The sequence below is a fragment of the Pseudomonas protegens CHA0 genome (assembly GCF_000397205.1).
Classification (GTDB): domain Bacteria; phylum Pseudomonadota; class Gammaproteobacteria; order Pseudomonadales; family Pseudomonadaceae; genus Aquipseudomonas; species Aquipseudomonas protegens.
In genome coordinates this window covers 1321465-1543256 of sequence record NC_021237.1, presented here as the reverse complement: position 1 = coordinate 1543256, position 221792 = coordinate 1321465, and the positions used below count along the sequence as shown (strand labels likewise).

The 221792-nt window shown below is 62.6% G+C and carries 217 protein-coding genes and 2 tRNA genes (2 of these 219 only partly in view); 86 read left to right on the top strand and 133 right to left on the bottom strand.

Annotated features, from left to right (window positions below):
* The 8 genes from PFLCHA0_RS06910 to PFLCHA0_RS06875 all read right to left on the bottom strand — a co-directional run.
* Positions 1–332, bottom strand: partial view of an OprD family outer membrane porin gene (locus PFLCHA0_RS06910; RefSeq protein ID WP_015634447.1) — the 5' portion only. Its footprint begins 976 nt before the window's first position; only the first 332 of its 1308 coding nucleotides appear in the window; the start codon lies at positions 330–332; its stop codon lies beyond the left edge, outside the window.
* Positions 333–515: 183 nt separating this feature from the next.
* A complete protein-coding gene (locus PFLCHA0_RS06905; protein WP_015634445.1) occupies positions 516–1283 on the bottom strand; it encodes an IclR family transcriptional regulator in 768 nt (255 codons plus the stop codon).
* 80 nt (positions 1284–1363) lie between these two features.
* Positions 1364–2827: an amidase gene (locus PFLCHA0_RS06900; RefSeq protein WP_015634444.1), complete on the bottom strand. Its 1464-nt coding sequence runs from the start codon at positions 2825–2827 to the stop codon at positions 1364–1366.
* Positions 2824–4134, bottom strand: coding sequence for an MFS transporter (locus tag PFLCHA0_RS06895; protein ID WP_015634443.1), 1311 nt, complete (start codon positions 4132–4134; stop codon positions 2824–2826). The genes PFLCHA0_RS06900 and PFLCHA0_RS06895 overlap by 4 nt, the downstream gene beginning before the upstream one ends.
* 101 nt (positions 4135–4235) lie before the next feature.
* Positions 4236–5411, bottom strand: coding sequence for a M20 aminoacylase family protein (locus PFLCHA0_RS06890; protein WP_015634442.1), 1176 nt, complete (start codon positions 5409–5411; stop codon positions 4236–4238).
* 171 nt (positions 5412–5582) lie between these two features.
* A complete protein-coding gene (locus PFLCHA0_RS06885) occupies positions 5583–5912 on the bottom strand; it encodes a hypothetical protein (RefSeq protein WP_011059685.1) in 330 nt (109 codons plus the stop codon).
* The gene (locus tag PFLCHA0_RS06880) at positions 5909–7006 is read right to left on the bottom strand and encodes a serine hydrolase domain-containing protein (protein ID WP_015634441.1); all 1098 of its coding nucleotides are present in this window, start codon (positions 7004–7006) and stop codon (positions 5909–5911) included. Before PFLCHA0_RS06880 ends, PFLCHA0_RS06885 begins: the two co-directional genes overlap by 4 nt.
* 195 nt (positions 7007–7201) lie before the next feature.
* On the bottom strand, positions 7202–8080 hold the full coding sequence (locus PFLCHA0_RS06875; RefSeq protein ID WP_011059683.1) for an acyl-CoA dehydrogenase middle domain-containing protein: 879 nt from the start codon (positions 8078–8080) through the stop codon (positions 7202–7204).
* 140 nt (positions 8081–8220) lie between these two features.
* Here PFLCHA0_RS06875 and olsB point away from each other — a divergent pair, with 140 nt between their 5' ends.
* Positions 8221–8976 (top strand): L-ornithine N(alpha)-acyltransferase, encoded by a 756-nt coding sequence (gene olsB / locus PFLCHA0_RS06870; protein ID WP_015634439.1) that lies wholly within the window; start codon positions 8221–8223, stop codon positions 8974–8976.
* Positions 8976–9770 (top strand): lysophospholipid acyltransferase family protein, encoded by a 795-nt coding sequence (locus PFLCHA0_RS06865; protein WP_011059681.1) that lies wholly within the window; start codon positions 8976–8978, stop codon positions 9768–9770. The genes olsB and PFLCHA0_RS06865 overlap by 1 nt, the downstream gene beginning before the upstream one ends.
* A gap of 105 nt (positions 9771–9875) precedes the next feature.
* Here the strand turns inward: PFLCHA0_RS06865 and PFLCHA0_RS06860 are convergent, their stop codons facing one another.
* Positions 9876–10457, bottom strand: a complete 582-nt coding sequence (locus PFLCHA0_RS06860; RefSeq protein ID WP_015634438.1) for an acyl carrier protein phosphodiesterase — start codon at positions 10455–10457, stop codon at positions 9876–9878.
* Positions 10458–10610: 153 nt separating this feature from the next.
* Here PFLCHA0_RS06860 and PFLCHA0_RS06855 point away from each other — a divergent pair, with 153 nt between their 5' ends.
* The 3 genes from PFLCHA0_RS06855 to PFLCHA0_RS06845 are packed head-to-tail and all read left to right on the top strand — an operon-like array spanning position 10611 to position 13182.
* Entirely contained in the window at positions 10611–10913 is a 303-nt protein-coding gene (locus PFLCHA0_RS06855) for an ArsR/SmtB family transcription factor (RefSeq protein ID WP_015634437.1), read from the top strand.
* An 18-nt stretch (positions 10914–10931) separates the two neighbouring features.
* Positions 10932–12098, top strand: coding sequence for an MFS transporter (locus PFLCHA0_RS06850; RefSeq protein ID WP_015634436.1), 1167 nt, complete (start codon positions 10932–10934; stop codon positions 12096–12098).
* A gap of 34 nt (positions 12099–12132) precedes the next feature.
* Entirely contained in the window at positions 12133–13182 is a 1050-nt protein-coding gene (locus PFLCHA0_RS06845) for an alkene reductase (RefSeq protein WP_011059677.1), read from the top strand.
* A 193-nt stretch (positions 13183–13375) separates the two neighbouring features.
* Here the strand turns inward: PFLCHA0_RS06845 and PFLCHA0_RS06840 are convergent, their stop codons facing one another.
* On the bottom strand, positions 13376–14260 hold the full coding sequence (locus PFLCHA0_RS06840) for a DMT family transporter (protein ID WP_011059676.1): 885 nt from the start codon (positions 14258–14260) through the stop codon (positions 13376–13378).
* 161 nt (positions 14261–14421) lie between these two features.
* On the bottom strand, positions 14422–15054 hold the full coding sequence (gene emhR / locus PFLCHA0_RS06835) for an efflux system transcriptional repressor EmhR (RefSeq protein ID WP_011059675.1): 633 nt from the start codon (positions 15052–15054) through the stop codon (positions 14422–14424).
* A 265-nt stretch (positions 15055–15319) separates the two neighbouring features.
* Here emhR and emhA point away from each other — a divergent pair, with 265 nt between their 5' ends.
* The 7 genes from emhA (at position 15320) to PFLCHA0_RS06800 (ending at position 25334) form a co-directional block, all read left to right on the top strand.
* The gene (gene emhA / locus PFLCHA0_RS06830; protein ID WP_015634435.1) at positions 15320–16477 is read left to right on the top strand and encodes an efflux RND transporter periplasmic adaptor subunit EmhA; all 1158 of its coding nucleotides are present in this window, start codon (positions 15320–15322) and stop codon (positions 16475–16477) included.
* Between the two features lie 3 nt (positions 16478–16480).
* Positions 16481–19627 (top strand): efflux RND transporter permease subunit, encoded by a 3147-nt coding sequence (locus PFLCHA0_RS06825; RefSeq protein ID WP_041751993.1) that lies wholly within the window; start codon positions 16481–16483, stop codon positions 19625–19627.
* A complete protein-coding gene (gene adeC / locus PFLCHA0_RS06820; protein ID WP_015634433.1) occupies positions 19624–21084 on the top strand; it encodes an AdeC/AdeK/OprM family multidrug efflux complex outer membrane factor in 1461 nt (486 codons plus the stop codon). The genes PFLCHA0_RS06825 and adeC overlap by 4 nt, the downstream gene beginning before the upstream one ends.
* Before the next feature lie 299 nt (positions 21085–21383).
* Positions 21384–22646, top strand: coding sequence for an OprD family porin (locus PFLCHA0_RS06815; protein WP_041751991.1), 1263 nt, complete (start codon positions 21384–21386; stop codon positions 22644–22646).
* 244 nt (positions 22647–22890) lie between these two features.
* Entirely contained in the window at positions 22891–24081 is a 1191-nt protein-coding gene (locus tag PFLCHA0_RS06810) for an NAD(P)/FAD-dependent oxidoreductase (RefSeq protein WP_015634431.1), read from the top strand.
* 25 nt (positions 24082–24106) lie between these two features.
* Positions 24107–24496: a helical membrane plugin domain-containing protein gene (locus PFLCHA0_RS06805; protein ID WP_015634430.1), complete on the top strand. Its 390-nt coding sequence runs from the start codon at positions 24107–24109 to the stop codon at positions 24494–24496.
* A gap of 13 nt (positions 24497–24509) precedes the next feature.
* Entirely contained in the window at positions 24510–25334 is an 825-nt protein-coding gene (locus PFLCHA0_RS06800) for a methyltransferase domain-containing protein (protein ID WP_015634429.1), read from the top strand.
* Between the two features lie 25 nt (positions 25335–25359).
* On the opposite strand, the gene pcaC is transcribed toward PFLCHA0_RS06800, so the two are convergent.
* From pcaC to pcaR, 11 genes are all read right to left on the bottom strand, one after another.
* Complete coding sequence (gene pcaC / locus PFLCHA0_RS06795) at positions 25360–25752, bottom strand: 4-carboxymuconolactone decarboxylase (protein ID WP_011059667.1); 393 nt, start codon at positions 25750–25752, stop codon at positions 25360–25362.
* 22 nt (positions 25753–25774) lie between these two features.
* Positions 25775–26563, bottom strand: coding sequence for a 3-oxoadipate enol-lactonase (gene pcaD, locus PFLCHA0_RS06790; RefSeq protein ID WP_015634428.1), 789 nt, complete (start codon positions 26561–26563; stop codon positions 25775–25777).
* Between the two features lie 11 nt (positions 26564–26574).
* Positions 26575–27939, bottom strand: coding sequence for a 3-carboxy-cis,cis-muconate cycloisomerase (locus PFLCHA0_RS06785; protein WP_015634427.1), 1365 nt, complete (start codon positions 27937–27939; stop codon positions 26575–26577).
* A gap of 48 nt (positions 27940–27987) precedes the next feature.
* Positions 27988–29298: an MFS family transporter gene (locus PFLCHA0_RS06780; protein WP_255313395.1), complete on the bottom strand. Its 1311-nt coding sequence runs from the start codon at positions 29296–29298 to the stop codon at positions 27988–27990.
* 246 nt (positions 29299–29544) lie between these two features.
* Entirely contained in the window at positions 29545–30111 is a 567-nt protein-coding gene (gene pcaG / locus PFLCHA0_RS06775) for a protocatechuate 3,4-dioxygenase subunit alpha (RefSeq protein ID WP_015634425.1), read from the bottom strand.
* A gap of 1 nt (position 30112) precedes the next feature.
* Positions 30113–30817 carry a protocatechuate 3,4-dioxygenase subunit beta gene (pcaH, locus tag PFLCHA0_RS06770; protein ID WP_011059662.1) on the bottom strand — a complete coding sequence of 235 codons (705 nt, stop codon included), beginning with the start codon at positions 30815–30817 and terminating at the stop codon, positions 30113–30115.
* A gap of 37 nt (positions 30818–30854) precedes the next feature.
* Positions 30855–32060 carry a 3-oxoadipyl-CoA thiolase gene (gene pcaF, locus PFLCHA0_RS06765; RefSeq protein ID WP_172621757.1) on the bottom strand — a complete coding sequence of 402 codons (1206 nt, stop codon included), beginning with the start codon at positions 32058–32060 and terminating at the stop codon, positions 30855–30857.
* Positions 32057–32836 carry a CoA-transferase subunit beta gene (locus PFLCHA0_RS06760; protein ID WP_011059660.1) on the bottom strand — a complete coding sequence of 260 codons (780 nt, stop codon included), beginning with the start codon at positions 32834–32836 and terminating at the stop codon, positions 32057–32059. The genes pcaF and PFLCHA0_RS06760 overlap by 4 nt, the downstream gene beginning before the upstream one ends.
* Entirely contained in the window at positions 32836–33693 is an 858-nt protein-coding gene (locus PFLCHA0_RS06755; protein WP_011059659.1) for a CoA transferase subunit A, read from the bottom strand. Before PFLCHA0_RS06755 ends, PFLCHA0_RS06760 begins: the two co-directional genes overlap by 1 nt.
* 307 nt (positions 33694–34000) lie before the next feature.
* Entirely contained in the window at positions 34001–35347 is a 1347-nt protein-coding gene (locus PFLCHA0_RS06750; protein ID WP_011059658.1) for a 4-hydroxybenzoate transporter PcaK, read from the bottom strand.
* A 287-nt stretch (positions 35348–35634) separates the two neighbouring features.
* On the bottom strand, positions 35635–36477 hold the full coding sequence (gene pcaR / locus PFLCHA0_RS06745; protein WP_011059657.1) for a pca regulon transcriptional regulator PcaR: 843 nt from the start codon (positions 36475–36477) through the stop codon (positions 35635–35637).
* A 686-nt stretch (positions 36478–37163) separates the two neighbouring features.
* Here pcaR and PFLCHA0_RS06740 point away from each other — a divergent pair.
* Positions 37164–37364, top strand: a complete 201-nt coding sequence (locus tag PFLCHA0_RS06740; RefSeq protein ID WP_011059656.1) for a hypothetical protein — start codon at positions 37164–37166, stop codon at positions 37362–37364.
* A 377-nt stretch (positions 37365–37741) separates the two neighbouring features.
* On the top strand, positions 37742–39217 hold the full coding sequence (locus tag PFLCHA0_RS06735; protein ID WP_011059655.1) for an inorganic phosphate transporter: 1476 nt from the start codon (positions 37742–37744) through the stop codon (positions 39215–39217).
* A gap of 134 nt (positions 39218–39351) precedes the next feature.
* Here the strand turns inward: PFLCHA0_RS06735 and ccoM are convergent, their stop codons facing one another.
* The gene (gene ccoM / locus PFLCHA0_RS32125) at positions 39352–39468 is read right to left on the bottom strand and encodes a cytochrome c oxidase subunit CcoM (RefSeq protein ID WP_015634423.1); all 117 of its coding nucleotides are present in this window, start codon (positions 39466–39468) and stop codon (positions 39352–39354) included.
* Between the two features lie 144 nt (positions 39469–39612).
* A complete protein-coding gene (locus PFLCHA0_RS31805) occupies positions 39613–39774 on the bottom strand; it encodes a hypothetical protein (RefSeq protein WP_015634422.1) in 162 nt (53 codons plus the stop codon).
* Positions 39775–39973: 199 nt separating this feature from the next.
* Between PFLCHA0_RS31805 and gcvA the strand changes: the two genes are divergently transcribed.
* The 3 genes from gcvA (at position 39974) to PFLCHA0_RS06715 (ending at position 42604) form a co-directional block, all read left to right on the top strand.
* Positions 39974–40843 carry a transcriptional regulator GcvA gene (gene gcvA / locus PFLCHA0_RS06725; RefSeq protein ID WP_041752721.1) on the top strand — a complete coding sequence of 290 codons (870 nt, stop codon included), beginning with the start codon at positions 39974–39976 and terminating at the stop codon, positions 40841–40843.
* Between the two features lie 88 nt (positions 40844–40931).
* Entirely contained in the window at positions 40932–41402 is a 471-nt protein-coding gene (locus PFLCHA0_RS06720; RefSeq protein ID WP_015634420.1) for a RidA family protein, read from the top strand.
* Positions 41402–42604 carry an aminotransferase class V-fold PLP-dependent enzyme gene (locus PFLCHA0_RS06715; protein WP_015634419.1) on the top strand — a complete coding sequence of 401 codons (1203 nt, stop codon included), beginning with the start codon at positions 41402–41404 and terminating at the stop codon, positions 42602–42604. Before PFLCHA0_RS06720 ends, PFLCHA0_RS06715 begins: the two co-directional genes overlap by 1 nt.
* Here PFLCHA0_RS06715 and PFLCHA0_RS06710 read toward each other — a convergent pair.
* Positions 42601–42942: a hypothetical protein gene (locus tag PFLCHA0_RS06710; protein WP_011059650.1), complete on the bottom strand. Its 342-nt coding sequence runs from the start codon at positions 42940–42942 to the stop codon at positions 42601–42603. The two genes, PFLCHA0_RS06715 and PFLCHA0_RS06710, sit on opposite strands and share 4 nt — an antisense overlap.
* Positions 42943–43160: 218 nt before the next feature.
* Here PFLCHA0_RS06710 and rapA point away from each other — a divergent pair, with 218 nt between their 5' ends.
* The gene (gene rapA / locus PFLCHA0_RS06705; protein WP_015634418.1) at positions 43161–46010 is read left to right on the top strand and encodes an RNA polymerase-associated protein RapA; all 2850 of its coding nucleotides are present in this window, start codon (positions 43161–43163) and stop codon (positions 46008–46010) included.
* Positions 46011–46094: 84 nt separating this feature from the next.
* Here rapA and PFLCHA0_RS06700 read toward each other — a convergent pair whose 3' ends face one another.
* A complete protein-coding gene (locus PFLCHA0_RS06700) occupies positions 46095–47477 on the bottom strand; it encodes a spinster family MFS transporter (protein ID WP_015634417.1) in 1383 nt (460 codons plus the stop codon).
* Between the two features lie 328 nt (positions 47478–47805).
* Between PFLCHA0_RS06700 and PFLCHA0_RS06695 the strand changes: the two genes are divergently transcribed.
* Entirely contained in the window at positions 47806–48174 is a 369-nt protein-coding gene (locus tag PFLCHA0_RS06695) for a YkgJ family cysteine cluster protein (protein ID WP_015634416.1), read from the top strand.
* Between the two features lie 142 nt (positions 48175–48316).
* Complete coding sequence (locus PFLCHA0_RS06690; protein WP_015634415.1) at positions 48317–50596, top strand: putative bifunctional diguanylate cyclase/phosphodiesterase; 2280 nt, start codon at positions 48317–48319, stop codon at positions 50594–50596.
* Here the strand turns inward: PFLCHA0_RS06690 and PFLCHA0_RS06685 are convergent.
* Positions 50487–51383 carry an NAD(P)-dependent oxidoreductase gene (locus tag PFLCHA0_RS06685; RefSeq protein ID WP_015634414.1) on the bottom strand — a complete coding sequence of 299 codons (897 nt, stop codon included), beginning with the start codon at positions 51381–51383 and terminating at the stop codon, positions 50487–50489. The two genes, PFLCHA0_RS06690 and PFLCHA0_RS06685, sit on opposite strands and share 110 nt — an antisense overlap.
* 198 nt (positions 51384–51581) lie before the next feature.
* Between PFLCHA0_RS06685 and PFLCHA0_RS06680 the strand changes: the two genes are divergently transcribed.
* On the top strand, positions 51582–53762 hold the full coding sequence (locus tag PFLCHA0_RS06680) for a hypothetical protein (protein ID WP_011059644.1): 2181 nt from the start codon (positions 51582–51584) through the stop codon (positions 53760–53762).
* 274 nt (positions 53763–54036) lie between these two features.
* Here the strand turns inward: PFLCHA0_RS06680 and PFLCHA0_RS06675 are convergent, their stop codons facing one another.
* Positions 54037–54342, bottom strand: coding sequence for a DUF2288 domain-containing protein (locus PFLCHA0_RS06675; protein ID WP_041116319.1), 306 nt, complete (start codon positions 54340–54342; stop codon positions 54037–54039).
* Between the two features lie 340 nt (positions 54343–54682).
* On the opposite strand from PFLCHA0_RS06675, the gene PFLCHA0_RS06670 reads away from it, so the two are divergent.
* From PFLCHA0_RS06670 to PFLCHA0_RS06630, 9 genes are all read left to right on the top strand, one after another.
* Positions 54683–55810, top strand: a complete 1128-nt coding sequence (locus tag PFLCHA0_RS06670) for a branched-chain amino acid ABC transporter substrate-binding protein (protein ID WP_011059642.1) — start codon at positions 54683–54685, stop codon at positions 55808–55810.
* 230 nt (positions 55811–56040) lie between these two features.
* On the top strand, positions 56041–56964 hold the full coding sequence (gene livH / locus PFLCHA0_RS06665; RefSeq protein WP_011059641.1) for a high-affinity branched-chain amino acid ABC transporter permease LivH: 924 nt from the start codon (positions 56041–56043) through the stop codon (positions 56962–56964).
* Positions 56961–58217 (top strand): high-affinity branched-chain amino acid ABC transporter permease LivM, encoded by a 1257-nt coding sequence (locus PFLCHA0_RS06660; protein ID WP_011059640.1) that lies wholly within the window; start codon positions 56961–56963, stop codon positions 58215–58217. The genes livH and PFLCHA0_RS06660 overlap by 4 nt, the downstream gene beginning before the upstream one ends.
* Positions 58214–58981 carry a high-affinity branched-chain amino acid ABC transporter ATP-binding protein LivG gene (gene livG, locus PFLCHA0_RS06655; RefSeq protein ID WP_011059639.1) on the top strand — a complete coding sequence of 256 codons (768 nt, stop codon included), beginning with the start codon at positions 58214–58216 and terminating at the stop codon, positions 58979–58981. The genes PFLCHA0_RS06660 and livG overlap by 4 nt, the downstream gene beginning before the upstream one ends.
* On the top strand, positions 58982–59683 hold the full coding sequence (locus PFLCHA0_RS06650) for an ABC transporter ATP-binding protein (RefSeq protein WP_015634412.1): 702 nt from the start codon (positions 58982–58984) through the stop codon (positions 59681–59683).
* A gap of 152 nt (positions 59684–59835) precedes the next feature.
* Positions 59836–60138 carry a BufA1 family periplasmic bufferin-type metallophore gene (locus tag PFLCHA0_RS06645; RefSeq protein WP_015634411.1) on the top strand — a complete coding sequence of 101 codons (303 nt, stop codon included), beginning with the start codon at positions 59836–59838 and terminating at the stop codon, positions 60136–60138.
* A gap of 25 nt (positions 60139–60163) precedes the next feature.
* Positions 60164–61054 carry an MNIO family bufferin maturase gene (gene bufB, locus PFLCHA0_RS06640; protein ID WP_015634410.1) on the top strand — a complete coding sequence of 297 codons (891 nt, stop codon included), beginning with the start codon at positions 60164–60166 and terminating at the stop codon, positions 61052–61054.
* A complete protein-coding gene (locus PFLCHA0_RS06635) occupies positions 61051–61821 on the top strand; it encodes an HvfC/BufC N-terminal domain-containing protein (protein WP_011059635.1) in 771 nt (256 codons plus the stop codon). The genes bufB and PFLCHA0_RS06635 overlap by 4 nt, the downstream gene beginning before the upstream one ends.
* Positions 61822–61823: 2 nt before the next feature.
* The gene (locus tag PFLCHA0_RS06630) at positions 61824–62333 is read left to right on the top strand and encodes a DoxX family protein (RefSeq protein ID WP_015634409.1); all 510 of its coding nucleotides are present in this window, start codon (positions 61824–61826) and stop codon (positions 62331–62333) included.
* A gap of 70 nt (positions 62334–62403) precedes the next feature.
* On the opposite strand, the gene PFLCHA0_RS06625 is transcribed toward PFLCHA0_RS06630, so the two are convergent.
* Positions 62404–63312, bottom strand: a complete 909-nt coding sequence (locus PFLCHA0_RS06625; RefSeq protein WP_015634408.1) for a LysR family transcriptional regulator — start codon at positions 63310–63312, stop codon at positions 62404–62406.
* Between the two features lie 102 nt (positions 63313–63414).
* Between PFLCHA0_RS06625 and PFLCHA0_RS06620 the strand changes: the two genes are divergently transcribed.
* From PFLCHA0_RS06620 to PFLCHA0_RS06610, 3 genes are all read left to right on the top strand, one after another.
* Positions 63415–64014, top strand: a complete 600-nt coding sequence (locus tag PFLCHA0_RS06620) for a short chain dehydrogenase (protein WP_015634407.1) — start codon at positions 63415–63417, stop codon at positions 64012–64014.
* A gap of 173 nt (positions 64015–64187) precedes the next feature.
* Positions 64188–64865, top strand: a complete 678-nt coding sequence (locus PFLCHA0_RS06615; protein ID WP_041120567.1) for a COG3650 family protein — start codon at positions 64188–64190, stop codon at positions 64863–64865.
* 113 nt (positions 64866–64978) lie between these two features.
* On the top strand, positions 64979–66592 hold the full coding sequence (locus PFLCHA0_RS06610; RefSeq protein WP_011059630.1) for an NAD(P)/FAD-dependent oxidoreductase: 1614 nt from the start codon (positions 64979–64981) through the stop codon (positions 66590–66592).
* Between the two features lie 132 nt (positions 66593–66724).
* On the opposite strand, the gene PFLCHA0_RS06605 is transcribed toward PFLCHA0_RS06610, so the two are convergent.
* Complete coding sequence (locus PFLCHA0_RS06605) at positions 66725–67819, bottom strand: PLP-dependent cysteine synthase family protein (protein WP_015634405.1); 1095 nt, start codon at positions 67817–67819, stop codon at positions 66725–66727.
* Between the two features lie 321 nt (positions 67820–68140).
* Between PFLCHA0_RS06605 and nhaA the strand changes: the two genes are divergently transcribed.
* Entirely contained in the window at positions 68141–69328 is a 1188-nt protein-coding gene (gene nhaA / locus PFLCHA0_RS06600) for a Na+/H+ antiporter NhaA (protein ID WP_015634404.1), read from the top strand.
* Between the two features lie 79 nt (positions 69329–69407).
* Here nhaA and PFLCHA0_RS06595 read toward each other — a convergent pair whose 3' ends face one another.
* Positions 69408–69872, bottom strand: coding sequence for an outer membrane lipoprotein (locus PFLCHA0_RS06595; RefSeq protein ID WP_011059627.1), 465 nt, complete (start codon positions 69870–69872; stop codon positions 69408–69410).
* Between the two features lie 174 nt (positions 69873–70046).
* On the opposite strand from PFLCHA0_RS06595, the gene PFLCHA0_RS06590 reads away from it, so the two are divergent.
* On the top strand, positions 70047–70283 hold the full coding sequence (locus PFLCHA0_RS06590) for a hypothetical protein (RefSeq protein WP_015634403.1): 237 nt from the start codon (positions 70047–70049) through the stop codon (positions 70281–70283).
* 12 nt (positions 70284–70295) lie between these two features.
* Here the strand turns inward: PFLCHA0_RS06590 and pdxH are convergent, their stop codons facing one another.
* The 5 genes from pdxH to dinG all read right to left on the bottom strand — a co-directional run bounded on the left by pdxH (position 70296) and on the right by dinG (position 78289).
* Positions 70296–70943: a pyridoxamine 5'-phosphate oxidase gene (gene pdxH / locus PFLCHA0_RS06585; RefSeq protein WP_011059625.1), complete on the bottom strand. Its 648-nt coding sequence runs from the start codon at positions 70941–70943 to the stop codon at positions 70296–70298.
* A 23-nt stretch (positions 70944–70966) separates the two neighbouring features.
* The gene (locus tag PFLCHA0_RS06580) at positions 70967–72217 is read right to left on the bottom strand and encodes an OmpA family protein (RefSeq protein WP_015634402.1); all 1251 of its coding nucleotides are present in this window, start codon (positions 72215–72217) and stop codon (positions 70967–70969) included.
* Between the two features lie 140 nt (positions 72218–72357).
* On the bottom strand, positions 72358–73503 hold the full coding sequence (locus tag PFLCHA0_RS06575; RefSeq protein WP_011059623.1) for an EstA family serine hydrolase: 1146 nt from the start codon (positions 73501–73503) through the stop codon (positions 72358–72360).
* 160 nt (positions 73504–73663) lie between these two features.
* The gene (locus PFLCHA0_RS06570; RefSeq protein WP_015634400.1) at positions 73664–76051 is read right to left on the bottom strand and encodes a beta-galactosidase; all 2388 of its coding nucleotides are present in this window, start codon (positions 76049–76051) and stop codon (positions 73664–73666) included.
* Between the two features lie 93 nt (positions 76052–76144).
* The gene (gene dinG / locus PFLCHA0_RS06565) at positions 76145–78289 is read right to left on the bottom strand and encodes an ATP-dependent DNA helicase DinG (protein ID WP_015634399.1); all 2145 of its coding nucleotides are present in this window, start codon (positions 78287–78289) and stop codon (positions 76145–76147) included.
* Between the two features lie 99 nt (positions 78290–78388).
* On the opposite strand from dinG, the gene PFLCHA0_RS06560 reads away from it, so the two are divergent.
* On the top strand, positions 78389–78853 hold the full coding sequence (locus PFLCHA0_RS06560; RefSeq protein ID WP_011059620.1) for a CopD family protein: 465 nt from the start codon (positions 78389–78391) through the stop codon (positions 78851–78853).
* A 60-nt stretch (positions 78854–78913) separates the two neighbouring features.
* Here PFLCHA0_RS06560 and PFLCHA0_RS06555 read toward each other — a convergent pair whose 3' ends face one another.
* The 3 genes from PFLCHA0_RS06555 to PFLCHA0_RS06545 form a co-directional block, all read right to left on the bottom strand.
* Positions 78914–79672, bottom strand: a complete 759-nt coding sequence (locus PFLCHA0_RS06555) for a hypothetical protein (protein WP_015634398.1) — start codon at positions 79670–79672, stop codon at positions 78914–78916.
* Positions 79665–79943: a DUF1145 domain-containing protein gene (locus tag PFLCHA0_RS06550; RefSeq protein WP_011059618.1), complete on the bottom strand. Its 279-nt coding sequence runs from the start codon at positions 79941–79943 to the stop codon at positions 79665–79667. The genes PFLCHA0_RS06555 and PFLCHA0_RS06550 overlap by 8 nt, the downstream gene beginning before the upstream one ends.
* Before the next feature lie 249 nt (positions 79944–80192).
* Positions 80193–80882, bottom strand: coding sequence for an OmpA family protein (locus tag PFLCHA0_RS06545; protein WP_011059617.1), 690 nt, complete (start codon positions 80880–80882; stop codon positions 80193–80195).
* Positions 80883–81072: 190 nt separating this feature from the next.
* Here PFLCHA0_RS06545 and PFLCHA0_RS06540 point away from each other — a divergent pair, with 190 nt between their 5' ends.
* The 4 genes from PFLCHA0_RS06540 to PFLCHA0_RS31070 all read left to right on the top strand — a co-directional run bounded on the left by PFLCHA0_RS06540 (position 81073) and on the right by PFLCHA0_RS31070 (position 82808).
* Complete coding sequence (locus PFLCHA0_RS06540) at positions 81073–81570, top strand: DUF6231 family protein (protein WP_011059616.1); 498 nt, start codon at positions 81073–81075, stop codon at positions 81568–81570.
* 4 nt (positions 81571–81574) lie between these two features.
* A complete protein-coding gene (locus PFLCHA0_RS06535; protein ID WP_011059615.1) occupies positions 81575–82051 on the top strand; it encodes a YchJ family protein in 477 nt (158 codons plus the stop codon).
* A 64-nt stretch (positions 82052–82115) separates the two neighbouring features.
* Positions 82116–82601 (top strand): LEA/WHy family protein, encoded by a 486-nt coding sequence (locus tag PFLCHA0_RS06530; RefSeq protein WP_015634397.1) that lies wholly within the window; start codon positions 82116–82118, stop codon positions 82599–82601.
* A gap of 6 nt (positions 82602–82607) precedes the next feature.
* Positions 82608–82808: an SEC-C metal-binding domain-containing protein gene (locus PFLCHA0_RS31070; protein WP_007923047.1), complete on the top strand. Its 201-nt coding sequence runs from the start codon at positions 82608–82610 to the stop codon at positions 82806–82808.
* 38 nt (positions 82809–82846) lie between these two features.
* Here PFLCHA0_RS31070 and PFLCHA0_RS06520 read toward each other — a convergent pair whose 3' ends face one another.
* Positions 82847–83416: a cysteine hydrolase family protein gene (locus PFLCHA0_RS06520; protein WP_041751986.1), complete on the bottom strand. Its 570-nt coding sequence runs from the start codon at positions 83414–83416 to the stop codon at positions 82847–82849.
* Between the two features lie 141 nt (positions 83417–83557).
* Between PFLCHA0_RS06520 and PFLCHA0_RS06515 the strand changes: the two genes are divergently transcribed.
* The 7 genes from PFLCHA0_RS06515 to PFLCHA0_RS06485 all read left to right on the top strand — a co-directional run bounded on the left by PFLCHA0_RS06515 (position 83558) and on the right by PFLCHA0_RS06485 (position 91383).
* Positions 83558–84199: a glutathione binding-like protein gene (locus PFLCHA0_RS06515; RefSeq protein ID WP_015634395.1), complete on the top strand. Its 642-nt coding sequence runs from the start codon at positions 83558–83560 to the stop codon at positions 84197–84199.
* Between the two features lie 233 nt (positions 84200–84432).
* A complete protein-coding gene (locus tag PFLCHA0_RS06510) occupies positions 84433–86862 on the top strand; it encodes a penicillin acylase family protein (RefSeq protein WP_015634394.1) in 2430 nt (809 codons plus the stop codon).
* Positions 86863–87187: 325 nt separating this feature from the next.
* Entirely contained in the window at positions 87188–87970 is a 783-nt protein-coding gene (locus PFLCHA0_RS06505; protein ID WP_015634393.1) for a transporter substrate-binding domain-containing protein, read from the top strand.
* A gap of 56 nt (positions 87971–88026) precedes the next feature.
* Positions 88027–88755 (top strand): ABC transporter permease, encoded by a 729-nt coding sequence (locus PFLCHA0_RS06500; protein ID WP_011059609.1) that lies wholly within the window; start codon positions 88027–88029, stop codon positions 88753–88755.
* Entirely contained in the window at positions 88752–89462 is a 711-nt protein-coding gene (locus PFLCHA0_RS06495; protein ID WP_011059608.1) for an ABC transporter permease, read from the top strand. The genes PFLCHA0_RS06500 and PFLCHA0_RS06495 overlap by 4 nt, the downstream gene beginning before the upstream one ends.
* A 23-nt stretch (positions 89463–89485) precedes the next feature.
* Positions 89486–90604 carry a succinylglutamate desuccinylase/aspartoacylase family protein gene (locus tag PFLCHA0_RS06490; RefSeq protein WP_015634392.1) on the top strand — a complete coding sequence of 373 codons (1119 nt, stop codon included), beginning with the start codon at positions 89486–89488 and terminating at the stop codon, positions 90602–90604.
* Positions 90605–90618: 14 nt separating this feature from the next.
* Complete coding sequence (locus tag PFLCHA0_RS06485; protein ID WP_015634391.1) at positions 90619–91383, top strand: ABC transporter ATP-binding protein; 765 nt, start codon at positions 90619–90621, stop codon at positions 91381–91383.
* 52 nt (positions 91384–91435) lie between these two features.
* Here the strand turns inward: PFLCHA0_RS06485 and PFLCHA0_RS06480 are convergent, their stop codons facing one another.
* Together PFLCHA0_RS06480 and dcd are read right to left on the bottom strand one after the other, a co-directional pair.
* Positions 91436–91648, bottom strand: a complete 213-nt coding sequence (locus tag PFLCHA0_RS06480) for a hypothetical protein (RefSeq protein ID WP_011059605.1) — start codon at positions 91646–91648, stop codon at positions 91436–91438.
* A gap of 106 nt (positions 91649–91754) precedes the next feature.
* Positions 91755–92321, bottom strand: a complete 567-nt coding sequence (dcd, locus tag PFLCHA0_RS06475; protein WP_011059604.1) for a dCTP deaminase — start codon at positions 92319–92321, stop codon at positions 91755–91757.
* A 352-nt stretch (positions 92322–92673) separates the two neighbouring features.
* Here dcd and PFLCHA0_RS06470 point away from each other — a divergent pair, with 352 nt between their 5' ends.
* Positions 92674–92883 carry a cold-shock protein gene (locus PFLCHA0_RS06470; RefSeq protein ID WP_002554837.1) on the top strand — a complete coding sequence of 70 codons (210 nt, stop codon included), beginning with the start codon at positions 92674–92676 and terminating at the stop codon, positions 92881–92883.
* Positions 92884–92987: 104 nt separating this feature from the next.
* Here PFLCHA0_RS06470 and PFLCHA0_RS06465 read toward each other — a convergent pair whose 3' ends face one another.
* Positions 92988–93995, bottom strand: a complete 1008-nt coding sequence (locus tag PFLCHA0_RS06465; protein WP_041751985.1) for a DUF481 domain-containing protein — start codon at positions 93993–93995, stop codon at positions 92988–92990.
* A gap of 161 nt (positions 93996–94156) precedes the next feature.
* Here PFLCHA0_RS06465 and PFLCHA0_RS06460 point away from each other — a divergent pair, with 161 nt between their 5' ends.
* From PFLCHA0_RS06460 to PFLCHA0_RS06445, 4 genes are all read left to right on the top strand, one after another.
* Positions 94157–94510, top strand: a complete 354-nt coding sequence (locus tag PFLCHA0_RS06460; protein WP_015634389.1) for an MGMT family protein — start codon at positions 94157–94159, stop codon at positions 94508–94510.
* A 42-nt stretch (positions 94511–94552) separates the two neighbouring features.
* On the top strand, positions 94553–96118 hold the full coding sequence (locus tag PFLCHA0_RS06455) for an AmpG family muropeptide MFS transporter (protein ID WP_011059601.1): 1566 nt from the start codon (positions 94553–94555) through the stop codon (positions 96116–96118).
* 129 nt (positions 96119–96247) lie between these two features.
* The gene (locus PFLCHA0_RS06450) at positions 96248–97963 is read left to right on the top strand and encodes a proline--tRNA ligase (RefSeq protein WP_015634388.1); all 1716 of its coding nucleotides are present in this window, start codon (positions 96248–96250) and stop codon (positions 97961–97963) included.
* Positions 97964–97980: 17 nt separating this feature from the next.
* Positions 97981–98934 (top strand): hypothetical protein, encoded by a 954-nt coding sequence (locus tag PFLCHA0_RS06445; protein ID WP_011059599.1) that lies wholly within the window; start codon positions 97981–97983, stop codon positions 98932–98934.
* A gap of 63 nt (positions 98935–98997) precedes the next feature.
* Here PFLCHA0_RS06445 and dinB read toward each other — a convergent pair whose 3' ends face one another.
* Positions 98998–100065: a DNA polymerase IV gene (dinB, locus tag PFLCHA0_RS06440; RefSeq protein WP_015634387.1), complete on the bottom strand. Its 1068-nt coding sequence runs from the start codon at positions 100063–100065 to the stop codon at positions 98998–99000.
* 295 nt (positions 100066–100360) lie between these two features.
* On the opposite strand from dinB, the gene PFLCHA0_RS06435 reads away from it, so the two are divergent.
* The 5 genes from PFLCHA0_RS06435 to PFLCHA0_RS06415 all read left to right on the top strand — a co-directional run bounded on the left by PFLCHA0_RS06435 (position 100361) and on the right by PFLCHA0_RS06415 (position 105646).
* Positions 100361–100437: transfer RNA gene (locus PFLCHA0_RS06435), tRNA-Met, on the top strand.
* Between the two features lie 202 nt (positions 100438–100639).
* A tRNA-Met gene (locus PFLCHA0_RS06430) sits at positions 100640–100716 on the top strand.
* A gap of 277 nt (positions 100717–100993) precedes the next feature.
* Positions 100994–103642: a bifunctional lysylphosphatidylglycerol flippase/synthetase MprF gene (gene mprF, locus PFLCHA0_RS06425; protein ID WP_015634386.1), complete on the top strand. Its 2649-nt coding sequence runs from the start codon at positions 100994–100996 to the stop codon at positions 103640–103642.
* Complete coding sequence (locus PFLCHA0_RS06420; RefSeq protein ID WP_015634385.1) at positions 103642–104940, top strand: virulence factor family protein; 1299 nt, start codon at positions 103642–103644, stop codon at positions 104938–104940. The genes mprF and PFLCHA0_RS06420 overlap by 1 nt, the downstream gene beginning before the upstream one ends.
* A 430-nt stretch (positions 104941–105370) precedes the next feature.
* Positions 105371–105646: a DUF3077 domain-containing protein gene (locus PFLCHA0_RS06415; RefSeq protein WP_015634384.1), complete on the top strand. Its 276-nt coding sequence runs from the start codon at positions 105371–105373 to the stop codon at positions 105644–105646.
* 168 nt (positions 105647–105814) lie between these two features.
* On the opposite strand, the gene PFLCHA0_RS06410 is transcribed toward PFLCHA0_RS06415, so the two are convergent.
* Complete coding sequence (locus tag PFLCHA0_RS06410; protein ID WP_374046137.1) at positions 105815–107656, bottom strand: potassium transporter Kup; 1842 nt, start codon at positions 107654–107656, stop codon at positions 105815–105817.
* A gap of 381 nt (positions 107657–108037) precedes the next feature.
* Here PFLCHA0_RS06410 and rimO point away from each other — a divergent pair, with 381 nt between their 5' ends.
* From rimO to tsaA, 6 genes are all read left to right on the top strand, one after another.
* On the top strand, positions 108038–109375 hold the full coding sequence (gene rimO, locus PFLCHA0_RS06405; protein WP_015634382.1) for a 30S ribosomal protein S12 methylthiotransferase RimO: 1338 nt from the start codon (positions 108038–108040) through the stop codon (positions 109373–109375).
* A gap of 117 nt (positions 109376–109492) precedes the next feature.
* A complete protein-coding gene (locus PFLCHA0_RS06400) occupies positions 109493–109966 on the top strand; it encodes a GNAT family N-acetyltransferase (RefSeq protein WP_015634381.1) in 474 nt (157 codons plus the stop codon).
* Between the two features lie 82 nt (positions 109967–110048).
* Positions 110049–110759 carry an rRNA pseudouridine synthase gene (locus tag PFLCHA0_RS06395; RefSeq protein WP_015634380.1) on the top strand — a complete coding sequence of 237 codons (711 nt, stop codon included), beginning with the start codon at positions 110049–110051 and terminating at the stop codon, positions 110757–110759.
* A gap of 66 nt (positions 110760–110825) precedes the next feature.
* On the top strand, positions 110826–111287 hold the full coding sequence (locus PFLCHA0_RS06390) for a YehS family protein (RefSeq protein ID WP_011059591.1): 462 nt from the start codon (positions 110826–110828) through the stop codon (positions 111285–111287).
* Between the two features lie 127 nt (positions 111288–111414).
* Complete coding sequence (locus tag PFLCHA0_RS06385; protein ID WP_015634379.1) at positions 111415–112185, top strand: SDR family oxidoreductase; 771 nt, start codon at positions 111415–111417, stop codon at positions 112183–112185.
* A 117-nt stretch (positions 112186–112302) separates the two neighbouring features.
* Positions 112303–112998, top strand: coding sequence for a tRNA (N6-threonylcarbamoyladenosine(37)-N6)-methyltransferase TrmO (gene tsaA / locus PFLCHA0_RS06380; RefSeq protein ID WP_015634378.1), 696 nt, complete (start codon positions 112303–112305; stop codon positions 112996–112998).
* A gap of 122 nt (positions 112999–113120) precedes the next feature.
* Here the strand turns inward: tsaA and fpr are convergent, their stop codons facing one another.
* Positions 113121–113900, bottom strand: coding sequence for a ferredoxin-NADP reductase (fpr, locus tag PFLCHA0_RS06375; RefSeq protein ID WP_003198368.1), 780 nt, complete (start codon positions 113898–113900; stop codon positions 113121–113123).
* 119 nt (positions 113901–114019) lie between these two features.
* Between fpr and PFLCHA0_RS06370 the strand changes: the two genes are divergently transcribed.
* Positions 114020–114946 carry a LysR family transcriptional regulator gene (locus tag PFLCHA0_RS06370; protein ID WP_011059588.1) on the top strand — a complete coding sequence of 309 codons (927 nt, stop codon included), beginning with the start codon at positions 114020–114022 and terminating at the stop codon, positions 114944–114946.
* A 1-nt stretch (position 114947) separates the two neighbouring features.
* On the opposite strand, the gene PFLCHA0_RS06365 is transcribed toward PFLCHA0_RS06370, so the two are convergent.
* Positions 114948–115310, bottom strand: coding sequence for a diacylglycerol kinase (locus tag PFLCHA0_RS06365; RefSeq protein WP_011059587.1), 363 nt, complete (start codon positions 115308–115310; stop codon positions 114948–114950).
* 75 nt (positions 115311–115385) lie between these two features.
* Positions 115386–116036, bottom strand: a complete 651-nt coding sequence (erdR, locus tag PFLCHA0_RS06360) for a response regulator transcription factor ErdR (RefSeq protein ID WP_011059586.1) — start codon at positions 116034–116036, stop codon at positions 115386–115388.
* A 238-nt stretch (positions 116037–116274) separates the two neighbouring features.
* Between erdR and PFLCHA0_RS06355 the strand changes: the two genes are divergently transcribed.
* On the top strand, positions 116275–117180 hold the full coding sequence (locus PFLCHA0_RS06355) for a DMT family transporter (RefSeq protein ID WP_011059585.1): 906 nt from the start codon (positions 116275–116277) through the stop codon (positions 117178–117180).
* On the opposite strand, the gene PFLCHA0_RS06350 is transcribed toward PFLCHA0_RS06355, so the two are convergent.
* Positions 117164–117874: a tRNA-uridine aminocarboxypropyltransferase gene (locus PFLCHA0_RS06350; protein ID WP_041751984.1), complete on the bottom strand. Its 711-nt coding sequence runs from the start codon at positions 117872–117874 to the stop codon at positions 117164–117166. The two genes, PFLCHA0_RS06355 and PFLCHA0_RS06350, sit on opposite strands and share 17 nt — an antisense overlap.
* 191 nt (positions 117875–118065) lie before the next feature.
* On the opposite strand from PFLCHA0_RS06350, the gene PFLCHA0_RS06345 reads away from it, so the two are divergent.
* On the top strand, positions 118066–118491 hold the full coding sequence (locus PFLCHA0_RS06345) for a quorum-sensing-regulated virulence factor family protein (RefSeq protein ID WP_011059583.1): 426 nt from the start codon (positions 118066–118068) through the stop codon (positions 118489–118491).
* Here PFLCHA0_RS06345 and PFLCHA0_RS06340 read toward each other — a convergent pair whose 3' ends face one another.
* Complete coding sequence (locus PFLCHA0_RS06340; protein WP_011059582.1) at positions 118492–118686, bottom strand: hypothetical protein; 195 nt, start codon at positions 118684–118686, stop codon at positions 118492–118494.
* A 443-nt stretch (positions 118687–119129) separates the two neighbouring features.
* Here PFLCHA0_RS06340 and PFLCHA0_RS06335 point away from each other — a divergent pair, with 443 nt between their 5' ends.
* Positions 119130–120248, top strand: coding sequence for an LOG family protein (locus PFLCHA0_RS06335; protein WP_015634374.1), 1119 nt, complete (start codon positions 119130–119132; stop codon positions 120246–120248).
* A gap of 40 nt (positions 120249–120288) precedes the next feature.
* On the opposite strand, the gene recX is transcribed toward PFLCHA0_RS06335, so the two are convergent.
* The 39 genes from recX to PFLCHA0_RS06140 form a co-directional block, all read right to left on the bottom strand.
* The gene (gene recX, locus PFLCHA0_RS06330) at positions 120289–120756 is read right to left on the bottom strand and encodes a recombination regulator RecX (RefSeq protein ID WP_011059580.1); all 468 of its coding nucleotides are present in this window, start codon (positions 120754–120756) and stop codon (positions 120289–120291) included.
* Positions 120757–120764: 8 nt separating this feature from the next.
* On the bottom strand, positions 120765–121817 hold the full coding sequence (gene recA, locus PFLCHA0_RS06325) for a recombinase RecA (protein ID WP_011059579.1): 1053 nt from the start codon (positions 121815–121817) through the stop codon (positions 120765–120767).
* 83 nt (positions 121818–121900) lie between these two features.
* Positions 121901–122401 carry a CinA family protein gene (locus PFLCHA0_RS06320; protein WP_011059578.1) on the bottom strand — a complete coding sequence of 167 codons (501 nt, stop codon included), beginning with the start codon at positions 122399–122401 and terminating at the stop codon, positions 121901–121903.
* Positions 122402–122570: 169 nt separating this feature from the next.
* Positions 122571–123212, bottom strand: coding sequence for a hypothetical protein (locus PFLCHA0_RS06315; RefSeq protein WP_041116265.1), 642 nt, complete (start codon positions 123210–123212; stop codon positions 122571–122573).
* Positions 123213–123481: 269 nt separating this feature from the next.
* Positions 123482–123997: a hypothetical protein gene (locus tag PFLCHA0_RS06310; protein ID WP_015634372.1), complete on the bottom strand. Its 516-nt coding sequence runs from the start codon at positions 123995–123997 to the stop codon at positions 123482–123484.
* Positions 123998–124105: 108 nt separating this feature from the next.
* Positions 124106–124669 (bottom strand): glycoside hydrolase family 19 protein, encoded by a 564-nt coding sequence (locus tag PFLCHA0_RS06305; RefSeq protein WP_015634371.1) that lies wholly within the window; start codon positions 124667–124669, stop codon positions 124106–124108.
* Positions 124670–124719: 50 nt separating this feature from the next.
* Positions 124720–125097: a tail fiber assembly protein gene (locus tag PFLCHA0_RS31635; RefSeq protein ID WP_041116261.1), complete on the bottom strand. Its 378-nt coding sequence runs from the start codon at positions 125095–125097 to the stop codon at positions 124720–124722.
* On the bottom strand, positions 125094–126191 hold the full coding sequence (locus PFLCHA0_RS06295; RefSeq protein WP_015634370.1) for a phage tail protein: 1098 nt from the start codon (positions 126189–126191) through the stop codon (positions 125094–125096). Before PFLCHA0_RS06295 ends, PFLCHA0_RS31635 begins: the two co-directional genes overlap by 4 nt.
* A 15-nt stretch (positions 126192–126206) precedes the next feature.
* On the bottom strand, positions 126207–126806 hold the full coding sequence (locus PFLCHA0_RS06290; protein WP_011059572.1) for a YmfQ family protein: 600 nt from the start codon (positions 126804–126806) through the stop codon (positions 126207–126209).
* On the bottom strand, positions 126794–127834 hold the full coding sequence (locus tag PFLCHA0_RS06285; protein ID WP_015634369.1) for a baseplate J/gp47 family protein: 1041 nt from the start codon (positions 127832–127834) through the stop codon (positions 126794–126796). Before PFLCHA0_RS06285 ends, PFLCHA0_RS06290 begins: the two co-directional genes overlap by 13 nt.
* Complete coding sequence (locus PFLCHA0_RS06280) at positions 127824–128222, bottom strand: phage GP46 family protein (protein WP_015634368.1); 399 nt, start codon at positions 128220–128222, stop codon at positions 127824–127826. The genes PFLCHA0_RS06285 and PFLCHA0_RS06280 overlap by 11 nt, the downstream gene beginning before the upstream one ends.
* A 2-nt stretch (positions 128223–128224) precedes the next feature.
* Positions 128225–128731 (bottom strand): phage baseplate assembly protein V, encoded by a 507-nt coding sequence (locus PFLCHA0_RS06275; RefSeq protein WP_041751983.1) that lies wholly within the window; start codon positions 128729–128731, stop codon positions 128225–128227.
* Positions 128732–128840: 109 nt separating this feature from the next.
* Positions 128841–129881, bottom strand: a complete 1041-nt coding sequence (locus PFLCHA0_RS06270; protein WP_015634366.1) for a phage baseplate assembly protein — start codon at positions 129879–129881, stop codon at positions 128841–128843.
* Between the two features lie 3 nt (positions 129882–129884).
* Complete coding sequence (locus PFLCHA0_RS06265) at positions 129885–131129, bottom strand: DNA circularization protein (RefSeq protein WP_015634365.1); 1245 nt, start codon at positions 131127–131129, stop codon at positions 129885–129887.
* Complete coding sequence (locus tag PFLCHA0_RS06260; RefSeq protein WP_015634364.1) at positions 131119–132717, bottom strand: phage tail tape measure protein; 1599 nt, start codon at positions 132715–132717, stop codon at positions 131119–131121. Before PFLCHA0_RS06260 ends, PFLCHA0_RS06265 begins: the two co-directional genes overlap by 11 nt.
* A 130-nt stretch (positions 132718–132847) precedes the next feature.
* Entirely contained in the window at positions 132848–133144 is a 297-nt protein-coding gene (locus PFLCHA0_RS06255; RefSeq protein WP_011059565.1) for a phage tail assembly protein, read from the bottom strand.
* Positions 133141–133488 (bottom strand): phage tail tube protein, encoded by a 348-nt coding sequence (locus PFLCHA0_RS06250; RefSeq protein ID WP_011059564.1) that lies wholly within the window; start codon positions 133486–133488, stop codon positions 133141–133143. Before PFLCHA0_RS06250 ends, PFLCHA0_RS06255 begins: the two co-directional genes overlap by 4 nt.
* Before the next feature lie 66 nt (positions 133489–133554).
* Positions 133555–135051 (bottom strand): phage tail sheath subtilisin-like domain-containing protein, encoded by a 1497-nt coding sequence (locus tag PFLCHA0_RS06245; protein WP_015634363.1) that lies wholly within the window; start codon positions 135049–135051, stop codon positions 133555–133557.
* Positions 135051–135233 carry a DUF2635 domain-containing protein gene (locus tag PFLCHA0_RS06240; protein ID WP_011059562.1) on the bottom strand — a complete coding sequence of 61 codons (183 nt, stop codon included), beginning with the start codon at positions 135231–135233 and terminating at the stop codon, positions 135051–135053. Before PFLCHA0_RS06240 ends, PFLCHA0_RS06245 begins: the two co-directional genes overlap by 1 nt.
* Positions 135230–135811 (bottom strand): phage tail terminator protein, encoded by a 582-nt coding sequence (locus PFLCHA0_RS06235; RefSeq protein ID WP_015634362.1) that lies wholly within the window; start codon positions 135809–135811, stop codon positions 135230–135232. Before PFLCHA0_RS06235 ends, PFLCHA0_RS06240 begins: the two co-directional genes overlap by 4 nt.
* A gap of 157 nt (positions 135812–135968) precedes the next feature.
* Positions 135969–137105: a glycosyl hydrolase family 18 protein gene (locus tag PFLCHA0_RS06230; protein ID WP_015634361.1), complete on the bottom strand. Its 1137-nt coding sequence runs from the start codon at positions 137103–137105 to the stop codon at positions 135969–135971.
* 50 nt (positions 137106–137155) lie between these two features.
* On the bottom strand, positions 137156–138199 hold the full coding sequence (locus tag PFLCHA0_RS06225) for a phage late control D family protein (protein ID WP_015634360.1): 1044 nt from the start codon (positions 138197–138199) through the stop codon (positions 137156–137158).
* Between the two features lie 61 nt (positions 138200–138260).
* Complete coding sequence (locus PFLCHA0_RS06220) at positions 138261–138467, bottom strand: tail protein X (protein ID WP_015634359.1); 207 nt, start codon at positions 138465–138467, stop codon at positions 138261–138263.
* Complete coding sequence (locus tag PFLCHA0_RS06215) at positions 138442–139287, bottom strand: phage tail protein (RefSeq protein ID WP_015634358.1); 846 nt, start codon at positions 139285–139287, stop codon at positions 138442–138444. Before PFLCHA0_RS06215 ends, PFLCHA0_RS06220 begins: the two co-directional genes overlap by 26 nt.
* Positions 139288–139296: 9 nt before the next feature.
* Entirely contained in the window at positions 139297–141843 is a 2547-nt protein-coding gene (locus PFLCHA0_RS06210; protein WP_015634357.1) for a phage tail tape measure protein, read from the bottom strand.
* 141 nt (positions 141844–141984) lie between these two features.
* Positions 141985–142290 carry a phage tail assembly protein gene (locus PFLCHA0_RS06205; RefSeq protein WP_015634356.1) on the bottom strand — a complete coding sequence of 102 codons (306 nt, stop codon included), beginning with the start codon at positions 142288–142290 and terminating at the stop codon, positions 141985–141987.
* A 9-nt stretch (positions 142291–142299) separates the two neighbouring features.
* Positions 142300–142809, bottom strand: a complete 510-nt coding sequence (locus PFLCHA0_RS06200) for a phage major tail tube protein (protein ID WP_015634355.1) — start codon at positions 142807–142809, stop codon at positions 142300–142302.
* A 12-nt stretch (positions 142810–142821) separates the two neighbouring features.
* The gene (locus tag PFLCHA0_RS06195; protein ID WP_015634354.1) at positions 142822–143988 is read right to left on the bottom strand and encodes a phage tail sheath subtilisin-like domain-containing protein; all 1167 of its coding nucleotides are present in this window, start codon (positions 143986–143988) and stop codon (positions 142822–142824) included.
* A 101-nt stretch (positions 143989–144089) separates the two neighbouring features.
* Positions 144090–144542 carry a tail fiber assembly protein gene (locus PFLCHA0_RS30895; protein WP_134532557.1) on the bottom strand — a complete coding sequence of 151 codons (453 nt, stop codon included), beginning with the start codon at positions 144540–144542 and terminating at the stop codon, positions 144090–144092.
* Positions 144539–145309 (bottom strand): hypothetical protein, encoded by a 771-nt coding sequence (locus PFLCHA0_RS31630; protein WP_134532553.1) that lies wholly within the window; start codon positions 145307–145309, stop codon positions 144539–144541. Before PFLCHA0_RS31630 ends, PFLCHA0_RS30895 begins: the two co-directional genes overlap by 4 nt.
* Complete coding sequence (locus PFLCHA0_RS06180) at positions 145309–146535, bottom strand: phage tail protein (RefSeq protein ID WP_015634352.1); 1227 nt, start codon at positions 146533–146535, stop codon at positions 145309–145311. The genes PFLCHA0_RS31630 and PFLCHA0_RS06180 overlap by 1 nt, the downstream gene beginning before the upstream one ends.
* Positions 146532–147137 carry a phage tail protein I gene (locus tag PFLCHA0_RS06175; RefSeq protein WP_015634351.1) on the bottom strand — a complete coding sequence of 202 codons (606 nt, stop codon included), beginning with the start codon at positions 147135–147137 and terminating at the stop codon, positions 146532–146534. The genes PFLCHA0_RS06180 and PFLCHA0_RS06175 overlap by 4 nt, the downstream gene beginning before the upstream one ends.
* Position 147138: 1 nt before the next feature.
* Positions 147139–148020, bottom strand: coding sequence for a baseplate assembly protein (locus tag PFLCHA0_RS06170; RefSeq protein WP_015634350.1), 882 nt, complete (start codon positions 148018–148020; stop codon positions 147139–147141).
* Positions 148017–148343: a GPW/gp25 family protein gene (locus tag PFLCHA0_RS06165; RefSeq protein WP_015634349.1), complete on the bottom strand. Its 327-nt coding sequence runs from the start codon at positions 148341–148343 to the stop codon at positions 148017–148019. Before PFLCHA0_RS06165 ends, PFLCHA0_RS06170 begins: the two co-directional genes overlap by 4 nt.
* A 4-nt stretch (positions 148344–148347) precedes the next feature.
* Positions 148348–148551, bottom strand: coding sequence for a hypothetical protein (locus PFLCHA0_RS06160; RefSeq protein ID WP_015634348.1), 204 nt, complete (start codon positions 148549–148551; stop codon positions 148348–148350).
* 92 nt (positions 148552–148643) lie between these two features.
* Positions 148644–149234, bottom strand: a complete 591-nt coding sequence (locus PFLCHA0_RS06155) for a phage baseplate assembly protein V (protein WP_041751979.1) — start codon at positions 149232–149234, stop codon at positions 148644–148646.
* On the bottom strand, positions 149231–149752 hold the full coding sequence (locus PFLCHA0_RS06150; protein ID WP_041751978.1) for a hypothetical protein: 522 nt from the start codon (positions 149750–149752) through the stop codon (positions 149231–149233). Before PFLCHA0_RS06150 ends, PFLCHA0_RS06155 begins: the two co-directional genes overlap by 4 nt.
* An 88-nt stretch (positions 149753–149840) precedes the next feature.
* Positions 149841–150191 (bottom strand): phage holin family protein, encoded by a 351-nt coding sequence (locus PFLCHA0_RS06145; protein ID WP_011059558.1) that lies wholly within the window; start codon positions 150189–150191, stop codon positions 149841–149843.
* A gap of 516 nt (positions 150192–150707) precedes the next feature.
* Entirely contained in the window at positions 150708–151454 is a 747-nt protein-coding gene (locus PFLCHA0_RS06140; protein WP_041751977.1) for a LexA family transcriptional regulator, read from the bottom strand.
* A gap of 186 nt (positions 151455–151640) precedes the next feature.
* On the opposite strand from PFLCHA0_RS06140, the gene mutS reads away from it, so the two are divergent.
* Entirely contained in the window at positions 151641–154220 is a 2580-nt protein-coding gene (gene mutS / locus PFLCHA0_RS06135) for a DNA mismatch repair protein MutS (protein WP_011059556.1), read from the top strand.
* A 143-nt stretch (positions 154221–154363) separates the two neighbouring features.
* Positions 154364–154687: a ferredoxin FdxA gene (gene fdxA, locus PFLCHA0_RS06130; RefSeq protein WP_011059555.1), complete on the top strand. Its 324-nt coding sequence runs from the start codon at positions 154364–154366 to the stop codon at positions 154685–154687.
* Positions 154688–155198: 511 nt separating this feature from the next.
* On the opposite strand, the gene rpoS is transcribed toward fdxA, so the two are convergent.
* From rpoS to PFLCHA0_RS06090, 8 genes are all read right to left on the bottom strand, one after another.
* Positions 155199–156206: an RNA polymerase sigma factor RpoS gene (gene rpoS, locus PFLCHA0_RS06125; protein WP_011059554.1), complete on the bottom strand. Its 1008-nt coding sequence runs from the start codon at positions 156204–156206 to the stop codon at positions 155199–155201.
* A 106-nt stretch (positions 156207–156312) separates the two neighbouring features.
* Positions 156313–157173 (bottom strand): peptidoglycan DD-metalloendopeptidase family protein, encoded by an 861-nt coding sequence (locus tag PFLCHA0_RS31060; RefSeq protein ID WP_011059553.1) that lies wholly within the window; start codon positions 157171–157173, stop codon positions 156313–156315.
* Between the two features lie 212 nt (positions 157174–157385).
* Positions 157386–158021 carry a protein-L-isoaspartate(D-aspartate) O-methyltransferase gene (locus tag PFLCHA0_RS06115; protein ID WP_169892832.1) on the bottom strand — a complete coding sequence of 212 codons (636 nt, stop codon included), beginning with the start codon at positions 158019–158021 and terminating at the stop codon, positions 157386–157388.
* A gap of 41 nt (positions 158022–158062) precedes the next feature.
* Positions 158063–158812 (bottom strand): 5'/3'-nucleotidase SurE, encoded by a 750-nt coding sequence (surE, locus tag PFLCHA0_RS06110; protein ID WP_015634343.1) that lies wholly within the window; start codon positions 158810–158812, stop codon positions 158063–158065.
* Positions 158800–159858 (bottom strand): tRNA pseudouridine(13) synthase TruD, encoded by a 1059-nt coding sequence (gene truD / locus PFLCHA0_RS06105; RefSeq protein WP_015634342.1) that lies wholly within the window; start codon positions 159856–159858, stop codon positions 158800–158802. The genes surE and truD overlap by 13 nt, the downstream gene beginning before the upstream one ends.
* Positions 159855–160328 (bottom strand): 2-C-methyl-D-erythritol 2,4-cyclodiphosphate synthase, encoded by a 474-nt coding sequence (gene ispF, locus PFLCHA0_RS06100; protein WP_011059549.1) that lies wholly within the window; start codon positions 160326–160328, stop codon positions 159855–159857. The genes truD and ispF overlap by 4 nt, the downstream gene beginning before the upstream one ends.
* Before the next feature lie 52 nt (positions 160329–160380).
* Positions 160381–161226, bottom strand: coding sequence for an S-formylglutathione hydrolase (fghA, locus tag PFLCHA0_RS06095; RefSeq protein ID WP_015634341.1), 846 nt, complete (start codon positions 161224–161226; stop codon positions 160381–160383).
* Between the two features lie 86 nt (positions 161227–161312).
* Entirely contained in the window at positions 161313–162425 is a 1113-nt protein-coding gene (locus tag PFLCHA0_RS06090; protein WP_011059547.1) for an S-(hydroxymethyl)glutathione dehydrogenase/class III alcohol dehydrogenase, read from the bottom strand.
* Positions 162426–162529: 104 nt separating this feature from the next.
* On the opposite strand from PFLCHA0_RS06090, the gene PFLCHA0_RS06085 reads away from it, so the two are divergent.
* Positions 162530–163429 carry a LysR substrate-binding domain-containing protein gene (locus tag PFLCHA0_RS06085; protein ID WP_011059546.1) on the top strand — a complete coding sequence of 300 codons (900 nt, stop codon included), beginning with the start codon at positions 162530–162532 and terminating at the stop codon, positions 163427–163429.
* A 117-nt stretch (positions 163430–163546) separates the two neighbouring features.
* Here PFLCHA0_RS06085 and ispD read toward each other — a convergent pair whose 3' ends face one another.
* The 23 genes from ispD to rpsB form a co-directional block, all read right to left on the bottom strand.
* Positions 163547–164254, bottom strand: a complete 708-nt coding sequence (gene ispD, locus PFLCHA0_RS06080) for a 2-C-methyl-D-erythritol 4-phosphate cytidylyltransferase (RefSeq protein ID WP_011059545.1) — start codon at positions 164252–164254, stop codon at positions 163547–163549.
* Complete coding sequence (gene ftsB / locus PFLCHA0_RS06075) at positions 164251–164529, bottom strand: cell division protein FtsB (protein ID WP_011059544.1); 279 nt, start codon at positions 164527–164529, stop codon at positions 164251–164253. The genes ispD and ftsB overlap by 4 nt, the downstream gene beginning before the upstream one ends.
* Positions 164530–164701: 172 nt before the next feature.
* A complete protein-coding gene (gene eno, locus PFLCHA0_RS06070; RefSeq protein WP_011059543.1) occupies positions 164702–165991 on the bottom strand; it encodes a phosphopyruvate hydratase in 1290 nt (429 codons plus the stop codon).
* Between the two features lie 155 nt (positions 165992–166146).
* Positions 166147–166992, bottom strand: coding sequence for a 3-deoxy-8-phosphooctulonate synthase (gene kdsA / locus PFLCHA0_RS06065; RefSeq protein WP_011059542.1), 846 nt, complete (start codon positions 166990–166992; stop codon positions 166147–166149).
* A gap of 5 nt (positions 166993–166997) precedes the next feature.
* On the bottom strand, positions 166998–168629 hold the full coding sequence (locus PFLCHA0_RS06060; protein WP_011059541.1) for a CTP synthase: 1632 nt from the start codon (positions 168627–168629) through the stop codon (positions 166998–167000).
* Positions 168630–168903: 274 nt separating this feature from the next.
* Entirely contained in the window at positions 168904–170220 is a 1317-nt protein-coding gene (gene tilS / locus PFLCHA0_RS06055; protein WP_015634339.1) for a tRNA lysidine(34) synthetase TilS, read from the bottom strand.
* Positions 170221–170353: 133 nt separating this feature from the next.
* The gene (locus PFLCHA0_RS06050; RefSeq protein ID WP_015634338.1) at positions 170354–171301 is read right to left on the bottom strand and encodes an acetyl-CoA carboxylase carboxyltransferase subunit alpha; all 948 of its coding nucleotides are present in this window, start codon (positions 171299–171301) and stop codon (positions 170354–170356) included.
* A 139-nt stretch (positions 171302–171440) separates the two neighbouring features.
* The gene (gene dnaE / locus PFLCHA0_RS06045) at positions 171441–174962 is read right to left on the bottom strand and encodes a DNA polymerase III subunit alpha (protein WP_015634337.1); all 3522 of its coding nucleotides are present in this window, start codon (positions 174960–174962) and stop codon (positions 171441–171443) included.
* Between the two features lie 69 nt (positions 174963–175031).
* Entirely contained in the window at positions 175032–175664 is a 633-nt protein-coding gene (gene rnhB / locus PFLCHA0_RS06040) for a ribonuclease HII (protein WP_015634336.1), read from the bottom strand.
* 17 nt (positions 175665–175681) lie between these two features.
* On the bottom strand, positions 175682–176806 hold the full coding sequence (gene lpxB, locus PFLCHA0_RS06035) for a lipid-A-disaccharide synthase (protein ID WP_015634335.1): 1125 nt from the start codon (positions 176804–176806) through the stop codon (positions 175682–175684).
* A 2-nt stretch (positions 176807–176808) separates the two neighbouring features.
* The gene (gene lpxA / locus PFLCHA0_RS06030; protein WP_011059535.1) at positions 176809–177585 is read right to left on the bottom strand and encodes an acyl-ACP--UDP-N-acetylglucosamine O-acyltransferase; all 777 of its coding nucleotides are present in this window, start codon (positions 177583–177585) and stop codon (positions 176809–176811) included.
* Positions 177582–178022 carry a 3-hydroxyacyl-ACP dehydratase FabZ gene (gene fabZ / locus PFLCHA0_RS06025; RefSeq protein WP_007924058.1) on the bottom strand — a complete coding sequence of 147 codons (441 nt, stop codon included), beginning with the start codon at positions 178020–178022 and terminating at the stop codon, positions 177582–177584. The genes lpxA and fabZ overlap by 4 nt, the downstream gene beginning before the upstream one ends.
* 109 nt (positions 178023–178131) lie before the next feature.
* Positions 178132–179187, bottom strand: a complete 1056-nt coding sequence (lpxD, locus tag PFLCHA0_RS06020; RefSeq protein WP_015634334.1) for a UDP-3-O-(3-hydroxymyristoyl)glucosamine N-acyltransferase — start codon at positions 179185–179187, stop codon at positions 178132–178134.
* A 3-nt stretch (positions 179188–179190) separates the two neighbouring features.
* A complete protein-coding gene (locus PFLCHA0_RS06015) occupies positions 179191–179694 on the bottom strand; it encodes an OmpH/Skp family outer membrane protein (protein ID WP_011059533.1) in 504 nt (167 codons plus the stop codon).
* A gap of 45 nt (positions 179695–179739) precedes the next feature.
* Positions 179740–182130, bottom strand: a complete 2391-nt coding sequence (gene bamA / locus PFLCHA0_RS06010; RefSeq protein WP_011059532.1) for an outer membrane protein assembly factor BamA — start codon at positions 182128–182130, stop codon at positions 179740–179742.
* A 74-nt stretch (positions 182131–182204) separates the two neighbouring features.
* Positions 182205–183557 (bottom strand): sigma E protease regulator RseP, encoded by a 1353-nt coding sequence (rseP, locus tag PFLCHA0_RS06005; RefSeq protein ID WP_011059531.1) that lies wholly within the window; start codon positions 183555–183557, stop codon positions 182205–182207.
* Between the two features lie 49 nt (positions 183558–183606).
* Positions 183607–184797: a 1-deoxy-D-xylulose-5-phosphate reductoisomerase gene (gene ispC / locus PFLCHA0_RS06000; protein ID WP_041751975.1), complete on the bottom strand. Its 1191-nt coding sequence runs from the start codon at positions 184795–184797 to the stop codon at positions 183607–183609.
* A complete protein-coding gene (locus PFLCHA0_RS05995) occupies positions 184794–185600 on the bottom strand; it encodes a phosphatidate cytidylyltransferase (protein WP_015634332.1) in 807 nt (268 codons plus the stop codon). The genes ispC and PFLCHA0_RS05995 overlap by 4 nt, the downstream gene beginning before the upstream one ends.
* Complete coding sequence (uppS, locus tag PFLCHA0_RS05990) at positions 185600–186355, bottom strand: polyprenyl diphosphate synthase (RefSeq protein WP_011059528.1); 756 nt, start codon at positions 186353–186355, stop codon at positions 185600–185602. Before uppS ends, PFLCHA0_RS05995 begins: the two co-directional genes overlap by 1 nt.
* A gap of 15 nt (positions 186356–186370) precedes the next feature.
* Positions 186371–186928 carry a ribosome recycling factor gene (gene frr, locus PFLCHA0_RS05985; RefSeq protein WP_011059527.1) on the bottom strand — a complete coding sequence of 186 codons (558 nt, stop codon included), beginning with the start codon at positions 186926–186928 and terminating at the stop codon, positions 186371–186373.
* A complete protein-coding gene (gene pyrH, locus PFLCHA0_RS05980; protein ID WP_011059526.1) occupies positions 186925–187668 on the bottom strand; it encodes a UMP kinase in 744 nt (247 codons plus the stop codon). Before pyrH ends, frr begins: the two co-directional genes overlap by 4 nt.
* A 209-nt stretch (positions 187669–187877) precedes the next feature.
* Positions 187878–188744, bottom strand: a complete 867-nt coding sequence (gene tsf, locus PFLCHA0_RS05975) for a translation elongation factor Ts (RefSeq protein ID WP_011059525.1) — start codon at positions 188742–188744, stop codon at positions 187878–187880.
* Between the two features lie 203 nt (positions 188745–188947).
* Positions 188948–189685, bottom strand: a complete 738-nt coding sequence (rpsB, locus tag PFLCHA0_RS05970) for a 30S ribosomal protein S2 (protein WP_011059524.1) — start codon at positions 189683–189685, stop codon at positions 188948–188950.
* A gap of 407 nt (positions 189686–190092) precedes the next feature.
* On the opposite strand from rpsB, the gene map reads away from it, so the two are divergent.
* From map to dapC, 3 genes are read left to right on the top strand one after another with little or no spacing between them, the layout of a single operon-like run.
* Positions 190093–190875 (top strand): type I methionyl aminopeptidase, encoded by a 783-nt coding sequence (gene map, locus PFLCHA0_RS05965; RefSeq protein ID WP_011059523.1) that lies wholly within the window; start codon positions 190093–190095, stop codon positions 190873–190875.
* 48 nt (positions 190876–190923) lie between these two features.
* The gene (locus PFLCHA0_RS05960; RefSeq protein WP_015634331.1) at positions 190924–193626 is read left to right on the top strand and encodes a [protein-PII] uridylyltransferase; all 2703 of its coding nucleotides are present in this window, start codon (positions 190924–190926) and stop codon (positions 193624–193626) included.
* Between the two features lie 38 nt (positions 193627–193664).
* Positions 193665–194864, top strand: a complete 1200-nt coding sequence (gene dapC / locus PFLCHA0_RS05955) for a succinyldiaminopimelate transaminase (RefSeq protein WP_015634330.1) — start codon at positions 193665–193667, stop codon at positions 194862–194864.
* Between the two features lie 55 nt (positions 194865–194919).
* On the opposite strand, the gene PFLCHA0_RS05950 is transcribed toward dapC, so the two are convergent.
* Positions 194920–196566 carry a Na+/H+ antiporter gene (locus PFLCHA0_RS05950; RefSeq protein ID WP_015634329.1) on the bottom strand — a complete coding sequence of 549 codons (1647 nt, stop codon included), beginning with the start codon at positions 196564–196566 and terminating at the stop codon, positions 194920–194922.
* Positions 196567–196803: 237 nt separating this feature from the next.
* On the opposite strand from PFLCHA0_RS05950, the gene PFLCHA0_RS05945 reads away from it, so the two are divergent.
* From PFLCHA0_RS05945 to PFLCHA0_RS05930, 4 genes are all read left to right on the top strand, one after another.
* Positions 196804–197166, top strand: coding sequence for an ArsC family reductase (locus PFLCHA0_RS05945; protein WP_011059519.1), 363 nt, complete (start codon positions 196804–196806; stop codon positions 197164–197166).
* A gap of 33 nt (positions 197167–197199) precedes the next feature.
* Positions 197200–198234, top strand: coding sequence for a 2,3,4,5-tetrahydropyridine-2,6-dicarboxylate N-succinyltransferase (gene dapD, locus PFLCHA0_RS05940; RefSeq protein ID WP_015634328.1), 1035 nt, complete (start codon positions 197200–197202; stop codon positions 198232–198234).
* Positions 198235–198310: 76 nt separating this feature from the next.
* The gene (locus PFLCHA0_RS05935; RefSeq protein ID WP_015634327.1) at positions 198311–199516 is read left to right on the top strand and encodes an aminotransferase class V-fold PLP-dependent enzyme; all 1206 of its coding nucleotides are present in this window, start codon (positions 198311–198313) and stop codon (positions 199514–199516) included.
* Positions 199513–199923 carry a SufE family protein gene (locus PFLCHA0_RS05930; protein WP_015634326.1) on the top strand — a complete coding sequence of 137 codons (411 nt, stop codon included), beginning with the start codon at positions 199513–199515 and terminating at the stop codon, positions 199921–199923. The genes PFLCHA0_RS05935 and PFLCHA0_RS05930 overlap by 4 nt, the downstream gene beginning before the upstream one ends.
* Before the next feature lie 82 nt (positions 199924–200005).
* Here PFLCHA0_RS05930 and tcdA read toward each other — a convergent pair whose 3' ends face one another.
* Positions 200006–200821: a tRNA cyclic N6-threonylcarbamoyladenosine(37) synthase TcdA gene (tcdA, locus tag PFLCHA0_RS05925; protein ID WP_015634325.1), complete on the bottom strand. Its 816-nt coding sequence runs from the start codon at positions 200819–200821 to the stop codon at positions 200006–200008.
* Positions 200822–201038: 217 nt separating this feature from the next.
* Between tcdA and PFLCHA0_RS05920 the strand changes: the two genes are divergently transcribed.
* The 4 genes from PFLCHA0_RS05920 to PFLCHA0_RS05905 all read left to right on the top strand — a co-directional run bounded on the left by PFLCHA0_RS05920 (position 201039) and on the right by PFLCHA0_RS05905 (position 206239).
* Positions 201039–203630 carry a glycosyltransferase gene (locus PFLCHA0_RS05920; RefSeq protein WP_015634324.1) on the top strand — a complete coding sequence of 864 codons (2592 nt, stop codon included), beginning with the start codon at positions 201039–201041 and terminating at the stop codon, positions 203628–203630.
* 185 nt (positions 203631–203815) lie between these two features.
* Positions 203816–204967, top strand: a complete 1152-nt coding sequence (gene dapE / locus PFLCHA0_RS05915) for a succinyl-diaminopimelate desuccinylase (protein WP_015634323.1) — start codon at positions 203816–203818, stop codon at positions 204965–204967.
* Complete coding sequence (locus PFLCHA0_RS05910; protein WP_019093669.1) at positions 204967–205776, top strand: putative RNA methyltransferase; 810 nt, start codon at positions 204967–204969, stop codon at positions 205774–205776. Before dapE ends, PFLCHA0_RS05910 begins: the two co-directional genes overlap by 1 nt.
* A gap of 85 nt (positions 205777–205861) precedes the next feature.
* Positions 205862–206239 carry a hypothetical protein gene (locus PFLCHA0_RS05905; protein ID WP_011059511.1) on the top strand — a complete coding sequence of 126 codons (378 nt, stop codon included), beginning with the start codon at positions 205862–205864 and terminating at the stop codon, positions 206237–206239.
* 103 nt (positions 206240–206342) lie between these two features.
* Here PFLCHA0_RS05905 and PFLCHA0_RS05900 read toward each other — a convergent pair whose 3' ends face one another.
* Positions 206343–206552: a cold-shock protein gene (locus PFLCHA0_RS05900; RefSeq protein WP_011059510.1), complete on the bottom strand. Its 210-nt coding sequence runs from the start codon at positions 206550–206552 to the stop codon at positions 206343–206345.
* A 247-nt stretch (positions 206553–206799) separates the two neighbouring features.
* On the opposite strand from PFLCHA0_RS05900, the gene plsB reads away from it, so the two are divergent.
* The 3 genes from plsB to PFLCHA0_RS05885 are packed head-to-tail and all read left to right on the top strand — an operon-like array spanning position 206800 to position 210468.
* Positions 206800–209304 (top strand): glycerol-3-phosphate 1-O-acyltransferase PlsB, encoded by a 2505-nt coding sequence (gene plsB, locus PFLCHA0_RS05895; protein ID WP_011059509.1) that lies wholly within the window; start codon positions 206800–206802, stop codon positions 209302–209304.
* Positions 209305–209355: 51 nt separating this feature from the next.
* On the top strand, positions 209356–209754 hold the full coding sequence (locus PFLCHA0_RS05890; protein WP_015634321.1) for a YbaY family lipoprotein: 399 nt from the start codon (positions 209356–209358) through the stop codon (positions 209752–209754).
* Between the two features lie 24 nt (positions 209755–209778).
* Entirely contained in the window at positions 209779–210468 is a 690-nt protein-coding gene (locus PFLCHA0_RS05885; RefSeq protein WP_011059507.1) for a DUF4197 domain-containing protein, read from the top strand.
* A gap of 122 nt (positions 210469–210590) precedes the next feature.
* Here the strand turns inward: PFLCHA0_RS05885 and PFLCHA0_RS05880 are convergent, their stop codons facing one another.
* Positions 210591–213647 carry an efflux RND transporter permease subunit gene (locus PFLCHA0_RS05880; protein WP_015634320.1) on the bottom strand — a complete coding sequence of 1019 codons (3057 nt, stop codon included), beginning with the start codon at positions 213645–213647 and terminating at the stop codon, positions 210591–210593.
* Positions 213648–213653: 6 nt separating this feature from the next.
* Positions 213654–214742 carry an efflux RND transporter periplasmic adaptor subunit gene (locus tag PFLCHA0_RS05875; protein ID WP_011059505.1) on the bottom strand — a complete coding sequence of 363 codons (1089 nt, stop codon included), beginning with the start codon at positions 214740–214742 and terminating at the stop codon, positions 213654–213656.
* Positions 214743–214836: 94 nt separating this feature from the next.
* Here PFLCHA0_RS05875 and PFLCHA0_RS05870 point away from each other — a divergent pair, with 94 nt between their 5' ends.
* Entirely contained in the window at positions 214837–215472 is a 636-nt protein-coding gene (locus PFLCHA0_RS05870) for a TetR/AcrR family transcriptional regulator (protein ID WP_015634319.1), read from the top strand.
* Between the two features lie 98 nt (positions 215473–215570).
* Here the strand turns inward: PFLCHA0_RS05870 and PFLCHA0_RS05865 are convergent, their stop codons facing one another.
* The gene (locus tag PFLCHA0_RS05865; protein ID WP_011059503.1) at positions 215571–216353 is read right to left on the bottom strand and encodes a class I SAM-dependent methyltransferase; all 783 of its coding nucleotides are present in this window, start codon (positions 216351–216353) and stop codon (positions 215571–215573) included.
* Positions 216354–216447: 94 nt separating this feature from the next.
* Here PFLCHA0_RS05865 and PFLCHA0_RS05860 point away from each other — a divergent pair, with 94 nt between their 5' ends.
* Complete coding sequence (locus PFLCHA0_RS05860; protein WP_015634318.1) at positions 216448–217065, top strand: hypothetical protein; 618 nt, start codon at positions 216448–216450, stop codon at positions 217063–217065.
* 8 nt (positions 217066–217073) lie between these two features.
* Here the strand turns inward: PFLCHA0_RS05860 and PFLCHA0_RS05855 are convergent, their stop codons facing one another.
* The 7 genes from PFLCHA0_RS05855 to ppc all read right to left on the bottom strand — a co-directional run.
* Complete coding sequence (locus tag PFLCHA0_RS05855) at positions 217074–217772, bottom strand: extensin-like domain-containing protein (protein WP_015634317.1); 699 nt, start codon at positions 217770–217772, stop codon at positions 217074–217076.
* A gap of 13 nt (positions 217773–217785) precedes the next feature.
* Complete coding sequence (locus PFLCHA0_RS05850) at positions 217786–218616, bottom strand: isocitrate lyase/PEP mutase family protein (RefSeq protein WP_015634316.1); 831 nt, start codon at positions 218614–218616, stop codon at positions 217786–217788.
* Positions 218617–218649: 33 nt separating this feature from the next.
* Positions 218650–219510, bottom strand: coding sequence for a DUF72 domain-containing protein (locus PFLCHA0_RS05845; protein ID WP_026020060.1), 861 nt, complete (start codon positions 219508–219510; stop codon positions 218650–218652).
* On the bottom strand, positions 219507–219809 hold the full coding sequence (locus tag PFLCHA0_RS05840; protein WP_015634315.1) for a hypothetical protein: 303 nt from the start codon (positions 219807–219809) through the stop codon (positions 219507–219509). Before PFLCHA0_RS05840 ends, PFLCHA0_RS05845 begins: the two co-directional genes overlap by 4 nt.
* Before the next feature lie 186 nt (positions 219810–219995).
* Complete coding sequence (gene tsaB, locus PFLCHA0_RS05835) at positions 219996–220670, bottom strand: tRNA (adenosine(37)-N6)-threonylcarbamoyltransferase complex dimerization subunit type 1 TsaB (RefSeq protein ID WP_041751973.1); 675 nt, start codon at positions 220668–220670, stop codon at positions 219996–219998.
* Between the two features lie 90 nt (positions 220671–220760).
* A complete protein-coding gene (gene adk / locus PFLCHA0_RS05830) occupies positions 220761–221408 on the bottom strand; it encodes an adenylate kinase (protein ID WP_015634313.1) in 648 nt (215 codons plus the stop codon).
* A 289-nt stretch (positions 221409–221697) separates the two neighbouring features.
* Positions 221698–221792, bottom strand: the 3' portion of a protein-coding gene (ppc, locus tag PFLCHA0_RS05825; protein ID WP_041751972.1) for a phosphoenolpyruvate carboxylase. It continues 2536 nt past the right edge of the window; 95 of the gene's 2631 nt are visible here — the last part of the coding sequence; its start codon lies beyond the right edge, outside the window; its stop codon occupies positions 221698–221700.

Here is a 221792-nt window from a genome sequence, read left to right as displayed (position 1 = left end):
GGCTTGGCGATGCCATGGGGCTGCTGCACGCTGCGGTCGGCTCGCAGGTTGCTGATGTTGTTGGCGTCTCGCCCTACGTGCAAGGCATCGGCCAGGCCATAGCTGTAGTCGAGCCCCAGCACCTCGCGGTACCAGCCGGAACTGAAGCTGAACTGGGTGGCCTGTACCCATTCATCCCGGGTCGGACCGAACCCTCCCCCGTCGTTTTCCTTCCAGTAGGACTGGCTGTAACGCAAGGACCTGCGGCTGTCCTCGAAAAAGCCCTCGGCCAAGGCCCCACCGGCCACCAGACAACACAACAACCCGCTCAGATAACGTTGCTCAGCCCGCATGAGATCACCTGTTCTTATTATTGGAATTGGCGTCATGGCCGCCGAAGGCGGACCAGGCTTCATTCTCGGAGCAGCGGGGCAAAGGGCAATGGGCACTGGTTCCGCAGAATGGAACCCGGTGTCTGAGGAGAGCGTTGTCCGGGCAGCACGATCAGGGCAGCCGGAAGGCCCGAGCGGGAGGTTTCAGGCGATGTCTTTCTGCACCTGCTCGACGGTTTCCGCCAGTAGCCACAGGTGGCGGTTGCGCACCTGTTCGACACAGGCCAGGTCCCGCGGCCAGTGCAGGGCGATACTGCCGATCACCCGGCCTTCGGCCTGCAGCGGCAAGGCCACGGCGCGGATCAGGAACGGCAGGCGCACCGGGTATTCCCAGTGCCCTTCGGTGCGCTGGCCGAACCCCAGGTGCTGGGATTCCAGGCACTGTTGCCGGGCTTCGGCCGGCACCTGCTCCTGCTCGGCCAGACGCTCGACTTCTGCACTGGCCAGGGCCCCCAGGCAGGCCTTGCCCATGGCCGAATGAAACAGGCTGGCATGCTGGCCGACAATCCGGCTGTTGCTCGGGTAGCGCTTGCGCAATACCTCGGGCACCGCACTTTCCAGGACCTCCAGGCTCTCGCCGTCGAAGCTCGACAGGTCGGTGACCAACCCGGTACGTGCACTCAATTCCAGCAACCAGGGCGCCGCCTGCTCCACCATCTGGCGCTTGAAGCGCTGCCGGCTGTCACCGAACAGGCTCCGGGCGCTCAGGCGGTAGCGCCGGTCACTCAGGCCTCGATAGATCCAGCCCTGTTCCTGCAGGGTCAGCAGCATGCGCGATACCGTGGCCTTGGCCAGGCCCGTCAGGTAGTGCAGCTCCTCCAGGCCCAGGGCCTGGTGCTGGCCGATCAGCTCGACAATGGCCAGGGCCCGCTCCACAGAGCGCACGCTGCCGGTTTCTACCTTGCTGGCCATAGTCCGAGCTCCCTGACTGAGGAAAAGGTTTTACCCAGCAAGATGCGGGCCTGCGGACCTTGGCGACCACACCCCTTTGATTACCGCAGGTTGCCCTGCGGCCGCTGCCGCACCCACTGCGTCAGCTGCTCATGGGCGTAAGCCAATTGCAGCACGGCGTGGTCGGCCTGGGCCGGACCGATGATCTGCAGCCCCATGGGCAAACCGGCCAGGTTGAAACCCACCGGAATGCTGATACTGGGCAAGCCGGCCAGGGTCGGGCCGATCACCACTTCCATCCAGCGGTGGTAAGTGTCCATTTCCTGCCCATCGATCTGCCGCGGCCAGGCTTGCCGTGCATCGAAAGGGAACACTTGGGCGGTGGGCAGCAGCAGGAAATCGTAACGCTCGAACAGGCGCTGCAACGCGCGATACCAGTCGCTGCGGCTCTGGGAAGCGCGATACACATCCGCCGCGCTCAGCTTCGCCGCGCCCTCCACTTCCCAGCACGCTTCCGGCTTGAGCCAGCGGCGCTTGTCCGGGTCGTCGTACAGCGCCCCCAGGGAGCCCTGGACCAGCCAGTGGCGGTGTACCAGCCAGCAATCCCAAAGCTGGGCCAGGGAAAAGTCCGGCTGGCAGCTTTCCACCTCGCAGCCCAGGCTGGCGAAATCCCCGAGGGCCTTTTCGCACAGGCCCAGTACGCCCTGCTCCATGGCCAGGTAGCCGTTGTAGTCCCCCAGCCAGCCCAGGCGCAGGCCCTTCACATTTCGTTGCAGCGCCGCCTCCGGTTGCGCCGATAGGTCCTTCAGCGACAGAGGCGCCCGGGCGTCAAACCCGGCCTGGGTACCCAACAGCCGCGCCACGTCGGCCACCGTGCGCCCCATGGGACCTTCGGTGGCCAACTGCTGCACGAACAGTTCCGGAGTCGGGCCGAACGGCACCCGGCCCTGGGAGGGGCGCATGCCGAACACGTTGTTGAAGGCTGCGGGGTTGCGCAACGAGCCCATCATGTCGCTACCGTCGGCCACCGGCAGCATGCGCAGGGCCAGAGCCACCGCGGCGCCGCCGCTGCTGCCGCCGGCACACAGGGTGCTGTCGTAGGCGTTGCCCGTGGTGCCGAACAGCTGGTTGTAGGTATGGGAGCCCAGGCCAAACTCGGGCACGTTGCTCTTGCCGACGATGATCGCGCCACTGGCCCGGACCCGCGCCACGCTGATGGCATCCTCCTGGGGCACATGCTCGGCAAACAGCGGCGAACCCATGCTGGTGGTCATCCCGGCGGTGGCCGCCAGGTCCTTGATCGCCTGGGGCATGCCGTGCATCCAGCCCATGGACTGGCCCTGGGCCAACTGCCGGTCTCGCTCGTCGGCCTGCTCCAGCAGGGCCTCGGGGTCCCCCAGCGAGACCAGGGCATTGACCAGTGGATTGCAGCGCTCGATCTGCGCCAGGTAGGCCTGCATCACTTCGCGGCAGGACAGCTCGCGGGCATGGATGGCCCGGGACAGCGCCAGGGCATCCAGGTCGACAATCGACGCATTGATCGATGGTTCTGCGGGGTTGATCAAGACTCACCTCCCAGGGTCACGGCATCGGGTTTTTCGTCTCTGACCGCGTCATACATGCAGTAGGTACCCAGCAGGCTGAGGACCGAGGTCAGCAGGACATAGAAGGCTGGCGCCACCGGCGTGGCCATGACCTTGCTCAGCCAGGTCACGATCAACGGCGCAAAGCCACCGAACAGCATGACCGTGACGTTATACGCCACCGACACTCCGGTGGAGCGCACCTCGATGGGAAACTGCTCGGCCAGGGCCGTGGGGCCGGGGCCGAAGAAACCGCCGATGGCCCCGCAAAGCAGCATCTGCATCACCAGCAGGCGCTCGATGGACGGCGCCGCAGCGACCCACACATACAAGGGATAGACCATGACAAAAAACGCCAGGGTGAACGCCATCAGCACTGGACGTCGCCCAATGCGATCCGACAAGGCCCCGGCAAAGGGAATCACCAGGGTCATCAGGGCCACGGCGAACATCTGCACCAACAGCACCTGATCCAGGGGCAGGCCGAGGTTGGTGTGGGCAAAGGTCGGCATGTTCACCAGCACCACATAAAAGGACACGGTGCCCCCGCAGCACATGCACATGGACACCAGGATCGCTCGGCGATAGGCCGATACCACCTGCCACAACCCGGGCCCTTTGCCACGCACCTGCTTGCGTGCCTCGACAAAGGCTTGCGGCTCTTCCATGTACTTGCGGATCCACAGCCCCACCGGACCGATCAGCAGGCCGATCACGAATGGCAGGCGCCAGCCCCAGAGTTCCAGGGTCTGGGGCGAAAAGAAATGGGTCACCGCCGCCACCATCGCCGCCCCGCTGAATACCGCCAGGCACTGCCCCACCAACTGCCAGGAGCCGTAAAGGCCCTTGCGGTGGGGCGGCGCACTCTCCACCAGGTAGGCCGTGGCGCTGGCGTACTCGCCACCGGTGGCAAAGCCCTGGAGCATGCGTGCCACCACGATCAGCAGCGGCGCTCCGATACCGATGGCCGCATAGTTGGGGGCGAACACGATCATCGCGATGGCCAGGGTCATCAGTTGGATGATCACCAGCATCGCCGCCTTGCGGCCCCTGCGATCGGAATAGATCCCCAGCAGCACACCGCCCACCGGGCGCATGAAGAAACCCACGCCGAAGGTGGCCAGGGCCATCAGCAGCGAGGTGTATTCGTCTTCCGCGGGAAAGAACTGGCGAGCGATGAAGCTGGCGAGAAAGCCGTAGACGATGAAGTCGTACCATTCCAGGGCGTTGCCGACCACGGCGGCAACCACCTGCCGGGTCCTGGAAACAGAGGGAGTCGAGACGCTCATGGGATGTTCCTTGGAGACTTTTGAGCCTTCTGGCGGGCTCGCTAAAGTGCCGGGCGCCTACAACACGCCCGGGGCAGTCAGGGACACAGGAACAGGAAGGGTCAGGACGGTTTGAGCCAGCTTTCCGCCAGGGCACCCCAATAGGCCGCGCCGGTGAGGAGGATGTCGTCGTTGAAGTCGTAACCCGGGTTATGCACCATCGGCTGGGCCACGCCGTTGCCGATGAACAGGTAGCTGCCCGGGCAGCGCTGCAGCATCCAGCCGAAGTCTTCGCTGCCCATCAGCTTCGGCGTATTGCCGTTGACCGCCTCGGCCCCCACCAGCTCGACACCGATCTTGCGGGCGAACTCGGTTTCCTCCGGGCTGTTGACCAGCACCGGATAGGCCGGGCGATGCTCGATGCTGACCGAGCAACCGAAACTCTCGGCCTGGCTGCGGATAATGGCCTTGACCCGCTCCAGCATCTGCTCGCGCACCGGTGCGTTGAGGGCCCGCAGGCTCAGGCGCAGCAGGGCCTGCTGGGGAATGACGTTGGCCGCCTCGCCCGCTTGCAGGGCCCCGACGGTGACCACCGCGGCTTCCTGGGCATCGATGTTGCGCGCTACCACTGTCTGCAAGGCCATGACCATGCTCGCCGCTGCCACCAGCGGGTCTACCGTCAGGTGCGGCATGGAGCCATGGCCGCCGACGCCTTCGACTATCACGTTGAGCAGGTCCTGGGAGGCCATCATCGGCCCCTCGCGAAAGCCCAGGTGCCCGGCCGGCAGCCCTGGCATGTTGTGCAGGCCAAACAGGGCATCACAGGGGAAACGCTCCAGCAGGCCGTCGGCAAGCATGGCCTCGGCGCCACCCTGGCCCTCCTCCGCCGGCTGGAAGATCAGGTTCAGGGTGCCGTCGAACTGCCGGGTGGCCGCCAGGTAACGGGCCGCCCCGAGAAGTAGGGTGGTGTGGCCATCATGCCCGCAGGCGTGCATGCAACCGCTGTAGCGGCTGCTGTAGGGCACCCCGGTGTTCTCGATGATCGGCAGGGCGTCCATGTCGGCCCGCAGGCCCAGGGTGCGGGGGCTGCTGCCGTTGCGCAGCACCCCTACGACGCCGGTCCGGCCCACGCCGGTGTGCACTTCATAACCCCACTCTTCAAGGCTGCGGGCCACCAGCGCCGCGGTGCGGTTTTCCTCGAAACCCAGCTCGGGGTGGGCGTGAATGTCCTGGCGGATGGCCCGCAGGTCGCTGGCGACATCGTTGAGCCAGGCAAGAATGTGCTGGTGTCGGGTCATGGCGTATCTCCTCTGGGCCGGGTGGGTTCCCGTTCTTTTTTTCGGAGCGCTGCACGAGGGCCAGGGCGTGCTCGAAGCTCTGCGTCAGATAACCGCGAGCCGGGGCACAGGACAATCAAATGTGGTTCCACTGGATGGAACACAAAGCTGCCGCCATCGTTTCGACCCCGGTCAGGGGTCCAGGCGGCAACCTTCACGGGCACTGCGCCAGACCGCGCTATGGGTGCGCCCCAGCGCGCTGGCGGTGACACGACGGGGCTGCGGCTCATCGAGAAAAGCGCTGGTGGGCAGGTACTGGCGCACGTAGGCGCGGCAGTAGTCGGCAGGTTGTTGCATGACGTAACGGCAGGAGCAGTACTCCTTGGCGGTGTAGGCCCCGAGGATGTCCGGGAAGGCCTGCAACGCCACCCGCTGCTGCCAGCCCCAGCCCAGCAGCAGGAGCAGCCCGAGCGCCAGCAGGCTGAGCAGCGGACGCCGACGGATCAAGGGCCAGGGCTTCATGGCTGCTCCGGCGTGGCGAAGGCGGCCAGCACCCGCTTGAGCAGTTCATTGTGCTGGTAGCTGCCGTCACGGTCGTCGCCATAGCGCACGATCACCAGGCGCTGCGCCGGCAGCACATACAGCGCCTGGCCCCAGTGTCCCAGCGCGGCGTAGGTATCGGCGGGGGCATCCGGCCAGGGCCTTGGCGCCCCGTCCACCTCGCGGTTGAGCCACCAGTGCCCGCCCGCCACGGCCACGTCCTGGTTGGCCCGATAGCCACGAAAGGGCGTGCGGCAGAATTCGACCCAGGCCTTGGGCAGCAATTGCCGGTCGCGCCAACGGCCATCGCGCTGCATCAGCAGGCCAATGCGAGCCAGATCGCGGGCCGTCAGGTAGAGGTACGAGGAAGCGACGAAAGTGCCAGCAGCATCCCGCTCCCACACCGCCTGGGTGATGCCCAGGGGTTCGAACAGGGCACGCCAGGGATAGTCCGCATACTGCCCCTCCCCCACCATGCCCCGCAGGCTGGCCGCCAGCAGGTTGCTGTCGCCGCTGGAATAGCGAAACACCTGGCCCGGCGGGCCGGAGGCGGCCTGTTGCGCGGTGAAGGCGGCCATGTCCCGGTGCCCGCGGGTGTAGAGCATGGCCACCACCGAAGAGTTGAGAGGGGCGTATTCATAGTCTTCCTGCCAATCCAGGCCCGAGGCCCAGTGCAGCAGGTCCGCCAGGGTGATGTCGGGATGGGCCTCGAGCGGCGGGTAGAACTTCGCCGCCGGGTCCTGCAACTGGAACCGCCCCTCGCCAAAGGCCACCCCCAGCAGCACCGCCAGCAGGCTCTTGCTGGCAGACCAGGCGAGATGGGGCGTCTGTGGCCCGGTTGCCCCGGCGTAGCGCTCGTAGAGCAGTCGACCGTCGCGGATCACCAACAAGGCGTCGGTGCGAATGCCCTGGCGGGACTCATCGTCCCGGGGCACAAAGGCGTAATACTCCAGGGCCTGCAGCGCCGGGCCGCTGGCTGGCGTGCCCTGGCTCCATTGCAGCGCCGGCCACTCCTCGGCCCGGGCCGGCAGGCTGAGTAATAGAAGCAGGGCCAGCAGCAACCAAGCTTTGGGCATGAAGGACACTCGAGAGCCGTCTGGGGCCGAGCCTATTGCGGGCACATGACCGTTTCGCGACAACCTTCGCCGGCAAGCCGGCTCCTACAGGGTTGGCCGAATATTCGATAGGGCGCGAGAACCGCTTCTTGTAGGAGCTGGCTTGCCAGCGAATGCGGTTTCGGAGACTGCACACTCCTCGCGGCAAGCCGGCTCCTACAGGGAGGCCAGGGCCTTGGCCAGGCGCTGTGCGCGAGCGCTGGCGGCGAGGTCCAGCAGGGCCTGGTCGCGGGTCCATTGCTCGCGCCAGAGCTGTGGCCCCTGGGCGAAGGCAATGCCGATCTCGGGTTTCAGCGCCTCGAACTGCACGAACAGGCCCGCCAGCAGAATGTGCCCGCTGCTCAGCGCCGGGTTCTGCCGGCTGGCTTCGGCACAGCCGGCCAGCAAGCCCAGCAGTTGCAACTGCAAAGGCTGCGGCCAGCCGCTGTCCTGCCCCACGCCATACAGCCAGGCCAGCATGGCGCTCAGGACATAGATGTCTTCCAGGGTGCGGAACGGCTTGACGTAGGCATCCCAGCCGTCGCCGGCGAGCAACTCGCAGGCGGCGTTGTCCAGCTCCAGGCAGCCGTGGCTGATCTCCGGCATCAGGGCAATGGCAGGCAAGGTCTGGACCTTGACCCCGGGCTCGCCGGGATAGACCACCGTCAGGCGCAGGGCTGCGCGCTCCCCCGGGGCTTCGCAGCGAGCCGCCACCAGCAGCCAGTCGGCGGCATCGCCGGCAGTGACGAAATCCTTGCGCCCGTGCAGGCGCAGATCCTCCAGGCGGGTCTGCATGTCCGCCGGGCGCAGGCTGCGGCGTTCGGTCGCGCACAAAGCCCCCAGACTGGACGGCGCGCTGGGCCACAACATGCGCAATGCCGCCTGGTAGCCCACCAGGAAGGCCAGCCCCGGGGTGGCCATCAAGCGCCCGCCGCGCACCGCCAGTTCGAAGGGCGTGACGTTGCCCAGGTGCGCCAGCAAAGCCCCGTAGCCCTCGGCCAGGTCGGGGTTGGCGGGCAATCGTTCACGGCTCTCGAGCAGGGCTTGCCAGGGCATTCGAAGGTCCTCAGGGGCTGTCATATAAGCATCACCAAAGCTTCATGGCGATGACACCGGGGCTACATAGCCTGACTTTGCACAACAAAGTCGATTGGCTGCAACCCAAGGCGGGTCAGTAGCCCGCACGGAGATTCACGATGACTCAGATCGCCCGCATCAGCGACACCGGCACTGAACGCCGCCTGCAAGCCGAACGCCTGATCGGCGCGAAGGCTCTGCAAGAAGCCCAGGCCCTGCGTTTCAACGTCTTCAGTGGCGAGTTCAACGCCAAGCTCAAGGGCGCGGAACTGGGTCTGGACATGGATGACTATGACGTTCATTGCAGCCACATCGGTGTGCGCGACCTGAACACCGGGCGCCTGGTGGCCACCACCCGCCTGCTGGACCACCAGGCCGCCAGCAGCCTGGGGCGTTTCTACAGCGAAGAAGAATTCAGCCTGCACGGCCTGGTGCAGCTCAAAGGGCCGATCCTGGAGATCGGCCGCACCTGCGTCGACCCGGCCTACCGCAACGGCGGCACCATCGCCGTGCTCTGGGGCGAACTGGCGGAAGTGCTCAATCAGGGTGGCTACAGCTACCTCATGGGCTGCGCCAGCATTCCCATGCAGGACGGCGGCGTGCAGGCCCAGGCGATCATGCAGCGCCTGCGCGAGCGCTACCTGTGCACCGAGCACCTGCGGGCCGAGCCGAAGAACCCGCTGCCGAGCCTGGACATTCCGTCCAATGTGATCGCCGAGATGCCGCCCCTGCTCAAGGCCTACATGCGCCTGGGCGCGAAGATCTGCGGCGAGCCGTGCTGGGACGAGGATTTCCAGGTCGCCGATGTGTTCATCCTGCTCAAGCGCGACGAGCTGTGCCCGCGCTACGCCCGGCACTTCAAGGCGGCGGTCTGATGCGCCGGCTGCGGGTCTACGGGCGCATCGCCCGAGTGCTGCTGGTGGTGGCGCTGGGCCTGAGCATGGCCAGTATCTTCGGTTTGCTGGAACGCTTGGGGGTCGCCAACTCCATGGTCCGGCGCCAGCGCTGGTCGCGCTTCTTCATGGCACGCTTGAGCAATGCCCTGCCCTTTCAGGTCTCGGTGCATGGCGAGCTGCCCCGCCAACCGATGCTCTGGATCAGCAACCATGTGTCCTGGACCGATATCCCGCTGCTGGGCATGCTGACGCCGCTGTCCTTCCTGTCCAAGGCAGAAGTGCGCACCTGGCCGGTGGCCGGTTGGCTGGCCGCCAAGGCCGGCAGCCTGTTCATCCGCCGCGGCGCCGGTGACAGCCAGTTGATCCGCAAGCAGATGACCCGGCATTTGCAGGAGCAGCACCCACTGCTGCTGTTCCCCGAAGGCACCACCACCGATGGCCGTGGCCTGCGCACCTTCCACGGGCGCTTGCTGGCCAGCGCCATCGATGCCGACGTCTGCCTGCAACCGGTGGCGATCCGTTACCTGCGCGACGGCCAGATCGATACCCTGGCGCCCTTCATCGGCGACGACGATCTGCTCTCGCACCTGATGCGCCTGTTCGCCAATGACCGGGGCCAGGTGGAGATCCACCTGCTCAAGCCGATTGCCTGCCAGGGCCAGGAACGTGCGGCGCTGGCCTTCCAGGCCCAGCAAGCCGTGCAGAAGGCGCTGTTCGGTGATGTCATGCTGCCCGCCGAACCACGCCGCAACGGCGAACTGGTCGCGGCCTGAAACTCTCTGCAGGAGCCGGCTTGCCGGCGAAAAGGCCCTTGAAACCTGCGTCGGTCATGAGAGCACCTTCGCTGGCAAGCCAGCTCCTACAACAGCCATCGTGAGTCAGGGCAATTGGATGTGCTGCGCGGCGAATGCCTGCAATTGCGGGTAGAAAGCGCGGAAGTCTTCGCTCAACGGTTCATACAGCCGTTCCAGCTCGACCATCGCCGCGGTCAGCTCCTCTGGCCGTGACAGGCGCCGAGCAATCCCCCGCAACACCTGCTCCAGCACCGCGAACTCGCGATAGGAACCCAGCCAGTCATCCGCCGCCATGTAAGGCGCAATCTGCGCCAGCCGCGCCGGCAACTGCGGCTCGGCCGCCAGCACCCGGTACACCTCGGCGGTGAACAGCGGCAGGGGCCGGTCGGCGTAATGCTGCCAGTCCCGGGCCAGACAATGGTCGAAGAACACGTCGATGACGATGCCGGCGTAACGCCTTCGCGTCAGGGAGAAACGCGACAGCGCCGCCACCACCAGCGGGTGACTGTCAGTGTAGGTATCGATGCGCCGATGCAGCTGGATCGCCGCCTCGACCTCGGGCGAAAACTGCCCTTGCAGGCGTCCCTTGACGAAATCGCCATACAGGCTGCCGAGTAATTGACCCGGGCGCTGGCCGCCAAGGTGCAGATGTGCGAGATAATTCATGGACGCAGCTTAGCACTGCGACCAACATATCGTTATAACCCGATATACCGATAAGTAATGATTTAAGACCAAAATCATATTGGTATATCGCGAAATAACGATTTAAATTTCGCTTCATCGCGATACAACGTTTCACAAAAAACGAGCACCGCCATGTCCCTCGACCTCGACGAAATAATAAAAGCCCTGGCACATCCGGTTCGCAGGGAAATCCTGCGCTGGCTGAAAGACCCGACTGTCGAATTTCCCGATCAGGCTCACAGCAATGAGCACGGCGTCTGCGCCGGGCAGATCGACCAACGCTGCGGCCTGTCGCAGTCGACCGTGTCCGCCCACCTCGCCACCTTGCAACGCGCAGGCCTGATCAGCAGCCGGAAAGTCGGCCAATGGCATTTTTTCAAACGCAACGAGGAAACCATCCAGCAGTTCCTCACGCAAATGAGCCAACAGCTCTGACCTGACAAGGACCCGACAATGCCCCTTTCGCTTCTCATCCTGGCCTTGAGTGCCTTCGCCATCGGTACCACCGAGTTCGTCATCATGGGCCTGCTGCCCGATGTGGCGGCGGACCTCGGGGTGTCGATTCCCGGCGCCGGCTGGCTGGTCACCGGCTACGCCCTTGGGGTGGCCATCGGCGCGCCCTTCATGGCCCTGGCCACTGCCCGCCTGCCCCGCAAGGCAGCCCTGGTGGCGCTGATGGGAATCTTCATTGTCGGCAACCTGCTGTGTGCACTGGCCAGTGATTACAACGTGCTGATGTTTGCCCGGGTGATCACCGCGCTGTGCCACGGTGCCTTCTTTGGTATCGGTTCAGTGGTGGCCGCCGGCCTGGTGCCCGCCAACAAGCGCGCTTCGGCCGTGGCCCTGATGTTCACCGGCCTGACCCTGGCCAACGTCCTTGGCGTGCCCCTGGGCACCGCCCTGGGCCAGGCAGCGGGCTGGCGCTCGACCTTCTGGGTGGTGACGGTGATCGGCGTACTGGCGCTGATCGGCCTGCTGCGCTTCCTGCCGGCCAAGCGCGACGAGGAAAAACTCGACATGCGTGCGGAGTTGGCGGCCCTCAAGGGCGCGGGTATCTGGCTGTCCCTGAGCATGACCGCGCTGTTCGCCGCATCGATGTTCACCCTCTTCACCTACGTTGCACCGCTGCTCGGTGATGTCACCGGTGTCTCGCCCAAGGGCGTGACCTGGACCCTGCTGCTGATCGGCCTGGGCCTGACCCTGGGCAACATCATCGGCGGCAAACTGGCGGACAAGCGCCTGGGCGCCACCCTGATCGGCGTGTTCGCGGCCATGGCCGTGGTCTCCACCGTACTGACCTGGACCAGCGTGGCGCTGATCCCCACCGAGATCACCCTGTTCCTCTGGGCCACCGCTTCGTTTGCCGCAGTGCCGGCGTTGCAGGTCAACGTAGTGACCTTCGGCAAGGCCGCACCGAACCTGGTTTCGACCCTGAACATCGGCGCCTTCAACATCGGCAATGCCCTGGGTGCCTGGGTCGGCGGCAGCGTCATCGCCCACGGCTTCGGCCTGACCAGCGTGCCGTTGGCGGCTGCGGCCCTGGCGATCCTGGCCCTGCTGGTGACGCTGATTACCTTTCGCCAGGGCGGTAACGCCGAACTGGCTCCTGCAACCCACTGATCCTCTCCCTATCCCTTAAAGAAGGCTGCATTCCATGACGACTCTCTTTGATCCGATCAAACTCGGCGATCTCGAACTGTCCAACCGCATCATCATGGCGCCGCTGACCCGCTGCCGCGCCGATGCCGGCCGCGTACCCAACGCGCTGATGGCCGAGTACTACGTACAACGGGCTTCCGCCGGCCTGATCCTCAGCGAGGCCACCTCGGTGACCCCCATGGGCGTGGGCTACCCGGACACCCCCGGCATCTGGTCCAACGACCAGGTGCGTGGCTGGGCCAATGTGACCAAGGCAGTACACGGCGCCGGCGGCAAGATCTTCCTGCAGCTGTGGCACGTCGGACGCATCTCCCACCCGTCCTATCTGAACGGCGAAACCCCGGTGGCACCCAGCGCCCTCCAGCCCAAGGGGCATGTCAGCCTGGTGCGCCCACTGGCCGACTTCCCAACTCCGCGGGCCCTGGAAACCGCTGAGATCGCCGACATCGTCGACGCCTACCGGGTCGGCGCGGAAAACGCCAAGGCCGCCGGTTTCGACGGCGTGGAAATCCACGGCGCCAACGGCTACCTGCTGGACCAGTTCCTGCAAAGCAGCACCAACCAGCGTACCGACCAGTACGGCGGCTCCCTGGAAAACCGTGCCCGCCTGCTGCTGGAAGTCACCGACGCGGCCATCGAGATCTGGGGTGCCGGCCGGGTAGGCGTGCACCTGGCACCACGTGCCGACTCCCATGACATGGGTGATGCCAACCTGGCGGAGACCTTCACCTACGTCGCTCGGGAGCTGGGCAAACGCGGTATCGCCTTTATCTGCTCCCGCGAGAAAGAAGGCGCCGACAGCCTGGGCCCGCAACTCAAAGAAGCCTTCGGCGGCCCCTACATCGCCAACGAACGCTTCACCAAGGACAGCGCCAACGCCTGGCTGGCCGCTGGCAAGGCTGACGCCGTGGCCTTTGGTGTGCCCTTCATCGCCAACCCGGACCTGCCAGCCCGCCTGAAGGCCGATGCGCCGTTGAACGAAGCGCACCCGGAAACCTTCTACGGCAAGGGCCCGGTCGGCTATATCGACTACCCGACTCTGTAAGCCTGCATCGTTCGATAAAAAGCCCCGACTCTCGCGAGCCGGGGCTTTTTCATGGCCTGCACATTCGTTGTAGCCGCTGCCGCAGGCTCGGGCCGCGTACGCACGGTCGCCCCGAAGGGGCGCGATCATCTCAAGTTCGATGAAGGTCCTGCGGACCTTGTCGCGGACTGCGGCAGGGGCTACAGAAAGCCATTCAGCGTTTGCGCTGGGCCCAGGCCACCGCCAGGCCGCTGAGGCAGATGACCGCGATACCGACCAGGGCGTACTGGTCCGGGGTATGGTCGAAGATCAGGTAGCCAAAGAGCCCGGCGAAAAGAATCTGCCCATAGCTGAAAGGCGCCAGCATCGCCGGCGCGGCATGGCGGAACGCCTGGGTCAGCAACATGTGGCCGAGCATGCCGCAGGTGCCCAGGCCGATCATGAACAGCCCATGAACCAACGTCGGCGTGCTCCAAAAGAACGGCAGCAGCGCGCTCATGATCAGGCTGTTGAGGATCCCGGTGAGAAAGTTGCTAGTGGTCGGGCTGTCGACACCACTGAGCTTGCGGGTCAGCAACTGGTAGAAGCCGAAGCACAGCGCCGACCCCAGCGGCAGCAGGATTGCCGGCGTGAACAACGCGCCACCGGGACGCACCACAATCAGCACCCCGACGAACCCCGCCAGCACTGCCAGCCACTGGGCGCGACTGACCCGCTCCCCCAGAAACGGCACCGACAGGGCAGTCACCAGCAAGGGCGCCAGGAAGTTGACCGCGGTCGCTTCTGCCAGGGGTATATAGCGCAGGCCGGTGGTGAACAGCAGGCTGGTGCCGATCAGGCACAGGGCCCGCAGCAATTGCAGCCCGGGGCGCTTGGTGCGCACCACCGCAGAGAAACCACTGCGCGGCACGAAGACCACCAGCATCAACAGGGTGTGCACCACATAGCGGGCCCAGACCACCATGACGATGGGATAAAAAGCCGACAGGTATTTGGATAACGTGTCGTGGCTGGCAAACAGCAGGACCGCCAGGCAGATCAGGGCGATCCCCTTGATGGGGTGTTCCGCGCCGTTGAACGGTGAAGGGCTCACACTCATTCACACACCCGCAACAAAATCCCTACAAAATACGTAGCTCGCTATCTATCAACCTGCAGCAAGCCCGTATATAAAAGCACCCCATTGTGAAGTGCGACCCCGGGTATGAACGTCCCTCGCCTTAAATGTTGACACAACCGGACTCAATTACGCATTTTGTCTTAATGACGGAGGTTGGGGCTCAAGCGCAGCATATCCAGCCCGATGTCGATCCAGCGCTCTGCTTCGGTGTGCAGGGCGAAGCTGTCAGGGGCCAGCAACCACTGGTAGAGAATGCCATCGATGAACGCATGCAACGTGATAGCTGCCCGCGCCGCATCGAGATTCTCGGGCAATTGCCCACGATTCACTGCATTACGCAACGCCAGCTCGATGTGTACGTTGCAGTCCAGGCTGGCAGCGCGACGCTGGCGGCGCAGGTCGCACATTTCGTCGGTGAACTCGCACTTGTGAAACAGGATTTCATTGATGCGTCGGGTTTTCGGGTCCAGGGCAACTTGATGAAACAAATGAATGAGCAGCTTGCGCATGCAGCCCAACGGGTCCATTTCATCTACATTCTCACTGGCCGCGGCCATTTCATCCAAAGGTTCACGCAGGCTGTCGAGCATGGCCTGCACCAGGTCGGCCTTGTTGCTGAAGTGCCAATAAATGGCACCTCGCGTGACTCCCGCCAGCGCCGCGATGTCGGCCAGGGTGGTACGCGCCACGCCACGCTCGTAAAAGGCCTTTTCGGCGGCCTCGAGTATCTGGCTGCGAGTTTCTTGAGCTTCCTCTTTGGTACGACGGACCATGGCAGTAAAACCTCGATCAGGATCTTTCAGCGATGCGTGAAGACCTTCTGAATAAATATGGAACGGCATCTCGAGTGCCGTTTGCCCAGCCTACAATTCAACACCTACAGGGGCTTTTGTAACCGGATGGGTACGCCGCAGGGGTATTTACAAACAACCATGAACGTAAGTATATTCCTTAGCAAGCTACTTATCCACTCAGCCAAGCATTTTTACCCTTCCACTTTTCTTGTGCGCATCTTGCGTGCCTGACCCGAGGATTTTCATGCAACTCAAGCCAGCTGTTACCGCTCTGGTCACTGCCGTCGCCCTGGCATCGCTGCTCAGCGGATGTAAAAAGGAAGAGGCGGCACCTGCCCCTCAAGCCCCTCAGGTCGGCGTCGTTACCCTGCAACCACAAGCCTTTACCTTGACTTCCGAACTCCCGGGCCGGACCACTGCGTTCCGCATCGCCGAAGTTCGCCCACAGGTAAACGGGATCATTCTCAAGCGTCTGTTCAAAGAAGGTGGAGACGTCAAGGAAGGTCAGCAGCTTTATCAGATCGATCCATCGGTCTATGAGGCAACGCTGAAGAGTGCCGAGGCTAATCTGCAATCGACCAAGTCGATTTCTGATCGCTACAAGCAACTGGTCAACGAACAGGCCGTAAGCCGCCAGGAATACGACACTGCCGTGGCCAACCGCCTGCAGTCGGAAGCCTCGCTGCAAAGCGCCCAGATCAACCTGCGCTACACCAAAGTGCTGTCGCCACTGACCGGCCGAATCGGCCGTTCCTCGGTGACCGAAGGCGCCCTGGTGAGCAATGGCCAGGCCGATGCCATGGCCGTGATCCAGCAGCTGGACCCAATCTACGTCGACGTTACCCAGTCCTCGGTGGAACTGCTGGAACTGCGTCGCGAACTGGAAAGCGGCCGCCTGCAGAAAGTCGGCGACAATGCCGCCAAGGTCAAACTGACCCTGGAAGACGGCAGCCAGTACAAGCTCGACGGCAAGCTGGAATTCTCCGAAGTCTCGGTGGACGAAACCACCGGCTCGGTGACCCTGCGCGCAGTGTTCCCGAACCCGGAGCACACCCTGCTGCCTGGCATGTTCGTCCACGCCCAGCTGCAAGCCGGGGTGAACAGCGCGGCGATCCTGGCTCCCCAGCAAGGCGTGACGCGCGACCTGAAAGGCACCCCGACCGCCCTGGTGGTTGGCCCGGATAACAAGGTCGAGCTGCGTCAACTCAAGGCCAGCCGCACGGTCGGCAGCCAGTGGTTGGTGGAAGATGGGCTGAAAGCCGGCGATCGCCTGATCACCGAAGGCCTGCAGTTCGTCAAGCCGGGCATTGAAGTCAAGGCCAGCGAAGCAACCAACGTTCCAGCGAAGAACCCGGCCCCTGCACAGGCAACTGACAAAGCTGCAGGCGGCAAAGGGGAGTAAACCATGTCGAAATTTTTTATCGACCGTCCGATCTTCGCCTGGGTAATCGCCCTGGTGATCATGTTGGTCGGGGCTCTATCGATCCTCAAATTGCCGATCAACCAGTACCCGAGCATCGCGCCGCCAGCGATCGCCATCTCCGTGACCTACCCAGGCGCTTCCGCACAGACCGTGCAGGACACCGTGGTTCAGGTGATCGAGCAGCAGCTCAACGGTATCGACAACCTGCGTTATGTGTCCTCGGAAAGTAACTCCGACGGCAGCATGACCATCACCGCGACCTTCGAACAGGGCACCAACTCGGACACCGCGCAGGTTCAGGTACAGAACAAGCTCAACCTGGCCACTCCGCTGCTGCCTCAAGAAGTGCAGCAGCAGGGTATCCGCGTGACCAAGGCAGTGAAGAACTTCCTGCTGGTGATCGGCGTGGTTTCCGAGGACGGCAGCATGTCCAAGGACGACCTGTCGAACTACATCGTGTCGAACATGCAGGACCCGATCTCGCGGACCGCGGGCGTCGGTGACTTCCAGGTATTCGGTGCCCAGTACGCGATGCGGATCTGGCTCGACCCGGCCAAGCTGAACAACTACAACCTGACCCCGGTGGACGTGAAGACCGCGGTTGCCGCGCAGAACGTCCAGGTATCGTCCGGCCAGCTCGGCGGCCTGCCTGCCCTGCCCGGCCAGCAACTCAACGCCACCATCATCGGCAAGACCCGCCTGCAGACTGCCGAGCAGTTCAAGGCGATCCTGCTGAAGGTCAACAAGGACGGCTCGCAAGTGCGTCTGGGCGATGTCGCGGACGTCGGCCTGGGTGGCGAGAACTACGCCATCAGCGCCCAGTTCAACGGCAAGCCGGCGTCCGGCCTGGCAGTGAAACTGGCCAACGGCGCCAACGCCCTGGACACCGCCAAGGCCCTGCGCAACACCATCAAGGACCTGGAACCCTTCTTCCCGCAAGGGATGAAGGTGGTGTTCCCGTATGACACCACCCCGGTGGTGACCGAATCCATCAAGGGTGTGGTTGAAACCCTGGTGGAAGCGATCGTCCTGGTGTTCCTGGTGATGTTCCTGTTCCTGCAGAACTTCCGCGCCACGGTGATCACCACCATGACGGTGCCGGTGGTACTGCTGGGTACCTTCGGCATCCTTGCGGCGGCCGGTTTCAGCATCAACACCCTGACCATGTTCGGCATGGTGCTGGCCATCGGCTTGCTGGTGGACGACGCCATCGTCGTGGTGGAGAACGTCGAGCGGGTGATGCACGAGGAAGGGCTGTCGCCCAAGGAGGCGACGAAAAAGTCCATGGGCCAGATCCAGGGAGCCCTGGTGGGTATCGCCCTGGTGCTGTCCGCGGTACTGCTGCCAATGGCCTTCTTCAGCGGCTCCACCGGGGTGATCTACAAGCAGTTCTCGATCACCGTGGTCTCGGCCATGGCCCTGTCGGTGCTGGTTGCCCTGATCTTCACTCCGGCCCTGTGCGCCACCATGCTCAAGGCCGTACCGCAAGGCGAACACGCCACCGAGAAGCGCGGCTTCTTCGGCTGGTTCAACCGCACCTTCGATCGCAGCGTGAAGAGCTACGAACGCGGCGTGGGCAACATGCTGCGCCACAAGGTTCCGTACCTGCTGGCCTACGTGCTGATCGTCCTGGGCATGATCTGGCTGTTCACCCGCATCCCGACCGCGTTCCTGCCGGAAGAAGACCAGGGCGTTCTGTTCGCCCAGGTACAGACGCCGGCCGGCTCCAGTGCCGAGCGGACCCAGGTGGTGGTGGACGAAATGCGCGCCTACCTGCTGGACAAGGAAAAGGACACCGTGGCTTCGGTGTTCACCGTGAACGGCTTCAACTTCGCCGGTCGCGGCCAGAGCTCGGGCATGGCCTTCATCATGCTCAAGCCGTGGGGCGAGCGTTCCGCGGAAAACAACGTGTTCAACCTGGCAGCCCGCGCCCAGCAGCACTTCTTCAGTTTCCGTGACGCGATGGTGTTCGCCTTCGCCCCTCCGGCGGTACTGGAGCTGGGTAACGCCACCGGTTTCGACGTGTTCCTCCAGGACCGCGCCGGTATCGGCCATGAGAAACTGATGGCTGCACGCAACCAGTTCCTCGGCATGGCAGCCCAGAGCAAGGTGCTGTCCCAGGTACGTCCGAACGGCCTGAACGATGAACCGCAGTACCAGTTGACCATCGACGACGAGCGCGCCAGTGCCCTGGGCGTGACCCTCACCGACATCAACAACACCCTGTCGATTGCCCTGGGCAGTAGCTACGTCAACGACTTCATCGACCGTGGTCGGGTGAAGAAGGTGTACATCCAGGGTCAGGCCGGTGCCCGCATGAGCCCCGAAGACCTGAAGAAGTGGTACGTACGCAACAGCGCCGGAACCATGGTGCCGTTCTCCTCCTTCGCCAAGGGCGAGTGGATCTACGGCTCGCCCAAGCTGGCCCGTTACAACGGCGTGGAAGCCATGGAAGTGCTCGGTGCCCCGGCCCCTGGCTACAGTACCGGTGAAGCCATGGCCGAAGTCGAAGCCATTGCCGCGAAGCTGCCGGCGGGTGTCGGTATCTCCTGGACCGGCCTGTCCTACGAGGAACGTCTGTCGGGCTCCCAGGCACCTGCGCTGTACGCCTTGTCCCTGCTGATGGTGTTCCTGTGTCTGGCAGCGCTGTATGAAAGCTGGTCGATTCCGATCGCAGTGATGCTGGTTGTGCCCCTGGGGATCATCGGTGCACTGATGGCAACCAGCATGCGCGGCCTGTCCAACGACGTGTACTTCCAGGTAGGCCTGTTGGTGACCATTGGTCTGGCGGCGAAAAACGCCATTCTGATCGTCGAGTTCGCCAAGGAACTGCACGAGCAGGGCCGCAGCCTGGTAGACGCCGCGGTGGAAGCCTGCCGGATGCGTCTGCGGCCGATCATCATGACCTCCCTGGCCTTCGTCCTCGGGGTCGTGCCACTGGCCATCTCCACGGGCGCCGGCTCGGGTAGCCAGCATGCGATCGGTACTGGGGTGATCGGCGGTATGCTCACCGCGACTATCCTGGCGATCTTCTGGGTGCCATTGTTCTTCGTCACCGTATCGTCCATGGGCCGCAGGAAAGCGGACCTGTCAGAAACTACTGCAACCCCTAATGAGGCTGGCCAATGAGCAAGTCGCTACTCTCCCTGGCAATCACCGCCATCGCGCTAAGTGGTTGCTCGCTGATCCCGGATTACCAGCGCCCGGAAGCGCCGGTGGCGGCGCAGTTCCCCCAAGGCCCTGCCTACTCGCCAAAGGAGGCCGCCAACGTGGCGGCCGCCGAACAGGGCTGGCGGCAGTTCTTCCATGACCCGGCGCTGCAGCAACTGATCCAGACGTCCCTGGAAAACAACCGCGACCTCAAGGTCGCGGCGTTGAACATCGATGCCTATGCCGCGCAGTACCAGATCCAGCGTGCGGACCTGTTCCCAGCGGTTTCGGCCAACGGCAGCGGCAGCCGGCAACGACTGCCAGCCCGGGCCTCGAGCACCGGCAAGGAGATGATCTCCAGCCAGTACTCGGCCACCGTGGGCGTCAGCGCCTATGAACTGGACCTGTTCGGCCGCGTTCGCAGCCTGAGCGAGCAGGCCTTGCAGACCTACTTCTCCAGCGAAGAAGCCCGGCGCAGCACCCAGATCAGCCTGGTAGCCAGCGTGGCCAACGCCTACATGACCTGGCAGGCCGACAAGGAACTGCTGAAGCTGACCCAGGACACCCTCGCCGCCTACGAGGAAAGCTACCGGCTGACCTCGCGCAGCAACGAAGTGGGCGTGGCCTCGGCCCTGGACCTGAGCCAGTCGCGGACTTCGGTGGAAAACGCCCGGGTCCAGCTGGCGCGCTACACCCGCCAGGTGGCCCAGGATGAAAACAGCCTGACCCTGCTGCTGGGCACGGCGATTCCGGCCAACCTGCCGGCGGCCCAACCGCTCTCGGCCGACCTGCTGAGCGACCTGCCAGCCGGCCTGCCGTCGGAACTGCTGCAACGGCGTCCGGACATTCTCGAAGCCGAGTACAAGCTCAAGGCGGCCAATGCCAATATCGGTGCGGCGCGGGCAGCGTTCTTCCCGAGCATCAGCCTGACCGCCAATGCCGGTACCTTGAGCCCGGATCTCTCGGGCCTGTTCAAGGGGGGCTCGGGCACCTGGCTGTTCCAGCCGCAGATCAACCTGCCGATCTTCAACGCCGGCAGCCTGCGCGCCAGCCTGGACTACTCGAAAATCCAGAAAGACATCACCGTCGCGCAGTACGAGAAATCCATCCAGACCGCCTTCCAGGAAGTCTCCGATGGCCTGGCGGCACGCCAGACCTACAACCAGCAGCTGCAGGCCCAGCGTGATTTCGTCAACGCCAACCAGGACTACTATCGTCTGGCCGAGCGCCGCTACCGTATCGGGGTCGACAGCAACCTGACCTTCCTCGATGCCCAGCGGTCGCTGTTCAGCGCCCAGCAGGCACTGATCACCGATCGCCTGTCGCAGCTCACCAGCGAGGTCAACCTGTACAAGGCCCTCGGCGGTGGCTGGAGCGAACAGACAGCGAAGAACGAGCCACTGGCGGAAAAAGCCCCGGCGCTGCACCTGTTCTGAAGCGTCACCTGGCCATATGAAAAACCCACCTGACGGTGGGTTTTTTTATATGTACCAACTGGAACATTTGTGTTCGATTACCGCCCAAAAAGTGTTTCGTCCAATTGATTGGCCCTGATCCGCGACGCACCATTCCCGGCACCTGGACACACCAATAACAACAGGTCCGATGCCATGCCCCCACGCCCTGCCCGCTGCGGCTGATACCTCCGGTTCCACCCTGCTCCCCTGAAACCTGTGCCCAGACCCTTTGCGCGGCACTGGCCGGCTGCACCCCTAACAATTAGAGAGACCGACGAATGAAGCCAAGCACCCCGCCGTCCTACCTTCTGCCCAGCCTCATGGCCCTGGCGCTGAGCAGCCCCGCCCTGCCGGCACTGGCTGCAGAGTCGGGCTTTCTCGAAGATGCCCAGGCCAACCTGACCCTGCGCAACTTCTATTTCAACCGCAACTTCACCAACCCGACCAAGGCCCAGGGCAAGGCCGAGGAATGGACCCAGAGCTTCATCCTCGATGCAAAGTCCGGCTTCACCCAGGGCACCGTCGGTTTCGGCATGGACGTGCTGGGCCTCTACTCGCTGAAACTCGACGGCGGCAAGGGCACCGGCGGCACCCAACTGCTGCCCCTGGATCACGACGGCCGCCCGGCGGACAACTTCGGACGCCTGGGAGTAGCCTTCAAGGCGCGACTGTCTCAGACCGAGGTCAAGGTCGGCGAATGGATGCCAGTGCTGCCGATCCTGCGCTCCGACGACGGCCGCTCGCTGCCACAGACCTTTCGCGGCGGCCAGATCACCTCGAAGGAAATTGCCGGCCTGACTCTCTATGGCGGCCAGTTCCGCGCCAACAGCCCGCGTGACGACAGCAGCATGAGTGACATGAGCATGTTCGGCAAAGCGGCCTTCACCTCCGACCGTTTCAACTTCCAGGGCGCCGAATATGCCTTCAACGACAAGCGCACCCAGATCGCCCTGTGGAATGCCCAGCTCAAGGACATCTACAGCCAGCAGTTCGTCAACCTGATCCACAGCCAACCCCTGGGCGACTGGACCCTGGGCGCCAACCTGGGCTTCTTCTATGGCAAGGAAGACGGCAGCGCCCGCGCCGGCGACATGGAGAACCGCACCTGGTCCGGCCTGTTCTCGGCCAAATATGGCGGCAACACCTTCTATGTGGGCCTGCAGAAGCTCACTGGCGACAGCGCCTGGATGCGGGTCAATGGCACCAGCGGCGGCACCCTGGCCAACGACAGCTACAACGCCAGCTACGACAACGCCAAGGAGAAGTCCTGGCAGGTGCGCCATGACTACAACTTCGCCGCGCTGGGCGTTCCCGGCCTGACCCTGATGAACCGCTACATCAGCGGTAGCAACGTGCACACCGCCACCGTCAGCGACGGCAAGGAATGGGGCCGGGAAAGCGAAGTGGCCTACACGGTCCAGAGCGGCACACTGAAGAACCTCAACCTGAAGTGGCGCAACTCCACCATGCGCCGGGACTTCAGCAACAACGAGTTCGACGAGAACCGCCTGATCATCAGCTATCCCCTCAGCCTGCTGTAAGCCCCTTCCAACACGGGGCCGAGCCAAAAGGCCGGCCCCTGCAGCTGTCGGCCTTGAACCGTGGCGCCCAAGGAAAGGTCCGCTGGTCGGGCTTAGTAAAAAAAATCCAATACACAGATAAAGTAAAGGGGTATTCACTTCAGGCGGGCAGTGCTCGCTTCCAGGAAAGGAAACCTATCGATTCAGTTCCGTTATCCATCGGATGTCGTACGTGAAGCTGACGTAGCCTTGGAGGGTCTGCGTTATGAGCAAGCACATCGTCATTGTCGGAGGAGGTGTAGGCGGTACCATCCTGGCCAATCAACTGGTCAGCAAGCTCTACCCGGAGATACTCAGGGACGAGGTCAAAATCACCCTGCTGTCCGAATCGCCGGATCATTTCTACAAGCCCGCCTTCATGTATGTGGCGTTCAACCTGTTCTTCCACGAAGAACTCAAGCGACCCGAACGCTCCCTGCTACGCCCCGAAATAACCTTCCGGGTCGACCCCGTCACCCGCTTCGATTTTGCCGGCCAGAGCCTGCACACTCGCAGCGGCAAACGTCTTGGCTACGATTTCCTGGTGATCGCCACCGGCTGCGTGCCGGCACCGGAACGGATCGAGGGGCTCAAGGAAGCCGGCGACCACTTCTACCAATACCAGCCTGCCCGGCAACTGGCACAGCGCCTGAGCCGGATCGACAAGGGCCGGGTGTTCATCACCGTGTCGTTTCCGCAAACACCCAATGTTCCTCATCAATGCGGCATCGCGCCGGTAGAAACGACCCTGATGCTCGATGACTTCCTGCGGCGGCGCGGAGTACGGGATCGGGTCGAGATCATCTACACCTACCCCAGCACCGCGCAGCTACTGCGCAATTGCCTGTTCCTGCAACGCCCGGTCGGCGAGGTGCTGCCGGATATCTTCGAACAGAGGAACATCCGCTTCCAGCGCGGCTTCACCCTGGCCAGGGTCGACCCGGACCGGCGCATCGCCTACTCGGAGGAAGGCGCTGAACAGCCTTTCGACATCCTCATGGCCACCCCGCCGATCCGGGCCGTGGACGCCGTGCTCGAATCCGGCGCCTCTCAGGCACAGGGCCAGGAGGGCTGGCTGCCGACCCATCACGAAACCCTGCAAGTCTATGGCCTGGAGCGGGTCTATGTGATTGGCGATACCGTCGACCTGCCGATCAGCAAGGCCGGCGGCGCCTGCCACAACCAGGCCCCGGTGATTGCCAACAACATTGCCGGAGAAATCCGCCTGGGCTCTCCCGAGGCGGTTTATGACGGTAGGGTCCAGGCGGTCGCGCAGATGGGCCTCAATGCCGGCATGCCCCTTTGGTACGACTATGCCCACGACGTTCTGCCCACCCCGTCGAGCAAGTTGGGTGGCCTGCTGCGCACCGGATTCAATCGCGGCCTGTACTGGGCCGTAGCCCGCGGAATGCTTTGACCCTGCACAGGGAGGAGACAACGCCATGGACAGCTTTGATCCAAGCATGCCTGGTCCAAGGACGACCCAGCCTGAAGTCGCCAGCACGCCAGGCCTGGAAGCCCTGATGAAAAAGCTCCAGCCGCTGCTGGACAGCGCTCGCCTGGACAACATGGTCGACCTGTTGTCCCTGCTTTGCGACCTGATCGACATGCTCGATCAGGCGATGATCGAAAAACTTGCGCAACAGTTCGAAGAAGCCACCGCTGCCAGCTGGATACTGGGCAATGCACTACGCATGGCCAAGGCCGAAACCTCTGCGCAAGGTACCGCTCCCAGCCTGTACGGGCTGCTCTCGCTGCTGCGTGAGGAGGACACACGACGTGGCGCAGCCCTGCTCCTCAGAACCCTGAATGTCATTGGACGACAACTTTAAAAAGGATGTTTACATGAGTACCAAGCCTCAGCCGACCACGGCCAGGAACCTCAGCACCCAATGGGATCCCCAGGCCTACCAGCAGTTCGTGCGCCTGCGAGAACGACCGGCGGTCGAGCTACTGGATCATGTCGCCCTGCAGCAACCCCATCACATCTACGACCTGGGTTGCGGAACAGGTATCGCCACTCAACTGCTGGCGCAGCGCTGGCCCTACGCGGAGCTGACAGGCGTGGACAGCTCCTCGGAAATGCTTGCCGAAGCCAGCTGCCTGCCGATCAAGGCGCTGTGGCGCAGGTGCGACCTGCTGCAATGGAAAGCCGAACAGCCTGCAGACCTGTTGTTCGCTGCCGCAGTGCTGCACTTCATGAGTGACCACGAACACCTGCTGCCGCGCCTGTTGAACCAGCTCAACCCCGGCGGCTGCCTGGCGGCGCATATGCCCAATTGGCGCGACGCCCTGTGGTATCAGTTGATACTCGAAAGCCTGGAACAGGCAGGACCGGACGGCAAGCCGCTGGGCACCCCGGAGCTGCGGGCGTTCATGGCCGAGCGCCGGGTACTGTCGCTGGATAGCTACTACCGTTTGCTGGCGCCCCTGACTCGGGAACTGGACATCTGGGAAACCGAACACCTGCAGGTCGTGGAAGGCCAGTCGCCGATCTTCGACTGGGTCAAGGTCTCGGCCTTGCGCCCCGTACTCCTGAGCCTGGACGAGCGGCAACGACAATGCTTCCTCAACCATTACCTGGCACGGGTACATCGCTACTATCCGCCCGAAGGCGATGGCCGGACGCTGTTCCCGTTCAAGCGGGTGTTCATTCTGGCCACCGTCTGAAATCGCGCGGTGCAGCCCCGGCGCCTCAACTGCGGGATTCGATGCCCAGTTCGTCCCACACCGATTCCGCCAGGTGGAAGGTGGCGTTGGCCGCCGGGATTCCGCAGTAGATCGCGCTCTGCATGATCACTTCCTTGATCTCGCTGCGGCTCACCCCATTGTTGGCGGCGGCCCGCAGGTGCAGCTTGAGCTCCTCGTTGCGGTTCATGCCGATCAGCATGGCGATGGTGATCAGGCTGCGGGTGTGTCGCGGCAGGCCCGGGCGGGTCCAGATGTCGCCCCAGGCATGGCGGGTGATCATTTCCTGGAACTCCGAGTTGAACTCGGTCAGGGCATTGAGGCTGCGGTCCACATGGGCATCGCCCAACACCGCGCGGCGAACCTGCATGCCTTCGTCATAACGCTGTTTCTCGTCCACAAAGGGCTCCTTGAATCGACACTCAGGCCAGTAGAAAATCCACGACCCGGGCGCTGAAAGCGTCGCCGGCCTGGACGTTGGACAAATGCGCGGCATAGAACTCGGCATACTCCGCGCCCGCCACATGCTGCTGGATGAAGTGCCCGCCGGACGGTGGTGTCACGGCGTCTTCAGTGCCGGCAATCACCAGGGTGGGCACCTTGATCGCCCCCAGCTGTTCACGGAAATCCGCGTCCCGCACCGCCGCGCAGTTGGCCGCATAGCCTTGCGGCGAGGTGGCCGCAAGCATGTCGGTGATCAGCTTGGCCTGGTCAGGGTGAGCTTCGGCAAAGTCGCTGGTGAACCAGCGGGCGATGGAGGCATCGCGCAGTGCCACCATGGCTGCCTGGCCGTCACGTAGCACGGTCTCGATCCGCGGGTTCCATACGGACGGGTCGCCGATCTTCGCCGCGGTGTTGCACACCACCAGCTTGTGCAGACGCTCGCCGGCATTGATCCCCAGCCACTGGCCGATCAGCCCGCCCATGGACAGGCCACAGAAATGTGCACGCTGGATATCCAGCGCATCCAGCAGCGCCACCACGTCGCGGCCCAGTTGCTCGATGCTATAGGGACCTTCGGTGACCAGGGAACGGCCGTGGCCACGGGTGTCCATGCGCAGCACCTGGCAGTGCCGGGTGAAGGCCGCCATCTGCTTGTCCCACATGTGCAGGTCGGTGCCCAGGGAGTTGGACAGCACCAGTACCGGCGCGCCCTCGGGCCCTTCGAGTTGATAGTGCAGTTCGCCCTCGGCGAGTTTCACGAATCCCACAGCAGTCTCCTTCAGGCCTTCAAGGCAAAATGTTCAGCCACGGCGCGCTCGACCCAGGCCTGCGCCTGGCCCAGGTAGTGCGCCGGGTCCAATAGACGATCCAGGTCCGCCGCCGACAGCTCGGCGGTAACCTGGGAATCCTCCCCCAATACCCCACGCAGATGGCGTTTCTCGGCCACTGCGCGCTTGCAGCATTGTTCCAGCAGATGGTGGGCGGTTTCCCGCCCCAGGCGCTGGGCCAGGGCAATGCTCACCGCTTCGGCCAGCACCAGGCCCTGGGTCAGGTCGAGGTTGTGCGCCATGCGCGCGCTGTCGACCTCCAGGCCTTCGGCCACCAGTAATGCTTGTTGCAACGCGCCAGACACCAGGCAGCAGATCTCCGGCAGGGTTTCCCATTCGGCGTGCCACAGGCCCAGGCTGCGCTCGTGCTCCTGGGGCATGGCGGCAAACATCGTCGCCAGCAGGCCGGGAACCCGGGTCGCGGCGCTGATCAGCACCGCCGCGCCCACCGGGTTGCGCTTGTGCGGCATGGTGGACGACCCGCCCTTGCCCGGCGCCGAGGGTTCGAAGACCTCCCCCGCCTCGGTCTGCATCAGCAGGCTGATATCCCGCCCCAGCTTGCCCAGGCTGCCGGCCAACAGGCCCAGCACCGAAGCGAACTCCACCAGGCGGTCGCGCTGGGTGTGCCAGGGCTGCTCCGGCAGGGCCAATTGCAGCTCGTCGGCCAGGGCCTGGGCAATCGGCAAGGCCTGCTCGCCCAAAGCCGCCAGGGTTCCGGAAGCGCCGCCGAACTGCAGCACCAGCAAACGCGGCTTGAGCTGCTGGAGGCGCTCGCGGCTGCGGGTCAATGCCCCCAGCCAGCCGCCGATCTTCATCCCCAGGGTCACCGGCGTGGCATGTTGCAGCCAGGTGCGGCCGGCCATCGGGGTCGTGGCGTAACGTTGGGCCTGGGCAACAAGGATGTCCCCCAGGCGCTCCAGGTCCTGCTCCAGCAGGAGCATGGCGCGGCGCAGTTGCAGCACCAGCCCGCTGTCCATCACGTCCTGGCTGGTAGCCCCCAGGTGCACAAAGCGCTCGGCCTCGCCATCGCTGCGGGCGATCTGTCGGCCCAGGGCCTTGACCAGGGGAATGGCCGAGTTGCCGGCCGTGGCAATCGCCTCGCCCAGCATCTGGAAGTCATACAGCCCGGCATGGCAGGCGGCCTCGATGGGCGCTACTGCACTGGCCGGGATCACCCCGACGCGGGCCTGGGCCCGGGCCAGGGCGGCTTCGAAATCGAGCATGGCCTGGACCCGCCCCTGATCGCAGAACACCCCGCGCATTTCCCGGGCAGTAAAGTAGGCATCGAACAACTGATTGCTCGCAGTCAGGGTCATAAACAGTCCTTGGCAAACCTGCGCCCGAGCCGGGCGCAGGTACACAGGTCAAAGGTCGTGGTGCAGGTAGGCGGCCTGTTTCGGCAGGCGCAGGCTGAACAGGAAGGCAATCGCCATCATCGCCGTGACATACCAGTAAAAGGTGTTTTCCATGCCCATGTTCTTGAAGTTCAGGGCCACCCATTCCGCCGAGCCACCGAAGATCGCATTGGCCACCGCATAAGCCAAGCCCACCCCGAGTGCGCGCACTTGCGGCGGGAACATCTCGGCCTTCACCAGGCCGCTGATGGAGGTGTAGAAACTGACGATGGCCAGGGCCAGGGTGATCAGCACAAAAGCCAGGAACGGGCTGGTGACGGTCTTCAAGGTCAGCAGGATCGGCACTGTGAACAGCGTACCCAGGGCACCGAACCAGAGCATCGAGTTACGCCGGCCGATCTTGTCCGCCAGCATGCCGAACAGCGGCTGCATGCACATGTAGAGAAACAGCGCGCCGGTCATGATGTAGCTGGCGGTCTTGGCGTGCATGCCCGCGGTGTTCACCAGGTACTTCTGCATGTAGGTGGTGAAGGTGTAGAAAATCAGCGAGCCGCCGGCGGTGTAGCCGAGCACGGTGATAAACGCCGCCGAGTGGTTCTTGAACAGCGCAGCGATGCTGCCGGCGTCCTTGTCCTCACGGATTTCCTTGCTGGTGGTTTCCTTCAGCGAACGGCGCAGCAGCAGCGAGATCACCGCGGCGATGGCACCGATCACGAAGGGAATGCGCCAGCCCCAGGCCTTGAGCTCGGCCTCATCGAGAAACTGCTGGAGGATCACCACCACCAGCACCGCCAGCAGTTGCCCGCCGATCAGGGTCACGTACTGGAAGGAGGCAAAGAAGCCGCGCTGGCCCTTGAGCGCCACCTCACTCATGTAGGTGGCGGTGGTGCCGTACTCGCCGCCCACCGACAGGCCCTGGAACAGGCGCGCAACCAGCAGCAGGAACGGCGCCCAGGCACCGATGCTGGCGTAGGTGGGCAAGAAGGCGATCACCAGGGAACCGGCGCACATCATCAGCACCGAGATCATCATCGAGTTCTTGCGCCCATGACGGTCGGCGACCCGGCCGAACAGCCAGCCGCCGATGGGCCGCATCAGAAAGCCGGCGGCGAACACCCCGGCGGTGTTGAGCAACTGCACCGTCGGATCGTCGGAGGGAAAGAAGGCCGGGGCGAAATAGATGGCGCAAAAGGCATAGACATAGAAGTCGAACCATTCCACCAGGTTGCCGGAGGAGGCGCCGACAATGGCAAAGATCCTTTTGCTGCGTTCCTCTCCGGTGTAGTGACTTGTCGTTGTTGTCATGGTTTTTTCACTCATGGGGGACAGTGTGAGTCTAGACACACTTGGCAACATTCCCGTTCCCTGCGGATAGCGCCCTGCCCGCTCCCGGGCAGAGGTCAATCGACCCTGTCAACCTGTAGCGACTGTAGCCGCTGCCAAGCCACGGCGAGGCTGCGAAAAGGCCCGAAGGGCCTTGCTTGGCGGTCTCAAGCCGAACCTCTGCCGGTCTCAAGCCCGCCGCGCCTGCTACGCAACCCGCGGCAGTGGCCACACAAGGCCGGGTCAGTAGTCGAAGAACACGGTTTCGGCGTCAGTACCCTGGAGGATCACGTTCCACTGGTAGTGACCGTCAGCATCGGCCTTGGCCAGCAAGGTGCCTCGGCGCTCCTCGGGCACGCAGGCCAGCAGAGGATCGCTGGCGTTGGCCGGCTCCCCCTCGAAGTAGATGCGGGTCAGCAGGTGCTTGACCAAACCGCGGGCGAACACCAGTACCACCAGATGCGGGGCCTGGGTCGTGCCTTTCAGGCCCGGCACCGTGCCCGGCTTGATGGTGGTGAAGCGAAAGCGCCCTTCGGCGTCCACCGGCACCCGGCCAAACCCCTGGAAGTTCGGGTCCAGGGGTTTGGCCTGATCGTCTTCGGGGTGGCGGTACTTGCCGGCGGCGTTGGCTTGCCAGACTTCCAGCATCGCGTCGTTGACGAAGTTGCCGTTGCCGTCCATCACCTGGCCGGTGATCGCCACCCGCTCGCCCAGGGTGCCTTCCTCGGTCAGGTCTTCGCGGTTCAGCCAGGTCAGGCCGATGTGGTAGTAGGGGCCGACGGTGTGGGATGTAGTCGCGGTCAGGGTCACGTTATTTCTCCATCGGCGTGGCGTCGCGGCCGCGCAGGACAATGTCCCAACGGTAACCGAGGGCGTAGGAAGGAATGGTTTTCTCCAGGTCGAAGCTGGCGATCAGGCGTTCCTTGGCGCGGGTGTCCGGCACGCAGTTGTAGATCGGGTCATAAGCCAGCAGCGGGTCGCCAGGGAAATACATCTGGGTCACCAGGCGGGTAAGAATGCTCGGCCCGAACAGCGAAAAATGGATATGCGCCGGGCGCCAGGCATTGTGGTGGTTGCCCCAGGGGTAGGCCCCGGGCTTGATGGTCTGGAACTGGTACCAGCCGTCGGCGTCGGTCACGGTGCGCCCGGTGCCGGTGAAGTTCGGGTCCAGGGGCGCATCGTGCAAGTCGCGGTCGTGGTTGTAGCGACCGGCCGCGTTGGCCTGCCAGATCTCCACCAGGATGCCCGGCACCGGCAGGCCGTTCTCGTCCAGAACCCGGCCGTGGATGATGATGCGCTCGCCCTGGGGCTGCCCTACGTGCTGGGCCGTCAGGTCGTTGTCCCGTTCCTGGATCGACTCGGCGCCGATGCTCGGGCCGGTGATTTCCGACAGCGAGTGGGGAATGAACACCAGCGGCTTGGACGGCGAGCGGGTGTTGGTCGACTGGTAGGCCGGGTGCAGGTAATCAGGCTGAGTGCCCGCTTGCGGGCGCCGGTAACCGGGCTTGTCACTCATGGTGGTTCCTCGTTCTCTTCTTATATAAGGCAGGCAATCAAACGCGCTCGATAGCCAGCGCCAGCCCTTGGCCGACGCCGACGCACATGGTCGCCAGGCCTTTTTTACCGCCGCTCTTTTCCAGCTGATGCAAAGCCGTCAGCACCAACCGCGCGCCGCTCATGCCCAGGGGATGGCCCAGGGCAATCGCGCCGCCGTTGGGATTGACCTGGGGCGCATCGTCCGCCAGGCCCAGCTCGCGCAGCACCGCCAGGCCCTGGCTGGCGAAGGCTTCGTTGAGTTCGATCACGTCGAAGTCGCTGACCGCCACGCCCAGGCGCTCGATCAGCTTGCGCACTGCCGGCACCGGGCCGATGCCCATGACCCGCGGCGCAACCCCGGCGCTGGCCATGCCCAGTACTCGCGCACGTGGGGTCAGGCCGTGTTTCTTGACGGCTTCGGCCGAGGCCAGGATCAGCGCCGCGGCACCGTCGTTGACCCCGGAGGCATTGCCGGCGGTGACGGTCTTGTCCGGGCCGTTGACCGGCTTGAGCTTGGCCAAGGCTTCCAGGGTGGTGTCGGCACGGGGATGCTCGTCCTGCTCCACCACGCTCTCGCCCTTCTTGTGGGCGATGCGCACCGCAACGATTTCCTCAGCGAAGAAACCGGCGGCCTGGGCCACCGCGGCACGCTGCTGGCTGCGCAGGGCGAAGGCGTCCTGGTCAGCGCGGGACACTTTGTAGTCATCCGCCACGTTGTCGGCGGTCTGCGGCATGGCATCCACACCGTACTGGGCCTTCATCAGCGGGTTGATGAAACGCCAGCCGATGGTGGTGTCTTCCATCTTCATGTTGCGCGAAAAGGCGGTATCGGCCTTGCCCATGACAAAGGGCGCGCGGGACATGGACTCGACGCCACCGGCAATCGCCAGCTCCATCTCGCCGCTGGCAATGGCGCGGAACGCCGTGCCGATGGCGTCCATGCCCGAGGCGCAGAGACGGTTGAGGGTGACGCCGGGCACGCTGTCCGGCAGGCCCGCCAGCAGCAGAGCCATGCGCGCCACGTTGCGGTTGTCCTCGCCGGCCTGGTTGGCGCAGCCGAGGAACACCTCGTCCACGGAGCTCCAGTCCACGCTGGGGTTGCGCTCCATCAAGGCCTTGATCGGCAGCGCCGCCAGGTCGTCAGCGCGCACTGTCGAGAGGCCGCCACCAAAACGGCCGATGGGGGTGCGAATGGCATCGCAGATGAATACGTCGCGCATCAGGCTTCTCCAGGGGCTTGGCCATGGGCCGCGGCGGTGCGCGCTTCCAGGTCACGCAGGGCGGTCAGTTCAACCTCGGTGGGTGCTGCGGTCTCGGCCACCTGGTCGGCGAAGCGGATCGCCCAGCCAGTGGCGGCCACCACCTGCTCGCGGGTCACGCCCGGGTGCAGCGAAGTGACGATGAATTCGTGGGTACCGGCTTCCGGCTCCATGATGCACAGGTCGGTGATGATGCCCACCGGCCCCGCCCCTGGCAGGCCCAGGCGCTTGCGCGAATCGCCGCCTTCGCCGTGGCCGACCGAAGTCACGAAGTCCAGCTTGTCGACGAAGGAGCGCGAGGATTGCTTGAGGATGATCAGCACGCTCTTGGCCGAACCGGCGATCTCCGGAGCACCGCCGGCGCCCGGCAGGCGCACCTTGGGCCGGTGGTAGTCGCCGACCACGGTGGTGTTGATATTGCCGAAACGGTCGACCTGGGCCGCGCCAAGGAAACCCACATCGATGCGCCCGCCCTGCAGCCAGTAGCGGAAGATCTCGCCGGTAGGCACCACGGTGTCGGCGGTTTCCGCCAGTTCGCCGTCACCGATGGACAGTGGCAGGACGCTGGGCTTGGCGCCGATCGGGCCGGACTCGTAGATCAGCACCACGTCCGGTGAGGAGGTCAGGCGTGCCAGGTTGGCGGCCTTGGACGGCAGGCCGATGCCGACGAAGCACACCGAGCCGTTCTGCAAGCGACGGGCCGCGGCCACGGTCATCATTTCATTGGTGGAGTAGGTCATTACTGGGCCTCCGAAGCTGCGGCCAGCTTGGCCTGGAATTCGCTGAAATCGGCACTGCCGTGGATGTATTCGTTGATCCAGGCGGTGAACGCCTCACGGTCGCGGGCGATCGGGTCCCAGGCCTGGTAGAAGCGGTTGTCGCGCTCGGAGTAGCCGTGGGCGTAGGACGGATGGGCGCCACCAGGCACATGGCAGACCGCGCTCAGCGCCCAGGTCGGCAGTACGCAGGCGTTCATCGGCGCGTTCAGGTCGTCGACGATTTCCTCGACGGTGACGATGCAGCGCTTGGCGGCCAGGGCGGCTTCTTTCTGTACCCCGAGAATGCCCCACAGCAGCACGTTGCCCTTGCGGTCGGCCTTCTGCGCGTGGATTACCGTGACGTCCGGGCGCACCGAAGGCACCGCCGCCAGCACTTCACCGGTAAACGGGCAGGTCACGGTCTTGATCAGGGGGTTGACCTTGGGCAGGTCGGAGCCGGCGTAGGCCCGCAGGACGGCAAAGGGCAGGCCCGAGGCGCCGGCAACATAGGCGTTGGCCAGGTCGGCGTGGCTGTGTTCCTCGATCTCCAGGGGCTGTGGCCATTGCTTTTCCACGGCGTCGCGCAGGCGGTGCAGGGAGCCCACGCCCGGGTTGCCACCCCAGGAGAAAATCAGCTTGCGAGCGCAACCGGCACCGATCAACTGGTCGTAGATCAGGTCAGGGGTCATGCGCACCAGGGTCAGGTCTTTCTTGCCCTGGCGGATGATTTCATGACCTGCGGCCGTAGGAATCAGGTGGGTGAAGCCTTCGAGCGCGACGGTGTCGCCGTCGTTGACGAATTGCTTCACCGCGTCGTGCAGCGAAAGGATTTCAGCCATGGATGGGGTCTCCCGATTGTTATTCAGCGACTGGAGAAAAAGGCGCTCTGGGCGCGCCGCAGTGACTGAAGATTAAGCCGGGGCCAAACCCCAAACAATCCGATAATCGACTGAGCGTTCGATTATCGAACAGATTGTTGCAGGGCTATCGATTGCTTTTCCTCAACCCCGCAACAGCCCTGCCGGCCTTCTGGGGCCGCTGCTGCGGGCGAGGATAACGTTCGAAGAACCCTCTGCGCCCTTCGGGAGCAGCGGGCCCTTCGAGCCCGGCCGCAGCCTGCGGCAGCGGCTACAGGGTAGTCCGCGGTCAGGTCGCGTCTGCGTGACTGACCATGCCCTTGATCACCACCGCGGTGGTGGCCAGGGCCGCCGGAATCACCAGGGCAGTCAGCACTTGTTCGAAGTTCCAGCCCAGGCCCAGCAGGGTCGCCCCCATCCACGCGCCGAGAATGGCGCCGAAACGGCCAATGCCAAGCATCCAGGAGACCCCGGTGGCACGCCCCTGGGTCGGGTAGAAGCGCGCGGCCAACGACGGCATTGCCGATTGCGCACCGTTGACGCACATGCCGGCGATCAGCACCAGGGTGGCCAACAGGGTGATGTTGCCCAGGCTCTGCCCGACGGCGTAGGCAAAGACCCCAGCCAGCAGGTAGAAACAGCCGATCACCTTGTGCGGGTTGAAACGGTCCATGGCCCAGCCCACGGCCACCGCGCTAAGGACGCCGCCAAACTGGAACAGGGCGCCGATAAAGGCCGCCTGTTCCATGCTCGCCCCGCTGTCGCGCATCAGGGTCGGCAGCCAGCTGGTGAGCAGGTAGACAATCACCAGCCCCATGAAATAGGTCAGCCACAGCAACAGGGTGCCGACGCTATAGGTGCCGGAGAAGATCACCGCGAACACGTTGCGCGCCTTCACGGTCTTCTGTTCCGGCACGCTGAAGCTGCCAGCCTCGCCGACTATGGCCGGGGCAATCGGCGCCAGCGTCTTGCGCACCTTGTCGGTGCCACGATTGCGCACCACCAGGTAACGCGCGGACTCCGGCAGCCAGAGCACCAGCACCAGGGCCAGGATCAGCGGCAGGACCCCGCCGATCAGCAGCAGGCTGTGCCAGCCGAAGGCCGGGATCAGCTTGGCGGAAATGAAACCGCCGCCGGCCATGCCCAGGTTGAAACCGCAGAACATGCTGGTCACCAGCAACGACTTGTGGCGTTCGGGGGTGTATTCGGAAAGCAGCGTGGTGGCGTTGGGCATGCCCGCCCCCAGGCCCAGGCCGGTAAGGAAACGCAGGACCAGCAACTGGTCGACGTTGGTGCTGTAGGCAGAAGCCAGGCTGAAGGCACCAAACAGCAGCACCGCCCCCACCAGCACCACCTTGCGGCCGAAACGGTCGGCCAGGGGGCCGGAGCCCAGGGCGCCGAAGACCATGCCGATCAATGCAGCGCTCATGACCGGGCCGAGGCTGGCGCGGTCGATGCCCCAGTCCTGGGACAGCGCCGGGGCGATGAAGCCCATGGCCGCGGTGTCCAGGCCATCGAGGAAGACAATCAGGAAACACAGGATCACCACGCGCCACTGGTAACGGGACAGCGGCTGGGCATTGATGAAGGACTGCACATCAAGGCAGTTCCCTACAGCGGATTGAGGTTGGTTCATTGTTGTTATTTCCACGCTAAAACGCAGGCGAGCACAGGCCGCCAGGGCTGATCAGGTCACTAAAGGGGTGGCGATATCAGGCGATGCGAGCGGGACGGCAGGAACGGTCGCGGCAACGACGCAGGGAAAGCGTGCTCATGAGTGTTGGCCTCTTCTTTATTATTGGGCGGGCCACCAGCGGCGGGCGAAGATGCCAGCTTGCCGCCGATGACGCTGCCGCGACATTAATGAGCCAGGGGAAACAGCGTCAATTCGCCAAAGGCGTATCTGTGCGTTTATCGAACAGCTTAAGCAAACAACTGCGCGCTCAGATCGCGGCTGGCGCTCAGCAAACCGGGGAGAAAGCGCTGCTCCAGCTCGGCACGGCTGACCCGCCCGGCGTGGGTACTGACGTTCAGCGCCGCCAGCACCTGGCCGGAAGCGTCATACACCGGTACCGCAATGGAGCGCAGGCCCTGCTCCAGTTCCTGATCAACGATGCACCAGCCCTGCTGGCGCACTTGCTGCAGGCACTCCAGCAAGGCTTCCGGGGTGTGCAGGGTGCGGCTGGTCTTGGCTTGCAGGTCCGCATGGTCGAGGTATTCGTGCAGCGACGAATCGTCCAGGGCCGCGAGTAGGATGCGCCCCATGGAGGTGCAATAGGCTGGCAAGCGGCCGCCGACAGACAGGTCGACCGAGATCAGCCGCTGGGTCGTGGCGGAACGGGCGATGTAGAGAATGTCGTCGCCTTCCAGGGTGGCCATGTTGCACGCCTCGTGCAGTTGCTCGCTCATGCGGTCCAGGTAGGGCTGGGCGGAGACCGCCAGAGGCGTCGACGAAAGATAGGCGTGGCCCAGGGTCAGCACCTTGGGCAGCAACGAATAGGTACGCCCGTCGGTGGTGGCGTAACCCAGCTTGATCAGGGTGTGCAGGCAACGGCGCACCGCAGCCCGGGGGATTTCCGTGCGATGGCTGATCTGGGCGATGGTCAAGTGCCGCTTGCGCTCCTGGAACGCCTGCACCACCGCCAGGCCCCGGGCCAGAGAGGTCATGAAATCCGGGTCACCGGTCAACGCCTGAATCCTCTTTGCCGCAGACGCCACGATCGGCGGGGCCACTGAGGTAAAGGAATTACGCATCTGATCGTTCATTTCAGGCTCTCTGCGACGAAATTCTTCGGTATTACAAGCCGTATTGGCGAAGAAGCACAAGCTGGGGCCGGCAACATTGGGCGATTATCGAACCATCGACCGATAATCGCAATCCGCCAAGCCTGGCACACGCGGCAGTGAGCCCCTGGGTTTATTGCAAAAAACCATAGTAATAATCACCAGTGGAATGCCCGGTTATCCCGAGTCTTTTGCAACCGACCACTTGCATCAAGATGCAGACTCCCCATATAGACTTGTACCAGCGGAGAAAGAATCAGGCTTTCCTCGTGTAGGAAATGATTAGAACTTTTGTGTCACAAAACGCTCACAATAAAGTTGGTCATTTTAAACTTGCCACCCATAGAGTTATTCTTCGCCGAAGCTATACTGCCGGAGTGAGGAATGTGGAGTCAGTTGCCCAATGCTCCTCTCTCGGGTGGCTTGAGACGGTAATCGGTCACCTGCCGCAAGCGCTTGACCCCTAACCAGATTCGGCCAGCCCGCTTGCAACCAACAACACTGTTGCTACGACAGTTGTTTTCATCCGGTGACGTGGCCGCATGCAATTAACGGCACGCTTGAGAGACTCGAAGTCAAGGCCAGACTGGCACTGACTTCAGCTCCGCGTAGATGCCCGCAAGCAATGCGTCGCACCGGACTGGACCTTCACTCAATTAGGTAACACTGTGACGAAAGATGAACTGCGCGCGGAACTTGAGCGCCAGGAGCAACGTTACAAGGAAGTTTACGGCGGCGAGATCACCCGTTATGCCGCCCAGCCGGAACCTGAACGCAAACCTTGGCGCAAACGCGCCAGTATTCTCGATCAGGCCTTCACCCAAGAACTGCAAAAGATGGAAAAAGAGCTCAAGGCCGAACAGCCGTAATGCTGGCAGCCTGACTCATTCAGGGCTTGCTCTACTTGCCCGCCCGATCATCTCGGCGGCCAGGCAGACCATTGATGCTCGTTACCCCGGGCCCATGGCCATCTCGCCTATCCACAGCGAGAGAGGCTACCGGGCAAGCCCTTTGGTTGAAATTTCATACACGCGTTTTAACCCTCTGATTTCCGCGCCCAGGCCATCGGATTGACCGCTCGTGCCCAATAAACTCAATGGCTTGCCGTACTTGAGGGGTATGTGCGAAAACTCTGCTCCCGGTCAGTTTTTTCGTTGAAGAATGTTACCGGCGAGCACCTTGTGCATTGATTAGCGGGGTTTTCTGGCATAATCGCGCCCCCTTATGACCGGGTCAGAAAACCTTCATGATCGATTTATTCAGCGGACTGGATGCTTGGGTGCTTGTGAGCCTCTTGCTCGCCCTGGCTTTTGTCCTCGCCTACGAGTTCATCAACGGCTTTCATGACACCGCAAATGCGGTTGCCACTGTTATCTACACCAAGGCCATGCCGCCGCACCTGGCCGTGTTCTTCTCCGGTGTGTTCAATTTCCTCGGTGTGCTGCTGGGCGGGGTTGGCGTGGCCTATGCCATCGTCCACCTGCTGCCGGTCGAGCTGCTGATCAACGTCAACACCGGCCACGGCCTGGCCATGGTCTTCTCGTTGCTCGCCGCGGCCATTACCTGGAACCTGGGCACCTGGTACTTCGGCATTCCGGCCTCCAGTTCCCATACCCTGATCGGCTCCATCCTCGGTGTCGGCCTGGCCAATGCCCTGCTCAGCGACATCCCCCTGGGGGATGGCGTGAACTGGCAGAAGGCAATCGACATCGGCGCTTCCCTGGTGTTCTCGCCGATGGCGGGCTTCATTATTGCAGCGCTGGTACTGATCGGCCTGAAATGGTGGCGGCCGATCTCGAAGATGCACAAGACTCCGGAACAGCGCCGCAAGGTGGATGACAAGAAGCACCCGCCGTTCTGGAACCGCCTGGTACTGGTGATCTCGGCCATGGCCGTGAGCTTCGTGCACGGCTCCAACGACGGCCAGAAAGGCATCGGCCTGATCATGCTGGTACTGATCGGTATCGTGCCTGCCCAGTTCGTGATGGACCTCAACAGCACCACCTACCAGATCGAGCGGACCCGCGACGCCACCCTGCACCTGAGCCAGTTCTACGAGCGCAATCACGAGTCCCTGGGTGAGTTCCTGGCCCTGGGCAAAAGCGTGAAAGACGACCTGCCGGGCAAGTTCCGCTGCAATCCGCAGCAAACCGAACCGACCATCGCCGCGCTCCTGAGCAGCCTCAAGGGAGTTTCCGACTACCATTCGTTGTCGCCGGAAAGCCGCATCGAAGTGCGTCGCTACCTGCTTTGCCTGGATGACACCGCGAAAAAGGTCGGCAAGCTGCCAGGCATCTCGGCCCGTGAAAAGGCCGACCTGGACAAGCTGCGCAAAGACCTGACCGCCACCACCGAATACGCACCGTTCTGGGTCATCCTGGCTGTCGCCCTGGCTCTGGGCCTGGGCACCATGATCGGCTGGAAGCGCGTGGTACAGACCATTGGCGAGAAGATCGGCAAGCAGGGCATGACCTACGCCCAGGGCATGTCGGCACAGATCACCGCCGCCGGCCTGATCGGCCTGGCGAACATCTTCAGCCTGCCGGTTTCCACCACCCACGTACTCTCCTCCGGCGTGGCCGGGACCATGGTCGCCAACAAGAGCGGCCTGCAGAGCGGAACGGTACGGACCATCCTCCTGGCCTGGGTCCTGACCCTGCCGGCGACCGTGGCCCTGTCCGCCGGCCTGTTCTGGGCAGCCTCCAAGATCCTGGGTACCTGATACCCCAGCCGGCAACAAAAAAGGTGCGTCCCCAGGGACGCACCTTTTTTTATGCCTTGAGCTTTCTTGCAGGCAAAAAAAAGGGCAACCGAAGTTGCCCAAAATGCCTTGCGTGCTCGTTGCCCTGGAAAGACTTAAGGCTTCTTGCGCTTATTCGCGTCTTTCCAGATAAAGAATCCAAACCCTGCGAAAAACAGAACCATGAGGCCGACAGTCAGCACTCCGGCGATCACCACATTGTCGAAAAACATGACTGGCCTCCTGCTCTTGCCCTGTTGCGATGGGGCTAAGTTAACCAAACGGGAGGCAGGGGAAATTGACCGGGGTCAATGTCGCCCATGACTGGGCGCGAGGAAGGGGGAATAAGTGACTTACATCAACAGAAAGCGCCCTGATCAGCGCTTTTTCGGTTTGTTTTTCGGTTTTTTCTTGGCCTTGCCCAAGGGCATGGCGTGTTCGAATGCCTGGCGTACTTCGTTCAGGCGCTTTTCATTGAGATCATGCACACGCTTGGCACGCTCGGCGTTCAGGTCGATCAGCTTGTCGTCTTGATTCATGGCTTGGCTTGCATCACTCGTGGTCAATATCGGCCGCACGCCTTGAAGCGGTGGGCGGCCCTGGCGAATGTGCCAATAATGCGACGTGGCGCCGCACCTGACCAGTGATCAGACCAAGGCGACTGCAATAAAGTCGCTGCTGGGAAGACTTTTTATCCGCACAATGGCCGCCCCTCCCCGCAGGAAACCGCATGTGGAAATGCCCAAGCACCTGCCCCCGCTGCTGGCCCTGCGCGCCTTCGAGGCCGTGGCCCGACACCTGAGTTTCAGCAAGGCGGCCCAGGAACTGTGCGTCAGCCAGAGCGCGGTCAGCCATCAAGTGCACAAACTCGAACAGCACCTGGGCCAGCCGCTGTTTGTACGACGCACCCGGGCCATCGATCTGACCACCGCCGGCGCCAGCTATTACCAACAGATCCAGCCGGCCCTGGAGCAGATCGCCGAAGCCACCCGGACGCTGTTGGCAGCAGAGCCATCGCAGGTTCTGCGCATCGGCCTGCTGGCCTCCTTCGCCACCTTGTGGCTGGCGCCGCGCCTGGCGGACTTCAGCCGCCGCCACCCTCAGATCCAGCTGGAGCTGCAACCAGCCATCAACCTCGCAGATGTGGCCGGTGCCGAGGTCGACCTGGCCATTCGCTATGGCAAGGGCCACTGGCCCAACGTCCAGGCCACGCGCTTTCTCGCCGAGCAACTGTCACCGGTGTGCAGCCCCGAGTTCAAGGCCGGAGCCCTGGCCAACGGCACCTTGCTGATGGCCCGCTCCCACCGGCCCTTTGAATGGGACGACTGGAGCAGGCAGAACACCGTCGACCTCAGCCCTCACCCCAGCGTCATGCTCCACGACTACAACATCGTGGTGGAAGCGGCGGTGGCCGGCCAGGGCATCGCCATGGGCCGCCGCCAGTTGATCCGGCGCCATCTTGCCCAGGGCAGCCTGGTGGATGCCTTCGACCTCCCGGCTCTGCACAACGATCAGATCGGCTACTGGCTGGTGACCGCCGAAGGTCCGGCGAATCCGGCGGTGCAGTGCTTCGCCCAATGGCTGCTGGAGCAAGGGAGCGACCCATGAAAAATTCAGATACGTCGGATTAGATCTATCCGTTTGTCGCCCCCAGCCTGAACACCGATGCTGCAAGCCTTCCATTCGAGGACTTGCCATGCGCGACTCTCTGCAGCAACGAGTGCAACAACTGGGTCTGGAACTGCCGATCCCCGGCCAGCCGATTGCCAACTACGTCAACCATACCCAGAGCCAGAACCTGCTGTTCATCTCCGGGCAAACACCGCAAGCAGAGCAGCATCCCCATCTGCTGGGCCGGCTCGGTGACAACCTCAGCATCGAGCAAGGTGCCCAGGCCGCGGAACTGGCGGCCCTGGCCCTGCTGGCGCAACTCTCGGCGGCCCTGGGTGACGACTTGTCGCGGCTGCAACGCATCAGCCGGCTGGGGGTGTTCATTGCCGCCAGCGCCGACTTCAAGGGCCATGGCCAGGTCGCCAATGGCGCCTCCAACCTGCTGGTCAATGCCCTGGGCGAGAAAGGCCGGCATGCCCGCACTTCGGTGGGCGTCGCCAGCCTGCCTGCCGGCGTCGCCGTGGAGGTCGACGGGATTTTCGAGCTCAAGCCGTGATGCCCCTGAGCCCGGACCACATCGCCCGGCTACGGGCGGCCACACCGGGTTGCACCCGGGTCTGTCACTTCAACCATGCCGGGGGGTCCCTGCCCAGCCAGGGCACCCTGGACGCCATGTCCGGGCAACTGCAGCGGGAGGCCCACAGCGGGCCGATGGAAGCGGCGGGCGCCGGCGCCCAGTTGCAGGAGCAGGCGCGACAGACCGCCGCCCGAGTGCTCAACACCTGCCCGCAAGCCATCGCCTTTACCAGCAGTGGTTCGGCGGCCTGGGGCATGGCCTTCAACGCCCTGCCCGCCTGGCAGCCGGGCGACCGGATCCTGGTGGGGCGCCAGGAATGGGCCGGCAACCTGGCCTGCATGGCCCCGGCCGTGGCCGCCGGCGCGCAGCTGGAAGTCATTCCCTGTGACAGCCACGGTGCGGTTTCAGTCCCGGCGCTGGAGTCCATGCTCGACTCCCGGGTGCGCCTCATCGCCTTGACCTGGCTACCGGCCAATGGCGGGCTGATCAACCCGGCCGCAGCCATCGGCCAACTGGCGCGCCAATGGCACATCCCCTACTTCATCGATGCCGGCCAGGCTCTGGGCCAGGTGCCCTGCGACGTGCAGGCGCTCAACTGCGATGTGCTCAAGGGCGCGGGGCGCAAGTACCTGCGCGGCCCGCGAGGCACGGCCCTGCTCTATATAAGGCCCGGCTTCCTCGAGCAGTTGAATCCGCTGCCGCGGGATGTGCTGTCGGCGCCTTGGGACGGCCAGGGCTTCGCTCTGCGCAACGATGCCCGGCGCTTTGAAACCAGTGAAGTGTCGATGGTGCTGCTGGCTGGCCTGGCCAATGCCCTGCAGGAGTTCGAAAGCATCGGCGTGGCCGCCATTGCGCAAAGGATCAGTGCCTTGAGCGAGCCGCTGCGCAAGAAGCTGCAGCGCTTGCCCGGCCTGCAACTCCAGGACCTGGGCAGCCCGGGGCAGCAATCGGGCCTGATCGCCTTCACTCTCGAAGGTTGGGACGGGCTGGCACTCAAGGAGGAACTGGCGCGGCGCGGCATCAATATCGGCGCCAATGGCGTCAACTACACACCACTGGACATGCAGGCCCGAGGCCTGGGCAACATTGCCCGGATCGCCTTGAGTTACTTCAATACACAAGAGGAAATCGAGCGCCTGTTGCAGGCCCTCGGGGAACTGGCGGGGAACAAGCGCTCCTAGACCTCGACATCCACCCACAGGCCCTGGCGCGGAGCATCTTCGATCAACGGCACCACCGGCACGGTGTTGTCGGCGTTCAGTTCATCGCCGGGCACTGCCAGGTGCTCTTCGGGGTCGTCCTCGGCCTCACGCTCACGGCGCTGCTTCTGTTGCTGGCGCCGCTGTTCCTCGCGCAGCAGCAGGGCGGACTCCTCGGGGTCGCGCTTTTGCAGGTCGATGGTGCTTTCGTTGGAGCTTTCCTGCACCGGTACCACAGGCGGGATGTCCGGTCGCTGGCGGATCGGATCCTGCTGGGCGGTGATCGGCACGGCACTCAAGGGGAGCATCGGTGGCAGCATATTATTGGTCTCCTGTCGGCAGGCTGTCGGCTGCGGCATGGGCGACTTGAGCCATCGGTCGCAAAACTGTGACCCAGTCGTCAGCCGATAGTGCCCCGCTACCCGACGAATGCACGCCGTACGCTACCTTTTAATCCAGGGGATTGATCAGAGTTCTTTGGACTGGAAGCGTCGTTCCGTTAAGATAGTCGGCTTTTTCAAAGCGGGAGTCAGGCAGCATGGCGCAGCAGTATCAACCGGGGCAACGCTGGATTAGTGACAGCGAAGCCGAGCTGGGTTTAGGCACCGTTCTGGCACAGGACGGTCGCTTGCTGACCGTGCTCTATCCGGCCACTGGCGACACCCGCCAGTATGCGCTACGGAATGCGCCCCTCACTCGCGTGAGGTTCTCTCCGGGTGACAGCATCACCCACTTCGAAGGCTGGAAAATGACCGTACAGGAAGTCGATGATGTCGACGGCCTGCTGGTCTACCACGGCCTCAACGGGCAGAACGAAGCCGTCACCCTACCGGAAACCCAACTCTCGAACTTCATCCAGTTCCGTCTGGCCAGCGACCGTCTGTTCGCCGGGCAGATCGACCCGCTGGCCTGGTTCTCCCTGCGCTACCACACCCTGGAACACACCAGCCGCCAGCTGCAGTCCTCGCTCTGGGGCCTGGGTGGCGTGCGCGCCCAACCCATCGCCCACCAGTTGCACATTGCCCGTGAAGTCGCCGACCGCATCGCGCCGCGGGTCCTGCTGGCGGACGAAGTGGGCCTGGGCAAGACCATCGAGGCCGGCCTGGTGATCCATCGCCAACTGCTCTCGGGTCGCGCCAGCCGGGTGCTGATCCTGGTACCGGAAAACCTCCAGCACCAGTGGCTGGTAGAGATGCGCCGGCGCTTCAACCTGCAAGTGGCACTGTTCGATGAAGAACGCTTTATCGAGAGCGATGCCAGCAACCCGTTCGAAGACACCCAGCTGGCCCTGGTGGCCCTGGAGTGGCTGGTGGACGACGAGAAGGCCCAGGACGCGCTGTTCGCCGCCGGCTGGGACCTGATGGTGGTGGACGAAGCCCACCACCTGGTGTGGCACGAAGACCAGGTCAGCCCGGAATACGCCCTGGTGGAACAGCTGGCAGAGACCATTCCCGGCGTGCTGCTGTTGACCGCAACCCCGGAACAACTGGGCCAGGACAGCCACTTCGCCCGCCTGCGCCTGCTGGACCCGAACCGTTTCCACGACCTCGCGGCCTTCCGCGCCGAGAGCGAGAACTACCGCCCGGTGGCCGAAGCCGTGCAGGAACTGATGGATAAAGGCCGCCTGTCTCCCGAGGCGCACAAGACCATCCACGGTTTCCTCGGCAACGAAGGCGAAGCCCTGCTGGCCGCGGTCAACGACGGCGACAGCGAAGCCAGCGCACGCCTGGTGCGTGAACTGCTGGACCGCCACGGCACCGGCCGCGTGCTGTTTCGCAACACCCGCGCCGCGGTGCAGGGTTTCCCCGAGCGCAAGCTGCACGCCTACCCGCTGCCATGCCCGGACGAATACCTGGAACTGCCCCTGGGCGAACACGCCGAGCTGTACCCGGAAGTCAGCTTCCAGGCCCAGCCCGACGTCAGCGATGACGAACAGCGCTGGTGGAAGTTCGACCCGCGGGTCGAGTGGCTGATCGACCAGCTGAAAATGCTCAAGCGCACCAAGGTGCTGGTGATCTGCGCCCACGCGGAAACCGCCATGGACCTGGAGGACGCCCTGCGCGTGCGCTCCGGCATCCCGGCCACGGTATTCCACGAGGGCATGAACATCCTCGAACGTGACCGTGCCGCCGCCTACTTCGCCGATGAAGAGTTCGGCGCCCAGGTGCTGATCTGCTCGGAAATCGGCAGTGAAGGCCGCAACTTCCAGTTCGCCCACCATCTGGTGCTGTTCGACCTGCCGTCGCACCCGGACCTGCTGGAGCAGCGTATCGGCCGTCTCGACCGGATCGGCCAGAAGCACGTGATCGAACTGCACGTGCCGTACCTGGAAACCAGCCCGCAAGAGCGCCTGTTCCAGTGGTACCACGAAGCCCTGAACGCCTTCCTCAACACCTGCCCGACCGGCAACGCCCTGCAGCATCAGTTCGGCCCGCGCCTGCTGCCGCTGCTGGAGAATGCCGATGACGGCGAGTGGCAAGCGCTGATCGACGAAGCCCGTGGCGAGCGTGAACGCCTGGAAGCCGAGCTGCACACCGGTCGCGACCGCTTGCTGGAGTTGAACTCCGGTGGTGCCGGCGAAGGCGACGCCCTGGTGGAAGCGATCCTCGAACAGGACGACCAGTTCGCCCTGCCGATCTACATGGAAACCCTGTTCGACGCTTTCGGCATCGACAGCGAGGACCATTCGGAAAACGCCCTGATCCTCAAGCCCAGCGAGAAGATGCTCGACGCCAGCTTCCCCCTGGGCGACGACGAAGGCGTGACCATCACCTACGACCGCAACCAGGCGCTGTCTCGCGAGGACATGCAGTTCATCACCTGGGAACACCCCATGGTGCAGGGCGGCATGGACCTGGTGCTGTCCGGCTCCATGGGCAACACCGCCGTGGCGCTGATCAAGAACAAGGCGCTCAAACCCGGCACCGTGCTGCTGGAGCTGCTGTACGTCAGTGAAGTGGTCGCCCCGCGCTCACTGCAACTGGGCCGCTACCTGCCGCCGGCTGCCCTGCGCTGCCTGCTGGACGCCAATGGCAACGACCTGTCGGCGCGGGTCGCCTTCGAGACCCTGAACGACCAGCTGGAAAGCGTGCCTAAGGCCAGCGCCAACAAGTTCATCCAGGCCCAGCGCGATCAATTGGCGCCGAAGATCAACGCCGGCGAAGCCAAGGTCGCACCGCGTCACGCCGAACGTGTGGCCGAGGCGCAACGCCGCCTGGCAGCCGACACCGACGAAGAACTGGCGCGCCTGACCGCGCTGCAGGCGGTCAACCCGACTGTCCGTGACAGCGAGCTGGTGGCCCTGCGTCAACAGCGCGAACAGGGCCTGGCCATGCTGGAAAAAGCCGCCCTGCGCCTGGAAGCGATCCGGGTGCTGGTGGCGGGCTGATAGCCCGGTTGTCAGCACTGAACAAAAGGCCCGCACTGTGCGGGCCTTTTTTTTGCCTGTCGCCTGCCAATGCAGCAACGCGCCCTAGCGGCTCACTGCACCATCGTTGATCGCCGGCAGACTCACCTCTGCTGGGGCATCAGCGGCATTCCCACAGGCCAGCCCCTCTTTCATCCGCTGGGCGTCACGGACAAAACAGCGTGCTGCCTGGAACAGAAACAGCAGGGTCAGGAACAGGGCCACGGGAATCAGGTACATCGCATCGTGCAGACCGATGGCCTTGAACTCTTCGGTCATCAGCTCTGCGCCTGCGGCATACATTGCCGAATGGGCGAAGTGGTCGGAGAGCGCCCCCACCACCACCGGCCCCAAGCCGCCCCCCAACAGGTACAGGCCGGCGAAGAACAAGGCCATGGCGGTGGCGCGCAAGCGCGGTTCGACCACATCCTGCAGGGCGGTATAGACGCAGGTATAGAAGTTGTAGGCAAACAGCCAGCCGACACTGAATACCGCGACGAACACCCCGACCTCCACCCGCCCGGCATGCAGTGCCCATCCGGTGGCGAGGGTCGAGATGATCAGGCTGCAGGCCGCGAACAACAAACGACCATTGGCTACCCGCTGATGAATCTTGTCGGCGATCCAGCCGCCCAGGGTCAGGCCCACCAGGCCGGTCACCCCGACGATCAGCCCGGTGGCCATGGCGGCTTCCTGCAAGGGCATGAGGAAGTAGCGCTGCAGCATCGGCACCAGGAACGAGTTGCAGGCATAGGTGGCGAAGTTGAACGTCAGCCCGGCCAGAGTCAGCCAGAGAAAGGTCGGTATCGCCAGCACCCGGCGAATGGGCCGGTCAATCCGCACCTGGGCCACTTTCACCGTTTCCGCCGCGCCGCGCTTGGGTTCCTTGATGAAGAACATGAACACCGCCAGCACCAGCCCTGGTACCGCCGCAATGAAGAACGGCGCCCGCCAGCTGTCGAAGGCCTTGACCATGGCACCGATGGTGAAGAACGCCAGCACCAGCCCCAGAGGCAGGCCGAGCATGAAGATGCCCATGGCCCGGGCCCGGCGGTGAGCGGGGAACAGGTCGCCGATCAGCGAGTTGGCGGCCGGGGCGTAGCTGGCCTCGCCAATCCCCACGCCCATGCGCACCAGCAAAAAGCTCCAGAAGCTGCCGACCATGCCGTTGACCGCGGTGAGCCCGCTCCACACCGCCAGCCCCCAGCCCATCAGCTTGCTGCGCGAGCCGGTGTCGGCCAGGCGCCCCAGGGGCAAGCCGGCAATGGCATAGACAATGGTGAAGGCGGTGCCGATGATCCCCAGCTGGAAGTCGCTCAGGTGCCATTCCATGCGGATCGGCTCGATGATGATGGCGGGGATGGTGCGATCGAAGAAGTTGAACAGGTTTGCCAAAAACAACAGGAACAGAATGCGCCAGGCATTTGCCGCTTGAGTCGAATTATCCATGGATCGATCTCTTTTATTGTTATTGGGCCAGACGCGAGCGGGCCTGGAAGCTGCAATCTAGTCAGCCGCACCCACGCTGTCTGTAATCATTCGCCAGCCTGATACCAAGGCATCGCAGGCAGGCGCGGGGATGGCACTTGCGGCTCCCCGGAACAAGCCGCCCGAACTTCGCCACAGCCCCCGCTACCCGGGCCTTTCCCAGTCTTTTCAAGGGCTTGGCCAAGGCCGAAAAAATACCTTGCGCCCCCCCTTCCCAAGGCCGATGCGAAGCCTAGAATAGCCGCCTTGCCAGCCCCCCTTATCAACCCCTCCCCCATCGAATACGCCAATGTCCGAAGCCAGTCCGTGTCTGAATTGCGGTGCCTGCTGTTCATACTTTCGTGTGTCTTTTTTCTGGGGCGAATGCGCCTCATCCGGCGGGACTGTCCCCGACGAGCTGGTGCAAAGTATCAGCCCCAGCCGGGTGGCAATGCTCGGAACCGACTGCAAATCCCCGCGCTGCATCGCCCTTGAAGGCGAGGTCGGCCAGGGTGTGAGCTGTTCGATCTATGACCAGCGCTCCAGCCCGTGCCGCGAGTTCGAGGCTTCCTGGACCGACGGCCAGCCCAACAGCGACTGCGACGCCGCCCGCGCCGCCTTCGGCCTGGCCCCCCTGGAACCGGCGGACACCGAGCCCTGGTACGAGGAAAGCGCTTAGCACCTTTGGCGATAGGGCCCATAAGCAAATCATTAGCAGCAGCGTGCCACCTCCCATTGCAGCCAGCGGGTGCCTTCTATACTCCAAGCACTCGTTGGCGCGCGGCTCCGCCGACCTCAGATGACTCAGAGATGGGCAGGCTATGGACTGGCTGGGCGTGCATTTCATTACCGAGCTTCCTCAGGCCGGGCAAGTGGTCCTGCATTGCACCCACAACCCGGTTCTGGTGCTTCTGGCCTACCTGGTAGCCTGTGCCGCCAGCTTCGCCACCCTGGACATGGCCGAACGTGTCAGTCATGCCGAACGACCGGCCAGCCAGCGCCTGTGGCGCTGGGTCGGAGCCTGCTGCCTGGCCGGGGGGATCTGGGCCATGCACTTCATCGCCATGCTGGCGTTCGAGGCGCCGCTGCAGATCCACTACGACCTGCCCCTGACCCTGCTGTCGCTCCTGATCGCGCTGGTCGCCGCCTGGCTGGCGATGAACACCCTGAGCCACGCGCACATGCCGCTGTGGCGCTATGGCGTTGCTTCGATCTGGATCGGCCTGGGCATCGCCGCCATGCACTACGTCGGCATGGCGGCCATGCGCAGCAGCGCCAGCCTGTACTACGACCCCTTACTGATGGCGCTGTCGGTATTGGTGGCGATCGCCTGCAGCCTGGCGGCGCTGCTGCTGTCCCGTCACCTGCGCGAAGGCAGCGGCATGTTCCACCAGTTGCTCAAGTACGCCAGCAGCCTGGTGCTGGGCGCTGCCATCGTGCTCATGCACTTCACCGGCATCTGGGCCATGACCCTGGTGCTGCCCGCCGGCAGCCTGCCCGCCCCCGCCGCATCCGATGGGCATCTGCAACTGGGCCTGACCCTGAGCGCGATCGTGCTCTTGATCATCGGCAGCGGCATCAGCGCGGCCCTGGCCGACAAGAAGCTGCAACACAAGGAGCGGGACCTGCGGCGGGTCAACGCCCTGCTTTCGCAACTGGACCAGGCCCGGGTTTCCCTGCAGCAGGTGGCCCACTACGACGCCCTGACCAACCTGATCAACCGCCGCGGCTTCAACCAGTTGTTCGCCGAAAAGCTCATCGAGAAAACTACCTTTGGCGGCATGCTGGCGGTGATGTTCCTCGACATCGACCACTTCAAGCGCATCAATGACAGCCTCGGCCACGATGCCGGGGACGAGTTGCTGAAAGTCATCGCCGGGCATATCAAGAGCTCCACCCGCAGCCATGAAGACGTGGTGGCACGCCTGGGCGGCGACGAGTTCTGCATCCTCATCAATCTGTACGACCGCGAAGAAGCCCGGCAGATGGCCCAGCGCATCATGCTGAAAATGAAGGAGCCGATCGAACTGGGGGGGCGACGCATGGTGATGACCACCAGCATCGGCATCAGCGTCTTCCCCGATGACGGCAAGACCTGCGAGGAGTTGCTCAAGAACGCCGACCTGGCCCTGTATCAATCCAAGGATTGCGGGCGCAACAGCCTGCATTTCTTCAACTCCCACCTCAAGACCCGGGCCACCCTGGAACTGCAACTGGAAGAGGAATTGCGCAACGCCCTGCGCGACGACCAGGGCCTGCTGCTGTATTACCAACCTATCTACGACCTCAAGAGCGGCAGGGTCACCAAGCTCGAAGCCCTGATCCGCTGGCAGCACCCGCAACATGGGCTGCTGACCCCGGATCGCTTCATCTCCATTGCCGAAGCCAACGGCATGATCGCCGAGCTGGACAACTGGGTGCTGCGCAAGGCCTGCGCGGACCTGGCCTACCTGTCGCGCCATGGCGGTGGCGAACTGAAGATCGCGGTCAACTGCTCGGCCCTGAACCTGACCCGCGAAGAGCTCGCCGGGGAGATCGAAAGCGCCCTGCGCCAGGCCCAGGTGGCGCCGCAGCGGCTGGAGCTGGAAGTCACGGAAAACGCCCTGATGGGCAATATTGCCAGCACCCTGGCGCTGCTCAAGCAGATCCGCGGGCTGGGGGTGTCGCTGTCGATCGACGACTTCGGCACCGGCTACTCATCCCTGGCCTATCTCAAGCGCTTGCCCCTGAACACCCTGAAGATCGATCGCTCGTTCATCCAGGACATCCCCAAGTCGACCCAGGACATGGAGATCGTCCAGGCGATCATCATCATGGCCCACACCCTGCACCTGCAGGTGGTCACCGAAGGGGTCGAAACCCCGGAACAGCAAGCGTTTCTCCAGCACCATGGCTGCGACTACCTGCAGGGCTACCTGCTCAGCCATCCGGTGCCGCTGCGGGAGTTGCGCGGGGTGCTGGAGGAGCTCGACCAGCGCCACGCCGCGCCGATCAATCCGCGGGCGCCGGGTCCCGATAAAGGCGAACCAGGGTCGCTGGATCTTTTTCCAGATAGCCCTGCCCACCATGCAGACGCATCAACTGCGCAGCTAATCCGCTGATCGGCGTCGCCGAGCCTTGTTCGCGGGAAAACTTCACCGCTCCATCCAGGTCCTTGAGCAGGGTGCGCACATGCCACTTCACCGGCTCGAACCGGCTTTCAGCCATTTGCGGGGCCAGGATCTGCAAAGGTTTCGAGTCGGCAAAGCCACCGGCCAGGGCCTCGGCGATCAGCCGCGCATCCACCCCCGAGCGCTCGGCCAGGGCCACCACCTCGGCGATCACCAGGGCGTTGCAGGCGACGATCATCTGGTTGCAGGCCTTGGTCACCTGCCCGGCGCCCACCGCCCCCATGTGCGTGACCCGCTGCCCCAGGGTCAGCAGCACTGGCCGCACCCGCTCGACGTCCGTCGCCTCACCGCCAACCATGATGGCCAGGCTGCCGGCCTCGGCGCCCGGGGTACCGCCGGACACCGGCGCATCGACCCAGGCCACGCCGCGGCTTGCGGCCAGTTCGGCGGCCATTTCCCGGGTAGCCGTGGGTTCCAGGCTGGACAGGTCCAGCAGCAGCTGACCGGCCCGGGCGCCCTGGGCGATACCCTCGGGGCCAAACACCACCTCGCGCACCACCTCGGTATTGGCCAGGCACATCAGCATCAGGTCGGCATCGGCGCACAGCTGCGCCGGCGTGGCAACTTGTCGCGCCCCGGCAGCCACCAGGGGCGCGCATTTTTCCGGGTTGCGGTTCCACACCGTCAGCGGATAGCCCGCCGCCAGCAGCCGGCGGCACATCGGCAAGCCCATCAGGCCGATTCCGGCAAAGCCGAGTGAAGGTAACGCTGACATCATATTGCCCTCATTTGATTAAAGATCACCGAATACTGGCCGATTCATCATGATTCAGGAAAGGATTCCCCCGAGCGTCGCTAAGAAAAAACCCTGACGCCTTGGGCAAAATTCGCGCTCCACGCAGCGACGAGGTCCCATTCCGTGATGGTTCGACGACACCTCGTCCACGAGCCAACCTGACCAGGCATATGGCGCACAATGACTTCTAAGAACAAACCTGCCAACGCAGTCTCCGAGATGACGCTGACCTCCCCCACAACTAGCCCCTCAGACCCGAAGCCATTGTCCAGTTCACGCCCCCTGTCGACTCAGCAGTACCTGTATTTCACCGAAACCAATACCGACCGCATCCTCGACAACCTCGACGGTCTGCGCGACACGGTGTTCCCGCGGCCACCGCACCTGGAAGGCGAGCCGGACAACCGTCGCGACCAGGAATTTCCGTCGGTCTGCCTGATCGGGCTGGGCCGCTGCGGCTCCAACATCGCCCTGGATGTGGCCGAGCTGGTGTACAACGCCCGCAAGTTCTACCTCAACGAATTCAATAACGAAGACAAGGCCTACGAAGGCGGCTACAGCCCCGGCCAGTGGATCCGCCAGAACCTGCGCCTGGGCCAGAACAAGGCCAGCAAGCCGGTGTTCCTGGTGGAACCGCTGGTGATGCTCGGCGACCTGGACAAGGACATTGCCGGGCGCATCCGTTTCTCGCGCAAGGGCGAGAAAAGCGGCTTCATCCGCGACTACAGCAAGATGAAGATCATGGACCTCTCGGAAGTCCACGCCGGTGGCGCCGGTAACGCGCCGATCCTCGGCCAATACCTGGCCAAGATCATCCTCAACAAGGACACCCAGCGCTTCTCCAGCCCCGACTGGAAGATGATCCACTCGTACCTGATCGACTCCTGCGGGATCAAGGCCAACCAGTCGCGCCTGTACTTCTCGATCTTCAGTGCCGGCGGCGGTACCGGTTCGGGCATGGCCTCGGAGTTCGGCCTGGCCCAGCAGTACTCGTACATGAACAAGACCTTCGACACCAAACCGATGGACGAGCACGACAGCAAGAGCGGGCACTCCTTCGTCTTCGAGCCGATCTTCACCAGCGGCATCTGCGTGCTGCCGAACATTTCGGACCATCGCAGCGAAATGTCCGAGGCGCTGCACATCAACGCCGGCCGCCTGCTGTGCAAGTACCTTTCGGAAGAGTGGGACTTCTCCTACAACTTCGACAATGAAGACAGCAGCGAAGCCAGCGTGATGGGACGGATCCGCCCCTGGAACGCGATGATGCTGATCTCCAACGACATCATGCGCTACGCCGAAGAAAGCGATGACGGCAACATCCAGAACATCGACGTCAACGCCATGGAGAAGCACGCCAACCAGTACATCTCCCAGCAGATCTTCAACATCCTCACCGCCCAGGCGGTGACCACCGACTACGACCAGAACTACTTCCGGCGGGCCGGCATCGACATCGGCGAAACCATCCGCCTGGATGCCAACGACCTGTTCATGAGCCTGGCTGGCCCGGTGGCGATCGCCTATGCCGAGTCCGTGGTGCCGGAGCAGCCGGTGCCCACCGGCGACAAGTTCAAGGTGTTCGAAAAAGAACCCCAGCGCCTGAACATCGACGACCTGTTCTTCCGCTCCATCGATCTGCCGCACTTCAACAAGGTGACCCAGGCCATCGAGGGCATCAGCCTGCTGCCGATCGAGTCCAAGCGCTACCGCGCGGCCTTGGAGCAATACAAGGCTTCGGGTTATGACGCCGCGGCGCTGCATGACCTGCACTTCTTCAAGAACTGCTCGTCGGTGGTATCGATCGTGTCCCTGCCCAAGGACTACAAGCTGTCCTACATGGACCTGAACCGGCTCAAGACCCACCTCAACAGCCTGTTCCCCAACACCACCCTCAAGCGCTATGCGCTGGTGATCGGCGCTTCGGCCAACCTGTCGCTGACCACCCTGATCGCCAAGAGCCCGTGCCTGTCGGATGACTTCCTGACCCTGATCGTGGCCTTTATCAAGCGTTGCTTTGCGCGCAATCCGTACCGCTTCGACGACACCCTGGACAACTCGGTGCTGGATTTCATCGTCAGTGACCAGTTCGATGAAGACCGCATCGACGATCTGCTCAACGAATTCGAGAACCCGGCGAAGATCCTCGACACCAACTGGTATGCGATCAAGCCGATGTACGAGAAGAAGTACCGCGAGCTGATCAACGACAAGGACAAGTTCGTCTCGATCAACGACATCCGCCTGTCCCGGGATTGCGTGAAGAAGGCCATCAAGTACCTGCGGGAAATCTACCGCCACCGTATCGGCAAGACCCGGGTCATCTCGCTCAACAGTCACACAGGCAAGACCGCGTATTAAGAAGGGCTTCGCCGGCCAGCCGGCTCCTGCACGGCAGGGAAAAACCTGCTGTCCTGTGGGAGCCGGCTGGCTGGCGAATGGTCAATTTACTCACATCGCGAAACAATTAAGCAGCTCGTCGGCTGCGCTTGAAACTGTTCCCCTTCCGTGAACGTCACCCTGAGAGAAAAGCCCGTGGGGCCTTTCTCTACGGCAAGGTGCCATCACTGGATTCACGGTTACTCGGCTACACACTTTTGTCCGACAAAAACCTGCCCCTTATCGGTGCACGCTCTTAGCGCGATGCCCTTTCCTGGATCAGGATCCAGGGTGAAACCACCACCGCCCACAGCGTCGGATCACGTTCCAGCAGATCGGATGCCCGCGTCGCAGACAGTTTCTCGACCTTTCCTTCGGCCAGCCAGGCCGCCACTTTTTCTGCCTGGTTCTCGGCCACGGCCTGGGCCGCCTCGATCAGATCCAGGTCAGCCTCGACCCACAATAGGGCACCCTTGGCGAAGAACGGCTCCAGTTCCTTCCAGCTGATAGATGCGGTCTCACCAAGCAGCTTGGCATAGAGGGTGCTAGGTTCTTGAGTCATGGGACTGTCCAGAAATGAAATCGGCGCAATCATAACGTCGGGGCTCTGGCAGAAAAACCCAGAAGCAAGCGCGACACCGATCGAGAAGCTCAGAAGCGCCAGGGACTGACGCCGAACCGGGCGCAAGCCACGCCGCAAATCTGTCTTTTTCTTTCAATTAAGCGACACCCCGCGTTTTTGCCCCCAGCAGCCAGCTTTTCAAGCGAACAACCGGCGCTCTACACTGTACCGGTACAGTTGCCAGGGGCATTTTCCGACGGGTATTCACGAAATATCTGATTCGGTTCTGCGACCAAGGCCGCCGGAACTATAAAAATTACAACAGTAAGAGTGGAGCACTATGAATAAGGCTACTAAGCAGATTTCCAAACTGTTTGCCGCTATGGTCCTGGCCGGGGTTGCCAGCCATTCGTTCGCAGCTGACACCATCAAGATCGGTATCGCCGGCCCCAAGACCGGCCCTGTAGCCCAATACGGCGACATGCAGTTCAGTGGCGCGAAAATGGCCATCGAACAGATCAACGCCAAAGGCGGCGTCAACGGCAAGAAGCTCGAAGCCGTTGAATACGACGATGCCTGTGATCCCAAGCAAGCCGTGGCAGTCGCCAACAAAGTGGTCAACGATGGCGTCAAGTACGTGGTCGGCCACCTGTGCTCCAGCTCCACTCAACCTGCTTCCGACATCTACGAAGACGAAGGCGTGATCATGATCACCCCGGCTGCCACCAGCCCGGACATCACCGCCCGTGGTTACAAGATGGTGTTCCGCACCATTGGCCTGGACAGCGCCCAGGGCCCGGCCGCCGGTAACTACATCGCCGACCACGTGAAACCCAAAGTGGTTGCCGTGCTCCACGACAAGCAGCAGTACGGTGAAGGCATCGCCACCGCCGTGAAGCAGACCCTGGAGAAGAAAGGCACCAAGGTCGCCGTATTCGAAGGCATCAACGCCGGCGACAAGGACTTCTCTTCGCTGATCGCCAAGCTCAAGCAGGCCAACGTCGATTTCGTCTACTACGGCGGCTACCACCCTGAGCTGGGCCTGATCCTGCGCCAATCCCAGGAGAAAGGCCTGAAGGCCAAGTTCATGGGCCCGGAAGGCGTGGGTAACGACTCCATTTCGCAGATCGCCAAGGATGCTTCCGAAGGCCTGCTGGTCACCCTGCCTAAATCCTTCGACCAGGACCCGGCCAACGTGGCCCTGGCTGACGCGTTCAAGGCCAAGAAAGAAGACCCGAGCGGTCCTTTCGTATTCCCTTCCTACTCCGCAGTTGAAGTCATCGCCGGCGCCATCACCAACGCCAAGAGCGAAGACGCGGCCAAGGTGGCTGAAGCCATCCACGCCGGCACCTTCAAGACCCCTACCGGCGACCTGAGCTTCGACGCCAAGGGCGACTTGAAAGACTTCAAGTTCGTGGTCTACGAGTGGCACTTCGGCAAACCTAAAACCGAAGTTTCCCCTCAGTAAGGCACGGCCTGACTGACTGCCAATAAAGCCCACGGCGTGCCGTGGGCTTTGTTTTACGAATGTATGGGCCTGTGTTCCGTGATCCGGAATCCCGCCCACCTGAAAATCTCAAAACCGTCATCAGCGGTTCGCTGGCAAAACCCAGCCCGAAGTGGGTGCAGATCCACGGGGCCTGGGCGGGAAAATGACTCCACCAGTGAAATGCGTATCAGGTTTTTAGGAGCGTTGTAATGCCTGACATCTATCACTTTTTCCAACAGCTGGTTAACGGTCTCACCGTTGGCAGCACGTATGCCCTGATCGCCATCGGCTATACGATGGTTTACGGCATCATTGGAATGATCAACTTCGCCCACGGCGAGGTGTACATGATCGGTTCCTACGTGGCGTTCATCGCCATCGCCGGGCTGGCCATGATGGGACTCGACAGCGTCCCGCTGTTGATGACCGCAGCCTTCATCGCGAGCATCGTCGTCACCAGTGCCTACGGCTACAGCATCGAACGGATCGCCTACCGCCCCTTGCGGGGTAGTAACCGCCTGATCCCGCTGATCTCCGCCATCGGCATGTCGATCTTCCTGCAGAACACCGTTCTGCTGGCGCAGGACTCCAAGGACAAATCCATTCCCAACCTGATCCCGGGCAACTTCTCCATCGGGCCAGGCGGCGCACATGAAGTGCTGATTTCCTACATGCAGATCGTGGTATTCGTGGTGACCCTCATCGCCATGCTCGGCCTGACGCTGTTCATCTCCCGTTCTCGCCTGGGTCGCGCCTGCCGCGCCTGTGCCGAGGACATCAAGATGGCCAACCTCCTGGGGATCAATACCAACAACATCATCGCCCTGACCTTCGTGATCGGCGCCGCGCTGGCGGCCATCGCCGCCGTGCTGCTGAGCATGCAATACGGTGTGATCAACCCCAACGCCGGTTTCCTGGTGGGCCTGAAGGCCTTCACTGCAGCGGTCTTGGGCGGCATCGGCAGTATCCCGGGCGCGATGCTCGGCGGGCTGGTGCTGGGGGTGGCCGAAGCCTTTGGTGCCGACGTGTTCGGCGACCAGTACAAGGACGTCGTGGCGTTCGGCCTGTTGGTTCTGGTGCTGTTGTTCCGTCCGACCGGCATTCTGGGCCGTCCGGAGGTTGAGAAAGTATGACTAGGAATCTTAAATCGGCGCTGTTCAGCGCCTTGTTGGTCTGGGCTGTCGCCTACCCGGTGCTAGGCCTGAAACTGACCATCGTCGGCATCAACCTGGAAGTCCACAACACCAGCCCGACCATTCTTGCCACCATCGCGGTGTGCTCGGTGCTGATGTTCCTGCGGGTGCTGTTCCATAGCCAGATCAGCGCCGCCTGGAAGTCATCTCCCAGCATGCCGTTGATCCCGGCCAAGGCCAGCAACTTCCTGACCCTGCCCAGCACCCAGCGCTGGATCATCCTGGCGTTGATCCTTGGCGCCCTGGTCTGGCCGTTCTTCGGCTCCCGCGGGGCGGTGGACATTGCCACGCTGATCCTGATCTACGTGATGCTGGGCCTGGGCCTGAACATCGTGGTCGGCCTGGCCGGCCTGCTGGACCTGGGTTACGTGGGTTTCTACGCCGTCGGCGCCTACAGCTATGCGCTGCTGTCGCACTACTTCGGCCTGAGCTTCTGGATCTGCCTGCCGATCGCCGGCCTGATGGCGGCCACTTTCGGCTTCCTGCTGGGCTTCCCGGTGCTGCGCCTGCGGGGTGACTACCTGGCAATCGTGACCCTGGGCTTTGGCGAGATCATCCGTCTGCTGCTGCGCAACATGACCGATCTCACCGGCGGCCCCAACGGCATCAGCAACATCGAGAAGCCGACCTTCTTCGGCCTGACCTTCGAGCGCAAGGCAGCAGAAGGCATGCAGACCTTCCACGAGTTCTTCGGCCTGCAGTACAACTCGATCAACAAGGTGATCTTCCTCTACCTGGTGGCCCTGCTGCTGGCACTGGCGGCGCTATTCGTCATCAATCGCCTGCTGCGCATGCCCATCGGCCGTGCCTGGGAAGCCTTGCGTGAAGACGAGATCGCCTGCCGTGCCCTGGGCCTGAACCCCACCGTGATCAAGCTCTCGGCCTTTACCCTGGGCGCCGCGTTCGCCGGTTTCGCCGGCAGCTTCTTCGCCGCGCGCCAAGGCCTGGTAACCCCGGAGTCCTTCACCTTCATCGAGTCGGCGATCATCCTCGCCATCGTCGTGCTGGGTGGCATGGGCTCGCAGCTGGGAGTGATCCTGGCGGCGATCGTGATGATCCTCTTGCCTGAAATGATGCGTGAATTCAGCGAATACCGGATGTTGATGTTCGGCGCCATGATGGTGCTGATGATGATCTGGCGTCCTCAAGGTCTGCTGCCCATGCAACGTCCTCACATGGAGCTGCGCAAATGAGCCGTGAGATCCTCAAAGTAACCGGCCTGTCGATGCGCTTCGGCGGCCTGCTGGCGGTCAACGGAGTGGCCCTGACCGTCAAGGAAAAACAAGTGGTGGCATTGATCGGCCCGAACGGTGCCGGCAAGACCACGGTGTTCAACTGCCTGACCGGTTTCTACCAGCCCAGCGCCGGCAGCATCCTCCTGGACGGCGAGCCGATCGAAGGCCTGCCGGGCCACAAGATCGCCCGCAAGGGCGTGGTGCGTACCTTCCAGAACGTGCGGCTGTTCAAGGACATGACCGCGGTCGAGAACCTGTTGATCGCCCAGCACCGGCACCTGAACACCAACTTCCTCTCCGGGCTGTTCAAGACCCCGGCGTTTCGCAAGAGCGAGCGCGAGGCCATGGAGTACGCCGGCTACTGGCTGGACAAGGTCAACCTGCGGGAGTTTGCCAACCGCCCCGCCGGCACCCTGGCCTATGGTCAGCAACGGCGCCTGGAAATCGCCCGCTGCATGATGACCCGCCCGCGGATCCTCATGCTCGACGAGCCAGCCGCCGGCCTCAACCCCAAGGAAACCGAGGACCTCAAAGCGCTGATCAGTGTGCTGCGCGAAGAGCACAACGTCACCGTGCTGCTGATCGAACACGACATGAAACTGGTCATGAGCATTTCCGACCATATCGTGGTGATCAACCAGGGCACGCCCCTGGCCGACGGCACGCCGGAACAGATCCGCGACAATCCCGAAGTGATCAAAGCCTACCTGGGGGAAGCGTAAATGCTGCAGTTCGAAAACGTTTCCACCTTCTACGGCAAGATCCAGGCGTTGCACAGCGTCAACGTCGAGATCCGCCAGGGCGAGATCGTCACCCTGATCGGCGCCAACGGTGCCGGCAAGTCCACCCTGCTGATGACCCTCTGCGGCTCGCCCCAGGCCCACAGCGGCAGCATCCGTTACCTGGGTGAAGAACTGGTGGGGCAAAGCTCGGCGCAGATCATGCGCAAGAGCATTGCCGTGGTGCCGGAAGGCCGCCGGGTATTCGCCCGCCTGACCGTGGAAGAGAACCTCGCCATGGGCGGCTTCTTCACCGACAAGGGCGACTACCAGGAGCAGATGGACAAGGTCCTGGAGCTGTTCCCGCGGCTCAAGGAGCGCTTCACCCAGCGCGGCGGCACCATGTCCGGCGGCGAACAGCAGATGCTCGCCATCGGCCGTGCGCTGATGAGCAAACCCAAGCTGCTGCTGCTGGACGAACCGTCCCTGGGCCTGGCGCCGATCATCATCCAGCAGATCTTCGACATCATCGAACAGCTGCGCCGCGACGGCGTGACGGTGTTCCTGGTAGAGCAGAACGCCAACCAGGCGCTGAAGATCGCCGACCGTGCCTATGTGCTGGAGAACGGCCGGGTGGTGATGCAAGGCACCGGTGAATCGCTGCTGACCGATCCGAAGGTGCGTGAAGCCTACCTGGGCGGCTAAGCACCTGCGTCACTGAAAACGGCCCTTCGGGGCCGTTTTTTTTATTCCGGGATAAAAAACTGCCCCGGGCTGTAACGAATCCCCATGAGCCTTCTCTAGAGGGGTAAGCAAGCACAGATGCTTCCTTACCCCAACCGCACTGGAGAAACATCATGAGCAACACTCGTACCCTGTCCGCCACTGCCCTGGTCCTGGCCCTGGGCTCTGCCCTCAGCGTCGCCGCCCTGCCCACCACCGCCCATGCCGCGGACGACATGGAAAAGTGCTTCGGCGTGGCCATGAAGGGCAAGAACGATTGCGCCGCGGGCGCCGGCACCACCTGCGCCGGGACCTCCAAGGTCAACGACCAGGCCAACGCCTGGAAGCTGGTACCCAAGGGCAGTTGCGAGAAAACCGCCAGCAGTACCTCGCCTACCGGTTTCGGCCAGCTCGAAGCCTTCAAAGCCAAGCCCTGATCCTGCGCCTGCCTGAGTGTCGACGATGAACACCGCCCCGCTGCACCACCCTGGCCACGACATTCAGGCGCGCGCCTCCAGCCTGCCGCCCCGCGCCGGGCTGGGGCTCAAGACCGAGCATTTCAAACACGTGCTGGAACAGCGGCCCGACATCGGTTTCTTCGAGGTGCATGCGGAGAACTACATGGTGGCGGGCGGCCCTTTCCACCATTACCTGGGCCTGATCCGCGAACGCTACCCGCTGTCGCTGCACGGTGTCGGCCTGTCCATCGGTGGCGAAGGCTCCCTGGACCTGGCTCACCTGGAGCGGCTGGCCGGCTTGATCGAACGCTATCAGCCCCAGTCCTTTTCCGAACACCTGGCCTGGTCCAGCCACGGCCCGGTGTTCCTCAACGACCTGCTGCCCCTGGCCTACGACGGGCCCACCTTGCGCCGGGTCTGCGAGCACATCGACCAGGTGCAGAACCAACTGGGACGAACCATGCTGCTGGAAAATCCGGCCACCTACCTGCAATTCCAACGCTCGACCCTGGACGAGACCGACTTCATCCGCGAAGTGGTCCAGCGCAGCGGCTGCGGCCTGCTGCTGGACGTCAACAACCTCTATGTGTCGTGCATCAATCACCAGCGCGATCCCCTGGCCTACCTGCAAGCACTGCCGCTGCAGGCGGTGGGCGAGATTCATCTGGCCGGGTTCGCCGAAGACCGGGACAGCCTCGGTGACCGGCTGTTGATCGACGATCACGGCGCCCCGGTCGACGCTGCGGTCTGGGCCCTGTACCAGGAGGTGCTGGGGCTCATCGGCCCGATGGCCACCCTGATCGAGCGCGACAACCACCTGCCGGCCTTTGCCACCCTGATGGCCGAGGCCAGCCAGGCAGAAGCGCTGTTGCTCGGCGCCCAGGTGCAGCCATGAGTGGCCAGGGGGAATTCGCCAGGGCCCTGCTGAGCGCCGAACCGGGCTGCCCACAGGGGCTGTCCAGCAGCAACGGCGCCGATCCGGCCAGCCGCTTCGCGGTCTATCGCAACAATGTGCAGGCCTCGTTGAGCAACGCCCTGGCCGAGTCATACCCGGTCGTCATGCAATTGGTTGGTCGCGAGTTTTTCAACGCCATGGCCGCGCTCTACATCCGGGACTTCGCCCCCGCCAGCCCTCTGCTCAACGACTATGGCCGGGACCTGGGCGACTTTATCCAGGGCTTCGGGCCGGCCGCCGGCCTGCCCTACCTGGCCGACATGGCCCGCCTTGAACGGCTGCGGGTCGAGGCCTACCACGCCGCCGACGCCCGCCCCCTGGAGCCGTCACGGCTACTGGCGGCGATGAACCAGCCCGACCGCCTCGGCCAGGCGCAACTGCTCCTGCATCCGTCACTGCGCACCCTGCACTCCGGCTACGCCGTAGTGAGCCTGTGGGCGGCGCACCAGAGCGATCAGCCCTGGCCGGCTTTCGACCTGCAGCAGGGGCAGAACGCCCTGGTGCTGCGCAACGCCCTGGAGGTCGAGGTGATCGCCGTGGATACCGGCGCCATGACCTTCATTGAAGCCCTACGCAACCACTGGCCGCTGGAAATCGCCGCGGCCCATGCCCTGGACGCCCAGGCCGACTTCGACCTGGGCCAGTGCCTGGGCCTGCTGCTCGGCCACGGCGCTCTTATCGACCTGCAACCCCAGAAGAAGGCCTGACCATGAACACCCAGACAGAAACACCCATTGCCGGACTGGTGAATCGGATCATTCAAGGGTTTGAGCGCATTCCCTACAGCCTGATCGCCTTTATCGCGCGTTTTTCCATTGCCGCGGTGTTCTGGAAATCCGGACAGACCAAGGTCGAGGGGCTGGCCGTCGATCTGGTCGATGGCACCTTCCAGCTGGGCTGGCCGCGCCTGGCGGACTCGACCATTCCCCTGTTCAAGAGCGAGTACCACGTGCCCCTGTTGACGCCGGAAGTGGCGGCGCACCTGGCGGCATTTGCCGAACATTTTTTCCCGATGCTGATCCTGCTGGGCCTGGCCACGCGCTTTTCCGCCCTGGCGTTGCTGGGGATGACCCTGACCATCCAGCTCTTCGTCTACCCGGACGCCTACCCGACCCACGGCACCTGGGCGGCGATCTTCCTGCTGTTGATGGCCCGCGGCCCGGGCGTGTTGTCCCTCGACCACCTGCTGGCCCGGCATTTTCGCCACCGTCCTCTGTAGCCGCTGCCGCAGGCTGCGAAAAGGGCCGCAGGCCCATCAAGTTCACAAACGACGGTAAAGCCGGAGGAAGCTACAAACGATCCAGCGCCTCACCGCTGCGACGAAACCAGTCCATCAGGTAATCGGCCAGCACCTGGGTACGCTTGGGCAGGCCGCCCTGATAGGAGTGCACCAGGTACATCGGCATGCTGCGGGTCTGGTAGTCCCGCAACAGCCAGCACAGGCGGCCGTCCGCCAGTTCGCTGTGCAGCACATAGGACGGTAGCCGGGCGATCCCCGCGCCCACCAGGGCAGCCTTCTTCAGGAGGTTGTAGTGGTTGCTGGCGAAGGGGCCGCTGACCCGCACCCGCAACAGTTCATGGCGCTGGTGGTACAACCACTCTTCCCGACCGCTGTAATGGCTATTGAGCAGGCAGCGATGCCCGGCCAGCTCCTGAGGCGTGCGCGGCTCGCCGTATTGCTCCAGGTAGGCCGGGCTGGCGCAGGTCATTTCATGCCAGGCCAACAGCGGCCGGGCCACCAGGCGCTGGTCGTTGGCCACCTCCGAGCGCACGGCCAGATCGAAACCCTCCCGGGTCAGGTCGCGGTAGCTGTTGTTCAGGTCCAGCTCGATCTGCACCTGGGGATAGTGCCGGGAGAACTCCAGCAGCAGGCCATCGAAAAAAGTCTCTCCCAGGGACACCGGAACCGTCAGGCGCACCGGGCCGGCCATATCGTCCTTGAGCCGGGCCAGGGCCTGATGGGCCCGCTCCACTTGGACTACCAGCGCCTGGGCCTGAGGCAGAAGCGCCGCCCCGGCGGCGGTCAGGTCCAGACGTCGGGTGGTGCGTTGCAGCAGTACCACGGCGTAGCGGGCTTCCAGGGCGCTGATGCGTTTGGAGAGCTGGCCCTTGCTGCACCCCAACTGCTGGGCTGCCAGGGTAAAGCTGCCGGCTTCCACCAGCACCGCAAATGCCGCCAGGTCATCCATCTCGCTCATGGATTGTTTCCATTTGAAAACCAAAGGTTGCCTATTAGCGCGTTAATTCATGAAAAAAACCACTCTAGACTGCAACCTCACCCCCTTTTCGAGGAACAGCCCATGAAGATTCTCTTGATCGGTGCCAATGGCACCATTGGTTCGGCGGTCGCGCGGGAGCTGGAACAACGTCACGAAGTGGTGCGCATCGGCCGTACCAGCGGTGATTTCCAGGTGGATATCAGCGACAGCCAGTCGATCCGCGCGCTGTTCGAAAAGACCGGGCGCTTCGATGCGCTGGTGTGCGCAGCCGGTAACGTGACCTTCGCGCCGCTGGGGGAAATGACTGCCGAGCACTTCAGCCTGGGCCTCGAGGACAAGCTGATGGGCCAGGTCAACCTGCTGCTGATCGGCCGCGAGTACGCCAACGACGGCGCCTCCTTCACCTTCACCACCGGCGTCCTGAGCCATGACCCGATCCGCAGCGGCGCCTCGGCCGCCCTGGTCAACGGCGCCATCGACAGCTTCGTGCGGGCCGCTGCCATCGAGCTGCCCCGGGGCCTGCGGGTCAACTCCATCAGCCCCAACGTGCTGCTGGAAGCCATGGGCAGCTACGCGCCCTACTTCCGCGGCTTCAAGCCGGTGCCGGCGGCCGACGTGGCCCTGGCCTACGCCAAGAGCGTGGAAGGCCTGCAGACCGGCCAGACCTACCACGTCGGTTGATCCGGCTTGTGTAGGGCTCGCCAGCGAAGGCGTCCTCCCGAACCACACAAGGCTTCAGGGCCTCTTCGCCGGCAAGCCGGCTCCTACGGTTGATGGCGCTGCCGCGTTCAATCCGGGGTTGTGGTGACCGGGCGGGCTGCGTAACGTGTCGGCTTCCGCTTGGAGGCCCAATGATGCGCACCGCTCGTTCACTGCTTTGTTTCGCCCTGCTGCCGCTGTTTGCCGGCTGCCAGATGCTGCCGATGTTCAACCAACAGCCCCAGGCGCCGTCCATGGCCGGGTTGACCCGGATGCAGGGTGAACTCAGTGCCGCCGATGGCAAGCTGCTGTTCAAACCCTGCACCGAAGACCGCCGTTATGTGGTCAACGATGGCGGCAACACCAGTGTGCTGCAGGAAGCGGCAACCCTGGCCGAGAAGCAGGGCAAGCTGTTTGCCGACCTGCGGGGCAAGTTCTCCGCCAGTGCCAGCAGCGACGGCCAGCTGGACCTGCGCCAGCTGTACCGCGTCGAGCGCTCCGCCAGCGCCTGCAGCGATCCGAACTTCCAGCGCCTGATCCTGCGGGCCGGTAGCAAGAACCCGGCGTGGAACGTCGATGTCAGCGCCAAGGGCATGATGATCGAACGCGCCGGCCAGCCGACCCTGGCCCTGCCCTATCTGGAAGAACAGCTGGGGGATGGCCGTTTCAACCTCACCAGTGAAGCCAATCACCAGCGCGTGGAGCTGTGGGTGGCCCCGCAACGCTGCGTCGACCCCGTCACCGGCAGCGTTCAGCACCTGAGCGCAGAGCTTCGGGTGGACGGCCAGGTGCAGCGCGGCTGCGGCTATTTCGGCGGCTCGCGCAACGACTGATTCGACGAGCAGCGGTTTTAGCCTCACGGCCAAGGTGGTTTGCGGCTTATAATCGCCGGTTTGTGCAAAGCAAGCCGGCGCACTGTTGCGCACCGCCTACCCCGGATCCTGTCATGTTACGAATCACCGAACTCAAGTTGCCGATCGACCATCCCGATGAAGACCTGCGCGCCGCCATCGTGCAGCGCCTGGGGATCGCCAGCGATGAGCTGCTCGATTTCACCTTGTTCAAGCGCAGCTACGATGCGCGCAAGAAGTCTTCCGAGCTGTGCTTCATCTACACCATCGACCTCAGCGTGCGCGACGAAGCGCCGCTGCTGCTCAAGTTCGCCGACGACCGTAACGTCAACCCGGCGCCGGATGTCAGCTACAAGGTGGTGGGCCAGGCTCCGGCCGACCTCAGCCAGCGGCCGATCGTGGTGGGCTTCGGCCCCTGCGGGATCTTCGCCGGCCTCTTGCTGGCGCAGATGGGCTTCAAGCCGATCGTCCTCGAGCGTGGCAAGGAAGTGCGCCAGCGCACCAAGGACACCTGGGGCCTGTGGCGCAAGAGCGTGCTCAACCCCGAGTCCAACGTGCAATTTGGCGAAGGCGGCGCCGGGACCTTCTCCGACGGCAAGCTCTACAGCCAGATCAAGGACCCGCAGCACCACGGCCGCAAGGTGCTCCACGAGTTCGTCAAGGCCGGCGCTCCGGACGAGATCCTCTACGTCAGCAAGCCGCACATCGGCACCTTCCGCCTCACCGGCGTGGTCGAAAACATGCGCCAGCAGATCATCGCCCTGGGCGGTGAAGTGCGCTTCGAGCAGCGGGTTACCGACGTGCTGATCGAAGACGGTCAACTGCAAGGTGTGGAACTGGCCAGCGGCGAACAACTGCATTCGCGGCACGTGATCCTGGCCCTGGGCCACAGCGCCCGCGACACCTTCCGCATGCTCCACAGCCGCGGCGTGTACATGGAAGCCAAGCCGTTCTCGGTGGGCTTTCGTATCGAGCACCCGCAATCGCTGATCGACAGCGCGCGCCTGGGCAAGTACGCCGGCCACCCGAAACTCGGCGCCGCCGACTACAAGCTGGTGCACCACGCCAAGAACGGCCGTTCGGTCTACAGCTTCTGCATGTGCCCGGGCGGCACCGTGGTGGCGGCAACCTCCGAGCCGAACCGGGTGGTGACCAATGGCATGAGCCAGTACTCGCGCAACGAGCGCAACGCCAACTCCGGCATCGTCGTGGGCATCACCCCGGAAGTGGACTACCCGGGCGGCCCGCTGGCAGGCATCGAGTTGCAGGAACGCCTGGAGTCCCACGCCTTTGTCCTGGGTGGCAGTAACTACCAGGCCCCGGCGCAGCTGGTGGGCGACTTTATCGCCGGCAAGCCCACCACCGCCCTGGGCAGCGTCGAGCCGTCCTACAAGCCCGGCGTGACCCTGGGTGACCTGGCCCTGGCCTTGCCGGACTTTGCCATCGAGGCCATTCGTGAAGCCCTGCCGGCCTTCGAACGGCAGATCAAGGGCTATTCGCTGCATGACGCGGTGCTGACCGGTATCGAGACCCGCACCTCATCGCCGCTGCGCATTACCCGCGACGCCTCGATGCAGAGCTTGAATGTGAAGGGGCTGTACCCGGCCGGTGAAGGCGCCGGTTATGCCGGTGGGATTCTCTCCGCCGGGGTCGACGGGATTCGCATTGCCGAAGCCGTGGCCCGCGACATTCTCGGTATCCAGGCCTGAGGGACGGGCCCTTTCGCCGGCAAGCCGGCTCCTACCGCCTACCGTAGGAGCTGGCTTGCCAGCGAAGGCGTCGTCCAGAACAACGCAAGGCTCAAGGGCCTCTTCGCCGGCAAGCCGGCGCCTACGACAAGTTCAGATACCGGCGCGCAATACGCTGGCAGGTAGCGCCTCACCACGCTCGACACTGGCGGCTACCGCCTCGATCAACACCGTCAGTTCATAACCCTGCTCTGCCAGCCACTGCCCATCGTAGTAGGTGGTTGCATAGCGCTCGCCCCCATCACACAGAATCGCCACGATCGACCCCGACTCACCGGCCGCAACCATCTGCTGCGCGGCCATCAGCGCGCCGATCAGGTTGGTGCCGCTGGAGCCGCCAACCCGACGACCCAGGCGCTGGGCCAGATAATGCATGGCCGCCAGGGACAGGGCATCCGGCACCTTGACCATGGCATCGATCACCTTGGGCAGGAACGAAGCCTCGACCCGCGGCCGGCCGATGCCCTCGATCCGCGAACCGCAGTCCAGGCGCAGGCTGGCGTCGCCACTCTGGTAATAGTCGAAGAACACCGAGCGCTCGGCGTCGGCACACAGCACCCGAGTGCAGTGCTGGCGATAGCGCACGTAGCGCCCCAGGGTCGCGGTGGTACCGCCCGTGCCCGGGCTGGAAATCAGCCAGCTGGGCTCCGGGTACCGCTCGAAACGCAACTGCTGGAATATCGACTCGGCGATGTTGTTGTTAGCCCGCCAGTCGGTGGCGCGCTCGGCATAGGTGAACTGGTCCATGAAATGGCCGCCGCTCTCCCGGGCCAGGCGCTCGGACTCGGCGTAGATCTGCGTCGGGTCCTGCACCAGGTGGCTCTTGCCGCCATAGAAGGCGATCTGGGCAATTTTCTCCTGGGAAGTGGTCGCCGGCATCACGGCAATGAACGGCAGCCCCAGCAGCCGGGCGAAATAGGCTTCGGAGATCGCCGTGGAGCCACTGGAGGCCTCGATCACCGGCGCGCCGGGCTTGAGCCAGCCATTGCACAGGGCATAGAGGAACAGCGAGCGGGCCAGGCGATGCTTGAGGCTGCCGGTGGGATGGCTGGATTCATCCTTGAAATACAGCTCGATGCCCGGCAGGCCCGGCAACGGCAGCGGGATCAGGTGAGTGTCGGCGCTGCGCTGGAAGTCGGCTTCGATGATACGGATGGCCTCACGGGCCCACTGGCGATTGTCGCTCATGCTCTATTCTCGTTGGATCGCACGCCGTACCGGCGCAAGAAGATGAAATGCACCCAGCATAGGTGATCCAGGCTCGCGACGGGCAGGCGCCTTTTCCTGGAAAAAATGCCCCGTCAGCCGCTGCGGACGGACATGTTAGGAAATATCCTGCCCCCCTTACAGGTACAGCTATGAAGCAATTGGAAACACAACTGCAAGGGGGATTTTTCAGCAGCCCGCTTGCCTTCTGCATATAACAAAAAAGAATATAACTTTTGTTTTAACAACTAACTGTACGGGTTAGGGTGTGCCACCTTTTTAGTTTTTAGATGGAGAGCGACCTTGCCTCTGCGTAGCACTTTCACTCGTTTCTTTGCCATGGAAGCTGCCAGCGGTCTGTTATTGATCGCCGCAGCCATCCTGGCCCTGATTATCAACAACTCCCCCCTGTCCTGGCTGTACAACGGCCTGCTGGAAACCCCGGTGGTGGCCCAGGTTGGCGCCCTGAAGATCGCCAAGCCGCTGCTGCTGTGGATCAACGATGGCCTGATGGCACTGTTCTTCCTGCTGATAGGCCTGGAGGTCAAGCGCGAAGTGCTGGAGGGGCAGTTGGCCAAGCCGTCGCAGATCGTCCTACCCGGCGCAGCGGCCATCGGCGGCATGCTGGTGCCGGCGCTGATCTACTGGTTCCTCAACCGTGACAACCCGCCCGCCCTCAATGGCTGGGCGATTCCCACCGCCACCGACATCGCCTTCGCCCTCGGGGTGCTGGCCTTGCTGGGCAAGCGGGTGCCGACCTCGCTGAAACTGTTCCTGATGACCCTGGCGATCATCGATGACCTGGGAGCGATCGTGATCATCGCGATCTTCTACTCCGGCACGCTGTCGACCCTGTCGCTGATGCTGGCTGGCGCCTGCATCGCCGCCCTGGTGGCGATGAACCGGATGGGCGTGGTCAAGCTCGGACCCTACATGATCATCGGCCTGATCCTCTGGGTCTGCGTGCTCAAGAGCGGAGTCCACGCGACCCTGGCCGGCGTGACCCTGGCCTTCTGCATACCCTTGCGCACCCGCAACGCCGAACCCTCGCCGCTCAAGGCGCTGGAACACGCCCTGCATCCCTGGGTGTCGTTCGGCATCCTGCCGCTGTTCGCCTTCGCCAATGCCGGGCTGTCGCTGAGCGGCGTGACACTTGAGAGCTTCACCCACCATGTCCCCATGGGGATCGCAGTCGGCCTGCTGCTGGGCAAGACCATCGGCGTCTTCGGCCTGACCTGGATGGCAGTGAAAACCGGTATCGCTGCCTTGCCGTCCGGGGCCAACTGGGGCCAGGTGCTCGGCGTGGCAATTCTGTGTGGTATCGGCTTCACCATGAGCCTGTTCGTCGGCTCCCTGGCCTTCGAGCCCGGCAGCAGCGATTACGCCGGCATGGACCGCATGGGCATCCTGACCGGTTCACTGTTTGCGGCCCTGATCGGTTACGCCGTCACCGCCGCTGCCAGCCGCAGAAACAACACCCTGGCGTCCTGATCCGCAGCGCTTGGCCAGGCTGAAAACACAAAACCCCGACCAGTTGCCTGGCCGGGGTTTTGTTTTGTAGCAGGGAAGGTCAGCGGGTAACGCGGCTGGTACCGTTGACCGTCATGATGCGCACGCGGTCGCCCACGCGGAACACTTCGTTTTCCTGAACCTGCTGCACATAGGCACGCATGCTGCCGTCGTCTTCACGCACGGTGATTTCAACGCCCTGGGTACGGGTCAGGCCTTCTTCAGTGGCCGAGCCCAGCAGGCCGCCGGCAACTGCACCGATGACTGCGGTGACGATGCTGCCACGGCCGCCGCCGATGGCGCTGCCGCCAACGCCGCCGATCACAGCACCTGCAGCGCCGCCGATCGGGGTCTTGGTGCCTTCGATTTTCACCGGACGCAGGGATTCGATGGTGCCCATGCGCACGGTTTGCACACGACGCGCTTCATCACGGGAATAGGAGTCACCGGTCAGGTTGGAGGCACAGCCACCGAGCAACATTGCCATCGTGGTGAAGGATGCAACCAGCAAAACAGACTTACGCATAGGATCAACTCCAAAGGACAGATAATCATTAGACTCCGCAGCTTGACGCCTGTCACGGCGTCGCCCGGATAAAATTGCTTTCATTCAGCCAAAGTACAGGCTGTGTAAACGCCAGGCTTTCTCATTACGGTAGCTCCAGCTCCCTGCATAGCGCCACCGAACAAAGGATTTTCCATGGACTACTTCATCATCATCGCGACCACCGCCGCAGGCTTGTATTTCCACTGGTGGCTGTATGTACGCATCAAGCGCTGGACCGATCGGGACCTGGCCCTCTCCCTGGCCGGAGCCGACGCCCAGAAGAAGCAATTCATGCTGGAGCAACTGGCCGAGGCCCAGCGCCAGAAAGTAAAACGCCGGGACCTGCCGCAATGGCTGGAAACCGCTGCGGCCGGCTACCCCGGCGAGTGACCTGCAATCCGATCAAGGAGCCAGACGTTCGCGGACCCACTCCTGGCCTTGCAGGCGATAGTTCAAACGGTCATGCAGTCGGCTGGGGCGCCCCTGCCAGAACTCGATGCGCTCCGGCAGCAGGCGATAACCACCCCAGTGTTCCGGGCAATCGGGCTGGCTATCGCTGAAGCGAGCTTCAGTGGCCTTGAGCAACTCTTGCAGTTCGTCACGATCGGCGATCACCCGGCTCTGCGGTGAAGCCCAGGCTCCCAGCCGGCTGCCCAGGGGACGCACCTGATAATAGGCATCGGACTCCTGCGGAGTGACCTTGACCACCCGCCCTTCAATCCGCACCTGACGCTCCAGGGTCGGCCAGAAGAACGTCATGGCGGCGAAGGGCCGTGCAGCCAGCTGCTGGCCCTTGGCGCTCTCGTAGTTGGTGAAGAAGGTGAAGCCCTGCTCATCCAGGCCCTTGAGCAACAGGATGCGGCAGTGAGGGCGACCATCGGTATCGACGGTCGCCACGGTCATGGCATTGGCTTCCACCGGCGGTTGCTCGGTTTTCACCGCATCGGCAAACCACTGGTGGAACAGCGCAAAAGGTTCAGCCGGGGCCTGCGCCTCGGACAAGCCGTCGCGAGTGTAGTCGCGGCGCATATCAGCCAGGGACTGAGTCATGCCTGCTTCCTTATCCTTGAAAATCAGTTTTTAGCCTGGGCGGTAGCCGTTGCGGTCTTCGAAGAGGCGGCGGCCTTCTTCACCGGAGCCTTCTTGGCTGCCGGCTTCTTGGCCACGGTAGCCTTCTTCGCAGGCGCCGCTTTCTTGGCAGAAGCCGCGGGTACTGGAGGCACGGCATCCTGTACGGCAACCATTTCAGTCTCGGAAGGCGTCGGCTGGTTGTACTTGCTCAGCAGGCCCAGCATGGTGCTGCGCTGGGTCAGCATGATTTCCACCCGACGGTTCAGCGAGCGACCCTGGGGGCTGTCGTTGGCGGCACGCGGCATCACCGAACCCATGCCACGCAGCATCAGGCGGTCCTGCTTCAGGCCGCTGAGGCTGAAGATCGCCGCTACGGACTGGGCACGATCACGGCTCAGCTTCTGGTTGGCCAGGGTCGGGCCGGTGGCGTCGGCATGGCCGAGAATCAATACGGCAGTCTTCGGATCACCTTCCACCGCCTTGGCGACGCGGGTGAACGGACCCAGGGTGACCGGCAGCAGCATGGCTGGACGATCCGGGTTGAACGAGGCATCTACCAGCGCAGTGACCACCAGCACATTTTCACGACGCTCGATCTGCAGCTTGCTGTCCTTCACCGCTTCGCGCAGGCGTGGCTCGTAGTCGTCCAGCCAGGCTTGGGTGATTTTCGGGTCGGGCATCGGGATGTCCGCCACATTGACCTTGCTCAAAGGCTTGGGCTGGCTCTTGGGGAACGGCCACCACCAGTGGGTTTCGGAGTCGGCTGCCGCTGCCACTGCCGGCGCTGGGGCAGGCTCGGCCTTCTTCGCTTCGGCCACTGGCTTGTCGGAAGAATCCTTGGAGGAGAACGGCCACCACCACTTGCTACTCTCGGCCTTGGCGGCAGGAGCGGCAGGGGCTGCGGCAACGACCGGCGCTGGAGCTGGAGCGGGCTCGGCAGCAGCGACAGGCGCCGGCTTGGCGCCAGCAGCGGCCTTGGCGGCAGGGGCTGGGTGCTTGCCAGCGGCTGTGTTCTTGGCAGCAGGGGCCGGTGCAGCGGCCTTGGCCACTACCGCAGGCTTGCTTGCAGAAGCGGCAGGTGCGGCTTCAGTGGTGGCAACCGGCTTTTCAGGCGCAGCTGCGGTTTCCTTGCTGCTGGCCTTATCGGAGCCGAATGACCACCAATGGCCGCCATCCGCTTCATTTTGTGGGGTTTGCGCGCAACCGGTAACGGTCAGGCAGATGGCCAAGGCTAGAGACTTGTTCGACGACATGGGATATCCACAAAATGAGATAAAAAATTCGGTCTAAACAACCGTTACAAACAGACGCTTGGAAATTATAAAAGCCACAGGGTTCCATCCTGCAGCTTTCCAAGCATGTTTAAGCAAAAAAGTTCTTAACAGCAACCTTTTTACAGACAATCCGACAAAACCCGCACCAGCTTCTGTGCCCGAGGGTCCATCAATACATAGGGCCCCAGGGTATTTGTCACAAAACCGAACGCCACATCATGCTCCGGGTCAGCAAAACCGATGGAGCCCCCTGCCCCCGGATGCCCGAACGCCCGCGCGCCCAGGCCAAAGGTGGCATTGGCTACCTGGGGCTGATCGAGCATGCAACCCAGGCCGAAGCGGGTCTGGGTCAGCAACGTCTTGTCCATGCCCAGGCTGTGCTCCCGAGTCAGCTCTTCGAGCATGTCGGCTTCCAGCAAACTGCCGTCCAGCAGGCCGCTGTAGAACCCGGCGAGGCTGCGGGCATTGCCGTGGCCGTTGGCCGCCGGCTGCTGCATGCGCCGCCACTCGGGTTTATTGGTGCTGGTCAGGATAGACGGTGGATTGGTAAACGCCCGAGTACTCATCGCATCGGGTTCGCGCATGGTGACTTGCAGCAGGCGCTGGGCCGCAGCATCGCCCATATTGCCCTTGCCACGGGCGATATGCGCCACGCGGTAGAACTCCTCATCGGCCAGGCCGACATGGAAGTCCAACCCCAAAGGCCTGGCGACCCGGGCCACGATGGACTCCCCCGGCCCGCGCCCATCGGCACGCCGGATCAACTCGCCCACCAGCCAGCCATAGGTGATGGCTGCGTAGCCGTGCCCCTCACCGGGCGTCCACCAGGGCTGCTCGGCGGCCAGGGCATCGACCATGGTCTGCCATTCGTACAGGGCTTGCGCGGGCAACAGCTCACGCACTGCCGGCAGGCCGGCCTGATGGCAGAGCAACTGGCGCAAAGTAATGGCTGCCTTGCCCGCCGCGGCGAATTCCGGCCAGTAGTCGGCCACGGGCGCATCCAGCTTGAGCTTGCCCTCGGCCACCAACTGCAGCGCGGTGACTGCGGTAAAGGTCTTGGTGCAGGAGAACAGGTTGGCAATGGTGTCGCTGTGCCAGGCCTCGGCGCCGTCCTTGTCTGCGGTACCGGCCCACAGGTCGATGACGGTTTCCCCGCCGACCTGGATGCACAGCGCCGCGCCGCGCTCCTGGGAGTCCTCGAACAGGGCGGCGAACGCCTCGCGTACCGCTTCGAATTTAAGCTCGTAATGACCTTGAATCTGCACCCCTGACTCCCCCTGCAACAAAGCTCGACAACGTGGCGCGCATTGTTCCAGCCCCGAAGGCATTTGGGAACAGCCGGCGAGCTGCCGGCTATCACCGGCAAACCCTCGTTTCAGAGGGCTGCCCGGGGTTTCCCGGAAAGCCGCTCAGGCCTTGTGAACGTCAATGACCGTTGCCGGCATGGCCTCCGGCATGCCCGCCCGGGCCCTTGCCGGCACGGCCTTTGTCAGCACCATCGCCCCCATGCTCGCCAGCCACGGCCTGCTCCGCCTCGACCCGAGCCTGCTCCGCGGCCTTGCCCAACTGGTCAATGGCCTGCAGGTTGCTCTTGCGCACGCTGTCGACAAAGCCCTGGAACGGCACATCGGTGATGCCCACCAGGCCGAAATGGCCGTTTTCACCGTCCAGCAAGCGCCCGGTCACCGGCTGGTCCAGGTACTGGAACCAGTGCACACCGACAATCGACGGCTCGCTGACCGCCTGCTTGAGGAAGTTGGCATAGGCCGGGCCACGGTCCTCTTCCCGGGCCAGCTCGGTCACACCGCCCCAGAACGGACCGCGATCCCGGGAACCGAAGTTGAACTCGGTCACCAGTACCGGCTTGTCGAGGCTGCGCAGGTAGGCAAAGTCCTGACCCTCCTGGGGCTTGAGGGTGTACATGTTGAAGCTCAGGACATCGCAGTACTGGGCGCAGGAAGCCACGGCCTCAGGGTTGCTCACGGCAAACCGCCCGCCCAGCAGCAGGTGGTTGGGGGCGTGCCATTTCAGCGAGTCGGAGATGGTCTTGAAGTAGGTATCGGCGAAGACCTTCTGGAAATACTTGAAGTCGGCCTCGATCTCCGGGTGCTCCGGGCTCGGCAACGGCGGCACGAACCCCGGGTCTTCCATCAACTCCCAGGCCGGCAGGTCGATGCCCCAGGCTTTCGACAGCCCGGCCTGGTTGCGGTACTTGTCCCGCAGTTGCTTGAGAAACGCGCGCTTGGCCGGTACGTCGGTGGTCAGGCGCAGGGTGCCGTAGGCCAGGGCATAGCGGGATTTGGCATCATCGCCGGGGCCGGCCCAGGCCAATTCGTTGTCGGCAAAGTAGCCGATCAGCCAGGGGTCGTCCCGATGGTCGCGGGCGGCAATGGCCACGGCACGTTCGGTGGCCATGGCAAAGCGCGGGTCGAAAGGATCCGGCATGCCGCCCCACCAGTCACTGCCGGTGCTGATGCTGGCGTAATCACCCACGATCGACAGCGGCAAGGTGTAAGGCACCCGGTCGGCCAGCCCCAGGGCCGGAGCGCTCCAGTTGCCGATGGTATTGAAGCCCCAGGCCTGCAAGCGGTCCAGGGTGTGGCCAACCCAGCGTTTCTGGTCGAAGGCCGGTGCCACGCAAGGAGTTGCCTGGGGCGCCGGCGAGGTGTCGGCCGGCGTCTGCTGCGCAGTGGCGCTGTCCGCGGTGCAGGGCTTGCCGTAGGTCCGTTGCAGGTTGGCCTGATAGAAGTCATACCAGCGCCCTGAACCATAGCCACGGCCCTGGTCGGCGCCATTGCCGCCACGGTTGTCGCCTTCACCGTAATACGCCGCCAGGGGTTCGTCGTCCTTGGGCAAGGCACCGAACATCCATTCCCGGCCCGCGACATAGGTCTGGTTGTTGTCGGGCGCCACAGTATTGACCCCCAGGGAATAGAACGGATGCCCCTGCGGGGTCACGAGGAACCAGCGGCCATCTCGTTTTTCCGTGCGAAAGAAACCGCTGGCCTTGAAGCTCGGCCCCTTGTTCCAGCCACCGTAGCTGTCCAGCGAAGCCTTCTCGCGCTCCCCCAGCCAGCCCTGGAGCTGTTGTTGCTCCTTGGCGTCGGCCGCCTTGAGCTGATCGTCACTGGTGATCTTTTCCGGCCAGCGGGCCCGGGTCGATTGACCGTAGGCATCCACCAGGGAACCGTAGACCGCCTTGATCACCCCCTCGCCGTCCTGCACGCCGAAACGCTCCAGCAGAATGCTCTGGGCCGCCTTGGGGTTGTCCATGGACAAGGTCACCGACACCACCTGGCTGCGGTCCAGCTGCCCTTCACTGCTGGCCAGCAGGATGCGCTGGCCGTCCAGGGTCATCGGCATCGGTGGCGCGGCCTTCATGCCCTGGCTCAGCGGACTGCTGGCCACCAGCGGCACCAGCAGGGTCTGCGCCGGGCCGGCCGGCAGGTCGACGCGGCTGACCAGGGTCTTGCCATCATTGCTCTGGATGGTCACGTAGAGGGTCAGGGCCCAGTTCATCGCGCTCTGGATACGCAGGCTCATCATTCCCGACTGCGACCAGTCCCAGGCCCCGCTCTGGGGCGCCAGGCTCAGGCTCGGCCGGCTCGTGGGGTTGAAGATGATGCGCCGCAGCACTTCGCCTTCGGCCGTTTGCTCTGCGTTGGATTGCGGCAGGCTGGCATCCTGTGTCGCCACCTGCACCACAGCAGCAGGTCGGACAAAGTTGAACAGCGTCTGTTGTCCGGCAGGGGCCGCCCAGACGGGCGCGGCAAACAACAGGGCAAATACAGCGGGCAACGAACGGCGAATCATATGAACCTGGCTCTCCCTAAAGACCGATGAACGGCCGGTGCTGAAGCGGTGACATGAAATAGACAGCACGGCACGCAAATATGCGGGCCGTGCTTAAGATATTTCTCGGCGAAACGGCGGCAAGGCATTGAGGATAGCCTTGCCATAGCGCTGGGTGACCAGACGGCGGTCCAGCAGAGTGATGGTGCCGCGGTCCTGTTCGGTGCGCAGCAGGCGACCGCAGGCCTGGACCAGCTTGAGGGATGCATCCGGCACCGAGATTTCCATGAACGGGTTGCCGCCACGGGCTTCGATCCACTCCGCCAGCGCCGCCTCTACCGGGTCATCCGGCACCGAGAACGGGATCTTGGCGATCACCACGTGTTCGCAGTAGGCCCCGGGCAAGTCCACCCCTTCGGCGAAACTCGCCAGGCCGAACAGCACGCTGGAATCGCCACCGTCGACCCGCGCCTTGTGCTTGTTCAGGGTTTCCTGCTTGGACAGGTTGCCCTGGATGAACACCTGCTTGCGCCAGTCCCGGTCCAGGCCGTCGAACACGTCCTGCATCTGCTTGCGCGAGGAGAACAGCACCAGGGTGCCCCGCGAGCCCTCCACCAGTTCCGGCAGGTCGCGAATGATCGCCGCGGTATGCGCCGGCGCGTCCCGCGGGTCGGCCCGCAGGTCGGGCACCCGCAGCACCCCGGCATCGGCATGGTGGAAAGGGCTCGGCACCACGGCGGTCACGGCCTTTTTCGGCAGGCCGGCACGCATGCGGAAACGGTCGAAAGTGCCCAGGGCAGTCAGGGTCGCCGACGTAACCAGGGCACCGTAGGCCACGTTCCACAGATTCCGCCGGAGCATTTCCGCAGCGAGGATCGGGCTGGCGTTGACCTCGATGTCGAACAGCGAGCCGCTTTCGGCCAGGGTCAGCCAACGGGCCATGGGCGGATTGTCTTCCGGGTCCTCGATGGTGAAGGCGGTCCACAGTTCCCAGTTGCCCGAGGCACGGGCCAGCAGGCTGCCGAACAGCGGGTACCACTCTTCGGCCTGGTTGCTGGCGATACCGATGTTGACCTCGCCATCCATGCCTTCCTTGAGCAACTCGGTCAGGCGGGTGAACAGGTCGGTGAGACGGGAAAAGCCCTTTTTCAGCTCCAGGCCCATCTCGCGCATATGCTCGGGGATCAGCCCGCCGACAAAACGGTGGCGTGGCCGCTCGCGGCCTTCCATGTCTTCGCCGGTGCGGAAATCGGCGATCTGCTCGCAGGCGGTGAACATGAACTGCTGCTGGGTCTTGATCTCCCGCGCCAGCTCCGGCACCTGCTCGATCAGGCGCCCCAGATCACCCGGCAACGGATGCTGGGCCAGCAGCTTGGTGAGGTTCTTGGCGGTCTGCTCCAGCCAGTCGGCAGTGGAGCGCAGGCGGGTGTAATGGGCGAAGTGGCCAATGGCCTTGTCCGGCAGGTGGTGACCTTCGTCGAACACATAGAGGGTGTCGCGCGGGTCCGGCAGCACGGCGCCGCCGCCCAGTGCCAGGTCGGCCAGGACCATGTCGTGGTTGGTGACAATCACATCGACCTTGCCCATGCCTTCACGAGCCTTGTAGAAGGCGCACTGGCCGAAGTTCGGGCAATGGCGGTTGGTGCACTGGCTGTGGTCGGTGGTCAGGCGCGCCCAGTCGGCGTCTTCCAGGGCCGTGGGCCAGCTGTCGCGGTCGCCGTCCCATTTATTGCCGGCGAGTTTTTCGATCATGCTGGTGAACAGCTTCTGGCTGGCTTCATCCACTTCGATCTTGAAGCCTTCTTCCTCGAACAGCTGGGCCGTGGCGGTCTGGGCGTGGCCTTCCTGGAGCAGCATGTCGAGCTTGGACAGGCACATGTAGCGACCGCGGCCCTTGGCCAGGGAGAAGCTGAAGTTCAGCCCGCTGTTGCGCATCAGGTCGGGCAGGTCCTTGTAGACGATCTGCTCCTGCAGGGCGACGGTGGCGGTAGCGATCACCAGGCGCTTGCCGGCGGCCTTGGCCGTGGGAATTGCCGCCAGGCTGTAGGCCACGGTCTTGCCGGTACCGGTGCCGGCTTCCACGGCGACCACCGCCGGGTCGCCACTGCGCCGGCCTTCGTCGTCGGTGTCGATATCACCCAGGACCTTGGCCACTTCGGCGATCATCAGGCGCTGGCCGTAACGCGGCTTGAGGCTCTTGGCTTCGAGAAAACGCGAGTAGGCGCCCTGGATCGTGGTTTTGAGTTCGTTGCTGATCATGGTTTTTCGGGCGCACAAAACGCTGGATAAATTTTCAGTGGTTCGAATCGGCCGCTATCATACCCCGCTAATTCATCCCGCGCAGAACGGAGTACCCGAATGACCCCTTTCGCCCTTGCCTACACCCTGCATGTCCTGGCCGCCCTGGTCTGGGTCGGCGGCATGTTCTTCGCCTGGATGGTCCTGCGCCCGGCGGCCATGGTGGCCCTGGAGGGGCCGGCGCGGCTGAAGTTGTGGGCGCAAGTGTTTCCGCGTTTTTTCGTCTGGGTGTGGATCGCCGTGGTGCTGTTGCCGATCAGCGGTATCGGCCTGCTGCATTTGCGCTTCAGCGGCTTTGAAACCGCGCCCAAGTATGTGCAGATCATGATGGGCCTGTACCTGGTGATGACCGCCCTGTTCATCCGCATCCAGTCCCTGCAGTTGCCGGAGCTGCGCAAGGCAGTAGCGGCCGAGGATTGGCCCGCTGGTGCCGCGGCGCTGGGCAAGATCCGCCGGCTGGTGGGCAGCAACCTGATCATCGGCCTGGTGCTGGTCGCCCTGGCGGCGGCCCGGCCGACCTTCTGAAAACAGGCCGCCCGCTACAGAAGCGGGCGGCCGGGCAAGGTTCAACGCAAGCGTTACGGCTTATAGGCGCTGCACCGTCAGCGCGCCAGGCTCGCCGGCTGGGCCAGGCTGCCCCTGGGCGCCGGGCCGTCCGCTCTTGCCACCGTCGGTGCGGTACACCAGGCACCCCTTGGACTTGCCGCCCGCACCCGGCTTGCCACCGGCACCGGCCAGCCCGCCTGCGCCACCATCGACCCAGACCTTGATCTGCTCGCTGGGGAAGTCTCGCGGCAGTTCCACCCGGACCTGGGCGCCTGCCGCACCAGGACGGCCATCGCCGCCATTGTCACCGTCAGCCCCACGCCCCGCGCTGCCCCAGGTGCAGCCCGGTTCCTGGCCATTGGCGCCATCCAGACCGACATAACCCGGCGCACCGGCACCACCCCGGGCGTCCACGGACAGCGTCTCGGCCTGCAACGACTCGATGCGCAGGTTCAGGTTGCGCCCCGGCTTGGCGGCCTTCAGGTAGGTACCCGGCGCGCCTCGGGAAGTGATCTGGCTACCCGCTTCCAGCTCCGCACGGCGGACAGTCAAGTGCAGGCTCTGTTCGGTAGGGACGATGGCGATCCGCGCCTCATGCCCCAGCAGCAGTTCGTCCACCTTGAGCTCGGTGACATTGGCCGGGATCAGCAAGGTGCCATAGTCCGCCACTTCCAGCCGCTCCAGTTGCAGAGTGCTGGCGGTATTGGGCAGACGCATCAGGGAGTTGGTTTCGACCTTGACCACCTGGGCCATGGCCAGGGGGCTGCAGAAAAGAGCCAGCAGGCAGAGCTTACGCATGGTCGGCCTCGACAACGACAGGAGCAGGAAGAGTCTGCAGGTGGAAGATCCCCACCAGCAGGATGTACAGCCGGTCACGCCAGGGATGTGGCCGATCCTTGAGGCTGCCGTTGAACAGCAGCAGTTCCAGCAAATGGGTCAGCAGCAACAGGCTGCCCGCCAGATTCACTAGAAGATGCAGCGGGTTGATCAACGGCCTGGCCAGGTTGATCAGCACCACCAACCAGAAAACCAAGGTCAGAAACTTCCCCAGCCCCCATAAAACCTTCATACGCTCCCCTCGTGAATTATTCTTTGCGCGCACAGTAACGACTTATCCCGGGGGTAAGCCAGAGGGGAATGAAAATTCTTCACGAAGTGGCTGTTTAGCCACCGGATCGACGAGGATCGCCCGTTACAGACAGGCTGAGCCCATCGCCGAGAAGACACCGGGATCAAAGGCTCCTGCGCCATCAGCATGGTCCTGGCACAGGAGCAGAGGCGGCCACGTGCGGCTCGTCGCCGCACAGGCCCTGGGGTTTCAGCGGTTGATCTGGATTTCCGTACGACGGTTCATCGCCCGGCCTTCGGCGGTCTTGTTATCCGCCACTGGCTTGCTTTCACCGGCGCCGGTTACCGAGACGAAGCTGCTGCGGGGAATGCCGTTGCTGATCAGGTACTCCACGACCGAGTGGGCGCGCTTGTCCGAGAGTTTCTGGTTGTAGGCATCGCTGCCGACGCTGTCGGTATGGCCGGTCACTCGCAGTTGGGCACTCGACGCCTCCTGTTTCAGTCGGGTGACAATGGTGTTGAGCTTGGTTTTGTCGGCATCGGTCAGCTTGGCCGAGTCGAAATGGAAGTGCACATCACGAATGACAATGGTTTCTTCCTTGACCACTACCACCTCTTCTACCACCGGTGGCGGTGGTGGGCAGCCGTTGGCATCGACCTGGACGCCTCTGGGTGTGTGGGGGCACTTGTCGCGGCTGTCCGGCACGCCATCGCCGTCCTCGTCGCCATCACCTTTTACCCAGCAGTACGCACCCGCCAGGCCACCGACCACCAGTGCGCCGCCGCCCGCCCACGAGGAGCTTTCGGTGGCGCCCAGCGCCGCGCCCGTGACGCCACCTACCGCGGCGCAGATCGGCCAGTCGGTTTTCTGCAAACCTGCACAACCAGTCAACACACTGGTTAACAGAACCAGGGGTACTGCCGTCCGAATGATGCTCATCTGATTTCTCCTGAGGGATCGGCTCAAGGCCGATTCACGGAGTAAAGACCGCGCATTTCATCTGCGCCAGCACCTGGCTATCACCGGTTTCGCCCCGTAAACACGGGAGGTTCGCCGATTTAGTGGTGAACCGCTCTAGGCCCGCAGATGCCGGCACGCTAGTCTTTAGCGTTCTGACCGAGGAGCTAAGATGAGCGCCGGCATTTCCAACCGTACCCCGCAGCAGGCCCTGGCGGCTTTGCTGGATCGCTACGCACCACAACAGCTGCTGCTGATCGGTGCCAGCGACTTCCCCGCCCTGGCTGCCTTCAAGGAGGCCCACCCCACGACCCAAGTGGCCCAGGCGGCACCCGGCCCTCTGCCTGCGGAACTGGCAGCGCGGCGTTTCGACCTGGCCCTGGCCGTGGATTGCCTGGAGCACTTGCCCAAGCGCGACGGCCTGAACCTGCTTGGGGGCATTCGCAACCTCAATGCCAGCCGGATCGCCGTGCTGGCCGACCTGTGTGCCTGCGGCTGGCAGGAAACCGACTTCTATTCCCTGGCGTTGCAGGCCAGCGAACGCTTTCAGCGCGATGAACAGGTCCTGACCCTGTTCACCTACGATCTGCTTGAATACAAGCAAGTGCCCGATTGGCTCAACTCACGATTCTGGGCAAACCCGGAAAACTTTGGAAAGTATTGGTGGTAACACAATGAGTGCCTCGATTTGTCCCTGCGGCAGCGGCAACCTGCTGGATGCCTGCTGCGGCCACTACCATGCCGGCCATCCCGCGCCCTGCGCGGAAGCCCTGATGCGTTCGCGCTACAGTGCCTATGTGCTGGGGCAGGTGGATTACCTGCTGGCCACCACCCTGCCGGCGCAACAGGCGGGCCTGGATCGCCAGTCCATCAGCGACTGGAGCGCCCAAAGCACCTGGCTGGGGTTGCAGGTCGAAAGCTCGGAAGTCTTCGGCGGCCAGCCCGAGCATGCCTTTGTCACCTTTACTGCCCGCTGGCACGACAGCCAGGGCGAGCATAGCCACCGCGAACGCTCATCCTTCGTGCAGAACCAGGGACGCTGGTATTTCATCGACCCCACGGTTCCCCTCAAATCCGGCCGCAACGACGCCTGCCCCTGTGGCAGCGGGCACAAGTTCAAGAAGTGCTGCGCCAGCTATTTCAGCCGCTGAGCCACTACCGGCCGATACCAACCCGGGCCCAGGATGGGCACCGGCATCCAGAGGGAGTCTTGCAATGATCGGTGAGCTGCGTGCGTTACGAACCTTGTGCCTGCTCGGCGCGCTGGGCCTGACGGGTTGTGCCTCCTGGTTCAGCGATGAGTCCGTCGACCCGACGGTGCATCTGGTCAAGGTCGAGGTGGTCAAGGCCAACCTGCTGGAACAACGCTTCACCCTGCACCTGCGGGTGGATAACCCCAACGACAGCGACCTGACCGTGCGTCGCCTGACCTACAAGGTCTACCTGGAGCGCTTCCTGCTCAGCGAAGGCGAGCACGAACACTGGTTCACCGTCACGCCCCACAGCAGCCGCTTCTTCAAGGTGCCGGTGCGGACCAACCTGTGGCCGCAGATCCGCGATGTGGTGAAATTGCTGCGCAAGCCCGAGCGACCTATCCCCTACCGCCTCGAAGGGGAACTGGAAATCGGATTATTCATCGGCCAGGACGTGCACCTGAAGCGCAATGGCGTGATAATTCCCGGCGATTTTATCCCGGAGTAACCCGCAATGACCCAGCAACCTCATGTCCATGGCCCTGACTGCAACCACGATCATGACCATCACGATCACGACCATGGCCATGTTCACGGCCCGCACTGCAACCACGCCCACCAGGAGCCGGTACGCAACGCACTGAAAGACGTTGGCCGCAACGACCCTTGCCCATGCGGCAGCAGCAAGAAATTCAAGAAGTGCCACGGCGCCTGACCTGAGCGCGGGCGGGGCCTGCCTTAGCACTTGCGCCTTCAGCTGCGCCCGGCCTCCTGGGCCAGCAACTGCGCCAGGTCCAGGACGGTGGCGTACTCGCCATCCAGATTGGCCAGCGACATGGCATGCACCTCCTCGGCACTACGGGCCCGACCGCTGAAGTCGGGCTTGTCGAAGGTGTAGCAGGCGTCGGCCACCACCCACACGGCAAAGCCCAGGTTGCCAGCCGTACGCGCCGTCGACTCCACAGAGTTGTTGGTGGCAACACCGACAATCACCAACCCGGCAATCCCCTCGCGCCGCAAATCCGCTTCCAGCGAATTGGCGCAAAACGCATCCGGCACCTGCTTCTGAACCCGCCATTCCCCGTCCCGGGGCTCAAAGCACGGTTGAAACTCCACCCCCGACTGCCCGGGCCAGAACACCGAATCCGGCGAACGCGACAGGTGTTGCACATGGATCACCGGCCAGCCGCGGGCGCGCCAGTGGGCCAGCAGTTCGAGCATCCGCACCTGCGCCTCGGGGTTGTTGCGCGGGCCAAGCCGAGGCTGGAGGATGCCTTGCTGCTGGTCGATGAGCATCAGTGCGGTGCTGGCCGGAAGGGGCATGTTTTTCTCTGTCGAGGTCATTGAATTTGCCGCACTTGAGCATCACTTAGCTGTTCAGGCAAGCCATCGAATGCAGACAGGACGACCTAATGCCGGAGTTTGCTGTCCTTAAGCACAGATACAACCCAATTGGAGCGTTCCATGATCGACCTGTATTACTGGACCACCCCCAACGGCCACAAGATCTCCCTGTTCCTGGAAGAAGCCGGCCTGCCCTACACCCTGTACCCGGTGAACATCGGCCTGGGTGAGCAATTCAAGCCCGAATTCCTGAAGATCGCGCCCAACAACCGCATTCCGGCGATCGTTGACCACCAACCCGCCGATGGCGGCCAGCCACTGTCGCTGTTCGAGTCCGGGGCGATCCTGTTGTACCTCGCGGAAAAGACCGGCCAGTTCCTGCCCCAGGACCTGCGCGGGCGCCAGGAAGCCCTGCAATGGCTGTTCTGGCAGATGGGCGGGCTGGGGCCGATGGCAGGGCAAAATCATCACTTCAGCCAGTTCGCCCCGGAAAAGATCCCCTACGCCATCAAACGTTATGTGGATGAAACCGCGCGCCTGTACGGCGTGCTCGATCGGCGCCTGGCGGACCGCAAGTTCGTCGCCGGCAGCGACTACAGCATTGCCGACATGGCGATCTATCCCTGGATCGCTTCCTACAAGAAGCAGAGCCAGAAACTCGAGGACTTCCCGCATCTGCAGCGCTGGTTCAACAGCATCCAGGCCCGGCCGGCTACCGAGCGGGCCTATGCCTTGGTAGAGCAGGTCAATCCCGCCTCCTGAGCCTTGTGCCTGCAGGAGCTGGCTTGCCAGTCACGGTGCCCGCAAGGGCCAGCCAAGGCCAGAAGGCCTCTTCGCCGGCAAGCCGGCTCCTACGGGTTTTGCCAGGCGCTGACGCGCCGGCGATCGCTATTTGCAGCGTCGTCGAGAAATACCTCCTGCCCCCGCTTGCGCGGCACTCGCCTGCTCACTAACGTAGCGCCTTTATCGACGCTACCCCCCGCAGGAGCTTTGCCATGGCCTCGCCAGCCTTCTCACATTTTCTTCCCCGGTTCGGCGTTGCCGCGGCAGTGGCCAGTGCTCTGAGCCTGGCCGGTTGCCAGTCCTGGAACACTCAAGACACCCTGCCCCCCACCTCTGGCGTGCAACCGCTCAAGGGCCTGGCACAGAACGTTTCCGTGCGGCGCAACGCGGTCGGCGTACCGCTGATCGAAAGCAGCAGCTTCCATGACGCCCTGTTCACCCTGGGCTATGTGCACGCCAGCGACCGCATTGGCCAGATGGTGACCCTGCGCCTGCTGGCACAGGGCCGCCTGGCCGAAATGTCCGGTGCCGACGCACTGGAAGTGGACCGCCTGATGCGCGCGATCAACCTGAAGAAAAGCGCCGATGAGCTGTACAAGGCTTCGTCGCCACGGATCAAGCGCTTCTTCGAGGTCTATGCCCGGGGCGTCAACGCCTACCTGTTCCGCTATCGCGACAAGCTGCCGCCGGACCTGGCAGCCCAGGGCTACACCCCCGAATACTGGAAAGCCGAGGATTCGGCGCTGATCTTCTGCCTGCTGAACTTCGGCCAGTCCGCCAACCTGCAAGAAGAGATCAACGCCCTGGTGCTGGCGCAGAAAGTCGGCAGCGACAAACTGCCGTGGCTGACTCCGAGCTATCCCGATGAACCCCTGCCCCTGGCCGAAGCGGAAAAGCTCAAGGGCCTGAATCTCACTGTGCCGGGCCTGAACGAAGTCAGCCGCGCCATCAACCGTCTGGCCCAGCTCAACAGCCTGGGCACCCGCGGCGGCAGCAACCTGGCCATCGCCCCACAGCGCAGCCGCACCGGCCGCAGCCTGCTGGCCGCCGACAGCCACCTGCAAGCCTGGTACTACACCCAGATCCGCGCGCCGAAATACCAGGCCGCTGGCGCGTCCATCGCTGGCCTGCCGGCGATTCTCCAGGGCTTCAACGGCAAGGTGGCCTGGAGCATGAGCTCGGTGGAGGGAGACAACCAGGACCTGTTCCTGGAAAAGCTCAAGCGCCAGGGCAACGCCCTGTACTACCAGAACAACGGCAAATGGCAGCCGGTGACCGTGCGCAACGAAACCTATTTCGTCAAAGGCCAACGGCCGATTCGCGAAGCCGTGTACGAAACCCGCCATGGCCCGCTGCTCAACAGCGCCCTGGGGGCAGCGCTCGGTAACGGTTTCGGCCTGGCCCTGCAGACGCCGGAGCTCAAGGACGACAAGACCCTGGACGCCTTCTTCGACCTGTCCCGGGCGCAGAACGTCGAGAAGGCCTCGGATGCCAGTCGGGAAATCCGCGCCATCGCCCTGAACATGGTGTTTGCCGACGCCAGCAACATCGGCTGGCAAGTCACCGGGCGCTTCCCCAACCGCCGCGAAGGCGAAGGCTTGCTGCCTTCACCGGGTTGGGATGGCCGTTACGACTGGGACGGCTACGCCGACCCGATGCTCCACCCCTACGACCAGGACCCGCCCCAGGGCTGGATCGCCACCGCCAACCAGCGAGTGATCTCGCGGGGCTACGGCATGCAGCTGTCCAATTCCTGGCACGCCCCGGAACGGGCCGAGCGCATGGCCGGTCTGGCCTCCAGCGGCAAGCAGGACAACCGCAGCCTGATCGCCCTGCAGTACGACCAAAGCACCCTGTTCGCCGCCAAACTGAAAAAGATGTTCGAAGCTCCGGGCATGGCCCAGCCGCTGAAGCAGGCCATCGAGGCCTTGCCCGATACCGAACGCGCCAAGGCCAGGGAAGCCTATAGCCGTTTGCTGGCGTTCGACGGCAAGGTCAGCGCCGGCTCGGCCGACGCGGCGTTGTACGAATTGTTCCTGCAGGAGAGCGCCAAGCAGATCTTCCTCGACAAGCTCGGCCCCGAGTCCAGTGACGCCTGGCAAGCCTTCGTCGCCAACGGCAACCTTTCCTACTCGGCCCAGGCCGACCACCTGCTGGGCCAGGAAGACAGCCCGTTCTGGGACGATTCGCGCACCGCGCAAAAGGAAGATAAGCCAGCCATCCTCGCCCGTAGCCTGGCAGCCGCCATCAGCTCCGGCGAGCAACTGCTGGGCGCCGACCGCAAGGCCTGGCAATGGGGCAAGCTGCACAGCTACCAGTGGACCAACGCCAATGGCCGGCAGATCCGTGGCCCGCTTCAGGCCGGGGGCGACCACAACACCATCAACAGCGCCGCGTACCGTTGGGGGCAGGATTTTGCCATCACCGATACACCGGCCCTGCGCTTGATCGTGGATTTCGGCCTCAGCGAACCCTTGATGGGCCTCAACAGCAGCGGCCAGTCCGGCAACCCGGTGAGCCCCAACTATGCCAACGGCATCGACGGCTGGCTCAAGGCCCAGTACCTGAGCCTGCCGATGCAACCGCAGAACTTCGAGCGCAGCTACGGCAAGACCCGCCTAACCCTGGTTCCAGGCAAGTAACCTTCCCCCACCCGCTTGCACGTCCTGTGCAAGCGGGCCTGCTCCAAAACGAACAGCTCACCGGCGCCCTCAACCGCGCTTGGCACTGGCAGCCCTGTCAGTTCGCCCATCGTAGATTGCCCACCCCCTCGCACCTTATTGGCGCCTACCAAAAATCACGCCCCATCTCGGCGCACGGGTTCCCTCGTGTCGCTGCTTTCCAGCGCTTTTAAAACACCTGTTCGGGACTCTGGTTCGGAAATTGCTACTTTCATTAAGTCTTATGCGGTCCAGTAACAGTACTCATGCGCCACAAGCGCTCATATTGGTTCTTAGGGATTGAATAATGAAAAAAGCATTGCTGACCCTTTCTGCATTGGCTCTCTGCATGGCCGCCGGCTCCGCGCTGGCCAAGGAATACAAGGAACTGCGCTTCGGCGTCGACCCTTCCTACGCCCCCTTCGAATCCAAGGCCGCCGACGGCAGCCTGGTGGGTTTCGACATCGACCTGGGCAATGCCATCTGTGCCGAGCTGAAGGTCAAGTGCAAGTGGGTCGAAAGTGACTTCGACGGCATGATTCCAGGCCTCAAGGCCAATAAATTCGACGGTGTGATCTCGTCCATGACCGTCACCCCGGCTCGCGAGAAAGTCATCGACTTCTCCAACGAACTGTTTTCCGGCCCCACCGCATTCGTGTTCAAGAAAGGCTCGGGCCTGAGCGAAGACACCGCCTCGCTCAAGGGCAAGACCGTCGGCTACGAGCAGGGCACCATCCAGGAAGCCTACGCCAAGGCCGTGCTGGACAAGGCCGGGGTCAAGACCCAGGCCTATCAGAACCAGGACCAGGTCTATGCCGACCTGACTTCCGGGCGCCTCGATGCCTCGATCCAGGACATGCTGCAGGCCGAACTGGGCTTCCTCAAGTCACCGCAAGGCGCTGACTATGAGATCAGCAAGCCGGTGGAAGACCCGCTGCTGCCGGCCAAGACCGCGGTGGGTATCTCGAAAGGTAACAAAGAGCTGAAAGCGCTTCTGGATAAAGGTATCAAAGCGTTACACGATGATGGCACCTACGCCACCATCCAGAAAAAACACTTCGGTGACCTGAACCTCTACAGCGGTAAATAACCTGTCGGCGCCCATCCTCGATGGGCGCCTTTTTTATCGCTACGGGTCACAGATCGATGCTCGAAGAACTTCTAAAAAACCTGGGGCTTTCCGCGCTCAGCCTGAAGGGTTTCGGCCCTCTGCTGCTGGAAGGTACCTGGATGACCATCAAGTTGTCGGTGTTGTCGCTGCTGGTCAGCGTTTTGCTGGGGCTGATCGGCGCCAGCGCCAAATTGTCCAGCGTTGCCCTGCTGCGGGTTCCGGCCCAGCTCTACACCACCCTGATCCGCGGCGTACCGGACCTGGTCCTGATGCTGCTGATTTTCTACAGCCTGCAAACCTGGTTGACCTCCTTTACCGATTTCATGGAGTGGGACTACATCGAGATCAACCCCTTCAGCGCCGGGGTGATCACCCTGGGTTTCATCTATGGCGCCTACTTCACCGAAACCTTTCGCGGGGCGATCCTTGCCGTGCCCCGGGGCCAGGTGGAAGCGGCCACCGCCTATGGCCTGAAACGCGGCCAGCGCTTTCGCTTCGTGGTCTTTCCGCAAATGATGCGCTTTGCCCTGCCAGGCATCGGCAACAACTGGATGGTGATGCTCAAGGCCACGGCCCTGGTGTCGATCATTGGCCTGGCCGACCTGGTCAAGGCTGCCCAGGACGCCGGCAAGAGCACCTACCAACTCTTCTACTTCCTGGTTCTGGCGGCGCTGATCTACCTGTTGATCACCAGTGCCTCCAACTTTGTCCTGCGCAGGCTTGAACGGCGTTACGCCGCCGGCGCCCGGGAGGCCGTGCGATGATCGAACTCCTGCAGGAATACTGGCGTCCCTTCCTTTATAGCGATGGCTACCACGTGACCGGCCTGGCCATGACCATGTGGCTGCTCAGTGCCTCGATCTGCATCGGCTTTTTGGTGTCGATCCCGCTGTCCATCGCCCGGGTCTCGCCCAAGCGCTACATCCGCTGGCCGGTGCAGTTCTACACCTACCTGTTTCGTGGCACACCGCTCTATATCCAGTTGCTGATCTGCTACACCGGGATCTACAGCATCGCCGCGATTCGCGCACAGCCAGTCCTGGATGCGTTCTTTCGCGATGCAATGAACTGCACCATCCTTGCCTTCGCCCTGAACACCTGCGCCTACACCACGGAGATCTTCGCCGGGGCGATCCGCAGCATGGCCCACGGCGAAGTCGAAGCGGCCAAGGCCTATGGCCTGAGCGGCTGGAAGCTGTACGCCTACGTGATCATGCCCTCGGCCCTGCGCCGCTCGTTGCCCTACTACAGCAACGAAGTGATCCTGATGCTGCACTCCACCACAGTGGCCTTCACCGCGACCATTCCCGACATCCTGAAAATCGCCCGCGACGCCAACTCGGCGACCTTCCTGACATTTCAGTCGTTCGGCATCGCCGCCATCATCTACCTGTGCGTGACCTTCGCCCTGGTGGGCCTGTTCCGCCTCGCTGAACGCCGCTGGCTGGCCTTCCTCGGGCCGACCCACTAGGACTTGCTGCAGGAAAACCGTCAATGCGCCACGAGATCCACGACCTGCTCGCCCCGCTGCCGGGCACCGCGCGCCAGGTCCACAGCTTTCACTTCGGCCCGCCCCAGGTCGCCGGCAAGGTCTATATCCAGTCCTCCCTGCACGCCGACGAGTTGCCCGGCATGCTGGTTGCCTGGCACCTCAAGCAACACCTGGCGGAGCTGGAAGCCGCCGGGCGCCTGCGCCAGGAAATCGTCCTGGTGCCGGTGGCCAATCCGGTGGGCCTGGAACAGGTGCTGATGGATGTGCCCCTGGGCCGCTACCAGCTGGAAAGCGGGCAGAACTTCAACCGCGGCTTCGCCGACCTGGGCGAACAAGTCGGCGATGCCATCGAAGGGCTGCTCAATGCCGACCCTGAACACAACCTTGAACTGATCCGCCGTCACCTGATCGATGCCCTGGCGCGCCAGCGGCCGCAAACCCAACTGCAGTCCCTGCAGTTGACCCTGCAACGGCTGGCCTGCGATGCCGACATGGTGCTGGACCTGCATTGCGACTTCGAGGCTGTGGCGCATCTCTACACCACCCCCGAAGCCTGGCCCCGGGTGGAGCCGCTGGCTCGCTACCTGGGCGCCGAAGCCTGCCTGCTGGCCACCGACTCCGCGGCCTGGTCGTTCGACGAATGCTTCAGCCTGCTGTGGTGGCAACTGCAACAGCGCTTCGGCGAGCGTTTCGCCATCCCGACAGGCAGCTTTGCGGTGACCGTCGAGCTGCGCGGCCAGGGCGACGTCAACCACGGCCTGGCCAGCCTCGACTGCCAGGCCCTGATCGACTACCTGACCCGGCTTGGGGCCATCGACGGTGAAGCGCCGCCACTGCCCGAGCTGCCCTTCCCGGCCACGCCCCTGGCCGGTGTCGAACCGGTGGCGACCCCGGTAGGCGGGCTGCTGGTGTTCAACGCCCTGCCGGGGGAATACCTGGAAGCCGGGCAACTGGTGGCCGAAATCATCGACCCGATCCACGACCGGGTCACCCCCATCCATTGCAACAACGCCGGGCTCATGTACGCCCGCTCGCTGCGACGCATGGCCACCGCAGGCATGGTGATCGCCCATGTCGCCGGTCGCGAGGCCTATCGCAGCGGTTACCTACTTTCGCCTTGAGGATGCACGCCCCCATGTACAAATTGACCGTTGAAGGCCTGCATAAATGCTATGGCGACAATGAAGTGCTCAAAGGTGTTTCCCTCAAGGCCAGGACCGGCGACGTGATCAGCCTGATCGGCGCCAGCGGCTCGGGCAAGAGCACCTTCCTGCGCTGCATCAACTTTCTCGAAACCCCGGATGACGGCGCCATGAGCCTGGATGGCCAGCAGATCCGCATGGTCAGCGACCGCCACGGCATGCACGTGGCCGACCCGGCCGAGCTGCAGCGGATTCGCACCCGCCTGGCGATGGTGTTCCAGCACTTCAACCTGTGGAGCCACATGACCGTGCTGGAAAACATCACCATGGCCCCGCGCCGAGTGCTGGGGGTCAGCACCAGGGAGGCCGAGGAACGCGCCCGGCGTTACCTGGACAAGGTCGGCCTGCCGGCACGGGTGGCCAGCCAGTACCCGGCGTTTCTCTCCGGCGGCCAGCAGCAACGGGTGGCCATCGCACGAGCCCTGGCCATGGAGCCGGAGGTCATGCTGTTCGATGAACCCACCTCGGCCCTGGACCCGGAGCTGGTAGGCGAGGTGCTCAAGGTGATCCAGGGCCTGGCCGAAGAGGGCCGGACCATGATCATGGTCACCCACGAGATGAGTTTTGCGCGCAAGGTGTCAAGCCAGGTGCTGTTCCTGCACAAGGGCCTGGTAGAGGAAGAAGGGGCTCCGGAGGACGTGCTGGGCAACCCGAAAAGCGAGCGCTTGCAGCAGTTTCTCAGCGGCAACCTGAAGTAACAGCGGTACCGCACCCGTTCAGGCTCTGGGCCGGGCGGGCGCGGTACGGGCTTCAGGCGACAGGCGCGGGAGGCGGCTCGTCGGGCAGGGTCGGTTCGCCCGGCTCGGTGGGTTCAAGGGGTTGCGGGGAATCGGGATCCGGCTGGCCGGGAATGCCACCGGCCATGCTGACGGGAGGATGCGCCAGCAGGGTCCAGGCCAGTACGCCAACCTGATTGGGTTCCAGCCTGGCCAAGGTGGCACTGATTCGCGGATCTATCTTCATGAGGGCACTCCTGAGCTGTGCCGGGTACGCCTTGCGCGTACCGGCAGTACCTCCAATAGAGTGCCTGCCGGCTCAGGAATTCCCGCTATTCGTCAGACAGACGAACTCAGGTGCGTGGCAGGGTCACGCCACGCTGGCCCTGGTATTTGCCGCCACGGTCCTTGTAGGACACTTCGCACTCTTCGTCCGACTCCAGGAACAACATCTGCGCCACGCCTTCGTTGGCGTAGATCTTCGCCGGCAAGGTGGTGGTGTTGGAGAATTCCAGGGTCACGTGGCCTTCCCACTCGGGTTCCAGCGGCGTCACGTTGACGATGATGCCGCAACGGGCATAGGTGCTCTTGCCCAGGCAGATGGTCAGCACATTGCGCGGAATGCGGAAGTACTCGACGGTGCGTGCCAGGGCAAAGGAGTTAGGCGGAATGATGCAGACGTCGCTCTTGATGTCGACGAAGCTCTTTTCATCGAAGTTCTTCGGATCGACGGTGGCCGAATTGATGTTGGTGAACACCTTGAATTCGTCGGCGCAACGCACGTCGTAGCCGTAGCTCGACACCCCGAAGGAGATCAGCCGATCCTGGCCTTCGCCACGCATCTGGCGCTCTACGAAGGGCTCGATCATGCCGTGCTCTTGCGCCATGCGGCGAATCCACTTGTCCGATTTGATGCTCATGGCGGGTGTCCTGAAATAGCGAGGTGAAAAAAAACGGTCTGGCATCTTACCGGGGCGCGAGGTCGGGTTCAAAGTCTGGGACGTTTTTCTCGCCTCACGCCACGATTTTCAAGGGCTGGGCGACGAGCGCCCCGCCGTCAGTCACGAAAACCGAGAAACCTTCGCACTGACCATTGGCACGTTCAGGAAAAAGGGTTAAGGTGGCGCCACTGTGCTGCTTGTGTCACTGAGAATCTCTACACGATGTTGAATTTCGATCCAACCATCTCCAAGAATTTTTCCTGCTCTTTGCACTCAGTCTCGGCCAGGGCTTTTCCTGAGTCGCAGTTAACTTTGTCCAAGGAGATACACCATGTCTAATCGCCAAACCGGTACCGTTAAGTGGTTCAACGATGAAAAAGGCTTCGGCTTCATCACTCCACAATCCGGTGACGACCTGTTCGTACACTTCAAAGCTATCCAATCCGACGGCTTCAAAAGCCTGAAAGAAGGCCAACAGGTTTCTTTCATCGCTACCCGCGGTCAGAAAGGCATGCAAGCTGAAGAAGTTCAAGTTATCTAACTTGTACTGATCCAGTAAAAAAGCCCCGCCCTCAACAGCGGGGCTTTTTTGTGCCCGTCACTTTTGTCGGCGCCCTCGTTGAAAAGGCGCCCATGCGTCCCGGGTTACCAGGTCACGCCAAAGCCCACGGTGTAGCGGGTCTTGTCCAGATCGCTGTCTTCGGTACCGCGGATCAGGTCTTTTTCCGCCTTGAGGTTCAATGAAGCCCAGTCGGTGACCTTGTAGCGCAGCCCCATCTCGGCATCCAGTGCATAGTCGGCCACCCCCGAAAGCGGTCGCCCCACCTCGCCATTGGTGAAGAACTCCACCCGCTTGCCGATCAGGTAACGGTTGTAGTCCCACTTCATCGCCAGGGAATAGAAGTTGTCCTTGCCGCCATCGGCGTACTCGTAATCGGTACGGTTGAGCAGCGAGCCCAGGGAGAACGCACCCAGCTCATCATCCCAGAACTGGTAGCCGGGGCCGGTACCCACCACCCGCTGCCGCGCCAGGTCCTCGACCTTGTCCCGCTTGTAGGTCAGGCGCCCTTCCCAGAACCACTTTTCCGTGATGAAACGGTCCAGAGCGTACTCGGCGCTCCAGTTGTCCGTGGTCACCACATGATCCTGGAACTCACGGTTGTATTCGCCCTGGGCATTGTGGCGCCAGGCCCCGTGACGCGCCGAGGTCTTGAAGTCGATGTCGTAGTCATCGGTGTTCTTTTCGGCGCGCTTGTAGTCCATGGCCACATCGACGTTGCCTTTCCAGACCATGTCTTCCACCAGCGGCTTGGGCTTCATGATCTGCTGGATGCTCGCCAGCTCCACCGTCTTGGGCACCTCGCCGTTGGCCAGGATCACCTTGCCTTCGTCCGCCGCCTGCAGCGACTTGGCCTTCTCCCCGGTGTAGGCATCCTGCTTGACCAGCAGCTCCTGGTCGCTCTCCAGAGTCTTGACCTGCTTCCAGTCAATATTGATGGCACCGCCATAGTCGGTCTGGATCAACAGCTTGCCGCCGTCGAACACCTTGATCTTGCCACTCAGGCGATCACCGTTCTTCAACCACACGGTATCGGCCAATACAGGCATGGAGGCGCTGAGCACCGCGAAACACAGCAAAGTTCTAGGCAACATAAGCAATAGAGGACTCGATCTTGCGAAAAAAAACGGCATTATTCCTGCTGAACAAGCCTTAGTCAGGACTGACCCGGGTATTGAGAGTGAGTTCAATACTCATCCGGCTTTGATCACCACAGCCGACCAGCGTCCCTCCTCTATTATCTGGAACCGCGAATGTGACCGAACACAGCGAAGAGCCGCAAAGCCCTGCACAGATCCGACGTACGGCGCTGTACCTGACCCTGGCCCAGGTCCCCGAAGGCAGGGTGGTGAGCTACGGCCAACTGGCGGAGATGGCAGGCCTGGGGCGGGCGGCACGCTGGGTCGGGCGCACCCTCAGCCAGTTGCCCGCCGACACCAGCCTGCCCTGGCATCGAGTGCTCGGCGCCGGTGGTCGCCTGAGCTTGCCGGCCGGCAGTCCCTCGGGCGACGAGCAGCGGGCCAGACTGCGTGGCGAAGGTGTCTCTATCCTGAACAATCGCGTGGATATTCAGCGCCATGGCTGGCGCCCGGTGGAGCACAGCGGTTAGAGTGCGCGCTTTGTTTCCGTAATCTGAGGCAGACTTCAGCCCATGCCCCGTAAAACCTGGCGCGCCGCACTTGCCGCCTATGCCAGCCCCTCGACGCTCGTGCTGTTGCTGCTTGGTTTCGCCGCCGGCATGCCCTACATGCTGGTGTTCTCGACTCTTTCGGTGTGGTTGCGCGAGGCCGGTGTGGCCCGTGAAACCATCGGTTACGCCAGCCTGATCGGCCTGGCCTATGCCTTCAAGTGGGTATGGTCGCCCCTGCTCGACCAATGGCGCCTGCCCCTCCTGGGCAAGCTCGGTCGACGTCGCTCCTGGCTGGTGCTGGCGCAGACCCTGGTGATTCTCGGCCTGATCGGCATGGGTTTCTGCGACCCGCAAAAGCACCTTTCCTGGCTGATCGCCATTGCGGTGATCGTGGCATTCGCCTCGGCCACCCAGGACATCGCCATCGACGCCTACCGCCTGGAAATCGCCGACGACAGCCGACAGGCCGCCCTTGCCGCCAGCTACATGTCCGGCTATCGGGTTGCCGTGCTGCTGGCCACTGCCGGCGCACTGTTTTTCGCCGAAGGCTTCGGCTCCACCGGTTTCAGCTACAAGCACTCGGCCTGGACTGGCACCTACGTGCTGTTCGGGGTGCTGATGATCCCGGCCCTGATCACCACCTTGCTGATGCGTGAACCCGCGGTGCCGCTGCGCACCCAACTGTCCGCCGGGCGCTACAGCTTCGCTCACCAGTTGATCTCGGTATTCGTGCTGATCGTGCTACTGGTTTCCGTCCCCGCCACCTTCACCCAGCTGTACAACACCGACTTCGCCAGCGTGATCTTCGACGGCGTCAGCCTGCTGGACCTGCTGCTGGAAGACCGCGCCTTCCTGCGGGCCATCCTCTACATCACCCTCAGCACCCTGTGCCTCTCGGCCATGGGCCGCCGGGGCCTGGCGCCGGTGCTGACGCCGGTCAACGACTTCATCCTGCGCTATCGCTGGCAAGCCTTTCTGCTATTGGGGCTGATTGCCACCTATCGCATGTCGGACACGGTCATGGGCGTTATGGCCAACGTGTTCTACATCGACCAGGGTTTCACCAAAGACCAGATCGCCGGGGTCAGCAAGATCTTCGGGCTGATCATGACCCTGCTCGGCGCCGGCATGGGCGGCCTGCTGATCGTGCGGTTCGGCATCCTGCCGATCCTGTTCATCGGCGGCGCCGCATCGGCCGGGACCAACCTGCTGTTCCTCATGCTTGCCGACATGGGCCCGAACCTGAAGATGCTGATCGTCACCATTTCCCTGGACAACTTCAGTTCAGGCATGGCCACTTCAGCCTTCGTCGCCTACCTGTCGAGCCTGACCAACCTCAAGTTCTCCGCCACCCAGTACGCCCTGCTCAGTTCCATCATGCTGCTGCTGCCGCGCCTGATCGGCGGCTATTCCGGGGTCATGGTGGAAAAGTTCGGCTATCACGACTTCTTTCTCATCACCGCGATCCTCGGGGTGCCGACACTGATCCTGATCGCCATTCACTGGTTCCAGGAGAGCCGCCGCGCCGGGCCGAAACCCGAGCCCGAAAGCTCCGCCAACAGCACCGCAGTCGGCGAAGAATCCTAGAAAATCCCGGGGGTTGCGCACTTTTCGCAGTAGCCCCCGGCCCCTCCGAGCGCAATCCTGTACGCCAGCGGAACTCGCCCGTACAATGCTCCGTCACTTCCAGTCTTCAGCAACCGACAACGGCCTACCATGCGCACCAGTCAATATTTGCTCGCCACACAGAAAGAAACGCCTTCCGACGCGGTCGTGATCAGCCATCAGCTGATGCTGCGCGCCGGCATGATCCGTAAACTGGCTTCCGGCCTGTACACCTGGCTGCCGATGGGCTTGCGGGTGATGCGCAAGGTTGAAGCCATCGTTCGCGAAGAAATGAACGCCGCGGGCGCGCTTGAAGTGTTGATGCCGAGCACTCAGCCGGCTGAGCTGTGGCAGGAATCCGGTCGCTGGGAAGAATACGGCCCGGAGCTGCTGCGCTTCAAAGACCGTCACGGTCGCGATTTCTGCGCCGGCCCGACCCACGAAGAAGTGATCACCGATCTGGCTCGCAACGAGCTGAGCAGCTACAAGCAGCTGCCGCTGAACCTGTACCAGATCCAGACCAAATTCCGCGATGAAATCCGCCCACGCTTCGGTCTGATGCGCGGCCGCGAGTTCATCATGAAGGACGCCTACTCCTTCCACGCCGACCAGGCGTCCTTGCAGGTCACCTACGACCGCATGCACCAGGCTTATTGCAATGTCTTCACCCGCCTGGGCCTGAAGTTCCGCCCGGTTGAAGCGGACAACGGCTCCATCGGCGGCGCCGGCTCCCACGAATTCCACGTGCTGGCCGAATCCGGTGAAGACGATATCGTCTTCAGCAACGGCTCCGACTACGCGGCGAACATCGAGAAAGCCGAGGCCGTGCCTCGCGAAACCTCGCGCCCAGCGCCAGCCGAAGAACTGCGCCTGGTCGATACGCCAGACACCAAGACCATTGCCGCGCTGGTGGAAAAATTCAATCTGCCGATTGAAAAGACCATCAAGACCCTGATCGTCCACGCCGAAGAGCCAGGCAAGCTGATTGCCCTGATCATCCGTGGCGACCACGAACTCAACGAAATCAAGGCCGCCAACCAGCCTGGCGTTGCCAGCCCGCTGGTCATGGCGTCCGATGCCGAACTGCGTGACGCCATTGGCGCCGGCGCCGGTTCCCTCGGCCCACTGAACCTGCCGCTGCCGATCATCATCGACCGCTCGGTCGAGCTGATGAGCGACTTCGGTATCGGTGCGAACATCGACGACAAGCACTACTTCGGCGTCAACTGGGAACGCGATCTGCCGGTTCCGACCGTGGCCGACCTGCGTAACGTGGTGGCCGGCGACCCGAGCCCGGACGGCAAGGGCACCCTGGAAATCAAGCGCGGCATCGAAGTCGGGCACATTTTCCAGCTGGGCAACAAGTACAGCAAGGCGATGAAGTGCGAAGTGCTGGGCGAAAACGGCAAGCCGGTGACCCTGGAAATGGGTTGCTACGGCATTGGCGTATCCCGTGTGGTGGCTGCTGCCATCGAGCAGAACAACGATGCCAACGGCATCATCTGGAGCGACACCCTGGCGCCGTTCCAGATTGCCCTGGTGCCACTGCGCTACGAAACCGAGCAGGTTCGCGAAGCCACCGACAAGCTCTACGCGGAACTCACCGCTGCCGGCTTCGAAGTGCTGCTGGACGATCGTGACAAGAAGACCAGCCCGGGCATCAAGTTCGCGGACATGGAGCTGATCGGCATTCCTCACCGGATCGTGGTCAGCGACCGCGGCCTCGCCGAAGGCAACCTGGAATACAAGAGCCGTACCGAAGCCGAGGCGCAAGCACTGCCCGTGGCCGACGTGCTGTCCTTCCTTCAAGCCCGTATCCGTCGCTGAAACCAGATAGAGAAGTCATGTTCAAGCGAAACACCTTAAGCCTCGGGGGCGCCGCTTTATGCGGCGCCCTGCTGGTCAGCGGCTGTGCCAACCAGATGTCGCAACGCAGCGAACACGAGGAACGTGTAGAGCGCAAACTGCTCGATCACAGCCTGCAGATCGATGTCGGTGAGCCTAAGGTGCTTGAGCTGCCGCAACGCCGAGTGCGCATTCACGAACAGAAGACCTTCGAAGTCACCGAGTTCGAGGTCACCCGCCGCTACGATCGCTACACGCCCTACCAACCCTGGCGCGAGATCTACGAGATCCCGCTGGGCGCGGTGGCACTGGTGGCGGGCGTCGGGGCCAATGTGGTCAATGTGTTCGCCCTGGGCAACCTGCCGGACAGCGTGACCAAGGACTGGATCAGCTACGGCGTGTCCGGACTCAACCCGTTCATGAACATGCCGTCCCATGGCCGTGCCCAGCAGAACCTGGCAGCCATCGATGAAGTCCAGCGCGACAAGCGCCTGGAGTATTCGAGCCTGCCATGGAGCGAGCGCCCGGTGCAGGTCAAGGCCGGCAAGCAGACCTACGAGCTGAGCACCGACCGCAATGGCGTGCTGCGCTTGAACCTGCTGGACAATCCGTTTTCCGAGCAGGACCTGAATCACATCGGCAAGCTGCAGATCAGTGTCGAAGACGCTCAGGACGAAGTGCATTCGGACTCCTCCCTGAGCATCAGCAGCGGCCTGCGCAGCAAGTTGCAGGAAGCCCATGCACTGATCTACGACGACCTGGAAGATGATGAGGTGAGCCAGTGGGTGCACCGGGTCAAACGCCTGTCGGAGCTGGGCCTGGAGGAAGAAGCCAGCGAACTGGAGCAAAGCCTGATCGAGCTGACCCGCAACGATCCGGAGCTGCAGAACGAGTTCCTCAAGTCCCTGACCAAGAATGCCGGCCGCCTGGTGGCCGACCCCGGCAGCAACTGACCCCCTGTAGGAGCCGGCTGCCGGTGAAAGCGATGCCTCGGATGGATCGCAACCGGCCAGCCCCTACAACCCCCCTCGGAACAGCTCCAGCTGTTCATGAGCGCCGCGCATATCCTGCAAACGCACGCCAATTCCCAGCAGGCGCACCGGCTTGCCGCCGCGCTTGAAGGCCTGGGTCAGCAATTGCCGATAACTCTCCAGGTCACGCCCCGCCCCCGCCTGTTCCAGGGTGGTCTGGGTAAAATCATGAAACTTCACTTTGACGAAAGGCTTGCCCGGCCGGTAGCTGCTGTCGATGCGCGCCATGCGCCCCGCCAGGGTCTCCATCAGTTCCGGCAACTTCTGCAGGCAACTGTCCAGATCCGGCAGGTCCACGTCGTAGGTATTCTCCACGCTGATCGACTGCCGCCGGCTATCGTTCTGCACTGGCCGCTCATCGATGCCCCGGGCCAGGCTCCACAGGCGCTCGCCAAAACTGCCAAACTCGCGCACCAGCGCCAGCTTGCTCCAGTCCCGTAATTGCAGGCAGTCGACAATGCCCAGGCGCCCCAGCTTGTCCGCCGTGACCTTACCCACTCCGTGCAGCTTGCTCACTGGCAGCTCGGAGACGAAATCCTCCACCTGGTCAGGGGTGATCACAAACAGGCCGTTGGGCTTTTTCCAGTCACTGGCGATCTTCGCCAGGAATTTGTTCGGCGCCACCCCGGCCGACACGGTGATGTGCAACTGATTGGAAACCCGACGGCGAATGTCCTGGGCGATACGCGTGGCGCTGCCGGCAAAGCTCGGGCTTTCGGAAACATCCAGGTAGGCCTCGTCCAGCGACAAGGGCTCGATCAGGTCGGTGTAGTCGCGAAAGATCGTATGGATCTCTTTGGAAGCTTCCCGATAGGCCTCCATGCGCGGCTTGACGATCACCAGGTCCGGGCACAGGGTCAGGGCGTGCCGGGAGGACATGGCCGAGCGCACCCCATAGGCCCGCGCCTCATAATTGCAGGTAGCAATCACCCCCCGTCGATCCGCTGACCCGCCCACCGCCAGCGGCTTGCTGGCCAGGTGCGGGGCGTCGCGCATTTCGATGGCGGCGTAGAAGCAATCGCAGTCAATGTGGATGATTTTGCGCTGCATCATATAAAGGCAGAGATCATGAAAGGCACAGGTCGCAATGAAAGCAGAAGGCAAGTATCTACCGACACCTGTATATAGCACCAGTACCTTGCATCTTCGCGCTGACCTTCATCAGGTCCGGCTGAATTTATTTGCTCAATGACAACAACGCCTTCAATAGAGCTGCAAGCCCCGTTCTAGCTAGGCCCGAGCCTTCCGAAAAGCCCCTTCAAGGAAGCTAAGCGATTGAACCGGAAGCAATTTTCAAAATTTAATGATTGACAGGATCTGCCAGCTCTGTAGAATTCGGCCACACAGACGCGGGATGGAGCAGTCTGGTAGCTCGTCGGGCTCATAACCCGAAGGTCGTCGGTTCAAATCCGGCTCCCGCAACCAAACATCAAAAAAGGCTACTCGAAAGAGTGGCCTTTTTTGTGCGTGCCTGTTTTGTACTACTCCCTCTCAAACATGGCACAGGCAAAACTCTTTAGCTGTCGATGACTTAAGAGACAGAACTGGCCATTCGACGTTTATTTGACCTATTGGACCATTAACGGTTGACACTCGGTCGTTCGCCTGTAGAATGCCGCCACACAGACGCGGGATGGAGCAGTCTGGTAGCTCGTCGGGCTCATAACCCGAAGGTCGTCGGTTCAAATCCGGCTCCCGCAACCAAACATCAAAAAAGGCTGCTCGAAAGAGTGGCCTTTTTTGTATCTGTTGAAAAAGTCCTTTCGCAACAATGACCTGGCAAAGTGTTGCGAGCCGTTAGCGATGCTTCGACCCTTCAAGATGCGAGCTATGCTCTGTCTCGAGCGACCACCCGGTGGCCATTGCCCAGGGTCGCCGGGCCACGGTGAGACGCGTTAATATTTGAAACTATTTTTCCTACAGGGATTGGTAACTTGGCTGGATACCCCCATCCTGTCGCGCACAATCCACGAGGTGATTGATGCGCGCCAACACGTCTGATTCACAAGACAGCGATACCACTACCGCCACTCAACCTGTGACAGCCACTCGCTTGCGCTGGCTGGACCTGTTGAGCAAGTACCGCCAACCCCTGGGCCTGGCCATAACCCTGCTGCTGTTCGCCATTGCCCTGATCGCTTGCCGTCACCTGCTCAGCGAGCTGGATTTCTACGCCCTGCACGACTCGATCCTCGAAGTGCCCAAGCCGGCCCTGCTCGGCGCCCTGGGCGCGACCATCGTCGGCTTCATTATTCTGCTGGGGTACGAGTGGTCCGCCAGCCGTTACGCCGGGGTCAACCTGCCCGGCCGCACCCTGGCCCTGGGCGGCTTCACCGCTTTCGCCATTGGCAACGCCATTGGTCTGTCGCTGCTGTCCGGTGGATCGGTACGTTATCGCCTGTACGCACGTCACGGGCTGGGGGCCTCCGACGTCGCGCACATGACCCTGTTTGCCAGCCTCTCTCTGGGTTGTGCCTTGCCACCGCTGGCGGCCCTGGCCACCCTGAGCAACTTGCCGGCAGCCTCGGCGGCCCTGCGCCTGCCTGAAAGCCTGCTGGCCGGCATTGCCCTGGCTATTCTTCTGCTGGGCGCGGTACTGGCGGTCGGTATCTATCGCCGACGCCTGCCGGAACAGCCCCTGCGCGACAACCTGTTGGTCCGGGTCGGACGTCGCACCCTGCGCCTGCCTGGACGCCGCCTGACCTTCCTGCAACTGATCATCACCGCCCTGGACGTCGCTGCAGCCGCCACCGTGCTCTACCTGCTGCTGCCCGAAGCGCCGCCGTTCGGCGCCTTCCTGCTGGTGTACCTGCTGGCCCTGGCCGCCGGTGTGCTCAGCCATGTGCCCGGCGGCGTCGGGGTGTTCGAAGCCATCCTGCTGGCGGCGTTTGCCGACAAGCTCGGCGCCGCACCCCTGGCGGCCGCATTGCTGCTGTATCGCCTGATCTACGTGGTGCTGCCGATGTTGGTGGCCTGCGTCCTGCTGCTGATCAACGAAGCCCAGCGCCTGTTCCAGACCCGGCAATCCCTGCGGGTAGCTTCCGGCCTGGCGGCGCCGATCCTGGCGGTGCTGGTGTTCCTCTCAGGCGTGGTGCTGCTGTTCTCCGGCGCCACCCCGGAAATCGATACCCGCCTGCAGCACATCGGCTTCCTGATTCCCCACCGTCTGGTGGACGCTTCACACTTCGGCGCCAGTCTGATCGGCGTGCTCTGCCTGCTGCTGGCCCAAGGCCTGCGCCGGCGCCTGTCCGCCGCCTGGATGCTCACCACCATTCTGTTGCTGGTGGGCGCCCTGCTCTCGCTGCTTAAAGGCTTTGACTGGGAAGAAGCCTGCCTGATGACCCTCACCGCCAGCCTGCTGGCGGTGTTCCGGCGCTCGTTCTATCGCCCCAGCCGCCTCACCGAACTGCCGTTCTCGCCGCTGTACCTGGTGGCCAGCGTCTGCGTGCTCGGGGCCTCCATCTGGCTGCTGCTGTTCGCCTATCAGGACGTGCCCTACAGCCATCAACTGTGGTGGCAGTTCACCCTCGACGCCGACGCACCCCGGGGCCTGCGCTCGCTGTTGGGAGCTGCGGTGCTGTTGCTGGTGGTGTCCCTGACCTGGCTGCTGCGTACCGCACGCCCGGTCATCCACCTGCCCACCAGCGACGAGCTGGCCAAGGCCGCGAAGATTCTCATGGCCTCGTCCCAACCCGATGGTGGCCTGGCCCTGACCGGTGACAAGGCGCTGTTGTTCCACCCCAACGACGACGCCTTCCTGATGTACGCTCGCCGCGGCCGCAGCCTGGTGGCGCTGTACGACCCCATCGGCCCGACCCAGCAGCGCGCGGAAATGATCTGGCAGTTCCGCGACCTGTGCGACCTGCACCACGCGCGCCCGGTGTTCTACCAGGTACGGGCGGAAAACCTGCCCTACTACATGGACATCGGCCTGACGGCGATCAAGCTCGGCGAAGAAGCCCGGGTCGACCTCAAGCGCTTTGATCTGGAAGCCAAGGGCAAGGAGATGAAGGACCTGCGCTACACCTGGAACCGCGGTACCCGCGACGGCCTGTCGCTGGAGATCCACGAGCCGGGGCAAGCGCCGATGGACGAGCTGAAAGTGATCTCAGATGCCTGGCTGACCGGCAAGAATGTCCGCGAGAAAGGCTTCTCCCTGGGGCGCTTCAGCGACGACTACCTCAAGCACTTCCGCATCGCCATCATCCGTTTTGAAGGACGCCCGGTGGCCTTCGCCAACCTGCTCGAGACCTACAGCCATGACCTGGCCAGTCTCGACTTGATGCGCGCGCACCCGGACGCGCCGAAGCTGACCATGGAGTTCATGATGGTCGGCCTGATCCAGCATTATAAAAATCATGGATACGCCCGCTTCAGCCTGGGCATGGTGCCGCTGTCCGGCCTGCAACCCCGGCGTGGCGCGCCGCTGACCCAACGCCTCGGCTCGATGGTCTTCCGCCGTGGCGAGCAACTGTATAACTTCCAAGGCTTGCGCCGCTTCAAAGACAAGTTCCAGCCCGACTGGGAACCCCGTTACATGGCCGTGCCGGCCGGGCTCGACCCGCTGGTGGCACTGGCCGACACCGCCGCCCTGATCGCAGGCGGCCTGACTGGATTGGTGAAACGCTGATGATTCAACGCTCTTGGCGGTATCTGCTGGCCACACTGGTGGTACTGGCTTTGCTTGCGGGTGGTGGCTACTGGTGGTGGAACCGCCCCGCCCCTGAACCGACCCTGGAACAACTGGCCCAGGCCGACGGCTCGACCCTGACCCGAGTGACCCCAGGCGCCAAGGCCAAGGCCCGGGTGGTGGTGGCGGTGCTGCCTGATTCGACCCTGACCGACAAACAACTGCTGGCCCTGAGCCGCAGCGGCGCGGCGCAGATCGTCCAGGTGATCCTGCCCAAGGACGATTGCAAACTGCAGGAACAAGCCCTGCAAAGCGCCCTGCCCCAGCTCAACGGCCCGGCCACCCTGGTCAGCGGCATCGGCCCTGGCGCCGCCCTGGCCTGGCGCTGGATCGCCTCCCAGAACGACGACAAGGCCCAGGCCGTGTCGGTAGGCTTCACCATCAACCCGGCGCCCGGCTGCACCGATCCACTGCCCAAGACCCTGGCCCACGGCCACTGGCTGGTGGCCTGGAACGACAACCCGGATGACGAAAGTGCCGGCTTCGTGCGTGATACCCCCAACGCCACCACCAGCATCAGCGACTACGACATCCACCTGCCCCAAGTGCTGAACAACGAGCTGCGCAAGCTGCTGGTGGGTTCTGAAAACGGCGGCCTGAACATTCCCGTGGTGGAAGTCCCGGCCGGCCAGGCCAAGGACACCGTGACCCTGTTCCTCTCCGGCGACGGCGGCTGGCGCGACCTGGACCGCGACGTGGCCGGCGAGATGGCCAAGATCGGCTACCCGGTGGTGGGCATCGACACCCTGCGCTACTACTGGCAGCACAAGACGCCTGAGCAAAGCGCCGTTGACCTCACCGAACTGATGCAGCACTACCGGCAGAAGTGGGGCACCAAGCGCTTCGTGCTGACCGGCTACTCCTTCGGCGCCGACGTGCTGCCGGCGATCTACAACCGCCTGCCGGAAGCCGAGCAGCAGCGCATCGACGCCATTATCCTGCTGGCCTTCGCCCGTACCGGCAGCTTCGAGATCGAAGTCGAAGGCTGGCTGGGCAATGCCGGCAAGGAAGCTGCCACCGGCCCGGAAATGGCCAAGCTGCCCGCCGCCAAGGTGGTGTGCATCTACGGTGAGGAAGAAGTCGACGAAAGCGGCTGCACCGACAAGACTGCGGTCGGTGAAGCCATGAAGCTGCCGGGCGGCCATCACTTCGATGAGAACTACCCGGCACTGGCCAAGCGCCTGGTGGATGCCATCGAAAAGCGCCAGGCCAAGGATCAGGCTAGCGCTCAAGAGTGAGTTGAGCTTCGCCGCACAAAAGCCCCCGCAGCCTTGAAGCTGCTGGGGCTTTTTTACATCAGCTGTCCCGCTGAAGACGGCTTAATTGCGGATGACTCCCGCGCAGCTTGTAGGCAAACTCCGAGACTGGCGTAAGGGGTGCGTTTTGGGCACTTTGCTGCCTTGTTGGCCTTGGCTTCGACAGGCTAGGCTCCGGGAGTCGCTGAGCATTCAGTGACCGGGCTTGGAAACCCGAAGAATCTGGGCAACTAGCACCCCATAGTGATTGCAGGCGAATTTAGCACCTGCAATTCATCAGTTATGGCAGCTGTGCGTGGGAGACCTTCGGGTCTGCCGGTTCCCTGGGTTCCCGGTTTTCCAACCTGCGCACAGCTGCCACCCATTCGCGTGGAAACGAACGTGGTAGCTCCTCGAATTCAGGAGTTGGACCATGAACAATGCGAACCTGCCTCAACTGTCAGATCTGAAAACTATCGGCTTAAGCACTTTCCTTTACTGCTCGGAACGCCCGCTGTTCCAGGTCAGTCCCGGCCTGCCCATTGGCGACGCCCTGGCCCAAGCCTCCGACCTGTTGTCCCTGGCCAAGGCGTTTGCCGAGGACGCCGCCTACAGCAAAGACAGCGATCGCCACGCCTGGGCCGCGCACTACCTGACCGCCATGGGCAAGGCGGTGGTGGACGATGTGGTGCAGGCGCTAGCCGCGTAAAGGCCAGGGGTGATCTCGGGGCCGGTGGGCTCCGGGAGAAACCGTCCAGTCATCAGCATCGATGTCGGCTACCAGTCCGTCATCGCGAGCAAGCTCGCTCCTACAGGGTCCGTGAAACGAAAAAGCCCCCGCTGCCGCAAGGCAACAGGGGCTTTTGTCTGGTCGGGTTTACATCTCGACCTGAGTACCCAGTTCGATCACCCGGTTCACCGGCAGCTTGAAGAAGCGCAGGTTGCCGTTGGCGTTCTTCAACATGAAGGCGAACAGCGCTTCGCGCCAGCGGGCCATGCCCACCAGCTTGGAGGCGATCACGGTTTCACGACTGAGGAAGTACGTGGTGCGCATGGGACTGAAGTCCAGCTCGTCCAGGTGGCACAGTTTCAGGGCCTCCGGCACGTCTGGCTCGTCAGTGAAACCGAAGTGCAGGATCACCCGGAAGAAACCTTCGCCGTAGGAGTCCACCTCGAAGCGCCGATTTGCAGGCACTCGTGGAATGTCCTCGTAGACCACCGTCAACAGCACCACTTGTTCGTGCAGCACCTGATTATGCAGCAGGTTGTGCAGCAAGGCGTGGGGCACGGCGTCTGGACGGGCGGTGAGGAACACGGCAGTGCCCTGCACCCGATGCGGCGGCTGTACGCGGATGCTGCTGATAAAGATTGGCAGCGGCAGCCCGCCTTCGTCCAAGCGATCCACCAGCAATTCCTTGCCGCGCTTCCAGGTGGTCATGAGGATGAACAGCACGATCCCCGCCAGCACCGGGAAGGCGCCGCCCTGGAAGATCTTCGGCACGTTGGCGGCGAAGAACAGCCCATCCACCAACAGGAATCCCAGCAGGAGCGGCACCACCAGCATCGGCGGCCACTTCCACAGCAGCAGGATCACCGCCGACACCAGGATGCTGGTGATCAGCATGGTCCCGGTCACCGCCACGCCGTAGGCCGAAGCCAGGGCACCGGAGGACTCGAAACCGAGCACCAGCAGGATCACACCCACCATCAGCGCCCAGTTCACCGCGCCGATGTAGATCTGCCCCTGCTCGGCGCTGGAAGTGTGCTGAATGTGCATCCGCGGGATGTAACCCAGCTGGATCGCCTGACGAGTCAGGGAGAAAGCCCCGGAAATCACCGCCTGGGACGCGATCACTGTGGCCAGGGTGGCCAGCACCACCAGCGGAATCAGGGCCCAGCTTGGCGCCAGCAGGTAGAAGGGGTTGCGGGCGGCTTCAGGGTTCTCCAGCAGCAGCGCGCCCTGGCCGAAGTAGTTCAGCACCAGCGCCGGCAGCACCAGGGCAAACCAGGCCCGGGCAATGGGCTTGCGCCCGAAGTGCCCCATATCGGCGTACAAGGCTTCGGCACCGGTCAATGCCAGAACCACCGCCCCGAGGATGGCGACCCCCATGCCCGGATGGACAATGAAGAAGCGCACGCCCCACATCGGGTTCAACGCCTGCAACACCTCGGGGTGCTGGAGAATGCCGTTGACCCCCAACCCGCCCAGAACCACGAACCAGGCCACCATCACCGGACCAAACAGCTTGCCGATGCGATCAGTGCCGTGTTTCTGGATCAGGAACAAGGCCACCAGTACCACCAGCGCCATTGGCACTACCCAGTGTTCCAGGCCGCTGAATGCCAGCTCCAGGCCCTCTACCGCCGACAGCACGGAAATCGCCGGGGTGATCATGCTGTCGCCATAGAACAGCGCCGCCCCGATCAGGCCCAGAATCACCAGCATCGAACGCAAGCGCGGATAGGAACCGGAAGCCCGCCTGGCCAACGCGGTCAGGGCCATGATGCCGCCCTCGCCCTGGTTGTCGGCCCGCAGGACGAACAGCACGTACTTGATCGAGACGACCCAGACCAACGACCAGAAAATCAGGGCCAGGATGCCAAACACCCCGTCATGATTGACCTGAACCCCATAATGGCCGGCAAACACCTCCTTGAGGGTGTAGAGCGGACTGGTGCCGATATCGCCATACACCACCCCGACCGCCGCCACCAGCATCCCCAGAGGCTTACCCCCGGAGTGCTCGCCACTCGCCGCCTGACTACTTGCCTGACCCATCAATGACTCCTACTACTCAAGACCGGGGCTTCTTATATAGAAAGCGCAAGGTTATACAAGCGCTATTCTCTTAAGTTGCGCAGTTTGCCATGTAATTTGCAGATTCTTATTACCACTAAGGCACCAACTAACACCGTATGAAAGCAACCGGGCATAACGGGACGAAGCATAGTCCAGCGCTCGTCGTATTTCCCCCGCATAAAGCTGGTCAAGCGCTTCGACCATCGCTAGAATTGCGCACTTTTTGATCAGAGGCGCAGCCAGCGCCCAACCGTCGCACTTGCCCCCCAAGTGGCTCGACACCCAATACCGAGGTTAGACATGTCCACCCCCTCCGCGCCGGCCAACCCGAAAGTCGGCTTCGTATCCCTGGGTTGCCCAAAAGCTCTGGTCGACTCCGAGCGCATCCTCACTCAACTGCGCATGGAAGGCTATGACGTGGTCTCCACCTACCAGGACGCCGACGTCGTGGTGGTCAACACCTGCGGTTTCATCGACTCGGCCAAGGCCGAATCCCTGGAAGTGATCGGCGAAGCCATCAAGGAAAACGGCAAGGTCATCGTCACCGGCTGCATGGGCGTGGAAGAAGGCAATATCCGTGACGTGCACCCTAGCGTGCTGGCGGTCACCGGCCCCCAACAGTACGAGCAGGTGGTCAACGCCGTGCACGAAGTGGTGCCACCGAAACAGGACCACAACCCGCTGATCGACCTGGTGCCGCCGCAAGGCATCAAGCTGACCCCGCGACACTACGCCTACCTGAAGATTTCCGAAGGCTGCAACCACAGCTGCAGCTTCTGCATCATCCCGTCGATGCGCGGCAAGCTGGTCAGCCGCCCGGTGGGCGATGTGCTCGACGAAGCCCAGCGCCTGGTCAAGTCCGGGGTCAAGGAACTGCTGGTGATCTCCCAGGACACCAGCGCCTATGGCGTCGACGTCAAGTACCGCACCGGCTTCTGGAACGGCGCGCCAGTGAAGACCCGCATGACCGAGCTCTGCGAAGCCCTGAGCACCCTGGGCGTATGGGTTCGCCTGCACTACGTGTACCCCTACCCGCACGTGGACGAGCTGATTCCGCTGATGGCCGCCGGCAAGATCCTGCCGTATCTGGACATCCCGTTCCAGCATGCCAGCCCGAAAGTGCTCAAGGCCATGAAGCGCCCGGCCTTCGAAGACAAGACCCTGGCGCGAATCAAGAACTGGCGCGAGATCTGCCCTGAACTAATCATCCGTTCGACCTTTATCGTCGGCTTCCCGGGCGAAACCGAAGAAGACTTCCAGTACCTGCTGAACTGGCTGACCGAAGCCCAACTGGACCGCGTCGGCTGCTTCCAGTACTCGCCGGTGGAAGGCGCTCCAGCCAACGACCTGGACCTGGAAGTGGTCCCGGACGAGGTCAAGCAGGACCGTTGGGAGCGCTTCATGGCGCACCAGCAGGCAATCAGCTCGGCACGCCTGCAACAGCGCATCGGCAAAGAGATCGAAGTGCTGATCGATGAAGTCGACGAGAATGGCGCCGTGGGCCGCTGCTTCTTCGATGCCCCGGAAATCGACGGCAACGTGTTCATCGACGGTGCGGGCGACCTGAAGCCGGGTGACAAGGTCTGGTGCCGGGTGACCGACGCCGACGAATACGACCTCTGGGCCGAAACCCTGTAAGGCGTAAAAAAACTGCCAAGCCCCGCTCTCGCCACGAGATGCGGGGCTTTTTTCGGTCTATCGTTTGCTCTGCCAGGCCTGCAATCACTGCGGCCTATCACTTCAGGGGCAGGCGGCATGCGCCAACACTCGGTCGTGCATACACCCAAACTCAGCGATTACCCGGAACTGACCCAGGTCTGGGAAGCCTCGGTGCGTGCCACCCACGACTTTCTCCCGGACAGCTATATAGAGTTGCTGCGCAAACTGGTGCTGACCCGCTACCTGGACGCAGTGATGCTGATCTGCACCCGCGATGCACGCCAGCGCATCACCGGGTTTGCCGGGGTCGCGGCGGGCAAGGTGGAAATGCTCTTCATCGACCCGGCCCACCGGGGCCGAGGCCTGGGCCGCCAGCTGCTGCAGTACGCGGTGGAACACCTCAATGCCCAGCAGTTGGACGTCAACGAGCAGAACCCCCAAGCCCTGGGCTTCTACTTCAGGCAAGGCTTCGAAGTGGTCGGGCGCTCGGAGCAGGACGGCATGGGCCAGCCCTACCCGCTGCTGCACATGCGCCTGAAACAGGCACAACTGCAGGCCCGGCGCGGCTAAAAGCCACAGCCGGCAAATGGACCCGCGATTAACCGGCGCCAGGCAGGTACAATAGCTGCCCTCTTTTGTTACGGCCCCTGTCATGACTGACCCGATTCGTCTCTCCAAACGCCTCATCGAACTGGTCGGCTGCTCCCGCCGGGAGGCTGAGCTGTTCATCGAGGGCGGCTGGGTCACCGTAGACGGCGAAGTCATCGACGAACCGCAGTTCAAGGTCGGCGCGCAAACCGTCGCTCTGGACCCCGAGGCCAAGGCCACCGCGCCGGAGCCTGTGACCATCCTGCTCAACGTGCCTGCCGGCCAGGACCTGGACAGCGCCATGCAGTCCATTGGCGCCGACAGCCTGTCCGAAGAACACCGCTACGGCAAACGTCCATTGCGCGGGCATTTCCTGCGCCTGACCGCCAGCGATGACCTGCAGCCCAACGCCAGCGGCTTGCTGGTGTTCACCCAGGACTGGAAAGTGCTGCGCAAGCTGACTGCCGACGCGGCCAAGATCGAGCAGGAATACGTGGTCGAGGTCGAAGGCGAGATGATCGACCACGGGCTCAACCGCCTGAACCACGGCCTGACCTACAAAGGCCGCGAGCTGCCACCGGTAAAAGCCAGCTGGCAGAACGAGAACCGCCTGCGCTTCGCCATGAAGAACCCGCAGCCGGGTGTGATTGCGCTGTTTTGCCAGGCCGTCGGCCTCAAGGTCGTCGCCATCCGCCGCATACGAGTCGGCGGCGTGTCCATCGGCAAGGTGCCGCTGGGCCAGTGGCGCTACCTGTCGGCCAAAGAGAAGTTCTAAAGCCGCCCCCATTCAGACGCCGTGCCCTTGCGCGGCGCTCCACGCGCATTGATCAGGACTGTAACCATGATTCATAACGATGTACTGCGCAGCGTGCGCTACATGCTCGACATCAGCGACAAGAAGGTCGTCGAGATCATCAAGCTCACCGGTTTCAAGGTCAGCCTGGACGATGTCGTCAGCTACCTGAAGAAGGATGAGGAAGAAGGTTTTGTGCATTGCCCGGACGAAGTCATGGCGCACTTCCTCGATGGCCTGGTGATCTTCAAGCGCGGCAAGGACGAAAGCCGTCCCCCGCTGCCGATCGAACTGCCGGTCACCAACAACATCATTCTGAAGAAGCTGCGAGTGGCCTTCGAACTCAAGGAAGACGACATGCACGCCGTGCTCAAGGCGGCCGACTTCCCGGTGTCCAAGCCGGAGCTGAGCGCGCTGTTCCGCAAGTTCGGCCACACCAACTACCGCCCGTGCGGCGATCAGCTGCTGCGCAACTTTCTCAAGGGCCTGACCCTGCGCGTACGCGGCTGAACCCCTCGCGCGGCCGCAGTACATTCTCAGCGGCCCTGATGAGCCGCTATTGCCCCAGGCAATAGTGGCTCCCCGGCAAGCGCCTGAAGACTAGGGTAGGCACACACCTATCTGCTCAGGACTTCCCATGCATCCCTATTTCTCCCTGCAAGGCCGCACCGCCCTGGTGACCGGCGGCACCCGTGGTATCGGCAAGATGATTGCCAAGGCCTTTGTCGAAGCCGGCGCCCGGGTGTATATCTGCGCCCGTGATCCCGACGCCTGCCAGCAGGTCGCCGAGGAACTGGCCGCATTCGGAGAGTGCCGGGGGCTGGCCGCCAACCTGGCCAATGAGGAAGGCGTGCAGCAGCTTGCCGCCACTTTGGGCCAGCAACTCGACTCCCTGGACATCCTGGTGAACAACGCCGGCACGACCTGGGGCGCGCCACTGGAAAGCTACCCGGCCAAGGGTTGGGAAAAGGTCATGCAATTGAACGTGACCTCGGTGTTCAGCTGTATCCAGCAGTTGCTGCCGCTGCTGCGCCGTGCCGGCTCGGCGGCCCATCCGGCGCGCATCATCAATATCGGCTCGGTGGCCGGAATCAGCTCCTTCGGCGAACAGGCCTACGCCTATGGCCCGAGCAAGGCGGCGCTGCACCAGATGTCGCGGATCCTCGCCCGGGAGCTGGTGAGCCAGCACATCAACGTCAATGTCATCGCGCCGGGACGTTTTCCCAGCAAGATGACTCAGCACATCGGTAACGATGAACAGGCCCTGGCCGAAGACGTGGCGCTGATCCCGATGAAACGCTGGGGCCGGGAAGAGGAAATGGCCGCGCTGGCCATCAGCCTGGCAAGCACTGCGGGGGCCTACATGACCGGCAACATCATTCCTCTGGATGGCGGCTTCAGTCTCTGATTGATGTTGTGCAATTCGCCGGCAAGCCGGCTCCTACAGGTGGCGCGGGTGTTGTAGGAGCTGGCTTGCCAGCGAACGGGTTATCATGCCCTCCCCTTACAGCCTCGACCCCAGAACATGACCTACAGCGTTTCCCCCATCGGCTTCGTGCGCTCCTGCTTCAAGGAGAAGTTCGCCATCCCGCGCCAACCGCAACTGGCTACGGCCGCGCGCGGGGTGCTGGAACTGGTGGCGCCTTTCGACCAGGGCGACGCGGTGCAAGGGCTGGAGCAGGTCAGCCACGTCTGGCTGCTATTCCTGTTTCACCAGGCCCTGGAGGACAAGCCGCGACTCAAGGTGCGCCCGCCGCGCCTGGGGGGCAACAAGTCCATGGGGGTCTTCGCCACCCGCGCCACCCATCGCCCCAATGGCATCGGCCAGTCGGTGGTCAAGCTGGACAAGGTCGAGGCCAACCGCCTGTGGATCTCCGGCATCGACCTGCTGGACGGTACGCCGATCCTCGATATCAAGCCCTACGTGCCCTACGCCGACATCATTGCCACGGCGAGCAATGAGATCGCTAGCGCCGCGCCGCAGATTATTCCGGTGCAGTGGCAGGACAATGCCCTGCAACAGGCTCAGATCCACGCTCAGCGTCTGCAGGAGCCCCTGGTGGAGCTGATCGAGCAGTGCCTGGCTCAGGATCCGCGTCCGGCCTACCAAGTGCCCACGGCCGAGCGTGAGTACGGCGCCCAGTTCTGGGATCTGGACGTGCGCTGGCATTACCCAGAGCCCGGGGTGATCCGGGTGCTGGAAGTGGTCCCGGCGGGCTGAACCCCGGAAACGAAAAAGCCCGCGCTGCCTTTCCAGGCAACGCGGGCTTTTCTGTGTCCGGGAGAATCCGCCCAGTCAGCACCAATGCGCTGCCTGGACGGTCTTCGCGAGCACGCTCGCTCCTACTTTTCGACGAATGCACGCTCGATCAGGTAGTCACCCGGCTCGCGCATGCGCGGCGAAACGGTCAGGCCGAAACTGTTGAGCACTTCGCTGGTTTCATCCAGCATGCTCGGGCTGCCGCACAGCATGGCGCGGTCGTCCTGCGGGTTGATCGGCGGCAGGCCGATGTCGCGGAACAGCTTGCCGCTGCGCATCAGGTCGGTCAGGCGGCCTTCGTTCTCGAACGGCTCGCGGGTCACGGTGGGGTAGTAGATCAGCTTTTCACGCAAGGCTTCGCCGAAGAACTCGTTCTGCGGCAGGTGCTCGGTGATGAACTCGCGGTAGGCGACTTCGTTGACGTAGCGTACGCCGTGGCACAGGATCACTTTTTCGAAACGCTCGTAGGTTTCCGGATCCTGGATCACGCTCATGAACGGCGCCAGGCCGGTACCGGTGCTGAGCAGGTACAGGTGTTTGCCGGGCTTCAAGTCATCCAGTACCAGGGTACCGGTTGGCTTCTTGCTGATGATGATCTCGTCGCCTTCCTTCAGATGCTGCAGCTGGGAAGTCAACGGACCGTCTGGAACCTTGATGCTGAAGAATTCGAGATGCTCTTCCCAGTTCGGGCTGGCAATGGAGTAGGCACGCATAAGCGGACGGCCATTAGGCTGTTGCAGGCCGATCATCACGAACTGACCGTTCTCGAAGCGCAGACCCGGATCGCGGGTGCACTTGAAGCTGAACAGAGTGTCATTCCAGTGATGAACACTGAGGACACGCTCGTGGTTCATGTTGCTCATGTACGGGGGCTCCTAGAAATTGCCTGCGCTGACCATGAGCGCAATTGCACAGCATTCTAATGGCGGCGACAATATCTGTTAACTGGATTATTAAGATAAGGGTTATCGGTTATATCGATATGCGATTTACTCTCCGTCAACTGCAAGTCTTCGTCGCCGTCGCCCAGCAAGAGAGCGTTTCTCGTGCTGCGGGGCTGCTGTCCCTGTCGCAATCGGCCGCCAGCACCTCGATCACCGAACTCGAGCGCCAATCCAGTTGCCAGCTGTTCGATCGCGCGGGCAAGCGCCTGAGCCTCAATGCCTTGGGCAAACAGCTGCTGCCACAGGCAGTGGCCCTGCTGGACCAGGCCAAGGAGATCGAAGACCTGCTCAACGGCAAGTCCGGGTTCGGCTCGCTTTCGGTGGGTGCGACCCTGACCATCGGCAACTACCTGGCCACCCTGCTGATCGGCAGTTTCATGCAGGTGCACCCGGAGAGCCAGGTGAAGCTCCATGTGCAGAACACTGCGCATATCGTGCAACAGGTGGCCCACTACGAAATTGATCTGGGTCTAATCGAGGGCGACTGCAGCCATCCGGATATCGAAGTCCAGACCTGGGTCGAAGATGAACTGGTGGTGTTCTGCGCGCCCCAGCATCCACTGGCCAAGCGCGGCCACGCCACCATGGAAGAACTGACCCATGAAGCCTGGATCCTTCGCGAACAGGGTTCCGGGACGCGCCTGACCTTTGACCAGGCCATGCGTCACCACCGCAGTGCACTGAACATCCGCCTGGAGTTGGAGCACACCGAAGCCATCAAGCGTGCGGTGGAGTCGGGTTTGGGGATTGGCTGCATTTCCCGGCTGGCCCTGCGCGATGCGTTTCGCCGCGGCAGCCTGGTGCCGGTGGAAACCCCGGGCCTGGACCTGGCCCGGCAGTTCTACTTCATCTGGCACAAGCAGAAGTACCAGACCTCGGCCATGCGCGAATTCCTGGAACTGTGTCGCGCCTTTACCGCCGGGGTGCAACGCAGCGATGAAATCGTCCTGCCAAGCATTCCCTGATTCAGATCAGGATCACTGCCCAGACGATGGTGATCATGCTCAGAGCGACAAACTGCGCCGCGCTGCCCATGTCCTTGGCGTTTTTCGACAAGGGATGACGATCCAGGGAGATGCGGTCGATGGCCGCCTCCACCGCCGAATTGAGCAGCTCGACGATCAGCGCCAGCAGGCACACGGCGATCAACAGCGCACGCTCGACCCGGCTGACATTGAGCAGGAAGCTCAGGGGAATCAGGATCACATTGAGCAGCACCAACTGACGAAATGCCGCCTCGCCAGTGAACGCCGCGCGCAAGCCATCGAACGAATAGCCGGCGGCGTTAAGGATACGTTTAAGACCGGTTTGACCTTTGAAAGGCGACATAAGCTGGGCAACTGAAGAAAAAGAAGTGGGGAAGCTAGTTCAACCAAAGTCAAAAAAGCGTGAACAAACAGCCGGTTAATGGCTGGAAATTGACTCAAGTTGTTGCAAGAGCAGCGCTGCCTGGGTCCGGGTACGCACCCCGAGCTTGCGGAAGATCGCCGTCACGTGGGCCTTGATCGTGGCTTCCGACACGCTCAGCTCGTAGGCAATCTGCTTGTTCAGCAACCCTTCGCAGACCATGGTCAGAACCCGGAACTGCTGGGGCGTCAGGCTAGCCAGGCCTTCGCTGGCGGCCTTGGCTTCGGCTGAGACACTGACCTCTTCAAACGCCTGGGGCGGCCACCAGACATCACCGTCGAGCACACTGCGCACGGCCTGCTGGATGACTTCCAGGGAACTGGACTTGGGAATGAAACCGCTGGCGCCGAACTCTCTGGAGCGCACCATGACGGAGGCTTCTTCCTGCGCCGAAACCATCACCACCGGAATTTGCGGGTACTGCCCGCGCAACAGCACCAGACCGGAAAAACCGTAGGCACCGGGCATGTTCAGGTCTAGCAGGACCAGATCCCAGTCGGATTTTTCGGTGAGTCGCACTTCCAGTTCGGCAATGCTTGCCACTTCCACCAGACGCACATCAGGGCCCAGGCCCAAGGTGACAGCTTGATGCAGTGCACTGCGAAAAAGCGGGTGATCATCGGCAATCAGGATTTCGTATGTGGCCATTTTTCAAATGATCCTGTTTTTCATGGCAGGACTGATGCATTCAGCCCTCACCAAAGCAACACGGAGGCACGCCAGAACACCGCACCCAAAGAGCACGAACGCCGCGAAAAGCCTGAGCAAAACAGTGGTTCAAACAGCGCCGGCGCCCTAATCGGCGCCAAGCATGCCCAGCCAAGCCAGGGTGGTCAAGCGTGAAGCTTTGCGGCATCTTAGCTGGCTAACTAATAAGAGAGCCATCATGCGCAGCCAAGCCTTGCGTGCCGATGTCCTGATGCTGATTACCGCGGTGATCTGGGGCTCGGCGTTTGTCGCACAAACTTCCGGTATGAATCATATCGGCCCCTTCCTTTATTCCGGCCTGCGCTTCGCCCTGGGCTCACTCTGCCTCTTGCCGCTGGTGCTGCGTAAAACACCCACGGATCGTCAGCCCGAACCCTTGCTCAATCGTGGGCTGCTACTGGGCGGCGTACTCATGGGGCTGGCCCTGGCCCTGGGCATCAATCTGCAACAGGTGGGGCTGATGTTCACCACCGTCACCAATGCAGGTTTCATCACCGGGCTCTATGTCATTGTAGTGCCGCTTCTGGGGCTGCTGATTGGCCACAAGACTGGCCTGGGTACCTGGCTCGGCGCCGTGCTGGCGGTGGTGGGCATGTTCCTGCTGAGCGTCAGCGACAGCTTCCACGTTGCCTCGGGAGACTGGCTGCAGTTGATTGGCGCCTTCGTCTGGGGTGGGCACGTGATTCTAGTGGGGGTTTTCGCCGGCCGTCATGACCCGATTCGCCTGGCGTTCCTGCAATTTGCGACCTGCGCGGTGGTCAGCCTGATCCTGGCGTTGTGCCTGGAACCGCTTCGCTGGGAAGCGATTGTCGGCGCCGGGCCGGCCATTCTCTATGGCGGGGTGGTGGCCGTCGGTATCGGCTACACCTTGCAGGTGATTGCCCAAAAGGACGCAATCGCCTCTCACGCGGCAATCATTCTGTCCCTGGAAGCGGTATTTGCCGCCATTGCCGGGGCCTGGTTGCTGGATGAGTCGCTGCAGGCCCGCGGCTACTTCGGCTGCGCGCTGATGCTCAGCGGCATGCTGGTAGCCCAGCTATGGCCACAAAAGCCTCATTCCAGCACGACTACACAAAGGGCTTGAGCCGGGCATGCACATCGTCATCCGGATCGATGGCCTTCTGGAACTTCGCTGACAGGTAATGGGTGCTGAACACATCGAGGTAGGCATCCAGTACCTGGCTGACCTGCTCATCGCCGGCCAGTTCCAGGCATAACGCCGCCACTTCAGCGGTACAGAAGTGATCATCACGCTTGGAGCGACGCAGCTTGTAGCGCGAGAGCCTCTCCGGGGACAGGCTGAGAACCGGCAAGTGCTCCAGGTAAGGGCTCTTGCGGAACATCTTGCGCGCCTCGCTCCAGGTAGCGTCCAGCAGAATGAACAGCGGCCGCTTGCCCTCCTCCTGCCTGACTTCGCTGACCACCCGTTCGGGCGCGACGAACTCGCCCGGAAACACGATATAAGGCTGCCACTGCGGGTCGGCCAGCAACGCTAGCAGTTGCGGATCGACCTCAGTACGCGACCAGCTGAACGCCGTCGTGTCGCCGATCACATCGGCAATCAGCCAACCGGTATTGCTCGGCTTGAGCGGTTCGACGTCGTGCATCACCAGGCACATGGCTGACCGGGCAACGACTTTCGGTCGCCAGGCACACAGGCAATGGCTGGGAATCACTCGGCAGCGGGGGCAGCGTTCAGCCCGTGAGCCGCGTGCGAAAAAGGGCTTGGCCACGCGCGCCATCCGCAGATCACGTAGACGGGAAACCGCATGACTCATCGCAGGACATGCCAGCAAGAAACAGAAATCAACACGACAAACACTCAAGAGGGTAAAAAGTCGGACAAGTTTATCAGAGCTATCTGTTCAAACCTGTACCGCCCTGCGGCCTCTCCCCCTATAATTCGTCGCCACTGAACGCACAGTCGAGTGGCTGGTCGAAGCATCAGTCACTGCACCAGGAGAGTTTCATGTTGCGCTTTACCATTCCTACCGTCGCCCTTCTGCTGGCCCTGCCCCTGGGTGCCCAAGCTGCGTCCCTGCAAGAATTCGAACTGGGCAAAATGCTGGAGAAGGTCGCTGCGGAAAGCAACGTCGGCACTCCTCGGGAAATCAACGAGAACATTCTCGACCAGGGCTATACCGTTGAAGGCAAGGAACTGATCAACCACCTCAGCGTGCAGTCTGGCCATGCCGAGCAGATGCGCGCCAATCCCAAGGCGGTCTACCTGCAACTTGGGGCAAGCGTCTGCCGCAACCCCAACTACCGCAAGCTGATGGCCAAAGGCGCCATCATGCGTTACGAGTTCACTGAAAACCGCACCAATCGCCCGGTGGCGTCGGCGCGCTTTCAGGAGTCGGATTGCCCGGCGCAAAGCACGCCCAAGAAAAAGTAATCACGAACGAGCGGCGCGCCGCTGCTGATCATCGGCGCGCAGTTCGGCGACCAGGGCCTGTAGGTATCGCGATGGCCGCTCCTGTGCTGCCAATCGGCGCCGGCACTCATCCTCCAGGCTTATTTGATGGTCAGCGGCGGCGGCTTGCAGCAGCTGATACAACTGCGGATCAATCTCCAGCGTGACAATGGTCATCCTCTGCCTCCCTGCTCTGGGCCTGCATGGCCCAGAACCCGCTTGCCTCTCTCCGGCCCCTGCTCCTGCGCCAGACGCTGCACCTTAGTAAATCAGAGCCGTCATCCCTTGCCGCCCCTCCTGACCAGCGGTGCCAGCCTGGGGAAAACCGCGAACAAGCGGTTGCCAGCCAAGACTTTATGAGCACATGATCAAGCCATGTCCGAAACGGCTTGCGGACGGTTGAGGAGGCCGTCCTTGTGCGTCTTGCTGTGCAAATGTTCTCAAATAAAGGAAAGCAGGACCTCTGTGGATGACCCCAACACTGCCCAGCGATTGTCAGCTGTGATCGGGTCCGGAAATTCGCTCATTCGCTGGGCTGAGCAGGCAGCGACACAGGCAGTGTCGTGGCACATTCGAATATCTCGATCGTGCGCAAGGTTCTGTGCAGAAGGAGAAGCTGAATGCCTTACCAATCGAATGACCTGTTAAGTCGTCATTTTCAGAGCAACGGCGTCGACCTGACGAACCAGGTCGAAGCGCAACTCAACCAGATAGCCCCCAACAGCCCGAATCTTCCTCTTTACCGCGACATGGTGCTCACCGTCCTGCGTATGGCCGAGGATGACCTCAATCGCTGGAATGCCAAGATAACCCTGCAGGCCCTGCGCGAACTGGAGCACGCCTTCCGTGTCCTGGAACAGTTCAAGGGCCGACGCAAAGTGACGGTCTTCGGCTCGGCACGCACCCCCAGTGAACACCCGCTATACGCCATGGCCCAGGAGCTGGGCGCGGCCCTGGCCCGCTCGGATCTGATGGTCATTACCGGGGCCGGCGGGGGCATCATGGCCGCCGCCCACGATGGTGCAGGCCTGGAGCACAGCTTGGGGTTCAACATCACCCTGCCTTTCGAGCAGCATGCCAACCCCACCGTTGGCGGTACGGAGAACCTGCTGTCGTTCCACTTTTTCTTCACCCGCAAGCTGTTCTTCGTCAAGGAGGCCGACGCACTGGTGCTTTGCCCAGGCGGCTTTGGCACCCTTGATGAAGCTCTGGAAGTACTGACCCTGATTCAGACCGGCAAAAGCCCGCTGGTACCCGTGGTACTGCTGGACATGCCGGGTGGACAGTTCTGGCAAGGCGCCCTGGACTTCATCCACAACCAACTGGAAGCCAATCGCTACATTCTGCCCAGTGACATGAAGCTGGTGCGCCTGGTGCACAGCACTGAAGAAGCGGTGCAGGAAATCCAGCAGTTCTATGCCAACTTCCACTCCAGCCGCTGGCTCAAGCAACAGTTCGTCATCCGCATGAACTACAACCTCAATGAGCAGGCGCTGGAGCAGATGCAGACAGCATTCGCCGACCTGTGCCTGAGTGGCCAGTTTCAACAGCATGCCTACAGCGGGGAGGAACACGACGAAGTGCAGTTCAGCCATCTGGCGCGGCTGTCATTCGCCTTCAATGCTCGCGACAACGGTCGCCTGCGCGAGCTGATCGACTTCATCAACCTGCCGGAAAACTGGGCCAGGCCTCAGCCCCAAACAACGCAACGGGCACGAGAGACCAGCAAAGCCAACTGACCCCAGCCCTAGCCCGCTGCGTTATGCAGCGGGTACGGCTTCAGTCGTCCATGCCTCGGCCACTCAACAAGCGGCTGATCATGTCCATGGAATACCCGCGATAACTCAGGAAACGTCCTTGCTTGGCACGCTCTCGAGCATCTGCAGGAAACCGCCCGGCAAACTTGCGCTGCCAGACGTCACGCAATTGTTCCTGCCAATCGATACCGCACTCGCGCAGCGCAAGATCAATATCGCTGCGCTGCAAGCCGCGCTGGCCCAGTTCCTCACGAATACGCATGGGCCCGTAACCGGATCGGGCACGGTAGGAAACGAAGCTTTCGAGATAACGGGATTCGGACAGCAGGCCTTCTTCCGTCAAACGGTCAAGGGCTGCTTCGATCATTTCAGGAGGGGCGCCGCGCTGACGCAGTTTACGCGTCAGCTCGACACGACCGTGCTCGCGTCTTGCGAGCAGGTCCATTGCGGTTCGCCGCACCGCGACGAGGGTATCGAGTACGGCGGTCATTGGATCAATCAGATATCAGCGTCGGCCATATCGTCTTCGGTCTCTTTGACCGGGTTGGCTTTGACGTCTGGCGATGCAGTCAGCAGTTTTTCACGGATCTGCTTCTCCAGCGCGTTGCCGATTTCCGGGTTGTCCTGCAGGAACTTGGCCGAGTTGGCCTTGCCCTGACCGATCTTGTTGCCCTGGTAGCTGTACCAGGCACCGGATTTCTCCAGGAAGCCGTGCAGCACGCCCAGATCGATGATTTCACCGTTGAGGTAGATGCCCTTGCCGTAAAGAATCTGGAACTCGGCCTGACGGAACGGCGGAGCCACCTTGTTCTTGACGATCTTGACCCGGGTTTCGCTGCCCACCACTTCGTCGCCTTCCTTCACCGCGCCGGTACGGCGGATGTCCAGACGGACCGAAGCGTAGAACTTCAGCGCGTTACCACCGGTGGTGGTTTCCGGGCTACCGAACATCACGCCGATCTTCATGCGGATCTGGTTGATGAAGATCACCAGGCAGTTGGCGTTCTTGATGTTACCGGTGATTTTGCGCAGCGCCTGGGACATCAGGCGGGCTTGCAGGCCCACGTGCATGTCGCCCATTTCGCCTTCGATTTCAGCCTTGGGCACCAGGGCCGCCACGGAGTCGACGATGATCACGTCAACCGCGTTGGAACGCACCAGCATGTCGGTGATTTCCAGGGCCTGTTCGCCGGTGTCCGGCTGGGAAACCAACAGGTCGTCAACATTCACACCCAGCTTGCCGGCGTATTCCGGATCCAGTGCGTGCTCGGCATCGACGAACGCACAAGTTGCACCGGCTTTCTGCGCCTGGGCAATAACCGACAGAGTCAGGGTAGTTTTACCGGACGACTCAGGGCCGTAGATTTCAACGATACGGCCTTTTGGCAGACCGCCAATGCCCAGAGCAATGTCCAGACCCAGAGAGCCGGTGGAAATGGCCGGGATCGCCTGACGGTCGTGATCGCCCATACGCATTACGGCACCCTTGCCGAATTGACGTTCGATCTGACCCAGGGCCGCAGCCAAGGCTTTCTTCTTGTTGTCGTCCATTAAAGTCCTCACGTAATCAATAAGGCCTGACGGCCAACACCTGTATAAGTAGCCAGTATTATTCCACAGCGCTCGAGGATCGCCTACCCCTGATTTGCGATTTCTGCCGCAGCATGTTGCAGCAACCCCTCTAGCGCGGCCTTCACCGTTTGTCGGCGGACCTCATCGCGATTTCCCGGAAAGTGCCGGCACTCGGTGGTCAGCGTCTCTCCCGCCCCCCAGGCCAGCCACACAGTGCCCACAGGCTTCTGCGCAGAACCGCCATCAGGCCCGGCGATACCGCTGACCGCCACGGCAAAATGCGCATGACTCCTGGCCTGTGCCCCCCGGACCATGGCCTCGACCACTTCACGACTGACAGCGCCGACCGAATTGAACAAATCGGCCGGTACATTCAATTGCAGGGTCTTCTGGCGATTGGAATAGGTGACATAACCGGCCTCGAACCAGGCCGAACTGCCAGGGATCCGCGTGATCGCCTCGGCGATGCCTCCCCCGGTGCAGGACTCCGCGGTGGTGACGTGGGCATTCAGAACCTGCAAACGCCTGCCGAGTTCAGCGGCAAGCTGGGTGATTTCTTTCACAATCCTCTCCTGATGGGGCTGGCGTGTGCTTACCGTACACCAGGCGAGGTGGCTTGCAAGTGACAGGCTGTCAGATCGGAATCAGAGTTGAGTACTCTTGGACCGGTCTATCTCCCTTGCGCAGCTTCGACAATCACGCGCGGCCTCCAGAACCACTGATAGAGGCACGTCACTTGGTGATCAGCATGTCGATGGTGCTGGTATCGCAAGAGTAATTGGCCTTCTTGTCCAGGACAAAATAGATGGACGACAACTTGCTGACAGGCACCTTGCTTACCGAAAAAACAGCTCCCGTACCTCTGGCCAAGCTACCCGACTGAAGAACCGAGTCATCCAAATTCAGGGACCAGGCAACCCCATCGCCACAGCTGTCGTGAATGCTGTTGACACGCCCGAGAACATTTACCTCACCAACGACCGGGCTGCTCCAGCGGATAACCGTCTGGCTATTTTTCCCGGGGTGAAACGCCACATTGCCCGGAGCGATAACAAAACTGCCGTTTCCAGTGAATGTATAAGTCTTGAAGTGGACCGATACGTGAGCCCCTGATACCGGATCCTGCCAACAGGTCACAGGTTGAGCAGTGCAGTCGTCCGCCTTGAAGAAAGGTAGCAACGTATAGTTTTCAGGCTTATTCACCCCTGATGTGTTCTGCATGAATGTCCAGGGCGAGTTCGCCACGACGCTCTCCTTGGCCAGCATTACATCCCTTGCCAGGTTCCACGACATGGCCGTCTCTGCACTCACATTGAGGGAAATCCCGATCAGTGCAAACAAGCTCATCAGCAAGATATTTTTAGTATTCTGCATAACTTCTCCAGTAGTTCTCATTCCGAGCGTACATGCTCATTTTTCAAACAAAGCCGTGCGCATTCGGCAATCCTGAAACGGCCAAATAAGGCGAACTTCATATAAATCCCCAAGTACCCGAGGCCATAAGCCAATGTCCTGCATCGCTGATGCGATAGCACTTTTACTGGCTGTCACTGGCCGTCACCTTGTCACTCCTCCCTTCCACCTGGATGCAACCCAACCCGGCCGGCTCCAGTGGAGCCGGAGAGTTGATCGACAACCTGCTCTCAGGGCTGCAGCAACATCTCCGTAGTGCTGCGCAGCACAGCCTGGGATTCGCGCACCCACCGCTGCAACGCCTTCAATTGCTCGGCATTGGCGTGGCATTCGCTGTAGTTGTCGACGACGCTGGCGGCGACGGTAGAGAGTGCAAGGCCCGAGGCGGCGCCATCAGTGACGCTGGGGCCTCCGGCCACGGGCAGGTTGGCGGCGCCGGCGTCGTGCACCCGGACAAAACCAGCAGGCACAACGCAGGCTCTATCAGCCGCTTTCGAGACATAGACAGGAACCTCCTTGGTGATGGTGGCGCCCGTCTGATAGACCTTGACGATACGGTCGACGTACTCGACCACCACCTTTTCCCTGATCGTGCCCAGGGCCCGGCCTTGTTCAAAGGATTGTTTGAGACGAGCCTCATCGAGGCGTTGGTTGTTACTGCGCTCACTGCCGGCACCGCTGACGTAGCCGAGTGCATAAAGCAACCCGGCCGCCACAGCGATGGCCAGCCAGCCACGGATATTCATCAAGCCCTCCTGAGGCGGGCAGGAAATGAATCACCCAGCCTGCCAAAAAAACCTGTAGCCGCTGCCGCAGGCTGCGAAAAGGTCCGCAGGACCTTCAGACGGCAGCCCTCACACCACCGGCAAACACAGCACCGCCCGCGCCCTGGCCCAGAGTTGCAGGCGCTCCTGCAAGCCATTCAGGCCACCATTGATCCGCCGGGTAATGCTGTTGAACTCATCGCGGTCAGCCAGCGCATTGAGCCCACCGCGCTCCCAGAACCAGGCCGCCGACTCGGCGGCCCATTGCGGCTGCTCCAGCAGCTGCGGCAACTCCAGCAGACGCTCATCGCCAAACAGCCCGAGGCTGCACTGGCGATAGTTGCTGCGCCCGGTGATCTGGATCAGCCCACGCCCGCGATACCGCTGACCGTCGCCGTCGGCCTCTGGGGTGTTGCCCAGGCGTGCGGCGAGAGAGCCCGTGTCGTACTTGCTCAGGTATTGATCACTGCCCAATTCGCGTACGTATTGCAGCTGCCCGGATTCGTGTCCGATCTGAGCAAGAAAAGCCGCCTGGCGCTTCGGCGTATCGATCTGCCGCTTGGCCATGGCGGTGTTGAGTGGAGAAACAAAAACGCCCGCTTGGCGGCGGGCGTTAGGCATGATTTGCAGCAGTTGTTCTTCGGTTATTGGCATGGTCAGTGTTTGCAGGTCGGATAAGAAAACGCCCCGGCGGTACGGGGCGTTTATTCAGTTTGTTCAGTAACCCAGGATGGCGCGACAGGGCGGTACTGAGAGTCGGGGAAGTGCGGCGATTGCGGCCAGTCACGCAAGGCCTGCATGTACACAAGCAGTTGCTTGAACTGTGCACTGGCAAGCGTTGTAGGTACTTCGATCTCCAACTGATCGCGGTGCCGCTCACGCAACCACCTCACCGAATCCAGTGCTGAATCACGCCAGACACGCTCTCCTACCGATACAGGTGACGGCGCCGTCGCACTTTCTATGTGGAGCCGAACTTCCTCTTCGGACATCGGGATCAACTGGCTGGATATGAAATGCGCGGGGGCATCGTCATCGTAAGCATGGACACGGTTTGTCTCGGGATTATGAAAATACTTCATGCACGTAACTCCGACCAAACTGGATTGACTGGACTACCAAAAGTTACTGAGTAAGTTGCTCCGACCGGCACCACGAACGATGCGTGATAGGCAGAAGTTGCCACGGCCACACCACCGCAAGTTGCAGTAACCGCACCGGTCGTAATAGATGCCTGAACTTGAATCGGGCGCCCCGTAGTATTGGTGTAGACAGTGCCTGAAACGCGACTGGCCGTAACATTCTGCCAGGCCTGTCCATCACCCAAGCCCCGAGGTCGGGTCTCTAACGCTGAAACGTTCGCAGCCAGACCGGAAATGTCGATATTCCCCTGGTTGATGGGAGCGTTCCAGGCCTTAATGCACCACATAACCGCCAGGTTGCGAGGGCGGGTTTCAATTCCGCCTGTTGGATTGGTTTTTAGATTTTCGTCGTCGGTGACTCCATTTCCAGTATCACCATAAACCCAAGAATCAAACACATTTCCAGCACTCGAGCTGTCCTTCACTGAGTGTGTATGACTCTTGAACTCATCGGCCTGCCAGCTGCCTACCGCCCGCCCAGCATCCACCCCCCGCCCATGATCCCAACCCCGCAAAAACTCGCCTCGCGACTCAGGCAAGCGGAAGTTACCCGCCCCCTCACCCCCGGTATTGAACATAGTCCCCAGATAAGCCGCCAGATCCGGATAGGTCGCAGCACTCTGCACACTGCCATCCACCTCCAGGAATCCGGCCGGCACCGTGCCCTTGGGAAACGGCACCATCGCCCCCACCGGCAAGGCCGACATGTTCTTCAACAGCGCCTCGATCTCCGCCTTGGTATAGGTCACCGACTTGGTATAGGCATCGGTGATCCCGTAATCGGCCAGGGTGGTGCGGATCTTCTCCGGTGGGATCGAATCACGCACGATCGCCTTGATCGCCGCCAGCAACTGGTCATGCTCGGCCTCGGCCGGCTCTTCCCCTCCTGCACGAATCACGTTGAGCAATTCGTCGGTCACTGCATTACCCCAATCGGAAGAAATCATTGAGCCGACTTGGCCCGTGACGGGGTTCTCATCGACAAACTTTCCGTTCAACAGCCCTACGCTGGGAACACTTTTCGGATAGTCCACGTATTCCTGTCCTCTCTAGTCATAGTTGATGTACACCTGTGTATGCGCCGGTGTACTGCGATGGATTAGGCACTCCAGGGCGCTGCCCGGGTTCATGCCAAAACGTTCGCCCCAATAGCTGGCGCCGAAGCGCCGGCCCAGTTGCAGGCGGCCGCCGGTATTGAGGGTCCACATGAAGTTCGCCCGCCAGGTGCCGAAATGCGCGTGACCAAAGCGTGAGCGGCCCATGCGCGGGGTACTCAGCTCAGTGACGCTGGCATTGGGATAGCCCTGGCTGCGGGCGATTTCGACGAAGTAGGCGGCGCGCTGGCTGCCCACCGCCAACAGACGACGGCGCACGGCCAGGCGCCGGTCTTCGAACAGCGGCGTCAGGCCCAGGCAGGGGTCGGGCAGGTCCATGACCTTTTCCCAATCCGTCACCAGTTCGCTGACGCTGGCCGGGTCCATTTCGTTTTGCAGGTCCACGGCCCGGGCGTCGATGCGCGCCAGCTCCTGGGAGATGCCCTGCAACACCCGTTCAAGCTCCGGCACCCGTTCCGGGTCCCAGGCCGGGCCGCTGGGCAGCAGGCTGCGCAGCTGGCCCTGGTACTGGGCGGCGCTTCTTATTGCAGCCATTGGCAACCTCCAAATACCAGCAGTTGGTTGCTGCTTGCCGGCACATCGGCCAGCGGCGCCAGCAGGCGGTGATCCTGTTCACCGGTGGCGCTGCTGATGGCCTCGCGGATGTGGCTCAAGAGCAGGGTTTCTCCCAGGCCGGCCTCGCGGCTGTGCAGATCACGCAGTTGGTCCTCGACCGCGGCCCGCACCGCACTGGTGTCGGGGGTCAGGCGCACCTGGTAGATCACCGGCTGTATCACTGGCGCCAGCACATGCACCTCGGCGGTTACCGGGCGCAAGGGCTCGATATAGGCCAGAACCCGCGCCAGCTGCTCGGCATTGGGAATCGGCTGCAGGTCGTCGTCACGCATGACGAACAAGCCCACGGTGCCCGGCCCCAGGTAATTGCGCCGGCACCATGCACGGGTGATGCCCGGGCACTCCATGGCCCAGGTTTCGTAGTCGTCCGCCGAGCCGCCATGGGGAATGATCCGATAGGAACGGATCACCCGCGAGCGCAGGGATTCGAGGCTTTCCCGGGCCACGCCACCGCTCAGGCCCGGGGCCAGGACGGTGAACGAGTTGCTGATGCCCTGCACCGGCTGCACCGCGGTCAGCTCCAGGCCGGCATCGGCATTGCCCAGGGTACCGCCGTCGACGGCCTGGATCGTGGTGCTGTTGAGGCCTGCGCTGGTGGTTCGCGCGGCGGTCACTGTGTAGCTGCGACCGTCGCTGCTTTGCAACAGGGTGCCGAGATCCAGCACGGCACCGGCTGCCGCGTTGAAACTGACGCTGCCACTGGCCGCCTGGGCAGCCTTGCGCGGCTGGTTCAGGCGCAGCGCGGCGATGCGCTCCAGGGTCGACTCATCGGCCTTGTCCGGAAGGATCTGCTCGGCGATCCAATCCAGGTAGCCATACAGGCCAAAGGCGGCACCGCTCAGGGTGCGGGCCAGCACTTGGGCATCGGACTGGCGCAGCGAATCGCTGGCCAGGTCGCTTTGGGTGCGCTGAATCAGCACCGGCAGCGAAGGGGTTTCAAACGGCATAGGTCACCTGCCAACTGTGAATGAGGTTGATGTCCAGGCGCTCGCCGTCGGCCAGGATCAGCACCGTGCGCAGGTTCAGGCGCTGGGCATCGAGGCGCTCGGTCATGATCTCCACGGCGTTGCAGTGGCCATCGTCGATCAGCCACTGCAGGGCCTCGCGGGCATAGAACTCGGCATCGAGCTGGGTCTGCCGGCTCAGCTTGACCCGGCGCAACAGCCACAGCCGCGAGCCGATACGGTCGTCGGCCACGCTGGGAAAACTGTCGCCCCACCAGCCGTAGCGCTGGTCGTCATCCAGGGCGTCGTCATCGGCGGCGCGGCGCCAGGTGAACAGGCTGATTTCCACGGCCCGGGTCAGGGCGTTCTTCAGGTCATAAGTGGCGAACATGCTTAACCTCCCACCGGCACGCCGGTCTGCCCCGGGCCGGGTTGCACGCCGCTGTGGACGTGGTTGATCTGGCTGATGCCGGCGGCGACCTGATCGCCCTGGGAGACGATCTTGCCGCTCATGCTCAGGGTCGGGCTGTCGATGATGACGCCGCTGCTGGCGCGGATATTCAAGGTGGCGGTGTCGATGTCGATGACCCGCCCGCGCTTGAAGTGAATCTTGTCGCCCTCGTCGGTGTAGATCGCCACTTCACCGGCGGCCAAGGCCTTGAGGCGATAGCGCCGGTCGGCCACCACCAGCACCACTCCATGGGAGCGATCGCCGCCGAGGAAGGTGGCGATGCCCTCGGCGCCGGCCAGGGGGTTGCTGGTAAAACCGTAAGGCTCGAAATGCTCCATGTCGTCGTTGACCTCGCCGGCGGTGAGGCGCATTTGCAGCGATTGCAATTTGTTGGCCGAATGGGCGAGCACCACGGTGCCCCGCGCCAACAGGCGTGTCAGTAGGCTCATGCTGGGTTCCTTGGGGGGAGAAGAGCCGGCTTGCCGGCGAACAGGGATTGCGCGGTTTCGTGCCGGGTGCCTTCGCCGGCCAGCCGGCTCCTGCGGTTGGGCGCAGGTTTCAGTTTTTTGCGGGTGTCGGGTTGGCATCGAAGGTCTGCGGCGGCGCCACCTGCAAGGTGGTGATGGAGCCCTGGTCGGACAGCGACCAGGTGACCTTGGAGATCAGCATGTCCTGGTCGAAACCCAGCACCGGGTCGATGACCCGCACCAACGTGTTGTGTCGCCACAAATCACCATTGCTCTGGCGCCAGCCCTGCACCTGATAGGTGGTGGTCAGCGCCTTGCCGGTGCGGGTGCCGCACTCCCAGTCAGCCCGCTGCTGAGCCAGTTCCGCACTCAGTTGCGCCGCCTCGTTGATCACCGTCACCCGTTTGCGCGAAGCCCGGGCATCGCTGGCCTGGCCGGACACCTCGCAGACCGCAACACCGCTGCTCTGGTCGCTGCCCTTGTGCTGGCCGATCACCCGGTACTCGGAAAACACCGCGGAAAAATCCATCGCTGCATTGGCCGAAAGAATGTTCTTGCCCAGCTCCAGGGCATCGCTGGCGCGCCCGCCGCTGCCCGGTGCCGCCAGCAGCAGGTAGCCGTCGGCGTCATCGGTGGAGAACACCCGGTACAAGGTCAACAAGCGGTCGATGGAGGCAAACACCGTCTCCCCCGGCACAATGCTGTGGGTGTGCAACTTGCTGGTGGGTGCAATCTCGCTGCGCACCCCCACCCCGTAAGAGCCGGCCAGGGCGCGGACGATGCTCAGCACATCCTGCTGGCGCCACTGGCTCGGCCGGTTGATGGCCGCGCAATCCACCAGATCCTGGGTCAGGGAGCTGCCCTGGATGCTCAGGCTGATCTGCCTGCCGTCATAACTGACCGGCGCCTTGTAGACATGCCCGGTGAGCACCAGGTCGCAGCCGATGCGCACCTGGCAGCGAGCGCCCGGGCGGATCCGCACCTGCCCATCCTGCCCCGGCCATTGCCAGGTGATGTTGAGGCTGAAGGTGCGGAACTGGCGCTCCAGGTCTGCCGTGATCTCCACGCTTTTCCAGCCGCTGTAGTCGAGCCCGTCCACCGTCAGGGTGACGATATTTGCCAGTTCGTCCATGGGTCACTCCCGCGCAATCTGCAGATCGGCCGGCGGCAGGAAGCCCGGATGGGCCACCCGGTTGCGCTGTACCACTTCACCGACCCGCGTCGCATCGGCAAACCGCTCATAAGCCAGGACCAGCGCCGGCATGCTGCTTTTGGGGCTGAGACTGACCAGCCGTACCCCGGACGAAGCCACTGCATTGAGATGGCCCTGCAGTTGCTGGCGCAGGGTGTTGAGCGCCTGGTAATGCATCGGGTCGGCCTTGAGCGCGGCTTGCCAGATCACTTCGTTGAGCTGGTCACGCAGGGCCAGTACATCGTCGGCCACCGGCACCTCCAGGCGCTGCACCGGCTGGCTGGCCTGCTGCGCCAGGGGCGGCGTGCTCTTGAGCTTGACCACCGGGGTGGCCACCGGCAAGGCCGACACCAACCGGGCGATCTGCACCAGCAACGCATCCTGGACCAGGTTCGCTACCGCCTCGACCGCCGCGGTGGTGTCCTTGCCGGTGGTCAGCTTGGGCGCATCAATGCGCCTGGCCGCCTCCACCTGCTGGGAAATATCGGCGAGCATCTGCCGATAGCCGGTGCGGGCAAAATCCTTGAGCCCGCGTACATCCTCCAGCAACCCCTTGAACTCCGTGCTCAGCTCCTTGGGTATTTCCTTGACCGCCTTGACCAGGGTGTTGAGGTCGCCATACAACTCGATCAGCGGCTTGAACTCGTGTTCGATGACCGCGTACACCTCAGTCAATCCCTTGCGCAGCGAATCCACGCCGATCCGCGCCTGCTTGATCAGGTTGGTGGCGAACTCGAACCGCAGCACCGCCGAGCCCAGCAAGGTATCGCTGGCCACCAGCACCTGCTGCTGGGTGTTGACCACCGCCGAAGGAAAGCGCAGCGGCTGGTCCGGGTAGAACTTCAGGCTGAAGGTCACCAGGCCACCATCCTGGCGGCTCTGGGTCATCTCGCACTCGCCGACCTTGACCTGCATCCGTCCAAGCCACGGATGCACCAGCTCGCCGCTGCCCTCCTCCAGGGCCTTGAGCAGCCTGTCGCGCTGCTCCAGGCAATCGGCGCCGACGATGAAGGCCGTCAGGTCATGGACTTTCGCCTGCTGGCCAAGGCCCTCGAAAAACGGCTGGTCGCGCTGCGGGTACTCATGCAACTGGCCTTTTTGCCCCACCGGGGTTTTCGCCTGGTCAACCCAGAAGGGCACGCCGCGAAAGGATGCGGGCAACAAACGATCACGCCAGTTATCCGCCATGGGAACCTCCTAGGGAAAGTGAGCGATAGCCCAGGGTCGAAGCGATGTTCAAACCCGGTTGATTGGTCGTGGCCTGTTCGGCGCGCAGGCCAGCCGGGGCGTTTTCGAAGCGCAGGGTCAAACCGCCTTCGAGTTGAGTGCGGTTGTTCGCGGCGTTCTGCTGGATCAGCGCACTGGAATTCTGGGTCAGCGAGCTGCCCTGGGTTGCGGCAAAGGGTGATGCCAGCCCGCCTTTACCCTCGGCGTTGATCTGCTTTTGCGCTTCGGTAAAGCCTTCGACCTTGGCGGTGACCGTGGCAATCAGCCCTCCGAAACCGCCCTCGAACAGCTCCTTGAATGGCACCATCAACTCTTGAAGCTTGCTCCACAGCCCGGAAAACCAATCGGCGATGGGGGCCCAATTGGTCATGATCAGCTCCATCGGCGACCAGTCGAACAGGGCCTCGATGGCCTTTCTGATCGAGTCGATACCCGGTTGCAGCTCGGCCCAGATCGAACCGAAGAAGTCCGTGACCGCGCCCCAGTTGTTGTAGAGGATCACTAGCGGGGAAAAGTCGAACAGGGTGTGCAGGACTTTCTTGACCCCGTCGATGCCCGGTTGCAGCCCCGCCCAGATCGACGCGAAGAAGCCGGTGACTGCCCCCCAGCTCCTGGTGATCATGTCCATCGGCCCCCAGTCGAACAGGCCTTTTAGAAAGGCCATCGCCGGTACCGTCAAGGCCTTGAGGGATTCCCAGATAGAGGCGAATAGCCCCGTCAGCCCTGCCCAGTTATTGATGATCAGTCCCAGAGGCGACCAGGAGAACACCTCCTTGAGGAAGCCGACGATCGAAGCCGTCATCGCCTGGATACTGTCCCAGAGCCCGGCAAAGAACGCCGTGATCACCCCCCAGTTGCCAATCAGCATGCCCAGGGGCGTCCAGCCGAACAGAGTACTGAGCACCTCCATCGCCTGCGCCGCGAAGCTCTGCACACCTTCCCAGAGGCTGACGAAAAAGACCGAGATCGGCGTCCAGTTGGCAATGATCACCCCGGCGGCCAGTGCAATGCCCATGGCAATCAGCATCACCGGGCTGGCCTTGGTCACGGTGCCCATCAGATCGAGCACCTGGGTCGCCCCGGTCACGGCGGTTTGCATCGCCGAGAAGGCAATGGCGCCCATCGCCAGCCCCTCAACCAGCTTCGGGTTGTCATCGAGCAGTGTTGCCACGCTGTTGAGCATGGGCTCCAGACCGACCACCAGCGCCCCCACCGCCGGCGCCAGGGCGGCATCAATGGCCGAGGACACCTTGGCCATCGACTGACTGAATACATTCATGCCTTTGGCCGCATCAGCCGGCGCGCTGGAGTCGCCGACTTCGGCCAGCTTGCCCTTGAACGCATCGCAGGCCTTGATCCCGTCCAGAAACGGGGTGATCAGGCTGCCGCCCTTGAACAGCCCGCTGATATCCAGCTTGCCCAGCCCGGTCTGCTCAAGGTTTTTCTTGAACGAGTCGACCTTGCCTTGAAGGGCGACGAGTTTGGGTGACAGTTGGTCTATGCCGGTCAACAGCACCGACTTCTTCTCTACGGTTTGTGTGTCTGCCATCACTGCACCTGCTGCATCGCATTGATCCGTTGCGCGTGCTCCAGGGATTCGCGGAGCACATCCAGTGGCCTGGCCATCATCTGTTCGGGGTCAACCTTCCAGAACCAGGCCAGGTCATAGGCGACAGCGATCAGGTCGGCGATGGCTGCGATGCCGCACTCATGAAAAAACTCGCCACCGCCCAGCTCAGGGCGTTGAGGTCCACCAGGTCGAGCTGGTTCACCGAGGACGGTGGAATGCCGGCGCAGACCGCGATGTATTTGGCCGCGACGTCCATGTCGAGGCTGACCTCTTCGCTCTTGTCGATCTTGTACGGCAGCGCCTTGATCGCCCGTACTTCCTGCACCGTCGGGCGGCGCAGGCTGAGTTCGGCCAGGGGCTCGCCGTGGGCCTCGATGGGCACCTGCAGCTTCACCGTGTTGCTCATTGCCAGGTCCCCTTCTGCCCTTCGAAGTTCAGCTCGATGCTGGCGTCGTCGCCCTTGGCAATAGGCTCGTCCACCAGGTAGGCACCGGCCAGTACGTAGACCTTGCCGTTGGCGAACTCGCAGGTGACGGTCATGTCGACGCCTTCGATCAGTTGCTTGAGCGGAAAGTCCGGGGTGTGCAGCGCGGTGACTTTGAACGACGGTGTGAGGTCGGTTTCCTTGTAGAAGCCCGGAACCACGGTTTCTCGCTTGACGGCCATCAGTGGTGCTTCGCAGCCGCCGCTGATGGTCAGTTGAGCGCCGTCCACTTTGACGTAGCAGGTGCCCGCGATCAGTTGACCCATGTTGTTTCTCCCAAAAAATAAGCCCGCTCAAGGCGGGCTGAAAAAGCGCAGCGATGCAGGTCCGGCTCAGGCCGCCGCGTCGTACTGCAGGCGGAATTGGTTGAGCAGCGCGAACACCCGCAGGCCGTTGATGTAGTCCGGCGGGAACAGCACGTTGACCCGGCTCGGGTCCTGCACATCGCGTTCGACGATCAGGTGCTCGGCGAACAGCTCGGCGTTCTCCACATGGCCCTCCAGCTCCAGCTTGGCGTACTGGGCAATCAGCTCACCGCGAATGGTGCTCGGGGTGACGATCGGCTGGCCGGCGCCGAAACGAGTGCCGTCGGCAGCCAGCTTGTGGCGCCCGTATTTGCTGGTGATCACGCTTTGCAGGCGGCGCACGATGAACGCCGACTGGTGCATGGTTTCGCTGTCCAGGTAGGAGTTGTCGGCCTGGCCGTAGGCGTTCTTCTGGTAGGTGGTGATCGCCCGCTGAATGCGCATGTAGCCGCCTTCGTAGTAGGCGGTGGCGATGCCGTAGCTCAGCAGCGACTGGCGCTCGGTGAGGGTGAAGCGCTCGCTGGCCGGCGCCGGGTCGACGCCCGGCAGGCTGCCGCTCTGGGTCGGGCGGCTGGCATCGGCGGAGATGAACACCGAAGTCCGCGCCGCCAGGGCGGCGGCCTGGACCCACACCGGTTGCGGCACGCCGGTTTCCAGGGCGTGGATGGTGATGTGCTGGTCGTTGCGTGCCTGGCCGGCCGCCACCAGGGTACCGACGGTGCCGCGCTTGGCGCTGTAGACGTGACCGAACAACTGCTTGGTCCAGGACCAGCGACCGGTGCTGTCATCCATGACGGCTTGCCAGGTGTTGAGGCTGGCCGTATCGGTCCAGGGCATGCAGATGAACTCGAAAGGCTCGTCGCCCAGGGCCGCCAGCGCAGCCACCTGATCCGGCACACCGGTGCCACCGGCCATCTTGCCCAGCACCAGGGTCAGGCCCGCCGGGGTCTGTTCGCCATTGCTCTTGCCCAGACGGTTGAGTTGCAGACTGATGTCGTTGCCGCTGTCGCCGGTCCACTTGGCGCTCAGGGTCACAGTGCCGTCGACGGCTGCCGCGGTCACCGGCAGATCCACCGCCGCATTGACCTTCAACGCCAGGGCGCTGGCCGCCTGAGCGGCAGTGGCGCCGCTGACGATGGATGCCTGCACCCGCACGCCACCGACGTAAAGATTGAGCAGGCCGCTTTCGCTGGCGGCACCGGTGATCTTCACCTCAGCCTTGGCCACACTGCCTTCAGTGCTGTGCAGCGGCAGGCACCAGATCTCGCCCACCGGGTCGGTCTTGCGCCAGGTTTCGTACATCGAAGCGAGCATCGAGCCCTGGCCGCCAATGCTCCTGGCCAGGGCCACGCTGGACACCAGCACCAGTTTGCCGAGATCGTCGCCAGCCTGGTTGTCGTTGACCTGGGCGACGATCAGACGACGCATGGCCGAGGACGCGCTATTGGCCGCCGAATTGTCCATCTCGGCGTAGAACAGCGGCACACGGATGTCCGCCGGGATATTGCTGAAACCGATCGCCATTATTTGGCTCCTTGAGATTTCGCCGCTTTCACGGCTTTGCTAGTGATATCGCCATCGGCCAGACGCCGGCGCCACCAGGCGCTGTCCGACACTTCACGGCCGGAAGCGGGCAGCAGATCGCCCGCTTCCGGGTCCGGTACGGCGCGGCCGGCGACCGGCAGCACGGTGATGCGTTTGCTCATTGCTTCAGCTCTCCTGAAAAAGTCAGCTCCAGGCGCCCGTCGGGCCCTGGGCGTTGCAGATTGGGGTCCGCCGGATCGATGGCATCGACCCGCACCGTGACCCCGGTCAAGGACGGCAAGCCGTCGAGTTCACGCTCATGCCAGGTTTCCGCCGGCTGGCTGGGCAGGTTGCGACCGAGTTGGAACTCGGCGAAAAAGCGCAGGCGGTAGAGCAAGCCAGAGGCGTCGAGCGACACCAGCTCGCCGCCGTCGTACTGGATCGGGTTGTACTCGGCGCCGGGCTTGAAGCCGACCAGGGCGCGCCAGACTTCGGCGCGCAGGTCGTGCAGCGGATTCAGCGCTTTTGCAGGCTCGGCGGCGCCAAGCGCCAGGACCACGTCGAAGCGGTCGCGGATAGTCTGGCGAATGATGTTCTGCCCGGCGCTGGCACTGGCCAGATCGTTGCTGGGCGCCAAATAGGCGGCTGGCATTGGCGCACCAACGCCTGAAGCAGAATCGGCATGGGTGCCGACAATGATGCGCCCGGTAAAGCTCGGGCACTGTGCTTGTAGCTGATCGAGAACAGCCGAGAGTTTCATGACAAGGCTCCTGGAACGGGATGAGGCTGCGGTGAGGCTTGTTTCTGCCGGGCATGAAAAAACCCGTCGAGACGGGTTTCGCAAAAGCGCCCTGGAATCACTGCCCCAGGCGTACTGCAGAATCTGTGGCAGCCAGCTCCAGAGCCCATCCGGCCAGTCACTCCCGCCCGGTCGGCAAGAGCTCATTGCTGGCCTTGAGCCCTGACTGCAGTGCGGCCCAGAACTCGGCATTTTCATAGCCCATGGCCCAGACGCTGGTGCCGGCCAGGCCCAGCTTGGCGACCAGGGCGGTCTTGGTCTTGATGCTGGCGGCATCGTCGTACCAGAGCACGGGTTGCGCTCGTTCCGGGGTCCATTCCACGCCATCGGCGAAGCTCTTGACCGGGCCCCAGGAGGCATAAGGCGTCGCAGAAGCGGCATCCCGGTGAGTGGCTGCCCGGTGCTCGGCAATGATTTCCTGATAGGCCGACCAGTGCACCCGGTTGCCGATGCTGTAGTCCTGGCCGTATGCGGGCAGCCCTGCCAGAACCTTGCTCGCCGGGACTCGGGAAACGGCGTAACTGAGCAGCGCCTGCTGCCAGTCGAAGCCCGATTCGGGGCCGGGCCAGGCTTCATTGTGAAAGCCGCCGCTGCTCCAGCCCGGCCCGACCTGGTCGTAGGTCATCACCTGAAAGTAGTCCACCGCCGCGCCCAGGGCCTTGTAGTCGTAGCCCTGCAGATACTCAGGCTCGGTGTCGCTGAACTTGGGCGGGATGCTGATGATCAGCTTCTTGTTGCCGGCATGCAGGGCGTTGCCCAGGGTTTTGACGAAGGCGCAAAACGCCGCGCGGTTCCTGGGTTCGACCTTCTCGAAGTCCAGGTTGATGCCGGCGAATCCGCCCTCTTTGGCCAGCTTGACCAACTGCTTGACGGTGCCGGCGCTCAAGGCCCGGTCGTTGAGGATGGAGTGGGAAATAGCCGGGTCGAAAGCGCCAATGTCTTCGTTGTAGTCGGAAACAGTCGGATACAGCGCCAGGGATTGGTTCTTGGCAAAACGAATGATGTTCTGCGTGGTTTCGTTCATGCCGTCCTGATGCAGCTTGCCGGTGACGGTCAGGCCGTAGGTGCTGCCCAGGCCGACGGCGGACAGGTTGCGGTGGAACGCCTGCAGATTGCTGTAGGACGCTTCGACCTGGCCGTCGGTATAGGCCAGGACAAAGGGTGCCGCATGGGTGGCAGTGGCCAGCAGCAAGCTGCAGCCGACGATCAAGGTCCGGAGAAAATCCCGGATCGCCAGGGTGATGCCTGGTTTCATGAATACTCCTGTGGGCGGATTGCCCCGTCAGTGGGGAATGGGATCAAGGCTCAAAGCTGCTCGATCCTGAGGGGTTTGCGGGCCTGGGGCGGCTTGCCCTTGGCCTTCGCCTTGCCTTGCTTGCCGCCGTTGCACTGGACCGTGGTCGTCCATCCGGCCTGGGTGAACAACTGCTCGACCGAGTCCACCAGATAGTCACCGTCGAGCCCGGCCTTGAAGCCCTGGGCAATGATCATTCGCTCGGCGAACAGATCGGTGCGCCCCGCAAGATCCAGGCGCAGGCTGGCGGTGCTGCGGTTGAAGGCCGCCAGGCGCGCCTTGGCGGCCTGCTCGGCGGCAGACTGGTTCGGGTAGAGGTGGCGGTCGGTGTGCACGGCGGGCGAATCATCCGGCGAACCATCGTTACCCAGGTCGATGACCCGCAACTTTCCGCTCCTCGGGTCCTGGTGCCGGGTCTGCACTGCCTTGTGGGTGCTGCCGTCACTCAGGCGGAACTGGTAGCGGCTGACATCGCCACGCCCGAGGGTGACAACCCCCAGGGCCTTGCCGCTGGCGCTCTGCCCGGCCTGGCGGGGCAACACCAGCAGCTTGCCTTCGGCCACCTTGGCGGTGCAGTCGTATTGCCGGGCCAGGCGGGTGATGAAGTTGAAATCCGACTCGTTGAGCTGATCGATGCGCGGCACCTTGATGACGAGCGGGCAGACCGGCTGCCATCCATTGCGCGCCGCCAGGTCACGGACGATGAGCTGCAGCGCAACGTTCTCCCAACTGCCGCTGCGGGTGGTCTTGCCACTGCCGCGCATGTCGCTGGCCTTGCCACGGATCTCGAGCGTATCGGGCGGCCCGTTCACCACCACTTCGTCCACGGTGTAGCGCCCCAGGCGAGTCAGCTCCTGGCCGGCGTAACCGAGGAACACTTCAATGCTCGCGCCGCGCCGGGGCAGCGCCACGGCGCCGTCGCGGTCATCGATGCGCAGCTCGAATTCATCCGACTCCAGGCCGGGCTTGTCCGTGGTGCGCAGGCTCAGCAAGCGGTCGTTGATCTGCGCGGTGATGTCCCGGCCATCGGCGACGATGCGAAACGCTGGGGTCATGTACCGTACTCCAGAAAAAGCCAACCCCGTGCTCGACGGGGTTGGGTAAAGGGGTTGGGGCTCAATCCCATAGCTGGACCCTGGCCTCGGCCCGGGCCGGCAGCTCCGGCAGCCGGATCAGCAGCCCGGCGCGAAACGGCTGTACCTCGTCGGCCAACCCCTGGTTGGCGTCCAGCACCGCCTCGACACAGCCGTTGAGGTGGCCGTAATACTGGTAACACAAGGTATCGAGCAGATCCCCGTCAGACGTTCTGCAAGTCGTCGCCATAGCTTACGAACTCCAATGAAAAACCTTGTTTGCGCGGGATACCGCCGGCCAGCAGGTGGCTCTGATCTTCCTCGATGCTGGTCAGGCACCAGGTGCCCAACACTTCGCCGTAGCCGGTGGTCAGGCTCAGCGGCTGCAAGCGCCGCCCGATGCTGCGCAAGGTCTGCAACTGCCCCAGGCCGCCCTTGAACCCCGGAAACACCGTGCCTTTGAGAGAGATCCGCTCTTCACCCTGGCCCACCGCCTGCTGGGCGACACTGCGGCTCAAGCGCTCCTGACCGGCCCAGCGGAATCCGCTCTGCCGGCGCAGCGCCTCGAAGGCTGCGGTATCGACGTTGAAGTAGTAAGGCTGGGCGCCCGCCCCGAGCGGTTGCAGGATCAACAGGTGCGCGAAGGGCTTCACCGCCTCGGCCGCCGGAGTGGTCTGTTCGGCAAATGCGGCGGTCGGGAAGATGTTGCCCAGGGAAGGACTGATCTGCCCGCCGATCCGATTGATTGCCGCGCCGGCCTTGGCCACCTGTTCCTGCAGGGCGCCAAGACGCTGCTGCATCTGCCCGGCGACGGTCACTGCCTGGCTGTACTTGGCCGCGACTTCCCCCACCACCGACTGCGCCGCACCGATACTGCGCATCGTGCGTTGCAGTTTGGCGCCCAGCGCCGGCCCGACAACGGGCAGGCTTTCAAGCTCCAGGGCGGCGCCGCTGATGTCGCTGATGGCGCCGTTCATGGGCCCGAGCATTTCATCAGCACTGCGCCGCCCCGCTTCCGCTGCCGCCACCAGGGAACCCAGCCCCGATTGCAGCTGTTCCATGTAAGCCATGCGATCTCCTTAAACGTGTGCGGCGTCGAACAGCTGGCGAGCGGCAGCCTGGCGGCTGAACTCGTCGAACTGCCAGCGCAGGTGGGGTTCCAGTTCCCGGGCCAGTTGCGCGGGGTCGCGCACATCACCCTGGACCGAGATCGACAAGTAGGGCGCGAAGCTGAACTGCTGCTCGATGACTGGAGGTACCTGGGGTTTGAGCGACTCCGGCGCGGTGATCGTGGCCGGCGCCGCAGCAGACGACGATGGGCTGAGCATCGAGCGCGCCGCCTGCCCCATCAGCGGGGGCGTCTGGCCTTTCTGGAAGGATTTGGCGATATCGCCCATGACCGGCGGGATGTTCTGTCCAGCGTTGCGCATCATCAGCGGGCCGGCTGCAGGCAAGTGCTTGAGCGACTCGTCGGAGCCGAACAGCTTTTTACCCAAGGCGCCACCGGCGGCCGAACCGCCCCAGGCACCCAGGGCGCCGCCCACCAGCCCGCCAATCACCGTGCCGATCACCGGCACCACGGAGCCAATGGCCGCCCCTGCTGCTGCACCCGCGGCGGCGCCAGCAAGATTGCCCGCCGCCTCGCCGTAGCCTTCGGCTTTTTCATCCTGGGTCTGGGCATTCAGGTAAGTGTCCGCCACCTGGAAGCCTGCACCGAGCACCGAAAGGATCGCACCGCCCTTGAGCAAGGGCGCGACTCCCTTGGCCAGGGAACCGGCGCCTTTCATTACGGCACCAGAGGTGGCAGCCCCTCTGGCCACTCTCTCCAGGCCGCTGGGCGTCAAAGGGCTCTTGAAGCCTTTGCTGCCCATGCCCCTCGAACGAGGCTCGCGCCTGGGCGTCTTGCGCCCGCCACGGCCCTTGCGGCGTTTTTTGTCCGGGCCGCAATCGAGCATGGGCGCACAACAGTCGATACCGCTCGCAGTGCCACCAGAGGAGCGCTTCGCCATTTTGCGGCCAACCTGCAGTGAACCTCGAGCGACATTCAGCAGGCCCTTGCCAATGGTGTAGACAGCCATCAGCTTTTTCACCGCGACATAAGTGGCGCCCAGGGCAGTCACCCCCAGTACCAATGAGGGTGCCTTCTCCGCCAGTTCGGTCAGCTTGCCGACCACCAGCGTGATGCTTTGGGCCACCAGATCCGTGGCCGGTTGCAGGGCCTTCCCCACGGCAAGCATGCCACCGTCGACCGCCTGCGCGGTTTCCTTCCACAGCTGGGCGGAGGCTTGCCGACGCTCGGCCAGGTTCTTGTCGATAACCCCCGAAGCACTCAACGAGTCCTTCTTCAGTTGCTCGTATTGCTGCCGGCCCTGGGTGTGAGCCAGCAAGGCCGCCTTGATCTGCATATCGGTGAACAGGTCACCGGTACGCAGGGACTCTTCCAGAGCCTCGAGCATGGACTTGGCCTTCGCCGGATCGGTTTCCTTGCTGATCTGCGCCTGGGCCTCGGCCATCTTCGCGGCCTTGGCCGGGTCGATGGCCCTGACATAGCGCATGGCCAGGGCAAAGCTCGCCTCCAGGCTCGACATACCCTTCTGGATACCGGTGTTCAGCGACGCCTGATAATCAATGCCGGCATCTTCGTAAGCCTTGACCGCCTCACTGGAACCGATTTTCTCGATCCAGTTCTGCAGTTGACCGGCGGCCTGATCAGCACCGCCCGCGGTGTTCATCTGCACTTGCAGCATCGAGCCCAGCTGGCTCACCGCATCCATGCCGGTGAGCCCCTCCCCGCTCGCGCTCTCGAGCAGCGCCGGGAGCAAGCGCGCCATGTCGGCAGCCTCGAAGTTGCCCGCCTGCCCCTGCAGGGCGATGGCCTCCAGGGCCTGCTCCATGACCTTGGGGTCGCTGATCCCGGCCTTCAGCTCAAGGGCCCGCATCAGGTTCGACGTATCTTCGATACCCGCGCCCTGCCCCACCGCGAACCTGGCCGCAAGCCCCGCGTAACCTTGCGCCTTGTCCAGCGACATGCCCTTGGCAGTCATCTGCCCCACCAGAGCCGCCACCTCGTTGCGGGCCATTCCCGTATTCCGTGAAGTCTGAACGACGCTGCGGCTCAGCTGCGCTTCCTGAGGTTGATTGGCCACACCGGCCTTGATAGCGATGTCACGGATCAGCGCCTGATAGTCGGCATTGATCTTGACCGGAATGGCCAGCTTGCCGACCCCGTCCTTGGCCAAGCCATACGCCGCCTTGAAGTCGGCCTTGCCCTGGTCGATCTGCTGGTGCCCCCGGGCCTGCAGAGCGGAGCCCCGGGCCACCTTACCCAGCGCCTGATATTCCTGACGCAGTTTATGTACCTGCACACCTTGCTGGCGCAGGCCATCACGGCTCTGTTCCAACCGGCGCAACAGCCCGGCGGCAGAAGCAGCACCGGTGTCATGGGCCTTTTTCCATTCATCCTGCAGGCGCAGGGTCTGGCCAATGGTCTTTTCCAGTACCCTGGCCTTGCTGCCCTGCTGCTCCAGTTGCTTGATCCGGCCTTCCACCGTCTTGAAGGCGGCGTCCCACGTCGAACTGAGGGCGGTACCCACCACCACCAGCCCTGATTCCAGCTTGTTCGCCATCTGCTTCTCCTGCTCCTTGGGTGACGGGCTCAATCCGTGAGCCACCAGACCATGTCGGAAAACCTCATGGTCATGATTTCCTCGGCGGAAAAATGCAGCTCGCTGGCGAGCCGCTTCGCCGCCATCTTCATCACCGCAGGGTCAAAGCTCGTCGTCTTGCACCAGGCGAAAATAGCCGGCCTGCAGGCGCTGATAGTCCTTGAGCGCCATGCCCTCCAGATCCTTGGCACTGATTTGCGCCAGGCTGGCAAACAGCATCAGTTCGCGCTGTTCATCATCGCCGGCAGCCCCGGAGTTGGCCGCACGCACATCACGCACGGTGGGGGCGCGCAAGGTGACCTTGTCGCAGACCACGCCATTCATCTCCACCGGTTTGCTCAGCGCCAGCACTACGCTGTCGCTGCTCAGGGTCATCCAGGACGGGGTCTTGTCGATTGCTTGAGACATGTTTTTTCCTTACAGGCCCAGGGCAGAACGTTGCGCGGCCAGTTGGTCGACGCCGTTGATCACGCGCTTCATGCCCAGGGCATCGATCTCGTAGATCAAGCGACCATCGACTTCCAGCTTGTAGTAGGTCAGGGCCACGTTGTGCTTGACCTCGGCCTTGTCGCCGGATTTCCAATCGCCCATGTCGACTTCCTTGAGCAAGCCGCGCAGGGTCACGATCACCGGCGTGACCTTGCCCTTGAGGCCCTTGAAGGCGCCACGGAACACGCCGTTGAAACCGCTGCCATCGGCCAGGCCGAACATCTTCAGCGACTCGCGGCGCACACCGGTGGTGGTGAAGCCGGCTTCCTGCTTCTCCATGCCCATGTCCAGCTCGACGGGCACATCCATGCCGCCGACCCGATGTTCCTCGGTCTTGAGGGTCAACTTGGGCAGGGTCAGGCTCGGCACGTCGCCTTGAAAGCTGATGCCATCGACGAACAGGTTCATGTTCGCCAGGGTTTCGGGAATCATTGCCATTGCTGCTGCTCCTTAAGCGGTGTGTTCGAGGACTTCGGTCAGCCACTGGTTGGTGACCTCGACGCGGAAGTTGGGGTTTTCGGCCGGTGGCACGTCGGTGAAGCGGATGTTCCAGTACACCTTGCCCTGCTCCAGCTGGCTGGCGGTGTTGAGTTCGGTGTCGGCGTAGACCTCGAAGTTGATGATCGCGCCCTGGTTCTTCAGATCACGCATGAACGCCTGCAGGCCCTCGGTGACGTCCTTGACGTAGGTCGCGGTGATCGAGCGGTCCACTGCCCATTTGTGGCCGTAGAGGATCGCGTCCATGACGATGTCCATGGTCCGTACCCGGGTGACAAAGGCCCACTTCGGATCGCTGGAGAGCGTGCGGTTGCCCCACAGGCGGAAACCTTCATCACGAATGATGGTGGTGATGTTGGCGTTGTTCAGCAGGTTGGCGCGGCAGGTTTCATCGCCGTCCAGGAACTCGATGGCACGCGCAGTGCCGGTGATGCCGACAAACTCCTTGTTCGACGGCGAGGCCCAGAAGCCGTACTCGTTGTCGGTCCAGGCAAACAGGCCCGCGACCCAGGCCGAAGCCGGCGCATCGACGGTGGCGCTGGCGCCGTTGTCCCAGTACTGAATGCCCGGGTCGACCATGTAGGCGCGCTTGGCGCCGAAGTGCTTGGCATACGCCATGGCCGCTTCGTCGGTGCTGTTGGGGCCATCGATGATCGCCAGGCCACGCAGCTTGTCGGCCAGGGCCACCAGCGCAGTACCGACCGCCTGGGTCGAGCTGTGCTTGGGGGTCACCAGCAATCGCGGCTGGGCGTTGAAACGGCTCTTGCCATCCAGCAAGGCTTGCAGGCCGGTACGCTTGCCGTCGGCCAGCACCCCGCCGATGATCGCCGAGGTCTGCTCGGCCGCATCCGCCACCTTGGCCACGCCGCAAGCGACGATCACCGCCTTGGCCCGCTGGTAGATGGCCTGGCAGGCCTTGGTGATGGCCGCGTCCGGGCCCCAGGCCGCAATGGCCTCACGCTCATTGGTGATCAGCAGCAGGTCGTTGGCCTTGGCGCTGAAGTCAGGGCCTTCGGTGAAGGTATCCACCAGGCCGATGATCGAAGACGTGGGCAGCGAGATGGTGCGTGCGCCGGTGTCGACGTTGGTGACAGTAACGCCGTGGAAAAAACCACTCATGGATAAACTCCAGACATGAAAAAGCCCCGGGTGAAGGGGGCTCGTAGGGATGATTGATTAGTGGGAAGCGGGAAAGAAAACGCCCCGGCGGTGCGGGGCGTTTATCGGGTTTGTTCGGCGATCCAGAATGGAGCTGCGGGGCGGTGTTCGGTTTGTGGAAAGTGTGGAGATTGGGGCCAGTCGCGTAGGGATTGCATGTACATCAGAAGCTCGTTGAACTGCTGCTCCGAAAGATTGGTGGATACCTTCATTTCAAGCTGATCGTAATGGCGATCGCGCAGCCAGGTCACCGTCGTCAACTGCGCGGCACGCCAGAGTCGCTCATCGTCTCCAAGGCTGGAAGGTTCAACCATTGCGTGGAGTGCTTGAGGCAACTCCAAGGCGACAGCTGGAGCTGGGCGCATACTCTCGATGACTTGGGCCAAGGCCACGGCATCGATGTCGGGGGTGGTCAGAATCTCCTGGGGTATGTAGTGGTTCAGCGTCACATCGCCCCAGTCGACAAGCATGGTGCCAGCGGTCGCCGACACAGAGAGAACTTTAAATCCATTCACAAGATATTCCCCTTTACTCGATCAGGGCTGTTGCCCGCTTCAAAGATCAAGTTGTTGCCATTTTTCTCAATCGAATAACCGCCAGCACCAGCGGGATTGGACGAGCCGACACCAGGGCTGCCCGGTGCTCCGCCGGCACCACCATTCCACCCGGCGGTGTACCAGCCGCCAGCGCCGCCAGCATCCAAAGTGCCGGCCGCTGGATAGCCATAGCCGTAAGTCGAGACTTGATACATCCCTCCACCCACGCCACCAGGACGCCCCGCGCCGCCGCCACCGCCGGTGTGCAGTACGTTGGGCCAATAGGCATCCCCACCGCCCCCGCCGCCACCGAAAATGTACCCGTTACGGTTGTCCAACGTTGCTGGGTAATCCAGAACAAAGGCTGTAGCGCCTGGCAAAGGGCGAGGAGGATAAGCCCCCGCGCCGCCCGCACCACGGATGTAGTGTTCATTGATGATTTTCAGTGTGGAGCCTGGGGGAAATACACCCGTTCTCAGTGAGTATCCAGCGCCACCGCCGTAGATCATCGCGCGATTGATAAAGAGATAATTCCGGGCTCTGGCGGGACTGCCCATGAGCTCAAAAATGCTCGCACCTGCTCGCTCCACCGTGTTGATAAACACAAACGTTCGCCGCCAGACCGTGCGCCACCCACTTTCGGTTTTGATGAACAGTTCCGCACCCTCTCGCCAGCCGTCTGCAAGCTTTACATAAGGCATGACACCAGGCCGGTAACCGCCATCCAGTTTTACGTGGAAGTTCATCATGGCTCCTCGTATTGCAGCCAAAGCGTACCGACCGCCCCCTCAGTGGGTTTAGGGGCATTTGGAGAGTAGATCAGCCGATTCGCCGGTAAAGCATCAGTGATGCCATATCCTGCAAGCGTGGTCGCTTTGTCTGCTTTTCGCGTCGGGTCAAAGTTGCCAGCATTCCATAGCAAGTTGCCAAAGACGGTGGCGGTCCTGTCGGCAAGACTCAAAAGAAGCGGTGTTGACGTTTCACCGCCATAACTTGCAAAAACCCTCACGTTGTTATTTAGAACATCCATGCGAGCGTCACAGGTGGGCGTCACCCAGCCAAACTCCGGCGAGTCGTTATTGTCACTCGACAGCAATACCGATCCCGTCAACCGTCCACCCGTTGTGGGAAGCAAATTGCTGACTGCGCTCGCCAGGTCAGTTTTTGTTACCCCGTCTGTAATCCCATATCCACCGAGAGTGGTGGCTTTTACTGCTTTGCCGGCAAGCGCATTCGTCACTGTCGTTGAAAAGCCAGGGTCATCGCCCACTGCGCCAGCCAGCTTTTTTAGTGTGTCGAGTGCAACAGGCGCCGCCGCTACGATGCTCTCCTTTGAAAGCTGTATGGCTGAACTGGTCTCTGACTTGGTAAATGCATCAGCAATGCCATAACCGGATAGCGTTGTGGGGTTGGTGCCACTGACAACTATGCCTCGCTTATCGATAGTGACTTGCCGATAAGCGCCGGCAACCTTATCCGCCGGAAGGGCTGCCACCAGGGAATCATCCACATATTGACGAGTCGCCAGCACCACCGCCGGATCAATCTTCAACACGATCTGCGCAGTGTTGGCGACGATGAAGTTCATGCGGATGACCTGGGTCTTGCCGGTACCCTGGGCCAGCAGGGGCTTGAAGCTCGGTGCGCAGTTGGCCACCGCCACCAGGTCGCCGTCGGCATCGAGCAGGCCGATTTCACGGATCCAGCGCCCGCCGACATCAGGCGGAATCACCTGTTCGGTGATGATGATGTTGGGGTTGGCCGGATCAGTACGCACCTGATTGACCGGGGCACGTCGCCATTCGTTGATCAGCTTGGTCTGGGTTCTGTTCGGGATGGGGTCGGTGCCGTTGGCATCGCCGATCGCCATTTCCTTGAAGGTCCAGGGCGTGCCCAGGGCAGTGGCGTTGGCCTGTTTCGCCTCGCCCACCGCAGTGAGGATGGCGAAGAACTGACTGTTGGAATCGATCATGAGTACACATCCAGGGTGTCTGTTTCATCAATGCACATGATCTGGCCGTAACGGCCGATCACTTCAATATCGCGAGGGGTCGGGGGGTAAACGTCGAGTACTTCACCCTGGTCCACATAAGCGCCGTAACCGATGACACCGGAGGTTTCCAGGCTGATGGCAAGGCCCGTCATGTGCCGGCTCACCGGCCTGGCGTCATCGATCAGCCGGGTCAGTTCCTGGTACATCTGTTCGGTGATGCCGGTATCCAGCACCCCGACTTTCAGGGCAAAGGTGGCTGGCTCGCCTTCGGGAGCCATCTGCCACCACTCGACCACTTCAATCAGGTAGCCCAGCGGTTCCACCACACGGCGCAAAGCGCCGATGGTGCCCTTGCGGGCATGGATGAAGAACGAGGCGCGAATGGCATTGCGCTTGACCGTCTCGCTCCAGCGCGGGTCCCAGCGATCCACCGACCAGGCCCAGGCCAGCTGTGGCAGCAGGTGCACCGGGCAGGTCGAGGGGTTGTACAGGGTGCGCAACATGGTGGCGGTGTCGCTGCTGTTGGTCGCCTCCAGGGCGCGTTCCAAGAGTGTGCTGTTGCTTGGCAGCAGGCTGGTCATATCAGCTCCCCAAGGTAACGCTGTAGCCGGTGCAATACGCGGCCTGGGCCTTGCTCGGGACTATGTCCTGCCAACCCCGCAGTTCAACCCGGGCCACGCCGGCCACATGCAGCTGGGCATCTATGGCTGAACGCGCCACCTCGATGCCCAGGCGCCGGCGTGGGTTGACCCAGGCGGCCAGCTTGCGCTCGGCCTCTGCCAGGGCGGCATCGCTTTCCGGGCCCGGCCCTTTCATGTGCAGCACCGCGTCGATGCGATACGGCAGTATCTGGGCGCTGTTCACCGTGACCCGATCCCCCAGCGGTCGCACGTCCTCGTCATTGAGGGCCGCGGCGACCGTCGCCAGCAGTTCCGGCGCCGCTGCGCCGTCACCTTCCAGGCTCATCACCGTAACCGTGACGCAGGCCGGTGACGGGCTTTCGGCCTCGGCGTCCGCCACCCGGGCCGAGGCATTGCGGGCATGCAGGATGTAGCTGTTGCGCGGCCCGGCGGTGGTCAGGCCTTCATAGGCCAGTTGGACACGCTCGCGCAGTGCGTCGTCGGCTTCCTTGACCTGCGCCACAGGCGGTACCGCTTGCGGGTCACCGGCCTGGATCACCAGGCGCTGCAGGTTGACGTTGGCGGCCAACTGATCCAGGTCCGTGCCTTGGGCATGGGCCAGCAGCAGCGCCTTGGCCGCATCGTTGACCCGGGCCCGCAACAGCATGTCGCCGTAGGCCGACAGCTCCAGTTGCTTGGTGACCGGATCGCTTTCCAGATTGGCCGTCCAGTTGTCGCCCATATAGCGGCGAAAGGTCGCCAGCTTGCCCTGATACAGCGCTTCAAAATCCAGGGTTTCCAGCACCTGCGGCGCCGGCAGTGCGGATAAATCCAGCATGCTCATGCCGTCACCTCCAAAACCGCGTCATTACCCAGGTAGCGGCCCGTCAGTTGGAAACTGACCTGGCCCTCCACCACCGCTACAACCTTTACCCGCTCCAGCTTCAAGCGGGGCTCCCAGCGCAACAGCGCCCGGGCGACTTCTGCCTGAACCGCGCTTTTCCAGCCACCGGTCACCGGCAAGTCGACATAACGGCGCAGGTTGCTGCCGTATTCAGGAAGCATCCGCCGGCTGCCCAAGGGCGTGGTCAGGATATCCTCGATGGACTGCCGCAAATGCTCGATGCCGGACAGCGGCAAGCCGGTACGGCGATCCATTCCGATCATCGTGTTACTCCTGCAACTGAAAGTCCGGGTGCTGCTCCAGGTAGTCTCGGGCGAGGGTGTCGCTGACCGGTACCGATACCTCGCCCTGGGCCACCGACAGCGCGCGGCCATCCGCCAGGATCAGAATGCGCGAGGTGTAGAGGGTGTCGCGAAAGACCGCAGCGCCACTGTTGGCCGTGCGGCCGGCCTTTTTTTTCGGGATTGCCATGCTTTTCTCCGGGTACAAAAAATCCGCATTCGGCAGATTGATCGGGTTTATCGGGGTTGTAGGTTGGGTGGCCGGCGTTGATCGCCAAGGCGTCACTGCGGTGGAGCGGTTGCTCCGGGGCCGGGCATCACGGCTGGATGGATGTGGGTCGAGCCGACATTCACCCCGTTGTGCTTCAAGCTCGCACCGTTGATTTGCACCTCGCCATTCAAGGTGATTGCCCCCGTCAGGGTGATGCTGTCGGCGTTGCCGGTAATGCTGCTGTCCGTCACCAAGACCGAACTGGTGCCGACCTGAATCGTCACCGTGCCGCTGGGCAGGGAGATGCTGTAGCTCTTGGCCTGCCAGTCGTAGACCAGCGAGCCGCCATCATCGAAGCGCCAGACCTCGACGTGCTCGCGGTTATCCGGCTGGGCACCGGCATCGCCATATAGGCCGGGAACGAAGGTGCCCTGCGCCGGCTCGCCACTGGGGCTGATCAGTACGCCCTGCTCCCCCAGGCTCGGCGCCCGCCAGTGCCGGGCCTTGCCGGCGGCCTGGCTGTGCCAGCGAACCCAGGCGCTGGTCCAGCCCGCGCCATCGGATACCCGCAGTCTGCCCGCGGCAAGGTCCACGCCGACCACAGCGCAAGGCAGGATCAGGCCAGAAAGCATTCGGTCGTGAGTTGCGGTGACGTAATTCACGACATCTGCTCCGGCGCCTGATAGTGCCCCTCGTGACCGGGGCCGGTGTCGGGGCTGAAACCCAATACCAGTGTTCCCGGGGGTTGATCGGGCCAGGGCCATTGTTCCTGGCCCAGGTAGATGGACTGCTGCCATTGCACGGTCCACTCGGTTTTCGGCGCCGAATCCACGGCCGTGCCGGCTGGTTTGGCCCACACCGCCTTCGCACTATCGACAGAATCAAGATTCCAGTACTGGCAACGCAGCAGGTCCATGAGCTGCGCTGCCAGAACAACCGCCTGCAAGGAGGCTTGCGCAAGGCTCGGGTCAACCCGCACCCGGGCCTCGAAGGTCGCCCGCAGGCAACTACGGCCGTCGCCCGGATCAGCTCCCGGGTCCATGCCGGTGATTGCAAAGTAGATCGCTGTCTCGGCGGAGCCATCAACGGTCTCGGGAAATGCCTCGACCTTGTGCAGATGCGGCATGGCCGTCTTGATCGTGGACGTGATGGCCTCGGGTAGCTGCGTCAGTACGCTCATTGTCTGCTTCCAGAATCAGGCCGAAGCGGCCCCGGTGGCGAAAGCCCGGGGCGCACGACCATGTTGAGGGCGGTAGCCGCCCGGTGAGTCAAGGCTGGTCCGAATGGGAATCCCGGGAAGGCGGTTCGCATACCCCGATGCGCTTGGCCGCCCAGCGCTCATAAAGGCCGATGGCGACGTCGGCGCCGGCCATGGCGGTCAGGCAACCGAAGGCGCAGGCGGTCCAGATCGACACGCCGGCGGCATACAGCAGCATGATCGCCGAGACCCCGCAGACCACGCAGGCTCCGGAGCGCAGTGCCAGACGCCGCAGCAGCGACCAGCCACGGGCGCCCTCCTTGTCGGCGCGCCACATTTCACCGGAAACGCCACCGACCAGCGCCAGGACGATGACCAGCCAGATCGGCATGTCCAGCAACGCTTGTTGCTCGTTTGTCATTCACGTCTCCCGTGCGGATTGAGGCCAGCGAAATGGCCGGTTGATAGAAGGCTGATAACGATGTTTCAAAGGGTCCCTGTCTGTTGGTGGCCCACGTTAGGCAGGCATTCCAAAAAGCCCGGTCGCCCGGGCTTTTCAGTAATGCAAACCTTGGTCTTTCGGCACTACTGGTGCGGTACGGACCCATTCAAATTGTTCCTCCGACCGCGACCCTGTCCGCCGGATAACTGCTTTTGGTGCTTTACGCTGCACACCCGGGCCAGTTGCCAACCCTCTGAACCGTCGAGGCCGATTCATCGCTGCCTTTGCTTTGCCACTAAAGAGCGTCTTTGCAGCCGCTGTTGCGCGGCTTGAGGCTCATATTATGCATTCATGCATATGCAGTCAATGCGTAAATGCATTTATTTATGCGCAAGATTTGCTGAAATGCATGGGGGCGCATAAACAAAGAGCTGGGGATTTTTCGCGGGCAAAAAAAAGCCCGCTCAAGGGCGGGCTTTGTTCAAGAGGGCTGGCTTAGCGGGCGTACATGCCCCACCAGAAGACGTGACCGAGGATGCTGATCTGCTCTTCCTGGATCTCCTGGAAGCTGTAGTCCTCATCCGGGTGTTCATCGCGGTTGAAGCTGCGCAGGCGGATCCCTGTAGGTAGGCGATACAGCTGCTTCACCCGCAATTGGCCGTTGTGGTTGATCGCGTAGAGGTCGCCATCAACGATGTCGCCAATTGCGCATTTGCCGGCATTGACGCCCACCGTGGCGCCGTCCCGCAGCACCGGCAACATGCTGTTGCCACGCACCGTGACGCACTTGGCCTGGTCGAACTGCACGCCGTTGTGCCGCAGGCTGCGCTTTCCGAAGCGCAGGCTGGCGCGTTCGCTTTCCTCGATGACGAATCTTCCTGATCCAGCAGCCAATTCAACCTCGCGCAGAAAGGGAACCGACACCTCGTCGTCATCGACAGGGGTATCGTCGTCCCACAGGCTTATGTCCTTGAGTTCCGAATGAATCTCGTCACGGGGCGCAGCAGCCCGGGCAGGCGCGATATCCATGCGCCCACGCAACTGGTCGGTGCTCACCTGGAAGTATTCGGCGATCCGCGAGATGTGCTTATCCGAAGGATCGACGATCTTCCCGCTGAGAATCCGCGAGAGGGTGGATTGAGGCACACCGGTGCGACGGTGAAGCTCCGTGGGGGAGATTCCGTCACGATCCAGCAGCTCTCTTAAGACGGTAGAAACGTTGCGTATTTGCATAGAACGCATATTGCTCGAACTTTTAGTCAATGACAAATGCTGTTTTGCATATTTGTGCTGCATTTACCGGACAAACACAGTAGCGCCTTGGTGCCTGCGAGGCCAGGGCACCCATGGTAACCTTGCCGCCATCTGCAAAAAGCCGAGCCCAGCGCTCCTTTGCTTCACCCATTCAACGAATCCGCCTGAATACCGATGAGTAAAAATACCTCCGATCTGTCCTCCCACACGCCGATGATGCAGCAGTACTGGCGCCTCAAGAACCAGCACCCTGATCAGTTGATGTTCTACCGCATGGGCGACTTCTACGAGATCTTCTATGAAGACGCGAAGAAGGCCGCCAAGCTGCTGGACATCACCCTGACGGCGCGCGGGCAGTCGGCCGGCCAGGCGATTCCCATGTGCGGTATTCCTTACCACGCCGCCGAGGGCTACCTGGCCAAGCTGGTAAAGCTCGGCGAGTCGGTGGTGATCTGCGAACAGGTGGGGGACCCGGCGACCAGCAAGGGCCCGGTGGAACGCCAGGTGGTGCGTATCATCACGCCAGGCACCGTGAGTGACGAGGCTCTGCTGGATGAGCGCCGCGACAACCTGATCGCCGCCGTGCTGGGCGACGAGCGTCTGTTCGGCCTGGCGGTACTGGACATCACCAGCGGCAACTTCAGCGTCCTGGAAATCAAGGGCTGGGAGAATTTGCTGGCCGAGTTGGAACGCATCAACCCAGTGGAGCTGCTGATCCCCGACGACTGGCCACAAGGCCTGCCGGCGGAAAAACGCCGCGGTGTGCGACGCCGTGCCCCCTGGGATTTCGAGCGGGACTCGGCGCACAAGAGCCTCTGCCAGCAGTTCTCTACCCAGGACCTCAAGGGCTTTGGCTGCGAAACCCTGACCCTGGCCATCGGCGCCGCCGGTTGCCTGCTCAGCTATGCCAAGGAAACCCAGCGTACCGCCCTGCCCCACCTGCGCAGCCTGCGTCATGAGCGCCTGGATGACACCGTGGTGTTGGACGGTGCCAGCCGTCGCAACCTGGAACTGGACACCAACCTGGCGGGCGGGCGCGACAACACCCTGCAATCGGTGGTCGACCGCTGCCAGACCGCCATGGGCAGCCGTTTGCTGACCCGCTGGCTGAACCGCCCGCTGCGCGACCTCAAGGTGCTGGAAGCGCGCCAGTCCTCTATTACTTGCCTGCTGGACGGCTACCGTTTCGAACGGCTGCAACCGCAGTTGAAGGAAATCGGCGATATCGAGCGGATTCTGGCGCGAATCGGCCTGCGCAATGCTCGTCCGCGGGACTTGGCCCGTCTACGTGATGCCCTGGCTGCACTGCCCGAGCTGCAAGAAGCCATGACCGAGCTGGAGGCCACTCACCTCAATCAGCTGGCTGCCACCACCAGCACCTACCCGGAGCTGGCCGCTCTGCTGGCCAAGGCCATCATCGACAACCCGCCGGCGGTGATCCGTGACGGCGGTGTACTCAAGACCGGCTACGACGCCGAGCTCGACGAGCTGCAGTCGCTGAGCGAGAACGCCGGACAGTTCCTGATTGACCTGGAAGCCCGCGAGAAAGCCCGTACCGGCCTGGCCAACCTCAAGGTCGGCTACAACCGTATCCATGGCTATTTCATCGAGCTGCCAAGCAAGCAGGCCGAACAGGCCCCGGCGGACTACATTCGCCGCCAGACATTGAAAGGCGCCGAGCGCTTCATCACTCCGGAACTCAAGGAGTTCGAAGACAAGGCGCTATCGGCCAAGAGCCGTGCCCTGGCCCGGGAGAAGATGCTCTACGACGCGCTGCTGGAAACCCTGATCAGCCATTTGCCGCCGTTGCAGGATACCGCTGGTGCCCTGGCTGAGCTGGACGTGTTGAGCAACCTGGCCGAGCGCGCCTTGAACCTGGACCTCAACTGCCCACGTTTTGTCAGCGAACCTTGCATGCGCATCACCCAGGGTCGTCACCCAGTGGTGGAGCAAGTGTTGACCACGCCTTTCGTGGCCAACGACCTGAGCCTGGACGACAACACGCGGATGCTGGTGATCACCGGTCCGAACATGGGCGGTAAATCCACCTATATGCGCCAGACGGCCCTGATCGTGCTGCTGGCCCATATCGGCAGCTTCGTCCCGGCGGCTAGCTGCGAGCTGTCCCTGGTGGACCGGATCTTCACCCGTATCGGCTCCAGCGACGACCTGGCCGGCGGCCGTTCGACCTTCATGGTGGAAATGAGCGAAACCGCGAACATCCTGCACAACGCAACGGAACGCAGCCTGGTGCTGATGGACGAAGTGGGACGCGGTACCAGCACCTTTGACGGACTTTCCCTGGCCTGGGCTGCGGCAGAACGTCTCGCCCACCTGCGCGCCTATACCCTGTTCGCCACCCACTATTTCGAACTGACGGTACTGCCGGAAAGCGAGCCGCTGGTGGCCAACGTGCACCTCAATGCCACCGAGCACAATGAGCGCATTGTGTTCCTGCACCATGTCCTTCCAGGCCCAGCCAGCCAGAGCTATGGGCTGGCGGTAGCCCAGCTGGCCGGGGTTCCCAGCGCAGTCATCACCCGCGCCCGGGAGCACTTGAGCCGCCTGGAAACCACCAGTTTGCCCCATGAAGTGGCGCCTCAAGCGCCGGGCAAACCCTCGGTTCCGCAACAAAGCGACATGTTCGCCAGCCTGCCGCACCCGGTGCTCGACGACCTGGCCAAGCTGGATCTGGATGACATGACGCCACGCCGAGCGCTGGAAATGCTCTATACATTGAAGACACGCATCTAACGCGAACGCCTTCAAGCTGTTAGAATCTCGCGCGGTTTGGGATGCTGCGGACTATTAGCCTGGTTGCGCAGACTATCGCTCCCAAACCTGGCGACCCCGTCATGTAGGGGCTCCGCTGCCGCCGCCTGAGGAGAGAATTAGAAATGACCTTCGTCGTCACCGACAACTGCATCAAGTGCAAGTACACCGACTGCGTAGAAGTCTGTCCGGTGGACTGCTTTTACGAAGGCCCGAACTTCCTGGTGATTCACCCGGATGAGTGCATTGATTGCGCACTGTGTGAGCCTGAATGCCCCGCTGTAGCGATTTTCTCCGAGGATGAAGTCCCGGAAGAGATGCAAGAATTCATTCAGTTGAACGTCGAGCTGGCAGAGATCTGGCCGAACATCACTGAAAAGAAAGATCCGTTGCCGGATGCCGAAGAGTGGGATGGCGTCAAAGGCAAGATCAAGGATCTCGAACGCTGATTGCAGCTGCGTTCCCAAAGGCCCCTTGCGGGCCTTTTTGCGTTTCTGGGGCAAGGAAACTCCGGCGGGACTTTTCGACAGACGAAAAAAAGGGGCGGTATGACCCGCCCACATTTTTCCCTAGTCCCTGTGTTCCTTTTCATCGTCCTGATGAATCGCTTCCTGCGATGTCCTGACCATCGTCCTTGATGGCTGTGTCTATCCGTCGACACAGGGCTGATATTAGAGAGTTCCCCGGCAAGAGCAATCGCACTATTCGTGTGAAACTTGGTCGAAACTCATAGCCACTCATAAAAAATATTATATAAATCAATAATATAAAAAACAGCCTACGCAAAACTAGACAACGCAGAAGTAGCCGAGAACCGAATGCGTACGAAAAAGTAATCTTTGGCTTACATGACGGTTGAGAGTTAAGCCAACTTCTCTGGCAATAGCCCATTCAAAACCACAAGCTGCGTGCAATAAAAAGCCCCGAGTCGATCGGGGCTCTTGTGAATCGATCCAGTGGCTACTGAAACAGCGACTCACTGGACAATCCATTCTTCTCGAGAATTTCCCGAAGGCGCTTGAGCCCTTCAACCTGGATCTGCCGAACCCGCTCACGGGTCAGACCGATCTCCAGGCCCACATCTTCAAGGGTGCTGCTCTCGTGTCCTCGCAGGCCGAAACGTCGCACTACCACTTCACGCTGCTTCTCGGTCAATTCGGAAAGCCACTGATCGATACTTTGTGACAGATCGTCGTCCTGCAACAGCTCACAAGGATCTGTCGGACGGTCGTCGGTCAGGGTATCCAGCAGGGTCTTGTCCGAATCCGGGCCCAGGGAGACATCAACCGAAGAAACCCGCTCGTTCAGGCCGAGCATGCGTTTGACTTCGGCCACCGGCTTCTCCAGCAGGTTGGCGATTTCTTCGGGGGAGGGTTCATGATCGAGTTTTTGCGTCAACTCACGGGCGGCGCGCAAGTAGACGTTGAGTTCTTTGACCACATGGATCGGCAACCGGATGGTCCGGGTCTGATTCATGATGGCCCGCTCGATGGTCTGACGAATCCACCAGGTGGCATAGGTCGAGAAGCGGAAGCCGCGTTCCGGATCGAACTTCTCCACCGCTCGGATCAGCCCGAGGTTGCCCTCTTCGATCAGGTCCAGCAGCGACAGGCCACGATTGACATAGCGCCGGGCGATTTTCACCACCAGCCGCAAGTTGCTTTCAATCATGCGCTTGCGCCCGGCCGGATCACCACTTTGCGACAACCGCGCAAAGTGCACTTCCTCTTCGGGGGAGAGCAATGGAGAAAAACCGATTTCATTGAGGTACAGCTGCGTGGCATCGAGTGCACGCGTGTAATCAATGTATTTGTGTTGCTTTAATGAAGCGGAGCTTTTGGATTTGGTGCGAACGGAAGGTGGAGTTGCCCCCTCATTATTCGACATCGAATCCATATCGATGCTGCTCTCCATAAGGAGAACCTCATCGTCGATGTCAAACTCCGGCACTTCTTTACTGAGAGCCATTGTTATAGTCCTTTGGTGAGTTCGACCTCAGGCTCAAGCGGCGCCTTTATCCCTGGCAACGCTGGAGCCTGTTCCCTCTACGTGAGCGGAACAGGCTGGTAACGGATCAACGACGTGGCAGGAATTGCAGCGGATCTACAGGTTTACCTTGTCGGCGAATCTCAAAGTGCAGTTTCACCCGGTCTGTACCAGTTGATCCCATCTCGGCAATTGTCTGTCCGACTTTGACCTGCTGTCCCTCCCGAACCAATAGCTTGCGGTTGTGGCCGTAAGCACTGACGTAGGTTTCGTTGTGTTTGATGATGACTAATTCGCCGTAGCCCCTTAAGCCACTCCCGGCGTAAACCACCGTCCCATCAGACGCAGCTAAAACAGGCTGTCCCAAATCTCCGGCGATATCAATGCCTTTATTCAAACTACCGTTTGAAGAAAATTTTCCAATCAGAACACCGTTCGAAGGCCATCCCCAACCCGTAGGAGCGGGGCCCGCGGGGGTAGCCGGAGCAGGCGCCGGCTTGCTCGCTGGGTTGGTGGTGGTGGCAGTTGCAGGCGTTGTCGTGGTGCCTGCCGGGCGACGAATGACCGTGGTCTTGCTGGAGGAAGAGGCACTGGACTGGGTGCTGGTAACAACCGTCGCCGGCGTAGTGCCAGTGCGGCCGTCAAAGCGAATGACCTGCCCGGGATGGATGGTGTAAGGCTCGGCGATGTTGTTGCGAGCGGCCAGCGCCTTGTAGTCCCAGCCATAGCGGAAGGCAATGGAAAACAAGGTGTCTCCGCGACGCACCGCGTACTGCCCGGTGGTCACCGTAGGGCGCTGCGGCGCAACAGTGTTACTGCGCTCGACCACCCCCACGCTGCTGGATTTGGTGCTGGAGCAACCGACCAACAAGGAACTCAAGGCAAGGCCAATCATCAGTCGCTGAAAGCTTGTTGTACCTATACGCTGCGCAATGACTGTGAGACTCACCCGCCGCTCCCTTTGTGGTGGTTGACGATATAGATTGCCTGACTCAGGCGTGAAGTGACGCAAGTATAACTGGACACAGGCGCTTTACCGCTGGCCCAGCACAAGGACAGCCGCAAGAACCTGCCTCTGACCGTCGTATCACTCATTGACGATCGATACGGCACTAAGACACAGCCCGCCAGACAGAATTCACCCCAGCCTGATAAATGCCTTCAGGCCAGGGGACCATTGAGCAACGGCACAAAACGCACCGCCCCCAGGACGTGCCGGGCAAAGCCCTGTTCTTCACGGATGATCAGCATCAACTGCTGCACCTCCCCTGCCCCCACCGGAATCACCAGGCGCCCGCCAGGCGCGAGTTGATCGAGCAGGGCCTGGGGGATATCGGTGGCGACGGCAGTGACGATGATGCCGTTATAGGGCGCCAGCGCCGGCCAGCCTTCCCAGCCGTCGCCCCAGCGAAATACGACGTTGCGCAGGTTCAATTCCTGCAGGCGCTCCTTGGCCCGGTCTTGCAGGACCTTGATCCGCTCCACCGAAAACACCCGCTCCACCAGCTGCGACAACACCGCAGTCTGGTAGCCCGAACCGGTGCCGATCTCCAGTACCTTGTCCAGCGGCCCGGCCGCCAGCAGCAGCTCACTCATGCGGGCCACCATATAAGGCTGGGAGATGGTCTGGTTGTGGCCGATCGGCAGCGCCGTGTCTTCATAGGCACGATGGGCCAGGGCCTCATCGACAAACAGATGCCGCGGTGTGCGCCGAATCACTTCCAGTACCTGAGGGTTGGACAGCCCCTCGTCATACAGGCGCTGGATCAGGCGTTCGCGGGTACGCTGGGAAGTCATGCCGATTCCCCGCCGCAGCAGATCGTCTTGCTCGCGAGCCATCAGCGCAGCCCCTCCAACCAGCCATCCAGACTCCTGAACGCGTCATTGAAGGTGCGATCCAGCTGCAGCGGCGTGACAGACACGTAGCCCTGCATCACTGCATGAAAGTCGGTGCCGGGCCCGCCATCCTCGGCGTCGCCGGCGGCAGCGATCCAGTAACCCGCCTTGCCGCGGGGGTCGACCACCTTCATCGGTGCCGCAGCACGGGCGCGATGGCCCAGGCGGGTCAACTGGATGCCCCGAATATGATCAAGCGGCAGGTTGGGAATATTCACGTTCAACACCGTCCGTGGTGGTAAATCCAGCAAGGCCTGGGCTTGCACCAGCTTGCGCGCGAAATAGGCTGCGGTCGCAAGGTTCTCCACCTGGCGCGAGACCAGCGAAAAGGCGATCGCAGGGCGTTGCAGGAAGCGCCCTTCCAATGCAGCGGCGACCGTCCCGGAGTACAGCACGTCATCACCGAGGTTGGCCCCCAGGTTGATGCCCGACACCACCATGTCCGGGTCATGCTCCAGCAGGCCGTTGAGCCCCAGGTGAACACAGTCGGTGGGGGTGCCATTGATGCTGATAAAGCCGTTGCCAAGGGTGTGCGGATGCAACGGACGGTCGAGCGTCAGCGAGCTGCTGGCGCCGCTTTTGTCTTGATCCGGAGCGATAACCACGCACTCGGCGTAATCCGCCAGCGCAGCGTGCAACGCCGCGATACCGGGTGCAGTTACCCCATCATCGTTAGAAATCAGAATGCGCATGAGCTGTCCGTCTGCCCCACCGGCACCAGATCGACGAGTTCACGCACCAAGGCGGTGGCGAAACATCCGGCCGGGAGGACGAATTCCAGTTGCAGAATATCAGGCTCGGGATAATGCCACGTCAAACCGCCAATGGGCAGCCGCAGGATGCGTCGTTCGTGGCTCATGCCGGCTTTTATCAGCCATTCGCACAGTGCCGCCTCGCGGTCGGCCATCTGCTGTTCAAGTTCATGAACCACACCACCCGCCGGAGACTCGCCTTCGCCCCACAACGGGCCTGTGGGATGCAAGTCAAGAATTGCCAGGCGCGGATCCGTGCATTCATCCGGGCCGGCCATGAAAAAGCTGCGGCTGTCGGTAAATGCCAGCAAGTCGCCCACTTGCGCCTGCTGCCAAGTGCCGTCCGCCACTCGCGCTGCCAGCGCCTGGTTGAACAGGTAGCTGCGGGCGGTGGACAACAGGCGCGAACGCACATTGCGCTGCTCCGGCAGCGCCTGGCGGGCAGCCCAGCTACGGGCGTCCGCCAGGTTGCCACCGTCGTAGCCGAAGCGCTGGGCGCCGAAATAGTTGGGAATACCTTGAGCGGCAATCCTCTTCAGGCGCTCGTCGATGGCTGCCTGATCCGCCTTGAGCTCTGTCAGACGCAGGGTAAAACCATTGGCGGCATGGGCCCCACGCTGCAATTTGCGCTTGTGGCGGGTGGCCTCGAGGATCTTCAGAGTGTGATTTTCCGCTGCGCCAAGATCCGGATCGGCCTTGCCCGGCAGTTGCACACTGAACCACTGGCGGGTCAGCGCCTGGCGATCCTTGAGCCCGGCATAGCTGACGGTGCGCAACGACACCCCCGCCGCCTTGGCGATCCGCCGCGCCGCTTCCTCGGTGTTCAAGCCGCGTTTTTCCACCCACAGCCACAGATGCTCGCCTTCCCCGCTCAGCGGGATATCGAGTACTTCATCAACCTGGAAGTCTTCGGCAGTGGCCTTGAGTACGGCGCTGCCCAGGGCATCGCCATAGGCCCGCGGGCCCAACAATTGCAGTTCATTCATGGGCGTTGCAACAAGGCCACGGAATGCACGGCGATGCCTTCCTCGCGGCCGACAAAGCCGAGTTTTTCGGTGGTGGTTGCCTTCACGTTCACCTGGTCCAGCTCGACCTGCAGGTCCTCGGCAATCAAGGCCCGCATGGTTTCAATGTGAGGTGCCATTTTCGGTGCCTGGGCGACGATGGTGTTGTCGACGTTGCCGATCTTCCAGCCCTTGGCATGAATCAGCGCGACAACATGACGCAGCAGGACACGGCTGTCGGCGCCCTTGAACTGCGGATCGGTGTCCGGAAAGTGCTTGCCGATATCACCCAGCGCGGCAGCGCCCAGAAGGGCATCACTGAGTGCGTGTAACAGCACATCACCATCGGAGTGCGCGAGCAGCCCGAAATGGTGGGCAATACGCACCCCCCCCAACGTGATGAAGTCGCCCTCAGCGAAACGGTGCACATCGTAGCCGTGGCCAATACGCATAAAAAAACGCCCCGAAAAAGTCAGGGCGTGATTCTACCTGCTTTGGCAGGTATTAGGCGTTAAGAGCACGTGCATGGTGCTGCAAGTGGTCGTCTATGAAACTGGCGATAAAGAAGTAGCTGTGGTCGTACCCCGGCTGCATCCGCAACGTCAGCTCATGCCCGGCATTCTTTGCCGCTTGCTGCAGCACTTCAGGCTTGAGCTGACCGGCAAGGAAGTCGTCACGATCCCCCTGATCCACCAGCAACGGCAGCTTCTCGGTGACTTCGGCGATCAGCACGCTGGCATCCCACTCGCGCCAGCGTGAGCGTTCCTCCCCCAGGTAACGGGAAAACGCCTTCTGCCCCCAGGGGCAATCCATCGGGTTGCTGATGGGAGCGAAGGCCGAAACCGACTGATAGCGCCCCGGATTACGCAGCGCGCACACCAATGCCCCGTGACCGCCCATGGAGTGCCCGCTGATCCCACGCTTGTGCGAAGCGGGAAAATGCGCCTCCACCAGCTCCGGCAGCTCGTTCACCACATAATCGTGCATCCGGTAATGCTGGACCCAGGGCTCCTGCGTCGCGTTCAGGTAGAACCCGGCACCCAGACCGAAATCCCAGGCACCGTCCGGGTCACCGGGCACGCCGGGGCCACGCGGGCTGGTATCCGGAGCGACGATGATCAAGCCCAGCTCGGCAGCCATGCGTTGAGCCCCGGCCTTGTGCATGAAGTTCTCGTCGGTACAGGTCAGGCCGGACAACCAGTAAAGCACCGGCAGCTTGCCGCCCTGTTCGGCCTGGGGCGGCAAATACACGGCGAACACCATGTCACAGCCCAGCACCCGGGAATGATGCTTATAGCGTTTATGCCAGCCGCCGAAGCTTTTCTGGCAGGAAAGGTTTTCCAGACTCATGGCAGACCTCCAGCGGCACGCCGCAAGCCATGGGCCGCAAGCGGAACTCCCGCTTGGCGCCTGTGGCTTGCCGCTTGCCGCTGCTCTTAGAAGTGAATGACGGAGCGAATGCTCTTGCCTTCGTGCATCAGGTCGAACGCCTTGTTGATATCTTCCAGGCCCATGGTGTGGGTGATGAAGGTATCCAGGGGGATCTCGCCGGTCTGGGACATTTCCACGTAGCTTGGCAGCTCGCTGCGCCCGCGCACGCCACCAAAGGCTGAGCCGCGCCATACCCGGCCGGTCACCAGTTGGAAGGGACGGGTGGAGATTTCCTGGCCGGCACCGGCCACGCCGATGATTACCGATTCGCCCCAGCCCTTGTGGCAGCACTCCAGGGCCGCACGCATCAGTTGCACATTGCCGATGCACTCGAAGGAGAAATCCACGCCGCCATCAGTCATGTCGACAATGACCTCCTGAATCGGACGGTCGAAATCCTTCGGATTGACGCAGTCGGTGGCGCCCAGTTGCTTGGCGATCTCGAACTTGGCCGGGTTGATATCGATGGCGATGATACGCCCGGCCTTGGCCTTGACCGCACCGATGACCGCCGACAGGCCAATGCCGCCCAGGCCGAAGATGGCCACGGTATCACCGGCCTTGACCTTGGCGGTGTTGATCACCGCTCCGATCCCGGTGGTCACGCCGCACCCCAGCAGGCAGACCTTTTCCAGCGGCGCTTCCTTGGGAATCTTGGCCACGGAGATTTCCGGGAGCACGGTGTACTCGGAAAAGGTCGAGGTACCCATGTAGTGGAAAATCGGCTGACCCTTGTAGGAAAAACGCGTGGTGCCATCAGGCATCAGGCCCTTGCCCTGGGTGGCGCGAATGGCCTGACAGAGGTTGGTCTTGCCCGACAGGCAGAATTTGCACTTGCCGCATTCCGGGGTGTACAGCGGGATCACATGGTCACCCACAGCCACCGAGGTCACGCCCTCGCCCACCGCCTCAACCACCGCACCGCCTTCATGACCGAGGATCGCCGGGAAGATGCCTTCAGGGTCGGCACCAGACAGCGTGTAGGCGTCGGTGTGGCAGACGCCGGAGGCGACGACCCGCAGCAGCACCTCGCCCGCCTTGGGCATGGCGACATCCACTTCGACGATTTCCAGCGGCTTCTTGGCCTCGAAGGCTACGGCAGCACGTGACTTGATCATCCTGACTCTCCAGCGAATAAAAACGAGGCACAGAGTGTAAAACAGCGCAATGCGATGAATAATCCAGGCAAAAGCAAAACATTATTGCTGTATGGGGACAATCAATGAATGACAACCGTTGGGAAGGTATCGACGAATTTGTCGCGGTCGCCGAATGCAGCCAGTTCACCGCTGCCGCCGAGCGCCTGGGGGTCTCTTCGTCCCATATCAGCCGTCAGGTGGCACGGCTTGAGGAGCGCTTGCAGACTCGCCTGCTGTATCGCAGTACCCGCCGGGTGACCCTGACCGAGGCCGGGCAGACCTTTCTCCAGCATTGCCAACGTCTGCAGGATGGTCGCGAGGAGGCCCTGCGGGCCGTAGGCGACCTGACCAGCGAGCCCAAGGGAATGCTGCGCATGACCTGTGCAGTGGCCTACGGCGAGCGCTTTATCGTGCCCCTGGTTACCCGGTTCATGAGCCTTTATCCGCAGTTGCGGGTGGATATAGAGCTCAGCAACCGCCCCCTGGATCTGGTGCATGAAGGGCTGGACCTGGCGATTCGCCTTGGGCGCCTGCAGGACTCGCGCCTGGTCGCCACTCGCCTGGCCCCACGCCGCATGTACCTATGCGCCTCGCCCTCCTACCTGGAACGTTATGGACGCCCACACAGCCTGTCGGAGTTGAGCCGGCACAACTGCCTGATCGGCAGCTCGGATATCTGGCAATTAGAACTGGATGGGCGCGAATTTTCGCAACGGGTGCAGGGTAATTGGCGCTGCAACAGCGGGCAGGCGGTGCTGGATGCGGCCTTGCAAGGGGTAGGGCTGTGCCAGTTGCCGGACTACTACGTCCTGGAGCACCTGCAGAACGGTACGCTGATTTCCTTGCTGGAAGCTCACCAACCGCCCAACACCGCAGTCTGGGCGCTGTACCCGCAGCAACGGCACCTGTCACCGAAAGTGCGCAAGCTGGTGGATTATCTGAAACAAGGGCTGGCGCAGCGCCCGGAGTACCGCGACCTGTAGCTGCTGCCGCAGGCTGTGACAAGGCCCGCAGGGCCTTCAGGGCCTCAAGAGCGGCGCCTCCTTCCGAGTCGTTCGCAGCCTGCACCAGCGGATACAAGGTGCAGCGCAAGCCAGCAGTCAGCGGCGGTTGGACCAGCGCTGGCGCAACCATTCCAGGTCTTCGGGACGGGTGACCTTGAGGTTATCCGAGCGGCCTTCGATCAGGCGCGGCGCCTGGCCGGCCCATTCCATCGCCGAAGCTTCATCGGTAATCGCCACATCGGCCACCAGGCTGTCGGCCAGGGCCCGATGCAGGGCACCGAGGCGGAACATCTGCGGTGTGTAGGCTTGCCAGATCAAACTGCGGTCAACGGTTTCCAGCACTCGACCGTGCTTGTCCACACGTTTCAGGGTGTCCCGGGCCGGAACTGCGAGCAGCCCCCCCACCGGGTCATCCATCAACTCACCCAGCAGTTTGTCCAGGTCATCCCGGGAAAGATTGGGCCGGGCGGCATCGTGAACCAGCACCCAGTCGTCATCGGCTGCGCCCTGGGCATGCAGATGGAGCAAGGCATTGAGCACCGAGCCGGAACGCTCAGCACCACCTTCGACCCGCTGGATCCGCGAATCATGGGCGCAAGCCAGGGCCGGCCAGTAAGGATCATCAACCGCCAGGCTGACCACCAGCCCCTTGAGCCCGGGGTGGTCGAGAAAGCAGCCCAGGCTGTGTTCAAGAATTGTGCGTCCACCCAGTTGCAGGTACTGCTTGGGGCGGTCCGCGGCCATGCGGGCACCAACGCCCGCGGCAGGAATCACGGCCCAGAAGGCCGGCAATACGTCGCTCATTGGGCCAACTGGTAGAGGGTTTCACCCTCCTTGACCATACCCAACTCGTGGCGAGCCCGTTCTTCCACGGTCTCCATGCCTTTTTTCAGCTCCATGACTTCCGCATCGAGTACGCGATTTCGTTCCAGCAAACGCTCGTTTTCAGCGTGCTGGTCGGCAATCTGCTGAGTCAGGTCAGCAACCTGGGCCAAGCTGCCGTTCCCCACCCACAGGCGGTACTGCAAGCCAGCCAGCAGCAAGAGCAAGACCAGGAACAACCAATTGGGACTGCGCATCGAATATCGGGTATCCAGTGAAAAAAGACAGCCATGCCAACAACTTCGGACCTACTGATAGCACGAAGCCTGGAAGACCCAGGCTTGTGCTCTTAAGGCATCAGATTAGTGGCAAAAAACTCGCTGTAGCGATTTTCCCGACACAATCCGGTGTCTTTTTACCATCTACTGCTTAGCCGCGAAACTCACCGCGACCGTTGTACTTGGCCTTGCCGTTCAATTGCTCTTCGATACGCAGCAATTGGTTGTACTTGGAAACGCGGTCGGAACGGCACAGGGAGCCGGTCTTGATCTGGCCAGCCGAGGTACCCACGGCCAGGTCGGCGATGGTCGAATCTTCGGTTTCACCGGAACGGTGGGAGATCACCGCAGTGTAGCCGGCAGCCTTGGCCATCTGGATGGCTTCCAGGGTTTCGGTCAGGGTGCCGATCTGGTTGAACTTGATCAGGATCGAGTTGGCGATCTTCTTGTCGATGCCTTCTTTCAGGATCTTGGTGTTGGTCACGAACAGGTCGTCGCCGACCAGTTGAACCTTCTCGCCGATCTTGTCGGTAAGGATTTTCCAGCCGGCCCAGTCGGACTCGTCCAGGCCGTCTTCGATGGAGATGATCGGGTAGCGCTGGGTCAGGCCTTTGAGGTACTCGGCGAAACCTTCGGCGGTGAACACCTGGCCTTCGCCGGACAGGTTGTACTTGCCATCTTCATAGAATTCGCTGGCAGCGCAGTCCAGGGCCAGGGTCACGTCGGTGCCCAGGGTGTAACCGGCGTTGGCCACGGCTTCGGAGATCACTTTCAGAGCGTCTTCGTTGGAAGCCAGGTTCGGTGCAAAACCGCCTTCGTCACCCACTGCGGTGTTCAGGCCACGGGCCTTCAGCACGGCTTTGAGGTGATGGAAGATTTCAGTGCCCATGCGCAGGCCTTCCGAGAAGGACTTGGCGCCAACCGGCTGCACCATGAACTCCTGGATGTCGACGTTGTTATCGGCGTGCTCGCCACCGTTGATGATGTTCATCATCGGTACCGGCATCGAGTAGACGCCCGGAGTGCCATTGAGGTTGGCGATGTGGGCGTACAGCGGCAGGTCCTGGTCCTGAGCGGCGGCCTTGGCAGCAGCCAGGGACACGGCGAGGATCGCGTTGGCGCCCAGGGTGGCCTTGTTCTCGGTACCGTCGAGCTTGATCATGGCCTGATCCAGGGCCTTCTGATCGATCGGGTCCTTACCCAGCAGCAGGTCGCGGATCGGACCGTTGATGTTGGCTACCGCCTTGAGCACGCCCTTGCCCAGGTAACGGCTCTTGTCGCCATCACGCAGCTCCAGCGCTTCGCGCGAGCCGGTGGAAGCACCGGACGGCGCGCATGCACTGCCGATGATGCCGTTGTCGAGAAGCACGTCCGCTTCGACAGTGGGGTTGCCACGGGAGTCGAGAACTTCACGACCTTTGATGTCGACGATTTTTGCCATTGTTGTAAACACTCCAAAGTTGACGAAAACGACGCAGCTGTAGGAAATCTTTTACCGTCGGCAAGGCGGGGAAAGCGGGCAGTCTTGCAGACGATAAGGCTCAGGCCCGGGGGCCTGAGCAATAATCGTGCGGTACTTTACCGGAGAAATCGGTTTTACGCGGTTTCTACCGTCGGAAAACTCTTGACCAGCTCGTCCAGGGCCTTGAGCTGGGCCAGGAACGGCTCGAGCTTGTCCAGGCGCAGGGCGCAAGGACCGTCGCACTTGGCGTTGTCCGGATCCGGATGGGCTTCGAGGAACAGCCCGGCAAGAGACTGGCTCATGCCGGCCTTGGCCAGGTCGGTGACCTGGGCCCGGCGACCGCCAGCGGAGTCGGCGCGACCACCCGGCATCTGCAGGGCGTGGGTCACATCGAAGAACACCGGGTATTCGAACTGCTTCATGATGCCGAAGCCGAGCATGTCCACGACCAGGTTGTTGTAGCCGAAGCTGGAACCGCGCTCGCAGAGGATCAACTGATCGTTGCCCGCCTCTTCGCACTTGCTCAGGATGTGTTTCATTTCCTGGGGTGCGAGGAACTGGGCTTTCTTGATGTTGATCACCGCGCCGGTCTTGGCCATGGCCACCACCAGGTCGGTCTGCCGCGAAAGGAAGGCCGGCAGCTGGATGATGTCGCAGACTTCGGCGACCACGGCAGCCTGGGCCGGCTCGTGGACGTCGGTGATGATCGGCACGCCAAAGGCCTGCTTCACGTCTTCGAAAATCCGCATGCCTTCTTCCAGGCCCGGGCCACGGTAGGAGGTCACCGACGAACGGTTGGCCTTGTCGAAACTGGCCTTGAACACGTAGGGGATACCGAGCTTCTCGGTGACCCGCACGTATTCTTCACAGACCTGCATCGCCATGTCGCGGCTTTCCAGCACGTTCATGCCGCCGAACAGCACCATCGGCTTGTCGTTGGCGATCTCGATGTTGCCTACGCGGATGATCTTCTGCGCCATCAGGGTCACGCCTTCTTCTGGTGTTGAGCCAATGCTGCTTTGACGAAACCGCTGAACAGTGGGTGGCCGTCACGGGGAGTCGAGGTGAACTCGGGGTGGAACTGGCAAGCGACGAACCATGGATGATCCTGGGCCTCGACCACTTCAACCAGCGCGCCGTCACCCGAGCGACCGGAGATCTTCAGGCCAGCTTCGATCAGTTGCGGCAGCAGCTTGTTGTTCACTTCGTAGCGGTGACGGTGACGCTCGATGATCACGTCCTTGGCGTAGCAGTCGTGGACCTTGGAGCCCGCTTCCAGCAAGCATTCCTGAGCGCCCAGACGCATGGTGCCGCCCAGGTCGGAAGCTTCGGTACGCACTTCAACGGCACCGGTGGCGTCTTCCCACTCGGTGATCAGGCCGACGACCGGATGGCCGCTGGTGCGATCGAACTCGGTGGAGTTGGCGTCTTTCCAGCCCATGACATTACGGGCGAACTCGATGACCGCCACTTGCATGCCCAGGCAGATACCCAGGTACGGCACCTTGTTCTCGCGAGCGTATTGCACCGCGGTGATCTTGCCTTCCACGCCACGCAGGCCGAAACCGCCTGGAACCAGGATCGCGTCGACGCCTTCCAGCAGCGCGGTGCCCTGATTCTCGATGTCTTCGGAATCGATGTAGCGCAGGTTGACCTTGGTACGGTTGGTAATGCCGGCATGACTCATCGCTTCGATCAGCGACTTGTAGGCGTCCAGCAGTTCCATGTACTTGCCGACCATGGCGATGGTGACTTCGTGCTCTGGGTTGAGCTTGGCGTCCACCACTTTTTCCCACTCGGACAGGTCAGCACCGTTGCACTGCAGGCCGAAACGCTCGACGACGAAATCGTCCAGGCCCTGGGCGTGCAGCACGGCCGGGATCTTGTAGATGGTGTCAACGTCTTCCAGGGAGATCACCGCACGCTCTTCAACGTTGGTGAACAGCGCGATCTTGCGGCGCGACGACACATCCACCGGATGGTCGGAGCGGCAGATCAGCACGTCCGGTTGCAAGCCGATCGAACGCAGCTCTTTTACCGAGTGCTGGGTCGGCTTGGTCTTGGTCTCGCCAGCGGTGGCGATGTACGGAACCAGCGTCAGGTGCATCAGCATCGCGCGCTTGGAACCGACTTCCACACGCAGTTGACGGATGGCTTCGAGGAACGGTTGCGACTCGATGTCACCCACGGTACCGCCGATTTCCACCAAGGCCACGTCGGCATCGCCGGCGCCCTTGATGATGCGACGCTTGATCTCGTCGGTGATGTGCGGAATCACCTGGATGGTGGCACCCAGATAATCACCACGGCGCTCCTTGCGCAGCACGTGCTCGTACACGCGGCCGGTGGTGAAGTTGTTGTTCTGGGTCATGGTCGTGCGGATGAACCGCTCGTAGTGGCCCAGGTCCAGGTCGGTCTCGGCGCCGTCGTGGGTGACGAACACTTCACCGTGCTGGAACGGGCTCATGGTGCCCGGGTCGACGTTGATGTACGGGTCCAGCTTGAGCATGGTGACCTTAAGCCCCCGCGCCTCCAGGATGGCCGCCAATGAAGCCGAGGCAATGCCTTTCCCCAATGAAGAAACAACACCGCCCGTGACGAATATGTAGCGCGTCATGAAAAACCCTAGAAGTCTGCGTTAAAGCGGTCAGTGCCGCCGGGGAAAGCGAAGGAAGGCCGAAGCCCCCGATCACCTGCATTAATCACAGTGCACCTTTCAAAAAAACCGCCGCGTGGTGACAGACCGGATGCAAAAACACCGGTAGGTTGCTCGCTACACATTTTTTGGAATCGCCCAGCAAAGACTGCTTGGTAATCGGCAACTCCTGCAATTCAGGCGAATCCACAGAAGTTGTATCAAGAAGGGAGCGTAGTCTACCGGAAAGCCCCTTTCAGCTCAAACCTTGATCGCTGGTTGGTGGCAGCCATTGCAATGGCCAGCCACCCTGGGGGTTTGTCGCAAGTGCCGGCAGGTTCGCCACCGCGAGCAAGCGGTCGTCCTGATACAGCAGCGGCAATCTGCCACGGACGAAACCCGGCAGCCCGCTTTCATTGAGCAAACGCTTCAAGTCCCGATGGCCGCGGCCGGCCAGGTGCATGATCTCGCCCCCCTGGCGATAGCGGATATGCAGCGACCCGGTCGGCACTGGCCCAGGGAACGACACCTGACCGTTGCCCGGCAGATGCAAGGGCTTTTGCGGATCGAGCCACTGCAACCGTCCGTCGACCGGTTGCAGCCAGCTGCCGGACAGCCACCAGACTCGCCCTGCCGCACGATGCAAATCGCCATCGGCCAAACGCCAAACCGGTCGCCCTTCGGCACCCGCATCTCGCAGGCTGTCCCAGCCGCGCCAGTGATCGGTATCCGGCAGACGGCCAAACCGGCTCAACCAATGGCTCAAGGCATTGCGTTGGCGCGCGCCCGACAAAGACTGCAAAGGTGCCAGGGCCAGTGAGGGCAGATCCAGCCAGGGCCAGACGCTAGCACCGCGGGCTGCATCCAGATCCATGATCGCCAGCTCATCGAGCAGGCCCTGGGCTTCATTCAAGTGCGCGGCGCTGCGGCTCATGCTGAGTGCCGCCTGGGGCCAGCGCGCGGTGATCGCCGGCATGACCTGGTGGCGCAGGTAATTGCGCGAATACTGATGATCGGCGTTGGATGGGTCTTCGACCCAGCTCAACTGATGCTCCGCGGCGTAGCACTGCAGTTCGGCACGTGACACATCAAGCAAGGGTCGCAGCAGGTGCCCGTCACCCAACGGCCGCGCTGACGGCATTGCCGACAAGCCCCTGACTCCGGCACCGCGCAGCAGGCGAAACAGCAGCGTTTCCGCCTGGTCGTCACGATGCTGCGCCGTCAGCAGCACTTCAGTGCTCGCCGTGAGCCGCGCGAAAGCGCCATAGCGTGCCTCGCGGGCGGCGCGCTCCAGGCTGGCACCCGCTGGCACCTGGACGCGAAGCACCTGCAGCGGCACCCCCAGCGCATCACAGAAGGCCTGACAATGCTCCGGCCAGGCGTCGGCCGCAGCCTGAAGTCCATGATGGATATGCACAGCCGAAAGTGGAGGAAGGCGATGGTGCTGCGCCAGCTCGGCGAGCAGATGCAACAGGACGGTGGAATCCAGGCCACCGGAGAAAGCCACGCGCCAACTCCTGGAGTCACGCCAGGGCGCGAGGCTGTGCAGTAGTTTGGCGCAGAGAGCGTTCATGACGTGTTCAAGACCTGTAGGAGCGGCCGGGTGGCGTACTGCTTGCCCGCATAAGCAACAACGCCGCCATCGAATCGATGGCGGCGCCTGGGTCGCGAACGAGCGTACCCCTACAAGGGGGAGCAGCGCTCGATCAGAGACCGTAGCTCATCAGGCGGTCATAACGACGGGCCAACAGGGTGTCGTTATCCATTTCCTTGAGCATGGCCAGCTGCGAGCTGAGTTCGGCACGGATCGAGGCAGCCGCGGCGGCTGGATCACGATGGGCGCCGCCCAATGGCTCGCCGATGACCTTGTCGACAATACCCAGGCCTTTCAGGCGCTCGGCGGTGATGCCCATTGCTTCGGCGGCATCAGCGGCCTTTTCCGAGGTTTTCCACAGGATCGAGGCACAGCCTTCCGGCGAGATCACCGCGTAAGTGGAGTACTGCAGCATGTTAAGTTGGTCGCAAACGCCAATGGCCAAGGCACCGCCAGAACCACCTTCACCGATCACGGTGGCGATGATCGGGGTCTTCAGGCGCGCCATGACTCGCAGGTTCCAGGCAATGGCTTCGCTCTGGTTGCGCTCTTCAGCGTCGATACCCGGATAAGCGCCCGGGGTGTCGATGAAGGTCAGGATCGGCATCTTGAAGCGCTCGGCCATTTCCATCAGGCGGCAGGCCTTGCGGTAACCTTCCGGACGCGGCATGCCGAAGTTGCGGCGGACCTTCTCGCGTACTTCGCGGCCCTTTTGGTGACCGATGATCATCACCGGCTGCTCGTCCAGGCGAGCAACGCCGCCTACGATGGCGGCGTCGTCGGAGAAGTGGCGATCGCCATGCAGCTCGTCGAACTCGGTGAAGATGTGCTGGATGTAGTCCAGGGTGTACGGGCGACGCGGGTGCCGCGCCAGACGTGCGATCTGCCAGCTGGTGAGCTTGCCGAAGATGTCCTCGGTCAGGGTGTTGCTCTTGTCCTGCAGGCGGGAAATCTCATCGCCGATATTCAGCGAATTGTCATTACCGACCAAGCGCAACTCTTCGATCTTGGCTTGCAGGTCGGCGATCGGCTGTTCGAAATCAAGAAAATTCGGGTTCATAGGCGTCCGTCTGGGCTCGACGTCCAAGGGAGCTTGGGCCGGCCGGTTGTCTATTCGCGCCCTACCTTAAGGGACGGACGCGTTGAGGTCGAGATTAAAAATTCAAGTGACGATGAGGCGCAATGATGGCACCTCACCGTCAACGGTATTGGAGGAAGACGTTGTCTCGCCCGAACTGGTCACGCAGGGCTTGAATCAAGCTGTCCGCCGGATCGATCCGCCAGTTCTCGCCAAACTGCAGCAGGGCCTTGGCGTCATCCCGGGTGTACTCCATGGTGATCGGGCATGCGCCGCGGTGGCGCTTGAACAGATCACCCAGCCAGCGTAGCTGATCGCCCTTCAGGGCATCGCTGTGGATCTTCAGGCGCAGGCTTTCCGCCAGGTTGGTCCGCGCATCCTCCATGCTCATCACCCGCTTGACCCGCAGGCGCAGGCCGCCGGAGAAGTCGTCGTTGCTGACCTCGCCCTCCACCACCACCATGGCGTCGGTCTGCAGCAGCGACTGCGCCGAGTGGAACGCATCGGCAAACAGCGAGGCCTCGATCCGCCCCGAGCGGTCGTCGAGGGTGATGAAGCCCATCTTGTCGCCCTTTTTGTTCTTCATCACCCGCAGGGCGATGATCATGCCGGCCACGGTCTGGGTATCCCGGGCCGGCTTCAGGTCGATGATGCGCTGGCGGGCGAAACGACGGATCTCGCCTTCGTATTCGTCGATCGGGTGCCCGGTCAGGTACAGCCCCAGGGTATCTTTCTCGCCTTTCAGGCGTTCCTTGAGGGTCAGTTCCTTGGCCTTGCGATGGTTGGCGTAGACATCCGCATCCTCATCGACGAAGACCCCGCCGAACAGGTCGGCGTGGCCACTGTCGTGGGTACGGGCGGTCTGCTCCGCAGCCTTGATCGCTTCTTCCATGGCAGCAAGCAGCACGGCGCGGTTCTGGTCGATATTGGCCTGGTAGGCCTTGGGCTCATCGAAGAAGTGCGGACCCAGGCGGTCCAGGGCGCCGCTTCGAATCAAGCCGTCCAGGGTCCGCTTGTTGATGCGTTTGAGGTCGACCCTGGCGCAGAAATCGAACAGATCCTTGAAAGGTCCTGCCTCGCGGGCTTCGGTGATGGCTTCCACCGGCCCCTCGCCGACGCCCTTGATCGCCCCCAGGCCGTAGACGATGCGACCTTCGTCGTTCACCGTGAACTTGAACTCGGAGGTGTTCACGTCCGGCGCGTCGAGGCGCAACTTCATGATCCGCACTTCCTCGATCAAGGTCACGACCTTGTCGGTGTTGTGCATATCCGCGGAGAGTACCGCCGCCATGAACGGCGCCGGGTAGTGCGCCTTGAGCCAGGCGGTCTGGTACGACACCAGGCCGTAGGCGGCGGAGTGGGATTTGTTGAAGCCGTAGCCGGCGAACTTTTCCACCAGGTCGAAGATGTTGCCCGCCAGGTCCGCATCGATGTTGTTGCTGGCGCAACCCTCAATGAAGCCGCCACGCTGCTTGGCCATCTCCTCGGGCTTTTTCTTACCCATGGCCCGACGCAGCATGTCCGCACCGCCCAGGGTGTAGCCGGCCATGACCTGGGCAATCTGCATCACCTGTTCCTGGTACAGGATGATGCCGTAGGTCGGCGCCAGTACCGGCTGCAGGCCGTCGTACTGATAGTCCGGGTGCGGGTAGGCCAGCTCGGCGCGGCCGTGCTTGCGGTTGATGAAGTCATCCACCATGCCCGATTGCAGCGGCCCCGGACGGAACAGGGCCACCAGTGCGATCAGGTCTTCCAGGCAGTCGGGCTTGAGCTTCTTGATCAGCTCCTTCATGCCCCGGGATTCAAGCTGGAATACTGCGGTGGTTTCAGCTTTCTGCAACAGGCTGTAGGTCGGCTTGTCGTCCAGCGGGATAAAGGCGATATCCAGCGGCTCCTCGCCGACCTTGGCGCGGTCGCGGTTAATGGTTTTCAGTGCCCAGTCGATGATGGTCAGGGTCCGCAGACCGAGGAAGTCGAACTTCACCAGGCCGGCCGCCTCGACGTCATCCTTGTCGAACTGGGTCACCAGGCCACCGCCCTCTTCGTCGCAGTAGATCGGCGAGAAGTCGGTGAGCTTGGTGGGCGCGATCACCACACCCCCGGCGTGCTTGCCGACGTTGCGCACCACGCCCTCGAGCTTGCGCGCCATCTCCCAGATTTCCGCCGCCTCTTCATCGACCTTGATGAAGTCCCGCAGGATCTCCTCTTGCTCGTAGGCTTTTTCCAGGGTCATGCCGACTTCGAAGGGGATCATCTTCGACAGACGGTCGGCCAGGCCGTAAGACTTGCCCTGCACCCGCGCCACGTCACGCACCACCGCCTTGGCCGCCATGGAACCGAAGGTGATGATCTGGCTCACCGCGTTGCGGCCGTATTTCTCGGCCACGTAGTCGATCACCCGGTCGCGACCGTCCATGCAGAAGTCGACGTCGAAGTCGGGCATGGAGACCCGTTCCGGGTTAAGGAAACGTTCGAACAGCAGGTCGTATTCCAGCGGATCGAGGTCAGTGATCTTCTGCACATACGCCACCAGGGAACCGGCACCCGACCCCCGGCCCGGACCTACCGGTACGCCGTTGTTCTTGGCCCACTGGATAAAGTCCATAACGATCAGGAAGTAACCGGGGAAGCCCATCTGGATGATGATATCCAGTTCGAAATTCAGCCGGTCGACGTAGACCTGACGCTTGGCCTCGTAGTCCTCGGTGGTGTCCTTGGGCAGCAGCACGCTGAGGCGCTCTTCCAGGCCGTCGAAGGAAACCTTGCGAAAATACTCATCGATGGTCATGCCATCGGGAATCGGGTAGTCAGGCAAGAAGTGCTTGCCCAGCTTGACCTCGATGTTGCAGCGTTTGGCGATCTCGACAGTGTTTTCCAGCGCCTCGGGCAGGTCACTGAACAGCTCGGCCATTTCCTCGGCGCTTTTCAGGTACTGCTGGTCGCTGTAGTTCTTTGAGCGGCGCGGATCGTCCAGGGCCCGGCCTTCACCGATGCAAACCCGGGTTTCGTGGGCTTCGAAGTCTTCCTGCTTGATGAAACGCACGTCGTTGGTAGCCACCAGCGGCGCGCCGATCTTGTCGGCCAGGGCCACCGCAGCGTGCAATTGCTCTTCGTCGTTGGGGCGGTTGGTACGCTGCACTTCCAGGTAGAAGCGCTCGGGGAATACGGTCATCCACTCCCGGGCCAGGGTCTCGGCAACCTCGAGATCGCCGGCGATCAGGGCCATGCCGATCTCGCCCTCCTTGGCCGCCGAGAGCATGATCAGGCCTTCCGCGGCCTCCGCCACCCACTCACGCTCGATGATGATCTGGCCGTTGCGCTGGCCATCGATGAAGCCGCGGGAAATCAGCTCGGTCAGGTTGCGATAACCCACGGCGTTCATCACCAGCAGGCTGATGCGGCTCAGGGGGTTATCCGGGTCCTTGTTCGACAGCCACAGGTCGGCGCCGCAGATCGGCTTGATCCCCGCACCCATGCTGGTTTTATAGAACTTGACCAGGGAACACATGTTGTTCTGGTCGGTGACCGCCACCGCCGGCATGCCCATGCCGGCCAGCGCCTTGACCAGCGGCTTGATCCGCACCAGACCGTCGACCAGGGAATATTCAGTGTGCAGGCGCAGGTGAACGAATGAAGCCGGCATAGTGATCCTGTAATAAGCGCGAAAACAACAAGGCCCGGATTGTACCGGGCCTCGACTAAAACATCAGCCTCAGGACTGAATCTCGCCCAGCGCCTCGCGGGCTTCGTAGGCTTGCCGCACCGGAGCGAAAGAGCGCCGGTGAATCGGTGTCGGCCCCAGGCGGGCCAGGGCTTCCAGATGCACCGGGGTCGGGTAGCCCTTGTGGCCACCGATGCCATATCCCGGATAGATCAGCTCGAAAGCGGCCATTTCTCGGTCACGGCTGACCTTGGCCAGGATCGATGCCGCGGCAATCGCCGGAACCTTGCTATCGCCCTTGACCACCGCTTCAGCCGGCATCGCCAGCTTCGGGCAACGGTTGCCATCGATCATCGCCAGCTTCGGGGTCACACTCAGCCCCTCCACTGCGCGCTGCATGGCCAACATGGTGGCATGGAGGATATTCAGCTCGTCGATTTCCTCGACCTCAGCCCGGGCGATGCACCAGCTCAGGGCTTTCTCGCAGATTTCGTCGAACAGCTTCTCGCGCCGGGCTTCGGTGAGCTTCTTCGAATCGTTGAGGCCGAGAATCGGCCGCGTCGGGTCGAGAATCACTGCCGCGGTGACCACTGCACCACACAAAGGGCCGCGGCCGACCTCATCGACCCCGGCCACCAGGTCCTCGGCGTCCGCCACCAGGGTGAAATCCAGGCCCATTTGCATTTTCGGGTTACTCACAGTCATTTGCCGATCAGCCCAAGCACGGCTTGCGCGGCCTGGTTGGATGCGTCGCGACGCAAGGTTCGGTGGATCTCGTCAAAGCCGCGAGTCTGCTCTTCACCACCTTCGATCAGCGGCGACAAGGTCTGGGCCAGAGCATCGGCCGTGGCATCGTCCTGCAGCAGCTCAGGCACCAGGAGGCGCTGGGCCAGCAGGTTCGGCAGGGAAATGTACGGGCTCTTGACCATGCGCTTGAGAATCCAGAACGTCAGCGGCGCCAGGCGGTAAGCCACGACCATCGGGCGCTTGTAGAGCAAGGCTTCCAGGGTCGCGGTACCGGAGGCGATCAACACCGCATCGCAAGCAGCCAGCGCCTTGTGGGACTGGCCATCGAGCAACGTCAGTGGCAGATCACGATTGGCCAGCAACTGCTCCAGCTGGACCCGCCGCTCCGGGCTGGCGCAAGGCATGATGAAACGCACGCCGGGGCGCATGGCCCGCAGGCGCTGAGCGGCATCGAGGAACAAGGCGCCCAGGCGCCCTACTTCGCCACCGCGACTACCGGGCATCAAGGCCACCAACGGCCCTTCTGGCAACCCCAGCTCCGCGCGTGCAGCGGCTCGGTCGGCCTCCAGCGGAATGGCATCGGCCAGAGAGTGACCGACGAACTTCACCGGTACCCCCTTCTCTTCATAGAAGCGGGCTTCGAAGGGGAACAGGGTCAGCATCAGGTCGCAGCCTTCGCGGATCTTCAGCACCCGCTTCTGCCGCCAGGCCCAGACCGAAGGGCTGACGTAGTGCACGGTCTTGATCCCGGCCTGACGCAGCTTGAGTTCGATATTCAGGGTGAAATCCGGGGCATCGATACCGATAAACACATCCGGCTTTTCAGCAATCAGGGTCTGGATCAGCTTCTTGCGTCGAGCCAGCAGCTCACGCAGGCGCCCAAGCACCTCTACCAGCCCCATGACCGCCAGGCGCTCCATGGGGAAGTAGGAAACAAGGCCTTCGGCCTCCATCAGCGGACCACCGACCCCTATGAATTCGACGGCCGGGTGCTGAGCCTTGAGAGCTCGCATCAAACCGGCGCCGAGAATGTCGCCGGAGGCTTCGCCAGCCACCAGCGCAATACGCAGAGTGCTCATGATTAACGGGTGATGCCGCGAGTCGAGGACTGGATCGAGTCACGAAAGACCGCGACTTCAGGAAACTGTGCAGCCGGCTCGGCCAGCTCGGCCAAGGCCTGATCAACCGTCAGCCCCTGGCGATAGACCGTCTTGTAGGCACGACGCAGCGCGTGGATCGCATCTTCGCTGAAGCCGCGACGGCGCATGCCTTCGAAGTTCATGCTGCGGGCTTCGGCGGGGTTGCCGAATACGGTGACGAATGCCGGCACGTCCTTGCCGATGGCGGTGCCCATGCCGGAAAAGCTGTGGGCGCCGATATGGCAATACTGATGCACCAGGGTGAAACCGGAGAGAATCGCCCAGTCATCCACATGCACATGGCCGGCCAAGGCGGTGTTGTTGACCAGGATGCAGTGGTTGCCGATAACGCTGTCATGGCCGATGTGGGCATAGGCCATGACCAGGTTGTGATCACCCAGAGTGGTTTCGGAACGATCCTGGACGGTGCCACGGTGAATGGTCACGCCTTCGCGGATCACGTTGTGGTCACCGATCACCAGGCGGGTTTCCTCGCCCTTGTATTTCAGATCAGGCGTGTCCTCACCTACCGACGAAAACTGGTAGATGCGGTTGTGCTTACCGATCCGGGTAGGGCCCTTGAGAATCACATGGGGCCCGATCACTGTACCCTCGCCGATTTCCACACCAGCGCCGACGATCGACCACGGGCCAACCTCAACGTCGTCGGCCAGGACGGCCGTCGGATCGATGATTGCGCGAGGGTCAATCAAACTCATAGTTTGCGTTCCGCACAGATGATCTCGGCAGAGCACACCGGCTTGCCGTCGACCGAAGCCTGGCATTCGAACTTCCAGATCTGGCGCTTGCAGCTGATGAACTTGGCTTCAAGGATCAGCTGGTCGCCCGGCAGCACCGGCTGGCGGAAGCGCAGCTTGTCGGAACCGACGAAGTAATAGAGGGTGCCGTCGGCGGGCTTCACGTCGAGCATCTTGAAACCGAGAATGCCCGCAGCCTGAGCCATGGCCTCGATGATCAGCACGCCCGGCATGATCGGGTGCGCAGGGAAGTGACCATTGAAGAACGGTTCATTGATGCTGACATTCTTGTAGGCACGAATGCACTTGCCTTCAACATCCAGGTCCACTACCCGATCCACCAACAGGAAAGGGTAACGGTGAGGCAAGTATTCGCGAATCTCGTTGATGTCCATCATTTCGGGGGGAAGCCTGTAGTAAAGAGTGGGAGCGCGCGACTAACGCACGCTCCTCTAGCAAATCAAGGAGGCAGTCTAGCGGCTGTGCACACTTGATATGGAAATGGTATCAGCCATCAGATGAAGCATTGCCGCCGGGGGTCACGTCCCCAACGCGCTTTTCCAACTGACGCAAGCGCCGTGCAAGGTCATCCAGCTGGCGGATGCGTGCCGCGCTTTTGCGCCACTCGGCAGCAGGCTGCATGGCCGTACCGGAAGAGTAGGCGCCCGGTTCGGTAATCGAGTGGGTCACCATGGTCATCCCGGTGAGGAATACGTTGTCGCAAATATCGATATGCCCAACCAGGCCCACGCCACCGGCGAGCATACAGTGCTTGCCGATCTTGGTACTGCCGGAGATCCCCACACAAGCAGCCATGGCGGTGTGATCACCGACCTGGACGTTGTGGGCGATCTGGATCTGGTTGTCCAGCTTCACGCCATTGCCAATGACGGTATCGGCCAGGGCACCGCGGTCGATCGCCGTGTTGACGCCGATTTCCACATCGTCACCGATGGTCACGCCGCCAATCTGGGCGATTTTCTGCCAGACGCCTTTTTCATTGGCAAAACCAAAGCCTTCACCCCCCAGCACAGCACCTGACTGAATGACCACACGCTTGCCGATACGCACGTCGTGGTACAGGGTCACCCGTGGTGCCAGCCAGCCACCTTCGCCGATTTCGCAGCGGGCGCCGATAAAGCAGTGAGCGCCGATGGTCACACCTGCAGCAATCCGCGCACCGCTCTCGATCACGGCAAAGGGGCCAATGCTGGCCGCAGGATCTACCTGCGCATCAGCGGCAATCACCGCAGAAGGATGAACACCTGCCTGTGCCTTTGGCTTGGGATCGAACAAATGGGAAATGCGCGCATAGGCCAGGTAGGGATCGTCCACTACCAGTGCATCACCGGCATAGGCTTCGGCATCCGCGGCCTTCAACAGCACCGCGCCGGCCTGACAATCCACCAGGTACTTGCGGTACTGGGGATTTGCCAAAAAGCTCAACTGAGCTGGGCCAGCCTCCTGCAAGGTGGCTAGCCCAGTGATTTCCTTCTCCCCGTCGCCACTCAAGGTGGCGCCGAGGAACTCGGCCAACTGGCCGAGCTTTATGGTCGCGGTCATGGCTTACTTCAGCTGATTCATACGCTCGATAACCTGGCGAGTGATGTCGTACTGAGGTTTGACATCAATCACTGCGCCACGCTCGAAGACCAGGTCGAAACCGCCTTTCTTGATGACTTCTTCCACAGCGCTGTCCAGCTTCGGCTTCAGCTGCTTGAGCATTTCGCGGTCGGCAACGGCTTTGGCTTCGTTCAGCTCCTTGGACTGGAACTGGAAGTCACGGGCCTTTTGCTTGAACTCGAGCTCCAGGCGTTCACGCTCGCCCTGCTGCATCTTGTCGCCACCGGCCACCAGACGGTCCTGGATGCCTTTGGCGCTGCTTTCCAGAGTCTTCAGCTTGGTCAACTGAGGGCCGAACTTTTTCTCGGCATCCACGGCGTACTTCTTGGCTGCGTCAGATTCCAGCAGGGCCATCTGATAGTTCAGGACGGCGATTTTCATTTCGGCAAATGCCGGGCTCGCGACCAGAACGGTGGCCAGGAGAACCAATTGAGTCAACTTACGCACGATGCACTCCTACAAAATCCATTGTCGTTATCTTGGATCAGGCTATTAGAAAGTCTGACCGAGAGAGAATTGGAACACCTGAGTTTCAGCGTCATCCGGTTTCTTGATCGGCATCGCCAGGGCGAAGCTCAATGGCCCCAGAGCGGTGACCCAAGTCACACCGACACCAACCGAACTGGCCAGATTGCTCAGGCTGATATCGTTGCACTGCGTTTTCACGTTCGACGCCGCAATGGTGTTGGACGTGCTTTCACAGCGAGAGTTGAAGACGTTACCCACATCCCAGAACAAGGAAGTACGCAGCGAGCGCTGATCCTTGACGAAAGGCAACGGGAACAGCAACTCGGCACCACCCTGGATCAATACGTTACCGCCGAATGGCAGTGGATCCTGGTCCGGGTCGGCAGCCGTACCGACGTTACCGGTTACACCAACACCACGACTAGGAGTACTGCGTGGGCCCAGAGTGCTGTCCTTGAAGCCACGTACCGAGTTGAAGCCACCAGCATAGTAGTTCTCGTAGAACGGCAAGCCCTTGGTATCACCAAAGCCGTCGCCATAACCCAGCTCGGTATGGAAGCGCATGGTGTAGTTCTCACTCAACGGCGTGAACAACTGGCCACGGTAGTCGAGCTTGAAGAACGACAGGTCGCTGCCCGGGGTAGTGGTTTCCAGCACCAGGCTTTGCGAGTGACCGCGGGTCGCCAATACGCCTTTGTTCAGGGTCGACTCGGACCAGCCGGCCGAGGCCTTGAAGTTCAGGTAGCTGTCGCCCTGCTTGTTCACGAAGTCGAAGATTTCGTCGACGGTGTACAGGCCGGTCTTGATCTTGTCCTGCTGCGCGGTCAGACCGAAGGTCAGACGCGAAGTCTCGCTGATCGGGTAGCCCACGCTGACGCCGGCACCCAGGCTGTCCACCGCATAGCTGGCCACGTCGACGTCGAGGTCTTTGTAGTCAGTGGTGCGATAGAAGGCGTTGTAGCCCAGGCTCACGCCATCGGCGGTCCAGTAGGGGTCTACGTAGCCGAAGTTGTAGCGGCTCTGGTATTCGCTGCGGGTCAGGCCGATGCTGACCTTGTTACCGGTACCCAGGAAGTTGTTCTGGGTGATCGAACCACCGAGGATCAGGCCCGCGCTCTGGGCAAAACCGACGCTGGCGGTGATCGAACCGGATGCTTGTTCTTCAACCGCGTAGTTCACGTCTACCTGGTCATCCACACCCGGCACGGCCGGGGTCTCGACGTTGACTTCCTTGAAGAAGCCCAGGCGCTCAAGACGGGTCTTGGATTGATCGATCAGGTAGGTCGAAGCCCAGCCGCCTTCCATCTGGCGCATCTCGCGGCGCAGCACTTCGTCCTCGGACTTGGTGTTGCCACGGAAGTTGATGCGGTTGACGTAGGCACGCTTGCCCGGGTCCACCACAAAGGTGATGTCCACGGTGTGGTCTTCATCGTGAGGCTGAGGCACGCCGTTGACGTTGGCGAAGGTATAACCCTCGTTGCCCAGGCGGCGAGTGATGAGTTCGGAAGTGGTGGTCATCAGCTTGCGCGAGAACACCTGGCCCTTCTCCACCAGCAGCAGCGCCTTGACCTGGTCTTCAGGGACTTTCAGGTCACCGCTGAGCTTCACGTCACGAACGCTGTACTTCTCGCCTTCGTTGACGTTGACGGTGATGTAGACATGCTTCTTGTCCGGGGTGATGGACACCTGGGTCGAGGCGATATCCATGTTGATATAGCCGCGGTCCAGGTAGTAGGAACGCAGGCGCTCCAGGTCACCGGAGAGTTTTTCACGGGCGTACTTGTCGTCGTTCTTGAAGAACGACAGCCAGTTGGTGGTCTTGAGTTCGAACAGGCCGATCAGGTCTTCATCGGGGAAGACGGTGTTGCCTACCACGTTGATGTGCTGGATGGCTGCGACTGTGCCTTCGTTGATCTTGACCTTCAGGCCAACCCGGTTACGTGGCTGCGGCACGACTTCGGTTTCAACGCTGGCCGAGTAACGACCCTGAGCGACATATTGACGCTGCAGCTCGTTGCGCACGCCTTCGAGGGTCGCGCGCTGGAAGATTTCACCTTCCGCCAGGCCGGACTGCTTGAGCCCTTTCATCAGGTCGTCAGTGGAGATCGCCTTGTTGCCTTCGATCTCGATACTGGCAACCGACGGCCGTTCGACTACCGTGATGACCAGGACGTTGCCATCGCGGCCCAGCTGGATGTCTTGAAAGAAACCGGTTTTGAACAGCGCACGAGTGGATTCCACCAGGCGACGGTCGTCCGCCTGCTCGCCGACGTTCAACGGCAAGGCACCAAAGACGCTACCCGCGGAAACGCGCTGGAGGCCGTTGACGCGGATATCGGAGATAGTGAAGGACTCGGCGTGAACTTCGGCGATCATCAATACGGTGAGAACCGCAGTTAGCAGCAGACGTTTCATGAAGTCCTTTCTTATTCCAACTGGCAATAAACAAACTGCCGCAAAATGCGGCAGATTCGCAATTCAGCGAAGCGTTACAGACGACCCAGATCGTTGACCAGAGCAAGCAGCATGACTCCGACCACCAAGCTGATACCGATCTGTATCCCCCAACCTTGCACCCGATCCGACAAGGGACGACCACGCGCCCACTCGATCAGATAAAACAGCAAATGCCCCCCATCCAGTACCGGGATGGGCAACAAATTCAGAACACCCAGGCTAATACTCAGATAAGCAAGGAAATTCAAGAAATCAGCAATGCCCGACTGGGCAGAAGCGCCCGCCACTTTAGCAATGGTTATCGGTCCACTCAAGTTTTTTACCGAGAGCTCGCCGAACAACATTTTCTTCAGCGATTCGAGGGTCAGGACGCTCATGGTCCAGGTCCGTCGGGCCCCTTCACCAATCGCCTCCAACGGCCCGTAGCTGACCTCGCGAAGCATCTGCGGCGGCCAATCTACCGCTTTCACCCCGGCCCCCAGGTAGCCATTTGGCGCTTTGCTTTCGCCGCGGCTGGCCAAGGTCACGGGGACGTCGATTTGAGCACCATCGCGCTCGACATGCAGCACAATTTTCGTATCAGGGTGCACACGGACCCAATCCACCACTTGCTGCCAGTCATTGAGGGGCTGGCCATCAAGGGCCAACAGACGATCGCCGGTCTTCAGGCCAGCGGCCTGGGCCGGGCCCTTGGGGTCAAGTTCAGCCAGCACCGGCGGCAGGGCCGGACGCCACGGACGAATGCCCAGGGAGCGAATCGGATCCGGCTCATCAGCCCCTTTCAACCATTTATCCAATTCCAGCTGGCGTGGCGAATCCACAGTGGCGCCCTGCTCACGCACCAGCACCTGCAGCGCACCGCTTTCACCCAGGCGCCGCACCAGTTGCAGGTTCACGGCCGCCCAGCCGGTAGTCGGCTCGCCGTCGATGGCGACGATTTCCTGGCCGGCACTGAGCCCGGCCTTGGCAGCAATACTGCCAGCCTCTACATCACCGATGACCGGCCGCACCTGCTGGCTGCCCAGCATCGCCAGGGCCCAGAAAAACACCAGTGCGAGGAGGAAGTTGGCAATCGGACCGGCAGCAACAATCGCGATACGCTGGCGAACCGACTTGCGGTTGAAGGACTGATCGAGCTCCTCGGCAGCTACCTCGCCTTCACGCTCATCCAGCATCTTCACGTAGCCGCCCAGCGGGATAGCGGCGATGACGAACTCGGTGCCGCGACGATCATGCCAGCGCAGCAAGGGCATGCCAAAGCCCACGGAGAAGCGCAGAACCTTGACGCCACAGCGACGGGCGACCCAGAAGTGACCGAATTCATGGAAGGTGACCAGCACACCCAGGGCTACCAGGGTGCCGACAATCATATAGAGCGCGCTCATCTACTTTCTCCGCAATCCTATTCGCCGCCACTCGCCCCGGTCGCGAATCCTATCGCCCGTTACGCTGCAACCATTGTTGCGCCAGGACTCGAGCCCTGGCGTCTGCCGCAAACACTGCGTCGAGTTCATTGACTGCGACCACAGGCTCACGGGTTAAAACCTCATCGATGATACTCGCGATCTCCGGGTAGCGGATGCGCCGCTCGAGAAACGCCGATACCGCCACCTCATTGGCCGCATTCAGCATGGCCGGAGCGCTGTTACCCGCCTCGGCAGCTTGCCGTGCCAGGCGCAGGCAAGGGAACCGCTGCTCGTCGGGTGCCTGGAAATCCAGGCGAGCAATGGCGAACAGATCCAGCGGCGCTACACCGGAATCAATACGCTCCGGCCAGGCCAGGGCATTGGCGATCGGGGTGCGCATATCCGGATTACCCAACTGCGCCAGGACCGAGCCGTCGACGTAATCCACCAGCGAGTGGATCACGCTTTGCGGGTGCACCACCACTTCGACCTGGGAAGGCCTGGCATCAAATAGCCAGCAGGCCTCGATCAGTTCCAGCCCCTTGTTCATCATGCTTGCCGAGTCCACGGAGATCTTGCGCCCCATGGACCAGTTCGGATGGGCACAGGCCTGTTCGGGGGAAACATGCTCAAGCTCTTCCAGAGGCGTCTGACGGAAAGGACCGCCCGAAGCCGTCAGAAGAATACGTCGCACACCGACCCGACTCAGCCCGCGGGAAAAATCCGCGGGCATGCATTGAAAGATCGCATTGTGTTCACTGTCGATAGGCAACAGCACGGAACCACTCTTGCCCACTGCCTCCATGAACAGCGCGCCAGACATCACCAGCGCTTCCTTGTTGGCCAACAGGATCTTCTTGCCAGCCTCAACCGCCGCCAGAGTCGGGCGCAACCCCGCCGCACCGACAATCGCCGCCATCACGGCATCGACTTCCGGAGCCGAGGCCACCTCGCACAACCCCTGCTCCCCCACCAGCACCTGGGTAGCCAGGCCGGCGGCGCGCAAATCTTGCTGAAGGCGGCTGGCGGCCGAGGCCTCGGGCACCACCGCAAAACGGGGCTCATGCTTTACGCACAACGCCAGCAACTCGGCCAGACGCGTGAAGCCCGTCAGGGCAAACACCTGATAACGATCCGGATGACGGGCAATCACATCCAGGGTGCTCAGACCGATAGAGCCGGTAGCCCCCAGAACCGTGATCTGCTGTACAGCAGTCACAGCGCAGCCATCCACAACAGCACGGCAAACACCGGAATGGCCGCGGTCAGGCTGTCGATGCGGTCCAGCACCCCACCATGACCGGGCAGCAGGTTGCTACTGTCCTTGATACCCGACTGGCGCTTGAACATGCTCTCGGTCAGGTCGCCGACCACCGAAATGAATACAACGATCGCTGCACCCAGCAGCCCCAGAATCATCTGCCCCAGGGTCCAGTCACGCACCAGCCCCACCACCGCGGTGATCACCAGGCTCAACGCCAGGCCGCCGTACACGCCCTCCCAGCTCTTGCCCGGGCTGACCTGGGGCGCCAGCTTGCGCTTGCCGAAGGCCTTGCCGGAGAAGTAGGCACCGATATCCGCACCCCACACCAGCACCATCACCGCCATGATCAACCAGTTGCCCAGTGGCAGTTGCTTGATGAACACCAGCCCTTGCCAGGCCGGCAGCAGGATCAGCAGGCCGATCAACAATTTGGGTGCGGCACCGGACCATTGCTCGCTGGAACGCGGATAGGTCAGCACCAGGTAGGTCGCCAGCGCCCACCACAGCACCGCAGCACCCAGCACCCAGGGCGCAACGCCCGGAACCAGATGCATCAGGAACAACAGCGCCGCCACCACCACGGCGAAGGCCACCCGAGCCAGCTGCGCCTCGAAGCCCGCCAGACGCGCCCACTCCCAGGCACCGAGGCTTACCACCAGACCGATGAACAGGGCGAACCCCGAGCCTTCGAGCAGGAAGAACCCGCACAAGGCGATCGGCAGCAGGATCAGCGCAGTAATGATTCGTTGTTTAAGCATTAAACCCGGGCTCCAGCCTCGACCTGCTCGCTCGTCTTACCGAAGCGTCGCTGGCGAGATGCGTAATCGGCCAATGCGTTACGCATGGCTTCGTGTTTGAAGTCCGGCCAGAACAGGTCGGAGAAATACAGCTCGGCATAGGCCAGCTGCCACAACAGGAAATTGCTGATGCGATGCTCGCCACCGGTCCGGATGCACAGGTCCGGCAGCGGCAGGTCGCCGGTCGCCAGGCAGGTCTGCAGCAGGCCCGGAGTGATGTCCTCGGGCCGCAGATGCCCGGCCTGGACCTCGCGCGCCAGGCGCTGGGCGGCCTGAGCGATATCCCACTGGCCGCCATAGTTGGCGGCGATCTGCAGGATGAAACGATCACTACCCGCGGTAATGGCCTCCGCTTCGCGCATCGCCGCCTGCAACTCGGGATGGAAGCGTGAACGATCGCCAATGATCCGCAGGCTGATGTTGTTCTCGTTGAGGCGCTTGGCTTCACGACGCAGGGCCTTGAAGAACAGATCCATCAAGGCACTGACTTCGTCAGCCGGCCGCTGCCAGTTTTCACTGGAAAAGGCAAACAGGGTCAGCACCTCGACCTTGGCCTCAGCGCACACTTCGATCACTGCACGTACCGCATCGACACCCGCCTTATGCCCGGCGACACCCGGCATAAAGCGTTTTTTTGCCCAGCGGTTATTACCATCCATGATGATTGCCACATGACGCGGCACCGAGGACAACACGGACTGCTTGGTCTTTTCCATGAAAACGCCTGACCCTTATACGGCCATCAAGTCCTTTTCTTTTTCCTCAGTCGCCTTGGCGATCTGAGCTTCAAAGTCCTTGATCAGCTTATCGATTTCGGCGCTGCCACGGCGCTCTTCGTCTTCGCTGATTTCCTTGTCCTTGGTCAGCTTCTTCAACTCACCCAGGGCATCGCGGCGAATATTGCGCACTGCAACCCGCGCATCCTCGGCGGCAGCACGCGCCTGCTTGGTGAAGCCCTTGCGGGTTTCCTCGGTCAGCGGTGCCATCTTGATCAGCAGCAGCTCACCCAGGTTGGTCGGATTGAGGTTAAGACCGGCACTGCCGATGGCCTTGTCGATGGCTCCGAGCATATTGCGCTCGAACGGCACTACCTGCAGGGTCTGGGAGTCCTTCACGGTAACGTTGGCAACGCCACTCAACGGTGTGTCGGTACCGTAGTAAGGCACCATCACACTGCCCAGGATGCTGGGGTGAGCCTTGCCGGTGCGAATCTGGCCGAATGCATGGGCCAGGGACTCCAGGGATTTCTTCATGCGCTCTTGAGCGTCTTTCTTGATTTCGTTGATCATTGCTCGCCTTCCTCGATCAGGGTTCCTTCAGCGCCACCATGCACGATATTCAGCAGGGCGCCGGGCTTGTTCATGTTAAATACCCGCAGCGGCATCTTGTGGTCGCGGCACAGGCAGATTGCCGTCAGGTCCATCACTCCCAGCTTGCGATCCAGCACTTCATCGTAAGTCAGATGATCGAACTTCTCGGCATGCGGGTCCTTGAACGGGTCTGCAGTGTAAACACCATCGACCTTGGTTGCCTTGAGCACCACGTCGGCATCGATCTCGATAGCGCGCAGGCAGGCTGCGGAGTCGGTGGTGAAGAACGGGTTGCCGGTACCGGCCGCGAAGATCACCACCTCTTTGGAGTTCAGGTGGCGCATCGCCTTGCGACGGTCATAGTGATCGGTCACGCCGACCATGGAAATAGCCGACATCACGATGGCCGAGATATTCGCACGTTCCAGTGCATCACGCATGGCCAGGGCGTTCATCACAGTGGCCAGCATGCCCATGTGGTCGCCCGTGACCCGATCCATCCCGGCCGCGCTCAATGCAGCGCCGCGGAACAGGTTGCCACCACCGATCACCAAGCCTACCTGGACGCCGATACCAACCAGCTGGCCGACTTCCAGCGCCATGCGATCCAGCACCTTGGGATCGATCCCGAACTCTTCCGAGCCCATCAGGGCCTCGCCGCTAAGCTTGAGTAGAATGCGTTTATAGCGAGCTTGATAACCACTGCCCTGCTGAGCCATTGCGAATCTCTCCTGCGGCGTATTTAAAAAATTCTTTGCGGGCTGTTTACAGCCTGCGTTCACTCTAGCTTGACGCTGTCACAGCGCCATCAGAACACGACTTTGTAAGGCGGTTCCGAGGATAAACAACTAAATTACCCTGCCCATTTGAAAAGAGGCTGCGCGCGTGAGCGGGCAGCCTCTTCTGGGCGACAGTTGAAAAAACCGTCTTACTGTTGCTTGGCAGCAGCCAGTTGTGCAGCAACTTCTTCGGCGAAGTTGTCTTCTTTCTTCTCGATGCCTTCACCTACCGCGAAACGGGTGAAGGAAACGATTTCAGCGCCGCCTTTCTTGGCCAGAGCACCTACGGTGATTTCTGGGTCCTTGACGAAAGCTTGCTCAACCAGGCTGGCTTCGGCCAGGAACTTGCTGATACGGCCAGCGATCATTTTTTCAACGATTTCGGCTGGCTTGCCTTTCATCTTGTCTTCGTTCAGCTGCAGGAACACAGCCTTTTCACGCTCGATCGCTTCAGCCGAAACTTGCGATGGCAGCAGGAACTCAGGGTTGCTGGCCGCTACGTGCATGGCGATGTCTTTGGCCAGCTCAACGGAACCGCCTTTCAGAACAACCGCAACACCGATCTTGTTGCCGTGCAGGTAGGTGCCGACCACGTCGCCTTCAACGCGAGCCAGACGACGGATGTTGACGTTCTCGCCAGTCTTGCCAACCAGGATCAGGCGGGCAGCTTCTTGAGCTTCGATCAGCGGAGCGGCGTCGGTCAGCTTGTCAGCGAAAGCCTTTTCCACGCTAGCGGCAACGAATGCCTTGAAATCGTCCTGCAGAGCCAGGAAGTCGGTCTGCGAGTTGACTTCCAGCAGGACAGCGGCTTTACCGTCGTCCTTGATGGCGATAGCGCCTTCAGCAGCAACGTTGCCTGCTTTCTTGGCAGCCTTGATGGCGCCGGAAGCACGCATGTCATCAATGGCTTTTTCGATGTCGCCGCCGGCCTTGGTCAAGGCCTTTTTGCAGTCCATCATGCCTTCGCCGGTACGCTCGCGCAGTTCTTTGACCAACGCTGCAGTAATCTCTGCCATTTTCAAAATCCTCTTGGATAGGTTTTCAACCATTCCACCCGATCGAACGGGCGCTCAATTCTTGGGCATTGCCCCGAAACCACTTCATAACAGCCCCGCATTACAGAAACTGTCGGGGCGCGACGACGAAATGATTTTCGAGTTGGCAAAAAGGGGGCCAAGCCCCCTTTTTGCGTGCTGAGTCAACGCTACGCGTCAGTTACTCAGGCTTCAGCCGCCGGTGCTGCAGCTTCTTCGAACACTTCGGTGCCGCCAGCAACGTTGTTACGACCACGGATCACAGCGTCAGCCATCGAACCCATGTACAGCTGGATGGCGCGAATGGCGTCATCGTTGCCTGGGATGATGTAGTCAACGCCTTCCGGGCTGCTGTTGGTATCGACAACGCCGATGACCGGGATGCCCAGCTTGTTGGCTTCGGTGATCGCGATGCGCTCGTGGTCAACGTCGATCACGAACAGTGCGTCAGGCAGGCCGCCCATGTCCTTGATACCACCCAGGGAACGATCCAGCTTTTCCAGATCGCGAGTGCGCATCAGCGCCTCTTTCTTGGTCAGCTTGGCGAAGGTGCCGTCTTCTGCTTGCACTTCAAGGTCACGCAGACGCTTGATGGAAGCACGGATGGTTTTGTAGTTGGTCAGCATGCCGCCCAACCAGCGGTGATCGACGTACGGCGAACCGCAACGTGCTGCTTCTTCAGCAACGATCTTGCCAGCGGAACGCTTGGTGCCGACGAACAGAATCTTGTTTTTGCCCTGGGCCAGACGCTCTACGAAAGTCAGAGCTTCGTTGAACATTGGCAGGGTTTTTTCAAGGTTGATGATGTGGATCTTGTTGCGCGCGCCGAAAATGTACTTGCCCATTTTCGGATTCCAGTAACGGGTTTGGTGACCGAAGTGCACACCGGCCTTCAGCATATCGCGCATGTTGACTTGGGACATGATAGTTCCTTAATAAGTCGGGTTAGGCCTCCACGTATCCCAATGACCAACCAACAGCTTGTGCTGAGGGCACCCAGGTCATCGTGTCGACACGTGTGTGGGTTTGAGCTTTTCGGGGCATCCCCGGAAAGCGGCGCATTTTATACCACAGCAAGGGCAAAAACGGAACCCGGATTCACACTCGGCGATCCGCAGGCATTTTACCCGCCTCTTGGAATCGGTCCAGAATGCACCATTGTATAGAGAGAAGCGCCAGCAGAACCTCAGATTTGCGCTGAGCCTCTGTTAGAATCGCACCTTTGCGGCTTTTGAAAACCTTGCTGGCCCATCGTAGGCCAAGCTTTGCGCATGCGGGTTTTCGAGCCATTTCCGTGTTTATCGCGCCCCTGGGCGTCAAGAGAGCCTGTATGACCGTCACCCTCAAAACTCCCGAGGACATCGCCAAAATGCGTGTCGCCGGCAAACTGGCCGCCGACGTGCTGGAAATGATTGCCGAGCATGTCAAACCCGGTGTCACCACCGAAGAACTGGACCGCATCTGCCATGACTACATCGTCAATGTGCAAGGTGCGATCCCTGCCCCGCTGAACTACAAGGGCTTCCCCAAATCCATCTGCACCTCGATCAACCACGTGGTGTGCCACGGCATTCCCAACGAGAAGCCGCTGAAGGATGGCGACACCCTGAACATCGATGTGACCGTCATCAAGGACGGCTACCACGGCGACACCAGCCGCATGTTCCACGTCGGCACCGTGCCGGTCTGGGCCGAGCGCCTGTCGCAGATCACCCAGGAATGCATGTACAAGGCCATTGAACTGGTGAAACCGGGCTGCCGCCTGGGCGACATCGGCGAAGTGATCCAGAAGCACGCGGAAAAGAACGGTTTCTCGGTGGTACGCGAGTTCTGCGGCCACGGCATCGGCAAGGTGTTCCACGAAGAGCCGCAGATCCTGCACTACGGCCGTGCCGGTACCGGCATGGAGCTCAAGGCCGGCATGACCTTCACCATCGAGCCGATGATCAACCAGGGCAAGGCCGACACCAAGGTCCTGGGCGACGGCTGGACCGCCATCACCAAGGACCGCAAGCTCTCCGCGCAGTGGGAACACACCCTGCTGGTCACCGAGACCGGCTACGAGATCTTCACCCTGCGCAGCGATGACACCATCGCCCGGGTGTCAGCCTGATCCACAACGCTGCGTCCCGACCTTATAGATAGAAAGGAAAGCCAATCGATGCCGCAGGTGGACCCCGAACTCTTCGACCGCGGCCAGTTCCAGGCGGAACTGGCGCTGAAGGCCAGCCCTATCGCCGCCTTCAAGAAGGCCATCCGCCAGGCACGGGAAGTGCTCGATACGCGCTTTCGCAGTGGGCGGGAGATCCGCCGGCTGATCGAAGACCGCGCCTGGTTCATCGATAACATCCTGCAAAAGGCCTGGGACCAGTTCAGCTGGAGCGACGACGCCGACATCGCCCTGGTGGCGGTCGGCGGCTACGGTCGCGGCGAGCTGCACCCCTATTCCGACATCGACCTGCTGATCCTCCTGGACAGCGCCGACCACGAAATTTTCCGCGACTCCATCGAACGCTTTCTTACCCTGCTCTGGGACATTGGCCTGGAAGTCGGGCAAAGCGTGCGCTCGGTGGACGAATGCGCCGAACAGGCGCGGGCCGACCTGACGGTGATCACCAACCTGATGGAAAGCCGCACCATTGCCGGCCCCGAGCACCTGCGCCAGCGCATGCTGCAAGTGACCAGCACCGAGCACATGTGGCCGAGCAAGGATTTCTTCCTGGCCAAGCGGGCCGAGCAGAAGGCCCGCCATCACAAGTACAACGACACCGAATACAACCTGGAGCCCAACGTCAAAGGCTCGCCGGGTGGGTTGCGGGACATCCAGACCATCCTCTGGGTCGCGCGCCGCCAGTACGGCACCCTGAACCTGCGGGCCCTGGCCGGCGAAGGCTTCCTGGTGGAAAGCGAAAACGCGCTCCTGGCCTCGTCCCAGGAGTTCCTGTGGAAGGTCCGCTACGCGCTGCACATGCTCGCGGGGCGCGCCGAGGACCGCCTGTTGCTCGACCACCAGCGCTCCATCGCCACCCTGCTGGGCTTCGAGGGCGAAGATGCGAAACAGAGCATCGAAAGCTTCATGCAGCAGTACTACCGGGTGGTGATGAGCATCGCCCAGTTGAGCGACCTGATCATCCAGCACTTCGAGGAGGTGATCCTCGCCCCCGAGGACGAGGCACCGCCACAGCCGATCAATGCGCGCTTCCAACTGCACGACGGCTACATCGAGGCGATCAACGACAACGTATTCAAGCGCACGCCGTTCGCCATGCTGGAGATCTTCGTGCTGATGGCCCAGCACCCGGAAATCAAGGGCGTGCGCGCCGACACCATCCGCCTGCTGCGCGAACACCGGCACCTGATCGACGACGACTTCCGCCACGATATCCGCAACACCAGCCTGTTCATCGAGCTGTTCAAGTGCGAAATCGGCATCCACCGCAACCTGCGGCGGATGAACCGCTACGGCATTCTCGGACGCTACCTGCCGGAGTTCGGCTTCATCGTCGGGCAGATGCAGCACGACCTGTTCCACATCTATACCGTGGACGCCCACACGCTGAACCTGATCAAGCACCTGCGCAAAATGCAGTACACGCCGATCTCCGAGAAATTCCCGCTGGCCAGCAAGCTCATGGGCAAGCTGCCCAAGCCCGAGCTGATCTACCTGGCCGGTCTGTACCACGACATCGGCAAGGGCCGTCATGGCGACCACTCGGAAATCGGCGCCGTGGATGCCGAAGCCTTCTGCGTGCGCCACCAGTTGCCGCAGTGGGATACCCGGCTGATCGTCTGGCTGGTGCAGAACCACCTGGTGATGTCCACCACGGCTCAGCGCAAGGACTTGTCCGACCCGCAGGTGATTCACGATTTCGCACAGATCGTGGTCGACCAGACCCGCCTCGACTACCTCTACGTACTGACCGTCGCCGATATCTACGCCACCAACCCGACGCTATGGAACTCCTGGCGCGCCAGCCTGTTGCGCCAGCTCTACACCGAGACCAAGCGAGCCCTGCGCCGCGGCCTGGAAAACCCGGTGGACCGCGAAGAGCAGATCCGCCAGACCCAGAGCGCCGCCCTGGACATCCTGGTGCGCAACGGCACCGACCCGGACGAAGTGGAACAACTCTGGTCCCAACTGGGGGACGACTACTTCCTGCGCCACACCGCCGGCGACGTGGCCTGGCACAGCGACGCGATCCTCCAGCAGCCGGCCGATGGCGGGCCACTGGTGCTGATCAAGGAAATCACCCAGCGCGAGTTCGAGGGCGGCACCCAGATCTTCATCTACGCCCCGGACCAGCACGACTTCTTCGCGGTGACCGTGGCCGCCATGGACCAGCTCAACCTGAACATCCATGACGCGCGCATCATCACCTCCAGCAGCCAGTTCACCCTCGACACCTACATCGTCCTGGACAACGACGGCGAATCCATCGGCAACAACCCGCAGCGAGTCGAGCAGATCCGCAAGGGCCTGACCGACGCCCTGCGCAACCCCGACGACTACCCGACCATCATCCAGCGCCGGGTGCCGCGCCAGCTCAAGCATTTTGCCTTCGCCCCCGAGGTGACTATCCACAACGACGCCCAACGCCCGGTGACCGTGCTGGAACTCAGCGCCCCGGATCGCCCGGGTTTGCTGGCGCGGATCGGCAAGATCTTCCTGGAGTTCGACCTGTCGCTGCAGAACGCCAAGATCGCCACCCTGGGCGAGCGCGTGGAAGACGTGTTCTTCATCACCGATGCGCACAACCAGCCCCTGTCCGACCCCCAGCTGTGCAGCCGCTTGCAGGATGCGATCGTCGAGCAGTTGAGCGTCAGCCACGAACCGACTATCGAAATGACCCGCCTGAGCATCTGACGGGTCCGAACCACCGCTTTGAGTGAGATACCGCCTCCATGAACAACGCTCTGAACCAGTTGCAGCCCTACCCGTTCGAAAAGCTGCGCGCCTTGCTCGGCACCGTGACGCCCAACCCGGACAAGCGCGCCATCGCCCTGTCCATCGGCGAACCCAAGCACCGCTCGCCAAGCTTTGTCGCAGAAGCCCTGGCCAGCAACCTCGATCAGATGGCGGTCTACCCCACCACCCTGGGCATCCCGGCCCTGCGCGAAGCCATCGCCGGCTGGTGCGAACGGCGCTTTGGCGTGCCCGCGCTCTGGCTCGACCCGGCGCGCAATGTACTGCCGGTCAACGGCACCCGCGAAGCGCTGTTCGCCTTCACCCAGACCGTGGTCAACCGCGGCGAAGACGCCCTGGTGGTCAGCCCCAACCCCTTCTATCAGATCTACGAAGGCGCAGCCTTCCTCGCCGGGGCCAAGCCGCACTACCTGCCGTGCCTCGACGAAAACGGCTTCAACCCGGACTTCGACGCCGTGCCGGTGGAGATCTGGCAGCGCTGCCAGATCCTCTTCCTGTGCTCGCCGGGCAACCCCACCGGCGCGCTGATCCCGCTGGACACCCTGAAGAAGCTGATCGCACTGGCCGACGAGCACGACTTCGTGATCGCCGCCGACGAGTGCTACAGCGAGCTGTACTTCGACGAACAGACACCGCCCCCGGGCCTGCTCAGCGCCTGCGTCGAACTGGACCGCAAGGACTTCAAGCGCTGCGTGGTGTTCCACAGCCTGTCCAAGCGCTCCAACCTGCCGGGCCTGCGCTCGGGCTTCGTCGCCGGTGATGCCGAGATTCTCAAGGGCTTCCTGCTGTACCGCACCTACCACGGCTGCGCCATGCCGGTGCAGACCCAACTGGCCAGCGTCGCCGCCTGGAACGACGAAGTGCACGTGCGCGCCAACCGCGCCTTGTACCGGGAGAAATTCGACGCGGTGCTGGCGATCCTTGCGCCCGTGATGGATGTGCAGCGCCCGGACGGCAGCTTCTACCTGTGGCCGAACGTGGCCGGGGATGACGCAGCCTTCTGCCGCGACCTGTTCGAACAGGAGCATGTGACCGTGGTTCCGGGCTCCTACCTGTCGCGAGAAGTGGACGGCACCAACCCGGGCGCCGGCCGGGTACGCATGGCGCTGGTAGCGCCGCTGGCGGAATGCGTGGAAGCCGCGGAACGGATTCGCGATTTCGTGCTGCGTCGCGCTTGAGGCCTTTCGCCGGCAAGCCGGCTCCCACAACAGGAGCCGACTGCCGGCGAACGCCTCACTTCACCTGCCCCAGATTGGCCTCGCTCATATCCAGGTCTGCCAGTACTTCGCGTAGCACATCGTCGCCAATCTGATGCTGGCGGCTCAGCCGATACAGCTCCAGCCGTTGCGCACGCAGGGCCTTGATCCGCAGGCGCCGCTCCAGCAAGTCCATCTGGAACGCCAGGGCCTGGGCCTCGGCGGAATCGTTGTAGACCTCCAACTGATGCCGGTACTCGGCCATCAAGCGCCCCTTGAGTTCGGTAGCCAGGGCCGCCTGGGCAGCATCCGGGGTTTCACCGGTGTCAGCCACTTCTTCGGCTTCCAGGGCATGGATCGCCGCTTCGGCAGTCTTGCGCCAGGCATCCCGCACTTCCCCACGGCGCTTGTCGTCAGGGCTCTTCACAATGCCGCGCAGCAGCAGCGGCAGGGCAATGCAGGCCGCCACCAGGGACAGCAGGATCACCCCGGCAGCGATGAAGATCAGCAGGTCGCGCTCCGGAAAGGCTTCGCCGGCACCGAGAAACAACGGTACCGACATCACACCGGCCAGGGTTACCGCCCCGCGCACTCCACCCACGGTCAGCAACCAGCAGGAACGGGCGGTCGGCACCAGGGTCAATTCACCCTTGCCGCGCCAGCGCCGCAGCAGGCCGGACAGGCGCCAGATGCTCTGCACCCAGATGAAACGCAACACCAGCAGCACCAGGAAAATCGCCACCACATCCAGGCAACGGTAGAACAGGGTCGGCCACAGCGAGGTCTCGTGACTGACCACGGCCTTGATGATGTCCGGCAGCTGCAACCCTAGGAGCAGGAAGATCAGGCCGTTGAAGGCGAACTCCAGCAGTGACCAGACGCTGCGATTGAGCAGCCGGGTGCTGGTCTGGCGCGGCAGCAGGTCGAGCCAGCTCTGCATCATCCCCGCCGCCACCGCCGAGAGAATGCCCGAGGCTCCCAGGCGCTCGGCCAGCACATAGGCGGCGAACGGCAAAAGCAGCATGAACACCACGTGGGTCGCCGGGTCATCCCAGCCTCGGGCGATCATCCAGGCCCGCAGGCGCCCCACCAGCCAGCTCAGTGCCACGCCGACCGCCAGGCCGCCCACCGCCACCAGGACGAAGGTCAGGCTGGCGTTGGCCAGGGAGAACACCCCGGTCACCGCCGCTGCCAGGGCGAACTTGAAGGTCACCAGGCCCGAGGCGTCATTCATCAGCGCCTCCCCCTGGAGCATGTGCATCAGGGGCGTGGGCAAGCGGTTCTGGGAAATCGCCGATACCGCCACGGCGTCGGTGGGCGAAAGCACGGCGGCCAGGGCAAAGGCCACCGGCAACGGAATGCTCGGCAGCAGCCAATGGATGAAGTAGCCGGCACCCACCACGGTGAACAGCACCAGCCCTACTGCCAGGGTCAGGATCGGCCCGCGCAGGCGCCAGAATTCGCGCTTGGGCATGCGCCAGCCATCGGAAAACAACAGCGGCGGCAAGAACAGGAAGAGAAACAGCTCCGGGTCCAGGGCCACGTGCAACCCCAGGGTCGGCCAGGCCAGCAAGGCGCCGGCGGCAATCTGCACCAGGGGCAGCGGCAGTGGAATCACCCGTCCGACAAGACGCGAGAGGCTCACCAGCATCAGCAGGATGAGGACGGTATAGGCGGTTTGCATAAAGCGGGCTTCCCGATCTGAAACTTCAAAGCAGACACACAACGGCGGCAGGAATTCACCGCAGAAGTGCCATATTAGCCGCTTAAGCTGCGTTTACGCCGCTGCACAAAAGTCGCAACGGCGCCCGGGCGTGGAAACACAATGCGACAAAGCCCCGCAGCAGCCGACGCCGAATCGGCGCGGTCGTGGCATAATCCGTGACCTTTCATCTCCAGCATCTCCAAAGGGGGCAATTCCTTGACCGCTTCAAGCAAAACGTTGCACCTTTTCGGCATCAAAGCCTGTGACACCATGAAAAAGGCGCGCACCTGGCTCGATGAACACGCTGTCAGCTATGACTTCCATGATTACAAAACCTCCGGCATTGACCGTGAGCACCTGAATCAGTGGTGCGACGAGCACGGCTGGCAGGTGGTGTTGAACCGCGCGGGCACGACCTTTCGCAAACTCGATGACGAAAGCAAAGCCGATCTCGACCAGGCGAAAGCCGTTGAACTGATGCTCGCGCAACCTTCGATGATCAAGCGCCCGGTGCTCGACCTCGGAGACAAGACCCTGATTGGCTTCAAGCCAGACCTTTACGCAGCGGCGCTCAAGTAAGCCTGCTCACTCTATTTCGCAAGAGGTAACTGCATGTCCACTACTCTGTTCAGCCTGGCATTCGGTGTCGGCACCCAAAATCGTCAAGGCGCCTGGCTGGAAGTGTTCTACGCATCGCCACTGCTCAACCCTGCCGCCGAAATCGTTGCCGCTGTCGCACCGATCCTCGGTTACAGCGAAGGCAACCAGGCCATCACCTTCACCACCGCCCAGGCCGCGCAAATGGCCGACGCGCTGAAGAGCATCGACGCCACCCAGGCGGCCCTGCTGACCCGCCTGGCCGAAAGCCACAAGCCGCTGGTAGCGACCCTGCTGGCCGAAGATGCCCAGCTGACCTCCACTCCAGAGGCCTACCTCAAGCTGCACCTGCTGTCCCACCGCCTGGTCAAGCCGCACGGCCTGAGCCTAGCCGGCGTGTTCCCGCTGCTGCCGAACGTGGCCTGGACCAGCCAGGGTGCCATCGACCTCGGCGAGCTGGCCGAGCGTCAACTGGAAGCCCGCCTGCGCGGCGAGCTGCTGGAAGTGTTCTCGGTGGACAAGTTCCCGAAAATGACCGACTACGTGGTGCCGAGCGGCGTGCGTATCGCGGACAGCGCGCGGATTCGCCTGGGCGCCTACATCGGCGAAGGCACCACCGTGATGCACGAAGGCTTCGTCAACTTCAACGCCGGCACCGAAGGCCCGGGCATGATCGAAGGCCGGGTTTCCGCGGGCGTGTTCGTCGGCAAGGGATCGGACCTGGGCGGCGGTTGCTCCACCATGGGCACCCTGTCGGGTGGCGGCAACATCGTGATCAAGGTCGGCGAAGGCTGCCTGATCGGCGCCAACGCCGGTATCGGCATCCCGCTGGGCGACCGCAATACCGTGGAGTCGGGCCTGTACGTGACCGCCGGCACCAAGGTGGCGCTGCTGGACGAGAACAACCAGCTGGTCAAAGTGCTCAAGGCCCGGGAACTGGCCGGCCAGCCGGACCTGCTGTTCCGTCGCAACTCGGAAACCGGCGCAGTGGAGTGCAAGACCCACAAGTCGGCCATCGAGCTGAACGAAGCGCTGCACGCTCACAACTAAGCAGCGATTCGGTTTCACTGGAACCGGCCAGGCGCTTATCATCGGCGCCCGGCCTGTTCAAACGAGTTCTGCCACCATGCTTGTAGCCTCCCCCTGGCGCGCCGACTTCCCGGCCATCGCCGCCCTGCATCGCCAGGACCAGACGTACCTGGACAACGCCGCCACCACGCAAAAACCCCAAGCCCTGCTGAACGCGCTGGCGCACTACTACGCCAATGGCGCGGCCAATGTGCATCGTGCGCAACACCTGCCCGGCGCCCACGCCACCCAAGCGTTCGAAGACAGCCGCAGCAAGGTCGGCCAATGGCTGAATGCCGGTGACAGTGGGCAAATCGTCTTCACCCACGGCGCGACCTCCGCGCTGAATCTTCTGGCCTACAGCCTGGAGCACCAATTTTCCCCGGGCGATGAAATCGTCATCAGCGCCCTGGAGCACCACGCCAACCTGCTGCCCTGGCAGCAACTGGCCCAACGTCGCGGTCTCAAGCTGATGGTCCTGCCCCTGGACCCGGACGGCCTGATCGACGTCGACGCGGCAAGCCGCTTGATCGGCCCGCGCACCCGTTTGCTGGCGGTGAGCCAGCTGTCCAACGTGCTTGGCGCCTGGCAACCCTTGACCCCACTGCTGGCCATGGCCAGGGCCCAGGGCGCACTGACGGTGATCGACGGCGCCCAGGGCGTGGTCCATGGCCGCCACGATGTGCAGGCCCTGGGCTGCGACTTCTATGTGTTCTCCAGCCACAAGCTGTACGGCCCGGATGGGGTCGGCGTGCTGTTTGGCCGTCATGCAGCACTCAAGGGCCTGCGCCACTGGCAGTTCGGTGGTGAAATGGTCCAGGACGCCGATTACCAGCACGCCAGCTTCCGCCCCGCCCCCCTGGGGTTCGAGGCCGGTACGCCGCCGATTGCCGGGGTCATCGGCCTGGGTGCCACCCTGGATTATCTCGCCGGCCTGGATCAGCAAGCACTGGCCGACCATGAAGCAGCGCTGCACGCCTACCTGCTGCACGGCTTGCAGGCGCGCAATGGCATCCGCTTGCTGGGCTCGCCGCAAGTGGCCCTGGTCAGTTTTGTCGTGGATGGGGTGCACAACGCCGACCTGGCGCACCTGCTGACCGAACAAGGCATTGCCGTACGCGCCGGGCATCACTGCGCCATGCCGCTGATGAAGAGCCTGGGGTTGGCCGGAGCGATTCGCGTGTCATTGGCGCTGTACAACGATTCCGAGGACCTGGAGCGTTTCTTCGAAGCCCTGGATCAGGCCCTGGAACTGCTGCGATGAGCCTGCCGGCGGATGCCGTCGCCGCCCTGGAGATTTTCCAGGGGGCTGCCGGCTGGGAACAGCGGGCGCGCCTGCTGATGCAATGGGGCGAGCGCCTGCCGCCCCTGAGCGAGGCCGACCGGGTCGAGGCCAACCGGGTGCACGGCTGTGAAAGCCAGGTCTGGCTGGTGGCGGCCCTGGAAAACGGTCATTGGCAGTTTGCCGCGGCCAGTGACGCGCGGCTGATTCGCGGGCTGGTGGCCCTGCTCCTGGCGCGGGTCAATGGCCTGACGGCAGAGCAGTTGCGGGAAGTGGACCTGGCCGACTGGTTCAACCAGTTGGGCCTGTCGCGCCAACTCTCGCCTTCACGCAGCAATGGCCTGAACGCCGTCTTGCAACGCATGAGCGAACTGGCCAGCGCCCCCTAACTCCGTAGGAGCCAGCTTGCTGGCGAACAGGCTCATAAGCCTTACACCCTCCTCGCGGCCCTCTTCGCTGGCAAGCCAGCTCCTACGGGGCGGCGGGTTTGCTGCGTTCCGACGGGCGGCGCACGCCGGCGACAATCTTGTCCACCGCCTTGGTCGCCGCCACCATGCCGAAGGTCGCGGTCACCATCATCACCGCGCCAAAGCCGCCGGCACAGTCGAGCTTGACGCCATCGCCGACAAAACTCTTCTGCAGGCAGATGCTGCCGTCCGGCTTCGGATAACGCAGCTGTTCAGTGGAAAACACGCAAGGCACGCTGTAGTGCCGGGTTACGGTGCGCGAGAAACCGTAGTCGCGGCGCAGGGTGGAACGCACCTTGGAGGCCAACGGGTCATTGAAGGTACGGTTCAGGTCGCAGACCTGGATCAGCGTCGGGTCGATCTGCCCCCCCGCGCCGCCGGTGGTAATGATCTGGATCTTGCGTCGCTTGCACCAGGCAATCAGCGCCGCCTTGGCATTGACGCTGTCGATGCAGTCGATCACGCAATCGATGTCTGGGGTGATGTACTCGGCCATGGTCTCGCGGGTGACGAAGTCCGGCACCGCGTGCACCTTGCAGTCCGGATTGATGCCGCGCAGGCGTTCGGCCATGACCTCGACCTTGGGCTTGCCCACAGTGCTGTCCAGCGCGTGCAACTGGCGGTTGCTGTTGCTGACGCAGACGTCATCGAGGTCGAACAGCGAGATCTCGCCCACCCCGCAACGGGCGATGGCTTCCGCCGCCCAGGAACCGACCCCGCCGACGCCGACGATCGCCACATGGGCCGCCCGCAGCCGCTCCAGGCCTTCAATGCCATACAAACGGGCGACGCCGGCAAACCGTGGATCTTCTGTACTCATGACCATCACCTAAAAAACCGGCGCGCATTATAGGGCCTCAACGCGACAAGTTTTAACCTTGAAGCTACAAGTAAAGAACTTAAACCCGAATACAGTGCCCAAGGTCTGGCTTTCCTCTGTGCGCTGTACGCTCAGTTGAGGGCCGGTGTAGGATGCCCGCCGTTTGGCGCCTGCCAACCCTTCCCTCGTTCCACACCTTTTGGAACCCGAAATAGCTATGTCATCGCGTAAATTTGGACTCAACCTGGTGATAGTGCTGGCCATTGCCGCGCTGTTCACCGGTTTCTGGGCGCTGATCAATCGCCCGGTCTCGGCCCCCGACTGGCCGGAACAGATCTCCGGTTTTTCCTACTCGCCTTTCCAGCAGGGCCAGTTCCCGCAGAAGGACCAGTACCCGTCCGACGATGAAATGCGTCGCGACCTGGAGATCATGAGCAAGCTGACCGACAACATCCGTACCTATTCGGTGGACGGCAGCCTGGAAGACATCCCGAGGCTCGCGGAAGAGTTCGGCCTGCGCGTGACCCTGGGGATCTGGATCAGCCCGGACCTGGAGCGCAACGAGCGGGAAATCATGCGTGCCATCGAACTGGCCAATACCTCCCGCAGCGTCGTGCGGGTGGTGGTGGGTAACGAGGCGATCTTCCGCAAGGAAATCACCGCCGACCAACTGTCGGTGATTCTCGACCGGGTGCGTGCCGCGGTAAAAGTTCCGGTCACCACCTCGGAGCAATGGCACGTCTGGGAGGAAAACCCGGGGCTGGCCAAGCACGTCGACCTGATCGCCGCGCACATCCTGCCCTACTGGGAGTTCATCCCGGTGGACAAGGCCGAGCAGTTCGTCCTCGACCGCGCCCGGGACCTGAAGAAGATGTTCCCAAAAAAACCGCTGCTGCTGTCCGAGGTCGGCTGGCCGAGCAACGGCCGCATGCGTGGTGGCGCCGACGCCAGCCCGGCGGACCAGGCGATCTACCTGCGTACCCTGGTCAACAAGCTCAACCGCCAGGGCTACAACTACTTTGTCATCGAAGCCTTCGACCAGCCGTGGAAGGCCAGCGACGAAGGTTCGGTGGGCGCCTACTGGGGCGTGTTCAACGCCGCGCGCCAGCAGAAATTCAACTTCGAAGGCCCGGTGGTCGCGATCCCGCAATGGCGGGTGCTGGCCATCGGCTCGGTGGTGCTGGCGCTGCTGTCGCTGACCCTGCTGATGATCGACGGCTCGGCCCTGCGCCAGCGCGGCCGGACCTTCCTGACCTTTATCGCGTTCCTCTGCGGTTCGGTGCTGGTGTGGATCGGCTACGACTACAGCCAGCAATACAGCACCTGGTTCAGCCTGACGGTGGGCTTCCTCCTGGCCCTCGGCGCGCTGGGGGTGTTCATCGTGCTGCTGACCGAGGCCCATGAACTGGCCGAAGCGGTGTGGATCCACAAGCGCCGGCGCGAATTCCTGCCGGTGGAGGGGGACTCCAGCTACCGGCCGAAAGTCTCGATCCACGTGCCCTGCTACAACGAGCCGCCGGAGATGGTCAAACAGACCCTCAATGCCCTGGCCAACCTCGATTACCCGGACTTCGAAGTCCTGATCATCGACAACAACACCAAGGACCCGGCGGTCTGGGAACCGGTGCAGGCCTATTGCGAGACCCTCGGCCCGCGCTTCAAGTTCTTCCACGTCGCGCCCCTGGCCGGCTTCAAGGGCGGTGCGCTGAACTATCTGTTGCCGCACACCGCCAAGGACGCCGAAGTGATCGCGGTGATCGATTCCGACTACTGCGTCGACCGCAACTGGCTCAAGCACATGGTGCCGCACTTCGCCGATCCGAAGATCGCCATCGTGCAGTCGCCCCAGGACTATCGCGACCAGAACGAAAGCACCTTCAAGAAGCTCTGCTACGCGGAATACAAAGGCTTCTTCCATATCGGCATGGTCACCCGCAACGACCGTGACGCGATCATCCAGCACGGCACCATGACCATGACCCGGCGCACAGTGCTCGAAGAGCTGGGCTGGGCCGACTGGTGCATCTGCGAAGACGCCGAGCTGGGCCTGCGGGTGTTCGAGAAAGGCCTGTCGGCGGCGTACCACCACGAAAGCTACGGCAAGGGCCTGATGCCCGACACCTTCATCGACTTCAAGAAGCAGCGTTTCCGCTGGGCCTATGGCGCGATCCAGATCATCAAGCGCCACACCGCCAGCCTGCTGCGCGGCAAGAACACCGAGCTGACCCGTGGCCAGCGCTACCACTTCCTCGCGGGCTGGCTGCCGTGGGTAGCGGACGGCATGAACATCTTCTTCACCGTCGGCGCCCTGCTGTGGTCGGCGGCGATGATCATCGTGCCGCAACGGGTCGACCCGCCGCTGCTGATCTTCGCCATCCCGCCGCTGGCGCTGTTCGTGTTCAAGGTGGGCAAGATCATCTTCCTCTACCGCCGTGCGGTGGGGGTCAACCTCAAGGACGCCTTCTGCGCGGCCCTGGCGGGCCTGGCCTTGTCCCACACCATCGCCAAGGCGGTGCTGTACGGCTTCTTCACCAGCAGCATCCCGTTCTTCCGCACCCCGAAGAACGCCGACAACCACGGCTTCTGGGTGGCGATCTCGGAAGCCCGGGAAGAGCTGTTCATCATGCTGCTGTTGTGGGGCGCGGCGCTGGGGATCTTCCTGGTGCAGGGCCTGCCGAGCAACGACATGCGCTTCTGGGTGACCATGCTCCTGGTGCAGTCTTTGCCTTACGTGGCAGCGCTGGTCATGGCCTTCCTTTCGTCGCTGCCAAAACCGGCGGAAGAAAGCCAGCCGGCTCCCGCAACCTAAATCGATCCAAAGCACTAAACGGCGGCCTCTGGCCGCCGTTTTGCTTTAAGATATCCGCCATTTTGCGCGCCTCGCCCAACCCTGTAGGAGCTGGCTTGCCAGCGAACCAAGCAACGCGGTGTATCGATTAAACCGCCCTCGCCGCCCCGCCGGCTCCTGCACAATGCCTTGCACCGGAGTTACCCATGACGGCCCATGCCGAGCTTTCGCCGACCCTGCAACTTGCCTGTGATCTGATCCGTCGCCCCTCGGTGACGCCGATCGACGCCGACTGCCAGAAGCTGATGATGCAGCGCCTGGGGGATGCCGGCTTCAAGCTGGAACCGATGCGCATCGAGGACGTGGACAACTTCTGGGCCAGCCATGGCCAGCATGAAGGCCCGGTGCTGTGTTTTGCCGGCCACACCGACGTGGTGCCTACCGGCCCGGTCCAGGCCTGGCAGAACGACCCGTTCGACGCTCTGATCGACGAGCACGGCATGCTCTGCGGCCGTGGCGCAGCGGACATGAAGGGCAGCCTGGCGGCCATGCTGGTAGCCGCTGAGCGTTTCGTCGCCGACTACCCGGACCACAAGGGCTCGGTAGCCTTCCTCATCACCAGCGACGAAGAAGGCCCCGCGCACCATGGCACCAAGGCCGTGGTGGAGCGCCTGGCGGCACGCAAGGAGCGCCTGGACTGGTGCATCGTCGGTGAGCCTTCGAGCACCAGCCTGGTGGGCGACGTGGTCAAGAACGGCCGCCGCGGCTCCCTCGGCGCCAAGCTCACCGTGCGCGGGGTACAGGGCCACGTGGCCTACCCGCACCTGGCGAAGAACCCGATCCACCTGGCGGCCGCAGCCCTGGCGGAGCTGGCGGCGGAGCACTGGGATGACGGCAACGCCTTCTTCCCACCCACCAGTTTCCAGATCTCCAACCTCAATTCCGGCACCGGCGCCACCAACGTGATTCCCGGTGAACTGACCGCGCTGTTCAACTTCCGCTTCTCCACCGAATCCACGGTGGAAGGCCTGCAGCAGCGGGTCGCGGCCATCCTCGACAAGCACGGCCTGGACTGGCATGTGGAGTGGGCCCTGTCCGGGCTGCCGTTCCTCACCGAACCCGGCGCCCTGCTGGACGCGGTATCGGCCAGCATCAAGCAGGTCACCGGGCGCGACACCAAGGCCTCCACCAGTGGCGGCACCTCCGACGGGCGCTTCATCGCCACCCTGGGCACCCAGGTGGTGGAACTGGGCCCGGTCAACGCCACCATCCATCAGGTCAACGAGCGGGTACTGGCCAGCGACCTCGATGTGCTGACCGAAATCTACTACCAGACCCTGATCAAGTTGCTCGCCTGATGCTTGCCTGTCCTCTCTGCAGTGCCCCGCTGAACGTCGTGGACAACGGCGTGGTCTGCCCGGCCGGGCATCGTTTCGACCGGGCACGCCAGGGCTACCTGAACCTGCTGCCGGTGCAGCACAAGAACAGCCGTGACCCGGGCGACAACCAGGCCATGGTCGAGGCCCGCCGCGACTTTCTCAACGCCGGGCACTACGCCCCGGTGGCCCGGCGCCTGGCGGAGCTGGCGGCAGAACGCGCGCCCCAGCGCTGGGTCGACATCGGCTGTGGCGAGGGTTACTACACCGCGCAACTGGCCCAGGCCCTGCCCGCTGCCGATGGCTACGCCCTGGATATTTCCCGGGAGGCGGTGAAGCGCGCCTGCCGTCGTGCCCCGCAACTGACCTGGATGGTCGCCAGCATGGCGCGCATCCCCCTGGCGGACGCCAGCTGCCAGTTCCTGGCCAGCGTCTTCAGCCCCCTCGACTGGCTGGAGGCCAAGCGCCTGCTCAGCCCCGGCGGCGGCCTGATGAAGGTAGGTCCCACCAGCGGCCACCTGATGGAACTGCGCGAACGCCTGTACGACGAAGTACGCGAATACACCGACGACAAGCACCTGGCCCTGGTGCCCGAAGGCATGGCCCTGGCCCACAGCGAAACCCTGGAGTTCAAGCTGCACCTGGAACGCCCGCAAGACCGCGCCAACCTGCTGGCCATGACGCCCCACGGCTGGCGCGCCAGCGCCGAGCGCCGCGCCGCGGTGATCGAGCAGGCCGAGCCTTTCGAGGTCAGCGTATCGATGCGCTACGATTACTTCGTGCTGCAATAACCCACTAAAACCCAAGGCCCCGAGCCTGTGCTCGCGGCCGAAGAAATCCGCGAATGGATTTTTCAGACCGGCAATGAGGACATCCATGCGCCAGCCCGATATCGAGATTTACCTGAAAGACGCCGACGTCGACTACAAGGCCATCGCCGCCTGGCTGGGCGCCGTGCTTGGCCCGTGCAGCGACTGGGTACAAAAAGGCCAGACCTACAAATGCACCGCAGGCCAGGTGCCCGTGACCTGGCTGCCCAAGGCCGTGGGCAAGTGGAACAGCCTGTACCTGGAAAGCGACCAGACCCCGTGGGATGACGACATCGCCTGCGCCCGCGCCGCCTTTGCCGCGTTGAATGTGGAGGTGCGCTGCGCACCGGGCAGCTGGGTCGAGGAAGAGGGTGAAGAGTCCGCCGATCGCTGGATTCGCATCAGCGCCGACGGTGAAGAAGAGATTACCTGGCGCACTGCCTGAACAGTGCATACCCGTAGGAGCCGGCTTGCCGGCGAAGAGGCCTTCAAGACTTGCGTTCGATAGACGGGCGCCTTCGCTGGCAAGCCAGCTCCTACAGGGTGGGTTACAGGCCGACGACGTCTTCGGCTTGCAGACCTTTCTGGCCTTCGACCACAGCGTATTCCACCTGCTGGCCTTCGGTCAGGGAGCGGTGGCCTTCGCCACGGATCGCCCGGTAGTGGACAAATACGTCCGCCCCGCCTTCACGCTGGATAAAACCGTAGCCCTTGGCGTCGTTGAACCACTTCACGTTGCCTGTCTCACGAGTAGTCATGAATCCATACCTCATTTTTTTATTATTGGATTGGCGCACTGCAACCAAACCCTGAGAACTTTCCCCCAGCCTGCCTCTCTATGAGTGAAAGCGATACGACCGCGGGAGAGTCGGCCGAGTATATGACAGGCGTAAAAACTCTCAACTCAATCTTGTTTCGGCGCTTTTTTGCCGATTTTCGGCGAATCCGGCACACTACCGGCCCCGAGCAGTTGCTCGGTTTTCTACTCACTCACGCAGAAGCCGTATGACCCGCTCCCCGATCCGCCGTCTTGTGTTTGGCACCTTGCGCCGACTGCTGTACCTCTGGGTCCGCTCGGAAACCATCAACCAGTCGTCCTTCACCCTCGACCTCGACCGCAGCCGACCGGTGTTCTACGTCCTGCAAAACCCGTCCCTGACCGATCTCGCCGTGGTCGATACCGAATGCACCAAGGCTGGGCTGCCACGTCCGGTACTGCCGGTGTCGGTGGGCAACCTGCTGGAACCGGCGGCCTTCTTCTACCTGACCCCGGAGCCCGACTGGCTTGGTCGCCAGGACAAGCGCGGGGCGCCACCGACCCTGACCCGGCTGGTCAGCGCCCTGACCCAGAATGCCGCCGAAGATGCACAGATCATTCCGGTCAGCGTGTTCTGGGGCCAGTCGCCGGACAGCGAATCGAGCCCGTGGAAGCTGCTGTTCGCCGACAGCTGGGCGGTCACCGGGCGCCTGCGCCGGCTGCTGAGCATCATGATCCTGGGACGCAAGACCCGGGTGCAGTTCTCCGCACCGATCAACCTGCGCGAGCTGATCGAGCACAACAAGGGCCACGAGCGCACCGTGCGCATGGCCCAGCGCATCCTGCGGGTGCACTTTCGCAACCTCAAGGCTGCGGTCATCGGCCCGGACATTTCCCACCGGCGCAACCTGGTCAAGGGCCTGCTGAACCAGCCCCTGGTGAAACAGGCGATCCTCGACGAGGCCGAGCGCGAAAAGATTTCCCCGGAAAAAGCCAAGGCCCAGGCCCTGCGCTACGGCAACGAGATCGCCTCGGACTACACCTACACCGCGATCCGCTTCCTGGAAGTGGTGCTGAGCTGGTTCTGGAACAAGATCTACGACGGGATCAAGGTCAACCACCTCGAAGGCGTGCAGAAGATCGCCCAGGGCCACGAAGTGATCTACGTGCCCTGCCACCGCAGCCATATCGACTACCTGCTGCTGTCCTACCTGCTGTTTCGCAACGGCCTGACCCCGCCGCACATCGCCGCCGGGATCAACCTCAACATGCCGGTGATCGGCGGCCTGCTGCGTCGCGGCGGGGCCTTCTTCATGCGCCGCACCTTCAAGGGCAACCCGCTCTACACCTCGGTGTTCAACGAATACCTGCACACCTTGTTCACCAAGGGTTTCCCGGTGGAGTACTTCGTCGAGGGCGGCCGTTCGCGCACCGGGCGCATGCTGCAACCCAAGACCGGGATGCTGGCAATCACCCTGCGCAGCTTCCTGCGCTCCTCGCGCATGCCCATCGTCTTCGTACCGGTGTACATCGGCTATGAAAGGGTGCTGGAAGGCCGGACCTACCTGGGCGAGCTGCGCGGCGCGAGTAAGAAGAAAGAGTCGATTTTCGACATCTTCAAGGTCATCGGCGCCCTCAAGCAGCGCTTCGGCCAGGTGGCGGTGAACTTCGGCGAACCGATCAAGCTGGCGGAATTCCTCGACCAGGAACAGCCGGACTGGCGGACCCAGGAGCTGGGCCCGCAGTACCGCCCGGCCTGGCTCAATGAAACCACCAACCGTCTCGGCGAGCGGGTGGCCCAGCACCTCAACGAAGCCGCGGCGATCAACCCGGTGAACCTGGTGGCCCTGGCCCTGCTTTCCACCACCCGCCTGGCCCTGGACGACCGCGCCATGGCGCGGGTCCTGGACCTGTACCTGGCACTACTGCGTCGCGTGCCCTACTCGCCCCACACCACCTTGCCCGAAGGCGACGGCCGGGCTCTGATCCAGCACGTCAAGGACATGGACCTGCTGGCCGAACAGAGCGACGCCCTGGGCAAGATCCTCTACCTGGACGAGCAGAACGCCGTCCTGATGACCTACTACCGCAACAACGTGCTGCACATCTTCGCCCTGCCGGCGTTGCTGGCGAGCTTCTTCCAGAGCTCGTCGCGCATGAGCCGCGAACAGATCCTGCGTTATACCCGCGCGCTTTATCCCTACCTGCAATCGGAGCTGTTCATCCGCTGGCCGCTGGATGAGCTGGACGCGGTGGTGGACCAGTGGCTGGAGGCCTTTGTCGAACAGGGCCTGCTGCGCTTCGAGAAGGACCTGTACCAGCGTCCGGCCCCGAGCTCGCGGCATTTCGTCCTGCTGACCCTGCTGTCCAAGAGCATTGCCCAGACCCTGCAACGCTTCTACATGGCTATTTCCCTGTTGCTCAACAGCGGCCAGAACAGCATCAGCGCCGAGGAGCTGGAAGACCTGTGCACGGTCATGGCCCAGCGCCTGTCGATCCTGCATGGCCTCAATGCCCCGGAGTTCTTCGACAAGAGCCTGTTCCGCCACTTTATCCAGACCCTGCTGGACCAGGGTGTGCTGCGCCGCGACGAAGCCGGCAAGCTGAGCTACCACGAAGCGCTGGGGGAGCTGGCCGAAGGTGCCGCCAAGCGCGTGCTGCCGGCAGAAATTCGCCTGTCGATCCGCCAGGTCGCCCTGCACCGCAGCGAAGACGCCGCCGACCAGCTCGCGGCACCTGCGCAAAACGACTAGATTCTTACGGGCGCCGGAGCAGCTGCGGCGCCCTCGATACGGAGATCCGCGATGAAAAAGCTCAGCCTGCTGGCCGCCACCGCGCTGCTCGGCGCTTGCCAGTCCATGAATCCCGCTGCCAAGGCCAGCCTCGACGGCGAAGTCTTCTACTTGCAGCGCATCGCCCTGCCTCCGACCGCCACCCTGAGCGTGAGCCTGCAGGACGTGTCACTGGCCGACGCCCCTGCCGTGGTCCTGGCCGAGCAGAGTGGTCCGGTCAAGGGCCAGGTGCCGCTGCCCTTTCACCTCAGCTACGACCCGGCCCAGGTCAAGCCCGGCCACCGCTATTCGGTCAGCGCGCGGATTGAAGTGGCTGGCCAGCTGGTCTTCATCACCACCGAAAACAACACCGTTAAACTCGACGGCAGCGACCCGCAGCCCTTGAAGCTGCGGGTCGACGCTGTTCGTTAATTCTTATTGCACAAGGAAGCCGCCATGCTCCGTACTTCGCTTCGTTTCACCAGCCTGTGCGCTGGTCTGTTGATCTCCGCCAGCGCCCTGGCCCTGTCCCTGAGCGACCTGTCCCAGGGTGACGCCAGCGGTGGCCTGAAAGATGCCCTGACCCAGGGTGCGCAGATCGCCGTCAAACAGCTGGGCACCCCAGGTGGTTTCAGCAACAACCCCGAGGTGCGCATCGAGCTGCCAGGCAACCTGGGCAAGGTCGCGAAAAAAATGAAACAGTTCGGCATGGGCGACCAGGTCGATCAGCTTGAAACCAGCATGAACAAGGCTGCCGAGGCCGCTGTCCCGCAAGCTCAGGCCCTGTTGGTGGATGCCGTGAAGAAGATGACCGTGGCTGACGCCAAGGGCATTCTTGCCGGCGGCAAGGACTCCGCCACCCAATACCTGGACAAGAGCAGCCGCGAGCAGATCCGCGCCAAGTTCCTGCCGATCGTCAAGCAGGCCACTGACCAGGTCGGCCTGGCCAAGCAGTACAACTCCTTCGCCGGCCAGGCTGCGACGCTCGGCGTGCTGGATGCCAAGAGCGCCAACATCGAGAGTTACGTGACCGAACAAGCCCTCAATGGCCTGTTCGAAATGATCGGCAAGCAGGAAGAAACCATTCGCCAGAACCCGGCGGCAGCCGCCACCAGCCTGGCCAAGAAAGTCTTCGGCACCCTGTAAGCCTCCCCGCTACCTGTAGGAGCCAGCTTGCTGGCGAAGACGTCGCCAGGACAAGCGCCTGCCCCAAGGGCCTCTTCGCCGGCAAGCCGGCTCCTACAGGATGTATTCCCGCATACCGGTTCCTAGGTTTTCTTGACCCTGAACCAGGCCGCATACAGCGCCGGCAGGAACAACAGGGTCAGCGCCGTCGCCACGATCAGCCCACCCATGATGGCCACTGCCATCGGCCCGAAGAACACACTGCGCGACAGCGGGATCATCGCCAGCACCGCCGCCAGGGCGGTCAGCACGATGGGCCGGAAACGCCGCACCGTGGCTTCGATGATCGCATCCCAGGGCTTGTGCCCCGCCTTGATGTCCTGCTCGATCTGGTCCACCAGGATCACCGAGTTGCGCATGATCATCCCCGACAGGGCAATGGTGCCGAGCATGGCCACGAAGCCGAAGGGCTGGCGGAACACCAGCAGGAACAAGGTGACCCCGATCAATCCCAGGGGCGCCGTGAGGAACACCATGGCCGTGCGCGAGAAACTGCGCAGCTGGATCATCAGCAAGGTCAGCACCACCACGATGAACAGCGGCACGCCGGCCTTCACCGAGTTCTGGCCCCGGGTCGAGTCCTCGACCGTGCCACCCACTTCCAGCAGGTAACCATCGGGCAGCTCCGCGCGAACCGGCTCCAGGGTCGGCAGGATCTGCTGCACCAGGGTCGCCGGCTGCTCCTTGCCGTAGATGTCGGCGCGCACGGTGACGTTGGGCAGGCGGTTGCGGTGCCAGATCACCCCTTCTTCGAAGCCGTACTCCAGGGTTGCCACCTGGGACAGGGACACGCTCTGGCCATTCTCGGTAGGCACCGCCAGGCTCGGCAGCAACGACAGCTCGGTGCGTTCCTCGCGGGTGCCCCGCAGCAGGATCTCGATCAGCTCGTTGTCTTCCCGGTACTGGCTGACGGTGGAACCGATCAGCGAACTCTGGAGGAATTTCGACAGGTTGGCGGTGCTCACTCCCAAGGCCCGGGCCCGGTCCTGGTCGATGTTCAGGTAGACCACCTTGCTGGGCTCTTCCCAATCCAGGTGCACGTTGACCACATGGGGGTTCTCTCGCACCTTGGCCGCTACCTTGCGCGCCAGGGCGCGGACTTCCTCGATGTGCTCGCCGGTGACCCGGAACTGCACCGGGTAGCCCACGGGCGGCCCGTTCTCCAGGCGCGTGACCCGCGAGCGCAGCACCGGGAACTGCTCGTTGAGGGTTTCGATCAACCAGCCGCGCAGCTCTTCACGCTCCTCGATGCTCTTGGCCAGCACCACGAACTGGGCAAAGCTGGTGGCCGGCAGTTGCTGGTCCAGCGGCAGGTAGAACCGCGGCGAACCGGTGCCCACGTAGGCCACGTAGTTGTCGATGCCCGCATGCTCCTTGAGCAGGGCTTCCAGGCGCTTGACCTCATCGGCGGTGTTGCTCAGGGACGCGCCTTCCGCCAGCTTCAGGTCGACCATCAGTTCCAGGCGACCCGAGGCCGGGAAGAACTGCTGGGGAACGAAACGGAACAGCATCACCGAGCCTACGAACAGCAGGATGGTCAGGACGATCACCGTCTTGCGCCGCTCCACGCACCAGCCCACTACCCGCCGGACCCGCTGGTAGAAGGGTGTACCGTGGGGATTGGATTCGGCGCCGTGCTTGGCGGCGTGGATCTTCGCCAGGTCCGGCAGCAGTTTTTCCCCCAGGTACGGCACGAACACCACGGCTGCAATCCACGAGGCCACCAGGGCAATGGTCACCACCTGGAAGATCGAACGGGTGTATTCGCCCGTGCCGGACTGGGCCGTGGCGATCGGCAGGAAGCCCGCCGCAGTGATCAGGGTGCCGGTGAGCATGGGGAAGGCGGTACTGGTCCAGGCGAAGCTGGCGGCCTTGATCCGGTCGAAGCCCTGCTCCATCTTGATCGCCATCATCTCTACCGCAATGATCGCGTCGTCCACCAGCAAGCCCAGGGCCAGCACCAGCGCCCCCAGGGAAATCTTGTGCAGGCCGATCCCCAGGTAGTACATGGTGGCGAAGGTCATCGCCAGCACCAGGGGAATCGCCAGGGCCACCACCATCCCGGTCCGCACTCCCAGGGAGAAGAAACTCACCAGCAGCACGATGATCAGGGCCTCGGCCAGCACCCGGACGAACTCGCCCACCCCAGTCTTCACCGCCGCCGGCTGGTCGGACACCTTGCGCAGTTCCATCCCCGCCGGCAGGCTTTTCTGCAGGCGCGAGAACTCGCCTTCCAGGGCCTTGCCCAGCACCAGGATGTCACCCCCCTCCTTCATCGCCACAGCCAGGCCGATGGCGTCTTCACCCATGAAGCGCATGCGCGGCGCGGGCGGATCGTTGAAACCACGACGCACGTCCGCCACATCACCGATGCGGAAGGTACGACCGGCGACGCGGATCGGGAAATTGCGGATCTGCTCCACGGTCTGGAAATTGCCCGACACCCGCAGTTGCACCCGCTCGCTCGGGGTCTCGAAGAACCCGGCGGTGGACACTGCGTTCTGTTCTTCCAGGGCCTGTTGCACCGCCGCCAGGGGCAGGCCCAGGGTCGCCAGCTTGACGTTGGACAGCTCGATCCAGATTTTCTCGTCCTGCAGGCCCAGCAGGTCGACCTTGCCCACGTCCTTGACCCGTTGCAGCTGGATCTGGATGCGGTCGGCGTAGTCCTTGAGTACCGCGTAGTCGAAGCCCTGCCCGGTCAACGCATAGATATTGCCGAAGGTGGTGCCGAACTCATCGTTGAAGAACGGCCCCTGGATACCGGGCGGCAGGGTCTGCCGGATATCGCTGATCTTCTTGCGTACCTGGTACCACAGCTCGGGAACCTCGTTGGAGTGCATCGAGTCCCGGGCGATGAAGGTCACCTGGGACTCCCCCGGCCGCGAGAAGGACACGATGCGGTCGTACTCGCCCGTCTCCATCAGCTTCTTTTCAATGCGCTCGGTGACCTGGCGCGAGACTTCCTGGGCCGTGGCCCCGGGCCAGTTGGTGCGGATCACCATGGCCTTGAAGGTGAAAGGCGGATCCTCGCTCTGCCCCAGCTTGGTGTAGGACAGCGCACCGACAATGGCCAGCAGCAGCATCAGGAACAGAACGATCTGGCGATTGCGCAACGCCCAGGCGGAAAGGTTGAAACCCATCGGGGATTACTCCTTGGCCGCCAGATTGACCACGCGGTTGGAGCGATCCACCGGGCGCACCTGCAAGCCCTCATGGAGCACATGCACCCCCGCGGCCACCACCCAATCGCTGGCGCTCAGCCCTTCCAGCACCGGCACGCTCTTCTCGCCGAAGGCGCCGACCCGCACCGGGGTCTTGTGCAGGGTATTGTTGGCATCCACCCGCCAGACATAAGTCGCCCCGCCTTCCGCGGACAACGCCGACAGCGGCACCGACAGCGGCACCGCATCGCCGCTCTGGATGAACACCCGAGCACTCTGGCCCAGCTCGGCGGGAACCTTGCCGGCAGTGAAGGCAATACGCGCGGCGAAGGTCCGGGACTTGGGATCGGCAGCAGGCGACAGCTCGCGGATGCGCCCGTCGAAACGCTGGCCCGGCTGGGTCCAGAGCTCCACCGATACCGGCTGGCCGACCTTGAAGCGGCCGTAGTTCTGCTCGGGGAAGCTGATCAGCACCTCACGCTCGCCATCGGTGGCCAGGGTGAAGACCGTCTGCCCGGCCGCCACCACCTGCCCCACTTCCACCGCACGCTTGGCCACCACGCCGTCCTGCGGCGCGCGCAGCACCGCGTAGCCGGCCTGGTTGTTGGCCACATCGAACTCGGCCTTGATCTGCTTCAGGCGCGCTTCGCCGGAACGGTAGAGGTTCTCGGCGTTGTCGTATTGGGAATGGCTGACCATCTGCCGCTCCAGCAGGGTCTTGTAGCGATCACGCTCGGCGCGCACCAGGTTGAGGTTGGCGCTGGCTGCAGTGACCTGGGCCCGGGTGGCTTCAAGTTGCAGGCGCACGTCCTGCGGGTCGAGCTCCGCCAGGGGCTGGTTGGCCTTGACCCGCTCGCCCTCCTCCACCAGCCGTCGGCTGACCTTGCCGCCGATACGGAATGCCAGGTCCGGCTCATAGCGGGCGCGCACCTCGCCCGGGTAGCTGTCCGAAGCTCTTGCCGAAGGCTCTGGCTGGACCACCATGGCCGGCCGGATGCCAATTTGAACGGGCTCTTCGTGCCCACAAGCAGACAGAAAAAAAGCCAGGCTGACTGGCAAGGCATAGCGGAACATGGCGGCGACCTTTCGCTAATGGTGCTTGGAATATTTATACTGGCCGGTATGTTATTAATAGCAAACTCACCAGTCCAGTATTAACAGCGAAAAAATGTCCGACAATATTTCCGCAAACGTTGGGCCAGGCAGGCCCAAGGATCTGGCCAAGCGCCAGGCCATTCTCGAAGCAGCCAAAGTCCTGTTCTTGAGCAATGGCTACGCCAGTACCAGCATGGATGCGGTCGCCGCTGAGGCCGGGGTTTCAAAGCTCACGGTCTACAGCCATTTCAATGACAAGGAGACCTTGTTCACCGCCGCTGTGGTGGCCAAGTGCGAAGAACAGCTGCCCACGCTGATCTACGAACTGACCCCCGACACGCCGGTTGAGAATGTTCTGCTGAACATCGCCCGGGGCTTTCACCATCTGATCAACAGCGACGAGTCGGTGAACCTGCACCGCCTGATCATGACGCTGGGCAGCCAGGACCCCAAGCTCTCGCAGATCTTCATCGAGGCCGGTCCCGAACGGGTGCTGCTGGGCATGGAGCGGCTGCTGGCGAAGATCAATCAGTTGGGCACCCTGCGCATCGACAAGCCGCGCAACGCCGCCGAGCACTTTTTCTGCATGCTCAAGGGCGGGGCGAATTTCCGCCTGCTCTACGGCTGCGGCGAACCCTTGAGGGGCGCCGCCGCAGAGGAGCATGTGCAGGAAGTGGTGGCGCTGTTCATCCGCGCCTACCGGCCGTAGAAACCGGCAGGCGCAAGCGCTGGCTGATGTAGGAGCGGGCTTGCCAGCGAAGCGGACTGAAGACCGCCTTCGCCGGCAAGCTGGCTGCTACAGGGGGCTCAGGCCTTGAGGGCCTTCTTCGGGTAGATGTCGTAGCGGCTGGATTTGCCCTCCAGCCCATGGCTGGGCTTGGGCCCTTCGATGCACGGCGCCTTGCGCGGACGCTTGACCACCACCCGGTGGCTGGCCAGGGCCAGGGCCGCGGCGAGCAGGGCCGGGGCGTCGTTGTCATCGCCCACCAGTGGCCGGAACAAGCGCATTTCCTTCTTCACCAGGGCACTTTTCTCCCGATGGGGAAACATCGGGTCGAGGTAGATCACCTGGGGCGGTTCACCCTGCCAGTTGCGCATCAGCTCGATGGAATTGCCCTTGAGCAGGTGCATGCGGGCCACGATAGGCCCTACCTCGGCGTCCTGCGCAGCGCGGGCCAGGCCGTCTTCCAATAGCGCACCAATCAATGGCTGGCGCTCGATCAGGCTCATCTCGCAACCCAGGGTCGCCAGCACGAAGCCATCCTTGCCCAGACCGGCCGTGGCATCCAGCACCCGTGGTCGCACGCCCTGGGCCACGCCCACCGCCTTGGCGATCATCTGCCCGCTGCCGCCGCCGTACAGCCGCCGATGGGCTGCACCACCCTCGACGAAATCCACCCGTACCGGCCCGGGCGCGTCCGGCCCCAATTGCTGCAACTGCAGGCCCTGCTCCCCCACTTGCAAGGCGAACTCGGCCTCATCGACCTGCAGCGCCAGCCCCAGGCGCTCGGCCCATTGCTCGGCCGCTGGGGCGAATCCGGCGCCCAGGGCCTCGACTTTGATGCGGCAGGCTGCGGGTTGCTCATTCATCTGAAAACACACTCAAAAAATTAATGATCGGCAAAAACTGCCGATAACAGGACTATCGGCCATTTTGCCAGAGCTCAAGCGTCGACCGAGAGCAATGTCAGACATTCAACGCACATCGATAGGTTATATCTCGCCCCACGGCGACTATGGCCTGCGCAACTCCCAGGCACTGAGCGGCGTCAGCCATCTGTGGCAGGACTTCTTTGCCCAGGCCCTGGCCGAGCAACGGGGTGAAGGTGCGAGCGTTGAATCGGTACCGGCGGTGGCCATCGATGGCCCGGTTGAACCGGCTGGCGGCAGCGATGTGCTGGCGCAGATCGTCAACCAGCGTCATTGCGACGTGCAAGACACCGAGGTCCGCCCGCCGGAGCCGCTGTTCCTGCCTATCGCCGAGTTTGAAATGGACCTGCTGGATAAACCCGCCCCGCCCTTCCCGCCAGAAGAGATCGTGGCCCAACAGCGCCAGCAGGATTTCGAAAGTGGCTGGGTACGCCCGATCGTGCTCAACGCCGGCCAGCCGATTCCTGCTCCAGGCCCTGCGCCGGAGCCCCGCCCACTGCACCTGCCGATCGCCGAATTCGAACTGGACCTGCTGGACAAACCCGCCGAGCCGTTCCCGCCTCAGGAACTCATCGAGCAACAGCGGGCGATGGACTTCGATATCGGCTGGGCCCGCCCACTGATCCTGCAGAACCTGCGCATCGCCGCCTGAGCCCAGCCTCAGCGACACACCCACCAAGGCCCTACATCCAGATGAAAGTGGTTGCGATGGGCATTGTTGTAGTCCGGCCCCAGCACCACGTTGAACGCATCACAGGCGCCATCCCGGGCCAGGCGCAGAAACCGGCCTTCATTGCTGTCCTTGGGCCAATCCCGGAGCACGCTGATGCTGCGCCCATCCCCCAGGCGAAAGCCGGCGATGTCCAGGGCGTTGGCACTGGCATGCTGGCTGCGGGCACCGCTCTCGCGGCTGTACATGTTGCGACAGGCGAAACTGCCCAGGTGATCGACTCGCGCCACCCGCTGGCCGTACACCGCCTGCGCGGCCGACTGCAGGCCATGGCGCTCATACAGGGCAAAGGCCACCGCCAGCGGGCAACTGGCAAGAAAGCTGCTGCTCAGGGCCACGTCGCCACCCTGTACACGCAGGGTATTGCTCAATGGGCAAGCGACGTCCGTGCGGCTGTCGAGCTGGCGGCTGGTACGCAAACCCGAGCCCGCCAGCACCTGGTCGCACAGTTGCGGGTCATCCCGCAGCCGCGCCAGCTTGAAACGGGTCAACAGGTTGGGCTTGGCCCGCACGTCCAGCGGCGCCCAGGGATTCCAACTGTCCGCGACGGGCAACCAGCCCAGGCGAACACCGATCAACAACAGGGCGCCCAGCAACAACAAGGCGCCCAGGACTTTCACTACCCGCACAGACACTCCCGTTTCACGGCTGCTTGAACATTTGATTGATCTGCCCGAACGGCATCGCCCGGTCGGCAAAATCGAAACGCCCGTGGCTATGGATATCTAGCGCAGCCCGGTAGAAGGCTCCGTAAGCGGCCCGCGCCAGGGCCGAACCGACACTGATGCGCTTGACGCCCAGCTCCGCCAGTTGCGCCACGCTGAGGTTGAGGCCTCCCGACATCAGCACGTTCACTGGCTTGGGCGCCACCGCTCGCACCACCTGCTGGATATCCTCGGCACTGCCCAGGGCCGGGGCATAGAGCACATCGGCACCGGCCTCGGCAAAGGCCTGCAAGCGGCGAATGGTGTCTGCCAGATCATCACGCCCGTGCAGCAGGTTTTCCGCCCGGGCGGTCAGGGTAAAGGGAAAGGGCAGACTGCGAACGGCCGCCACGCAGGCCTCGATGCGTTCCACCGCCAGCTGGAAATCGTAGATCGGCTGCTCGGCATGGCCCGTGGCGTCCTCGATCGAAGCACCGACCACACCGCTGGCCGCCGCAAGAAGCAGCGCCTGGGCACAGCCTTCGGGGCTGTCGGAAAACCCGTTTTCCAGGTCCGCCGCCACCGGCAGGCTGCTGGCGCCGACGATGCTGCGCACGTTGTCCAGCGTGTCCTCCAGGCTGAGTGCACCTTCGGCATCCGGGCGCCCCAGGGAAAAGGCATAGCCGGCGCTGGTGGTGGCCAGGGCCTCGAAGCCGAGGCTGGCGAGCATCTTCGCCGAACCGGCATCCCAGGGGTTGGGAATGACGAAGGCTCCGGCACGTTCATGCAGGGCCCTGAAGGCAGTGGCTCGAAGGGTTTGCGCGTCCATTGGCTCGCTCCTGAAGAAGGCCGTGAAGGCGCTTCAGAGCAAGCCGAGTTGCTCCGCAGCGGGCTCTCTGTATAACTCAGGCAATGCGGGCAAGCCAGGCAAACGTTGCATCAGCCGGGCGTGAAAACGCCGCGCCAGTTCGGCCGCCAGACGGTTGTCCGAAGTGTGCAGGAACACGTAGGGCGTACGCCCCTCTTCGATCCAGCCGGCGACCTTGTCGATCCAGGGCTCAAGGAAAGGATCGTTGGCCTCAAGCTCCGGATGACCGATGAAGCGCACCTGGGGAAACTGGGTGAAGGCTGCGGGGCGCGGTGGCACCTTGGGCTTTTTCGACTGCGCATGCAGCACCGCAGGAGCGGTCGACGTGCAACTGAACAGGGCCCGCGGGTCGAGGCAGATGCGTTCCACGCCACGCTCGCGCAGCAGCCGGTTGAGCATGCGCTCGGCATCGCCCTTGGTGAAGAACTCCGGATGTCGCACTTCCACCGCCAGCGGCCGCTCCAGGCCATCGATGAACCCGGCCAGTTCCGCCAGACGCTGGGGCGCAAAGCTGGCCGGCAACTGCAGCCACAGCGGCGACACCCGCTCACCCAGGGGGCTGAGCAGCTGGATAAAGGACTCAGCGGCGCTCAACTGCTCGCGCAGGTCGCCGCCGTGACTGATGTCACCGGGGAACTTGGCGGTAAAGCGAAAGTGCTCGGGCATGATCTCGGCCCAGCGCTGCACGGTTCCGGGCGCCGGCCGTGCATAGAAGGTGGTATTGCCTTCGACGGCGTTGAAGACCTGGCAATACAGGCCGAGGAAATCATTGGGCCGGGCGTCTTCCGGGTACAGGTACTCACGCCAGGCGTTTTCGCTCCAGGAAGGACAACCGAGGAAATAAGGCAGCATCAGATATGCAGGTCGAGACCCACCACTTCCATATCCCAATCGACAAAGCCGGCGGTGGTCAGGTAGCTGGCCAGGGCGTTGGCCACGCTCTTTTTCATCGCCCGCTGGAAGATCATGTCCTGGGGGCGGGCGGGAAGATTGCCGGTGCGTGGGGAAGAAGCCTGGGAACGGCTCTGGGCCGAAGGCTCGGGCTGCACTTCAATCGCGTCGGCATCGTCCAGGGACTCGTCTACCAGCGCACGGCCTTTGCGAGGCTTGCGCTTGATGGGGTAGGACTGAGAGGAGATGCCGTCTATACGCATACAGAAAAGCCCGGGGTCGATGATGGCAATTTAGCGGCACCGCTTCGACTTAGCAAATGCCCAAGTGATAACTAGAACACAGAAAAGCCAAAAGGTTTAAAACCGGGCAGATTCAGGCTGAAAAAACGGACGATTGGCGGGCGTATGCAGGAGTTATCCGCATAACCGCGCACATTTGTTCTAGGTTCAACGGGCCTTGGGAGTAGCGACCTTGTCCCGCAGATAGACAGGTTGGGCCTGGTCGGCAACGATCGCCTCGCCGCGCTCCCAGGCAAATTGCGCCAGGGTCAGCAGGTCGACCGCATGCGGCAGCATGCCGGCGTCCTGGCCGCTGAGTTCGACGGCAATGCGCTCGCCATACCCCCAACCGGTGCCCGCACCGAACCAGTCGCCGCTGGAGCCTTCGGGCAGGGCCGCGACTTCCGGCGGCAATACCGCTTCCGCGCCCACCAGGCACATCTCGCCGGCAACTTCCTGGTAGCAGCCCCAATAGACTTCATCCATGCGCGCATCGATGGCCGAAGCCACCTGGGTCGCGCCATGCTCGCGCAGAGCCCGCTGGGCCAGCACCGCCAGGTTGGATACCGGCAGCACCGGGCGCTCCAGAGCAAAGGCCAGGCCCTGCACCACGCCGATGGCGATGCGCACCCCGGTGAAGGCCCCCGGGCCACGGCCAAAGGCAATGGCTTCGACCTGTTGCAAGGTCACCCCGGCATTGGCCAGCAGTTCCTGGATCATCGGCAACAGCTTCTGCGCATGCAGGCGCGGGATCACCTCGTAATGGCTCGTGACCTTGCCGTCATGCAGCAAAGCAACGGAGCAAGCTTCAGTCGCGGTGTCCAGGGCCAGCAAGGTGCTCATTCGGGGTTCCATAGGCATTGAAAAAAGTGACGCATTATAAACAGCAACGGCCCGCAAGCGGGCCGTTCAACGATCAAACGCTCAGGCAACTCAGCTCAGGGCTTCGAGTACCTTGCCGGTGATCACTTCCACCGAACCGACGCCAGGGATATGGCTGTACTTAGGCTTGCCCTGGGTGGCAGCCAGTTGCTGGTAGAACTCCACCAGCGGCTTGGTCTGCGAGTGGTAGACCGACAGGCGATGACGCACGGTTTCCTCGGTGTCGTCCTTGCGCTGCACCAGGTCTTCACCGGTGATGTCATCCTTGCCGGCGATCTTCGGCGGGTTGTAGACGGTGTGGTAGACCCGGCCCGAAGCTTCGTGCACACGGCGACCGGCGATGCGCTGGACGATCTCTTCGTCGTCGACGGCGATTTCCACCACGTTGTCCAGCTCGACACCGGCCTTCACCAGCGCTTCGGCCTGGGGAATGGTGCGCGGGAAGCCGTCGAACAGGAAGCCATTGGCGCAGTCGGCCTGGCTGATGCGTTCCTTGACCAGGTTGATGATCAGGTCATCGGACACCAGGCCACCGCTGTCCATCACGCTCTTGGCCTTCAGGCCCAGCTCGGTGCCGGCCTTGACCGCAGCACGCAGCATGTCACCGGTGGAGATCTGTGGAATACCGAACTTTTCGGTGATGAACTTTGCCTGAGTACCTTTACCGGCCCCGGGAGCTCCCAGCAGAATTACGCGCATCGATGTGCTCCTCAATTTTTTATTTAGAAACGCTCGGATTCGCCTCGTGGGGCCAATCTCAAAAATGGGGGTGTGGCCGCCCAAACGGCCAAAGGCTGATCAAGATACACAGCCGACACAGCGCACACAAGCAGTCGAAAGTCGGAGGAACCCGGCCCTTTTGTGCCCCATTGGCCGGGTAGAACAAGTCGCAACCCGACAACAAAGTGTCGCCAGATGAACCAGAACGACACCTCGCAATTGCCTTGATCGGGGCTGCCGCGCAGCTGGCCGGCAGCCCTCTCGCACCTCAGCCGGTATTGCGCAAGCCAGCGGCGATACCGGCAACGGAGACCAGCAACGCCTGTTCCACGGGGCTTCCTTGCGGCGCCTGCTGCTTGCGCG

What these genes read in the sequence shown, in the direction of transcription:
- PFLCHA0_RS06905 (WP_015634445.1), bottom strand. Translation starts at nt 1,283, where the DNA reads ATGGCCAGCAAGGTAGAAACCGGCAGCGTGCGCTCTGTGGAGCGGGCC.
- PFLCHA0_RS06895 (WP_015634443.1), bottom strand. Translation starts at nt 4,134, where the DNA reads ATGAGCGTCTCGACTCCCTCTGTTTCCAGGACCCGGCAGGTGGTTGCC.
- PFLCHA0_RS06890 (WP_015634442.1), bottom strand. Translation starts at nt 5,411, where the DNA reads ATGACCCGACACCAGCACATTCTTGCCTGGCTCAACGATGTCGCCAGC.
- PFLCHA0_RS06885 (WP_011059685.1), bottom strand. Translation starts at nt 5,912, where the DNA reads ATGAAGCCCTGGCCCTTGATCCGTCGGCGTCCGCTGCTCAGCCTGCTG.
- PFLCHA0_RS06880 (WP_015634441.1), bottom strand. Translation starts at nt 7,006, where the DNA reads ATGCCCAAAGCTTGGTTGCTGCTGGCCCTGCTTCTATTACTCAGCCTG.
- PFLCHA0_RS06875 (WP_011059683.1), bottom strand. Translation starts at nt 8,080, where the DNA reads ATGCCCTGGCAAGCCCTGCTCGAGAGCCGTGAACGATTGCCCGCCAAC.
- olsB (WP_015634439.1), top strand. Translation starts at nt 8,221, where the DNA reads ATGACTCAGATCGCCCGCATCAGCGACACCGGCACTGAACGCCGCCTG.
- PFLCHA0_RS06865 (WP_011059681.1), top strand. Translation starts at nt 8,976, where the DNA reads ATGCGCCGGCTGCGGGTCTACGGGCGCATCGCCCGAGTGCTGCTGGTG.
- PFLCHA0_RS06860 (WP_015634438.1), bottom strand. Translation starts at nt 10,457, where the DNA reads ATGAATTATCTCGCACATCTGCACCTTGGCGGCCAGCGCCCGGGTCAA.
- PFLCHA0_RS06855 (WP_015634437.1), top strand. Translation starts at nt 10,611, where the DNA reads ATGTCCCTCGACCTCGACGAAATAATAAAAGCCCTGGCACATCCGGTT.
- PFLCHA0_RS06850 (WP_015634436.1), top strand. Translation starts at nt 10,932, where the DNA reads ATGCCCCTTTCGCTTCTCATCCTGGCCTTGAGTGCCTTCGCCATCGGT.
- PFLCHA0_RS06845 (WP_011059677.1), top strand. Translation starts at nt 12,133, where the DNA reads ATGACGACTCTCTTTGATCCGATCAAACTCGGCGATCTCGAACTGTCC.
- PFLCHA0_RS06840 (WP_011059676.1), bottom strand. Translation starts at nt 14,260, where the DNA reads ATGAGTGTGAGCCCTTCACCGTTCAACGGCGCGGAACACCCCATCAAG.
- emhR (WP_011059675.1), bottom strand. Translation starts at nt 15,054, where the DNA reads ATGGTCCGTCGTACCAAAGAGGAAGCTCAAGAAACTCGCAGCCAGATA.
- emhA (WP_015634435.1), top strand. Translation starts at nt 15,320, where the DNA reads ATGCAACTCAAGCCAGCTGTTACCGCTCTGGTCACTGCCGTCGCCCTG.
- PFLCHA0_RS06825 (WP_041751993.1), top strand. Translation starts at nt 16,481, where the DNA reads ATGTCGAAATTTTTTATCGACCGTCCGATCTTCGCCTGGGTAATCGCC.
- adeC (WP_015634433.1), top strand. Translation starts at nt 19,624, where the DNA reads ATGAGCAAGTCGCTACTCTCCCTGGCAATCACCGCCATCGCGCTAAGT.
- PFLCHA0_RS06815 (WP_041751991.1), top strand. Translation starts at nt 21,384, where the DNA reads ATGAAGCCAAGCACCCCGCCGTCCTACCTTCTGCCCAGCCTCATGGCC.
- PFLCHA0_RS06810 (WP_015634431.1), top strand. Translation starts at nt 22,891, where the DNA reads ATGAGCAAGCACATCGTCATTGTCGGAGGAGGTGTAGGCGGTACCATC.
- PFLCHA0_RS06805 (WP_015634430.1), top strand. Translation starts at nt 24,107, where the DNA reads ATGGACAGCTTTGATCCAAGCATGCCTGGTCCAAGGACGACCCAGCCT.
- PFLCHA0_RS06800 (WP_015634429.1), top strand. Translation starts at nt 24,510, where the DNA reads ATGAGTACCAAGCCTCAGCCGACCACGGCCAGGAACCTCAGCACCCAA.
- PFLCHA0_RS06785 (WP_015634427.1), bottom strand. Translation starts at nt 27,939, where the DNA reads ATGACCCTGACTGCGAGCAATCAGTTGTTCGATGCCTACTTTACTGCC.
- PFLCHA0_RS06780 (WP_255313395.1), bottom strand. Translation starts at nt 29,298, where the DNA reads ATGAGTGAAAAAACCATGACAACAACGACAAGTCACTACACCGGAGAG.
- pcaH (WP_011059662.1), bottom strand. Translation starts at nt 30,817, where the DNA reads ATGAGTGACAAGCCCGGTTACCGGCGCCCGCAAGCGGGCACTCAGCCT.
- PFLCHA0_RS06760 (WP_011059660.1), bottom strand. Translation starts at nt 32,836, where the DNA reads ATGACCTACTCCACCAATGAAATGATGACCGTGGCCGCGGCCCGTCGC.
- PFLCHA0_RS06755 (WP_011059659.1), bottom strand. Translation starts at nt 33,693, where the DNA reads ATGGCTGAAATCCTTTCGCTGCACGACGCGGTGAAGCAATTCGTCAAC.
- PFLCHA0_RS06750 (WP_011059658.1), bottom strand. Translation starts at nt 35,347, where the DNA reads ATGAACCAACCTCAATCCGCTGTAGGGAACTGCCTTGATGTGCAGTCC.
- pcaR (WP_011059657.1), bottom strand. Translation starts at nt 36,477, where the DNA reads ATGAACGATCAGATGCGTAATTCCTTTACCTCAGTGGCCCCGCCGATC.
- PFLCHA0_RS06735 (WP_011059655.1), top strand. Translation starts at nt 37,742, where the DNA reads ATGATCGATTTATTCAGCGGACTGGATGCTTGGGTGCTTGTGAGCCTC.
- ccoM (WP_015634423.1), bottom strand. Translation starts at nt 39,468, where the DNA reads ATGTTTTTCGACAATGTGGTGATCGCCGGAGTGCTGACTGTCGGCCTC.
- PFLCHA0_RS31805 (WP_015634422.1), bottom strand. Translation starts at nt 39,774, where the DNA reads ATGAATCAAGACGACAAGCTGATCGACCTGAACGCCGAGCGTGCCAAG.
- gcvA (WP_041752721.1), top strand. Translation starts at nt 39,974, where the DNA reads ATGCCCAAGCACCTGCCCCCGCTGCTGGCCCTGCGCGCCTTCGAGGCC.
- PFLCHA0_RS06720 (WP_015634420.1), top strand. Translation starts at nt 40,932, where the DNA reads ATGCGCGACTCTCTGCAGCAACGAGTGCAACAACTGGGTCTGGAACTG.
- PFLCHA0_RS06715 (WP_015634419.1), top strand. Translation starts at nt 41,402, where the DNA reads ATGCCCCTGAGCCCGGACCACATCGCCCGGCTACGGGCGGCCACACCG.
- PFLCHA0_RS06710 (WP_011059650.1), bottom strand. Translation starts at nt 42,942, where the DNA reads ATGCTGCCACCGATGCTCCCCTTGAGTGCCGTGCCGATCACCGCCCAG.
- rapA (WP_015634418.1), top strand. Translation starts at nt 43,161, where the DNA reads ATGGCGCAGCAGTATCAACCGGGGCAACGCTGGATTAGTGACAGCGAA.
- PFLCHA0_RS06700 (WP_015634417.1), bottom strand. Translation starts at nt 47,477, where the DNA reads ATGGATAATTCGACTCAAGCGGCAAATGCCTGGCGCATTCTGTTCCTG.
- PFLCHA0_RS06695 (WP_015634416.1), top strand. Translation starts at nt 47,806, where the DNA reads ATGTCCGAAGCCAGTCCGTGTCTGAATTGCGGTGCCTGCTGTTCATAC.
- PFLCHA0_RS06690 (WP_015634415.1), top strand. Translation starts at nt 48,317, where the DNA reads ATGGACTGGCTGGGCGTGCATTTCATTACCGAGCTTCCTCAGGCCGGG.
- PFLCHA0_RS06685 (WP_015634414.1), bottom strand. Translation starts at nt 51,383, where the DNA reads ATGATGTCAGCGTTACCTTCACTCGGCTTTGCCGGAATCGGCCTGATG.
- PFLCHA0_RS06680 (WP_011059644.1), top strand. Translation starts at nt 51,582, where the DNA reads ATGACTTCTAAGAACAAACCTGCCAACGCAGTCTCCGAGATGACGCTG.
- PFLCHA0_RS06675 (WP_041116319.1), bottom strand. Translation starts at nt 54,342, where the DNA reads ATGACTCAAGAACCTAGCACCCTCTATGCCAAGCTGCTTGGTGAGACC.
- PFLCHA0_RS06670 (WP_011059642.1), top strand. Translation starts at nt 54,683, where the DNA reads ATGAATAAGGCTACTAAGCAGATTTCCAAACTGTTTGCCGCTATGGTC.
- livH (WP_011059641.1), top strand. Translation starts at nt 56,041, where the DNA reads ATGCCTGACATCTATCACTTTTTCCAACAGCTGGTTAACGGTCTCACC.
- PFLCHA0_RS06660 (WP_011059640.1), top strand. Translation starts at nt 56,961, where the DNA reads ATGACTAGGAATCTTAAATCGGCGCTGTTCAGCGCCTTGTTGGTCTGG.
- livG (WP_011059639.1), top strand. Translation starts at nt 58,214, where the DNA reads ATGAGCCGTGAGATCCTCAAAGTAACCGGCCTGTCGATGCGCTTCGGC.
- PFLCHA0_RS06650 (WP_015634412.1), top strand. Translation starts at nt 58,982, where the DNA reads ATGCTGCAGTTCGAAAACGTTTCCACCTTCTACGGCAAGATCCAGGCG.
- PFLCHA0_RS06645 (WP_015634411.1), top strand. Translation starts at nt 59,836, where the DNA reads ATGAGCAACACTCGTACCCTGTCCGCCACTGCCCTGGTCCTGGCCCTG.
- bufB (WP_015634410.1), top strand. Translation starts at nt 60,164, where the DNA reads ATGAACACCGCCCCGCTGCACCACCCTGGCCACGACATTCAGGCGCGC.
- PFLCHA0_RS06635 (WP_011059635.1), top strand. Translation starts at nt 61,051, where the DNA reads ATGAGTGGCCAGGGGGAATTCGCCAGGGCCCTGCTGAGCGCCGAACCG.
- PFLCHA0_RS06630 (WP_015634409.1), top strand. Translation starts at nt 61,824, where the DNA reads ATGAACACCCAGACAGAAACACCCATTGCCGGACTGGTGAATCGGATC.
- PFLCHA0_RS06625 (WP_015634408.1), bottom strand. Translation starts at nt 63,312, where the DNA reads ATGAGCGAGATGGATGACCTGGCGGCATTTGCGGTGCTGGTGGAAGCC.
- PFLCHA0_RS06620 (WP_015634407.1), top strand. Translation starts at nt 63,415, where the DNA reads ATGAAGATTCTCTTGATCGGTGCCAATGGCACCATTGGTTCGGCGGTC.
- PFLCHA0_RS06615 (WP_041120567.1), top strand. Translation starts at nt 64,188, where the DNA reads ATGCGCACCGCTCGTTCACTGCTTTGTTTCGCCCTGCTGCCGCTGTTT.
- PFLCHA0_RS06610 (WP_011059630.1), top strand. Translation starts at nt 64,979, where the DNA reads ATGTTACGAATCACCGAACTCAAGTTGCCGATCGACCATCCCGATGAA.
- PFLCHA0_RS06605 (WP_015634405.1), bottom strand. Translation starts at nt 67,819, where the DNA reads ATGAGCGACAATCGCCAGTGGGCCCGTGAGGCCATCCGTATCATCGAA.
- PFLCHA0_RS06595 (WP_011059627.1), bottom strand. Translation starts at nt 69,872, where the DNA reads ATGCGTAAGTCTGTTTTGCTGGTTGCATCCTTCACCACGATGGCAATG.
- PFLCHA0_RS06590 (WP_015634403.1), top strand. Translation starts at nt 70,047, where the DNA reads ATGGACTACTTCATCATCATCGCGACCACCGCCGCAGGCTTGTATTTC.
- pdxH (WP_011059625.1), bottom strand. Translation starts at nt 70,943, where the DNA reads ATGACTCAGTCCCTGGCTGATATGCGCCGCGACTACACTCGCGACGGC.
- PFLCHA0_RS06580 (WP_015634402.1), bottom strand. Translation starts at nt 72,217, where the DNA reads ATGTCGTCGAACAAGTCTCTAGCCTTGGCCATCTGCCTGACCGTTACC.
- PFLCHA0_RS06570 (WP_015634400.1), bottom strand. Translation starts at nt 76,051, where the DNA reads ATGATTCGCCGTTCGTTGCCCGCTGTATTTGCCCTGTTGTTTGCCGCG.
- dinG (WP_015634399.1), bottom strand. Translation starts at nt 78,289, where the DNA reads ATGATCAGCAACGAACTCAAAACCACGATCCAGGGCGCCTACTCGCGT.
- PFLCHA0_RS06560 (WP_011059620.1), top strand. Translation starts at nt 78,389, where the DNA reads ATGACCCCTTTCGCCCTTGCCTACACCCTGCATGTCCTGGCCGCCCTG.
- PFLCHA0_RS06555 (WP_015634398.1), bottom strand. Translation starts at nt 79,672, where the DNA reads ATGCGTAAGCTCTGCCTGCTGGCTCTTTTCTGCAGCCCCCTGGCCATG.
- PFLCHA0_RS06550 (WP_011059618.1), bottom strand. Translation starts at nt 79,943, where the DNA reads ATGAAGGTTTTATGGGGGCTGGGGAAGTTTCTGACCTTGGTTTTCTGG.
- PFLCHA0_RS06545 (WP_011059617.1), bottom strand. Translation starts at nt 80,882, where the DNA reads ATGAGCATCATTCGGACGGCAGTACCCCTGGTTCTGTTAACCAGTGTG.
- PFLCHA0_RS06540 (WP_011059616.1), top strand. Translation starts at nt 81,073, where the DNA reads ATGAGCGCCGGCATTTCCAACCGTACCCCGCAGCAGGCCCTGGCGGCT.
- PFLCHA0_RS06535 (WP_011059615.1), top strand. Translation starts at nt 81,575, where the DNA reads ATGAGTGCCTCGATTTGTCCCTGCGGCAGCGGCAACCTGCTGGATGCC.
- PFLCHA0_RS06530 (WP_015634397.1), top strand. Translation starts at nt 82,116, where the DNA reads ATGATCGGTGAGCTGCGTGCGTTACGAACCTTGTGCCTGCTCGGCGCG.
- PFLCHA0_RS31070 (WP_007923047.1), top strand. Translation starts at nt 82,608, where the DNA reads ATGACCCAGCAACCTCATGTCCATGGCCCTGACTGCAACCACGATCAT.
- PFLCHA0_RS06520 (WP_041751986.1), bottom strand. Translation starts at nt 83,416, where the DNA reads ATGCCCCTTCCGGCCAGCACCGCACTGATGCTCATCGACCAGCAGCAA.
- PFLCHA0_RS06515 (WP_015634395.1), top strand. Translation starts at nt 83,558, where the DNA reads ATGATCGACCTGTATTACTGGACCACCCCCAACGGCCACAAGATCTCC.
- PFLCHA0_RS06510 (WP_015634394.1), top strand. Translation starts at nt 84,433, where the DNA reads ATGGCCTCGCCAGCCTTCTCACATTTTCTTCCCCGGTTCGGCGTTGCC.
- PFLCHA0_RS06505 (WP_015634393.1), top strand. Translation starts at nt 87,188, where the DNA reads ATGAAAAAAGCATTGCTGACCCTTTCTGCATTGGCTCTCTGCATGGCC.
- PFLCHA0_RS06500 (WP_011059609.1), top strand. Translation starts at nt 88,027, where the DNA reads ATGCTCGAAGAACTTCTAAAAAACCTGGGGCTTTCCGCGCTCAGCCTG.
- PFLCHA0_RS06495 (WP_011059608.1), top strand. Translation starts at nt 88,752, where the DNA reads ATGATCGAACTCCTGCAGGAATACTGGCGTCCCTTCCTTTATAGCGAT.
- PFLCHA0_RS06490 (WP_015634392.1), top strand. Translation starts at nt 89,486, where the DNA reads ATGCGCCACGAGATCCACGACCTGCTCGCCCCGCTGCCGGGCACCGCG.
- PFLCHA0_RS06485 (WP_015634391.1), top strand. Translation starts at nt 90,619, where the DNA reads ATGTACAAATTGACCGTTGAAGGCCTGCATAAATGCTATGGCGACAAT.
- PFLCHA0_RS06480 (WP_011059605.1), bottom strand. Translation starts at nt 91,648, where the DNA reads ATGAAGATAGATCCGCGAATCAGTGCCACCTTGGCCAGGCTGGAACCC.
- dcd (WP_011059604.1), bottom strand. Translation starts at nt 92,321, where the DNA reads ATGAGCATCAAATCGGACAAGTGGATTCGCCGCATGGCGCAAGAGCAC.
- PFLCHA0_RS06470 (WP_002554837.1), top strand. Translation starts at nt 92,674, where the DNA reads ATGTCTAATCGCCAAACCGGTACCGTTAAGTGGTTCAACGATGAAAAA.
- PFLCHA0_RS06465 (WP_041751985.1), bottom strand. Translation starts at nt 93,995, where the DNA reads ATGTTGCCTAGAACTTTGCTGTGTTTCGCGGTGCTCAGCGCCTCCATG.
- PFLCHA0_RS06455 (WP_011059601.1), top strand. Translation starts at nt 94,553, where the DNA reads ATGCCCCGTAAAACCTGGCGCGCCGCACTTGCCGCCTATGCCAGCCCC.
- PFLCHA0_RS06450 (WP_015634388.1), top strand. Translation starts at nt 96,248, where the DNA reads ATGCGCACCAGTCAATATTTGCTCGCCACACAGAAAGAAACGCCTTCC.
- PFLCHA0_RS06445 (WP_011059599.1), top strand. Translation starts at nt 97,981, where the DNA reads ATGTTCAAGCGAAACACCTTAAGCCTCGGGGGCGCCGCTTTATGCGGC.
- dinB (WP_015634387.1), bottom strand. Translation starts at nt 100,065, where the DNA reads ATGATGCAGCGCAAAATCATCCACATTGACTGCGATTGCTTCTACGCC.
- mprF (WP_015634386.1), top strand. Translation starts at nt 100,994, where the DNA reads ATGCGCGCCAACACGTCTGATTCACAAGACAGCGATACCACTACCGCC.
- PFLCHA0_RS06420 (WP_015634385.1), top strand. Translation starts at nt 103,642, where the DNA reads ATGATTCAACGCTCTTGGCGGTATCTGCTGGCCACACTGGTGGTACTG.
- PFLCHA0_RS06415 (WP_015634384.1), top strand. Translation starts at nt 105,371, where the DNA reads ATGAACAATGCGAACCTGCCTCAACTGTCAGATCTGAAAACTATCGGC.
- PFLCHA0_RS06410 (WP_374046137.1), bottom strand. Translation starts at nt 107,656, where the DNA reads ATGCTGGTGGCGGCGGTCGGGGTGGTGTATGGCGATATCGGCACCAGT.
- rimO (WP_015634382.1), top strand. Translation starts at nt 108,038, where the DNA reads ATGTCCACCCCCTCCGCGCCGGCCAACCCGAAAGTCGGCTTCGTATCC.
- PFLCHA0_RS06400 (WP_015634381.1), top strand. Translation starts at nt 109,493, where the DNA reads ATGCGCCAACACTCGGTCGTGCATACACCCAAACTCAGCGATTACCCG.
- PFLCHA0_RS06395 (WP_015634380.1), top strand. Translation starts at nt 110,049, where the DNA reads ATGACTGACCCGATTCGTCTCTCCAAACGCCTCATCGAACTGGTCGGC.
- PFLCHA0_RS06390 (WP_011059591.1), top strand. Translation starts at nt 110,826, where the DNA reads ATGATTCATAACGATGTACTGCGCAGCGTGCGCTACATGCTCGACATC.
- PFLCHA0_RS06385 (WP_015634379.1), top strand. Translation starts at nt 111,415, where the DNA reads ATGCATCCCTATTTCTCCCTGCAAGGCCGCACCGCCCTGGTGACCGGC.
- tsaA (WP_015634378.1), top strand. Translation starts at nt 112,303, where the DNA reads ATGACCTACAGCGTTTCCCCCATCGGCTTCGTGCGCTCCTGCTTCAAG.
- fpr (WP_003198368.1), bottom strand. Translation starts at nt 113,900, where the DNA reads ATGAGCAACATGAACCACGAGCGTGTCCTCAGTGTTCATCACTGGAAT.
- PFLCHA0_RS06370 (WP_011059588.1), top strand. Translation starts at nt 114,020, where the DNA reads ATGCGATTTACTCTCCGTCAACTGCAAGTCTTCGTCGCCGTCGCCCAG.
- PFLCHA0_RS06365 (WP_011059587.1), bottom strand. Translation starts at nt 115,310, where the DNA reads ATGTCGCCTTTCAAAGGTCAAACCGGTCTTAAACGTATCCTTAACGCC.
- erdR (WP_011059586.1), bottom strand. Translation starts at nt 116,036, where the DNA reads ATGGCCACATACGAAATCCTGATTGCCGATGATCACCCGCTTTTTCGC.
- PFLCHA0_RS06355 (WP_011059585.1), top strand. Translation starts at nt 116,275, where the DNA reads ATGCGCAGCCAAGCCTTGCGTGCCGATGTCCTGATGCTGATTACCGCG.
- PFLCHA0_RS06350 (WP_041751984.1), bottom strand. Translation starts at nt 117,874, where the DNA reads ATGAGTCATGCGGTTTCCCGTCTACGTGATCTGCGGATGGCGCGCGTG.
- PFLCHA0_RS06345 (WP_011059583.1), top strand. Translation starts at nt 118,066, where the DNA reads ATGTTGCGCTTTACCATTCCTACCGTCGCCCTTCTGCTGGCCCTGCCC.
- PFLCHA0_RS06340 (WP_011059582.1), bottom strand. Translation starts at nt 118,686, where the DNA reads ATGACCATTGTCACGCTGGAGATTGATCCGCAGTTGTATCAGCTGCTG.
- PFLCHA0_RS06335 (WP_015634374.1), top strand. Translation starts at nt 119,130, where the DNA reads ATGCCTTACCAATCGAATGACCTGTTAAGTCGTCATTTTCAGAGCAAC.
- recX (WP_011059580.1), bottom strand. Translation starts at nt 120,756, where the DNA reads ATGACCGCCGTACTCGATACCCTCGTCGCGGTGCGGCGAACCGCAATG.
- recA (WP_011059579.1), bottom strand. Translation starts at nt 121,817, where the DNA reads ATGGACGACAACAAGAAGAAAGCCTTGGCTGCGGCCCTGGGTCAGATC.
- PFLCHA0_RS06315 (WP_041116265.1), bottom strand. Translation starts at nt 123,212, where the DNA reads ATGCAGAATACTAAAAATATCTTGCTGATGAGCTTGTTTGCACTGATC.
- PFLCHA0_RS06310 (WP_015634372.1), bottom strand. Translation starts at nt 123,997, where the DNA reads ATGAATATCCGTGGCTGGCTGGCCATCGCTGTGGCGGCCGGGTTGCTT.
- PFLCHA0_RS06305 (WP_015634371.1), bottom strand. Translation starts at nt 124,669, where the DNA reads ATGCCAATAACCGAAGAACAACTGCTGCAAATCATGCCTAACGCCCGC.
- PFLCHA0_RS31635 (WP_041116261.1), bottom strand. Translation starts at nt 125,097, where the DNA reads ATGAAGTATTTTCATAATCCCGAGACAAACCGTGTCCATGCTTACGAT.
- PFLCHA0_RS06290 (WP_011059572.1), bottom strand. Translation starts at nt 126,806, where the DNA reads ATGGCTGCAATAAGAAGCGCCGCCCAGTACCAGGGCCAGCTGCGCAGC.
- PFLCHA0_RS06285 (WP_015634369.1), bottom strand. Translation starts at nt 127,834, where the DNA reads ATGCCGTTTGAAACCCCTTCGCTGCCGGTGCTGATTCAGCGCACCCAA.
- PFLCHA0_RS06280 (WP_015634368.1), bottom strand. Translation starts at nt 128,222, where the DNA reads ATGTTCGCCACTTATGACCTGAAGAACGCCCTGACCCGGGCCGTGGAA.
- PFLCHA0_RS06275 (WP_041751983.1), bottom strand. Translation starts at nt 128,731, where the DNA reads ATGAGCCTACTGACACGCCTGTTGGCGCGGGGCACCGTGGTGCTCGCC.
- PFLCHA0_RS06270 (WP_015634366.1), bottom strand. Translation starts at nt 129,881, where the DNA reads ATGGACGAACTGGCAAATATCGTCACCCTGACGGTGGACGGGCTCGAC.
- PFLCHA0_RS06265 (WP_015634365.1), bottom strand. Translation starts at nt 131,129, where the DNA reads ATGGCGGATAACTGGCGTGATCGTTTGTTGCCCGCATCCTTTCGCGGC.
- PFLCHA0_RS06260 (WP_015634364.1), bottom strand. Translation starts at nt 132,717, where the DNA reads ATGGCAGACACACAAACCGTAGAGAAGAAGTCGGTGCTGTTGACCGGC.
- PFLCHA0_RS06255 (WP_011059565.1), bottom strand. Translation starts at nt 133,144, where the DNA reads ATGAGCAACACGGTGAAGCTGCAGGTGCCCATCGAGGCCCACGGCGAG.
- PFLCHA0_RS06250 (WP_011059564.1), bottom strand. Translation starts at nt 133,488, where the DNA reads ATGGGTCAACTGATCGCGGGCACCTGCTACGTCAAAGTGGACGGCGCT.
- PFLCHA0_RS06245 (WP_015634363.1), bottom strand. Translation starts at nt 135,051, where the DNA reads ATGGCGATCGGTTTCAGCAATATCCCGGCGGACATCCGTGTGCCGCTG.
- PFLCHA0_RS06240 (WP_011059562.1), bottom strand. Translation starts at nt 135,233, where the DNA reads ATGAGCAAACGCATCACCGTGCTGCCGGTCGCCGGCCGCGCCGTACCG.
- PFLCHA0_RS06235 (WP_015634362.1), bottom strand. Translation starts at nt 135,811, where the DNA reads ATGAAACTCTCGGCTGTTCTCGATCAGCTACAAGCACAGTGCCCGAGC.
- PFLCHA0_RS06230 (WP_015634361.1), bottom strand. Translation starts at nt 137,105, where the DNA reads ATGAAACCAGGCATCACCCTGGCGATCCGGGATTTTCTCCGGACCTTG.
- PFLCHA0_RS06225 (WP_015634360.1), bottom strand. Translation starts at nt 138,199, where the DNA reads ATGACCCCAGCGTTTCGCATCGTCGCCGATGGCCGGGACATCACCGCG.
- PFLCHA0_RS06220 (WP_015634359.1), bottom strand. Translation starts at nt 138,467, where the DNA reads ATGGCGACGACTTGCAGAACGTCTGACGGGGATCTGCTCGATACCTTG.
- PFLCHA0_RS06215 (WP_015634358.1), bottom strand. Translation starts at nt 139,287, where the DNA reads ATGGCTTACATGGAACAGCTGCAATCGGGGCTGGGTTCCCTGGTGGCG.
- PFLCHA0_RS06210 (WP_015634357.1), bottom strand. Translation starts at nt 141,843, where the DNA reads ATGGCGAACAAGCTGGAATCAGGGCTGGTGGTGGTGGGTACCGCCCTC.
- PFLCHA0_RS06205 (WP_015634356.1), bottom strand. Translation starts at nt 142,290, where the DNA reads ATGTCTCAAGCAATCGACAAGACCCCGTCCTGGATGACCCTGAGCAGC.
- PFLCHA0_RS06200 (WP_015634355.1), bottom strand. Translation starts at nt 142,809, where the DNA reads ATGGCAATGATTCCCGAAACCCTGGCGAACATGAACCTGTTCGTCGAT.
- PFLCHA0_RS06195 (WP_015634354.1), bottom strand. Translation starts at nt 143,988, where the DNA reads ATGAGTGGTTTTTTCCACGGCGTTACTGTCACCAACGTCGACACCGGC.
- PFLCHA0_RS31630 (WP_134532553.1), bottom strand. Translation starts at nt 145,309, where the DNA reads ATGAACTTCCACGTAAAACTGGATGGCGGTTACCGGCCTGGTGTCATG.
- PFLCHA0_RS06180 (WP_015634352.1), bottom strand. Translation starts at nt 146,535, where the DNA reads ATGATCGATTCCAACAGTCAGTTCTTCGCCATCCTCACTGCGGTGGGC.
- PFLCHA0_RS06175 (WP_015634351.1), bottom strand. Translation starts at nt 147,137, where the DNA reads ATGACCAGCCTGCTGCCAAGCAACAGCACACTCTTGGAACGCGCCCTG.
- PFLCHA0_RS06170 (WP_015634350.1), bottom strand. Translation starts at nt 148,020, where the DNA reads ATGAGCATGCTGGATTTATCCGCACTGCCGGCGCCGCAGGTGCTGGAA.
- PFLCHA0_RS06165 (WP_015634349.1), bottom strand. Translation starts at nt 148,343, where the DNA reads ATGATCGGAATGGATCGCCGTACCGGCTTGCCGCTGTCCGGCATCGAG.
- PFLCHA0_RS06160 (WP_015634348.1), bottom strand. Translation starts at nt 148,551, where the DNA reads ATGGCAATCCCGAAAAAAAAGGCCGGCCGCACGGCCAACAGTGGCGCT.
- PFLCHA0_RS06150 (WP_041751978.1), bottom strand. Translation starts at nt 149,752, where the DNA reads ATGAGCGTACTGACGCAGCTACCCGAGGCCATCACGTCCACGATCAAG.
- PFLCHA0_RS06145 (WP_011059558.1), bottom strand. Translation starts at nt 150,191, where the DNA reads ATGACAAACGAGCAACAAGCGTTGCTGGACATGCCGATCTGGCTGGTC.
- PFLCHA0_RS06140 (WP_041751977.1), bottom strand. Translation starts at nt 151,454, where the DNA reads ATGCGTTCTATGCAAATACGCAACGTTTCTACCGTCTTAAGAGAGCTG.
- mutS (WP_011059556.1), top strand. Translation starts at nt 151,641, where the DNA reads ATGAGTAAAAATACCTCCGATCTGTCCTCCCACACGCCGATGATGCAG.
- fdxA (WP_011059555.1), top strand. Translation starts at nt 154,364, where the DNA reads ATGACCTTCGTCGTCACCGACAACTGCATCAAGTGCAAGTACACCGAC.
- rpoS (WP_011059554.1), bottom strand. Translation starts at nt 156,206, where the DNA reads ATGGCTCTCAGTAAAGAAGTGCCGGAGTTTGACATCGACGATGAGGTT.
- PFLCHA0_RS06115 (WP_169892832.1), bottom strand. Translation starts at nt 158,021, where the DNA reads ATGACTTCCCAGCGTACCCGCGAACGCCTGATCCAGCGCCTGTATGAC.
- surE (WP_015634343.1), bottom strand. Translation starts at nt 158,812, where the DNA reads ATGCGCATTCTGATTTCTAACGATGATGGGGTAACTGCACCCGGTATC.
- truD (WP_015634342.1), bottom strand. Translation starts at nt 159,858, where the DNA reads ATGAATGAACTGCAATTGTTGGGCCCGCGGGCCTATGGCGATGCCCTG.
- ispF (WP_011059549.1), bottom strand. Translation starts at nt 160,328, where the DNA reads ATGCGTATTGGCCACGGCTACGATGTGCACCGTTTCGCTGAGGGCGAC.
- fghA (WP_015634341.1), bottom strand. Translation starts at nt 161,226, where the DNA reads ATGAGTCTGGAAAACCTTTCCTGCCAGAAAAGCTTCGGCGGCTGGCAT.
- PFLCHA0_RS06090 (WP_011059547.1), bottom strand. Translation starts at nt 162,425, where the DNA reads ATGATCAAGTCACGTGCTGCCGTAGCCTTCGAGGCCAAGAAGCCGCTG.
- PFLCHA0_RS06085 (WP_011059546.1), top strand. Translation starts at nt 162,530, where the DNA reads ATGAATGACAACCGTTGGGAAGGTATCGACGAATTTGTCGCGGTCGCC.
- ispD (WP_011059545.1), bottom strand. Translation starts at nt 164,254, where the DNA reads ATGAGCGACGTATTGCCGGCCTTCTGGGCCGTGATTCCTGCCGCGGGC.
- ftsB (WP_011059544.1), bottom strand. Translation starts at nt 164,529, where the DNA reads ATGCGCAGTCCCAATTGGTTGTTCCTGGTCTTGCTCTTGCTGCTGGCT.
- eno (WP_011059543.1), bottom strand. Translation starts at nt 165,991, where the DNA reads ATGGCAAAAATCGTCGACATCAAAGGTCGTGAAGTTCTCGACTCCCGT.
- kdsA (WP_011059542.1), bottom strand. Translation starts at nt 166,992, where the DNA reads ATGGCGCAGAAGATCATCCGCGTAGGCAACATCGAGATCGCCAACGAC.
- PFLCHA0_RS06060 (WP_011059541.1), bottom strand. Translation starts at nt 168,629, where the DNA reads ATGACGCGCTACATATTCGTCACGGGCGGTGTTGTTTCTTCATTGGGG.
- tilS (WP_015634339.1), bottom strand. Translation starts at nt 170,220, where the DNA reads ATGAACGCTCTCTGCGCCAAACTACTGCACAGCCTCGCGCCCTGGCGT.
- PFLCHA0_RS06050 (WP_015634338.1), bottom strand. Translation starts at nt 171,301, where the DNA reads ATGAACCCGAATTTTCTTGATTTCGAACAGCCGATCGCCGACCTGCAA.
- dnaE (WP_015634337.1), bottom strand. Translation starts at nt 174,962, where the DNA reads ATGCCGGCTTCATTCGTTCACCTGCGCCTGCACACTGAATATTCCCTG.
- rnhB (WP_015634336.1), bottom strand. Translation starts at nt 175,664, where the DNA reads ATGCAAATGGGCCTGGATTTCACCCTGGTGGCGGACGCCGAGGACCTG.
- lpxB (WP_015634335.1), bottom strand. Translation starts at nt 176,806, where the DNA reads ATGAGCACTCTGCGTATTGCGCTGGTGGCTGGCGAAGCCTCCGGCGAC.
- lpxA (WP_011059535.1), bottom strand. Translation starts at nt 177,585, where the DNA reads ATGAGTTTGATTGACCCTCGCGCAATCATCGATCCGACGGCCGTCCTG.
- fabZ (WP_007924058.1), bottom strand. Translation starts at nt 178,022, where the DNA reads ATGATGGACATCAACGAGATTCGCGAATACTTGCCTCACCGTTACCCT.
- lpxD (WP_015634334.1), bottom strand. Translation starts at nt 179,187, where the DNA reads ATGACCGCGACCATAAAGCTCGGCCAGTTGGCCGAGTTCCTCGGCGCC.
- bamA (WP_011059532.1), bottom strand. Translation starts at nt 182,130, where the DNA reads ATGAAACGTCTGCTGCTAACTGCGGTTCTCACCGTATTGATGATCGCC.
- rseP (WP_011059531.1), bottom strand. Translation starts at nt 183,557, where the DNA reads ATGAGCGCGCTCTATATGATTGTCGGCACCCTGGTAGCCCTGGGTGTG.
- PFLCHA0_RS05995 (WP_015634332.1), bottom strand. Translation starts at nt 185,600, where the DNA reads ATGCTTAAACAACGAATCATTACTGCGCTGATCCTGCTGCCGATCGCC.
- uppS (WP_011059528.1), bottom strand. Translation starts at nt 186,355, where the DNA reads ATGGAAAAGACCAAGCAGTCCGTGTTGTCCTCGGTGCCGCGTCATGTG.
- frr (WP_011059527.1), bottom strand. Translation starts at nt 186,928, where the DNA reads ATGATCAACGAAATCAAGAAAGACGCTCAAGAGCGCATGAAGAAATCC.
- pyrH (WP_011059526.1), bottom strand. Translation starts at nt 187,668, where the DNA reads ATGGCTCAGCAGGGCAGTGGTTATCAAGCTCGCTATAAACGCATTCTA.
- tsf (WP_011059525.1), bottom strand. Translation starts at nt 188,744, where the DNA reads ATGGCAGAGATTACTGCAGCGTTGGTCAAAGAACTGCGCGAGCGTACC.
- rpsB (WP_011059524.1), bottom strand. Translation starts at nt 189,685, where the DNA reads ATGTCCCAAGTCAACATGCGCGATATGCTGAAGGCCGGTGTGCACTTC.
- map (WP_011059523.1), top strand. Translation starts at nt 190,093, where the DNA reads ATGACCGTCACCCTCAAAACTCCCGAGGACATCGCCAAAATGCGTGTC.
- PFLCHA0_RS05960 (WP_015634331.1), top strand. Translation starts at nt 190,924, where the DNA reads ATGCCGCAGGTGGACCCCGAACTCTTCGACCGCGGCCAGTTCCAGGCG.
- dapC (WP_015634330.1), top strand. Translation starts at nt 193,665, where the DNA reads ATGAACAACGCTCTGAACCAGTTGCAGCCCTACCCGTTCGAAAAGCTG.
- PFLCHA0_RS05950 (WP_015634329.1), bottom strand. Translation starts at nt 196,566, where the DNA reads ATGCAAACCGCCTATACCGTCCTCATCCTGCTGATGCTGGTGAGCCTC.
- dapD (WP_015634328.1), top strand. Translation starts at nt 197,200, where the DNA reads ATGTCCACTACTCTGTTCAGCCTGGCATTCGGTGTCGGCACCCAAAAT.
- PFLCHA0_RS05935 (WP_015634327.1), top strand. Translation starts at nt 198,311, where the DNA reads ATGCTTGTAGCCTCCCCCTGGCGCGCCGACTTCCCGGCCATCGCCGCC.
- PFLCHA0_RS05930 (WP_015634326.1), top strand. Translation starts at nt 199,513, where the DNA reads ATGAGCCTGCCGGCGGATGCCGTCGCCGCCCTGGAGATTTTCCAGGGG.
- tcdA (WP_015634325.1), bottom strand. Translation starts at nt 200,821, where the DNA reads ATGAGTACAGAAGATCCACGGTTTGCCGGCGTCGCCCGTTTGTATGGC.
- PFLCHA0_RS05920 (WP_015634324.1), top strand. Translation starts at nt 201,039, where the DNA reads ATGTCATCGCGTAAATTTGGACTCAACCTGGTGATAGTGCTGGCCATT.
- dapE (WP_015634323.1), top strand. Translation starts at nt 203,816, where the DNA reads ATGACGGCCCATGCCGAGCTTTCGCCGACCCTGCAACTTGCCTGTGAT.
- PFLCHA0_RS05910 (WP_019093669.1), top strand. Translation starts at nt 204,967, where the DNA reads ATGCTTGCCTGTCCTCTCTGCAGTGCCCCGCTGAACGTCGTGGACAAC.
- PFLCHA0_RS05905 (WP_011059511.1), top strand. Translation starts at nt 205,862, where the DNA reads ATGCGCCAGCCCGATATCGAGATTTACCTGAAAGACGCCGACGTCGAC.
- PFLCHA0_RS05900 (WP_011059510.1), bottom strand. Translation starts at nt 206,552, where the DNA reads ATGACTACTCGTGAGACAGGCAACGTGAAGTGGTTCAACGACGCCAAG.
- plsB (WP_011059509.1), top strand. Translation starts at nt 206,800, where the DNA reads ATGACCCGCTCCCCGATCCGCCGTCTTGTGTTTGGCACCTTGCGCCGA.
- PFLCHA0_RS05890 (WP_015634321.1), top strand. Translation starts at nt 209,356, where the DNA reads ATGAAAAAGCTCAGCCTGCTGGCCGCCACCGCGCTGCTCGGCGCTTGC.
- PFLCHA0_RS05885 (WP_011059507.1), top strand. Translation starts at nt 209,779, where the DNA reads ATGCTCCGTACTTCGCTTCGTTTCACCAGCCTGTGCGCTGGTCTGTTG.
- PFLCHA0_RS05880 (WP_015634320.1), bottom strand. Translation starts at nt 213,647, where the DNA reads ATGGGTTTCAACCTTTCCGCCTGGGCGTTGCGCAATCGCCAGATCGTT.
- PFLCHA0_RS05875 (WP_011059505.1), bottom strand. Translation starts at nt 214,742, where the DNA reads ATGTTCCGCTATGCCTTGCCAGTCAGCCTGGCTTTTTTTCTGTCTGCT.
- PFLCHA0_RS05870 (WP_015634319.1), top strand. Translation starts at nt 214,837, where the DNA reads ATGTCCGACAATATTTCCGCAAACGTTGGGCCAGGCAGGCCCAAGGAT.
- PFLCHA0_RS05865 (WP_011059503.1), bottom strand. Translation starts at nt 216,353, where the DNA reads ATGAATGAGCAACCCGCAGCCTGCCGCATCAAAGTCGAGGCCCTGGGC.
- PFLCHA0_RS05860 (WP_015634318.1), top strand. Translation starts at nt 216,448, where the DNA reads ATGTCAGACATTCAACGCACATCGATAGGTTATATCTCGCCCCACGGC.
- PFLCHA0_RS05850 (WP_015634316.1), bottom strand. Translation starts at nt 218,616, where the DNA reads ATGGACGCGCAAACCCTTCGAGCCACTGCCTTCAGGGCCCTGCATGAA.
- PFLCHA0_RS05840 (WP_015634315.1), bottom strand. Translation starts at nt 219,809, where the DNA reads ATGCGTATAGACGGCATCTCCTCTCAGTCCTACCCCATCAAGCGCAAG.
- tsaB (WP_041751973.1), bottom strand. Translation starts at nt 220,670, where the DNA reads ATGAGCACCTTGCTGGCCCTGGACACCGCGACTGAAGCTTGCTCCGTT.
- adk (WP_015634313.1), bottom strand. Translation starts at nt 221,408, where the DNA reads ATGCGCGTAATTCTGCTGGGAGCTCCCGGGGCCGGTAAAGGTACTCAG.